This window comes from Pseudomonas sihuiensis, from assembly GCF_900106015.1.
Classification (GTDB): domain Bacteria; phylum Pseudomonadota; class Gammaproteobacteria; order Pseudomonadales; family Pseudomonadaceae; genus Aquipseudomonas; species Aquipseudomonas sihuiensis.
The window spans coordinates 845,188-1,074,189 of record NZ_LT629797.1 but is presented as its reverse complement, the minus strand read 5'-3'; the positions used below and the strand labels follow the sequence as shown (position 1 = coordinate 1,074,189).

Below are 229,002 nucleotides of genomic sequence, written 5' to 3'. Positions count from 1 at the left end.
CCGGGTCGAGGGCGCTGAGCTGCAGCATGGCCTGCCAGTCGACGCCGTCGGCAAAACCGACCTTGACCACCCCTTCGGCGCGGCCCTGGCCAGCCACCAACTGCAATTGCGGCAGGCTGACCTGGCCGAGATCGCCACTGACCGGACTGCTCAGGCTGAAGTCCCCTGCCGGCCCCTTAAGCTGCGCAGCGAAGTTACCCAGGTAATTGCCTTCGCTATAGCTGACTTCTGCCTGCAGTTGCTGCAGCGCCACGGGTGGCGGCTCGTCCAGCGGGTACAGACGCTGCCAGGGGAAATTCAGCCAATCGAGCGTGGCGTCGGCCTGAAACGCCTCACTCCAGGCGAGCGTACCGCTGAGCTGCAGATGCTGCTGATCCTCGGCTTCGATGCGCAGCAATTCGATATCCGCGCCCCTGGCATCGACCCTGCCGCGCAGGGTCAGCGGCATCGGCGCCTGCTCGGCGGGCAGAGTGGAGCTGCCGTCGATTCGATAGCCGCTGCTCAGGTCACCCTTTGCCGACAACGTCAGCGCCTGCAGGTGCAGCGTCTGCGGCAAGGCGCTGCTGGCCTGAAAATCCTGGCTGGTCAGGCGCAGTTCGGCGGGCAGGTGCTCGGCCAGCGCCTGCACCTGTCCTTCGAGACGGGCGTCGAGATAACCGCTGCTGTCAGCCTCGATCTTCAGGCTGCGCTGCAATTCGCCAGCTACCTGCAGTGCCACCTGCCAGGCCTTGCCATCGACTTCCGGTAACTGCAGGCGGCCGCTCAGGGCCAAGGGCCAATCGCCCTGCGGCGTCAGCTGGCCACTGAGGTCCAGGCTCAGGTCATCACGTTGCAAGACCAGGCGCTGCAGCTCCACACCCTGCTCGTTCCAACTGGCGCTCAGTTCGAGATCGCTCAGTTGCGTCTGGCCGTCCAGGCGCAGTTCGCCCAGTTGGATATCGCCCATTTGCAAGCGCAGTGGCAGGTTGAGGTTCGGCAGGCTCAACGGCTCATCGCTGGCCTCCCCACTGTCGGGCAGGGTCACGGCCACCTGCTGCAGATGCAGACGATCCAGGCACAGCGTCAGGCGCAGCAGGCAGGACGGTGACCAGGCCATGTCCAGCTGCTGCAGCTCAACCCGCATATCGTCTTGCTGCCAGATCAGCGCATCGACCTGCCAGGCACCGCCCAGACGCCCTGCGAAGTTGTCGACTTGCAGGCCTGGCACCTGGGCCAGCAGCCAACGACTGCCACCCTGGGTGCCCAGCAGCGCCCACAGGGCCGCGACGAGCAGCAACACCAGACCGAGCAGACCGCCGGCCAGCCACTTCAACAGGCGCCGGGTCATAGCTCAGGCCCCATGGAGAAATGCAGGCGTACGCCACCGTCGTCGTCTAGCGCATGAGCGAGGTCCAGGCGCAGCGGGCCCACCGGTGAAACCCAGCGCACGCCGAAGCCGACGCCGGTCTTCAAGGTGGGAATGTCCAGCGAATTGAAGGAATTGCCCTGGTCGATGAAAGTCGCCAGGCGCCACTTGTCGGTGAGGCTGTACTGGTACTCGGCGCTGGCGGTGAACAGGTAGCGGCCACCAATCTTGTCGCCGCGATTGTTCTCCGGCGACAGACTCTGATAGTCGTAACCGCGCACGCTCTGATCGCCACCGGCGAAGAAGCGCAGCGACGGCGGCACGGCAGAAAAACCATTGGTTTCGGTACCGCCAAACTGCACCCGCCCGAGCAGACGGTGATTATCGAATACGGTAGTCAGGCCCTTGAGCATGACGTTACCGTGCAGCACGTTGGCGTCGGACAGCACGCCATCGACAGCGCCGCGCAAGTCGAACTGCACGCGGTAGCCCTGATTCGGGTCGAGGCGGTTGTCGCTGCGCAGCAGCGAGTAGCTGACGCCCGGCATCAACAGGGTGCTCAGCCCGGAATCGTCACCCAGGCGATATTCCTCACGCTGCCATTTCACCGACAGCACGCGCTGCCAGCCACCGGAGCGCTGGCTGTGCCATTCCGGACCGAGGGTAAGTAGCCGGCTCAAGCTGTCCTTGCTGGCCAGCTCCTCATACTGATAACCGCCGGCCAGGCGCAGTTTGTCGGTCAGTGGCGGGTCACCGGGAATGTCGTACCACAGGCCAACGTTCTGTCTGGGAGCGGACAATTCGGTTTCCACCCCGTAGCTGTGCCCCTGCGGATTGCGCCAGTGGCGCGTCCAGTTGGCGCGCAGGCGCGGCCCGACGTCGGTGGAAAAGCCCAGTCCCAGGCCCATGGTGCGCGGCTCTCGCACCTGCAGCGCCACCGCCACTGGAATACGCAACTGGTCGGCCTGGGTCGGGATGGCGTCGACCCGCACCGATTCGAAATAGCCACTCGACTGCAGCGCCTGATACAGCTCGGCGATCAATTCGGAGTCGTAGGGTGTGTCCGGATCGAACGGCACCATGCGCAGCAGCAGCTCTTCATCGAACGGGAAGTCACCGCTGAAGGCGATATCGCCCAGGCTGTAACGCGGCCCGCTGACGAACACCAGCTCGATATCGGCCACCCCGGCAGCCGGATCGATTTCCAGGCGCTGCCGGGAGAATCGGCCGTCGAAGAAGCCGTAGCGCGAGGCCTGATTCTGGATCAGTCGCTTGGCATCCTCATAGCGCCCATGGTTGAGCACCGAGCCTGGCTGCAAACGACCGGCACTGGGTACACGAAAAGCAGACAGCTCGCTGGCAGGCCCTTCGATACGAATGTCCACGTTGCGCAGGCGAATGCGCTCGCCGGGCTCGACCTCGATCACAAGGCGCGGCGTTGCGCCCTCTTCGATACGGCTACGAATGCGCGCCTGGTAATAACCCAGGGCCTGAGCCGCCTTGTCGGCCTCGTTCTCGGCGATACGCCGCAAGCGCCGCAACGACTGCGCATCACGCCCATCGAGGCTGCCGACATAACCTTCGATATTGGCCTTGAGAGCCGAATTGCTCGGGGTGATTCGTACGTCGAGTTCGCTCGCTGCGAAAGCACCCGTACTGATCAGCAGCAGCGCCAGGCTACGCTGAAAATGTCCATATACGCTCATGGCGGAGGATGCTACCACGGAGCGGAGCCCACGCCAGAGCCGTTGAACGCGCGCCAGACAGCCGCAGTTCAGGCGCTGGCTCTGACCACCGGTTGTGGGTTGGGATGAAAGAACACGTGTTCGACCACCGGGCCTATGGCCAGCTCGCCGATTTCCTCGTAGCCCTGGCGCCGGTAGAAATCCAGATAGCGCGCATTGCCGGTATCCAGCACCACGCCTTGCGAGCCGCTGTCCTGTGCACACCAGTCGTGCAGCGCCTCGAGCAACTGCTCGCCGTGATGCTGCCCCTGAAACTCGGGGTGAATGCCCAGTAGCGGCAGCACGTGGTAAGGCCCGGGCGGCAGACTGGCAAGCACCGCATCGTGGTACTCGAGATAGCGCTTGGTGCAGCTGAAACCGGTGCTCAGCAGCATGCGCAGACGCCACCCCCAACTTTCGGTGATATCCAGGCGGCGCTGCGGTGGCGCGATCAGTGCTGCGCCGATCAGGCGGTCATCGATCAGCAGGCCAATGGCCGGCAGATCCTCGGCGAAGTGCTGCTGCACAAGTTCGCGAATCGTCGCGCGTACACGCTGATCAAAACCCGGTCGCTGCGCTTCGAACAGGTAGGCGAAGGTCGGCTCGTGGCGATAGGCGTGGTAGAGCAGCGAACGGACCTCGCGGGCGTAACCACCATCAAGCATGCGCACTTCTGCTGGAGCGTTGTTGGGCATGGCAGACCTCTGTTGTTATGCGTTGTGGGTCAGGCGCGTCCCATCCAACTTAGCACCACCTCATGATGCCCGCCAGGCGCTGGCCGCGAGCGCCGAGGATCGGCTAGCATCGCCGTTTAATCTGAAAGTCGCGCAGCGACACCTTCCTCATGCCCTTCCCCTTTCGGGAGAAGGTGGCGCGAACCACCGGATGAGGGAAGGCATGCCGCGAAGGCTTTCATCATCCGGGATGCCTCTCATGGCATGCCCGTTAGCCCAGGACCCGCCGCCCATGAAAATCGTCTCGTTCAATATCAACGGCCTGCGCGCCCGCCCCCATCAATTGGAGGCCCTGATCGAAAAACACCAGCCGGACGTGATCGGCCTGCAGGAAACCAAGGTGGCCGATGAGCAGTTCCCCGAAGCCGAGATCCGTCAGCTCGGCTACCACGTGCATTACCACGGCCAGAAAGGCCACTATGGCGTTGCCCTGCTCTCGCGTCAGGAGCCACTGAGCCTGCACAAGGGGTTTCCCGGCGATGGAGAAGACTCTCAACGCCGCTTCATCTACGGCACCTTCGCCGATGCGGGTGGCAACCCGGTCACCATCATGAACGGCTATTTCCCGCAAGGCGAAAGCCGTGACCACCCGGTGAAGTTCCCGGCCAAGCAGCGCTTCTACGCCCACCTGCATCAACTGCTGGTGGAGCACTTCGATCCGCAGCAGGCCCTAGTAGTGATGGGCGACATCAACATCAGCCCGGAAGATTGCGACATCGGCATCGGCGAGCCTAATCGCCTGCGCTGGCTGAAAACCGGCAAGTGCAGCTTCCTGCCGGAGGAGCGCGAATGGCTGGCGACGCTGAAGAGCTGGGGCCTGGTGGACAGCTTCCGCCACCTCAACCCCGAGGTGAATGATCGTTTCAGTTGGTTCGACTACCGCAGTCGCGGCTTTGAAGACGAGCCCAAGCGCGGCCTGCGCATCGACGTGATCCTCGCCAGCCAGCCGCTGCAGGCGCGCTTCAAGGATGCCGGCATCGATTACGACCTGCGTGGAATGGACAAGCCCTCGGACCATGCGCCGATCTGGCTGGAGCTGGAGTGAAATACCAATGCGTGAAGAGCAGGCGCCCCGTCACAAGACTGCAACCTGACTGACTTAATCTGCGCGGCACCTTATCCCACCCACTAGAAGGTGCCTGCCGCATGCCGCGCGCCCTGTCCGCCGACCGCGACCTCTGGGGTCGTACTCTGTCCCTGCTGCTGATCGGTTTCATCTGCTACGCCCTCCCTCTTTCCGTCTTCGCCGCACTACCAGCCTCCGAGGGCAACCAACCGGTACTGCGCATCCAGGGCTCCAACACCATTGGTGCCAAGCTCGGCCCGGAGCTGGTCAAAGGGCTGTTCGAAGCTCAGGGCCTGCACGATATCCACAGCGAAGAAGGTGCCCGGGAAAACGAGCAGCGCCTGCTCGCACGACGGGCCGACGGCCGCCAGGTGATAGTCGAAGTCGCCGCTCACGGCTCTGGCACCGGTTTCACCTCGCTCAAGGACGGCAGCGCCGATCTGGCCGCCTCGTCGCGGCCGATCAAGGATGGCGAAGCCGCTACCCTGGCGCCCCTTGGCGATATGCGCAGTCCGCAGAGTGAACAGGTCATCGCCATCGATGGTCTGGCGATCATCGTCCATCCATCGAACCCGATTGGAACGCTGAGTGTGGAGCAGATCGCGCAGCTGTTTTCCGGCGAGATCGGAGACTGGGCTGCGCTGGGCGGCAAACCCGGCAAGGTTCGCCCCTACGCACGCGATGACAATTCCGGCACCTACGACACCTTCAAGGAGCTGGTGCTGGCTCCAGGCGGGCGCACACTCGCCGCCGGCGCGCAACGCTTCGAATCCAGCACCCAACTGTCCGACGCAGTGAGCAGTGATGCCAATGGCATCGGTTTCATTGGCCTGCCCTACATCCGCCAGGCCAAGGCTGTCGCCGTCGCTGCGGGCAATTCTCAGCCGATGCCACCGAGCACCACGCTGATCGCCACCGAGGACTATCCCCTGGCACGCCGCCTGTTTCTCTACAACGACCCGCAACTGGCCAATCCCTGGGTACGCGCGCTGATCGACTTCGCCCACAGCCCACGCGGCCAGGCCATTGTCGACAACAGCGGTTTCATCGCCCAGACCGTCCAGGCGGTCAAGGTCGCCGCAGATGCGCAAATGCCAGCGGAGTACCAGCAACTGGCAAAGCAGGCGCAGCGCCTGTCGGTGAACTTCCGCTTCCAGGAAGGCAGCGCAACGCTGGATAACAAAGCACATCGTGATTTGCAGCGGGTGCTGGACTATCTCAAGCAACACGACAAGCTGCAGGACAAGGTGGTGCTGGTGGGTTTCGGCGATCCGAAAAGCGACCCCGAGCGCGCCGAACTGCTGTCGAAACTGCGCGCCATGGCCGTGCGCCGCGAGCTGGCCAAACAAGGCGTACTGTTTCGTGAAATCATCGGGATGGGCAGCGAGCTACCGGTGGCGGCCAATGATCAGAACAATGGCCGTATCCGTAATCGCCGTGTCGAAGTCTGGGTCTACTGACGCCTGAAAATATTTCCTTACAAAGGGCTTGGCAGAGTAAGGGCTCGGCGCTAATCTTCGCCGCGCGTGACGCCGGGCCCCTCTGGCGGTGAGTTTTCTCACCGTGATGTCGGAGTCACTGAGTCGATTTCTTTCAACTCAGGCAGACATAAGGGAGGGCTCATGGACGCTCTACTTGCCTTTTTGACATCCCCCATTTTCGGTACCCCCGGCTGGTTCTGGCTGGCCTTCCTGGTACTGATCATCACCCTTCTGGTACTCGACCTCGGCGTGCTGCATCGCGATCAGCATGAAATCGAGATGCGCGAGAGCCTGCTGCTGTATTCCGGCTACTTCAGTGTCGGCGTCGCCTTCGGCGGCTGGATCTGGTGGCAGCTCGGCGGTACCAAGGCGATGGAGTACTACACCGGTTTCCTGGTGGAGCAATCGCTGTCGATGGACAACGTCTTCGTCATGGCGATGATCCTCGGCTACTTCAACATCCCGCGTAAGTACCAGCACCGCGTGCTGTTCTGGGGCATTCTCGGGGTGATCGTGCTGCGCGCGATCATGATTGGCCTGGGCACGGCGCTGGTGCAGCAGTTCGACTGGATTCTCTACATCTTTGGCGCCTTCCTGCTATTCAGCGGCGTCAAGATGCTGCGCAGCGGTGACGAAGAGTCGCATCCAGACCTGGCGCAGAATCCGGTGATCCGTTTCGTGCGCAAGCACATTCGCGTCACCGATGAGCTGCACGAAGGCAAGTTCCTGGTGCGTCTGAAGGATCAGGTCAGTGGCAAGCCGCTGCTCTATGCCACCCCGCTGCTGCTGGCGCTGGTGCTGATCGAACTGGCCGACCTGGTGTTCGCGGTGGACAGCGTGCCGGCGGTACTGGCCATCTCGCAGGACCCGTTCATCGTCTACACCTCGAACATCTTCGCCATTCTCGGCCTGCGCGCGCTGTATTTCGCCCTGGCCGCACTGATGCACCGCTTCATCTACCTGAAGTACGCCCTGGCGCTGGTGCTGATGTATATCGGCGGCAAGATCTTCCTGCACGACCTGATCAAGGTTCCCGCCCTGCTCTCGCTTGGCGTCACCCTGGGGCTGCTGGCAGGCGGGGTGATCCTGTCGCTGCTCAATACCCGCGACCAGAAAGCCCCGCAACACTGAGAAACGGCGTAGCCGGTCGACCGAGCAGCAGCGTCGACGGTTCACGAACAAAGAGGCCCGCAGATGCGGGCCTCTTTGCTTTGGCTTGCGGGATCAGCGGCTGGCTTTCATCACGTCGCGCGGCACGTACTTGCCAATCTCGAACTTGCCGATGGCTGCGCGGTGCACCTCGTCCGGGCCATCGGCCAGGCGCAGGGTGCGCTGCATGGCGTACCAGTAGGCCAGCGGGAAGTCGTTGGAGACGCCCGCGCCGCCGTGCATCTGGATCGCCCGGTCGATCACCTTGAGCGCCACGTTGGGCGCCACCACCTTGATCTGGGCGATTTCGCTGGCGGCGATCTTGTTGCCCACGGTATCCATCATGTAGGCCGCGTTCAGGGTCAGCAGACGCGCCTGGTTGATCTCCATGCGCGAATCGGCGATGTGATCGATATTGCCACCCAGGCGCGCCAGCGGCTTGCCAAAGGCGGTCCGCGAAACAGCGCGCTTGCACATGAGTTCCAGGGCGCGCTCGGCCATGCCGATCGAACGCATGCAGTGGTGGATACGGCCCGGGCCGAGGCGCCCCTGGGCGATCTCGAAGCCACGCCCTTCACCAAGCAATACGCTCTCGTAGGGCACTCGCACGTTCTCGAACAGCACTTCGGCATGGCCATGTGGCGCGTCGTCATAACCGAACACCGGCAGCGGGCGCAGTACGGTGACGCCTGGTGCATCCATCGGCACCAGGATCATCGAGTGCTGCTGGTGGCGCGGCGCGTCCGGGTTGGTCAGGCCCATGAAGATCATCACCTTGCAGCGCGGGTCGCAGGCACCGGAGGTCCACCACTTGCGGCCGTTGATGACCCACTCATCGCCCTCGCGGCGAGCATTGGCCTGCATGTTGGTGGCGTCGCTCGAGGCCACGCCTGGCTCAGTCATGGCGAACGCGGAACGAATCTCGCCGGACAGCAGCGGCTCCAGCCATTGCTGCTTTTGCGCCTCGTTGCCGTAACGCACCAGCACTTCCATGTTGCCGGTATCCGGCGCGGCGCAGTTGAACGGCTCGGGGCCGATCAGCGAACGCCCCATGATCTCCGCCAACGGTGCATATTCGGTGTTGGTCAGGCCCGCGCCATAGTCGGACTCGGGCAGGAACAGGTTCCACAAACCTTCGGCTTTGGCCTTGTTCTTCAGCTCCTCCATGATCGCGGTCGGCTGCCAACGATCACCTTCGGCCACCTGCTGCTCGAACACCGCTTCAGCCGGGTAGATGTGCGCCTCCATGAATGCACTGACGCGCTCACGCAGCTCTTGAACCTTCGGGGAATAGGCGAAATCCATGGAATTACCTGTTTGTAATAAAGGGTGAGAGGTTGTGGAAATGATGCTAGAACAGCGCTTAGGATTTATCTAACCTATTTTCAGCGTGTATGAACATTCATAACCTATATATGATCGATTGATATCGACGCCCCCTGGAGCACTGCCGGCATGAACCTGACCAAGGTGGACCTGAACCTCTTCATCGTCTTCGACGCCATCTACACCGAGGCCAACCTGACCCGTGCCGGACAGATCGTCGGCATCACCCAGCCGGCGGTTTCCAACGCCCTCGCCCGCCTGCGTGAAACCTTCAACGACCCGCTGTTCGTGCGCACCGCCCAGGGCATGGTGCCCACGCCCATGGCGCAGAACATCATCGGCCCGGTGCGCAACGCCCTCCAGTTGCTGCGCGTTTCCGTGCAGGAAAGCCGCACCTTCAACCCGCAGCAGGCCGGCAAGACCTACCGCATCAGCATGACCGACCTGTCGGAGCAGATCCTCCTGCCACCGCTGTTCCAGCGCCTGCGTCGCCTGGCGCCGAGCGTATGCATCGAGAGCTTCCTGGCCAAGCGCCGCGAGACCACCAAGGAGCTGGCCGCCGGCCGCCTCGACTTCGCCGTCGATGCACCGCTCAACACCGACCCGCAGGTTCGTCACGTCAAGCTGCTGGATGATCGCTATGTCTGCGCCATGCGCCCTGGCCACCCAATGGCCAAGGAAAAGATCAGCCTCGACGAATACCTGTCGCTGAGCCACATCCACATCTCCAGCCGCCGCAGTGGCTTAGGCTATGTGGATCTGGCCCTTGGCAAGATGGGCATCCAGCGCAAGATTGCCCTGCGCTCGCAACACTATCTGATGGCCAGTAGCGTGATACAGCAGACCGACATGGTGATGACCGTGCCGGAGCGTTTCGCCCGCCGCCACAACCTGCATCATGTGACCTTACCGGTCGGTGATGTGCCGGCGCTGGAAACGCACCTGTACTGGCATGAGAGTACCGATCAGGACCCGGCCAACCGCTGGATGCGCGAGCAGATGATCGAACTGGCGCAGCAGGTCATTGCGCAGGAAAAGAAAGCTGATCAGGCCGCTACCGCCTGATCGTTCAGCGCTTGATGCAAGAAGGCCCGCATGTGCGGACCTTCTTGCTGGTACCTGAACGCAGGATGGTGATGCCGAAGCTGGCCTGGGTGGCGGTGATGTTCTTGATCAGGTTGTTCATTACAACCCTTCCTTCGTGTGTGGAGTTGATGGCGCACAGAATATCCAATGCACTCGATTAAAAAACAGCAAAAAACCGGCAATTAATATCGAATAAATAAATATCTACTTGGCCGTCAGACGCTGCCTTTACGGTTCGAGCAGATAGCGCTCACGGTCATAAGCAAGGTAGTACTTATTCACCGCATTCACATAACTCACCACGCCCATGCCCATCTGCTCCATGGCCACACGTTCGACCTGGAAGAACCACTGATTGGGATTGAGGCCACGCCTGCGAGCCTCGGCGCGCAGGCTCTGCACCCGCTGCGGCCCCAGGTTGTAGCCAGCCAGGACGAAGGCCATGCGCTCGCGCTCGTTGAGCTGCGGGCTGTTGAAGAAGTTGCGGCGGATCATCGCCAGGTACTTGCTGCTGGCCTGGACGTTACCGTCGAGGTTCTGAATGTTGCTCACCCCGACGCTACGCGCTGCCGCCGGGGTGATCTGCATCAGCCCGGTCGCGCCGCTGGCGCCGCGCGCCGATGGGTTCAACGTCGACTCCTTGAATGCCAGCGCAGCCAGCATCAGCCAATCGAAACCCTGCTGCTCGGCATGCTGCTGCAGCACCGGGCGCACCTTCTCCAGACGCTGTCGTTCAGTGCGCCCCAGCGGCGAATGCACCTTGTATAAGCGGCGATAGACACGCTGGAACGCCGCATCCTGGTCGGCCGGGCTCTGATAGCTGCTGAAGAAACGGTCGATACTGGCTCGTAGCATCGGCGCATCGGGGCGCATGAACCATTTCATGTCGCCATCACGTGCCAGGACCAGATGCTTGTCGACGCGCAACTTGGGCATCACCTTGGCCCAACGTTCGGCGATCGGCAGCTCCACCGCAGTACGCTCGAAGATGCCGGCCTGGACCATTTCCAGTACATCTTCGACGGCCAGGCTGGGGTCGACCCACTCGACCACGATGGGCGGCAGTTTGCGCTCAGCCAGTTGCTGGTTGATCAACCGTAGCGCGTCACCCACGGCGCTACCCGCTGGCAATGAAAGACTACGCCCGGCCAGCTGTTCGAGGCTGCGGTAATGCCGGTTACCCTGCTTCGACACCAGCACCAGCGGTACTTCGCGGCGAATCGCCGTACTGGCACTGACATCATGCCCGGTGCGCACATTGAGCAGTTCGCCGGGCGCAACCAGATCGCCCTCGCCGCGCTGCAATGCGCCAAGCAACTGATCCTTGGCTTTGGGGATGATCTTCAGTCTGAGGCTGCGACCATCTCGGGCATTGCGGTTGAGGTACTGCTCGAACGCCCGTAGGCGGTGATATTCGACGCCAATGCTCTGGCCCTTGACCGAGCCCGAGCTGTTGCGGCTCTGATTGACCAGCACCCGTAGCTCACCACTGCTGCGAATCGTCGGCAGATCGCGCGCACTGCGGGCCTGACTGCCGACCTCCGGCGGGCCGGCCACGCGCGCACTGACCGACAACGGCAGCGCAGCCAGTAGGCACAGGATCAGCAGCAATCGCGACATCGACTCTCCAGGGAAGGCGGTAGACCGCCGAAGCCTCATCCGGTTGGTGGCTGCTGTACGCCGATACGCGACAGGCGGCTACTGACCGTATACCCGCCAAACAAGCTCCAAGGGCGGCAGGGGCGCGGAGATTGGCACAGCAGAGCGCTGCCGCGCCACCCCACAACCTTGCATCAACCTTAAAAACAGCGACCAACTTATTGTTTTAAATCGACTTCCTGACGAACGGATAGCATCTGCTATTCTGCCCCCTCGCGTTCAACAGGTGGCACCATGCAACTCATCGATATTGCCGTCAATCTCACCCACCCCAGCCTCGCGGTGCAGGCCGAGGCGCTGCTCGAACGCGCCTATGCAGCCGGGGTGTGTCAGTTGGTGCTGACCGGCACCAGTCTGAATGAAAGCGAGGCCAGCCTCGCACTTTGCCGACAGTTGGATAGCAGCGGCCAGCGCCTATTTAGCACCGCCGGAGTTCACCCGCACGATGCAAGCTCGTGGAATGGCGCCAGCAGCCGCACGCTCAAGGCGTTACTGGCCGAGCCACAAGTGCGCGCCGTAGGCGAATGCGGACTGGATTTTGATCGCGACTTCTCGCCACGCCCGGCGCAGGAAAAAGCACTGGAGGAACAACTGGCCCTGGCCGTCGAGTTGCAGATACCGGTGTTTCTGCATGAACGCGAAGCCAGCCAGCGCCTGCTGGAAATCCTGCATGACTATCGTGACCGACTGCCAGCGGCCGTGGTGCACTGCTTTACTGGCGAACGCTCTGCACTCTATGCCTATCTCGATCTCGACCTGCATATCGGCATCACCGGCTGGGTCTGCGACGAACGTCGCGGTACGCACCTGCATCCGCTGCTCAAGGATATCCCCGGCGAGCGCCTGATGCTGGAGACCGATGCGCCCTTCCTGTTACCGCGCAGCCTGCGGCCAAAGCCCAAGAGCGGGCGTAACGAGCCTGCCTTTCTCGGCGAGGTGCTGCGCGAGGTGGCGTTGCACCGCGGGCAAAGCGAGGAAACCCTGGCGGCACAGACCACAGCCTGTGCGCGAGCGTTCTTCGATATGCCAGCCATAGTCGAAGACTCGACGCAAGAGTATTGATTGGCGTCAAGACCCTGGCTGTGTACCGATGCATACTGCTGGCACTTGGCCAATAGCGAACGCAGCGAGACGGATAACAACAGCATGGGCGCCTGGATCAGCGATCTTTCTCTCAAGTACAAATTCTGGGCGGTCAACGCCGTCGCCTTCGTCATCAGCCTGATGCTAGTGCTGTTCGCCCTGCATACCGAGCAACAGGCACGCAGCGCCGATGCCAAGCAGTCTGCAATCGCGCAGGCGCGCCTGCTCCAGCAGTGGCCGCAGCAGGCGGCACTGCCCAGTTCGAGCAACATCCAGGTGGGCAACGGCAGCCTGCCAGGTGCTCAAGGTGGCCCCGACGCCAGTGGCTGGCAGGCCGTGCAGCATGACGCCCGGTTAGGCGACTCGCCGGTGATCGGCGCGCAGCGCGTCACCCTCAGCGATGGACGCACCCTGGCGGTCATGGCGCGCGCGCCCAGCCTGCTCGACCTGTTCGCCCAGCACGCGCTGACCTATGCCGTCGCAGTTGCCGTGTTGATGCTGTTGCTGCTGGCTGCTTCGCAGCTGTTGATCCGCTTTCTGCTCAGCCATCTCAACACCCTCAAGGACGTGATACTGCAAGCCGAGCGCAGCGGCGACCTGTCCCTGCGCGTCCCTCTGAGCAGCCGTGACGAGGTCGGCCAGATGGCCGCCGCCTTCAACGCCATGCAAGCCGGCTATCAGCGCGTGGTCGGCACCGTCGGCCAGGTGGCTGACGAGCTGAACAGTGGCACCCGCGATATGGCCGAGCGCATGGGGGCGGTGCGTCAGGGCATGCTCAGCCAGCAAAGTGAAACCGATCAGGCTGCCACCGCGATCAACGAGATGTCGGCGACCGTGCAGCATATCGCCGATCACGCTGGTACCACCCGCGATCAGTCGCTCAATGCCGATCAGCTAGCGCGCGCAGGCCAGCAGGTGGTCGAACGGGTCGAGCAATCCATCGCAGCCCTGTCGCAGGGCGTACGCCAAAGCGCCGCCAGCATCGAGCGCCTGGCCGAAGACAGCCAGCACATCAGCCGCGTGGTCGGTGTGATTCACGGCATCGCCGAACAGACCAACCTGCTCGCCCTCAATGCCGCCATCGAGGCCGCCCGCGCCGGTGAAATGGGTCGCGGCTTCGCCGTGGTCGCCGACGAGGTGCGCAACCTGGCCAAGCGCGTGCAGGACTCCACCGACGAAATCACCCAGATGATCGGCAACCTGCAGGGCGGCACCCGCGACGCCGTGGAGTTCATGCGCGAAAGCTCGGAGAACGCCAACCATTGCGTACAACTGGCGCAAGAAGCCGGCGAGTCGCTGGCGGCGATCACCGCCGCCGTGGCGCTGATGCGCGACAGCAATACACAGATCGCCGTGGCCGCCACACAGCAGAGCCAGGTGGCCGAAGAAATGAGCCGCTCGGTGGTGGGCATTCGTGACGTCACCGAACAGACCGTTGGCCAGACCCTCGAATCGGCCGCCACCAGTCAGCAACTCGCCCAACTGGCAGGCGAGCTGAACAAGGCCATCGGCCAGTTGCGCCTGTAGAGGTGGCCCTTTAGGCATAAGCCTATCTGCGCCATAGCCAGGAGCAATTCGCTCTGCATGGGCGGCGATCCTAGACTCGTCTTATCGAGTCGAGGATCGTCCCATGAGCAAACGTCACCCCAACCTGCTGGCCTGGCAATGGCGTCATTACGCCAGCCAGCATCGGCATCCCACCAATCTGCTGCTGCACCTGATCGCCGTGCCACTGTTCCTGCTGTCGCTGATACTGCTGCTGATCGGCCTATGGCATCTGCGGTTCGTGCCGTTGGCACTGGGCAGCATCGGCCTGATCGCCTCCCTGGCGCTGCAAGCTCACGGCCACAGACTGGAGCAACAGCCTGCGGAACCCTTCGCCAGCAAGAGCGATGCGCTGAAGCGCCTGCTGTTGGAGCAGTGCGTGACGTTCCCGCGCTTTCTCTTCAGCGGCGCGTGGTGGCGCGCCTGGCGCCAACGCCGGCGCCACTGAATCAGGCAAATACGGTCACGGTCTGCCGGCTCAAGGCGATCAGCTCACCTGCAGGTGTCCACATCGCCGCCGCCACGTGCCCGTAACCATCGCGGGCATGTTCGATATCCGCACGATACAGGCACCAGTCTTCGCTGCTGAGGGTGTGTAGCGGCTGGACGAACTCGATGGTCCAGGTCAGCGAGCTGCCCGGCGCCGGGCTTTTCAGATAGGGCAGCAGCGCAGGCGGCCAGGCGTCGACCAGTGCCAGCACATGCGCCTCGCTGAGCGCCTGCGGCTCGCGCTCACCGCGCAAGCGCACCCAGCCGCCCATCTGCCGCGACGGCGTGTTGCTGAAAGGCATGCCGCCAATCCCCCAACGCATGGCCAGAAAGCGCGTGAACTCCGGCGTGACATTGCGCACGTAGGGCAATTCCTGGCATTGCTCGACCGGCGTGATCTGCGGCGCGGCCAGTGCCTCCACGGCAATCGTCGAAGGACGCGATGCGCCAAAGCTGCCCTGCACCACGGTCACTACCTGGCCATCCTGAACTGCACGCAGGGACATCTGGCTGACCGCCTTGCCCTCGCGCAGCACCTCGGCCTGAAAACTGACAGGAACATCCGGCGCCACCGGCCCGACGAAGGTGATGGCCAGCGAGCGCACCGGTCGGTCCTGCGGCACCTTGGCGCGCATCGCCTCGAACGCCAGAGCCGCCACCAGACCACCGAAACTGGCGCGCCCCTGCCCCCATTCGGCCGGAATCACCACGGCATCGGCATCGCGGCGCACCGCTTCGAGCATTTCGGAAAAGATCATACGCACCTCGGCATTCATCGATGGCGACGATCTTAGGGGATGGTGGCAACTGAACGATAGTCCGCAAGGATGCTTATTCGGTCATATTTGCGGCGAAAATGTCGCCTTATTCCACGCTGGGAAAATCGCCATACAGTGCCAGCAGGGCTCCATCAGCGCGTTGCTCGGCCGCCTGCTGAGCCTGCAGCCAGATTGCCCGGCAAGGGCCCAGCGACGCCAGCGCATCGGCCTGCGCCAGCCACTGCAGGTGGTCATGCCAGTCGCCAAGGGCGCTTTGCGCACGTTTGAGCCTGAGCTGCACCGCCTTGCTCAAACGACTTTGTGCCGGGTAGGTTTCAGCAGCGTAGCGCACGCGTTTGATCAGCAGGCGCAGGCGATGGCGGTCATGCGCCGGATCGCGTAAGGCGCGGGCCAGTTGTCGTTGCTGGCGCCGCAGGCGGCGCCGGATGCGCTTGTCCACATCGTTCAATTGGCCTTGCCTGGCAGCTTCACGCCAATTCGCCGGCCAGCCGTCGAGCAACAGCATCAGGTCGGCCAACTCGCCACTGCTGGCAATGGCAACGTAACCTGCGGCGCGCTGCGCCTCATCGGCAGGCGCCAGATGCACCAGACCCAGACGAGTCAGCTCGGCCACCAACACCTCACGATCACGCAGCGGCCCACTGAGGCGGCCCAGCACTGCGGCTCCCTGCTCCAGAGCATCCACAGCCGGCAAACCGCGCAGCGGACGCAACAGGCTGCGCAATTGCCGCAGGGCGATGCGCAGGTCGTGCAAGGCCTCGGTGTCAGTGCAGTCAGCCAACCGCGCCTGGCAGGCATACAGCCGCACCTGCAGAGCCAGGACACGCCCCAAACAATGTTCGATGAAATCGCTCATGCTCGATCCTCCCAAACGACGATGCATCAAGCTAACAACCCGGCCCCCACTCAAACAAGTGACCAATGGTCGCTAACGCGACAGGCGCCAGGGTAATGCTCTGCGCAAATCACTCAATGCCTGCCGCAGGGCATCACGCGACGCGGGCCCGCCGGCATAGCGCTGCTGCTCGAAGCATCGGGCAAATGTCTCGATCTGCTCCGCCTGCTCGGGCAACTGCCGCGCCGCGCGCAACGCGAAGGAGCGTGCGCCCTCACCCGCTTCCCGGCGCACGTCATGGCGCGCCAACAGCCGCTCGAACTTGCGAAACGCCTGGCGTTGCGGATCAGGCCGCTGTTGCCAGGGCTTGAGCAACCACAGCGCCAGCAGGCCAATCAGAAGCGCTCCGGTGCCCACCAGAACGAGCGCCAGACGCTGCCAATCGAGGCTGCCGAACCAGTTCTGCAGCAGTTTCAGCTGCTGCTCGCCCTGGTACCCCAGCACCCAGCGCTGCCAGCCGTAATTGAGATTCTCCCAGCTCATGCGCAGCTGATTGAGCCAGGCCAGCTCGCGGTAGCGCAGTGGCGAGAAGGGTTGATCGTCGAGAAAACCATCCTCCTCGGCCAAGGCCTCTTCCAGCCCTTGCTCGATACGCTCCGGTGCTACCTGAAAAGTCGGATCGACGCTGCGCCAGCCACGGCCCGGCTGCCAGTACTCGACCCAGGCATGGGCGTCGAACTGACGGACCTGGATGTAGTTGCCATTGGGATTGAGCTCGCCGCCCTGATAACCGGCCACCACCCGCGCGGGAATACCCGCGGCACGCAGCACGAAGGTCATGGCGCCGGCATAGTGCGCGCAAAAACCACGCCGGGTGTTGAACAGGAAATCGTCGATGCTGTCGCTGCCCAGAGGCTGCGGGCGCAGTGTGTAGACGTAGGGTTCACGGTTAAAATGCTGCAGCACTGCCGCCACTAATGCGTCGCTCTGCGGATACTGCTCCTTCAGTTCAGCCGCCCAGGCGCGACTGCGCGGGTCGCCCTGCTCGGGTAATTGCAGCGCCTGCCGGATACCTGGCGGTTCGGCCTGCGCCTCCCGCATGGCCTCCGGCCAGGAACGCACCTGGTACAGCAGGGGCCGATCCACCGGACGCAGTCTCTGCCAACGGAAGTCGTTCATCATCCGCCCGCTGTCCTGCGCCATCTCGCCGACATCCAGCGCGTACAGCCAGCGCTTACCGCTGGGCTGCATGATGATGCTGTAATCGAGCGGTTCGCCGGCCTTGCTCCACTGCGGCGCGACGGGTACATCAGCGTAACCGGACTGCGACCAGCGCCGGCCATCGAAACGCTCCAGTGTCAGGGCGCGCCAGTACAGTTGTTCGCGCGGCGGCACGTCACCTTCGAAGCTGGCGCGAAAGGCCAAGGCCGGGGAGCGACTGAGTTCGGCGATATCGGCCGGTTCCATGCTGTCCGACAGCCCGGTAACGCCCTTATCACTGGGCAGTGGCAGCGACCACAACGGCCCCATGCGCGGGAAGAAGACGAACAGCAGCACCATCAGCGGTATCGCCTGCAGCAGCAGCCCACCGGCCAGGCGCAGGGTCGGCCAGGGGCGTTCGGCGAAACCACTGTGCTGCAATCCAACCAGGGCAGCCAGCAAGGCAGTGACCGGCAACAGACTGTAGAGCGCTGCGAGGATGCCGTCCTCGAACAGGTAGGCGGTCACCACGCAGAAGAAACCGAGGAAGATCAGTACCAGCGCATCACGTCGCGTGCGCATCTCCAGCAACTTCAGAACGAAGGTGGCGATCAGCAGCACCACGGCGGCATCCAGCCCGACCAACGTGCCACGCGACAGCAGGATACCGGCCAGCACCAGCAGCATCAGCCCGCCCTTGACCCAACCACCGGGATAAGGGGCACGCATGCGAAAAATCTGTACGCGCCAGGCCGCTGCGCCCAGCCACAGCGCGATCATCCACAACGGCAAATGCAGCAGATGCGGCACGATCACCAGCACCTGGGCGACCAGCAACCAGATCAGAGCAATACGCGGGATACCCGGCAGGCTGCTCATGCGCGCGCTCCGAACAGCGCCAGGGCACGCAGGCAGGCATCGCGGTGGCCCTCGCCATAATCCGGGGCAATCACCTGCCCCGGCAGTTGCAGACCGAAGGCCTGCTGACGCTGTGATAACTGCAGCACCCAATGACAGAGCAGCGAAAGGCGCGTTTCACTGTCGCCTCCCAGGCTGTCGAAATCCAGCCACAGGTCACGCCCGCTGAGCATGGCGAAATCCTTGACCAGCAGGCCCTGGCCACGTGAATAGGCCTTCCAGTCCAGACGCCGTTTCGAATCGCCCGGCTGATACTCGCGCAGGCCCTGGAAGTCATCGGCGCCCTGGCCGCGGGCACGCATGCCCTCCTCCTCGTCGTCGTCGCCCAGGCCCGCCGACAGCGGCAAATCACCCTCCAGCGGCCGCGGATAGACCAGCACAGCCTGATCCAGATCGACCCAGCTCCAGGCCACCAGCAAACCCAACGGGAAGCGGCTTTCCACCCGTAGGCGCTCGGGCCGCAACCAGCCGCGCCGCACTGCGGGCAGGCTCAGATCCACTTCGGTCTGCCCCTGGCGTGGCACGTCGCGCACCACCAGATCAGACGGTGGCCAGCCCAGCGCCACGGCCTGGTGCTCGCGCTCACGACTCTCCAGACGTACGCGAAAGCGCGCCTGCTCGCCGACGAACACCGCTCCGCCGCCGCCCGCCTTGAGCACCAGCCCGGCCAGGTTGCGATAGGTATGCAGGATGGTCACGACGAACACCGATACCAGCAGAAAGGTCAGGCCGTAGGCCAGGCTGTTCTGGTAATTGATACCCACCAGCAGCATCAGCAGCAGGGCCACCGCAAAGACCGCCCCCACCCGACTGGGCAGAATGAAAATGCGCCGCTGATTCAGGCGCACGCTGGCCGCAGGCGGAATACGCCTGGCCAACCAGCGCCGCCAGAGCGGCTTCAGCGCTGCACGCATCAGAGCGCCGGCACTTCGCGCAGTAGCCATTGCACCAGAGTGCCGCCACCGTGGCCGGTGGGGTCGGCGCGCTCGCGCAGACGATGCCCCACCACTGATGGCAGTACCGCTTGCACGTCTTCGGGGATGACGTAATCACGTTCGGCCAGCAAGGCCCAGGCCCGTGCAGCGGCCAGCAACGCCAGACTGGCACGCGGCGACAAGCCCCAGGCGAACTGCGGCTGGCTGCGCGTCGCCTCGACCAGGCGCAGCACATAGTCGATCAGCGCATCGCTGGCACGAACCTTGGGCACTTGCGCCTGCAGCCGTGCCAGTTCGGCATGATCGAGAATCGGCTCCATGCGCGGCAACAGATCGCGCCGGGCATCGCCCAGTAGCAGCGCCCGTTCCGCAGCCTGCGCCGGATAGCCCAGCGACAGGCGCATGAGAAAACGATCGAGCTGGGATTCAGGCAAGGCGAAGGTGCCGCCACTGCTGACCGGGTTCTGCGTGGCGATGACGAAAAATGGCTCGGGCAGCGGCCGCGTCGCGCCCTCGATGGTCACCTGGCCCTCCTCCATGGCTTCGAGCAGCGCGCTCTGGCTCTTGGGGGTGGCACGGTTGATTTCATCGGCCAGCACCAGCTCGGCGAAGATCGGCCCCGGGTGAAAGACGAACTGCCCGCTGTCCTTGTCGAACACCGAGGTGCCAAGAATGTCGCCCGGCAGCAGGTCGGAGGTGAACTGGATGCGCTGGAAGCTCAGTCCCAGCACGCGCGCCAAGGCATGGCTGAGGGTAGTCTTGCCCATGCCCGGCAGGTCTTCGATCAACAGGTGACCACGCGCCAGCAGACAGGTCAGCGCCAGGCGCACCTGCGCCTCTTTGCCCAGCAATACCTGATTGACCGAGTCGAGACAGGCATCGAGTTTGGTTCGCATCGTTCGCTCCTTATGCAGAACGCCGATGCTACTGGGGTGCCGGGGCGTGGCATAGCTCTATGCAAAGTTTGCTCACGAAACTGTGAGGGCAGACGCTATGTCAGGCGAAAGTGCCCCGCCATGCCCTGCAGCTCCCGCCCCAGTTCAGCCAATTGGATGCTCGACGCAGCGGTCGCATCCATGGCCGTGGCCGACTGATCGGCGATATCGCGGATCGAGGTGACGCTGCGGTTGATTTCCTCGGCCACAGCGGTTTGCTGCTCGGCCGCGGCAGCGATCTGCTGATTCATCTCCGAGATCAGGCTCACCGCCTCGGCAATGGCCGCCAGGGCGCCTTCGGTCTGGTTGGCGTCGCCAACCGTGAGGTTCACCAGGCTGGCGCTCTGCTCCATGTCGGTCACCGCGCGGCGGCTACCCTCGCGCAAGGCCGCGATCAGCGACTCTATTTCCGCGGTGGATTGCTGAGTGCGCTTTGCCAACGCCCGCACCTCATCGGCGACCACCGCAAAACCACGCCCCTGTTCTCCGGCGCGCGCCGCTTCGATGGCCGCGTTGAGCGCCAGCAGGTTGGTCTGCTCGGCCACGCTCTTGATCACGTCGAGTACGGCATCGATACGCTGAGTGTCCTGGCTCAGGCGCTGAATGCTCTCGGTAGTGGCGTCCATGGCGCGAGCCAATTGCTCGATGCGCTGCAGGGTCTGGCGCACCACCTGGCTACCGGCACCGACACGCTGGTCAGCCTGTTCGGTGGAAGCCGCTGCGGCCTCGGCATTGCGTGCCACCTCGTGCACCGTGGCCGTCATCTGGCTCATGGCGGTGGCGACCTGATCGGTCTCCAGCTTCTGACCATTGACGCCCTGGCGCGTCTGTTCGGCAGTTGTCGAGAGGGTCTGGGCGGAGCTGGAAATCTGCGCCACACCACCCTGCAGGCGGCCAACCATATCGCGCAGGTTGGCGGACATCCCTTGCATGGCAGCGAGCAGTTGACCGATTTCATCGCGCCGATCCTGTTCGATACGTACGCTGAGGTCGCCACTGGCAATGGATTCGGCGAGGCCGATCACGCGCTTGAGCGGACGCACGATGGCCAGGCTGATCATGATCGCCGCGCCAAGCCCGAACAGCAGCGCCAGAGCCGCTGCCACAACGATCAGACCGCTGCTGGCCTGACGCTCGACATGCATGGCCTTGCGCTGAGTATCCAGGGCCAGCTCGACCCGCTGGAGCAGGTGCTCGACCTGAGCGACCAGTTGCCCGTAAACCTGTTTCTGTTGCTGCAATTGGGTGGCGTATTCCTTGATGCGTTCGTTGAAGGAGTCGACGTTGACCACCACCTCGCCAAGCACCGCGGCATAGCCGGGATCGTCCAAAGCATCACGCAACTCGACAGCCAGGGCTTGCGCCTCGCCGGCCTGGGCAATTTCCGCCTGCTCGCTGCTATCGCTACGCCGGCTTGCCTCCAGGCGCTGGCGAGCCTGATCCAGCGCCTGCAGCAGCAACTGGTGGATCTTGCCGACCTTGCCGGCCTGCAATACCGAATCGCCGCCCTGCTCGCCTTGGGAGCTCTTGAGCAGGTCGACGCCGTCTTCCGCCAGCCCTTCCTGCAGCAGATCCAGACTGTTGGCCGCGCTGACCACCAGCCAGTCGGCGGCTTGCAAGGACAGTTGCATGTTGTCGGTGAGTTCAACGTAGCGGGCAAAAGCGCTGCGGTAGTCGGCCAGTGCAGGCTCGACCTGAGCCAGAATCGCGGCCGTGTCGCTATCGAGCTCACCTTGCAGTGCCTGCCCGGCCTGCAAAATGCTCTCAGCCTGTTCGGCCAGGCGCTCGGCGTGCTGACTGTCGCCACTCAGCGCGAACGTCTGCTCGCTCTGGCGCATGCGCAACACCTGCTCGCCGAGTGCGCTCATGCGCTGCTGCAGCTCGGCACCGGCACTGACTTCACGCAACGCCAGCAAACCGGTAACAGCCACCAGAGCTGTCAGCATCAATACCAGAGCAAAACCCGCCATCAACTTGCTGGTCGTGCTCAGACTGGCCAGCCGCTTGCTCAATGAGCCACCCATGACATCCCCCTGCCTACTACAGCCAGCCCTAACAGGCTGTTGAAAAACTACCTGCGTTGGCAATACTGCGTCAAAAACGGCCTCAAAATGCTCATTTACAACTCGTAAAGTCGATCGCGACTCCGAGCGTTTTTCGGCCGTTTTTTCCTTGTCTTGCCTGCCTCGCCTACGTTTTTCAACGGCCTGACAATTGTGGAACATAGGAGCGCAGCACTACTGGCGACAAGCCAGCAGACAGCAAGATGGCCGGGAGAGTTAACTGGACGTCGTTTTCAGAACGGGTTCAGGGCCGCTGCATCTGGAAAAGATCCCGTGTGCGGCAATAGGCGCTACCACCGAGGCGACCCACCAGATCGAGTTTGAGCGGGTCGATGCGCCCCTGCTCGTTGAGCACTGCGTCATCGATATGCGCCAGCAACACTTCGGCGAAGATCAGATGACAATTGGGTCGCTGCGCCGGATAGGGCTGGATTTGCGTCACACGGCATTCGAAGGTCACCGGGGCGCCGACGACTCGCGGCACGTCGATGCGCTCGCACGGCTGGCTGGCAATGGCGCAGTGGGCAAATTCGCTGACCTCATGAGGCAGGATCGCGGCACTGACATTCATCGCCTCGGCCTGAGCGAAGCTGACCAGTTGAATCGCCAACTCGCCGCTGGCCTGGGCATTGCGCAGGCTGTCCTTGAGGCTGCCATCGTCGCGGGTGTTGACGTTGACCAGCAAGGTCGGCGGGTTGTCACTGATCACCTGAAAAAAGCTGAACGGCGCCAGGTTGGCCACACCCTCGGCCGAACGGGTCGAGACCCAGGCAATGGGCCGTGGGGTGACAGTGGAAGCCAGCCAGCGATACGCCTCGAGCGGGCTCAGATCGGAGAAATCGAGCTGCATCAACGCCCCGCTCGCGATTCGCGGATGTAAAAGCGCGCACGCTCGGCCTTGCTGGTGCAGCCTTCGTAGGCTTCGAACTGCTGCTGGGTCTTGGCAGCGGTAAGCAGCGAAAGCGCCTTGGAATAGCTCACGGTACCGGCGAAACCTTCGGCCTCGGCGATGCTCAACTCTTTCCAGGCGGCATCCAGTTGATTGGCACAGGTCTCACGGTAGACGGTCTTGCCGGCGCAGCCGGTGAGCACCACCGCAAGCAGCGGCAAACAGATCCAGTGTTTCATCGACCACACTCCTCGAACGGATATGACTACGTGTAGCAGGTTGTTGAAAACGTAGGCGAGGCAGCCAGTGCAATACCGATGGCGGCCCCGCAGAAACAGGCGAAAAAGCGCAATTTACGTGCTGTAAATGAGCACTTGATTCGCTTCGCTCACCCCTTCGGGGCCGCGCTAAAGCGCGTTCAGCCTGCGACTGTGAGCATGTTTTTAACGCAGCAATGGCAACGCAGGTAGTTTTCAACGGCCTGCTAGGCCCAGTCTATGACGCTACGGCAGAAGGAAAGTGCCACCTCACCCGCCGTTTCGCTTACGCAGGTATTCCACCACAGCCTGCTGCTCCCCGGCGAATTCAATCCGCACGGATTTGCTCTCGCGCTGGAACACGTACATGGGATCGTAGTACTCGACCAGCAAGGCTTCGATCCAGCCGCGATGCGTATCCACCTGGCCATCGACCTGCTGCTCCTGCAGCGCCTGTTCCATGATCGCGGCCAGACGCTGGTAGCGCTCGCCACCCAGGCGACGAGTGATATTGGCCAGGCTCTCGCGCAAGCGCGCGGCAAACGCGGTGAAGCCTGCCTCGGCCCCCTGGGCGGCAACGAACTCGGCACACAGTTCGACCACGTAGGCTTGCAGGATCCGCTCCACGCGATTGGCCACGCTGTCCTCCAGCCACACCAGAGGATGATGCTGCATCGCCTGATACAGCGGTAAGGGCAATGAACAGCGGCCGATCAGACGCGACTCGTCTTCCAGCACGAACTGCTGCTGCCCCGTGGCACGGCGCTTGAGCAGATCGATGGCCAGGGCATTCTCGAAATCGATCTGCTCGGGCTGGCCAGTGGCGCGCTTGCCGAAGCTGGAGCCGCGATGATTGGCGTGCGCCTCCAGGTCCAGGCTGTTGCTCAACTGGCTGATCACCTCGGTCTTGCCGGTGCCGGTCATCCCGCCCACCAGCACGAAATCGCACGCCTGTACCGCCTCGTCGGTGGTCTGCAGAAGGAAGGTGCGCATGGCCTTGTAGCCACCGACCACGCGCGGATAGTCGATGCCCGCCTCGCTTTTCAGCCATTGCTGGACGATCTGCGAGCGCAGGCCACCGCGGAAACAGTACAGGTAACCCTCAGGGTTGGCCTTGGCAAAGGCCGCCCAGGCCTCGATACGCTCGTTCTTGGTATGGCCGCTGACCAGTTGATGGCCCAGCTCGATGGCCGCCTGCTGGCCTTGCTGCTTGTAGCAGGTACCCACCTTCTGCCGCTCGATGTCGGTCATCAGCGGCAAGTTGATCACGCCGGGAAAGGCGCCCTTGAGAAATTCGACCGGGGCACGGGTATCCATCATCGGCCGGTCATGCAGGAACAGATCGCGGTAGTCGGTGCAGTTGTCGCGCATCAGAGCACCTCGACCGCGTAACGCTGTCGCTCGACCATCTCACCGATGGGCGCCAGGCTCAGCCCCAGTTCGGCGGACAGGGCGAGGAACTCGGCCTCGCCTTCCGGCGCCACGGCGATCAGCAGACCGCCGCTGGTCTGTGGGTCGCACAGCAGGAGCTTGGCCAGCTCGGGCAGCGGCGCGATCTTGTCGCCGTAACTGTCGAAATTGCGCAAGGTACCACCCGGTACGCAGCCCTGCTCCAGATAGTGTTCGACACTGGCCAGACGCGGCACTCGGGCGAACTCGACACGGGTACTCAGGCCGCTGCCATCGGCCATTTCCACCAGGTGGCCAAGCAAGCCGAAGCCAGTGACGTCGGTCATCGCGCGCACGCCGGCGAGCTTGCCAAAACGGCTGCCGGGCTTGTTCAGGGTGCACATCCAGTCACGCGCCAGGCCAACGTCCGCATCGCGCAGCTTGGCCTTCTTCTCCGCCGTGGTGAGGATGCCGATGCCCAGCGGCTTGGTCAGATACAGCTTGCAACCAGCCGTGGCGGTATCGTTGCGCTTCATGTTGGCCTTGCTCACCAGGCCGGTCACGGCCAGGCCGAAAATCGGTTCCGGCGCATCGATCGAGTGACCGCCCGCCAGCGGAATGCCGGCTTCATCGCACACGGCGCGGCCACCCCGGATCACTTCGCGTGCCACTTCCGGGGCCAGCACATTGACCGGCCAGCCAAGGATGGCGATGGCCATCAGCGGATCGCCGCCCATGGCGTAGATGTCGCTGATGGCATTAGTAGCGGCGATACGGCCGAAATCGTAGGGATCGTCGACGATGGGCATGAAGAAATCGGTGGTCGAGACCACCCCGCGTTCCTCGTCGATGGCATAGACCGCGGCATCGTCGCGCGAGGCGTTGCCTACCCATAGGCGCGGGTCGAGATTCTGCGCGCCGCTGCCGGCGAGAATCACCTCCAGCACCTTGGGGGAAATCTTGCAGCCGCAACCGGCGCCGTGGCTGTACTGGGTCAAACGGATTGGCTCGCTCATGTCTCTCTCTTGCATCGACGACTGGCGGCGGATTCTAGCAAAGACTGCCTTGGCTAAGCCCAATTGCGCGAGTAAGGTCGAAGCTTCACTGGGGGAATCGGTCAATGAGCAAGAAAGTGGCGCTGGTATTGGGCTCGGGAGGTGCGCGCGGCTATGCGCACATCGGTGTGATCGAGGAGTTGCAAGAGCGCGGTTACGAAATCGGCTGCATCGCGGGCTGCTCGATGGGCGCAGTAGTCGGCGGCATCTTCGCCGCAGGCAAGCTGCGCGAATACCGCGAATGGACCGAAAGCCTGGATTATCTCGACGTGTTGCGCCTGCTCGACGTCAGCTTCCGCCTCGGCGCCATCCGCGGCGAGCGAGTGTTCGGGCGCATCCACGACATCGTCGGCGAGATCAATATCGAGGACCTGTCGATCCCCTTCACCGCGGTGGCCACCGACCTGACCAACCAGCAGGAAATCTGGTTCCAGGAAGGCTGCCTGCATCAGGCCATGCGCGCCTCGGCGGCGATTCCCAGCCTGTTCACCCCGGTGGTGCAGGGCAAGCGCATGCTGGTCGACGGCGGCCTGCTCAACCCGCTGCCGATCGTGCCGGTGGTGTCCAGCCATTGCGACCTGATCATCGCGGTCAACCTCAACGCCACCAACCAGAGCCACTACCAGCTGCCGGTGATCGAGCGGCCGGCGGCGCTCAAGGGGCGCATCGACCAGTTGATGACCACGCTCGGCTCGCGCCTGCCAAGCTTCCGCCGCAAGAGCGAGGACGACGTCCTGCTGCTGGCCGAGGAGCAGCAGCGCGCCGATGCCGTCAGCCCGGCTGCCGCACCGAGCCGCGCCTGGGAGGATGAGGCGGCGCCGAAATCCGCCAGCGGCTCGCGGGTCGCCGAGTTCAGCGGCCCGGCCTCGCTGCTGGAGCTGGTCAACCAGAGCTTCGAGGTGATGCAGACCTCGCTGGCGCAATACAAGATCGCCGGCTACCCGCCGGACATCCTGATCAACGTGCCCAAGCGCGTGTGCCGTTTCTTCGAGTTCTACAAGGCGCCGGAGCTGATCATGCTCGGCCGCCAGATCGCCCGCGACACCCTTGAGCGCTACGAGCGCGAGCGTTGATCACTCGCTGTGCAGCGCCTCGACCGGCTGCAGGCGAGCCGCCCGCCGCGCCGGGGCGATGCCCGAGAGCACCCCGACCAGCGCCGCCAGCAGCAGTGCCAGCAGCAGCCCCCCCGGCTGCACGGCAAGCGGCAGCCCCGGTAGCGCCAGTTGCAGAGCGCCGAGCAGCGTGCCCATCAGCAGCAGCCCGGCCAGCCCGCCGAGCAGCGACAGCAGCAGCGCCTCGCCGAGAAACAGCGCCAGCACCTGCCGCGAGGTGGCGCCGACCGCGCGCAGCAGGCCGATTTCCGCCGCGCGCTCGGCCACCGCGGTGGTCATGATGGTGAGGATGCCCACCGCCCCCACCAGCAGCGAGATGCCGCCCAGCGCCGCCACCGCGACACTGAACATGGCGAGGATGCGGTCAAGGCTGCACAGCATGTCGTCCTGGGTGGTCAGGTTGAAATCCTCCTCGCCGTGGCGCTCGATCAGCAGCTGGCGCACCCGTTCGCTCATCTGCGCCGCGCCGCTGCCGGCGCTGAACACCAGGTTGATCTTGGCCAGGCCGTCGCGGTTGAACAGGCTTTCGGCCCAGTCCACCGGCACGTAAGCGATGTCGTCGATATCGAAGCCGAGCAACTGGCCCTGGCGCGCCATCACCCCGATCACCCGAAAGCGCGTGCCGCCGACCCGTACCGTCTGCCCCAGCGGGTTGGCCGCGCCGAACAGCTCCTGGCGCAGGGTGTGGCCGAGCACCACGTAGGGCGGCGAGCGGCCGTCGCGCGGCTCGGGGAGAAACTGGCCGAGGGCCAGCGGCAGGCGCCAGGCCGTGGCCATCTGGTGGCCGCAGCCGAGCACTCCGGTGTAACGGGTCAGGCCGGCGAACTGGATGTCGCCGTTGCCCTGAATGATCGGCACCGCCGCCTCGACGTGGGCCAGGCGGCGCAACGCATCGGCGTCGGCGATGGTCAGCGGGCGTACGTTGCTGAGCACGCCGCCGAGGCCGCCGGTGCGGGTCATGCCCGGGCGGATGGTCAGGTTGCGCGTGCCGAACTGGGCGAAGTTGTCCTGCACGTAGCCGCGCAGGCCGTCGCCGATGGCGGTGAGCAGGGCCATGGCGGCGATTCCGATGGCCACCCCGAGCAGGGTCAGCAGACTGCGCAGGGGCCGGCTGAGCAGCGCCGAGCCGCTCAGGCGCAGACCGTCGCGCAGTTGCATCAGCCGGCCCCCGCCGCGCCGTGCAGCGCCTGCACCGGCGCCATGCTCGCGGCGCGGTTGGCCGGCAGCCAGGCGAACAGTGCGGCGCAGGCCAGCGCCAGGCCCAGGCTGACCAGCCGCGCCCACCAGGGCGCATGCAGCGGCAGCGCCGTAGCCAGACGCGCGCCCCACAGCAGCAGCTCGGCCAGCAGCAGGCCAGCCAGCGCACCGACCAGAGCCAGCAGCAGCGCCTCGCCGAGAAACACCAGGCGCACCTGCCCGGCGCTGGCACCGAGGGCCTTGAGCAGGCCGATCTCGGCGGTACGCTGGCTGACCGAAATCCAGGTCACGTTCATCACCAGGATGCCGGCCACCAGCAGGCTGATCGCGGCGATGCCGCCGAGCGCCTGGGTCAGGCGCGCGAGAATCTGCTCGAAGGTGCCGCGCAGGGCGTCCTGGCCGACCAGGGTGAAATCCTCCTTGCCCTGGTGACGCCGGCTCAGGCTGGCACGAATCTCCCGCTGCGCGCTACCGAGGTAACTGGCGCCGCGCAGCTCGACAAAGATGCGCAGCAGGCCCTCGCGGTCGAACAGCGCCTGGGCGTTGGCCAGGGGTATCAATAGGCTGTCGGAAAAATCCATGCCCAGCGACTCGCCGCGTTCGGCCAGCACGCCGATCACCCGCAGCCGCCGGTCGCCGGCGCGCAGCCACTGGCCCAGCGCCGGCCCGTCGCCGAACAGCTCGCGGCGCAGCCGTGCGCCGATCACGCCGACCGCCTCGCCCTGGCCCGCGGCCAGTTCCGGCAGCGCCTGGCCCTGGGCCAGCTGCAGGCCGCGCATGGCGAAGAAGTGATGGTCGGTGCCGACGATCAGCGTCTCGCGGTGGCGATTGCCGGCGCGTACCTCGGCGCGCCCCGACTGCTGCGGCGCCACCCGGCGCACCTGCGGCAGGCGGGCGATGGCCAGGGCATCGCCGAGGGTCAGCTCGCGCGGCGCCAGGCCGGTGACCGGCGGCATGCCGCCGGTGGTCTGGTTGCGCCCCGGCACGACGATCAGCAGGTGGCGGCCGAGCTGGTCGAACTCGCCGATGACGAAGCGCCGGGCGCCCTCGCCCAGGCCGCTGAGCAGCACCACGGCGAACACGCCAATGGCGATGGCCAGCAAGAGCATGGCGCTGCGCGAACGGTGCCCGCGCAGCCCGCCGAGCCACAGGGCGCAGAGGTCGGCGGCACGCATCAGGCCACCCGCAGTTGCGGCGGCCGCGCCTGGCCGTCGTGCAGCCACAGCTGGCGCCGCGCGCGCGCCGCGTGCTGCAGGTCGTGGGTCACCACCACCAGGGTCTGGCCCTCGGCGTTGAGCGCTTCGAGCAGGGCGAACACCTCGCCGCCGGCCTGGCTGTCGAGGTTGCCGGTGGGCTCGTCGGCCAGCAGCAGCGCCGGGCGCATGACCATGGCGCGGGCGATGGCCACCCGCTGGCGCTGACCGCCGGACAGCTCGGCCGGGCGATGACCCAGGCGCTGGCCGAGGCCGAGGCGTTCGGCCAGCTCGCGGCTGCGGCGGCGGCGCTCGGCGGGGTCGATGCCGGCCAGGAGCATCGGCAGCTCGATGTTTTCCAGCACGTTCAGCCGCGGGATCAGGTGGTAGGCCTGGAACACGAAACCGATATGGCGGCTGCGTAGCTCGGCGCGACGGCGTTCGTCGAGCGCTACGGTGGCCTCATTGTTGAGCCAGTACTCACCGGCATCCGGCACGTCGAGCAGGCCGAGAATATTGAGCAAGGTCGACTTGCCCGAGCCGGACGGACCGACCACCGCCAGGTAGTCGCCGGCAGCGATCTGCAGGTCCAGCGCCGCCAGGCCGACAACCCGCTGCTCGCCACTGGCGAAGCCGCGCGTCACCCCCTGCAGACGGATCATCACTGCGCTTCCGCGCCGCGCGAGATCACCGCGATACCGTCCTTGAGTCCCTCCTGGTGGAGGCTGGCGAGAATCCGCTCGCCCTCGTGCAGGCCGTCGAGCACCTCGGTCCAGCGCCAGTTGGCCAGCCCGGTGTTGAGTTCCACCTCGCGCAACACGCCGGTGGCCGGGTCGTAGCGCAGCACCCGGCGCCCCTCCAGCAGGGTCTCGGTGGGGATACGCAGGCTGCCGGCGCTCTGTTCCAGGAGGATTTCCACGTCGGCGCTATAGCCGGCCAGCAGGGTCACGTCCACCGGCAACTGGGCGAAACGCACCTCGACGTCGACGGTGCGCGCCTGCTTCTCCAGCTCACGCACGAAGGGCGCGATGCGGCTGACCTGGCCGTGGAAGTGGCGGCCGCGGAAAGCGTCCAGGCTGATCCGTACCGGCATGCCGATGCGCACCCGACCGGCGTCCACCTCGTCGATCGGTGCATCGACGTAGAGGCAGCTGTCGTCGATCAGGTCCACCGCCGGCGGCGTCGGAATGCCCGGCGGTGAGGGCGTGACGAATTCGCCCAGCTCGCCGTTGATCTGCGCTACCACTCCGGCGAAGGGCGCACGCAGCACGGCCTGGTCGAGCAGCGAGCGCTGCAGCGTCAGGTTGGCCTCGGCCTCGCGGATCTGCACCTGCTGCGCGGTGCAGGCCAGTTGCGCCAGGCGCGCCTTGGTCTCGGCCTGGTCGAGGCGCTCGAGCGAGGTCAGCTTGCGTTCACCCAGGTGCTGCAGGCGGCGGTGATCGCGCTGGTACAACTCGGCCTTGCGGCACAGCTGCTCGCGCTCGCTGCGGCGTACCTCAAGACGCGCACTGGCCTCCTCGACCCGCGCCAGGCGGTCGTCCTGGCGCAGGCGCATGAGCACCTGGCCGAGTTCGACCTGCTGGCCCTCGTCGACCAGCAGCTCGCTGACCTGGCCGCCGACATTGAACGACAGCCGCGAACGGCGACAGGATTTAAGGGTGCCGGCGCGGGTATTGGCGACCAGGGTTTCCACCGGGCCGCGCTCCACCGCGATCAGTTGCACGGGCATCGGTTGGGGTCGCTGCCACCACCATACAACCGCCAATAAACCGGCGAAAACAATGAGGTAAATCGACAGACTGCGCATAAGTGCCTCTTTATTGACACCCTAGCTTCAGCCTAGGTCAGCCTCTCCCCGCCAACAACGCGATACGCCCGCCATTGGTCTCTTGATAGAAGTTCTTAGTTTCAACGGCTGATACGTCTCATGCCCGTTTGTCCGGCGGCAGCTGGTCGAGGGCTGCCTGGTTGTCGGGCGCCTTCTCCGCCACCCAGTCGCTGAGCAGGCTGTATGCCACTGCCAGCAGTGTCGGACCAAGGAACAGGCCCATGAAGCCGAAGGCCAGGATGCCGCCGAATACGCCGAGCAGCACCACCACCAGCGGCAGGTTGCCGCCACGGCTGATCAGGTAGGGCTTGAGGATGTTGTCCACCCCACTGATGATGAAGAAGCCCCAGATACCCAAGAAGATCGCCATGCCGATTTCCCCCTGCCATACCAGCCAGGCCACGGCCGGGCCCCAGATCAGCGGCGGGATCATGATGAAGCTGAAGGCGAAGGTCAGCAGGCCCAGCACCAGTGCCCCCGGCACTCCGGCGATGACGAAACCGATGTAGGCCAGCACGGCCTGCGCTGCGGCGGTGCCGATCACGCCGTTGACCACACGCTGTACAGTGCCGGCAACCAGTTCCAGATAATGATCGGCACGCTCGCCGATCAGCCGCTCCAGCAGGCTGTGCACGAATACCGCCAGGCGCGGGCCATCACGGTAGAAGAAGAACACCAGCACCAGGCTCAGGGCCAGCTCGACCATGCCCGCACCGATCTTCGCGCTACGCGCCACCAGCCAGTTGCCGACCTGGCCCAGATAGGGCCGCAGCGTGTCGAAGAAGGCAGCACCCTGCTGGTCGATGGTGCGCCACAGTTCCACCAGGCGATCACCGACCAGCGGAATACTGGCCAGCCAGCTCGGCGGTGGCGGCAGGCCTTCGACCTGAAGATCCTTGACCAGGGCGTTGGCGTCCTTGATGTGATCGGCCAGGTTGAAGCCCAGCCAGACCAGCGGCACCGCCACCATGATCACCCAGACCCCGGTCAGGATGCCCGCCGCCAGCGACAGGCGCCCATTGAGCAATTGCGTCAGCAGGCGCATCAGCGGCCAACTGGCAAAGGCCAACACGGCAGCCCAGAACAGCGCCGACCAGAATGGCGCCAGCACCCATAGGCTGGCAGCCAGCAGGCCGAGCAGAAGAATCTGCACCAGCAGACGATCATTAGTGGCCATCAAGCGAAACTCCCTTCGACGAAACGACAAAGCGCCCCTACGGGCGCTCTGTTACAGGCGATTGCGAGTGCTAGCTTAACGCAACAAACGCACGCTCAGTGTTTCATCCGAACGCTCACCCAACTCCAGGCGCGCTTCGCGCACGCGCTGCTCGATCAACGCCTCACGCCAGGCTTCGGCCTGGCTACCGGCGAGGCTGACGCGCAAGGTGCTGTCGAGGTTCAGGCTGCGCGCCAGCACCTCGACCCAGGCGCTGTCGGCCTTGGCTTCATCGGGCAGTTTCAGTTGCCCATCGGTGCGCAACTGACGCAGCAAGGTCGCCGGCGTCGGCAGTAATACGCCCAGAGGGGCTTCGGCATCCAGTTGCTCGGCATGCAGGTAAGCACGGCGATTACCACGAGTGATGCTGTATAGCGCCAGCAGGCTCTCGTGATTCGGCTCGGCCAGGCGCAACAAGGCATAGGCCTGCTGGTCGTCAGAGCCATATAGCGTGGCATTGCCGAATACCGAGTTGGCCCACAGGCTACTCGCACCACACTCACGGCCCTGGCACCAGTAGAGCAGCTCGGCGTCCTTTTCCAGCAGCGCTTCGCGCGCCGCGGTGAACACCTGATCGGCGCTGTGGGTGCGTGGCAGCTCGTAGGTCACCGCACTGTGCTTGCCCTGCACGAGAATCTCCCGCTCATAGCGCAACCGCCCGCTGATGCGGCGAATGGAGCCTTGCGGATAGATACGCTCGACATCGGGCGCTTCCTTGAACGCGACGATGTGACTGGCAGGAAACCGCGGCAGTACCTCGAGGTCGCGACTGCCAGGTAGATCGGCCGCCAGTACGGCACCGCTGCAGACCGTGGCAAGCACCGCAGACAAAAACTGCACAGCCCCCTTCATGAGGTGGCAGTCCACTGAAAAAACGCGACGGGTGAGCTTGCTGTACAGCGAGTGGCGACTTTTAACGGGTCGATCATGCGATCCTCCATGGCAGACCGCCACACCTTTCCCCACGGCCGCAGGCAAGTCAAGGCAAGCGCAGGAATGGATTGAAACAATCCGCTACGAGCTGCGCACCGGCTTCATCATCCAGATGCAGGTGATGCCCACCGGGCAGACGGTGTACCTCGAACGGCAGATCCTGCAGCAAGGTGCGCACGGCCGCCTGCGCCCCCATCATACCCTGCTCCGCCAGCACCAGGCTGACCGGACATTGCAGCGCGCGAACGAACGCCTGGGCATGCGCCCAGCTCAGACGCAGCGGCGACGGCAGGGTCAGGCGGCTGTCGGTACGCCAGGTGTAGCCGCCCGGCACCGGCATCAGCCCACGCTGGGCCAGCAATTCGGCCGCCTCACGGCTGACCGCGCCCACGCCTTTCATGCGTGCCTCGACCGCGCGCGCCATCTCCGCGTACACCGGCTTGCGCTTGTCAGTCAGCGCCTGCCTGGCGCGCAAGGCTTCACCCAGCTTCTGCGGCGCCTGCTCGGCTTCACCGGTGTAAGGCACCAGGCCGTCAATCAGGGCCAGGCGCGCGATCCGCTCCGGCATCGCTCCCGCCAGCAACACTGCCGTGATCGCGCCCATGGAATGACCGAGGATGGAGAAACGCGCCCAGCCAAACTGCTCGGCGACCTGCAGTACATCAAAGGCATAGTCCCATAACGCGTAACCGGCGCCTTCCGAACGATGCTCGGAATGCCCATGACCGGCAAAATCAAGGGCGACGATGCGCACCCCCTCGAGTTTCGGCGCCAGCCGCGCAAAGCTCGCCGCGTTGTCCAGCCAGCCGTGCAGCGCCAGAACCGGCACACCATCCTCTGGACCGTAGAGATGAGCCGCCAACTCGATATGCGGCAGGCTCAGGCGCACTTCCTCGAAATCCATGCTCATGCACGTTGCTCCTGGCTACCAGCCCAGCGGGTGAACAGTTGACGCAGCAGGTCGGCGGTAGCCTGCGGGCGCTCCAGCGGGAACATATGGCCGCCAGGCAGATTGTGATATTCCGCGCGCGGCATGCGCCGCAACAGATGCGCATGATGCGGCAACACCACCCGACTGTGGCGACCGCGCACCATGGCCAGCGGCACCGCCAACTGCTGTGGCCGGCCCGGCGAAGTGTGCGGCACGCTGCGGTAGATACTGATCTCGGTGGCCGGATCGAACTTCAGGCGCAGCCCCTGCTCACTCAATTGCAGGCCATGGCTGACATAGGCGTCCAGGCACTCGGGGTCGAAACGGCGAAACAGGCTCTTGCCGGCGAAGTAGTCTCGCGCCTCGACGAGATCGGCAAAGGCTTCACGGCGCCCAAGCGTGCGGCCGGCCGGGGTGATGCGGTCGATGAAGCCGAAGCGCTTGGCAGCGCGAATCACCATGCGGTCTGCCAGGGTCAGCACTGGCGAATCGAGCATCACCACGCCGCGGTACAACTCCGGGCGAAGCAAGGCGGCGTGATAATGCAGCACACCGCCGAGCGAATGGCCGACGCCCCAGACCGGCTCATCGCCGCCCTCGAGGTGATGGATCAGCTCATCGACCAGATTCGACCAGTTGTCATTGACCGGAAAACGCGGGTCGTGGCCATGCTGTTCCAGGTGCTGCACCTGAAAATCCGGCGCCAGCGCGGCGAACAGCTTGCCGTAGGTGGCCGACGGAAAGCCGTTGGCATGAGCGAAGAAGATCGACTGCGGCATGCATCAAACTCGAGAAAGCAAACATGCCCGGATTCTCCGGCAGCCGACGACGCGCGGCAATGACCGTAACGGCCATTGATGGCAGCGCAATGGTCAGGGCTATAGCAGCAGACGTCCTACGATGCTGGCCGCCACCAGCAGAAATACCAGGCCGCAAACGAAGTCGATGGTCGGCGCCACCTGCAGCAGCCGCTGACGCATCAGCGGGCGGCTCAGGGTCAGCCCCAGCAGGCTGAACCAGAACAGGCTCAGGCCGAACAGCAGCGCCGCACAGGCCATCTTGCCGGGCAGCGACATATCGGCGGGTACAAGACTGCTGAGCAGTGCCAGGAAGAACACCAGCGCCTTGGGATTGCCCAGGTTGGTGAGCACGCCGCGTAACCAGGGGCCGAACAGCGAAGGCGTCAGCTCGCCATCCAGCCGCCTCGGGCCAGCACTGCCACGCCACCAGGCACGCACAGCGCCGATACCCAGCCAGCCCAGATAGAGTGCACCGCCGACCTGCACCAGATCGAACAGCCACTCGGTACGACTGAGCAGCAAGGCCACGCCGCTGAGCACCAGGGTGCCATGCAGAAGAATGCCGCAGGCCAGGCCCAACGCACTGAGCAAGCCGGCACGCTGCCCCTGATGCAAGGCGGTGCGCACCACCAGCGCTACATCCGGGCCGGGACTGATAAGGGCCACCGCGAACACGGCAGCCAGCGACAGCAAGACGGACGTCTCCTGCATGGTGATCTCCAGGAAAATGAAAAACAGGATGTGCGGGTGGGTCAGCCCTGGCGCAGGCGCGCCGGTGGCAGGCCATAGGTGCGGCGGAACAACCGCGAGAAATGCGCCTGGTCGTAGAAGCCCAGGCGCAGGGCGATCTCGCTCAGAGGCTCACCCGCCAGCACCAGCGGCAACGCCCGCTGCAAACGCAGTTGCATCAACCACTGATGCGGCGGCAAACCGGTGTGCTGGCGGAAACGCCGCAGCGCCTGCCAGGGACTCATGGCGCAAAAAGCGGCGATTTCCTCCAGCGTGGGTGGAGCGTCGAGGCGGCTCTCCAGCCAATCGCGCAGCCGCTGCCAGGTCTGCTGATCGAAGACGCGATGTGGCTCGCTGACGCGCAAGGTCGAGCCCATCTCCAGCAGGTGGGCCAGCGCCTGCCAGAGCGCCTCCTCCTGAGCCAGTCTCGAGCCGCCCAGCATCGCCGCATGAAAGCGCTGCAGGTGCTGTGACAGCAGCGGGTGACGCAAGCTGCTGGTGGTCAAGCGTGGCGCGCCCTGACGACCGTCACTCAGGGTACGACTGGCTTCATCCAGCCAGGAGGGATCGAAGGCCATTACCCGAATGCGGTAACTCTGGCCATCCAGGCAGGCGCCGTCATGAATCCCTTCCGGCGCCATCAGCAGTACGTCCCCCGCCCCGACATGCCGGCGCTCACCGCCATAGGCGTAGCGATGCTGTCCCTGTATCAACAGGCCGACGTGATATTCCAGGTGAAAGTGCCGGGGAAAGGCGAAGCGACGGTACTCGGCATCGATCAGGCGCACGCCGGGCAAGCTGCTTTGGATATGAGTGATCTGGTCCATGGCGCGTACTGTAGCGCCATGGACCAGGCAAATCTTGGATGAAATTGCAGGCAGAAACTTAAAGTTTCGGGGGCTGATCACCCAGGGGAACGATGGCCATGGTCAGGCGCGAGATACAGCTGGCCTTGCCGTCATCGCCACTGAGGCGAATGTCCCAGACGTGGGTGGTACGGCCCAGATGCACCGGCCGCGCCACCGCATGCACACGCCCGCTGCGTAAACCGCGCAGATGGTTGGCGTTGACTTCCAGGCCGACACAGTAGAAGCGGCTGCTGTCGATGCACAGGTAGCTGGCAGTGGAGCCTAGGGTTTCCGCCAACACAACCGAGGCGCCACCGTGCAGCAGCCCATAGGGCTGGTGAGTGCGCGAGTCGATCACCATGCTGGCGCTGAGCGATTCGTCGTCGAAGGCTTCGAAACGGATGTCCAGCACCTCACCGATGCTGTTTTTCAAGGTCGCGTTGAGTGCATCGATATCGGGCGTTCGTTGCCACAGTCCCATGGATACGTTCCTTGTGCGTTGAAGACAGGGCCGGTCAACCCGGCCCATTCAGGCTCAATCGTGCCAGAGCACGGCTTCGCTGCGCTGTTGCCACTCGGCGAAACGCTCGCCATAAGTGCCCTCGATCACCGCGCGTTTGATTTTCAGGGTCGGCGTCAGGAAACCGTTCTCCACTGCCCAGACCTCCTTGACCAGTACCAGGCCTTGCAGCCGCTCATGATGATCGAGACGACCATTGACCTCGGCGAGCAAGGCCTTGAGGCTGTTCTCCAGTTCATCGCGACTGTCATTGGCCGCTTCCTGACGCCCTACATCGGATAGCACGCACAGGGCTATGGGCTGCGGCAGGCCGTCGCCGACCACGCACACCTGCTCGATACGCGAGTGCTCGCCAATGCGGTTTTCGATCGGCGCAGGCGCGACATACTTGCCCTTGCTGGTCTTGAAGATTTCCTTGATGCGTCCGGTGAGGCGCAGGTTGCCTTCGGCGTCCTGCTCGCCCTTGTCGCCGGTGCGCAGGAAGCCATCGTCAGTCAGCGTCTCGGCGGTCTTGATCGGGTCCTTGTAGTAACCCTGCATGGTCGCGCCGCTGCGCACCAGGACTTCGCCATCCTCGCCGATGCGTACCTCGACGCCCGGGTTGTTCTGGCCGATCCAGCCCTGCTTGAACTTGCCCGGCAGACACACGTGGGAATAACCACAGTTCTCGGTCATGCCATAGACCTCCTGGATCTCCATGCCCAGGCGGCGATACCAGTTGAGCAGCGCCTCAGGCACCGGCGCGGCACCGGACAGCGCATAGCGAATGGCGTCCAAACCGAGGCCGGCGAGTACCTTGCGACCGATGAAGCGGCCGATGATCGGCAGTCGCAGCAGGCGGTCGAGCTTCTGCGCCGGCATCTTGCTGTACACACCCATCTGGAACTTGGTCCAGATGCGCGGCACGCCGAACATCACGGTCGGCCGCGCGCGCTTGAGATCTTCCAGAAAGGTATCCAGGCTCTCGGCAAAGAAGATCGTCTGCCCCGCATAGATGGACGCCAGCTCGACGAACATGCGCTCGGCCACGTGGCACAGCGGCAGGTAGGAGATCAGTCGATCATCCTCGCCCACGCCAAACAGCTTGATGGCGTTGCTGGCGGCGAAACCGAAATTGGAGAAATTGTGCATCACACCCTTGGGCGTGCCGGTGGTGCCTGAGGTGTAGATGATGGTGGCCAACTGGTTGGCTGCTGGCTTGGGGTCGTCCTGGATCGGCGCGCTGCGCTGCAGATCATCCCAGCTGTAGTCGAAGCTGCCCTGCGGATGCAGCGGCAGGCTGACGGTCGGCAAGCCCTGCGGCAGGCCCGGTGCCATCGAGGCCCAGTCATCGAGCTTGCCGACCAAGGCCAGGGCTGCTTCGGAATGCTCCAGCACCTGCCCCATGGAGTCGGCGGTGAGGTTGGGATACAGCGGTACCGAAACGTGGCCCGCCATCCAGATCGCCAGATCGGCGACGATCCAGTGCGCGCAGTTCTTGGAGATGATGGCGATGCGGCTGCCCTGTGGCAGTTCGCGACTACGCAACCAGCTGGCTGCGCGGCGCGCCTGCTCGCCCACGTCGGCCCAGCTCAGTTCCAGCAGCTGGCCGCCCCCTAGAGGTTGCACCATGTAGCGTTTGTTCGGGTGCCTTGCTTCACGTTCGTAAAACAGCTCGAGCGGCAAACGGATTGCATCAGCCACAGGGCTTCCTCCTTTGTTGTTTTTGTAGGAATCGACCAAGCACTTGCTTGGTTGAATATTCCACGCAGACAAAAGAGGCGCAAGTTAAGAAATGTTTCTCACCTGGAACATTTGCCCCCAAGGGGCGATAAGTCAGGCATGAGGCACCTGCGACGCCACAAGTGGCGCCACAGGGCGAAAGGTCAGCGGGGGTGGATAAGCGCCAGCAGCTCCATCAGCCCGGCGGCCGGGATATCGCCTTCCAGCTCAGCCAGACTGGCGGTGCGCATGGGCAGCGGCTCCTGGCGATGACCGTGCACCAGCAGCCCGCCCAGCGCGCCGATCAGCGGTTGATGGCTGACCAGCAGCACCTCGGCACGCTCACGCTCATCGAGATACTTCAAGGCATCACGCGGATCACTGTCCGGCGTCAGCCAGGTCACGGTGTTTATCTTGCCGGTGAACCCCAGCTCGCTGCGTACCAGCTCGGCCGTCTGCTGGGCACGCACGTAAGGGCTGGCGACGATGGCGGTCAGGGGCCGACCGGCGAGCTGAGCGGCGGCCTGCTGCACTTCCTTGCGACCATGGGCGGTCAGCTCGCGGGCAGCATCAGGGGCTGCCTGCGGCTCGGCCTCACCATGGCGCAGCAGCCATAACCTCACAGCTTGGGCTCCTCGTCGCGCACGGGGTGCGGCGCCGGCGGGATACTGTGCGCGGTCTCGCCTTCCGGCGCCCGCGGCGTCGGCCAGTCGGCGAACGGCCAGGGTTTTTCATCGGTATTGAAGGTGCCGAAACGACCGATCTGCGCCAGATACTGGCTGAGACTGTCGCCAAAGCTCAGCAGGCTGGCGTTCGGCGCGCCGTAGAACAGGCGGTAACCCAGTTGCAGCAGCACCACGGCGCCGAGCAGCAGCTCGGCCAGTTGCCAGACGATGAGGAAAATCACCATCCACAGAATGCGCAAGAGAATCGACTCGCGCTCCAACTCCTGTTTTTCATCACTCATGATTCACACTCCTTGATTGGCTGCCGGGTTCAGAAACCAGCAGTGGGGATGAAATCGACGTCGGTCTTGGGCTCACCGAGCATCAGCAATTCGATGACCTGGGCCAGCGTACGCCCCTCGAAGAGGATGGCATGCAGGCCAGCGACCAGCGGCATGTAGACGTCCAGTTCTTCGGCACGGGCCTTGAGTACCTTGAGCGTATTGACCCCTTCGGCGACTTCGCCAAGGCGCTGCACCGCGTCTTCCAGGCTGAGGCCTTCACCCAGGGCGAAGCCGACCTGATAGTTGCGACTTTTCGGTGACGAACAAGTGACGATCAGGTCGCCGACACCAGCGAGGCCGAGGAAAGTCATCGGGTTGGCGCCGAGCTTGACCGCAAAACGGGTCATTTCCGCCAGAGCGCGGGTGATCAGCATGCTTTTGGTGTTCTCACCCATGCCCAGCGCCGCCGCCATGCCGGACATGATGGCGTAGACGTTCTTCAACGCGCCGCCAAGCTCGACACCGAAACGATCGGCGCTGGCGTAGACGCGGAAGGTTCTGCCATGCAGGGCCTGCTGCACGCGCAGGCACAGTTCTTCATCTTCACTGGCGATCACCGTGGCGGTCAGGGCGTGATCGGCCACTTCCTTGGCCAGATTCGGCCCGGACAGCACGCCGATACGCGCGGCGGGGGCGATCTCTTCGAGAATCTGGCTCATCAGCTTGAAGGTCTTGGCTTCGATGCCCTTGGTGGTGCTGATCAGCATCTTGCCCGCCAACTGCGCCGCCACCGGTTGCAGGGCATCGCGCAGGGCGCTGGAAGGCAATGCGACCAGCACCAACTCGGCCTGCTGCAGCACGCCGCTCAGGTCACTGGTCGGCTCGATACCGCCATGCAGCTTGACGCCCTTCAGATAGCGCGGGTTCTCGCCGCTCTGACGCATCTGCTCGGCCTGCTCGGGGTCACGCATCCACTGCAGGACGCGCTGGCCGTTCTCCGCCAGCAGGTTGGCCAGGGCGGTACCGAAACTACCGCCACCGAGTACGGCAATGGGTTGAAGCTGTGTCATAGGTCTTCCGAATGAGGCCATGCGTGATGGCGGTCTGCGGGCATTATACGGAGCCGAGAGTACCTGGTCAGGGCAAAAGTTCAGCAATCCCCCTGCGCGGGCAGGCGCAAACGAGAATTGGCGCAGGGTGCACACGCCTGAAACTGGCAAAGCGCGACGGCTCGCTTACCATGAGCAACCAGCGTTAATTGCCAAGGACGACTCGTGCCCACAGGCTGCCCCTCGCCCCCTTCCGGTGCCGCCGAGCAGCCAGCGGCAAATCCCCGGCCAATGCCTGGCGGTAAAGCTCATGCTCAGCGCCGCGGCTGGAACATCCACACCCGCACCCAGCTGATCAGTGTCGGCCCGGCATTATTGATTGCTGACGCTGCTGCTAACCGGCTTTCTCACCTTTACTCGGCCGCAGGATCTGCGCCAGGAGCAGGGACTCGCCGGCCAATTGATCGCCAATCAACTGGCGCCGGCCACCGAATATGGTGTGATCAACGGCAAGCTCGATACCCTGGAAATCCCCCTGCCATTTCGCCCCTGCAGCACGCAGGCGCCCGACCGTGACGGTCAACCGCTGACCGGCGGCAACGGTCAGGCCGTGCTGCTGGTCGAGGACAACCCGGTCAAGCAGACCGTGACCGAAGCCATGCTGCGCAGCCTGGGCTACCCGGTCAGCCTGGCCGGCGACGGCCAGCAGGCCGTACAGAACTGCAGCCGACACGATTACGCCGCTATCCTGATGGACTGCAGGCTGCCCCTGATGGACGGTTACGAGGCGACGCGGCAGATCCGCCAGCTCCAGCAATGCCAGCAGGTACCGATCATCGCCCTGACCGCCAATGCCCTGCAGGGCGACCGCGAAGCCTGCCTGGAAGCGGGAATGAACGATTACCTGGCAAAACCATTCAAACGTGCAGATTTGCAACGCATTCTGCTGCGCTGGCTGCCAGCCCGACCATAGGCGAGTGGCGGCCGTGACAAGATGGCGTTACAAGGGGAAACTGCGGCAACTGTGACAACATGGAAGCAGCAGAGTACAACTGTACTCACTGCGCTGTGACTTTCACCACAACGCAACAGTCTATGACTAGGCTGCCGGCAGACGCCTATCCAGACGTCGCCGGCCAGGACGATTCGCCCAGCCTTAGAAGCGTGGGGACAATTGAGGAGCTCGCATGACAAGACAAAACGCCTACACCCGGGAAGATCTGCTCGCCTGCAGCCGCGGCGAACTGTTCGGCCCGGGGAACGCGCAACTGCCCGCCCCAAACATGCTGATGATCGATCGCATCGCTCACATCAGCGAAACCGGCGGCAAGTACGGCAAGGGCGAAATCGTCGCTGAGCTCGATATCAATCCGGACCTGTGGTTCTTCGGCTGCCACTTCGAGGGCGACCCGGTCATGCCGGGCTGCCTCGGTCTCGACGCCATGTGGCAGCTGGTCGGCTTCTACCTCGGCTGGCAAGGCAACCCGGGCCGCGGCCGTGCCCTGGGTAGCGGCGAAGTGAAATTCTTCGGTCAGGTACTGCCGACCGCCAAGAAGGTCACCTACAACATTCACATCAAGCGCACCATCAGCCGCTCGCTGATCCTCGGCATCGCCGATGGCACCGTAGCCGTCGACGGTCGCGAAATTTATAGCGCCGAAGGCCTGCGCGTCGGCCTGTTCACCTCCACCGACAGTTTCTGAAGGACTTGCACATGCGTCGTGTAGTGATCACCGGTCTGGGCATCGTTTCCTGCCTGGGCAATGACAAAGAAGCCGTTGCCGGCAGCCTTCGCGCGGGCAAATCAGGCATCCGTTTCAACCCCTCCTACGCCGAAATGGGCCTGCGTAGTCATGTCTCCGGTTCGGTCAACCTGAATCTGGAAGAGCTGATCGACCGCAAACTGTTCCGCTTCATGGGCGACGCTGCGGCTTACGCCTATCTGTCGATGGAACAGGCGATCAAGGACTCCGGCCTCAGCGAAGAGCAGGTTTCCAATCCGCGCACTGGCCTGATCGCCGGTTCCGGTGGCGCTTCCACCGTCAACCAGATGGAAGCCATCGATACCCTGCGCGAAAAAGGCGTCAAGCGCATCGGCCCATACCGCGTAACCCGCACCATGGGCAGCACCGTATCAGCGTGCCTGGCGACTCCGTTCAAGATCAAGGGCGTCAACTTCTCCATCTCCTCGGCCTGCGCCACCAGCGCACACTGCATCGGCCAGGCCATGGAGCAGATCCAGCTGGGCAAGCAGGACGTGGTCTTTGCCGGCGGCGGTGAAGAAGAACATTGGAGCCAGAGCTGCCTGTTCGACGCCATGGGTGCCCTCTCCACCCAGTACAACGAGACCCCGGAAAAAGCCTCGCGCGCCTACGACGCCAAGCGTGACGGTTTCGTCATCGCCGGCGGTGGCGGCATGGTCGTGGTCGAGGAGCTGGAGCACGCTCTGGCCCGCGGCGCCAAGATCTACGCGGAAATCGTCGGTTACGGCGCCACCAGCGATGGCTACGACATGGTCGCTCCGAGCGGCGAAGGCGCGATCCGCTGCATGCAGCAGGCGCTGGCCACCGTCGACACCCCGATCGACTACCTGAACACCCACGGCACCTCCACCCCGGTCGGCGACGTCGCCGAAATCCGCGGTGTACGTGAAGTGTTCGGTGACAAGGCTCCGGCCATCAGCTCGACCAAGAGCCTGTCCGGCCACAGCCTCGGTGCAGCCGGCGTGCAGGAAGCGATCTACTGCATGCTGATGATGGAAGGCAACTTCATCGCCGCCTCGGCCAACATCGACGAACTCGATCCGGAAGTCGCCGACATGCCGATCCAGCTCAGCACCGTCGAGAACGCCAAGCTCGATACCGTGATGAGCAACAGCTTCGGCTTCGGTGGCACCAATGCCACCCTGGTGCTCAAGCGCTGGGCCGGCAAGTAACTGCTGCCGCGGTAAAGAAAACGGCGCCTTCGGGCGCCGTTTTCGTTCGTGCTGCTTTCCCCTGCCGCTGGCAGGAGGGAAAATGGCCGTGCCTCAGACCTTGAAACGCGCTACCAGGTTGTTCAGGTCGATCGCCAGGCGCGACAGCTCCTGGCTAGCCGCACTGGTCTGGTTGGCACCCGCCGAACTCTGCAGCGACAGATCGCGAATATTGACCAGATTGCGATCCACTTCCCTCGCCACCTGAGCCTGCTCTTCCGACGCACTGGCAATCACCAGGTTACGCTCGTTGATCGAGGAGATCGCCTGTGTGATCAACTCCAGCGCCGCGCCCGCAGCCTGGGCCACCTCAAGGGTGGAGCGGGCGCGATTGTTGCTGCTCTGCATCGACCCGACCGCCTGATCGGTGCCGCTTTGAATGGCACCGATCATCTGCTCGATCTCCTGCGTGGATTGCTGAGTGCGATGCGCCAGCGCACGCACCTCGTCAGCCACTACAGCGAAGCCTCGTCCCGCATCACCGGCCCGCGCCGCCTCGATGGCAGCGTTGAGCGCCAACAGGTTGGTCTGCTCGGCAATGGAGCGGATCACGTCAAGCACCTTGCTGATCTCACGGACCCGCTCGGCCAACTTCTCAACCTCACCCGCGGTGCCATTTACGTCATCAGCCAGCTGACTGATCGAGCTCACGGTCTGGCGCACCTGCTCGCGCCCCTGCTGTGCGGTCACGGTAGAGGCGCGCGACGCTTCCGAGGTACTCACCGCATTACGCGCGACCTCTTCGACCGCGGCAGTCATCTCGTTGACTGCCGTAGCAGCCTGTTCGATCTCGGCGTTCTGCTGATGCAGGGCGCGAGTCGAATCTTCGGTCACCGCATGCAATTCTTCGGATGCCGATGCCAGTTGATTGGACGAGTCGGCGATGCTCTGAATGGTGTTACGCAGGCTCTGCTGCATGCTTTTCAGGGCGTTTAGCAGCCGTGCCGGCTCGTCACGGCCCTCGACGTGGATGCTCTGGGTCAGATCACCCGACGCCACTACCTCGGCAAGACGTACCGCCTCGGTCAGCGGCGCGACGATGCTACGGGTCAGCAGCAGTGCCAGGCCCACGGTAGCCAGCGCCGCCAGTGCCATCATCACCACTACCCAAGTACGCGCCGAATCGAACACCTGCCCAGCCTTGCGAGCTGCCTCCATAGCGCCCTTGCGGTTCAGCTCGGAAAGATCAGTTAGAGCACGCGCCATATCATCGGCATGTTGATTAAGCGTGCCACGGGTCACGGCAATGGCATCGTCGAAGTTACCTTGGCGAATGAAGGCAACGATCTTGCCCTGCTCCTGCAAGTAGGCCGCTTCGGCTCGGCGAAAAGCCTCGTAAAGGCTACGCTCCTCACTACCGGAGATACGCTTTTGATACGAAGAGTCAGCCGCACTCAACTCAGTACGCAGTTCATCGGCAAGGCGCAGGTTCCTCTGAAGCTCATCAGGCTCACGACTGAGCATCAGCCGCAGCGTCACGGCACGCAGACGCAGGATGTCCTGGCTGACCTCCCCCAGCGCCATCATACTTGGCAGCCAATGCTGATCGACTGCCTCGGACTGCTTGCGCATCTCGCTCATCTGCAACAGCGAAAATGAACCGAGCAGCAACACCAGCAAAGCCACCAGGCCGAAGCCCAAGGCAGCCCGTGGTGCGATAGAAAGATTACGCAGCGACATTTTTGCCACTCCCATTGCGCGCAGAAATCGAGACATCCTTCGCCGCACTTGGCAAAAGACCTTCAGAGATTGCGCTAATCCCTTCTTTCTTATCGACGCGATTCAGTCGTTCTTGATAAGGAAATAAAGAAATTTCTAACGACGCAGAGCCTTGGCCATCGCCTGGTCGACGTGGTGTCGCCATTCGTCATCACGCCACTGCTCCTCCCGACGCGCCTGCCAGTCATCGATGCGCTGCACGTCTTCGCATTGGCGGAAGCCATCCTCCCAGCCGCGGGCATACAGCGGCTCGGCCATGTAACGTGGCACGTCCTTGTCGAACTGACCGAGCGGGCCAACAGCCGAACGCCCACTGCTGCAACCGTCCTCGAAGCCGTCGACGAAGGTCGGCGGATAGTTCTCTGCCAGCATCTGCTCGCGCAGGCTCTGACACCCCAGCAAGACCAGCAACGACAGGCCACAGATCAGCAAACGCGCGACCTTCATGACTTCATACCCCCTCGATTACGCCGAGCAGCCGATCCTTTAGCGCGCACAGTGCCCATGCACTGGTGCTACAGGCGCCTGTGGCCAATGCTGAACGCAACGCCGGAATGTCGGCGTCGCGCAGGTAACGCTCGGCGTCGCCCATACGCTCTTCGCCGCCAAAACCGCCACCGCGCATTTCTGCCAATGCCTGTTCCTTGCTCCAGTTCTGGTAGATCACCCGGTACATGGCGGCAATGAGCCCCGTACGATTCTGCCCGTGCTTGCAGTGAATCAGAACGCGGCCACGGCTTTGCGCCTGGCGAATGCTGCGTAGCACTTCGATGACGTCGGCATCATCGATACGGTCGGTACGCAGCGGCAGATGCACCTGAACAACCCTGGGATCCTTCAGCCACTGCTCATCGCCGCGCTGATAGAAGTTGATCACCGTGGCGATGCCCAGGGCCTGCAGCTGTGGCAAGTCCCCGGCACTCGGCAAGGCGCTGCGATAGAGATCAGGCGTCATGCGATAGAGGTTGATGCGGCTGTCCAGCGGTTGCGCCCAGTTGACCGGACGCGCGCTCTGCCCGGGTACCGGCGCAGTGGTGGCAGCCCAGGCCATGCTCAACGGCAGCGCCAACAACGCGCCCAAAAACACCAGCGAGGCCAGCGCCAGCCGCAGGCCCTGTAGAAATCTGTTCATCGGCAGGTTTCTCCCCATTCAAGCGAGTTGCGCGATGGCTGTTCGACAGGTTGGCGATAGAGCAGCCAGCGGTAGGTCAGCACGCAGATTGTCCAATCGATCAGCAGCGTCCACAGGTTGTGCGAGAGAAAGTGCGCCCCTTGCAGCATGCGCCCCAGAGAAAACAGCGAGCCGAGCCCAAGTGCCACCACCAGCGCAATACGTGCCATCCGCGGTCTGCGGTCACGCAGGACGAAGAACAGTGCCAGCAGCGAGAACCCCGCCGAGGCATGGCCGCCCGGCCAGCAGCGGCCGGGATTGGCGGTCGGTGCGCGCTCGGCCAGCAGCGGCGTGAATTGCTCCTGGCCACCAAACTCGCTCAGGCTCCAGGGGCAGTGCATGCCGGTGAGCGTTTTCAACGGGGTGACCAGCGAAGTCGACAGCCCCAGCGCCAGCACCAGATAGCCAAGCTGTCGGCGCCATTGGCGTAGTCGCGTGGGCAGCAGGCTGAGCGCGAAGCCTGCGATAGCCAGCACACCGAGCAGGATCAGCGCCTGCTTGGCGCGGTCATGCAGGATGTCCTCGAGCCAGAAGCTGCTACGCCCGATGAAACCTTGTCCGGGTTCGTAGAACAGCCGCGCCAGGGCGAAATCCACCGGGCTGGGGTCGAACGCCAGCAGCAGCGCCATGAGCAGTACCGGTATGCCGAGCGCCAGACGAAAGTCGAAATAACGGGATGACATTTCCACTCCTTAGCGCTCACTGAGTTGCTGGCTGGATTGGCTATCTGGATGCCAGGCCATCAGATGTTTACTGAAGGCATGGCTGGCGCCCTGGTAGTAAGCGATGTCGCGACGCAGCAGCGGATCGTCGCCATCGCTGCGCGACTCATGGCTCAGCCCCAGGGCATCGTCATGGCGGCGCATGCCCCGGCGCGGGCTGAGAATCGCCAAATCCTTGCCGTCGAACAGCCCCAGGTGCTGGTAGTTGCCCAGCAGCGCACGGCCTGCTGGATGATCCGCGCGCAGCAGGTTGCGGCCGAAGAAGGTGGAGACGTAATCCAGGTTGAGCAGGCCGAGCAGCGTCGGCGCCACGTCGATCTGGCTGGCCACGTCGCGGTACTCGCCCGGCTCGATGTAGCTGGGGGCATAGATGAATAAGGGGATGTGGTAGTTGGCCACCGGCAGGTCCTCACGCCCGGCACTGCCGGCGGTATGGTCGGCGACGAAGACGAATAGCGTCTGATCGAACCAGGGCTTGCTGCGCGCCTCGGCGAGGAACTGGCCGATGGCGTAATCGGTGTACTTCACCGCCCCTTCGCGCCCGTCGCCGGAGGCAATGTCGATGCGCCCGTCCGGGTAGGTGTAGGGACGGTGGTTGGAGGTAGTCATCAGTTGCAGGAGGAACGGCTTGCCGGCGGCGTGATCGGCATCGGCCACCTTGATCGCCTGGCGATAGAGGTCCTCGTCGGCCATGCCCCAGGCATTCTGAAAGCTCATCTCGGCCTCGTCGACGCTGCTCTGGTCGACGACGCGATAACCATTGCCGCCGAAGAAGGCGTTCATGTTGTCGAAATAGCCGCGGCCGCCGTAGACGAAGACGCTGTCGTAGCCCTGAGCGCTCAGTTGCTGGCCCAGGCTGGCGTAACCGGACTCACGGCCGATGCGCTTGACGATGGAGCGCCCCGGGGTCGGCGGTACCGACAGGGTCAGCGCCTCCAGACCGCGGTCGGTGCGCGTACCCGTGGCATAGAAATTGGTGAACACCAGGCTGTGCTTGCGCAGCTCGTCCAGGTTCGGGGTCAACCCACGGGTATCGCCAAAACTGCCCAGATACTTGGCACTCAAGCTCTCGATGGTGACCAGCACCACGTTGAGCTTGCGCGCCTGGCCGGGGTTGTCGATCACCCGGCGAATGTCCTGCGGGTCACTGCCGATGAAGCGCGCATTGGGCTCGGCCACTTCGGCGCGCAACTGCTCGGCCACCGCAGCATCGGGCAAGGTGGCGTAGAACTGCTGATAGTCCAGCTCGTTGTTACGAAACGCAGCGAAGAACTGGTACGGGCCATTGCTCGCCAGCTCACGCTGGTAGGTATTGCCACCCAGGCTACGCGGCGCGTCCTGCCCCACCAGGCCGCTGCACAGCCAGACCAACAATGCCAGCATCACCAGTGCATAGACCGCACGCAGCCGTGGCAAACGTGGCGCCTGCAACGCCGCGCGCAGCGGCCGGCGCAGCGCTACGGTCAAGCCGATGGCCAAGACTGCCAACAGCGCCAGCAGCGGATAGATCGGGTAGGACTCGAGAATGTTGTCGACGACCTCTTTGGAGTACACGAGGTAGTCCACGGCAATGAAATTGAAGCGCACGCCGAACTCGTCCCAGAACAGCCATTCGGCCACCGCGGTGAAGAACATCGCGAACAGGCTGAAGGCCGCCAGGGCGATCAACAGACGCTGGTGCCAACGGCGCTGCCACAACCAGGCAGGACACAGCAGCAGGTAAAGCGCCAGCGGCGCGGCGGCGTAGACCAGGAAGCTCAGGTCATAGATCAGACCGACGCCATACAGGCCAAGCAGGTTCGCCAGGGTGACACCGGCATCGCCCAGATGCGCAATCAGCAGCACGCTACGAGTGAGGAAGAAAACCGCCAGCCAAGCCAGCAGAATGATCGACAGATAACGAAGTTGCGCGTAATGAAGCATTGGCATCGTATGATCCTTGTAGGATGAACGAGCCGCAGTCTGCGAGGCGAGCTGTGAGCCTCTCGTCAAAGCCGTGTGAAAAAATCGTCAAACCCAGGAATAACCCGCGATGCGCATTCTGGTCATCGAAGACAACCGAGACATCCTCGCCAACGTGCTCGACTATTTGCAGCTCAAGGGCTTTTCTGTCGACTGCGCGCAGGACGGCCTGAGCGGCCTGCACCTGGCCAGCAGCGGCCACTACGACCTGATCGTGCTGGACATCATGCTGCCGGGCATCGACGGTTATCAGGTGTGCAAGCGCCTGCGCGAGGATGGTCGCAGCGAAGTCCCCATCCTCATGCTCACCGCGCGCGATGCGCTGGATGATCGCCTGCAGGGGCTCAATGCCGGCGCCGATGACTATCTGATCAAGCCTTTCGCCCTGTCCGAGCTGGTGGCGCGCATCGAAGCGATCCTGCGCCGTAGCCGCGGCAGCCGCAAACGCCAGCTGCAGGTCGCCGATCTCAGCTACGACCTCGATACCCTGCAGGTCAGTCGCGCCGGCCAACTGCTCAAGCTCAACCCGTTGGGCCTCAAGCTGCTGGCCATCCTCATGCAACGCAGCCCAGCGGTGGTACGCCGTGAAGCGCTGGAAGAAGCCCTGTGGGGCGACGATTGCCCGGACAGTGACAGCCTGCGCAGCCATGTCCATCAACTACGCCAGGTACTCGACAAGCCCTTTCCCACACCACTGCTGCACACCATCCACGGCGTCGGCTATCGCCTGGCGGAGAACCCCGATGCCGTCTAAGCAGCCCTTCCAGCGCCGGATTCTGATCGCCTTCGTGCTGATGACGGTGATGGTCAGCGGCCTGTTCTCGTTGAGCATCGTCGGTGTGGTGCATTTCATCGAGGAGCATCTGGTTTCCCAGGAGATGAGTCGCGAGCTGGGTGAAACACTGAACGAGGACATCCGCCAGGGGCGCCCACCGCGCCTGGACTCCAGCACCCGCTTCTTCTCGTCGAATAATCCCGACTATGCCATCCCGCCCGAATATGACGGCCTGCGGGAAGGGTTCAACGAGGTCGTCAGCGGCAACGAGGCGTTTTACGTCTACGTACAGAAGATCAACGGCGAGACCTACATGCTGGTGCAGGAGCAACAGGAATTCGAAGCCCGCGAGAATGCGCTGTTCAATGTGGTGCTGGCGGGCTTTCTGCTGACGGTGATCGCCGCCTGGGGCCTGGGCTTGATGATGGCGCGCAAGGTCATGGCGCCGATCAGCCGGCTGGCGCAGCAGGTGCGTCATCGCGACCAGCTGCATCCGCTGGCGCCACCATTGGCACCGGATTACCCCGACGACGAAATCGGCCAGTTGGCCGCTGCCTTCGACAGCACGCTGGGCCAGGCGCGTCAGTCCCTGGAGCGCGAGCGTCTGTTCACCAGCGATGTCAGCCACGAACTGCGTACACCGCTGATGGTCATCGCCACTTCCTGCGAGCTGCTTGCCGAGGCGCCCCTGGGCTCGCGCGAGAAGGAACAGGTGGCGCGCATCGCCCGCGCCAGTGAGGAAATGCGCGAACTGGTGCAGACATTCCTGCAGCTGGCGCGCGACAAGGGCAACGAAGCGGCCTTCGGCGGCGACCGCACGCTCGCCGGTATCGCTCATGAGCAGGCCAGCCGCTGGAGCGTCTTGATGAAGGAGAAGGGGCTGGACTTCCAATTGACCGAGGAAGGCCAGGACGACGGCCGTTACAACGCCACCTTTCTCGGCACGGTGATGGCCAACCTGTTGCGCAACGCCCTGCACTACACCGAGAACGGCAGTGTGCGCCTGATCCTCGAAGCGGGCGCGTTTCGTATCGAGGACAGCGGCGCCGGCATTCCTGCCGAGCAGCACGAGCGCATCTTCCAGCCGTTCGTGCGCGGCTCGCAGGCCCGTGGCGAGGGGCTTGGACTGGGGCTGTCGCTGGTCAAACGTATTTGCGCCAAACAGGGCTGGAGCGTCAGTTTGCAGAGCGAGCCAGGTCATACCCGCTTCCGGGTCACCCTGAACAATGGCGCTTGACGAAATTTTCACACCCCTTTGACGCGGCCTTGATGCCCTGCTCTTTAGGCTGACGAACGTATCCATCAAAGGACGTTCGTCATGCCCAAGCCTAGCCCCATCGAACTGGACTTTTCCCGCAAGTACGATTTCGAGCATTCGCAGCAATACCTGCACAAGCATCAGGATGGCCTGGCCCGACGCCTGTCGCACTGGCGCGACGTACAGGTGGCGCGCCGTGCATTGCAGATGGCCGATAAGCCGAATCTGGTACTCGACCTGCCCTGCGGCGCCGGGCGCTTTTGGCCGATGCTCTGCGAGCAGCCGAACCGGGTGATCTTCGCCGCCGACAACTCGGCCGACATGATCGCCACCGCGCGTGCCGCACAGGCCCCCGAGGTGGTGGCGCGAGTCAACAGCTTCCGCACCTCGGCCTTCGCGATCGACCTGGGTGACAACGCGGTGGACTGCATCTTCTGCATCCGCTTGCTGCATCACATCGAGTCGGCCGAGCACCGTCTGGCCATCCTTCGCGAGTTCCACCGCGTCAGCCGCGACACGGTGATCGTCTCGCTGTGGGTCGATGGCAACTACAAGGCCTGGAAACGCCGGCGCCTGGAGGCCCGGCGCGCCGCTCAGGGCCGTGCGGCGCAGAACCAGAACCGCTTCGTCGTCCCTCGCAAGACCGTTGAGGATGAGTTCCACCAGGCCGGCTTCGCCATACTCGGCCACCTGGACTTCCTGCCCGGCTATGCCATGTGGCGCACCTACGTACTGCGCAAGGAGGCCTGAAATGGGCGTTCTCAGCGAACAAGCACTGGCCGCCCTGCCCTCTACCGAGTTCGATCGCTGGTGGCACAGCCCTGGTCAATGGGTCGAGCCGGCCAACCAGCGGCGCGGCGGCGAAAGTGGCGTGCGCCTGCTGCAGCACTGGGACGGCAGCAGGCCGCTGCTCTACTGCAAACGCCAGAACGGGCACATCTACCGCTCGCTACGCCATCCTTTGGGCAGGCCTACCATTCTCCGTGAGCTACAGGCCTATCGCGCCTTCGCCCGCCTCGGTATTCGCACACCGAACATCGTTTACTGCTCAGCGCGCAAACAGGCCGGGCAATGGCAGGCACTGCTGGTCACCGAGGCTTTACCGGGTTTCGTCAGCCTGGAGCAGTGGTACAGCGAGCCCCATGTGGCGCAGCTCAATGAGGTCATGCTGCGACGCCTGGCGGTAACACTCGCACGCCTGCACCTGGGCGGCTGGCAACACGGCTGCTGCTATGCCAAGCACCTGTTCGTCAAAGCCCGTAGCGATGGTGACGTGGATATCGCCCTGCTGGATCTGGAAAAAAGCCGGCGACGTTGGCGCGTCGCCAGCGCCTCGCGGCGCGACCTGGGCCAGCTGGACCGGCATCGTGGCGCCATGCCCGACGCCGACATGAGTTACCTGCACCAGGCCTACCAGCAGGCCCTGAACGATCCCTGGGGTGGGCTGCAACCATGAACGACAGTTCCGATCTGGACGCCCTGTCCTTCAAGGGGAGCCGCGGCCTGGCGCGCATCCTCAATGCCACCGGCTATTCGCTGGCCGGGCTGCGTGCGGCCTATCAGGGTGAAGCCGCGTTCCGTCAACTGGTCTGGCTGAATCTGCTCCTGCTGCCGCTGGCCTGCCTGGTCGATGTCGGCCGCGCCGAGCGCGCGTTGCTGATGCTGGTGCCGCTATTGGCGCTGGTGGTGGAACTGCTCAATTCCGCCATCGAGGCGGTGGTCGACCGCATCTCGCTGAACCTGCACCCGCTGTCCAAACAGGCCAAGGACATGGGCAGCGCGGCGCAAATGGTCGCGCTGCTGATGATCGCCCTGACCTGGGCGATCATCCTGCTCTGATCAGCGCACCATGAAACGCTGTTCGGCCAGCTTGCGATCGCCCTGATAGACGATGAAATGCCATTCGCCGGGCACCACTTCATGATGCTCGGTGAATTCGAAGGCCATCACGTCCTGCGGTGCACCGACCACCAGCTTCTGCTGCACTTCGAACTTGTCATGACGCTGACCATCCGGCGTGACAACGCCTGGCGTGAGGTACAACAACGTCAGGGGTGGTTCGCCCTCACGCTTGCCGGCCAGGCTGTAACGCATGCCGAACTTGGTGCCTAGCTTGGCGGGAATCTGCTCGGTACGCTCGATTTCCTGGTTGCTGCGGGTCAGTACCCGCTCGCCGGGCTGGTAGTCCTGATACTGGCTGCTGAAGATGCCGTATTCCACCAGCCCTTCGACACGGACGTCAGCCTGGCTCAGACCTGCCCAGGCGAATAGACCGGCCATCACGGCCACTCGGGTGTAATGCATGGTGCGCTCCTCGTTGAGATGAGCGCGAGCCTATGACGTGTGAATGACAGGTTGATGACATATTGCCCTTACCGCCCTTGCTTGTAAGACTGCACCGCACGGTTTAAAGGACATTACCGAGGGAACCTGATGCCGTCGCTCACGCCCCCAAGCAGCCTTACCCCGCATCACGCCAAATATTTCGCCTGGGAGCTCACGCGCCGTCGCGCTGCCAGCGAAGAGGATCGGCTCTCCCAATCGTTATTCGATGCCAGTGTCGATCTCAATCCACACCAGATAGACGCAGCCCTTTTCGCCTTGCACAACCCACTCAGCAAAGGGGTGATGCTGGCGGATGAGGTAGGCCTCGGCAAAACCATCGAAGCCGCGCTCGTCCTGTGCCAGATGTGGGCAGAACGCCGCCGTCGTTTGCTCGTCATCTGCCCGGCAGCGCTGCGCAAACAGTGGGCACAGGAGCTCTCCGACAAATTCAACCTACCGACCCAGGTGCTGGACGCACGGACCTGGAAATTGCTCCGCGAGCAAGGCATCTACGACCCATTGGATCGCGACGTCATCAGCATCATGTCGCTGAACTTTGCAGCCCGGATGGAGGAGCAGCTTGGCAACATTCCCTGGGATTTGGTCGCCATCGATGAAGCCCACAAGCTGCGTAACGCCCATCGCAAAAGCAATGAAACCGGCCAGTCGCTCAAGCGTTCATTGGCTGGACGACGCAAGCTTCTGCTGACCGCCACACCGCTGCAGAACTCATTGATGGAGCTGTATGGTCTCAGCTCCTTGATAGACGAAGACATCTTCGGCGATGAGCGCAGCTTCCGTGCCCAGTACAGCAACATCGACGCGGACTTGGCTGCGCTACGTCGCCGCCTGCATGCCTTCATCAAGCGTACACTGCGTAAAGACGTCCTTGAGTACGTTCCCTATACGCAGCGTCACGCACTGACCACGCCGTTCACCCCCAGCGATGATGAACAGCGCCTCTACGATCTCATTTCCGCTTATTTGCATCGCGACTTCAGCTACGGCTTTCCACAGCGGCAAAAGCATCTCGTCGCACTCATCCTGCGCAAGCTCCTGGCCTCTTCGACAGAAGCCGTTCTGGCTACCCTGCAAGCCATCAAAGCGCGTCTACAGAAGCTACTGGATCGCCAGAGCATTGATGAGCAATGGTTCGAGCATCTGATCGAAGAGAACGAACTCGAAGAAGACCTCCTGGAAGCCGCAGAAGCTGCAGCTAGCTACGAAGCCCAAGACTCGGCAAGCAAGATCGACTTCGAGCTGCTGAGCAAGGAAATCACCGAGCTCGATACCTACATCGAGATTGCCCACAGCATTCGCGAAGACCAGAAATCATTCGCCTTGCTCAATGCGCTGGAGCAAGGCTTTGCACGCATGTCCGGCATGGGCGCCCAACGCAAGGCCGTCATTTTCACCGAGTCACGCCGGACTCAAGAGTACCTGGCCCGTTTTCTAGAAGCCCACGGCCACCTTGGCAAAGTCGTCACCTTCAGTGGTGGCAACCAGGGTGAGGCCGCTACCGGCATCTATCAACGCTGGCTGACTCGCTACCAGGGTAGTGACCGTGTAACCGGCTCGCCAGCTATCGATCGCCGCACAGCGCTTATCGATCACTTCCGTGATACGGCCGAAATTCTGATTGCGACCGAGGCTGCCGCCGAAGGTGTAAACCTGCAGTTCTGCTCTTTGGTCGTGAACTATGACCTGCCGTGGAACCCGCAACGGGTAGAACAGCGCATTGGGCGTTGCCACCGCTATGGCCAACGGTTTGACGTGGTCGTCATCAACTTCCTCAACCAGCGCAATGCCGCAGATCGACGAGTCCTGGAACTCCTCCAGGACAAGTTCCATTTGTTCGAGGGCGTTTTTGGTGCGTCCGACCAGGTGCTCGGCAGGATCGAAGCCGGCATTGACTTCGAGAAGCGCATTGCCGAGATCTACGACTGCTGCCGCACCCCACAAGAGATCGACGCAGCGTTCACCCGCTTGCGCGCCGAACTGGACGCCGACATCCAGGCAAAAATGCTGGAAACCGAAAAGCTCCTGCTGGAGAACTTCGACGCGGACATTCACAGCCTGCTCAAGACCCACAAAGAGCGCGCCGAAAGTCAGCTAGACCGTATAACCCGCCTGTTCTGGAAGCTGACTCAGTACATCCTGGCTGAGCACGCTAAATTCGACAGCCAGAACCTGGCTTTCGATCTCCAGCTGCCACCTCTCCCACAGGTGGTCACAGGGCATTATCAGCTCATCCGCAAAGGCGAACAGGCCAAGCAGATCCAGCCTGAAAACACCCGCATCTACCGGCTTACACACCCGCTTGGTGAATACGTTCTCGATCAAGGCCGCAGCGCTCAGGCGCCCAGCGCAACGCTGCACTTCAGTTATGCGCAATGGCTTGAAGCCCGTAACCCACGCATAAGCGTGATCGAGCAACTGCTGGGTAAACAGGGCTGGCTTCAGCTCAACCTGCTGGAGCTCGATAGTTTTCAGCGCGAAGAGCACTTGGTTTTCACCGCAATGACCGATAGCGGCGAGCTACTCGATCAAGAAACCTGCGAGAAGCTCTTCCAGCTTTGCGCAAATGTAGAGCCAACGCAGATCAGCCCGCCTGAAGATCTACATGGCAATGCCCGTCGCCAGATCGATGCCGCATTGAGCCAAGCACTGGAACACAATGACAAGTTCTTCCAGCAAGAACGCGACAAGCTGGATGCCTGGGCCGAAGACCGGATTCTCGCTGCCGAACAAGCCCTACAAGACACCAAGCTCAAGCTCAAAGGACTGAAACGTCAAGCGCGAGTTGCCCAGAGCATGGACGAGGCACGCCGTCTGCAGGATGACATTCGCAAGGTAGAGGGAGAACAGCGTCGTCAACGCCAGGAAATTTTCTCCGTGGAGGACGAAATCGAGGCTCGCCGCGATGCGCTCATAGAAGCCCTGGAGAAACGCCTGCATCGCGCCAGCCGTACCCAAACACTCTTCACCGTGCGCTGGGCCGTGATTTGACACGTCGCCGAAAGAGCATTTCGAGAACACGAGGGGCACACATGTCGCTACCAGCGACATGAACGCAAAACGTGTCGCCGAAATCTAAAAATAGCGACACGTCGTGCATACATGTTTACACTGCAACCACGAAAAGGGCGCTCACCAGAGCGCCCTTGCCATTAGATGGATACCAAGGATCAGGATCGCATCCATGACTGCATCCCCCCTGCCCTGGCAGGCTGACAAGCCCTATAACCAACTTCCGCCATTGCCGCCCACGGCAGAGCTGGAAACCCGTGCAGTGCTCAAGCGCTGCATCGAGGCCCGCACAGCCCTGGCGGAATTGAAGCAGGCAGCCGAGCTGATTCCCAACCAAACGGTATTGATCAACACCATCCCGTTACTGGAAGCCAAGGACAGCTCGGAAATCGAAAGCATCGTCACTACCACGGATTTGCTCTTCCAGCATGCCCAGGATGGCGACAATCACGCCGACCCGGCCACCAAGGAAGCCCTGCGTTATCGCAAAGCCCTGCACCAGGGCTATCTGTCCTTGAGCGAGCGCCCACTCTCGACCGTTACGGCAGTGGAGATCTGCCGCACGCTCAAGGGCGTGGACATGGATATTCGTCGGGTGCCGGGCACCCAGTTGGCCAACGACCGCAGCGGCGAGATCATCTACACACCACCGGAAGGTGAAGACCATCTGCGCGACCTGCTCGCCAACTGGGAGCGCTTCCTGCACAACGAAACCGACCTAGACCCGCTAGTGCGCATGGCCGTTGGACATTACCAGTTCGAGGCCATCCATCCATTCGCCGATGGCAACGGCCGCACCGGGCGCGTGCTCAATACCCTGTACCTGATTCAGGAAGGTCTGCTGAGCCTGCCGATTCTCTACCTCAGCCGTTACATCATCGCCCACCGCGCTGATTACTACCGCCTGCTGCTGGATGTCACCCGCGACCAGGCCTGGGAACCTTGGCTGCTGTACATGCTCAGCGCCGTGGAAGAAACCGCCCGCTGGACCACCGCCAAGATCGCCGCCATCCGCAGCCTCTCGGAGCACACCACCGAGTTCGTGCGCGAACGCCTGCCGAAAACCTATTCCCGTGAGCTGGTCGACGTGATTTTCGAACAGCCCTACTGCCGTATCAGCAATCTGGTCGACAAGCAGATCGCGCAGCGGCAGGCCGCCTCCCGCTACCTGAAAGAGCTAGTCGGCATCGACGTGCTGCGCGAAGTGCAGGTCGGCAAGGAAAAACTCTTCATTCATCCCAAGCTGATGCAGCTCCTGACGCGCGACAGCAACGAATTCCAGGCCTACGCCTGACCTTTATCGAGACGTACCCATGAGCAAGCAAAAAGACCAATTCATCGCCCTGCTGGGCGAACTGTTCCAGCTCAACCAACCCGAGCTCGACTTTGGTTTGTACCGCATCCTTCACGCCCGTAGCGCCCAGATAAAGGCCTTTATCGATACCGAACTGGGCAGCGAGATCGATGCCCACTTTGCCGAGCAATCGCAAAGCAACGCCCACGACTCGCTCGAAGCCGCTCGGGTCAGGGTCGCCGAAACACTCGGCGAAGATGCCTTCCTGCCCACTGGTGAACTGAAACCCGAGTATCGCGGTACCAAGGTCGGCAAGGAATTCGAACTCGCCCAACAGCAAGCCCGCGACGGCGGCGGCGTGTTGGCGGATGATGCCCAGGTCTACGAGCACCTGTACCGTTTCTTCAGCCGCTACTACGACAAGGGCGACTTCATGTCCAAGCGCTACTTCGTCGCCGAGAACGACAGTCGCGCCGCCCCCTATGCCGTGCCTTATGACGGCCGTGAAGTCATGCTGCACTGGGCCAACAAAGACCAGTACTACATCAAATCGAGCGAAGCGCTCAGCAACTTCACCTTCGACCTCAGCACGGCACAGGCCAAGGAACAAGGCCAGCAAAGCGGCTTCGACTTCCAACCCGCACAGGCCAGCCCGCTGAAGGTGCACTTCCGCCTGGCCGCTGCCGCAGAGGGTGAGCACAATAACGTCAAGGAGGGCCAGGAGCGTTTCTTTATCATCCACGACTCGCAAGCCCTGCAGCTTGAAGTCAACGACCAGGGCCAAACGGAGCTCGTCGTCCAGTTCGACTACCGCCCCGATACAGAAAAATCCGGCCAGACCGGCACCTGGCAGCAAAAGCGCCTGGCAGAGGCCGAACAGGTAGTCGCCGAGCAACTGGAAAATCTGCTGTTCGCTCATCCAGAGCTTCGCGCGTTCCAGGACCTGCTGTTCGTCCCCGCACCAACCGATAAACAGCCCAACCGTACGCTGCTGGGTAAATACCTGGGGCAGTTCACCGCCCGCAATACAATGGACTACTTCATCCACAAGAACCTCGGCGGCTTCCTGCGTCGTGAGCTGGATTTCTATATCAAGAACGAGATCATCCGCATCGACGATATCGAAGCCGCCGATGCTCCGCGCGTGGATGAATACCTGAAGAAACTGCGTGTGCTGCGCAAGATTGCCCGCCGCATTATCGACTTTCTCGCCCAGCTCGAAGACTTTCAGAAAAAGCTTTGGCTCAAGAAAAAATTCGTTGTCGAGACTCAGTACTGCATCACTTTGGATCGCATACCGGAAAGTTTTTATCCTGAAATTGCGGCCAATGCTCGGCAACGGGAAGAGTGGGTAAAGCTATTTGCCATTGATGAAATCAAGGAAGATATGACTCAATCAGGCTATACCAAACCACTCACCATTGACTTCTTAAAGGGTAATCCGTACCTGCAGATTGACACTGCCTTTTTTGATGAAAGCACGAAAAACAGAATAATTGCCTCGCAACAAGACCTAGATTCAACAAATAATGGAATTCTGGTTCACTCTGATAATTTTCAAGCTCTAAACCTACTCCAGGCAAAGTACAAGAAAAATATTGATTGCATCTATACAGACCCACCATACAACACAAGCGCATCATCTATCATTTACAAAAACAATTACAAAGACTCCTCCTGGCACACCTTAATGCAAGACAGATTAGTTCTTGCAAAGGAATTGATGAAAGATCATTCAATCATCGCAATCGCCATTGATGACGAGGAAGTTTCGCCACTCCGTTTTATTCTTGACGAAATATTTGAGAAGGAGCTAGGCGTAGCTATCGTCAGATCTAACCCTCAAAGCAGAAAAGCCACAGGAAAACTTTCCCCTGTTCATGAGTACATCCTATTTTACGGAAACTCCGAAGAAACAACGCCATATTCTATAGGCTATAGCGAAACAAAAGCGGCACGATATCCATTTAGCGACGAAAACGGTCGTTACGCCTGGCTTAACTTCATAAGAACCGGCAACAATGATCTGCGACAAGATAGACCAACACTTTACTACCCTATTGCCGTCAACTCAGAAAACAATATACGCATTCCTAAAATGACATGGAATGCTGAAAGCCAGACCTATGAGCTTCAGGAAGAGATAGCTCCTGATGAACAACTAGTGTTCCCGATCAAGGAGATCAACGGGAGTCGCATAGAGAAAAGATGGCAGCGTGGGCACGCTCGCGTCCACTCGGACTACAGTGACTACAGAGTACGTCGAACAAACACGGGAGAGATCAGTATAGATTTCAAAACCCGGATGGATGAAGACGCCTTACCTGTTACATGGTGGGACAAGCCTGAATATGCATCTGCAAACTATGGCGCTGCAGAACTGAAGGCGCTTTTTCAGGAAAACACATTTGACTACCCAAAAGCCAAAAAACTTGTAGAGGACTCTTTACGAGCCTGTGGCGCCGGCCATCACAACAATGCGATTGTACTAGACTTCTTTGGTGGCTCTGGCACTACAGCAGATGCGGTTATCGCAATCAACAAAGAAGAAGGCAAGAGCAACAGGAAGTACATACTAATAGAGCAAGGCAAGCATTTTGACGAAGTCCTAAGGCCAAGAATACAGAAAGTTTCCTATTCTACGGACTGGAAGAACGGCAAACCAACCTCTCGCAAAGGTATTAGCCACTGTTTTAAATATATGCGCTTGGAGTCTTTCGAGGACACCCTAAACAACCTGCGACTACCAGAAACATCTCATCTGAATATCAGCGCAACCGGCTCCAGCGAGATGGTCCGCGACTATTTGCTCAAATACTGGCTGGAGTTCGAAACAACTGGCAGCCCGAGCCTGCTCAATGTTCACGAATTCAGTGACCCGACTTCCTACAAGCTCAAGGTCAAACAGCCAGGCAGCGATGCTCAAATGGAGAAAACTATCGACCTGGTGGAAACCTTCAACTGGCTGATTGGCCTGCATGTCGCCCACCTCGATCAGCCGCGCCGCTATGCCATCGAGCTGGTGCGCGAAACCGATCCCGAGCTGCCGAAGGATCAAGACACGCGCTGGCGCGCCACCGCCATCAAGGAACGTGAAGACGGCGAGTTCTGGTTCCGCGCCGTGGAGGGCCATGTTCTGCGTGTACCGGGTGATGAATTGTCACGCGAGCGCGTGCTGGTCATCTGGCGCAAGCTCACCGGCAACTCCGGTCGCGACCAGGCGGCTCTGGAGGCCTGGTTGGGTAAGCGCGGCATCAACCCACGGGAGAGCGAGTTCGCCACCATTTACGTCAATGGCAACCATGCACTCCCCAGCGATGGGGAAGCGGCCATGCGCGTGCGCTTGATCGAAGAAACCTTCGCTCAGCGCATGTGGGAGGACGCCTGAGATGGCTCGTGCTCCACGTAAAGGCAAAGCTCAGCCGCCCTTGGTGGCCAGCCATTTCCAAGAAGCGTTGGTGCTCAATCAGTACCTGATCAGTCTGTTTGGCATCGACCCACTGGTCACACACAAGGACGGCACTCACAACGTTCGCCCGTTGGAGATCATCGCCAAAAGCCTGCGCAGTGCCACGGCGGGCATCGACAAGAATGGCAGGCATCATTTCCTCACCGCACTGCTCTCGCACTTGCCGCCCCATGCCGCATTGACCCCGGCCCAGTTGGAGCACTACGACGCCAATCTGGTGGCCCATACGCGCACCATCAACGCTCGTCGCAAGCACAAAGGTGAAATTGCTTGGAAGTACTTCCAGTGGCTCACGCTGCTGTTTGTCGAAATCTACCTCGACCGCTATTTCAACGACCGCCAGGGGCTTTGTGTCGCGCTCAATGCTTTTATCGAGCGTTTCAACCAACACCATCTCACGTTGGGGCGTGAAACCGGCATCGGCGCTTACGTGGTCGAAGACCTCAACAAGCTCTGCTTGCAGAACGCCACAGGCAGCGGGAAAACGCTGCTGATGCACGTCAACCTGCTGCAGTTTGCACAGCATGCAAGAGCTACCGGCCAGGCCGATGATTACAGCCGGGTGATCGTGCTCTCGCCGAATGAGCGCTTATCCGAGCAACACGAGCGCGAGCTGCGTGAGAACGGCTTCTACCCCGAGCCGCTGCGCCAGGAAAGTGACCTGATCTCGCGCGGGCAAAATGCCCTGGATGTGCCGCTGCTGACCGAAATCACCAAGTTGGCGGACGAGCAAAAAGTCAAGCAGATGGCTGTCGACAGCTTCGGCGATGCCAACCTGCTACTGGTGGATGAAGGCCATCGCGGCATGAGCGGCAGCGACTGGAAGAGCAAGCGAGACAAGCTGGCCGCAAAGGGCTTTACCTTCGAGTACTCCGCCACCTTCAAACAGGCCGTCAAGGCTGCCAATGACCGTGCACTGGCTGAAAGCTACGCCAAGGCCGTGCTGTTCGATTACAGCTACCGCTACTTTTATGCAGACGGTTACGGCAAGGACTACCGCATCTTCAACCTGCCCAAGGATGAGCTGGCGCACAAGGACACCTACCTCACCGCCGCCCTGCTGGCGTTCTACCAGCAACTACGCATGTACACGGAAGCCGGCAAGCGTTACGCCGGCTATAACCTGGAAAAGCCGCTGTGGGTCTTCGTCGGCGCCAGCGTCAGCGGGCGCAAGGTCGACGAGGAAAGCGTATCGCCCTCGGACGTCGCGCAGATTCTCGATTTCCTCGCGCGCTTCCTGGCCCATCGTGAAGCCTTCACCACGCTCATCAACACCGTGCTCAACGGCAATAGCCAGCAGACCGGCCTGCTCGACGCCCAAGGCCGCGATATCTTCATACAGTCTTTCCCCTACCTGAAAAGCTTGAAGCAAAGCGCGGCGCAGCTTTATGCCGACATCTGCCAACGCCTGTTCCACGCCCCTGGTGGTGGTCATCTGGTGGTCGAGCGGGTGAAAGGCGACAGCGGCGAACTGCTGCTCAAGGTGGGCGAGGCAGAACAACCCTTTGGCGTGATCAACGTTGGTGACGCCGCAGCGCTGGCCAAGCATGTGCAGAGCGAGCTGGAAGACAAACACTCCCTGGCCGAGGTGCGCCCGAGCGAGTTTGGCGAGCCGGTATTCGCGGACGTGCACAAGCCGACTTCGCCCATCCATATGCTGGTCGGCTCGAAGAAGTTCATCGAGGGCTGGGACTGCTGGCGCGTGTCCAGCCTTGGCTTGATGCGTATGGGCCAGAGCGAGGGCGCACAGATCATTCAGCTTTTCGGCCGTGGCGTGCGCCTGCAAGGCAAGGACATCAGCTTGATGCGTACCAGCCGCTATCAGCCGGTCAATCCGCCACAGGATATTCACTTCCTGGAAACGCTGAACGTGTTCGGCGTGCAGGCTGACTTCATGGCGACCTTCCGCGACTTTCTGGAAAGCGAAGGCCTGCCTCCGAACGACGCGCCGCATGTCGAGGAAATCAAGCTCAACGTCACCCATGACTTCGGCCAGAAGCTCAAGATCCTGCGCTCCAAGTTCCGCAAGGACACTCAGGAACAGTACGACTTCCGCAAACATGGCCCCATCGTAGATCTCAGTATCGATGCCCTCCCCCCAGGCATGACCAAAGGCGCCATGCCGCTGGTGGTCGATCGCTTCCCACGCCTGCAAATGCTCCAGGCCACCGAGGTCACCGGCCAGACACCAGAGGCTATGGCCAACCCACCTCGCTACTTCGACAATCTGCGGCTGTCGATGCTGGACTGGGATCGGCTTTGGTTCGATTTGGAGCGTTTCCGTCGCCAGCGACATCTGGATAACATCATCATCAAAGCCGGGGCATTACGCTCGTTGCTGGAGACCCCGGACTGGTATCGCATCCTGGTGCCAGCGCATTGGTGGGCACCTTCGATGGCCAATCTGCGTCACTGGCAGTCCATTGCACTGGAATTGCTCTGTGGCGCTCTCGAACGCTGCTTCAATCACCAGAAGCGCAAATATCTCGACCCGCGCATGGAGCTGGTGCTGCTCACGCGTGAGCATGAAAACCTGCCAGGCGACGACGCCAGCTATCAGTTGATCGTCGAAGCAACGGAGCAATACCTGATCGACGACATCCGCAAGCTGAAGGACGAGCTCGCTCAGGTTGGCTGGCGTGACAGCGGCTATATCCAGGGTTTGAGGCTGGATGCTCACCTCTACGAGCCACTACTTTCCAGCGAGAAGGTGAAGATCCAGCCTGTCGCGCTGAACAAATCCGAATTCCAGTTCGTTGACGACCTACGCCAATGGCTGCAAGCCAACGAGGAGAATCTTGCCGAGCGTGGCGAGCGCATCTTCTTGCTACGCAACCTGGCTCGCAAAGGCGTTGGCTTCTTCGAGGCGGGTAATTTCTATCCCGACTTCATCCTGTGGTGCCTGAAGCCTGACGGCAGCCAGCGCATCTGCTTCATCGACCCGCACGGTCTTGAGCATGAAGGCCCTGGCAGCGACAAGGTTCAGCTCGCGCAAAACATCAAGGATCTTGAAGCGCGCCTGAATGATCCAGAAGTGAGGCTAGAGTCGGCCATCCTATCGCCAAGTACGAACCGCATGCGTATCGAGCATCTGTGGAGCCAACAAGGCCTTGGCGCACCTAACCTGGGCGATCTGCACATATTCTTCATTGGCGAAGAGGGCTATATGGACGAAGTGCTGAGCCTCGTATTGCAGTGAGCCACCATAGCAGCGGGCTACTCAACCCGCTGCCATGATCACTCACATACCACAGTAGTCGCGTTCGACTTCACTTCGACAGATCAGCCTGCACCCGGCGCGGCAGCACGGAGAGGAAGTTGTCGCGCGCCACCTTGTGCGCCACGTCTTCGGGCAAGGCATCGAGGAACGGGTCGAAGCCCTTCATGTAGTCGCCCAGGCTGCCGAAACGGCCGACCACATCCGAGCCCAGCATGAAACGCTCCGGGTAACTGCTGACCAGATGCACCCATTTCGGATCAGGCTTGCCGTCCGCGTCCAGCAGATAGGGGCGCAACATGGTCCAGGACAGGTCGATATAAAGATTCGGGTACTGGCCGAGCATGCGCTCGACCGTCTCCAGGAGGAAGTCGAGCTTCTCCTGATGACGGTGAATCTCGGCGCTGGTGCCGGCATGCGCCCAGATGAAACGCACATGCGGGTGGTTGCGCAGCGGCGCCTCGATTTCCTCCAGGAACAGCGGTTCACGCTCGCGCTTGGAGGTGATGTTCGAATGCAGCATCACCGGCAGGTCATACTCGGCGGCCAGGTGGAACACCCGCGCCAACGCCTCGTTGTTGGCGCGCGGCGCACTGCCGTGGATCAGCGCGGTGAGGTCGTCGTGACGGGTGAAGACCTCGCCGATGCCCTGCCACAGGCCGGGGTGCAGCTCCAGCATACGGCGGATGTGCGCATCGGCGTTCTTGTCGTTGGGATTGAAGCCGGACAGAAAGGGATGGAAGCGCTTGCGCTGCTCGGCGGGCAGACGCTTGTAGGCGGCCGCGATGAACACGTCGGTAGCGCTGTACCAATAGGCATTGGCGTCATCACCGGCGTAATAACGCGGACGCTTGGGCTCGTCCTCGTCCCATTTCTTGGCCACCGGAATACCGGAGAACATCACATGATCGACGTTGTTTTCCGCCATTTTCTCCAGCAGTTCGTCCATGCCGGCACTTTCCTGGAAAAAGTCGACGTAGTGCAGGTGGGCGTCGCTGTAGCGGTATTCGCGGGCCTGGGCGCTGCAGACGATAGCGGCACTGAGCGCGAGTATCCATGGCATCGTTCGAGATGTGAGCAAGGCGAGTCCTCCTGACGGTACGAGCAGCATAGACCGCCGAGCGACCCGGCAAGTTCGGAGATCACCCCACGCCATTCGCATCAACGCCCTCAAAAGAAGCAGGCAACCAGAGGTCGCACCAAGCCGGAACATTAATAGCTGGCTAACGGCCTGAAACGGCCATGGGTACGTCAGCCAATGATGGCACCTCGCTTGCAGTGTCCGAGTTAGACCAGGCAGGGGAATCATCATGTTGCAGTTGCTGCGCAAGCCAACCCGCAAGGCCCAGGACGAGGCCACATTGGACGCTTTGTTCCAACAGCACGACCTCACGACTCGCCTCCCGGCGGACTACCAGTGGATGGTGCGTCTGAATGATTTCAGCGCCAGCCTCCAGCAACGTATCCGCGCCAGCCTCGGCGCCGCCGTCGGCATCGCCGCGCATGCGCCTCAACTGGCGCGCATCGCCGCTGCCAACCAACAAAGCGGACAGACGCTGGCACAGTCATCGGAGTTGATCGCCAGCGCCAGCGAGCAGGTCACCACCACACTGGACGCCGAGCTGGTGCCCGGCGCTGGCGAAGTCGCGCGCTTGTCCGCCGAGGTTTCCGCCACCCTCAACCAATGCCAGCAAAGCGGCCAGGCGGTACTACGGCAAGTCGAAGTGATCGATGCCAGCGAGGCGCAACTGGCTCAGGTGATCCAGCAACTGGCCGGACAGCTCGATGAAGTGAGCAAGGTCATTGGTGTGATCGCCAGCATCTCCCAACAGACCAATCTGCTCGCCCTGAACGCCGCCATCGAGGCCGCACGCGCGGGTGAACATGGTCGGGGCTTCGCCGTGGTCGCCGAGGAAGTGCGGCGTTTGGCTGGCCATACCACCGATGCCACCGGTCAGGTCAGTGGCATCATCGAGCGTTTCCGCGAAGGCATGCAGCAGCTCGGCAGTGCCGGCCAGCACATGAACCAGGCGGTGGCCGACGGCCGCGCCGGCATTCTCGCCGTCAGCGGAGGACTGGACAGCACGCGCCAGGCCATGGATCGCCTGGACGCTCAGGTTGGCCAGATCGCCGCCGGCACCGAGCAGATCGGCCAGGCGGTGCGCTCGATCAACGGTGATGTGCAAAACATCGCCCAGGTCGCTGGCGAGCTGCTTGGCAAGGCTGGTCAGGTGCTGCATCACAGCAAGGCCGTGCGCGAAGACGGTGATCGCCTGCTCGCCGGGCTCGGCGACTTCCGCCTGGAAATTCACGCAGCCGTGCGCGCCAGCGTCGAACAACTGGCCAAACGCCCCGAGCTGGCCAGCGATGTGACAGCGGCCGAACGGCTGCTTGCCGATACGCTGACGCGCGACAGCCGTTTCGAGCTGTTCTACCTGGTAGACAGCCGCGGTGTGCAGATTTCCGAGAACGTCTTCGCCGCCGATGTGGCGCACGGTGAGGATGCCAGCTGTCGCGGCCGCGACTGGAGCCAACGCCCCTGGTTCCGCGCCGTGGCCGAGCGCATGGAGAGTCATATCACCCAGGTCTACCGCTCCTCGGCCACAGACGACTTCTGCTTTACCGTTTCAGTCCCCATTGTCGATGAGCGCGGGCAACTGCTGCGTGTGCTGGGAGCGGACGTGAGGCTCTCGGCGCTGGTGTGATCGGTGCAGGCTGGGCTAGGCTGGCCAGTGTCGATTCGTCACACCTCAAGAGAAGCGCCATGATCCGCATTCACAACAACAAGGGCCTGCAGCAGCAGATCGAAATCGGCTCGCACCAGCTCATCGGCGACGTCTCGCCCGAGCAGGGCGGGGATGGCGCCGGACCGGAACCGCACGATCTGTTCGACGCAGCCCTCGGCACTTGCAAGGCCATGACCCTGCTGCTCTATGCGCGCCAACGCGGCCTTGCGCTGGAAGGCATCGACGTGCACGTCGAGCGTGACGACAGCGAGGAGCGCCAGGGCAACTACCGCCTGATCGTCGACCTGGCGCTCAAGGGGCCACTGGACGAGACACAGCGCCAGCAACTGCTGCGCGTGGCGGACAAATGTCCGATCCACAAGCTGATGACCACCACCGACATCCAGATCGAGACCCGCCTGGCGGGAGCTCCGGCATGAGCGAGTTACAACTGATCCGCCCGCGCGCCGAGGACATTTCCGGCCAACCGATTCTGCGTCCCCTGCCCTCGGCACGCTTTCGCAGCATCGGCCCCTTCGTGTTCTTCGATCACATGCTGGAGCATGACTACCCGGCCGGCAAAGGCATGAACATTGCCCAACATCCGCATATCGGCCTGTCCACCCTCACCTACCTGTTCGAAGGCCAGCTGCAGCACAAGGACAGCCTGGGTTCGGACCAACTGGTGGGCCCTGGCGATGTCAGCTGGATGACCGCAGGGCGCGCCGTCGCCCACGTCGAACGTACGCCGCCCGAGCAGCTCGGGCAGAACAAGCGAGCCCACGGCCTGCAGGTCTGGCTGGCTTTGCCAGAAGCAGAGGAACAGTGCGAACCGGCTTACAGCCATCACCCCGCCGCTTCGCTACCCCGCAGCGAAGCCATGGGCGTGCAGATCACCCTGATCGCCGGCAGTGGTTTCTGCCTCGAATCACCAGTACCGGTTCGCTCACCGACTCTGTATGCCGAGCTGCGCCTGGCCGCCGGTGCCAACCTGCTGATACCCACCGAGCACAGCGAACGAGCCCTGTACCTGATCGATGGCGAAGCCGAGCTGGATGGCGAGCCCCTGCCCCGGCATACCATGGCGGTGATCCCGGCAGGCGAAACGCCCGTGCTCAGCGCCTGCGGCGAATGCCACCTGGCCCTGATCGGCGGCGAACCCATTGGCCCGCGGCGAATCAACTGGAACTTCGTCGCCACCAGCCCGGAGCTGATCGACCAGGCGCGCGAGCGCTGGGCAGCGGGCGACTGGCCGCAAGTACCAGGCGAAACCACGCGCATCGAACTGCCACGCTGAAACCGCGCCATCAACGACAGGCGCGCAAAGGCGCCTGTCGCTCGCAAAGGATTGCCCTCTTGTCCTCGTATCGCCCCCTCGCTGGCCTGCTGCTGTTGCCCACATTGGCCCTGGCTGATCTACCCCGTTTCGAACCTGAGCCCGGGCGGCATGCCCAGGTACAACAGCAAGGCGAAGGCTATTTTCTGCAGCAACCCGACGGCAGCCGTCTGGAACTAAGCATCCCCGAAGGCAACGACGCAGAACCGCCGAGCTTCGCCGTCGAGGACTACGATTTCGACGGCCACCCGGATCTGGCGATTCGCGTGCCGGCCGGGATGGTCAACTCCGCCTACCACGTCTACCTCTACCGTCCGGCCCTGCGCCGTTTCGAGCAGTTGCAGATACCGCCAGCACTGATGGAACGCGTCAATTGCGCATGGCTGTCGGAGCTGCAGCCCAATAATGAGGAACGAGCGCTCTACAGCCACTGCCGCAGCGGACCACGCTGGTACTACGACGCCTATCGCTTCGCTGAATCCGGTGTCCCCTGGCTGTACAAGACGCTGCAAGTACGTCACGACTACGATCCGCAAGCACCTGTATTTTTCCCGGTGTTCGAGAAGACACTCGACCCTCAGGGCAACATCATCGCCAGCCGTGCGCTCGACGACGGTGACCAGCCAATTACCTGGACTGTGCCTGCCCCACGTCTTTATCTCCACGCACGCCCTGAAGAAACCAACCGGACCAAGGCCTACCTGATCGAAGGGGACGTCTGCGAAGTCCTGGATCAGCAGGGACGCTGGCTACAGATTCGCTACGCCTCGCGCAAAGGCCCGCTGCAGCGCTGGGTTTCACTCGACGAGGCCTACGCCCAGGCTCAGCCCTGAAGCCTCACGCATTGAATGCACTGCAACGCCTTCGCAGTTTTTTGTTACCTGTGCGTGATCCAGAAGCGCAGTTGCCGGGTATAAGCTGCATGCGGATTTCTCAGGCCAACGGATGACCCATGGCAGATCGCGAGTTCGATTACGAAAGCACCCTGGAAGCCTGCGCACGCGGCGAAGAACGTGCCTTCCAGACGCTCTACCGGCAAGAGGCCGGGCAATTGCTCGGCCTGGCCATCAGCATGCTGGGCCGCCGTGATATTGCCGAGGACTGTCTGCACGATGCTTTCGTGCGTATCTGGCAGCACGCCGCGCGCTATAGGCGCGAACTGGGCAGCGGTCGCGCCTGGGTGCACAGCATCCTGCGCTACCGCGTGCTGAATGCGTTGCGCAGTGGCAACCGGCATGCCGAGGTGGACGATGACTTCATCGAACGTGTGCTCGACGACAGCCCGCAGGCCGAAGCACAAGCGCTGGAGCAATCCGAGCAGCGCCTGCTGCGTCGCTGTTTGCAGCGCCTGGAAAGGCCGCGCCGCCATCCGATCCTGCTGGCGTTCTACCGTGGCCTGACCCACGAGCAGATCGCCAGCCGCCTGAGCACACCGCTGGGCACCATCAAAGGCCGTATCCGCGCCGGCCTGCGCGCGCTGCAGGAGTGTCTGCAAGCATGATTCCGCACGAACCCGAAGAACGCCGTGCCCTGATTGGCGAATACCTGCTCGGCTTGCTCGATGAGCATGAAGCGGCCGAGGTGCGCCAGTTGCTCGAAGAGGATGAGAGTGCCGCCCGTATGGCCCTGGAATGGGAACGACACTTTCTCGAACTGAGCGACCAGCTACCGGCACATGCGCCCTCTCCGGCACTCTGGGCACGTATTCGGCAGAGTCTGGGCCTGCACGATGAGCCACATTCGAGCCCGCTGGCCAACTGGTGGAACAGCCTGCTGACCTGGCGCCTGACTGCCGCCGCGCTGGCCATGGCGCTGCTGGTCGCCGTGCTGATGCCGCTGTTGCGCGCCCCGGATATCGCCGGCGAACGCTATACCGTGGTGCTGCAGCAGCCAGGCGAAGCGGCCAAACCCGGTTGGGTGATCCAGGTCAGCAGCGATGGCACGCTCTCGCTCGATCCGCTGGTCGCCGATCAGGTCCCCGAAGGCCGCGCCTTGCAATTCTGGACGCTGATCGATCCGGCCGAAGGCCCACGCTCGCTGGGCCTGGTCGAGGCTGGCCAGCCGCTGCGCCTGCCTGCCGAGCAGATCGGTGCGGTGCAGGCGGGGCAACTCTTCGAGCTGACCCTCGAACCTGAAGGCGGCTCGCCCTACAACCGCCCAAGCGGCCCGGTGCTGTATATCGGTCGCGCCGTGCTGGCCAGCGCCAACTGAGTGGGTTGCCGGCTGCATGGCCGGCAACCCCTCCCCCCCCCCCCGATTACCCTGCGAAAAAATATTTTCCACCACCGACATCCAAGCCCGTTCCTCGCGGGTATAGCTCACAGGTGTTTCGTCGAGGCACCTGCGAAGCCGGCCAGCCGGCTTCGTCTCGATGCTGAAACCTTTATGAGGAACAACCATGAAACGCATCACTACCCTTTGCACCGCCAGCCTGCTGACCCTGAGCGCAGGTGCCGCCAGCGCCACCGAACTGCTCGCACTGGGCGCCGATGGCAAGCTGTTCAAGGTCGATGTCGCCAGCCTCAAGGTCACCGCCAGCATGGCGGTCAGTGGCGCCAGCGACCTGCGCGGCCTGGATGTGCGTCCGGCCAGCGGTCAGCTCTACGCCCTCAGCGGTACCGATCAGCTCTACACCCTGGACGCCACAAGCGGTAAAGCAACTGCAGGTAGCAAGCTGCAAACTGCGCTGTCCGGCAGCGGCCAGGCGGTGGTCGATTTCAACCCGGTGGCCGACCGCCTGCGCCTGCTCGGCCCGGACGGCACCAGCCTGCGGGTAAACGTCGATACCGGTGAAGTGGCCGTAGACGGCAAGGTCGCCTACGCCACCGACGGCCCCTACGCGGGCAAGCAACCCAAGGTGGTCGCCGGCGCCTACACCAGTTCCTATGCCGGTACGCAGAGCACGGCGCTGTACAACATCGACCTGGCCAGCAGCAGCCTGATGCTGCAGAACCCGCCAAACGATGGCGTGCAGCAACTGGTCGGCAAGGTCGCCGATGGCCTCAAGGCAGCTGCGCTGGATATCGCCAGCGACGGCAAGGGTGGCAACACCGCCTACGTATTGACCGGCAAGACCCTACACCAGCTGGATCTGACCAGCGGCAAGCCCACCACCCTGGGCGACGTCGCCGATCTGCCGGACGGCATCATCGACATCGCCGTGCTGCCCGCGAAGTAAGATGAAAAAAGGCTGCGCCCATCGGGCGCAGCCTTTCGTTCAACGCATCGCAAACCTGGCGTCACTGCTCGGCGAATACCTCATCGAACAGATCGTTCATCGCCTTGAATGCTCGCGCGGCGACCACCGGATGGTATTCGTTGCGACCCGGCACGTTGGCCTTGGGGTTGGTGAACGAGTGCACGGCGCCGCCGTAGCTCACCAATTGCCAATCAGTCTTGGCTGCCTTCATCTCGGCGATGAAGCCGTCGACCTGCGCCTGCGGTACGGCAGGATCATCAGCCCCATGCAGTACCAGTACCGGCGCCTTGATGTTCTGGGCATCGGCCGGATTGGGCGTATCCAGATTGCCGTGGAAGGATACGAAGCCTTTCAGCGGCGCCCCAGAGCGCGCGAGTTCCAGCACCGTGCCGCCACCGAAGCAGAAGCCGATGGCTCCCAGCTTGCTCAGATCCAGTGCCACCTCGCCGTTCTGCGCCTTGAGTACCTCGACTGCAGCCTGCGCACGCTTACGCATCAGCGGGCGATCTGCACGTACGGCAGTGGCCGCGGCCCCTGCTTCTTCGGCATTGCTGGGACGAATGGATTTACCGTACATGTCGGCGACGAACACCACGTATTTGTCGCCTGCCGCGCGGGCGGCCTTGGCCACGGTGTCTTCATTCACCCCCATCCAGTTGGGAACGGCGAGCAGCCCAGGGCGCGGCGTGGTGACCGAATCGTCGTAAACCAGCACGCCTTCGAAGGCTTCGCCATCGATTTCGTACGCAACTGTCTTGGTCACGACCGCCGCATCGGCAAGACCAGCGAATGCGGCGCACAACAGGGGAACCAGTGTCTTCTTCTGCATGATGAGACCTGCCCTTGGCAATGGTAGGCCCCTAACAATAGCCTCACCTTCGACAATGACCAAGTCGAGAGGAGGCGGGTTTTAGACAGGAGATTTCAAGCGGCAGGTTATTCGGCCCAGCGTTCCTTGATCTGCAGAATCTCGGGCAAACAAGCGATGAACAGCTCGACCAGACGGGGATCGAAGTGGCGCCCACTCTGTTCACGCAGAAAACCGACTGCATCGTCCACGGACCAGGCCTGTTTGTAGGGGCGCACGCTGGTCAGCGCGTCGAACACATCGGCAATGGCGACGATGCGGCCCTCCAAGGGAATGTCCTCGCCACTCAGACCGTTGGGGTAGCCGCTGCCATCCCACTTCTCATGGTGCGACAGGGCAATGCGTTGCGCTGTGCGCAGCAGCCCCGAGCTGTGCTCGCCGATGATCCGCGCACCGATCTCCACGTGCTGGCGCATCACCTGCCACTCCTGCTCGTCGAGCTTGCCCGGCTTGCGCAGCACGGCGTCGGGAATACCGATCTTGCCGACATCGTGCATCGGTGCCGCATTGAGCAGTTCCTCGGCCGCGCTTTCGCTGAAACCGGCGGCCAGCGCCAGCACCTTGGAGAAATGGCTCATGCGAATGACGTGCAGGCCGGTCTCGTTGTCCTTGTACTCGGCGGCCATGCCCAGGCGCTGGACAATCTGCAGGCGAGTCTGTTTGAGCTCATCGACACGCACCAGCGACAGGTGAGTACGCACCCGGGCACGCACGATGGGCGGGCTGATCGGCTTGGTGATGTAGTCCACCGCACCAACTTCGAAGCCGTGTGCCTCATCCTCGACATCGCCCAGAGCGGTAACGAAGATCACCGGAATCGTCTTTAGCAGAGGGTTGGCCTTGAGCCGCTCGCAGACCTCGTAACCGGTCATGCCCGGCATCATCACATCGAGCAGAATCAGGTCAGGCCGTTCACGTTCGGCCATTTCCAGCGCGCGCGAACCCTCCTTGGCGAATAGCAGGCGATAGTCCTCTTGCAGGATATGGCGCAGCACCTGCAGGTTGGTGGGTTCGTCATCGACCAGCAGCAACAGCGGACGAGTATCGGCAGCCAGGGTCATGATGGGGTCGTTTCCTCGTCTTGCAGTTGCAGCAACAGTCGATCGAGCACCAGCAGAGCCTGATCGAAATCGAAATCTTCCAGCGCCTGACGCATATCGCTGAGCGCGGCGCCATAGGCTGTGCCCCTGGCGGCCTGCTCCATGACAGCAAGGGTTTCATCGTCCAGGCCGCCCCGCTGTAGCGCCTGCCGCAGCTGAATTGCCTGTTCACGCAGCGTGGGCAAGTCGACGGCCGCGCTTTCAGCCGAAGATACGACTTCCGGCACCTGCGGCACCACGTCCTTGACCGTCAGCAGAGCCTGCTCGAGTTCCACGATCAGTGCAGGCAACGCCTGCTCGTCTCGCCGCTGAAAGGCCTGCTCGATCGACTGTCCAAGGCTGGCAAGGCTGCTCATGGCCAGGTTGCCGGCGGCGCCGTGCAGACGATGCGCGAGCGCCTCGCCCTCGCGCCAGTCGCGCGCCGCCAGCAGATGGCTGAGACGCGCCGCCAGAGCATGCTGTTCGGCAATGAAGGTATTGATCGCCTGCGCCATACGCAGCGGCCCGCCCCACAGGCTGCTGCCACGGACCCAGTCGAACAGGCCATCTTCGGCAACCCGGGTGGCACTGACCACTGCGCTGGGTACATCGGTCAGCCCGAGCAGGCGGGCGATTTCCCAGAGCAGCGCGTTGACATCCAGTGGCTTCGAAGCAAAGCCATTCATACCCGAGTCCAGCGCGGCCTGACGATCCTGATCAAGCACGCTGGCGGTCAGGGCAATGATCGGAATCGGCTCTCGTGCCTCGGCGGCTTCCAGCTGGCGGATCCGCCGCGACGCTTCCAGACCGTCGACACCCGGCATCTGCACATCCATCAGGATCAGATCGAAACGTTGCTCGGTGAATGCCTGCAGTGCACCTTCACCATCGGCGACGCAGTGTACGCGATGGCCAAAATGCTCCAGGGTCAGTTGCAGCAGCTCGAGGTTCTGCGGCACGTCATCGGCCGCAAGAATGTTCAACTGCCCCAGCTCAGGCAGCACGGCACGTTGCTGCGAGGCCAGACGCTTGCCGGCACGCAGCGGCAACTCGACGCTGAAGCAGCTGCCCTGCCCTTCAGTACTTTCGACCCGCAAACGCCCCCCCATCAACTCGACCAACTGCCTGGAGATGGTGGTGCCGAGGCCGGTACCGCCAAAGCGTCGGCTCATCGAGGCATCAGCCTGAGCGAAAGGCTCGAAGATCTTCTCCAGGCGATCGGCTGCGATACCGATGCCGGTGTCCTTCACCGCCAGGCGCATCGCGCCCGGCTCACCCGTCACTTTCAGGCGAACCTCGCCGTGCAGGGTGAACTTGACCGCATTACCGAGCAGGTTGGTCAGGACCTGTTGCAAACGCAGTGGGTCACCACAGAAGAACTCGTTGGTCGTTGCCGGGTAATCCAGATGCAGCTGCAGGCCTTTGCTTTCGGCCGTCAGGCGCTGCGCCGCGAGTACCTGCTCGCACAGCTCACGCAGGGAGAAATCCAGTTGTTCCAGTTCGATGGCACCACGATCGAGCTTGGCCGTGTCGAGGATGTCATTGAGCAAGCCCAGCAACGAACGCGACGAATGCTGCACGGTGCTCAGATGGCGACGTTGTTCACTGGAAAGTGGCGTTTCCAGTAGCAGGTCGGTAAAGCCGATGATGGCATTCATCGGCGTACGAATTTCATGGCTCATGTTGGCCAGGAAGCTGCTGCGCGCGGCAGCGGCGGCTTCGGCGCGATCACGGGCAGCCCGCAGATCCTGTTCCATGACGCGGCGCGGGGTCAGGTCGGTCGCCAACTTGACGACCTTGAACGGCTTGCCGTCGGTATCGAGGATCGGGTTGTAGCTGGCCTGAATCCAGACTTCCCGCCCGCCCTTACCAAAGCGGTGGTATTCACCTGCTCGAAAATGACCTGCACGCAGATCCACCCAACCCTGGCGATAAGCATCGCTTGCCACCAGCTCAGGATCGCAGAACATGCCGTGGTGGCGCCCTATCACCTCCGCCTTGTCATAACCAAACAACGCCAGTGCATTGTCGTTGATGTCGAGGATATTGCCGTCGAGGTCGAACTCGATCAGTGCCATCGCCTTGCTGATCGCGGTGACCTTGCCTTCGTATTCGGCATTGCGCCGCTTGGTTTCGGTCTGGTCGAGCAATACGCCATCGATCCAGCGCGGCACACCGTTTTCGTCGCAAACTGCGCTACCACTTTCCCAGATCCAGTGTTCCGCGCCATCGCGGTCGAACAAGCGGTATTCGACAACGTAGTTGCGGCCTTGCTCGATAGCCTGCATCACCTCGGCGGCGACTCGCTGATAGTCGTCCGGGTGATACATATCGGCAATCGAACAGCGGCGACTGATGAAATCCTCCGCACTCCAACCGGTGAGGGGCTGCACCGCATCGCTGATAAATATCATGGTCCAGTCCTGATCCAGCGTGCAGCGGAACGACACACCAGGAATGTTGCTGATCAACGAACGGTACTGCTGCTCGCTGTCACGCAGGGCCTTCTCCATGGCTTGTCTTTCGCTGATATCGGCGACGAATACCACGAACAGCGGACGGCTGCCTGAATGGGTGATGCCAACGCTGATGCGCACCAATTTCTCTTCGCCGTCACGGGTCAGACACACCAGTTCCTGCTCACCGGCCGGCATCGTCAGACGACCCGTTCTGAGGTAGTTCGCCAGCAGCACCTCCACCTGCTCGACATGGCGAGCAGGCATCAGTGAGCGCATGTGCATGCCCACCAACTCCTCCGGCGTCCAGCCGAACAGACGCGAGACCGCGCGATTGGCCGAGCGCAACGTGCCGGTGTGATCGACGGTGATGATGGCATCCAGAGCCGTGTCGAAGATCGAGCGCAAATGCTGCTCGCTGGCCTTGAGTTGAAGACTCATGCGGCGGTAGCGCAGCAGCGTATTGACCGCCACCACGAAGACTGTCAGAGCGACGGTCAGCAGCGTGATGGCAATGGCGATATAACCACTGTCGACCACCGCCATCGGAGCTTCGGACTCCGGCGTACCGACGAAACGCGCCGCAGCCATGCCGGTGTAGTGCATGCCACTGATCGCCAGGCCCATCACCAGGGCGCTGAGCAGAAGCGCCCAGAGGGTCGGCAAACGCCCCTCCAGACCGAAGCGTACCCACAACGCCAGAATGGCCAGGGCGACGGCAACGACGATGGACAGGGCGAACATCCAGGGGTCATAGCGCAGCAGCGGCGCCATCTGCATCGCCGCCATACCGCTGTAGTGCATGGCTCCGATACCGGCTCCGACCAGTACGCCCCCCACACACAGCTGCAACAGGCTCAAGTCACGCCGCGCCAGCAGGCTCAGCGCGACCCACGAAGCAGCCAGGCTCGGCAGCATCGACAGTAGCGTGATGCCCAGATCGAATCGCACCGCCGCACACAGCTCGAAGGCGAGCATGCCGAGAAAATGCATGGACCAGATGCCGCCGCCAAGAGCGAGCGAACCGGTGAGAATGGTGATTTGCCTGGCGACCGGATGCGAACTGTCGCGTGCTTCGCCAGCCAGCTGCAGCGCCATGCCGGCGGCGAATACAGCAATAGCCAGCGACAGCAGCACCAGGGACGTGTCGTAACTACTGAGCACAAGGACACTCGGGTCCGCGCCCATCAAGAAGAACAGCTCGAAAATCGACATACCACCCCAGGGCACTGCAGAAAGCCAGCCAATTGCCAGCATCTGAAACGACGGGGTCGCGCTTGTCAATTAAACCCGATCAATCGCGCGCATAGAAAAGCCCGCCGAAGCGGGCTTGTTCCACTACCTGACCTATCAGGCAGAAAGCTCCACCAACAACTTGTTCAGACGCTGCACGTAAGCGGCAGGATCTTTCAGGCTGTCACCAGCGGCCAACGCGGCCTGATCGAAGAGAATGTGCGACAGATCGGTGAAACGGTCCTCGTCCGGCTCGGCATCCAGACGTTCGATCAGCGGATGCGCAGGGTTGAACTCGAAGATCGGCTTGGCATCCGGAACCTTCTGCCCGCTGGCCTCGAGAATCTGGCGCATCTGCAGACCGAGATCCTGCTCACCGATGGCGAGAATCGCCGGCGAGTCGGTCAGTCGATGAGACACGCGAACCTCGGCGACCTGCTCGCCCAGGGCACCCTTGAGGCGTTCGATCAACCCCTCCTTGGCCTTGGCGACTTCTTCCTGGGCCTTCTTGTCCTCTTCCGAGTCCAGCTCACCCAGATCCAGGTCACCACGGGCCACGTCGACGAACTGCTTGCCGTCGAACTCGGTCAGGTAGCTCATCAGCCACTCATCGATACGATCGGTGAGCAGCAGCACTTCGATGCCCTTCTTGCGGAAGACTTCAAGGTGCGGGCTGTTCTTGATCTGCGCGTAGCTTTCACCAGTGAGGAAGTAGATCTTGTCCTGACCTTCCTTGATGCGGCCCAGGTAGTCAGCCAGCGAAACCAATTGCTCGTCGCCTTCGCCAGCAGTGGAGGCGAAACGCAACAGGCCGGCGATCTTCTCCTTGTTGGCGAAGTCTTCTGCCGGGCCTTCCTTGAGCACCTGGCCAAAGGCCTTCCAGAAGGTCTTGTAGTCGTCCGGCTTGTCTTTGGCCAGCTTCTCCAGCATGTCCAGCACGCGCTTGGTCAGCGCCGATTTCATCGAGTCGATGACCGGGCCGGACTGCAGGATCTCGCGGGAAACGTTCAGCGACAGGTCGTTGGAGTCGACCACACCTTTGATGAAGCGCAGGTACAACGGCAGGAACTGATCGGCCTGATCCATGATGAATACGCGCTGCACATAGAGCTTGAGGCCCTTGGGCGCTTCGCGGTGATACAGGTCGAACGGCGCCCGGCCCGGCACGTAGAGCAGCGAGGTGTACTCCAGCTTGCCTTCGACCTTGTTGTGGCTCCAGCTCAGCGGGTTCTCGAAGTCATGGCCGACGTGCTTGTAGAACTCCTGGTACTCCTCGTCCTTGATCTCGGTACGCGGACGGGTCCACAGGGCGCTGGCGCGGTTGACGGTTTCCCACTCGACTTCGGCCGGCTTGTCTTCACCGTGATGCTCTTTCGGCAATTCGATGGGCAGCGCGATATGGTCAGAGTACTTCTTGACGATGTTGCGCAGGCGCCAGCCATCGGCGAACTCCTCTTCACCGCTCTTCAGATGCAGAACGATGCGGGTACCACGCTCGGCTTTCTCAACGGTGGCGACTTCGAACTCGCCTTCACCTTTGGATGACCAATGCACGCCTTCGCTGGCCGGGCTACCGGCACGGCGGCTGAACACTTCGACCTCGTCGGCGACGATGAAGGCAGAATAGAAACCCACACCGAACTGGCCGATCAGGTGCGAATCCTTCTTCTGGTCGCCGGAGAGATTTTTCAGGAAGTCGGCAGTGCCGGACTTGGCGATGGTGCCCAGGTGCGCGATGACTTCCTCGCGGCTCATACCGATACCGTTGTCTTCGAGGGTGACGGTCTTGGCATCCTTGTCGAACGACAGGCGGATCTTCAGTTCGGCGCCACCTTCGAGCAGCTCCGGCTTGGCCAGCGCTTCGAAACGCAGCTTGTCAGCGGCGTCTGACGCGTTGGAGATCAACTCGCGCAGGAAGATTTCCTTGTTCGAGTACAGGGAATGGATCATCAGGTGAAGCAGTTGCTTCACCTCGGTCTGGAAGCCCAGGGTTTCTTTTTGAGTTTCCACACTCATGGTCTGCTAACTCCATCTGTAGGACAGGAACCGCTATCGCGGCGATGACCTACAGATGGGGCCTGCTGGATGAATTTCAAGGGCTTGGAGCAGGCGCATCATCGTCTCGGGCAGGTAAAAACCACCTGCAAGCCGAATATGGCGGGTTGCACCCGCACTACGGCTCCAGCAGTTCCAGGCGACCGATTTCTTCCGGTTTGAAACTGAAGCTGGCCTGGCCGCCGCCACTGCCCATTTGTTGACTGAGGCGAATGCTGCCATCGTCATCGACACCGACGAAACGCCCCTCCACCATGCCGCCACTGGCGCGGCTCAGGCGCATGCTGAGGTTGCGGTACTGTTCCGGGTTGCGCTGCAAACGCGCCAGGCTGAAACGCTGACGACGGTCGACCGGACGACTCAGGCGCTCCTCGACGGCAGTCGCTTCAACTTGTTGTGTCAGTTGCTTGGCCGCAACGGAGGGCAATGCCGGGAAGCGATCGCCCTCCACCATCCAGCCTTGCTCAGAGCGCTTGTGCAAACGAATTGGCAAGCGCTCGTTACGCCCGTCGATCTGCGCGTCAACCTGCAATTCCAGGGTATCGCCCTCGAAGGTGAACACCGGCAGTTTCAACTCGCGCACGTCGCGCGTAGCGAAACGTCGTTGCAGATAGTCCTGCAGGAGATGGGCGATGGTGTCATTGGAGTCGTACCGGGTATCGACCTTGCCATCCACATAGCGCAGGCGATCACGGTACAGCTCGACCCGGCCACTCAGGCTGGTCTTGAAGCGTGGCGGCATGACCAGATGGAAATCACCGACCAGTCGATTCGGTTCCTGCGGTTGCAGGTCCAGATGCAGGGTGTAGCCACGGCTCAGGCGACGCGCCTCGGGCAGGTCCTGCTCCGGTAACAGCCAGCTCAGCTCGACCTCTGGCAGGTTACCGCTGTCCTGGGGCAGCACGTCGATACGTACAGGACCATCGACTGGCTGCGGCAGGCGGATACTCAGTTCGCGCAGGGCGAAGAAATCCAGGCCCTCGCGCAGCACCAATACGCCATCGATCAGCTCACCTTGCTGCGGGCGAAATGGCTGGCCGTTGAGCTCACCGTCCAGATCGATGGCCAGCTCTGCCGGCACTTGCACCTCGGGTTTGAGCCAGTCCAGACGGACGATCGCCGCCAGACGCTCGGCATCCTTGCTCGCCAGCAAGGTCAAACCCACCACCAGCGGGATGACGCCAAGCCCGATAAGAGTGACCGCGCTACGCGCTCGCCGCCAGTGGCGCACGATGTAGATCAAGGTGATCGGTGGGATCAGACTGCCCCAGCCCCACAACAGGCTGGTGGCGAACGCCCGCATGACCAGCCATACCAGACCGGCCAGCATCAGCACCAGGCCACCAATTATCAGCAACGCATCCATCTACAGGGTCCTTGTCATGATTTCGCTGCGCTGCCGATCCGCTCCAATTGCCGGGCAAGTCTCAACGACTCAGGGCTCATCGACCTTGAAGTGGGCACGGGCGGTGGCAATCGGTTCGGTCTGCTTGGTCTGCCAGGCGGTGATCGCCACGTTGGCCACCCGACGCCCCTGCCGCCAGACCTGGCACTGCGCATAGGTGTCACGATAATGGCCGGCGCGCAGGTAATCTATCGAGAAGTCGATGATTTTGGGCAAATGTGGAATGCCCATGAACATCAACAGATGGAGCATGGCTGCATGCTCCATGAAACCAGCGATTACGCCGCCATGCAGCGCCGGTAATACCGGGTTACCGATGCAGTCGTGGTTGGCTGGCAGACGAAAGACCATGTCGTCGCCCAGACGCAGGCATTCGATGCCCAGCAGCTTGGCGTAGGGAATCAGATTGATCAGCGGGTCATAATCGTTCTGCTGGTGCGCACGCGCTACCAGTTGCTCCAGACTCAGCTCGCTCATGCGTCACCGCCTTGCTGGATATTGCGCTTCAGCTCAGCGCCGCCCTGCACGGCCTTGCCCATGCGCATGAAGGCACCGACCACGTGAGCAATTGGCTGCTCGGGGTCGTCCTGATAGGCATAGCCGCGAGTGAAGATAATGTTGGGCGTGACCCGATAACACTCGGCGAAACCAAAGACGTCCTTGCCGGGCTCGGCCGGGTGCATGTAATCGATGCGCAAATCCAGGGTCGGGCATATTTCGAACTCCGGCAGCACGCAGACCGTGGAGATACCGCAGGTGGTGTCCATCAGCGTGGTAATGGCGCCACCGTGGATCACACCGGTGTCCGGGTTGCCGACAATATGCGGCGCGTAAGGCAAGCGCAGCGTCAGTCCTTTGCCGTCGGCCGACTCGACACTCATGCCCAGCACCTGACAATGACGTAGCACGGCCAGAAACCGCTGCGCCCGCTCCTTGATCGACTGCTCACTCATCACACTGCTGCTCTGCCGCAAAAAAGGCTGCGCATGATAGCGCCTTGCTCCCGGACTAACACCCGTCCGGGGGCCAGCCTTCAAGGCCAAGGGAACTTATTGGCAGCGCCGACATTCAAAGTGACTGTGTGCTCTGGGGTAAGCCCAGCCACTTATAACTCTCACACATGGAGTGATGACCGTGAACAAACCTCTGACTTATGCCCTGCTGCTTGCCACTGCCCTGGGTCTCGCCGCCTGCGAGAAAACCCCGGAAGACAAGATGGAGTCGGCCAAGGAGTCAGTCTCCGAAGCGATGGAGAACCTGGGCGATGCCGCCAAAGACACCGGCGATGCCATCGAACAGAAGACCAACGAAGCCTTGGGTAATGAACCTACCACTGGCGAGAAAATTGAGGATGCGGCCAGCGATGCGGCCGATGCCATCGAGGATGCCGGCGACGAAGCCAAAGACGCTGTAGACGGCCAGTAACCTCCGCTGAAAATCAGGAAGGCCTGCAATGCGGGCCTTCTTTCATTTCAGCGCCGGGCTGATCATCAGCAGCAGGCTACAGGCCAGGCCCACCACCCATACCAGACTGCGCTGCCAGTGCAGATCCCACCAATAGAACAGCAGATACAGCACGCGACTGACGACGAAGGTGACGGCGAGAATGTCGATCAGAAAGCCGTAGGTCTGCGTGGTGTGCGCCATCAGCACACCTGCCGCGAACAGTGGGAAGGCCTCGATACTATTCAAATGCGCCGCCAGAGCACGCGCGCCGAAACCCGTCAGACGCGCCTGCTGGGCACGCGGGTGATGGTTGTCATAACGACCACCGCCCTCCTCGGCCATGGCCCTGGCCACCGGGGCCTTGGCGATGAAGATCAACAAGGCGCTGATGAAGACACACCAGAACGGCAGGCTCATTCACTCTTCTCCTTGGCCACCTCGGCGGCCGGCGTTGGGGTATACACCATCACTTCCAGCACGTCCGAATGGAACTCGCGGCGATACAGCACCACGACTACGCCGGCAGTCACCAGCATGAAGAACCAGGGGTTGATGAACCACGCCAGGGTTGCCATCCCGAAATAGTAGGCGCGCAAACCGAAGTTGAACTGGTTGGCAGCCATCGAGATCACCCGTGCTGTGCGCTCTGCGAAAGCCTTGCGCTCCTGCTCGGTGACATGCCGCTCACCCACCATCGGCGCCGACCCCACCAGCACCGCTGCGAAGTTGTACTGGCGCATGCACCAGCTGAAGGTGAAGAAGGCATAGACGAAGATGATGCCCAGGCACAGCAGCTTGATCTCGGACAGGCCACGACTGGCCTGTTGCACGAAAGGAATGTCGGCCAGCAGCGACAGGGCGCGGTCGGAGGCACCCAGCACGGTGAGGATACCGGCCAGGATAATCAGCGTGCTGGAGGCGAAGAACGAGGCGTTGCGCTCGAGGTTACCGATCACGTTGGCGTCGGCAATGCGATTGTCACGCAGCAGCATGCGGCGCATCCAGTCTTCACGGTACAGGTGCAGGACGCTGGCCAGACAGGGTGTGGTTCGCGCCTTCGAGGAGGCATAGCGGGTGTAGCCGCCCCAGCACAGAACGAACCACAGTGCGGCCAGAAAATGAGGCAGGTACGGATAGCTGTTGAGCATGCCAACTCCTTGTAAGACTGCTGCGGATTATAGCCAGGCTGCCTGTTTTCTTGTTCGACAAAAAAGGCCGCCTCGTGGGCAGCCTTGTTTTGTTTCGAGGGTCTATTACGCAGTGGTAGCGCTCTGACGCAGGCCCAGAAGGCGGTCGAGCGCCACCACCAGAACCAGCGTCACCGCCACCGGCAGCAGCCAGCCCAGGCTCTGACCGGCCAGAGGCAGTTGCCCGAACCAGGCGGGGACCTTGTCGGCCCATGGGGTCGCGGCAACACCGTCGGCCACACCGAAGACCAGCGTAACGGCCATCACCGGCACGAAAACCAGCGCCTGGGAAACCCACAGGCGATCGGCCAGGCTCAATGCAACCAGCACGATAGCCAGCGGATACAGCCCCACCAGAACCGGAATCGAGAAACTGATCAGTTGGGTCAGGCCCTGATTGGCCACCACCAGGCTGAACAGACCGAAAACGATTACTACCGTTCGATAGGAAACCGGCAGCAGCTTGCTGAAGAACTCGCCGCAGGCAGTCAACAAGCCAACCGCGGTGGTCAGACAGGCCAGGGTGATGACCACCGCCAGCAGCAGGCTGCCGGGGGTGCCGAAGGTATGTTGCACGTAGGTGGTCAACACCTGCACGCCATTTTGCGCATCACCGGCGATGCCCTGGCTGGTAGCACCGAGATAGAACAGCGCCAGATACACCAGCGACAGACCGATGGCCGCGATAACGCCGGCAATTATCGAATAACGGGTTACCAGGCCTGCATCACTGACACCACGGTCGCGAATGGCGCTGGCGATCACGATGCCAAACACCAGCGCGCCCAGGGTATCCATGGTCAGGTAGCCCTGCAGGAAGCCCTGCACCAGCGGCGCTTCGCGGTAGCTCTCGGCTACCGCGCCAATCTCGCCTGCCGGCGCGAACAGCGCAGCGCCGCCCAGCACCAGCAGCGCTGCGAGCAGTACCGGCGTGATGAATTTACCGATACGGTCGACCAGCTGGCCGGGATTGAGCGAGAGGAACAGCACGGCCGCGAAATACACCAGGGTATAGATCAGCAGCGGCGCCCCTTCGTTACCGGTGAACGGCGCAATGCCCATCTCGAAGGACACCACGGCGGTACGCGGCGTGGCGAACAGCGGACCGATGGCCAGGTAAACCGCTACCGCGAGGATTGCACCCGCCACCTTACCCAGAGGAGCGGTAAGCAGATCCATACCACCGCCCACTCGGGCCAGGGCCACCACAGTCAAAAGCGGCAAGCCGACGCCGGTCAGCAGGAAACCGAGTGCTGCGGGAAGCAGATTCTCCCCGGCGGCAAGACCAGCACTGGGCGGGAAGATGATATTGCCTGCGCCGAGAAACAACGCAAATGTCATGAAGCCGAGGGCCAGGAGGTCCGAGCCTTTCAAACGAGTCATAAAGGGAAATACCACAAGCAGGAAATCGAAGAGTTGCGGGGGTTTCCTTGAGGGATCGGGGAAACGTCGCCCGAGCGTTTGGCTCGAACCACTGCAAGCATCGCCAGGCGCTTGTGGCGCCACGGACACGATAAGGCGCGCATACTAACGAAAAGCGCCCGCCAGCAGCACAGTTGGCGGACGAGCTGTCGAACTGGCGTAACTGACTGTCGCATCGGCAAAAGTTATGGGAAATCTGACCGCCACACTTTCGCCCCCTACCTGGACCGCTCCTTATGGGTCTCGGCAGCTCGCTCACAGCGTAAGAAACCGAAAAATGAAAAAGGCCGCGAAAGCGGCCTTTGTCGTTGAGCGCGAGGCTTACTCGGCCAGGCGCCAGGTGGTACCGCCCTTACCATCTTCCAGCACCACGCCCATGGCGGTGAGCTGGTCGCGGATGCGGTCGCTTTCCGCCCAGTTCTTCTCCGCACGGGCTTGCAGGCGCGCGGCGATCAGCGCATCGACCTCTGCTGCATCGACCTTGCCGGCAGCACCGGCCTGGAGGAAGGCCTCTGGCTCCAGTTGCAGCACGCCAAGCACGCTGGCCACTTGCTTTAGCTGGGCAGCCAGGCCGGCAGCGGCCTGCACATCGGACTCCCGCAGGCGGTTGACCTCACGGATCATCTCGAACAGCACGGCGCAGGCTTCCGGCGAGTTGAAATCGTCGTCCATCGCCGCGCCGAAGCGCTCGACGAATTCCTCGCCACCGGCAGGCGCGGCTTCCGGCAAGCCTTTGAGGCCGTTGTAGAAACGCTCCAGGGCGCCCTTGGCTTCCTTGAGGCTCTCCTCGGAGTAGTTAATCGGGCTGCGGTAGTGACTGGACACCAGCAGGTAGCGCACCACCTCCGGGTGGTACTTCTCCAGCACCTCGCGAATGGTGAAGAAGTTGCCCAGACTCTTGGACATCTTCTCGCCATCCACTCGCACCGCGCCGGCGTGCATCCAGGCATTGGCGTACTGCTTACCGGTGGCCGCCTCGCTCTGCGCGATCTCGTTCTCGTGGTGCGGGAACACCAGATCCGGGCCGCCGCCATGAATGTCGAAAGTCTCGCCCAGGCAGCAGGTGGACATCACCGAGCACTCGATATGCCAGCCCGGGCGCCCTGCGCCCCAAGGCGACTCCCAGCTAGGTTCGCCCGGCTTGACGCCCTTCCACAGGACGAAGTCCAGCGGGTCTTCCTTGGCCTCGTCGACCTCGATGCGCGCACCGATCTTCAGGTCTTCGATCTTCTTGCGCGACAGCTTGCCGTAGCCAACGAACTTGCCGACGCGGTAATACACGTCGCCATTGCCCGGCGCATAGGCATAGCCCTTGTCGATCAGGGTCTGGATCATCTGGTGCATGCCGGCGATATGGCCGGTGGCACGCGGTTCGATGTCCGGGCGCAACACGGACAGACGCGCCTCGTCCTCGTGCATCGCCGCGATCATGCGCTCGACCAGTGCCTCGAACGGTTCGCCGTTCTCGTTGGCACGCTTGATGATCTTGTCGTCGATGTCGGTGATGTTGCGCACGTAGGTCACGTCATAGCCGCGCTGACGCAACCAACGGGTGACCACGTCGAAGGCGACCATCACGCGGGCGTGGCCGATATGGCAGAAGTCGTAGACGGTCATGCCGCACACGTACATGCGTACGCTGTTACCGATCAGCGGCTTGAACGGTTCCTTGACCTTGCTCAGCGTGTTGTAGATCGACAGTGCCATTACTGCCCCCAGGAGTCGCGCAAGGTCACGGTGCGGTTGAACACCAGGGCGTCCGCCGTCGAGTCCTTGTCCAGGCAGAAGTAGCCCTCACGCTCGAACTGGAAGCGGTCGTCGGCAGCGGCTTTGACCAGCGACGGCTCGGCGCGGCAGCCGGTGAGCACCACCAGCGAGTCCGGGTTGATGTTGTCGAGGAAGCTGCCGCCCTCCTCGCTCTTCTCCGGGTTGGCGGACTTGAACAGACGGTCGTACAGGCGCACTTCACACGCGACGCTTTCGGCGGCCGGCACCCAGTGGATCACGCCCTTGACCTTGCGGCCCTCCGGATTCTTGCCCAGGGTGTTCTCGTCATAGGAGCAGCGCAGCTCGACGATATTGCCGGCGGCATCCTTGATCGCCTCATCGGCACGAATCACGTAGCTGCCGCGCAGGCGCACTTCGCCACCGGGGATCAGGCGCTTGAAGCCGTCCGGCGGGGTTTCCTCGAAGTCGCTGGCGTCGATGTAGATCTCACGGGAGAACGGCAGCACGCGGGTGCCGATGTCCTGCTTCGGATGGCGCGGCAGCTCGAGGTTCTCGACCTGGCCTTCCGGGTAGTTGGTGATCACCACCTTCAGCGGCTTGAGCACGCACATGGCGCGCGAGGCGTTGGCGTCCAGGTCTTCGCGGATGGCGAATTCCAGCATGCCGATGTCGACCAGGCCACCAGCGCGGTTGACGCCGATCATGTCGCAGAAGGTGCGGATCGAAGCCGGGGTGTAGCCGCGGCGACGGTAGCCGGACAGCGTCGACATGCGCGGGTCGTCCCAGCCATTGACGTGACCTTCATCGACCAGTTGCTTGAGCTTGCGCTTGCTGGTGATGGTGTAGTTCAGGTTCAGCCGGGCGAATTCGTACTGACGCGGCTGCGCCGGTACTGGGAGATTGGCCAGGAACCATTCGTACAGCGGGCGGTGATCCTCAAACTCCAGGGTGCAGATCGAGTGGGTCACGCCTTCGATGGCGTCTGACTGGCCATGGGTGAAATCGTAGCTCGGGTAGATGCACCACTTGTCACCGGTCTGGTGATGGTGGGCATGACGGATGCGGTAGAGGATCGGGTCGCGCAGATTGATGTTCGGCGAGGCCATGTCGATCTTGGCGCGCAGCGAACGGGTGCCATCGGGGAACTCGCCGGCCTTCATGCGGGCGAACAGGTCGAGGTTTTCCTCGACGGAGCGGTCACGGAACGGGCTGTTCTTGCCTGGTTCGGTCAGACTGCCGCGGTACTCGCGCATTTGCTCGGCATTCAGGTCGCAGACGAAGGCCTTGCCCGCCTTGATCAACTCGATGGCCCAGGCGTGCAGTTGCTCGAAATAGTTGGAGGCATAGCGCTCCTCGCCCGCCCACTTGAAGCCCAGCCATTCGACATCGGCCTTGATCGCGTCGATGTATTCCTGATCTTCCTTGGCCGGGTTGGTGTCGTCGAAACGCAGGTTGCACTGGCCGCCGAACTCTTCGGCCAGGCCGAAGTTCAGGCAGATGCTCTTGGCGTGGCCAATGTGCAGGTAGCCGTTGGGCTCCGGCGGGAAGCGGGTCACGATCTGGGCGTGCTTGCCGCTGTCAAGATCGGCCTGGACGATGGGGCGCAGGAAGTTGGCAGCTTTTTCGACAGTGGGCTTGCTCATGGTGTCCTTAACAATACTGGCGCGGCACAGGGTAGGCCGCATCGGGCAAAGTCCGTATCATAACCAACCTGTCAAGCCCCTGACAGGGTGCATGCCAACCTGTCAGGGCTGTTCACCCACGAGCCAGCGGCTCGAATCTGCCTCATCACGGATACGATCATGATCAAACTGCACACCAACCACGGCGTCATCACCCTGAACCTGTTCGCCGACAAGGCCCCGGAAACCGTGGCCAACTTCGAGCAATACGTGAAGGAAGGCCATTACGACGGCACCATCTTCCACCGCGTGATTGGCAACTTCATGATCCAGGGCGGCGGTTTCGAGCCGGGCATGAAGCAGAAGCCAACCCGCGCACCGATCAAGAACGAAGCCAACAACGGCGTGGCCAACAAGGTCGGCACCATCGCCATGGCCCGCACCATGGAGCCGCATTCGGCCAGCGCGCAGTTCTTCATCAACGTTGCTGACAACAGCTTCCTCAACCACAGCGCACCGACCGTACAGGGCTGGGGCTACGCCGTATTCGGTGAAGTGGTCGAAGGCATGGACGTGGTCGAAAAGATCAAGGGCGTGGCCACCACCATGAAAGCCGGTCATCAGGATGTACCGGTCGACGACGTGATCATCGAGAAGGCTGAAATCGTAGCCGAGTAAGTCGATGATCCTGCTGATCTCCGATCTGCATCTCGAAGAGAAACGCCCGGACATCACCCGGGCGTTTCTGCATTTTCTCGCTACGCGCGCACCTCAAGCCGAAGCCCTGTACATCCTCGGTGACTTCTTCGAGGTCTGGATCGGCGACGATGGCATGACGCCCTTCCAGCATGAGATCGCCGGCGCCCTGCGCGAACTGAGCGACGCCGGCACGCACATCTACCTGATGCACGGTAATCGCGACTTTCTCATCGGCAAGGCGTTCTGCCGCGAAGCGGGCTGCACCCTGTTGAGTGATCCGCACAAACTGCAGGTGAATGGCGAGCCGGTACTGCTGATGCACGGCGACAGCCTGTGCACCCTCGATGTCGGCTACATGAAGCTGCGCCGCTGGCTGCGCAATCCGCTGTCGCTGCTGATCCTGCGCAACCTGCCACTGAGCACGCGACAGAAGCTGGCGCGCAAGCTGCGCAACGAAAGCCGCGCACAGACGCGAATGAAAGCCAGCGAGATTGTCGACGTCACACCACAGGAAGTGGTCAAGGTGATGGCCGAGCACAGCGTGCGCACGCTGATCCATGGCCACACCCACAGGCCGGCGGTGCATGAGCTGGAAGTCAACGGCCAACCGGCACGGCGCATCGTGCTGGGGGACTGGGACCGTCAGGGCTGGGCGCTGCAGGTCGACGAAACGGGCTTCAACCAGGCGCCGTTCGAACTGACGCCAGCCTGACCGTAGCCCGGATGAAATCCGGGGCGATCTTTCGATAAATCCCCGGATTTCATCCGGGCTACGACTGCAGGGCTTTGCTCCCCTCTCCCGCTTGCGGGAGAGGGGCATCAGATGGCCGCTTCGCGACTACTTTATGCGGGCACGCCACTATGGAAACGGAATTGCTCATCCGGCGTGGTGATCAGCTCCTGCTCCACCGCGCGCACCACCTCGATACGCGCATCGACATCGGCCGCGTCGCCATACAGGTAAGCGAGCTTGAGATAGCCCCGATAGTGGCGCCCTTCGCTCTCCAGCAACCCGGCGTAGAACTTGGCCAGTTCGGCATCCAGACGCGGCACCAGCGCGGCGAAGCGCTCGCACGAGCGTGCCTCGATGAACGCGCCCACCACCAGCACGTCCACCAGCCTTTCCACTTCGCCACCGCGCAGCAACGCGCGCAGGCCAGCCGCGTAACGCGAGGCGGAAACATGACGAACCTCGATGCCACGCCCGCGGATGATCTTGCTCACCTGCTCGAAGTGCACCAGCTCCTCACGAGCCAAACGCGACATTCTCGCGGTCAATTCGGTCTTGGTCAGATAGCGCCCCATCAGGCTCAGGGCCGTTTGCGCCGCTTTGTATTCCAGGTTGCGGTGATCGAGCAGGAGGATCTCCTGCTGGCGCAGGGCCTCGTCCAGCCAGGCGCCAGGGGTAGCGACGCCACCGAGAAACTCGAGAATTTCCTGCAGGATCGTTACAGGTTCCTCGCCATTACTCGGAACATGCTTGGTAATTGACATCATATTTGAAGCGCTCTCGGTGCTGGCGAGGTTGGAAATGGCGGGCCATTATACGAGTGACAGGCCGGACGACCAGCATGCCGTTGATACAGGTCAACATGCCGCTGATAACGACCTGCCTATAGTTAGATAACTGCCATTCACGCTCAGGGAGATGACCATGCAAGCGATCCGCAGCATTCTGGTGGTGATGGATCCCCAACACCCAGAAGCCCTCGCACTGAAACGGGCCAAACTGATAGCCGGGGTAACCCAATCACACCTGCACCTGCTAGTCTGCGACAAGAAAGGCGACCACAGCGCCTGGCTCAATGACCTCAGCAGCGAACTGGGCAAGGAAGGCTTCAGCGTTTCGTCGCAGCAGTCCTGGCATGACAACCCGCATCAGACCGTAATCGCTGCACAGCAAGCCGAGGGCTGTGGCCTGGTCATCAAGCAGCATGTCCCCGACAACCCGCTGAAAAAAGCCATTCTCACCCCGGAAGACTGGAAGTTGCTGCGCTACTGCCCGGCGCCGGTGCTGATGGTCAAGACCGAACGCCCCTGGACCGGCGGCAACATCCTCGCCGCAGTGGACGTCGGCAACGCCGATGGCGAGCACCGCACCCTGCATGCCGGCATCGTCAGCCACGGCTACGATATCGCCGGCCTGGCCAAAGGTACGTTGCACGTGGTCACTGCGCATCCGACGCCAATGCTGTCGGCCGCCGACCCGACCTTTCAGCTCAAGGAAACCATCGAAGCGCGCTACCGCGAGCAATGCCGCAGCTTCCAGAGCGAATACGACATCAGTGACGAGCGCCTGCATGTGCTCGAAGGCCCTGCCGACGTAGTGATTCCGCAGGTCGCCAGCCAGCTCAACGCCGCTGTCACGGTGATTGGCACCGTGGCCCGCACCGGACTCTCCGGTGCGCTGATCGGCAATACAGCCGAAATCATACTCGACGCCCTGGAATGTGACGTACTGGTGCTCAAGCCGGACGAAATCATCGCCCACCTCGAAGAGCTCGTTGCCCAACGCTGACGACAAGGACGCATGTTCATCTGTAGGAGCCAGCTTGCTGGCGATCTGTGGTGCTAAAGATCGCCAGCAAGCTGGCTCCTACAAACGCTAAACCCGCAGTTCCAGCCCTTCGCGCAAAAACTTCGGCGCAATATAGCGCTCGTAATGCGCCTCCGAGAGCAGGAAGAATTCGCGGTCAATGGCGTCACGCAATTCCGGCAAGGCCCAATTGCGGAATTCAGGCAGTACAACCATGCCGTACGCCTCCAGCTGATTGATCACCCGAGCGCCCCGCGCAATCAGCTGATAGGCCCAGCAATAAGGCGACTGCTGCGGCACGAAGCGAATCTGACGCTGTTCCAGCTGGCTACGCAGACGCAGCTCATCGAACACCTCCACCTTGGCCGTCATCACCTGCACCAGCAACAATTCCAGTCGCGTCCACACCGCACGCTTCTCGTCATCGTTGTAGCTGTTCCAGTTGATCACCTCATGGTGGAAGCGCTTGCAACCGCGGCACACGACATCGCCGTAAACGGTCGAACACAGCCCCACACAAGGCGTCTTGATGCGCTGATTGGACATGGCAAAAGCAGAATAGACAGCAGAATGACCTGGCATCTTAGCCCTTTGTCTAATTCAGATCACCCCTGCCGACAGGCCACCGAAAACTACCTGCGTTGGCACTACTGCGTTAAAACGGCCTCTAAATGCTCATTTAGAACAGCTAAACTGCGCTTTTCGGCCATGTTCTGCCTTGTATTGCCTGCCTCGCCCACATTTTCAGCAGCCTGCCGATACGGGGACATCGGCTTAACTTTATCCACGCTTTCCATTAGAATCGGCCCGCCTTTTACGGCGCCAATGTCCGTTGGAAGCTGTTTTCAAAGCGTCACGAGCACAGTCGATCCTGCAGGTACGATGGCGACGCAGCCACTTGGAGTCCCCCCGAGCGTCTGCGTCAGCCCTCATCAGAAACCGTCCTGCCGGCGTAAAACTTTGAAAGCAGCTTCTACAAGAGACTCATGCAACCTCGGCTGATCGGCTCATAAAGTCGAAAAGCGCCTGGTCATGAGTATCTGGATCGCGTCCCGGACAACCCTTTGGGACCACTGATGAGGGTAATAACTGTGCTTGAAGCCTATCGCAAACACGTAGCAGAGCGTGCCGCTCAGGGTATCGTGCCCCAGCCGCTGAACGCCGAACAAACCGCAGGCCTGGTCGAGCTGCTGAAAAACCCGCCGGCTGGCGAAGAAGAATTCCTCGTAGACCTGATCACCAACCGCGTACCGCCAGGTGTGGACGAAGCGGCCTACGTCAAGGCCGGTTTCCTCTCCGCCGTCGCCAAAGGCGAAGCCACCTCTCCGCTGATCAGCAAACAGCGTGCTGTCGAACTGCTCGGCACCATGCAGGGCGGCTATAACATTGCCACTCTGGTGGAACTGCTGGACGATGCCGAGCTGGGCGCAGTTGCAGCCGAGCAGCTCAAGCACACTCTGCTGATGTTCGACGCCTTCCATGACGTAGCCGAGAAGGCTAAGTCCGGCAACGTCAACGCCAAGGCCGTACTGCAGTCCTGGGCTGACGGCGAGTGGTTCACCAACAAGCCGGCCATCGCCGAGAAATACAGCCTGGCCGTGTTCAAGGTGCCCGGCGAGACCAACACCGACGACCTCTCCCCGGCTCCTGACGCTTGGTCGCGCCCCGACATCCCGCTGCACGCATTGGCCATGCTGAAGATGCCCCGTGATGGTATCACCCCCGATCAGCCGGGCTCCATCGGCCCACTGAAGCAAATCGAAGAAATCAAGGCCAAGGGCTTCCCGGTTGCCTACGTCGGCGACGTGGTCGGTACTGGCTCCTCGCGCAAATCCGCCACCAACTCGGTGCTGTGGTTCTTTGGTGACGACATTCCGTACGTTCCGAACAAGCGCGCAGGCGGCTTCTGCTTCGGCACCAAAATCGCCCCGATCTTCTACAACACCATGGAAGACGCCGGCGCCCTGCCGATCGAGTTCGATGTGTCGAACATCAACATGGGCGACGTGATCGATGTCTACCCGTTTGCCGGCAAAGTTTGCAAGCACGGCACCGACGACGTCATCACCACCTTCGAACTGAAGACCCCGGTACTGCTCGACGAAGTCCGCGCTGGTGGCCGTATCCCGCTGATCATCGGCCGCGGCCTGACCGAGAAGGCGCGTGCCGAACTGGGCCTGGGTGCTTCCGAGCTGTTCAAGAAGCCGGATCAGCCTGCTGCCAGCACCAAGGGTTTCACCCTGGCGCAAAAGATGGTCGGCAAGGCCTGCGGCGTCGAAGGCGTCCGTCCGGGCACCTACTGCGAACCGAAGATGACCACCGTCGGCTCTCAGGACACCACCGGCCCGATGACCCGTGACGAGCTGAAAGACCTGGCGTGCCTGGGCTTCTCGGCTGACCTGGTGATGCAGTCCTTCTGCCACACCGCGGCCTATCCGAAGCCGATCGACGTCACCACCCACCACACCCTGCCGGATTTCATCCGCACCCGTGGCGGCGTGTCCCTGCGTCCGGGCGACGGCATCATCCACAGCTGGCTGAACCGCATGCTGCTGCCGGACACCGTCGGCACCGGTGGCGACTCGCACACCCGCTTCCCGATCGGCATCAGCTTCCCGGCCGGCTCCGGCCTGGTCGCCTTCGCCGCCGCCACCGGCGTGATGCCGCTGGACATGCCGGAGTCGGTGCTGGTGCGCTTCAAAGGCAAGATGCAACCGGGTATCACCCTGCGTGACCTGGTCCATGCCATCCCCTACTACGCCATCCAGAAGGGCCTGCTGACCGTCGAGAAGAAAGGCAAGAAGAACATCTTCTCCGGCCGCATCCTCGAGATCGAAGGCCTGGACAACCTGACCGTCGAGCAGGCGTTCGAGCTATCCGACGCCTCCGCCGAGCGTTCGGCTGCCGGCTGCACCATCAAGCTGCCGGAAGAAGCTATCGCCGAGTACCTGAAATCCAACATCACCCTGCTGCGCTGGATGATCAGCGAAGGCTATGGTGATGCTCGTACCCTGGAGCGTCGTGCCCAGGCGATGGAAGCCTGGCTGGCCAACCCGGTACTGCTGGAAGCCGACAAGGACGCCGAGTACGCCGAAGTCATCGAGATCGATCTGTCCGAAGTCAAGGAGCCGATCCTCTGCGCCCCGAACGACCCGGACGACGCCCGCCTGCTGTCCACCGTGGCCGGCGACAAGATCGACGAAGTGTTCATCGGTTCGTGCATGACCAACATCGGTCACTTCCGTGCTGCCGGCAAGCTGCTTGACAAGGTCAAGGGCGGTATCCCGACGCGCCTGTGGCTGTCGCCGCCGACCAAGATGGATGCTCACCAGCTGACCGAAGAGGGCTACTACGGCATCTACGGCAAGGCCGGTGCACGCATGGAGATGCCGGGCTGCTCACTGTGCATGGGTAACCAAGCGCGCGTCGCTGCCAACTCCACCGTGGTATCGACCTCCACCCGTAACTTCCCCAACCGTCTGGGCGATGGCGCCAACGTGTATCTGGCCTCTGCCGAACTGGCTGCGGTCGCCTCGATTCTCGGCAAACTGCCGACCGTCGAGGAGTACATGGTTTACGCCAAGGATATCGACAGCATGGCTGGCGACATCTACCGCTACCTGAGCTTCGACCAGATCGCCGACTTCCGCGAAGCGGCGGCGAACGCCAAGATCCCGGTCGTTCAGGCCTGATCAAAGCGTCGTAGAAAAAGCCCTGCCTAGTGCGGGGCTTTTTTATGCACGCACACACGGGCCTTTTGCCGCACCCGGCTTGCAGCCAGTGCGCCACCGTCTACCTTCTGAAATGGGAGCCCCCAGATCATCATTCAGGAGCACGTCATGAAACCATGGATCATCGCCGTCCTGTGTCTGTTCGGCCTGGCCGGTTGCAGCAGCGAGTACATCATCACCACTACCGATGGCCAGATGCTCACCAGCGACGGCAAGCCGGAACTGGACAAGGACACCGGCATGCTCGAATTCACCGATAGCGAGGGCCGCAAGCAGCAGATACCGCAAAGCAGCGTGAAGCAGATGCTGGAGCGCTGAACGCCTCATCCAACAGCGCATGCTCTGCGCACTGGCATATGCCTTGCTTTCTCTACGTACAGTGAGCCTCTCCGGCGACGGACAAGGCCCGAACGACAATGGCGTCGTATCCGAACTCGGCCCTTTACGGCGGTGATCGGTACGACGCCTTTTTTGTGGGCCACCCGCACAGCCCTGCAAACCTAAGCCGGCGGCTCGGAACCTAATGCGTGGATGAAGGAAGTGACATGAGCGAACAGCATATCCCTCGCGGCGACGCACTGGCCTGGGTCGGCGGCAGCGATGCACCGGAAAAGAGCGTGCTGAACATCGGCTTCATGGCCCTGAGCGATTCCGCCTCGGTGATAGTCGCGGCCACCCAGGGCTTTGCCGAAAAATACGGGCTGAGTCTAAAACTGCGACGCCAGGCCTCCTGGGCCGGCCTGCGCGACCGCCTGCTCAGCGGCGAGCTGGACGCCGCCCACAGCCTGTATGGTTTGATCTATGGGGTCCAGCTCGGCCTCGGTGGTGCAGCGGCAACCGACATGGCGGTGCTCATGGGGCTGAACCAGAATGGCCAGAGCATCAACCTGTCGCACACGCTGCAAAGCGCCGGCGTGACCAGCGGTGAAGCACTGCACCAGCATGCGCACCAGAACAGAGCAAGACTGACCTTCGCGCAGACCTTCCCCACCGGCACCCATGCCATGTGGCTTTACTACTGGCTGGCCAGCCAGGGCATCCATCCGCTGCGCGACGTGGACAGCGTGGTGGTGCCACCGCCGCAGATGATCGAACACCTCGAGGCCAAGCGCATCGACGGCTTCTGCGTCGGCGAACCCTGGACCGCCAAGGCTGTCGATGAACAACTCGGCTGTACCGTTACCACCATCCAGGCAATCTGGCCGGATCACCCGGAAAAGGTGCTGGGCTGCACCCGCGCCTTCGCCGAACAGAACCCCAATACCGCCCGTGCGCTGATCATGGCGGTGCTCGACGCCGCACGCTTCATCGATGACAACGAGGAAAACAAGCGCAGCACCGCCCTGCTGCTCAGCGGCAGCGAATACGTCAACGCGCCGGTCTCGGCGATCACCCCACGCTTTCTCGGCCAGTATCAGGACGGCCTCGGCCACGCCTGGCAGGACGAGCATCCGCTGCGCTTTCATGCCGGCGGCCTGGTCAACCAGCCCTACCTGTCCGATGCCATGTGGTTCATGACCCAATTCCGCCGTTGGGGCCTGCTACGCAAGGACCCCGACTACCTGGGCGTGGCCCGCCAGGTGCAGCAACTGGCCCTGTACCGCGAAGCCGCTACGGCGCTGGGAATTGCCGTGCCGGGCGAGATGCGCAGCTCCATCCTGCAGGACGGCACCTGCTGGGACGGCAGCGCCCCTGCCGCGTACGCGCGCAGCTTCCGCCTCCATGCCCTGGCCGACAGCCCGGCTGTCGCCCTGTAACCGCCGGGAGATCCATCGATGCTGCGTATCCTTCTGATCAACGACACCCCGAAGAAGGTCGGCCGCCTCAAGTGCGCGCTGATCGAGGCCGGCTTCGAGGTCATCGACGAATCCGGGCTGACCATCGACCTGCCGGAGCGGGTCGAGGCCGTGCGCCCCGACGTTATTCTGATCGACACCGAGTCCCCTGGCCGCGACGTGATGGAACAGGTGGTACTGGTCAGCCGTGACCAACCGCGTCCAATCGTCATGTTCACCGACGAACACGACCCCAGCGTGATGCGCCAGGCGATCCAGAGTGGCGTCAGCGCCTACATCGTCGAAGGCATCCATGCCCAGCGCCTGCAACCCATCCTCGACGTCGCCATGGCCCGCTTCGAGAGCGATCAGGCATTGCGTGCCCAGCTCCAGGCACGCGATGCCCAACTGGCCGAGCGCAAGCGCGTCGAACTGGCCAAGGGCCTGCTGATGAAGATGAAGAGCTGCAATGAGGAAGAGGCCTATACGCTGATGCGCCGGCAGGCCATGAGTCGCCAGCAGAAGCTGATTCAGGTGGCCGAACAGATCATTGCGATGCATGACATGTTGGGTGGTTGAGCAACTGTACCGCTAATACAGTGCACTGTATCGGTTCAGACTGTATCACTCAGTCAACTGTAGCAGCCGCCTTCGTTGGCGCCTGTGTATGCCGCGCTCTGCAGGGCTCGGCTAGGGTAGACAGCCCCTAGCCGAGGATTCCCTCATGACCGAACACGACCTGCTGGTCGAAGCCGACCGCCGCGCCCTGGCCTACCTGGACGGCATCCCCACGCGCCGGGTCTTCCCCGACGCCTCAGCCATCACCGCCCTGGCCACCTTCGACCGGTCCCTGCCAGAGCAAGGCCATGCTGCCGATCAGGTACTCTGCCAGCTCGACGAAATTGGCTCACCAGCCACCGTGGCGAGTAATGCCGCGCGTTACTTCGGCTTCGTCATCGGCGCGACGCTGCCAGTGGCAGCAGCTGCCGAACGCCTGGTACTGGCCTGGGATCAATGCGCCTCGTCTTTCGACAATTCTCCAGTCGCTGATCGGCTGGAGAAAATTGCCGGACGCTGGGTCTGCCAAGCACTGGGGCTACCGGATCAGAGCGCCGTGGGATTTGGCACCAGTGCGACCGCCTGCACCCTGGCCTGTATTTCTGCCGCACGGCGCGTGCTGCTGGCACGCCAGGGCTGGGATTTCGACGGTGACGGATTACTCGGCGCACCACAGATCCGCGTCGTACTCGCAGAAACGGCGCACATCACAGTGAAGAAAGCACTGCGCGTGCTCGGTTTCGGCATGAACCACCTGCATTATGCGCCCGTGGACGAGTACGGGCGTATCGACCCGGCCCGACTCCCTGAACTGGATGAACGCACGCTATTGATATTGCAGGCCGGCGAGGTCAACACCGGCGAGTTCGACCGTTTTGCCGAACTGATTGCCATCGCCCGCGAGGCTAACGCCTGGGTGCATGTCGACGGCGCATTCGGCCTATGGGCGCGAGCCTCATCCTCAGCGCATTTGCTTGAGGGCGTCGAGCTGGCAGATAGCTGGACGACCGATGGACACAAGTGGCTGAACACCCCTTACGACAGTGCCATGGCGATCTGCCGTGACGCCGATGCACTGGCCGCCGCGATGAACAGCGATGCTGCCTACGCCTCGGCAAGTAAGGATGCGCAGAAGAACCTGACACTGGAGTTCTCTCGTCGCGCCCGTGGCATCGCCATCTGGGCGGCCCTGGCCAACCTGGGCCGCACCGGCCTGCAAGCGATGATCGACCGCCATATCCGCCAGGCTGAAGAACTGGCCAACACATTACGTAACGCCGGCTATCAGGTACTGAACCGGGTTGTGCTGAACCAGGTATTGGTGCGTGGCGATACGGACGAACAGACCATCGCCATTCGCCAAGCAGCCCAGGCATCTGGCGAAGTCTGGTTCGGCCCGACCGTCTGGCAGGGGCGCCCCGCCTTTCGCCTGAGCCTTTGCTCCTGGCGTACCGAAGACGCCGATGTGGAGGCACTGGGCGCCTTGCTGCTGCGCTTGAAAGATGAGTTGAGCTGAATCGACTGATTCGCTGTTTTAGCCTGCAACTGCGCTGGACAGCGCAGTTCGGCAACCCTTATCTTTACCACCGGCCACCGCAGTGGCCAACGTCGCTCGGACGGTTCCGGGCGCTTACGTATCCGAGGAAATCATGGCTGACAACGCCAAGCGCCGCTTTGCGCGCATCGATCGTCTCCCCCCCTACGTCTTCAACATTACCGCCGAACTCAAGATGGCCGCACGCCGTCGCGGTGAAGACATTATCGACTTCTCCATGGGCAACCCCGACGGCGCGACTCCACCGCACATCGTTGAAAAGCTCGTGCAGGTCGCCCAGCGTGAAGACACCCACGGATACTCCACCTCCCGCGGTATTCCTCGCCTGCGCCGCGCCATCTCGCGCTGGTACAAGGACCGCTACGACGTGGAGATCGATCCGGAAAGCGAAGCCATCGTCACCATCGGCTCCAAGGAAGGCCTGGCGCACCTGATGCTGGCCACCCTGGACCACGGTGACACCGTACTGGTGCCCAACCCCAGCTACCCGATCCACATCTACGGCGCGGTGATCGCCGGCGCTCAGGTACGCTCTGTACCGCTGGTACCGGGCGTGGACTTCTTCGCCGAGCTGGAACGGGCGATTCGCGAGTCGATCCCCAAGCCGAAGATGATGATCCTCGGCTTCCCCTCCAACCCCACCGCGCAGTGCGTGGAGCTGGATTTCTTCGAGCGCGTGGTCACCCTAGCCAAGCAGTACGATGTGCTGGTGATTCACGATCTGGCCTACGCTGACATCGTCTACGACGGCTGGAAAGCGCCGTCGATCATGCAGGTGCCGGGCGCCAAGGACATCGCGGTGGAGTTCTTCACCCTGTCCAAGAGCTACAACATGGCCGGCTGGCGCATCGGCTTCATGGTCGGCAATCCCGAGCTGGTCAGCGCCCTGGCACGGATCAAGAGCTACCACGACTACGGCACCTTCACCCCGCTGCAGGTCGCGGCCATCGCCGCGCTGGAAGGTGACCAGCAGTGCGTGCGCGATATCGCCGAACAGTACCGGCAACGCCGCAACCTGCTGGTCAAGGGCCTGCACGAGATCGGCTGGATGGTGGAGAAGCCCAAGGCCTCGATGTACATCTGGGCCAAGATTCCCGACGCCTATGCTCATCTTGGCTCGCTGGAGTTCGCCAAGAAGCTGCTGGCAGAAGCCAAGGTCTGCGTTTCGCCCGGCCTGGGTTTTGGCGACTATGGCGACGACCATGTGCGCTTCGCCCTGATCGAGAACCAGGACCGCAGCCGTCAGGCGCTGCGCGGCATCAAGTCGATGTTCCGCGCAGACGGCCTACTGCCGGGTAAGCCGGCCAAAACCGAGACCGAGTAAGTATTGAAGGGCGCCGTGAGGCGCCCTTTCTACATGGGCACGGAAACCGACAAGTTCTGCGACAATTCATGACGTTACGCACGCCAAGCGGTAGTTTCGAGCAATTGCCCGCCAGAGTGAACGCCCGTACACTGCGCGCCCCTTCCCTGACGGTTCTCCCCAATGCTTTACGTCTTGCGCATGCTGCTGATGGGCGTGCATTTCATCCTGGCCGGCCTGCTTGGCCTGCTGCTCGGCCTGTGCCGCCCGTTCAACCCCGACAACAGCCGCCTCTGCGCACGTCTCTATTCGCTGCCCGCCCTATGCCTGCTGCGCCTGAAGCTGAAGACCGACGTACGCCCGCTTTTAGAACACCAGCGCTCCTGCGTGATCATCGCCAACCACCAGTCCAACTTCGATCTCTACGTGCTTGGCCGCGTGGTACCGGAGCGCACCGTGAGCATCGGCAAGAAGAGCCTCAAGTGGGTGCCATTCTTCGGTCAGCTCTACTGGCTGGCCGGTAACGTGCTGATCGATCGCAGCAATGCCGTAGCCGCCAAACGCGCAATGCTGACGACCACCGAAACCCTGCGCAATCGCGACACTTCGATCTGGGTCTTCCCGGAAGGCACGCGCAACCTTGGCCGAGGCCTGCTGCCGTTCAAGAAAGGCGCGTTTCAGATGGCGATCACGGCCGGTGTTCCGATCATCCCGGTGTGCGTGAGCAACTACAGCAAAGCCATGCGCCTGAATCGCTGGAACAGCGGCCGCATCCTGATTCGCTCGCTGCCGGCAATTCCTACTGCCGGCCTGAGCCTGGACGACATGCCCGCGCTGATGGAGCGTTGTCAGCAGGCCATGAGCGAATGCATCAGCAGCATGGACAAGGAGCTGGCATCTGCGTGAAGCGTGACGCGGGGTGCCGGAGCGAGCAGGCAACCCGCGCCTGCTATCAAATCCATCGATAGTTACTCTGCAGAACATCCATTATTCAATCGAAATGACTTCGACGATTCTGTGCCCACACCCACTCCGGACCTGGAGCACAGAACATGTCCCGCCTCTCTCAAGCTGCCCGCAACGGCGCCCTCGCTGCCATCGGTCTGTACCTGATCAGCACCTCGACGGTGCTGGTCGTGAGTTACGCCACCTTGCAGCCAAGCACTCCAACCTTTGAACAACCAGGCCCACTGCACAGCCTGATCACGCATTTGCCCACCCTGCTCGGCACGCTCTCGCAGGGATGAGGGAACGGCCATGATCAGAACCCAACGCACTCGCCTGCTGATGCTTGCCAGTCTGTCTCTGCTGACCACCCTGCTCGCACTCAGTGGTATTGGTAAAGGCTCGGCTGGCGCCGTGGCGCGCAATATCGAGTGCAGCCACAAATTGGCTCACCACCTGGACCTGGCCGAGAGTCTCAAGCGGCAACGTAGCAGCCCACCGCCAAGCAGAAGCGAACAGCTCTCGCCTTACTTCGTGCTCACCCAGCAGGCATGAAAAAGCCCGGCAAACCGGGCTTTTTCATGGACCGAATCAGGCTCAGGCCTTGCTTTCCTTGCCTTGAGCGACAAAGCGCATCATCCACTCAGCCACTGCACTGCCCTGCTGCGAATGCTTGAGGCTGTCCACGCCCTGCTGATAGACCTGCTCACCGAGATGCTGCTGGCGCAGATCGAGTAATGCCCGCGAGTAGTCGTGAACGAACTCAGGATGCCCCTGGAAGCACAGCACCTGATCCTCGATGTGGTAGGCGCCAATCGGGCAGAAGTCACTGGAAGCCAGCAGCGTGGCCTTCTCTGGCAGGCGGGTGACCTGATCCTGGTGGCTGATCAACAGTTGCAGCTCGTCCAGAGCCGGGCTCATCCACTCGGGCTTGCCTGCCAGACGATAACTGTGCACGCCAACGCCCCAGCCCTGTTCGGCACGCTCGGCCTTGCCGCCAAGCAGCAGCGCCAGCAGTTGATGGCCAAAACAGATGCCCAGCAGCTTGTCGCCGCGCTTGTAGCGCTCGAGCAGATACTCCTTGAGGGTCTGAATCCAGGGATCGCTGCCGAAAGAATCCGCCTTGCTGCCGGTCACCAGATAGGCATCGAATTTCTCGCTATCGGGCGGGTAATGCCCTTCCACCACGTTGTAGACACTGAACTCTGCCGTGACCGGCTGTTGAGCGAACAGCTGCTCGAACATGTGGCCATAACCCTGGTACTGGTCGACCAGTTCGGGGCGGAGGATGTCAGTTTCCAGGATGCAGATACGCAGCGACATGAGGTTTCCTGTGGTGAACATGCGGGCGGGTGATTTGTGCGTTTTTCTTAACACATCATGCAGCCCAATGAAATAGCGCCATAACCCTGAACACCGATAGAAGTGCCGCATGCCAGGCTCTGAGAGGAGTCTGACTCTCGTCAAGAAAATTTTACAACCTGCCGAACGAGCCCCAGCCAGGCGCCGTTAGCGCATGAGCGAGCCAAGACCTCAGGACCACCCTAACGACCTGATTGATTAGAAAATGCTCAGCAGGTCACAGCCCGAGGGCCCATGAACGACGAACGGCTGATCAAAAAATGAACTACAGCGCTTACCATTGCTCTCATAGTCGTGGGCCTTCCCCCGGCTCGAGCACAAACCCTGTCCATCGCTCCATCGCCCCCCCGAATCTGGAAGATTCCTTGACTGCAAGAGATTGCGTCGGTGGTTTGCTATTGTCCAGATAAAAGAGGTTTTCTGCAGTTAATAATTACCAGAAAGTGATTAGCGATCAGTAACCACACACAAAACAAAGTCAGTGCCAATTAAATATGCTCTGACGCATGGTTATTTTTATTTATTTTTGCAGAGTCCGAGGTATTTACATGGACCTTTACACACTTCTAATTTCCGCTCTCCAAAACAAAGAAGCAATGGAACTATTACGTTTAGGGATCATTTATATACACCTCATCGCCTGCTGCGTTGCCATTGGCTTGATACTAACCAGCGATATCGCCATGATTAAGCAGCTGCTTAAAGGTGAAGGCGCCAAACAGTGTCGCGAACACCTGGCACATCTGAAAAGCGTGGTCGGCATCTCACTTATTGCCCTATGGATCAGTGGCATCGCCATCATTGCGCTAGACGCCTCCAGCGCCGGCATGCAGTACTTCATGAACCCCAAACTGCAAGCCAAGATCAGTATTGTCGTGCTATTGACCCTCAATGGTATGGTCTTGCACAACTCGATACTGCCAGCTCTGCAAAAAACCGGGTCTTTGCTCAAGCTGTCAGCGAACATGCGTCACCTGGCCATTTTTTCTGGCGCACTGTCCGGTGTTTCCTGGTTCTACGCGGCCCTTCTCGGCGTTGGCCGACCGCTGGCCTGGAAGTATTCACTGGTCGAACTAACAGTAGCCTATCCCCTTATGATTATCGGCGGAACTCTGGCTATGGTGGCACTCACCAACTGGTCGATGAACCGCAGCGAAAGGCATCATCATAACTGGATGCAGAGCAACTACGCTTTGGCTACTCGCTAAGACAAAACATGAACAGGGATGTTCATAAGCACCGCCCCCGCAATAACTTAACCCTCATATAACCGCTCACCACGCAAACATTGGTTTTCCCGCCAAAGGCCGCCGCGTAGCGTCTTATCAGTACGCTCGATAGTCATCATAAATACCTTTCACTTCTGCGCCTCATGCATGTGCCGGATGATTTCGTCATCGGGCCCTGCCCACTTGCACAGAAGGAAATCGATCATGAGCATCTACGCCGCACTCGCCAGTTTCGCCGCCGCCTCCGCCTTCCAGACCGTCGCACCGGTTCGTCCCGAGCAGGCTGCCGCCGCAGCCCGCGACGCTCGTCCGCGCTGACACGACCCAGGAGAGCAGCCATGCATAGCCAACTCAGCCTGGACGCCTACGGCGTCACCTACGCTCACCTGCAAGATGGCAGCCTGCAATTCGAAACCGAAGCCGCTCTGCAGCTCGATGATGGCAGCATGCTGACCCTGCGCATGCCTACCCGGCACAGCGAGATGCTGGCGATCCACGAGGCCGTGTGCATTCGCCAGGGATGGTGCCAGGCGGCGTGAAGTCTCGATGGTCTAGACTCCTCCGGGTATCTTCAACGGAAAGAGGAACCAGACCATGCATACACGCAACCTGATCGCCCTGCTCGCAGGCAGTTTCCTGTTGGCTGGTAACGCCCTGGCGGATCGCCCCGGCAGTGACTGGATCAGCATCGAGGACGCCCTGAGCAAGGCCCGTGCAGCCGGTTATACCGAGCTGCACAAGATCGAAGCCGACAATGATGGCTACTGGGAGGGCGAAGGTCTGAAACAGGATGGCCGCCTCTACGAGTTTCGCATCGACGGCAAGAGCGGCCAGGTGATCCGCGACCAGTTGGAAGACTGACTCACGCCACCGAGGAAACTCGCCCTGCCGGGCTTGTCCCAACCAGATAAAACGCCCACAGCTTTCTTTCGTGGGAGCCCCGCCCCGGGGCGAAGCTTTGCGAGCACCCGCCGCCCAGGTTCGCGGCGGGGCACCGCTCCTACAGGTTCGGCGCCCCTCCTGTTAAAACATCTCGCCCTTGGCCGCCTTCTCCAGCAACAGCGCTGGCGGCAGGAAACGCTCGCCGTACTGCTCGGCCAGGTACTGCGCACGCGCGACGAAATCCTTCACCCCGTACTGGTTGATGAACTGCAGCGCACCGCCAGTCCAGGCGGCGAAGCCGATGCCGAAGATCGAGCCGATATTGGCGTCGGCCACCGACTTCAGTACGCCCTCTTCCACGCAGCGCACCGTCTCGATGGCCTGGATGAACAGGATGCGGTCGCGCACGTCCTCCTGCGAAATCTGCGCATCGGCTTTCTCGAAGCGCGCCTTGAGCTCGGGCCACAGGTACTTCTTGCCACCCGCCGGGTAATCGTAGAAACCACTCCCGGCCGCCTTGCCCGGACGCTTGTACTCATTGAGCATCAGATCGATCACGGCAAAGGCCGGGTGCTCGGGGATGGATTTGCCCTCGGCCGCCAGATCCTTGATGGTCTGCTGGCGGATGTGATTCATCAGGCTCATCGACACCTCGTCGCTGATCGCCAGCGGGCCGACCGGCATGCCGGCCTTGCGCGCCTCATTCTCGATCATCGCCGCGCTGACGCCCTCACCGAGCATGGCCAGGCCTTCGTTGGTGAAGGTGCCGAACACCCGCGAGGTGAAGAAGCCGCGGCTGTCGTTGACCACGATGGGCGTCTTCTTGATCTGCATGACATAGTCGAAGCCGCGCGCCAAAGTCTCATCGCTGGTCTTCTCGCCACGGATGATCTCCACCAGCGGCATCTTGTCCACCGGACTGAAGAAGTGCAGGCCGATGAATTTCTCCGGTTTGGCCACGGCAGTGGCCAGGCCGGTGATCGGCAGCGTCGAGGTGTTGGAGGCGATCAGCGCATCGCTCAGCGCAGCGGCTTCTGCAGCGGCAGTAACCTTGCCCTTGAGTGAGCGATCCTCGAATACGGCTTCGATGATCAGGTCGCAGCCGGCGAAATCCGCCTCGCTGTCGGTGGCCTTGATCAGCGCCAGGAACGCCTTACGCTGCTCGGCCGTCATATGGCCCTTGCCGACCTTCTTGTCGAGCAGCTTGGCCGAGTAGGCCTTACCCTTCTCCGCCGCCTCGACGGATACATCCTTGAGCACCACCTCGATACCAGCTGCCGCCGATACGTAGGCGATGCCCGCCCCCATCATGCCGGCGCCGAGCACGCCGACCTTCTTCGTCTGGGTTTTCGGGTAGCCCTGCGGGCGCGAGCCTCCGGCATTGATTTCGTTGAGCTGAAACCAGAAGGTGCCGATCATGTTCTTCGCCACCTGGCCGGTGGTCAGCTCGGTGAAGTAACGCGCCTCGATGATCTGCGCGGTGTCGAAGTCGACCTGGGCGCCCTCGACAGCAGCGCACATGATTTTCTCCGGCGCCGGGAAGCAACCCTTGGTCTTGTCGCGCAACACGCTCGGAGCGATGGCCAGCATCTGCGCCACATTCGGCGAGCTTGGCGTGCCACCGGGAATTTTGTAGCCCTGCACGTCCCACGGCTGCTTGGCTGACGGGTTGGCGGCGATCCAGGCGCGGGCTTTGGCCAGCATCTCGTCACGGTCGCTGGCCAGATCGTGGATCAGGCCGGCCTTGAGCGCTGCGTCCGGGCGCACCTTCTTGCCTTCGGCCAGATACGGCAGGGCCTTTTCCAGGCCAAGCAGGCGCACCATGCGCACTACCCCACCGCCGCCCGGCAGCAGGCCGAGGGTGACTTCCGGCAGGCCGAGCTGGACGTGGCTCTGGTTCAGCGCGATGCGGTGGTGGCAGGCCAAGGCGATTTCCCAGCCGCCGCCCAGCGCTGCGCCGTTGATGGCGGCAACCACCGGCTTGCCGAGGGTTTCCAGGCGGCGCAGCTGGCCCTTGATCTTCAGAATCATCTCGTAGAAGCCCTGGGCCTCGGCCTGGGTTACCTTGATCAGTTCATTGAGGTCGCCGCCGGCGAAGAAGGTCTTCTTCGCCGAGGTGACGATCACCCCGGTGATCGAGTCCTTTTCGGCCTCCAGGCGGTCGACGATCTGGCCCATGGCCTCGCGGTAGATCGCGTTCATGGTATTGGCGCTCTGGCCGGGCATGTCCATGGTCAGGACGACGATATTGTCCTGGCCTTTTTCGTAACGGATGGCGTCAGTCATTTTTGTATTCTCTTCCCAAAGCTGTGGGAGCTGCGTAGGGCGGGTGCAACCCGCCAGCACACGAATGGCGGGTTGCGCCCGCCCTACCGATCAGATTCGTTCGATGATGGTGGCGATGCCCATGCCGCCGCCCACGCAGAGGGTGGCAAGGCCGTAGCGCAACTGGCGCTTCTCCAGTTCATCGAGCAGTGTGCCGAGGATCGCGCAGCCGGTGGCGCCCAGCGGGTGGCCCATGGCGATGGAACCGCCGTTGACGTTGACCTTGTCCTCGCTCACGCCCATGTCCTTCATGAACTTCATGACAACGGAGGCAAAAGCCTCGTTGACCTCGAACAGGTCGATGTCGTCGATGGAGAGTCCCGCCTTGGCCAGCGCCTTGCGCGTGGCCGGCGCCGGGCCGGTGAGCATGATGGTCGGGTCGGTGCTGGTCACCGCCGTGGCGACGATCCGCGCGCGCGGCTTCAGGCCCAGTTCCTTGCCCTTGGCCGCCGAGCCGATCAGCATCAGCGCCGCACCGTCGACGATGCCGGAGCTGTTGCCCGGCGTATGCACGTGCTCGATGCACTCGACATGGCTGTAGACGCGCAGTGCAGTGGAGTCGAAGCCCATCTGCCCCATCATCTCGAAGCTCGGCTTGAGCTTGCCGAGGCCTTCCAGAGTCGAATCGCCACGGATGAATTCGTCATGGTCGAGCAGCACGATGCCGTTCTGGTCGATCACCGGCACCAGCGACCTGGCGAACGAGCCATCGGCGCTGGCGCGCGCCGCCTTCTGCTGCGAGCGCAGGGCGAAGGCATCGACATCGGCGCGGCTGAAACCCTCCAGGGTGGCGATCAGGTCGGCACCGATACCCTGCGGGACGAAATTGCTGTGGATGTTGGTTTCCGGGTCCATGACCCAGGCGCCGCCGTCCGAGCCCATTGGCACGCGCGACATGGACTCCACGCCACCGACCACCACCAGATCCTCGAAGCCGGAGCGCACCTTCATCGCGCCCATGTTCACCGCCTCCAGGCCCGAGGCGCAGAAGCGGTTGAGCTGCACGCCGGCGACGCTAACGTCCCAGTCCGCGACCATGGCGGCGGTCTTGGCGATATCGGCGCCCTGATCGCCCACGGGCGTCACGCAGCCCAGCACGATGTCGTCGACCTGGCTGGTATCCAGATCGTTGCGCGTTTGCAGGGCATTGAGCAGGCCGGCAATCAGCTGAACCGGCTTGACGCTGTACAGCGCGCCGTCCTTCTTGCCCTTGCCACGCGGTGTGCGCAGCGCATCGAAAATATATGCTTCGGTCATGGCGTCCTCGGAGACTGATACGGCGCTGGCGGAACATCACAAACCGGCCGCGCCTGTTCTTATTGAGCCTGACTACCATAGCGCTGGTACATCAGCGCTCAATGACCTAAGCGCTCAGCACCATTGACCGCTGAGCTCAGACGAATGGTCGTTTGCTCAAACTGACAGCTGCAAGGGCGAGCAAGCTGTCTGCTTCAAGGCCTGCATTGTTCTGGAGGATGTCGCACATAGCCCCAGCTTCCTAACAGCACTTCGTTAGCAACCAAACCATCTAAGGAAACTGTGACGCCAGCCCTAGAGTTACTTCTACGCCCGTATAGAAAAACGGGTGCAGGGAACCGTCGCCGGGTCATGCCGGGGCGGGCAATCAAAGCAACGCCCAGGTGTGACGCAGCAGCCTGCCGCATGGTGATGCAGGCTCCCGGTGCCACCCCCATAACAACAAAAGGCATGCAGCCATGTTCAAACAGCCGAAATATCGCCAAGCTGGCGTAATACTTTTCGCCACGGCAATCATCCTGATCCTTCCCAATCTGACCCGTCTGGTCAGCTGACTTTATACTTCCCCGCTGCTGCGCCGACGCCGTAGTGCGCTCAGTGCAGGGCGGGCGCTTGCTTGTGGACGGCGTGCTGACTTCGGGCAAAGATAGGCAAAAGCCCCCTGCCCTGGAGCCGGACATGCGTTTTCTCATTTTGTTGAGCAGCCTGCTCACCTTTCTTGGCGCCCAGGCTGAAGAAATCGATCAAGCCGCCGCTCTGGCCACCCTGCAACGGGCCGACAGCCTGCTTATCGACGTACGCAGCAGCGAAGAATTTTCCGCTGGCGCCCTGCCTGGCGCCATTCGCATCGGTCATGACGAGATCGCTGCGCAGATCGCCAGCATCGCACCGGACAAGGACCGGCCTCTGGTGCTCTATTGCCGCAGCGGTCGCCGCTCGGGACTGGCCAAGCAAAGCCTGGAGAACCTGGGTTACCGCCAGGTGATCAATGCCGGCGCTTATGACGATCTGCTACCTCTGCTGGAGGCCGAGGAGTGAGGGCTCTGCTACTTGCACTGTTGGTTCTGGGCGGCACAGCGCAGGCGGCGCAGCTTGAGATACATCTGAGCGGCGGACAACGCAGCTGGAGCAGCAGCGAGTTGCTCGGCCATCCGCAAGCACGTGATATCGAGATAGACGACGACGTGAGTTACAAGCGGCCCATGCGTTACCGAGCGGTGCCCATAAGCGCCCTGCTGGACGGCGTAACTGCTGGCGACCACCTACAGGCCGTGGCCCTCGACGGCTTTGCTGCCGAGCTACCGGCCGCCACCCTGCTGGCGCGCGAGGGTGCCAAGGCGTGGCTGGCCATCGAGGATCCACAACGCCCCTGGCCACCGCTGGCCAAGGATAAGCCCAGCGCCGGTCCCTTCTATCTGGTCTGGACCGATCCGGCCGCCAGCCAGATCGGCCCGGAGCAGTGGCCCTTCCAGGTCGCCCGGATTCGCCAGCTCGCCACTGTTGAACAACGCTTCCCTGCCTTGCTGCCGGCAGTGGATGCCAGCACCGAAATCCGTGCCGGCTTCACCGCGTATCAGAAGAACTGCATGGCCTGCCACCGACTCAATGGCGCTGGCGACTCCGAGTTCGGCCCGGACCTGAACATTCCGCACAGCCCGACCGAATATTTCACCGGCGACTTCCTGCGCCAGTACATCCGTGACCCACAAAGCCTGCGACGTTGGCCGCAGGGGCGCATGCCGGGGTTCAGCGAACAGGTACCAGCACCTGCCGAACTGGAACGACTGATCGCCTACCTGCAGCACATGAGCCAGCGCAAGAACGCCCCGAAACCTGACAACACCTAGCCTGTAGGAACGATTCAGGTAGGGTGCGCCATGCGCACAGGCGTTTTGACCAGGCGCCTGGTGCGCAAATGGCGCACCCGACACGCGCCTATCGGTACATCACTGCTGACGCACCTGCAGCAGCGGCGCCACCTGTACCTGCGCGTGCATCTGCTCGCAACCACCGCCTCGGCGCATGCCACGCACCGGGCAGGCATCGAGGTAGTCCAGGCCGACTGCCAGCTTCAGATGTCGTTCCGGGCGTGCCAGGCAGTTGGTCACGTCGAAGCTGTACCAGGCATCGCCGACCCAGGCCTCAGCCCAGGCGTGGCTGGCCAGGTGCTCGGCATCATCGGTGTAGAGATAGCCCGACACGTAACGCGCCGGCACGCCGAGGCTGCGCGCGCAGGCGAGAAAGGCGTGGGTGTGATCCTGGCAGACGCCACGACGGCCGGCGAATGCTTCGGTCGCGCTGGTATCCACAGCGGTGATACCCGGCTGATAAGCGATATGGGCGTTGAGCGCGTGCATCAGCTCGATCAGGCCGCTGCGATCGGTCCGCGCCCTGCTCTGCTGCGCGGCAAATTCACGAATGGCGTCATCGGCCTGAGTCAGGCAGGTGAAGCGCAAAAACGGCAGCGCCGACTGACGCTCGTGCTCGGCCTCGCAGGTTTCGTCGATCTCCACCTGGCCGCGTGCGCCAATGACGATGGATTCGTGCGGCTCGTCCAGGGTCAGCACGTGCAGGATGTTGCCGTAGGGATCGAGCTGGGCGTGCACCGGGCGCGGCAGGTCGAGCTGCCAGCTGAGCACCTGCTGGCGTTCGCTGTCATGCGGGGTCAGGCGCAGGTACTGGATACTGGCGCGTACCTGGTCATCGTAACGGTAGGTGGTGTCATGGCTGATCGAGAGTCTCATGCGACCTCCAGGTAGGACGTGTGGATGGTGTTGCCCAACTGGCGCACCAGCAGGATGAAGTCGGTGAGCCAGGCATGCAGGCCTTCATCGAGCACTTCATCGATACTGGTGTAGCGCAGGCGCGCATCCAGTTCGGCGGCCAGGCGTTGTGCCGGGCGACCGTTCTCACCCGGCAGACCGGAAAGCATTAGATTCAGTTCTTCCATGCAGGCACGCAGCGAGCGCGGTACCTCGGGGCGCAGCAAGAGCAGTTCGGCGACCTTGCGCGTGCGTGGCGAGCCTCGATAGATCTCGGCGAAGGCCTCGAACGAGGACAGCGCGCGCAGCAAGGCACTCCATTGGTAATAGCTACGCGCCGTACGCTCTTCCAGCTCGTCGATTTCCTCGCCGAGCATTTCATAACGAGCATCGAGTAGACGCAGGGTGTTGTCAGCGCGCTCGATGAAGGTGCCCAGGCGAATGAAGCGATAGGCCTCACCGCGCATGATGGTGCCGAAGGTGGCGCCAAGAAACAGGTGTGAACGCTCCTTGACCCACTCGCAGAAGCGGCTGATGCCGTAACGGCCCAGGCCCTGCTCGGCAATACCGCGCATCTCCAGCCAGGTGGCGTTGATGTTTTCCCACATGTCGGCGGTGATCCGCCCGCGCACCGCATGGGCATTAATCCGCGCAGCCTGCAGGCAGCAGTAGATGCTGCCGGGGTTGCTCGCATCGAGGGCGAAGAAATGCAGCATGCGCTCGGCGTGCAACGGGCCGTGACGCTCCAGGTAATCGTCCAGGGTGCCGGTGATCAGCAGCGGCATGGCCAGTTCATCGAGGCCATCGCCACGGCCGTCCTGCGGCATCAGCGACAGCGAATAGCTGACGTCGAGCATACGTGCCAGGTTCTCGGCACGCTCCAGGTAACGCGACATCCAGTACAGGTCGGAGGCAGTTCTCGACAGCATAATCAGGGCGCCCTCATGCTAAATGGCGAGCCACGTTGGCGCTGTGAGCCTGCCAGGCAAGGCGTGGGACGCAGGCGATGGCCACTCCCTCGTCAAGTCCCGCAACGCAGCATGGCGGGCTCACAGCGCCAACCCGAAGGGCCGCGCCCCGCAAGGCGCAATCCCGCGTCATTCGTCGTTCATGTGGAATAACCAAACCTCTCTCCTCATTCCTTGTCTTGCACCTTGCGGGGCGGCGGCGTGGCCGTCATTTAGCGTGAGTGCGCCCTGCTAGTCCTCCACCACCCAGGTGTCCTTGGTGCCGCCGCCTTGCGACGAGTTGACCACCAACGAGCCTTCGCGCAATGCCACGCGGGTCAGGCCACCGGGCACCAGGCGGGTTTCACGGCCGGTCAGGACGAACGGGCGCAGGTCGATGTGGCGCGGGGCGATGCCGCGCTCGACGAAGGTCGGGCAGGTCGACAGGCACAGCGTCGGCTGGGCGATGTAAGCCTCCGGTTTGGCGATCAGGCGCGCGCGGAAGCTCTCGATCTCGGCCTTGCTCGCCGCCGGGCCGACCAGCATGCCGTAGCCGCCGGAGCCCTGGGTTTCCTTGACCACCAGCTCGGACAGATTGGCCAGCACATGGGACAACTCCTCCGGCTTGCGGCACTGCCAGGTGGGTACATTCTTGAGGATCGGCTCCTCGTCCAGATAGAAGCGGATCATGTCGCCGACGTACGGGTAGACCGACTTGTCGTCGGCCACGCCAGTGCCGATGGCGTTGGCCAGCACCACGTTGCGCGAGCGGTAGGCCGACAGCAGGCCAGGCACGCCGAGCATCGAGTCGGGGTTGAAAGCCAGTGGATCGAGGAAGGCGTCATCAAGGCGGCGATAGATCACGTCCACCTGCCGCGCACCGGCGGTGGTGCGCATGTAGACCTTGTCGTCGCGCACGAACAGGTCAGCGCCTTCCACCAGCTCCACGCCCATTTCACGGGCGAGGAACGCGTGTTCGAAGTAGGCGCTGTTGAAGCGCCCGGGGGTCAGTACCACCACCGTGGGGTTGTCCAGCGGGCTGGAGCTCTTCAGTGCATCGAGCAGCAGGTTCGGGTAGTGATCCACAGGCGCCACGCGCTGCGCGGCGAACAGCTCGGGGAACAGGCGCATCATCATCTTGCGGTCTTCGAGCATGTAGCTGACGCCGCTGGGCGTGCGCAAGTTGTCTTCGAGCACGTAGTAACTGCCATCACCGTCACGCACTAGGTCGACCCCGGCGATGTGCGCGTAGATATCGCGGTGCAGGTCGAGGCCCTGCATGGCCATCTGGTAGCCCTCGTTGGCCAGCACCTGCTCGGCCGGGATGATCCCCGCCTTGATGATGCGCTGGTCATGGTAAAGATCGGCAAGGAACAGGTTGAGCGCCTGTACGCGCTGGATACAGCCGCGTTCGACGACGCGCCATTCGCTGGCAGGGATGGCGCGCGGGATGATGTCGAAGGGGATCAGGCGCTCGGTGCCCTGATCATCCCCATAGAGGGTGAAGGTGATACCGGCACGGTGGAACAGAAGGTCGGCTTCTCGTCGGCGCTGGGCCAGCAGATCATCCGGCGTGTCTGCCAACCAGCGGGCAAATTCGCAGTAGTGCGGGCGGACAGCGCCGCTCGCGTCGTACATCTCGTCATAAAAGGTGCGGGCCATGCCGTACTCCTTGTCACCCGGACTTGCGGGTATCTCTGCAAGCCCCGAGCCAGAGCAATTAATCCTTTAATATCAACTAGTTACAGAAAAACCAAAAACATTAAGCACCATCATGGTGCGCGGCAATGTTTCTGTCATGACGCTCCGCCCCAATGCGTGGCACAGCTTGCGTTGAAACACGGCAAGTACCGCGTCGCGCGACGGTCGACACGACCGCAAGCCCCTGCGAAAGGGCTCAGACACTTGCCTGCCACACTGCGTGACCGCCCGGTCAAGCGCAACCACTTTTACCGCAGCCGCGCCATGAAAAAAGGACGGATGAAGGAGCTTCACCACCCCATCAGCACGACTGCAGACGGTCGGCGATGGCTTGAACCGCGCTGTCGAGGTGCTGCTCATGGTTGAAGCCGGATGCTTTGAGGGGCTTGAGGTCGTGATCGGCGGCTGGCAACCAGTGCAGTTCGATCGCCGCTGAAAGGTCATAGCCTGCAACAGTCTCGCGATTGCCCAGAGCATCACGCTCGCCCTGAATGATCAGCGTCGGCGTGCGCAGCGCAGCCAAATGGGCGACTCGCGGTTTTTCCGGTTTACCAGCGGCATAGAAGGGATAGCCCAGACAAATCAGCACTGAAGCGCCCAGTTCATCGGCCAGCAGGCTGGCCATGCGCCCGCCCATCGACTTGCCGCCGATGGCCACAGGCCCTGCGACCCGTTGGCGCACCTGAGCATGTATGTCACGCCATTGCTGCAGCAGTTGCGCCTGCGGATTGGGCGGGCGCTTGCGCCCGTCCACCCGTCGCTGCGCCATATAGGCGAACTCGAAGCGCACCACGCGCACACCGCGCGCGGCAAGACCTTGAGCCATGTACTGCATGAATGGGCTGTCCATCGGCGCACCGGCACCGTGCGCCAGGATCAGCGTGCCAGACGCTGCCTGCGGCGGCTCGTCCCACAACCCTGGCAGTTCCCGCTCACATTGACCCGCGTCAATAAACCCAGATGGCCCTTTGCTCATGCTTGCCTCGCGTCGATATCCGTGGTGTTCGTGGCCTGCTCATGCCTGGGGGTGCCACGGATATCGGCCGCTCTGCCATAACCGTGGATGGAAGCCCAGACATGAACACAACAACCCGTTCCGCCTACAACTACAGGGTGGTTCGCCAGTTCGCCATTATGACGGTGGTTTGGGGCATCGTCGGCATGGGACTCGGCGTATTCATCGCTGCCCAGCTGGCCTGGCCCGAACTGAACTTCAACCTGCCGTGGACCAGCTTCGGCCGTCTGCGCCCGCTGCACACCAACGCGGTGATCTTCGCTTTCGGTGGCTGCGCCCTGTTCGCCACCAGTTACTACGCGGTGCAACGCACCAGTCAGACCACGCTGTTCGCTCCGAAGCTGGCGGCCTTCACCTTCTGGGGTTGGCAACTGGTGATCGTACTCGCAGCCATCAGCCTGCCACTGGGCTGGACCAGCTCCAAGGAATACGCCGAACTGGAATGGCCGATCGATATCCTGATCACCATCGTCTGGGTGTCCTATGCCATCGTCTTCTTCGGCACGGTGATGCAGCGCAAGGTCAGCCACATCTATGTGGGTAACTGGTTCTTCGGCGGGTTCATCCTCACCGTGGCCATCCTGCATGTGGTCAACAACCTGGAAATTCCGGTCACCCTGACCAAGTCCTACTCGCTGTATGCCGGCGCCACCGATGCGATGATCCAGTGGTGGTACGGCCACAACGCTGTGGGCTTCTTCCTTACCGCCGGTTTCCTGGGGATGATGTACTACTTCGTGCCCAAGCAGGCCGGTCGCCCGGTCTACTCCTATCGCCTGTCCATCGTCCACTTCTGGGCGCTGATCGCGGTGTACATCTGGGCCGGCCCGCACCACCTGCACTACACCGCGCTGCCGGATTGGGCGCAGAGCCTGGGCATGGTGATGTCGCTGATCCTCCTGGCGCCCAGCTGGGGCGGCATGATCAACGGCATGATGACCCTCTCCGGTGCCTGGCACAAACTACGCACCGACCCGATCCTGCGCTTCCTCGTGGTGTCGCTGGCGTTCTACGGCATGTCGACCTTCGAAGGCCCGATGATGGCAATCAAGACCGTCAACGCCCTGTCCCACTACACCGACTGGACCATCGGCCACGTACATGCCGGCGCCCTCGGCTGGGTCGCCATGGTGTCGATCGGCTCGCTGTATCACCTGATTCCCAAGGTGTTCGGCCGCGAGCAGATGCACAGCCTGGGCCTGATCAACAGTCACTTCTGGCTGGCCACCATCGGCACCGTGCTGTACATCGCCTCGATGTGGGTCAACGGCATCACTCAGGGCCTGATGTGGCGCGCAGTCAACGAAGACGGCACCCTCACCTACTCCTTCGTCGAATCGCTGGAAGCCAGCCATGTCGGCTTCGTGGTACGGGTGATCGGTGGCGCCATCTTCTTCGCCGGCATGCTGCTGATGGCCTGGAACGTCTGGCTGACCGTACGTAGCGCGAAATCCACCGAGATGGAAGCCGCTGCGCAGTTCTCGGTAGAAGGAGCCCACTGATGAAACACGAGATTCTCGAGAAGAACATCGGCCTGATGGCCCTGGTGATGATCCTGGCGGTCAGCATCGGCGGCCTGACGCAGATCGTCCCGCTGTTCTTCCAGGACGTCACCAACGAGCCGGTCGATGGCCTCAAGCCCTACACCGCGCTGCAACTGGAAGGCCGCGACATTTACATCCGCGAGGGCTGCGTCGGTTGCCATTCGCAGATGATCCGCCCGTTCCGCGCCGAGACCGAGCGCTACGGCCACTACTCCGTCGCCGGCGAAAGCGTCTGGGATCACCCCTTCCTGTGGGGCTCCAAGCGCACCGGCCCGGACCTGGCCCGCGTCGGCGGTCGCTACTCGGACGAGTGGCATCGCGCCCACCTGTACAACCCGCGCAACGTCGTGCCGGAGTCGATCATGCCCGCCTACCCCTGGCTGGTCGAACAGAGCCTCCATGGCCAGGACACGGCCAAGAAGATGAGCGCCTTGCGCACATTGGGCGTGCCCTACAGCGAAGAAGACATCGCCGGCGCCAGCGACGCGGTCAAGGGCAAGAGCGAGATGGATGCTCTGGTCGCTTACCTGCAGGTGCTTGGCACCGCCGTGAAGAACAAGAGGTGAGCGCCATGTTCGAGCTTATCGATATCGGCACCCTGCGCGGCCTGGGCAGCGCACTGGTTCTGATCGCCTTCACCGCCGTTACCCTCTGGGCTTATAGCGGCAAGCGCCGCGACGCCTTCGCCGAGGCCGCCAACCTGCCCTTCGCCGATGAGTCCAAGCCCGCCGTTTCGAGGACCCAAGCATGACCACCTTCTGGAGTTGGTACATCACCCTGCTGACCGTTGGTTCGCTGGTTGCGCTGTTCTGGCTGATTTTCGCCACCCGCAAGGGCGAAGTTCACAAGAACCCCACCGAGCAGACCATGGGCCACTCTTTCGATGGCATCGAGGAGTACGACAACCCGCTGCCCAAGTGGTGGTTCATGTTGTTCGTCGGCACCCTGGTGTTTTCCGTGGCTTACCTGCTGCTGTATCCGGGCCTGGGTAACTTCAAGGGCCTGCTGCCGGGCTACGAGGATGGCTGGACCCAGGTCAACCAGTGGCAGCGCGAAATGGATCGCGCCGATGAGCTGTACGGCCCGATTTTCGCCAAATATGCCGCCATGCCCATCGAGGAAGTGGCCAAGGACGAGCGCGCGCTGAAGATGGGCGGACGCCTGTTCGCCTCAAACTGCTCGGTCTGCCATGGCTCCGACGCCAAGGGCAGCTACGGCTTCCCCAACCTGACGGACAACAGCTGGCGCTGGGGTGGCGAGCCGGAGACCATAAAGACCTCCATCATGCATGGCCGCGTCGGAGTGATGCCTGCACAAGGCCCGATGATCGGCGAAGATGGTGTGCGTAACGTCGCTGCCTACGTCCTCACCGAACTGGGCGGTCGCGACCTTCCGGAAGATGCGCAGGCCGATGTCGCCGCCGGCAAGCAGATCTTCGCCACGCTCTGCTCCGCCTGCCACACCCCGGCCGGCACCGGCATGGCAGTGATGGGCGCGCCGGACCTGACTCAGCCCAGCGCCTTCATCTACGGCAGCAGCTTCGCCCAACTGCAGCAGACCATTCGCTATGGTCGCAGCGGCAACATGCCGGCTCAGGGTGATTTTCTCGGTAACGACAAGGCTCACCTGCTGGCTGCTTACGTGCTCAAGTTGAGCCAGGGCGAAGACAAGTAATCCACGGCTTTACCGGCGACCGCAGCAAGGTCGCCGGCTCCCTCCTTATATAAGTGTGCGACCCAGTGTCGCACCTGCCGACCAATAGCCCTGCAACCCCCTTGATCTGGGCTATGCTGCTTTTCAGTCGCCACCTGCCACAACTCCAAGGCGATCCATTCTTAGCGCTGCGCAAAATGATTGCGCCAAAAGCACACAGAGCCGCTCCCCGGGTCGACTCGAACGCCCCGTGAAACGCTCTGAAACCCGGTTCGCGTCGGTATGTTGCGTTGCAATGGCTACCTGCTTTCTCCATACTTGCCGCCGATTTTTGCCCCATAAAACTCCATTAACCGTGGAACCCCTAGCATGAGCACAGCAATCAGTCAGACTGCTTATAACTATAAGGTGGTCCGCCAGTTCGCCATTATGACGGTGATCTGGGGGGTCATTGGGATGGGTCTAGGCGTGTTCATCGCCGCACAACTCGTGTGGCCGGAACTCAACCTAAACCTGCCGTGGACCAGCTTCGGCCGTCTGCGCCCGCTTCACACCAACGCGGTGATCTTCGCCTTTGGCGGATGCGCACTGTTCGCCACCTCGTATTACGTGGTCCAGCGCACCTGTCAGACGCGCCTGATCTCCGACGGTCTGGCTGCCTTCACCTTCTGGGGTTGGCAAGCTGTCATCGTGCTCGCCGTGATCACCCTGCCGATGGGCTACACCAGCACCAAGGAATACGCCGAGCTGGAATGGCCGATCGACATCCTTCTGGGCCTGGTCTGGATCACCTACCTGGTGGTGTTCTTCGGCACTATCGTCAAGCGCAAGACCAAGCACATTTATGTGGGCAACTGGTTCTTCGGCGCCTTCATCCTCGTGACCGCCATGCTGCATATCGTCAACAGCGCCGCCATGCCGGTGAGCCTGTTCAAGTCGTACTCGGTCTACGCCGGGGCGACCGACGCGATGATCCAGTGGTGGTACGGCCACAACGCCGTAGGCTTCTTCCTGACCACCGGCTTCCTGGGCATGATGTACTACTTCGTACCCAAGCAGGCCGAGCGTCCGATCTACTCCTATCGCCTGTCCATCGTGCACTTCTGGGCGCTGATCACCCTGTACATCTGGGCCGGCCCGCACCACCTGCACTACACCGCCCTGCCGGACTGGGCCCAGAGCCTGGGCATGGCCATGTCGGTCATCCTCCTGGCACCAAGCTGGGGCGGCATGATCAACGGCATGATGAGCCTGTCGGGCGCCTGGCATAAGCTGCGCACCGACCCGATCCTGCGCTTCCTGGTGGTATCGCTGGCGTTCTACGGCATGTCGACCTTCGAAGGCCCGATGATGGCCATCAAGACCGTCAACGCCCTGTCCCACTACACCGACTGGACCATCGGCCACGTGCACGCAGGGGCGCTGGGCTGGGTGGCGATGATCTCCATCGGTTCGCTGTATCACCTGATTCCCAAGGTGTTCGGTCGTGAGCAGATGCACAGCATCGGCCTGATCAACGCGCACTTCTGGCTGGCGACCATCGGCACCGTGCTGTACATCGCCTCGATGTGGGTCAACGGCATCACCCAGGGCCTGATGTGGCGCGCAGTCAACGAAGACGGCACCCTCACCTACTCCTTCGTCGAATCGCTGGAAGCCAGCCATGCAGGTTATGTCGTACGCATGATCGGTGGTGCCTTCTTCGTCACCGGCATGCTGCTGATGACTTACAACACCTGGCGCACCGTGCGCGCCGCCAAGCCGGCTGAATACGAAGCAGCCGCGCAGATCCCCGCAGTTCAAGGGAGCGCCCACTGATGAAACACGAAATCATCGAGAAGAACATCGGCCTGATGGCGCTGCTGATGGTGATCGCCGTCAGCATCGGCGGCCTGACGCAGATCGTCCCGCTGTTCTTCCAGGACGTCACCAATGAGCCGGTGGAAGGCCTCAAGCCCTACACCGCGCTGCAACTGGAAGGCCGCGACATCTATATCAAGGAAGGTTGTGTCGGCTGCCACTCGCAGATGATCCGCCCGTTCCGCGCCGAAACCGAGCGTTACGGTCACTACTCCGTCGCCGGCGAAAGCGTCTGGGATCACCCCTTCCTGTGGGGCTCCAAGCGTACCGGCCCGGATCTGGCTCGCGTCGGCGGTCGCTACTCGGACGAGTGGCATCGCGCCCACCTGTACAACCCGCGCAACGTCGTGCCGGAGTCGAAGATGCCTGCCTACCCATGGCTGGTGGAAAACAGGCTCGACGGTCGCGACACCGCGAAGAAGATGGAAGTCATGCGTGGCTTCGGCATCCCCTACACCGACGAAGATATCGCCGGCGCCCGCGATGCCGTGAAAGGCAAGACCGAAATGGACGCGCTGATCGCGTACCTGCAGGTTCTCGGCACTTCCATCAAGAACAAACGGTAAGACGCTATGGACATCGGGATGATTCGCGGCATCGGCACGGCGGTGGTGTTCATCGCCTTCATCGGCGTGGTGCTCTGGGCTTACAGCAGCAAGCGCAAATCGAACTTCGACGAAGCTGCCAACCTGCCCTTCGCCGACGATCCCAAGCCCGAGTCCACGCGCGATCAGGACTCTTCCAGGAGCAATAACCAATGACCACGTTCTGGAGTTGGTACGTAACCATTCTGTCTCTGGGCACCATCTTCGCCCTGACCTGGCTGATCTTCGGCACCCGCAAGGGCCAGCGCCAGGAAACCACCGAAGAAACCGTCGGGCACAGCTTCGATGGCATCGAGGAGTATGACAACCCACTGCCGAAGTGGTGGTTCATGCTGTTCGTCGCCACCATCGTCTTCGCCCTCGGCTACCTCGCCCTGTACCCGGGCCTGGGTAACTTCAAGGGCCTGCTGCCGGGCTACGACTACGTCGACAGCGAGAAGCAGACCCCTTTCGCTGCCGGTGTACAGATCGCTGACGGTTCCATGCGTTACTCCGGCTGGACCGGCGTGCACCAGTGGGAAAAGGAAATGGCGCGTGCCGATGAGCAATACGGCCCGCTGTTCGCCAAGTACGCTGCCATGCCCATCGAGGAAGTGGCCAAGGACGAGCAAGCCCTGAAAATGGGTGGCCGCCTGTTCGCCTCCAACTGCTCGGTGTGCCACGGCTCCGATGCCAAGGGCAGCTACGGCTTCCCCAACCTGACCGACAACGAATGGCGCTGGGGCGGCGACCCGGAAACCATCAAGACCACCCTGCTCAAGGGCCGTCAGGGCATGATGCCTGCTCAGGGTCCGATCATTGGTGAAGATGGCGTGCGCAACGTTGCCGCCTACGTCCTCACCGAGCTCGGCGGTCGCGAACTGCCGGAAGGTGTCGAGGCTGACATCGAGGCTGGCAAGCAAGTGTTCGGCACCGCCTGCGCGGCCTGCCATACTCCGGCCGGTACCGGCATGCAGGCCCTTGGGGCACCGAACCTGACCAACCCGGCCGCGTTCATCTACGGCAGCAGCTACGCGCAACTGCAGCAGACCATTCGCTACGGCCGTCACGGCAACATGCCAGCCCAGGAAGAATTCCTTGGCAACGACAAGGTGCACCTGCTGGCTGCCTATGTGTACAGCCTGTCGCACAAGGCCGAAGAGCAGTAAGCGCAAAGCGGCTCTTTTGACAAGGGTCAATGAACGCCCGGGTCGCGACCGCTGGTCGCACCCGGGCGTTGTCTTTCAGGCGTACCATATAGTCATCGTGAAATGACCCTGACCGGCACGCATCGGCCCGGGCTGCCAACCAACCGCCGTGGTATGCATCGATGAGCGAACAGATTCCCGTCCAGGACGTCACCCCTCCTCCTGCCAAGAATGCCAGCGTCGATCTCTACGCCAGCCGCGAGAAGATCTATACCCGCGCATTCACGGGCCTGTTTCGCAATCTGCGACTTGCCGGCGGCGCCCTGCTGTTCCTGCTGTACTTCGGCACCGTCTGGCTGAACTGGGAAGGCCGCCAGGCCGTCTGGTGGAACCTGCCGGAACGCAAGTTCCATATCTTCGGCGCCACCTACTGGCCGCAGGACTTCATGCTGCTGTCCTGGCTGCTGATCATCTGCGCCTTCGGTCTGTTCTTCATCACCGTGTTCGCCGGCCGCGTCTGGTGCGGCTACACCTGCCCGCAAAGCGTGTTCACCTGGGTGTTCATGTGGGCCGAGAAAGTTACCGAAGGTGACCGCAACCAGCGGATGAAGCTGGACAAACAACCCATGAGCGGCAAGAAATTTACACGCAAGCTGGCCAAGCACGGCATCTGGGTGGGCGTGTCACTGCTCACCGCAATCACCTTCGTCGGCTACTTCACGCCGATTCGCGACCTGGTGATCGAGATCTTCACCGGCCAGGCCAGCGGCTGGGCCTATTTCTGGATCGGTTTTTTCACCCTCGCCACCTACGGCAACGCCGGCTACCTGCGCGAGCAGGTATGCATCTACATGTGCCCCTATGCGCGCTTCCAGAGCGTGATGTTCGACCAAGACACCCTGATCGTCTCCTACGACCCGCGCCGCGGCGAGAAGCGCGGTCCGCGCAAGAAGGACGCCGACTACAAGGCACAGGGCCTGGGTGATTGCATCGACTGCAAGATGTGCGTACAGGTCTGCCCCACCGGTATCGATATCCGCGACGGCCTGCAGATCGAATGCATCGGCTGCGCCGCCTGCATCGACGCCTGCGACGACATCATGGACAAGATGAACTACCCCAAGGGGCTGATCAGCTACACCACTGAACACAACCTGTCCGGGCGCAAGACCCGCCTGCTGCGCCCGCGCCTGATCGGGTACGCTGTCGCACTGGTCGCGATGATCGGCCTGTTCGCCTGGGCTGTGGCCACTCGTCCGCTGGTGGAACTGGACGTGCTCAAGGATCGCGTACTTTTCCGCGAGAACGAGCGCGGCTACATCGAGAACGTCTACACCCTGAAGATCATGAACAAGGCGCAGCGCGACATGACCTACGTGATCACCGTCGACGGTCTCGACGGCCTGGTCTACGAAGGCAAGCGCGAAGTACGGGCGCTGGCCGGTGAGGTGTACTCCTTCCCGGTCGAGCTGTCCATCGCACCGGAAAAACTGCCTTCCAGCGCCAATAACATCGTCTTCCACGTACAATCGGCAGACGACCCCAGTATCAAGAACGACGCCGACAGCCGATTTATCGGCCCCAGCGTCCGCTGACGACGGAAAACGCATGAGCGAACACAACACATCGCCAGTCAAACCCTGGTACAAGCAGTTCTGGCCCTGGTTCATCCTATTCCTGTTGGGCTACTCGGTGGTGCAGGGGCTGACCCTGCTCACCATCGCCACCAAGAACCCGCCGGGCCTCATCTCGGATGATTACTACGACGTCGGCAAAGGCATCAACCAGTCGCTGGAACGTGAGAAACTGGCAGAACGCCTGCAGCTGCATGGCGAACTGGTGCTGGACAACACCACCGGCACCGCACTGCTGAGCCTGCAGGGCAACAGCCGGCCACAGCAGATTGTGCTCAACCTGATCTCGCCGACCCAGCCGGAACGTGACCGCCGGGTGATCCTGCAACCCACTGCTGACGGTCACTACCGTGGTCAGATGGTCGATCAGGTCAGCGGTCGCCGCTTCGTCGAATTGCTCGGCCAGGAAGGCAGCCAGAACTGGCGCCTGTTCGAGGAGGAAACCATCGCCGATGGCCAGACCATCATGATCGGTGACAATCCCTCCTACTGACCCTGCCGATGCCCGCCCCTACTCCCTGCTACCACTGTGGCCTGCCGGTGCCTGCCGGCAGTCAGTTCAGTGCCGACGTGCTCGGCCAGGCCCGGCAAATGTGCTGCCCCGGCTGCCAGGCGGTGGCCGAAGCCATCGTCGCCGGCGGGCTTGAGCACTATTACAGCCATCGCAGCGAAAGTGCCGCCAACCCGCAGGCACTGCCCGCCGCCCTGCCTGACGAACTGGCGCTCTACGACCGCAGTGACGTGCAGCAGTCTTTCGTCCAGCACGAAGGCGAACTGAGCGAAACCCAATTGCTGATCGAAGGCATCAGTTGCGCCGCCTGCGGCTGGCTGATCGAAAAGCATCTGCGCGGCGTAGCGGGCGTGGCCGAAGCGCACCTGAACCTGTCCAACCACCGCCTGCAGGTGCGCTGGCAGGATAGCCGGATACCCTTGAGCCAACTGCTCGCCGAATTGCGCCGCATTGGCTACGCCGCCCATCCGTGGCGCGCCGACGAGGCGGCCGAACGCATGGCTGCGGAGAATCGCCGGCGCATGCGCGAGTTGGGTGTGGCCGGGTTGCTGTGGATGCAGGTGATGATGGCGACCATGGCCACCTGGCCGGAGTTCAACATCGACCTGTCGCCGGAACTGGACAAGATCCTGCGCTGGACCAGCCTGTTCCTCACCACACCTATCGTCTTCTACTGTTGCGGCCAGTTCTTCCGCGGTGCCCTGCGCGACCTGCGCACGCGCCACCTGACCATGGACGTATCGGTCTCGCTGGCCATTGGCGGCGCCTATGTCGCCGGCATCTGGTCGACCATCACCGGCCAGGGCGAGCTGTATTTCGACGCGGTGGGCATGTTCGCCCTGTTCCTCCTCGCCGGCCGCTATCTGGAGCGGCGTGCGCGAGAACGCACAGCCGCCGCTACGGCGCAGTTGGTCAAGCTGCTGCCGGCCTCCTGTCTGCGCCTGAGCGCCGACGGCCAGAGCCAGCGCATCCTGCTCAGCGAACTGCGTGAAGGCGAGCAGGTGCTGGTGCAACCCGGCTCGCTGATTCCCGCCGACGGGCGCATCCTCGCCGGCCAATCGAGTGTCGACGAATCGCTGCTCACCGGCGAGTACCTGCCGCTGCCACGCGGCATCGGCGACAGCGTTACCGCTGGCACGCTGAACGTCGAAGGCCCATTGACCGTCGAAGTGCAGGCGCTGGGCGATGCCACGCGCCTGTCGGCCATCGTGCGCTTGCTGGATAGGGCGCAAAGCGAAAAACCACGCCTGGCGGAAATCGCCGACCGCGTGTCGCAATGGTTCCTGCTGTTCATTCTGGTGGCGGCCGCCGCGGTCGGTTTCGCCTGGTGGGAGATAGACTCCAGTCGCGCCTTCTGGGTCGTGCTCGCCCTGCTCGTGGCCACCTGCCCCTGCGCCCTGGCCCTGGCCACCCCGACTGCGCTGACCACCGCCACCGGCACCCTGCACAAGCTGGGCATGCTGCTGACGCGCGGCCATGTGCTCGAAGGCCTAAACCAGATCGACACCCTGGTGCTCGACAAGACCGGCACGCTGACCGAAGGCCGCCTGACGCTCAAGGCCATCCATCCGCTGCGCGATCTCGACCAGGGCGCTTGCCTGGCGCTGGCGGCCGCGCTGGAGAACCGTTCGGAACACCCCATCGCCCGCGCGTTCAGCCAAGCGCCCCGCGCGGCGCAATCCGTGGACAGTCATCCGGGCCAGGGTCTACAGGGCAGCGTCGATGGCCGCCTGCTACGCATAGGCGAGGCCAGCTTCGTCTGCGCCCTGAGCGGCCAGGCCGTACCACCGATTGCCAGCGAGCACGGCCAATGGCTGCTGCTGGGCGACGAACAGGGCCCACTGGCCTGGTTCGTCCTCGACGACCGCCTGCGCGAGGATGCTCCCGACCTGATCTCCGCTGCGCGCGCGCGGGGCTGGAACATTCACCTGCTCTCTGGTGACAGCTCACCGATGGTGGGTGAAGTCGCCCGCCAGCTGGGCATCGACGACGCTCGGGGCGGCCTGACCCCGGATGCCAAGCTGGCAGTGCTCAAGCAGTTGCACGGTGAAGGGCGGCGCGTGCTGATGCTTGGCGACGGCGTCAACGACGTACCGGTATTGGCTGCCGCCGACATCAGCGTGGCCATGGGCTCGGCCTCCGACCTGGCGAAAACCAGCGCCGACGCCGTGTTGCTGTCGAACCGACTGAGCAGCCTGGTCGACGGCCTGAAGCTGGCCAAGCGCACGCGCCGTATCATCATCGAGAACCTGGCCTGGGCGACGCTGTACAATGGCCTGGTACTGCCCTTCGCCGCCCTGGGCTGGATCACGCCGATCTGGGCAGCCGTGGGCATGTCCCTTAGCTCGCTGCTGGTGGTGCTCAACGCCCTGCGCCTGAGCCGCACCCCGAACACGTAGGAGCGAGCTCTGCTCGCGAAGAAGCGGTTCGCGAGCAGCGCTGGCTCCTACTCAGATGCCCCCCTGGAGACCGCATGTCCGCCCTCTACATCCTGATCCCTGTCGCCATCGGCCTGGTCGGTTTCGCCATCTGGCTGTTCTTCTGGGCGGTAGACAGCGGTCAGTACGACGATCTCGACGGCCCAGCGCACAGCATTCTGTTCGACGACGAAGATCCACTGCACAAGGCTGGCGTCGAGCAGGCCGAGGACCACAACAAGCCGGGCAAACCTGATGCTTGAGCTGGCACCGCTGCTGGTGTCGGCGCTGATTCTCGGCCTGCTCGGTGGCGGCCATTGCCTCGGCATGTGCGGCGGCCTGATGGGCGCGCTGACTCTAGCGATCCCTGCCGAGCAACGCGGCAGGCGTCTACAACTGCTGCTGGCTTACAACCTCGGGCGCATTCTCAGCTACAGCCTTGCAGGCTTGCTCCTGGGCCTGGCCGGCTGGGCCATTGCCGGCAGCAAAGCCGAAGTGGCGATGCGCACAATGGCTGCCTTGCTGCTGATTGCCATGGGTCTTTATCTGGCCGGCTGGTGGAGCGGGCTGACACGCATCGAAGCGCTGGGTCGCGGCCTGTGGCGGCATATCCAGCCGCTGACCCGGCGCTTCATGCCGGTCAGCAATCTGCCGCGCGCCCTGGTCCTGGGTGGTTTATGGGGCTGGCTGCCGTGCGGGCTGGTCTACAGCACCCTGCTGTGGGCCTCCAGCCAGGGAAATGCAGTCAACAGTGCCCTGCTGATGCTAGCGTTCGGCCTGGGCACCTGGCCGGTGCTGCTGGCCACCGGGCTGGCAGCAGAACGCATCACCACCCTGCTACGCAAGCGCGGCGTGCGCATGGCTGGCGGCCTGCTGGTCATCCTGTTCGGTATCTGGACCCTGCCCGGCCCACACCAGCACTGGCTGATGGGGCACTGAGGCGTAGCCCGGATGTAATCCGGGAGCAAGGTACCCAACATCCCCGGATTGCATCCGGGCTACGCCGCGACAACACCTCCAGTGCTCAACGTGCCCTTGATTCAGGTCAAGGCCACCACCTACGCGCATCCCTAGACTGGCCGCACAGCCTGTCCAGGATTATTTCCCATGCTCGACGCCATCCAGTGGGATGCCGACCTGATCCGCCGCTACGATCTCGCCGGCCCGCGCTACACCTCCTACCCGACTGCCGTACAGTTTCACGACGATATCGGCCCGTTCGACCTGCTGCATGCCCTGCGCGACAGCCGCAAGGCCGGACGCCCGTTGTCGCTGTACGTGCACGTGCCCTTCTGCGCGCACATCTGCTACTACTGCGCCTGCAACAAGGTCATCACCAAGGACCGCGGCCGCGCCCTGCCCTATCTGGAAAAGCTCGAGCGGGAAATCGAGATCATCAGCCGCTACATCGACCGCAACCAGCCAATCGAACAGCTGCATTTCGGTGGAGGTACACCGACCTTCCTCAGCCACGACGAACTGCGCCGGCTGATGCAGCACCTGCGTCGGCACTTCAACCTGCTCGATGATGACTCCGGCGACTACAGCATCGAGATCGACCCACGCGAGGCCGACTGGTCGACCATGGGCCTGCTGCGTGAGCTGGGCTTCAACCGTGTCAGCCTCGGCGTGCAGGACCTCGACCCCGAGGTGCAACGCGCGGTCAACCGCCTGCAGACCCTGGAGGAAACCCGCGCCATCGTCGAGGCGGCGCGTACCCTGCAGTTCCGCTCGGTGAACATCGACCTGATCTACGGCCTGCCCAAACAAACGCCAGAGCGCTTCGCCCGCACCGTGGCCGAGGTCATCGCCCTGCAGCCGGATCGCCTGTCGCTGTTCAACTACGCACACCTGCCGGAACGCTTCATGCCGCAACGGCGCATCAGCGCCGACGACCTGCCGAGCCCGGCGGACAAGCTGGCCATGTTGCAGAACAGCATCGAGCAGCTGACACGCGCCGGGTATCGTTACATAGGCATGGACCACTTCGCCCTGCCCGACGACGAACTGGCCATCGCCCAGGAAGAAGGCACGCTGCAACGCAACTTCCAGGGCTACACCACCCACGGCCACTGTGACCTGATTGGCCTGGGCGTCTCTGCCATCAGCCAGATCGGTGATCTGTACAGCCAGAATGACAGCGATATCGCCAGCTATCAGCAGACCCTGGGCAATGGCCAGCTGGCAACGCGTCGCGGCTTGCACTGCAATGCCGACGACCGCCTGCGCCGCGCCGTGATCCAGCAGCTGATCTGCCACTTCGAGCTGCGTTTCGACGACATCGAACAGGCCCACGGCGTGGTATTCCGCGACTACTTCGCGGCGCTTTGGCCTGAGCTTCAGCAGCTCGACCGTGACGGTTTGATCGAGCTGGGTGCAGAAGGGATTCAGGTGCGCCCGGCCGGGCGTCTGCTGGTGCGCTCGCTATGCATGCTGTTCGACCGCTATCTCAACGATCAGGTACGCCAGCGTTTTTCTCGGGTGATCTGAACACCAGTAGCCTGCGCCAGTGACGGCTTCCGTCACTGGCTGGCGTATCACCCCATCGCCAGCGTGGCGGCGGTCTGCATCTGCTCGTTCGACAGGCCGTTCTCACGCATGAGCTTAATCAGGTTGGCATTGGCCGCAGTCAATGCGCTGTTGAGCGACGCCAGCTCGGTCTGTAATCCTTCAAGCTGCTGGCGCTTGGTTTTCGCATCAAGGCTCTGATCGCTCATGATCGCCTCTATCTGCGCCTGCTTCTCGACGATCTGCGCACGCAACTCGCGGATCATTTTGAGCAGGTCCTTGATCGCCTTGGGCAGATCGCTGTTGTCGATGTCCTCGTTCTTGTCGGACTTGGCCAACATGCTCTTGCCCAACTCGGACAGACTCACACGGAGCCCCTCGCGCACCTCCTCGGGGCTCCGCTCGACTGCGGTAAATTGTCGCTGAACGCCCTGCACCAGATTATTCAGCGGCCCACTGGATGGTATGCGCATCGCGCTGCTCCCTGCTTTGGACTATGGTTCTACAGTCTGGATCGGCACCCAGAGGCTAAACTTGAGCGCTCGGTCAGCCCTTATATGGCTGGCCGCCACCCGAGCCCTGCGGTACCCTTACGAACATTGCGTGTATATCCGGGAAGCCCAACGATGTCCGAGAGCATCAAGCTGCACAAGCAGCATCAAGCCCATTGCAAGGATTGCAGCCTGGCCAGCCTGTGCCTGCCGATCTCGCTGAACCTGGAAGACATGGACGCGCTCGACGACATCGTCAAGCGCGGCCGCCCGCTGAAGAAGGGTGAATTCCTGTTCCGCCAGGGCGACACCTTCGGCTCCGTGTTCGCCGTACGCTCCGGTGCGCTGAAGACCTTCAGCCTGAGCGATGGCGGTGAGGAGCAGATCACCGGCTTCCACCTGCCCAGCGAGCTGGTCGGCCTGTCCGGGGTCGACGGCGAGCGCTACCCGGTTTCCGCGCAGGCACTGGAAACCACCTCGGTCTGCGAGATTCCCTTCGAGCGCCTTGACGACCTGGCTCTGCAGTTGCCGCAACTGCGTCGCCAGCTGATGCGTATCATGAGCCGTGAAATCCGCGACGATCAGCAGATGATGCTGTTGCTGTCGAAGAAGACCGCGGACGAACGCATCGCCACCTTCCTGGTCAATCTCTCCGCCCGCTTCCGCGCCCGCGGCTTCTCGGCCAACCAGTTCCGCCTGGCCATGTCGCGCAACGAAATTGGTAACTATTTGGGCCTTGCGGTAGAGACGGTGTCTCGCGTATTTACCCGCTTCCAACAGAACAAGCTGCTCGAAGCCGAAGGCAAGGAAGTGCACATTCTCGACCCAATCGAGCTGTGTGCTCTGGCCGGCGGCAACCTCGACGTTTGAGTTCGCACGATTTCGCGGGCTCAACGCATTAGGACCCCACGATGATCTTTGACGAATTCAGCATCAAAACCCTGATCCGCCCGGTACCGGACTTCCCCAAACCGGGCGTCATATTTCGCGACATCACCCCGCTGTTTCAGTCACCGCGCGCCCTGCGCATGGTCGCCGACAGTTTTATCCAGCGTTACGTGGAGGCCGAATTCAGTCACATCGGCGCCATGGACGCGCGCGGCTTCCTGATCGGCTCGATCATCGCCTACGAACTGAACAAGCCGCTGGTGCTGTTTCGCAAGCAGGGCAAACTGCCGGCTGACGTGCTCAGCGAGGGCTACCAGACCGAATATGGCGAAGCCTTCCTCGAAGTGCACAGCGACAGTCTCTGCGAAGGCGATTCGGTACTGATCTTCGATGACCTGATCGCTACCGGCGGCACCCTGATCGCCGCAGCCAACCTGGTGCGACGCATGCGTGCAACGGTCTTCGAGGCCGCTGCGATCATCGACCTGCCTGAGCTGGGCGGTTCGCAGAAACTGCAGGACGCCGGCATCCCCACCTTCACACTGACGGCCTTCGCCCTCGACGATCACTGAGCCAAAGCGCCTGCCAACCCGCAAGTGGGTTGATGATTCAGCCGGGCAATGCCCGGCATCACCGATTACCTTGGCCAGACTCCCATGCACGAACTCGAACTGAATCCATCCAGCGACTGGCGTCAACGCCTGGGCGCTCTCATGAACGGCGCCATCATGCAGCGCCTGATCACCCTGCTGATCATCATCAATGCCGTCATTCTCGGCCTGCAGACCTCACCGTCGATCATGACCGACTGGGGCACGCCGCTGCTGATTCTCGATACCTTCATCCTCACCTGCTTCGTTATCGAACTGGCGCTACGTTTCACCGCCCGCGGCATCGGCCTGCTGCGCGATCCCTGGGCAGTATTCGATTGCCTGGTAGTCGGCATCGCCCTGGTACCGGCAAGCGGCCCCTTCGCCGTGCTGCGTGCCTTGCGCGTGCTGCGGGTACTGCGACTGGTGTCGATCAATCCGAGCATGCGCAAGGTGGTGCAGGCGCTGCTCGCTTCTCTGCCTGGCATGGGCAGCATCGTCATGCTGATGGGGTTGGTGTTCTATGTCGCCGCGGTGATGGCCACCCAGCTGTTCGGCCAGAGCTTCCCCGAGTGGTTCGGTAATATCGGCGCCAGTCTGTACACCCTGTTCCAGGTGATGACCCTGGAAAGCTGGTCGATGGGCATCGTGCGCCCGGTGATGGAAGAGCATCCACTGGCCTGGCTGTTCTTCGTGCCCTATATCCTCGTCGCGACATTCATGATGCTCAACCTGTTCATCGCCGTTATCGTCAACGCGATGCAGAGCACCCACGAGCCCAATGCCGAGGAGCAGGCCGCAGCAACTCGCGAACAGGCAATTCTCGACGAGTTGCGCGCGCTGCGCAGCGAAGTGGCCGAGCTGCGCCGTAACTCACCGTAAGCCCCGTCGTCAGCGCAATCCGCCACGTCTAGCGCGGCGGATTGCGTACCTCTTTCCTGATTCTGCCCATCAGACCCGCCTTAAGTTGGCGGCGCTCAGCGCCCGCACGCCCGATAGTTACATCGTTCAATGACACAGTTGGTCTGTCGAGATTAGCCATCTGCGACCCCGAGTGCTGCCAGCCAGAGCCGCACGACAATCGGGAGTACCAACGCCCAGAAGAGGACTCGAACGATGAGCGCAAGTACCACCCTACCCCAGCCGAAACCCAGCTTTCCGGTGCGTCGCATGGACTTCAGTTTCAGCGAGACACCGAAGTACTGGTTCTACGACGACCCGTTCATGAGCCATTTCATGAACAATCTGTCGTCGCTGTTCCCCTACGGCGAGAAGTTCTTCGTCGACAGCGTGCGCGCCGTACGCGATCAGGTCAGCGAGCCGCAGCTGAAAAAAGACATCAGCGCCTTCATCGGTCAGGAGGCCATGCACTCCAAGGACCATGCGGCCTACAACGACTATGCCAATGAGCACGGTATCGACCTGGAGCGCCTCGAGCTGCGCATCAAGGTACTGCTCGAATGGACGACCCGCTTCAGCACCAAGAAGCAACGCCTGGCAGCCACCTGCGCCCTGGAACACTTCACCGCGACCATGGCCGAGCAGTTGCTCAAGCGTGAAGATCTCACCACACAGATGAACGACCCGAAGCTCTATCAACTGTGGATGTGGCACGCCATCGAGGAGAACGAGCACAAGGCCGTGTGCTACGACGTCTATCAGAAGGTCTACGGCGGTTACTTCACCCGCACACTAGTGATGATGCTGACCACCCTGATGTTCCTCGGCGTGATCGGCTGGTTCCAGATTCACCTGCTGCGCAAGGACGGTCAACTGTTCAACTGGCGCAGCTGGGGCTTCGGCCTGAAGAAGCTGTTCGGCCCGCGTAATGGCTTCTTCACCAGGCTGCTCGGCCCCTATCTGGACTACTACCGCCCCGGCTTCCACCCCAAGGATCACGACACCGACAAGCTGGAAAATCGCTGGCGCGAGCGCCTCGGTTTCAGCAGCTGAGGCCTCTTGGTGTACGGATTTAGACACCAACAAGAACGACAAGCAGGAGTTCGGTCATGAATGCGCCCGTGTCACCCCCTATCGCTGGCCGCCATTGCAAGATCGCCATCCTCGGCAGCGGCTTTTCCGGCCTCGGCATGGCCATTCGCCTCAAGCAACAGGGCGAGCAGGACTTCCTGCTGTTCGAAAAGGAAGCCGGCGTCGGCGGCACCTGGCGGGTGAACAACTACCCGGGCTGCGGCTGCGACGTGCAATCGCATCTGTATTCCTTCTCCTTCGAGCCGAACCCGAACTGGACGCGGATGTTCGCCAGGCAGCCGGAAATCAAGGCCTATCTGCAAGGTTGCTGGGAGAAGTATCGGCTGCAGGACAAGACCCTGCTGGACACAGAAGTGGTGCAGATGCGCTGGGACGAGCACGCCGAGCTATGGCATCTGCAGGACCGCGCCGGCAACCAGTACAGCGCGCAGTTCGTGGTATCCGGTATGGGCGCACTGTCGACGCCGTCGATTCCCAAACTCAAGGGCCTGGAGAACTTCACCGGCGAGGTGTTCCACTCACAGCAGTGGAATCACGACTACGACCTGAGCGGCAAGCGCGTGGCGGTGATCGGTACCGGCGCCTCGGCCATCCAGTTCGTGCCGCAGATACAAAAGCAGGTTGCGCAGCTCGATCTCTACCAGCGCACGGCACCGTGGATCATGCCCAAGCCGGACCGCGCCATTCGCGATGATGAACGCGAGCGCTTCAAGCGCTTCCCTCTGGCGCAGAAACTCTGGCGCGGCGCCCTGTACAGCATCCTCGAAAGCCGGGTGATCGCCTTCGCCTTCGCCCCGCGCCTGCTGCGCATGGCCCAGGGCATCGCCAAGCTGTACATCAAGAAGCAGATCAAGGATCCGGCACTGCGCGCCAAGGTCACCCCGGACTACACCATGGGCTGCAAGAGGGTGCTGATCTCCAATGACTACTACCCGGCGCTGACCCAGGCCAACGTCGAGGTGATCACCGACGGTATCGCCGAAATCCTGCCGGGCGCCGTGCGCACTGCCGACGGCCAGGAGCGCGAAGTGGACGCCATCATCTTCGGCACCGGCTTCACCCCCAGCGACCCGCTGCCGCGCGGCACCGTGTTCGGCCGCGACGGCGTCGATCTGCTCGACACCTGGCCCGAAGGTCCGGAAGCCTACAAGGGCACCATGACCGCGGGCTTCCCCAACCTGTTCTTCCTCATGGGGCCGAACACCGGCCTGGGCCACAACTCCATGGTCTACATGATCGAGTCGCAGATCACCTATGTGCTCGGCGCCCTCAAGCAGCTAGAAGAAGGCCGGCTGCAGAGTCTGGAGCCCAAGCGCGAGGCGCAGGACGCCTTCAATCGCAAGATCCAGGGCACCCTCGGCAGCACCGTATGGAATGCCGGCGGCTGCATGAGCTGGTACCTGCATCCGATCAGTGGGCGCAACTGCACGGTATGGCCCGGTTTCACCTGGCGCTTTCGCATGCTGACGCGCAACTTCGATCCGCATGCCTATCACTTCAGTCGCCAGCACGCCGCTCACCCGGCGCAGAGCAATGCCATCAGCCTCGACGCGCAGGAGGTCAGCGCATGAAATCCTTCGAGAACAAGGTTGCCGCCATCACCGGCGCTGGCTCCGGCATCGGCCGCGCCCTCGCCTACCACCTGGCCCGCCAGGGCTGCCACCTGGCGCTGTCCGACGTCAACGTCGAGGGCCTCAAGGAAACCGTCGAGCAGGCCCGCAAGCTCGGCGTCACCGTCAGCCAGCAGCGGGTCGACGTTGCTGATCGCTTCGCCGTCGAGGCCTGGGCCGAGCAGATCGTCAGCGAGTTCGGCCGGGTCAACGCCATCTTCAACAATGCCGGCGTGGCCCAGGGCGGCACCGTGGAGGGCAACGATTACGCCGACTACGAATGGATCATGAACATCAACTTCTGGGGTGTGGTCAACGGCACCAAGGCCTTCCTGCCCTACCTCAAGGCAGCCGGCCAGGGCCATGTAGTCAATGTGTCCAGCGTGTTCGGCCTGTTCTCCCAGCCCGGAATGAGCGCCTACAACGCCAGCAAGTTCGCCGTGCGCGGCTTTACCGAGTCGCTGCGCCAGGAGCTGGATATGGCCGCCTGCGGGGTTTCCGCCAGCTGCGTGCATCCCGGCGGCATCCGCACCAACATCGCCAAGACCGCGCGGATGAACGATAGCCTGGCCAAGGTCACCGGCCAGGAAGCCGAACAGGCGCGCCAGCAGTTCAATGACCAGCTGCTGCGCACCACGCCGGAACAGGCGGCGAAGGTCATCGTAAATGGAGTGCTGGCCAACAAGCGGCGCATTCTTATCGGCGCCGATGCCCATGCTCTGGACTGGATGCAGCGCAGCATGCCGGCGCTGTATCAGCGCCTGGTCACTCTGTCGATGCGCCTGGCTGCCCGCTTCGCGCCCAAAGCACGGAGCGCAGACGGGGTGCGCGAGATTTCCTAGGGTGAGCCGACATTGCTTGCATGCCCCTGGGAGGTACGCGGCCCTGGGCGCCTGCGACCATGCGAGAGAACGTGGCACGTTTGTCGGCCAACATTCGGTTCGCCAACATTTGCGCTAAGGTGAGGAGACAGACGCATCACTCATCCACGCGGCGCCGCTACCGGCTCCCGGCTGGAACCTCGGTGTGGCGTCGACGCCGAGGGCGGCGCCTTGATCCACGAGGTGGCCTCATGAGCGCGCTTACCTGCACCCACCGCGACCACACCATCCGCGCCAGCGTCATGGAACACCCCGGCCTGCCGACACCCTGGGCCGGCGGTTGCCAGATTACCGATCCCAACGGCAACACCAGCAAACGCCAGACCTTGCCGGTGGATTACGCCTTCATGGATGACCTGAACAAGGCCCAGCACGCGTCTATCGCCCATGGCAAATGGCTGGTAGATCAGAAGCTGGATCACGGCCGCAATTGGCACTGAGGGCAACCCAGACGTAGGGTCGTAGCCCGCATGAAATCCGGGAGAGATCGGAAGTTGTCCCCGGATTGCATCCGGGCTACGAACGGTCGCGCAACGGATCGAGCAACGGTTTGAGGCCGTTGTGATCGATCTCCTGCATCAGCGCGAGCAGCTGACCCAGCTCGCCCTTGGGGAAACCCGTGCGGGCGAACCAGTTGAGGTAGTGGCCCGGTAGATCGGCGATCAGTCGATCCTTGTACTTGCCGTAAGGCATACGGCGGGTCACCAGGAGTTTCAGCGTTTCGGGGTTCATCGGTTACTCGAATGACCGGAAAATGATCCGGCCATTGTGCCAGGCATCAGCCCCTGGACGAAAAGCACCTAGCCGCGAAGCGCTTCGCGAACGAAATCCAGGCGATCCTGACCGAAGAACATCTCGCCGCCAACAAAGCAGGTCGGCGCGCCAAATACGCCGCGTTTGACCGCCTCTTCGGTAGTCGCCTTGAGCGCGTCCTTCACTGCCGGTTCAGCGATCTGCGCCTGCAGGGCGGCTGCATCGAAACCAGCGGCGACCAGCACGCCTGCTACCTTGGCCGGATCCCCCATATTCACCCCGTCGACCCAGATCGCCCGGAATAGCGCCTGCAAGGCATCGTCGAAGCGCTCCGGCTGATGCAGTTGAACGGCCACCAGCAAGCGCATCAGCGTCAGGGTATTGATCGGAAAATGCGGATTGAAGCGCATCGGTACGCCATAGCGCTCGGCAAAGCGTGCCAGGTCGCGCAGCATGTAGCGCCCCTTGGCCGGAATCATTGCCGGCGAGGCGTTGCCGGTGGCCTGGAACACTGCGCCCAGCAGCATCGGTCGATAGACCAATTCAGCGCCGGCGTCGCGACACAGATCAGGCAACTGGGTATGGGCCAGGTAGGACGCCGGGCTGCCCAGGTCGAAGAAGAATTCCACCGTCTTGCTCATCAGCTTCACTCGCTCGTTATTGTGATTATGGGTTCAGCGCAGGTTACCAGCGCTCGATCCACGGGCGCAGATCCAGCTCGAAGGTCCAGGCATCGCGCGGCTGAGCGTGCAGGAACCAGTAGCTGTCGGCGATATGCTCGGGATCGAGAATGCCATCCTGATCCTTCTTGGCGTATAGCTCGGGAAAGCTGTCGCGGATAAAGGCGGTATCGATGGCACCGTCCACCACCACATGGGCGACATGAATATTCAGCGGTCCCAGTTCACGCGCCATGCTCTGCGCCAGCGCGCGGATGCCGTGCTTGGCCCCGGCGAAAGCGGCAAATCCGGCGGCGCCACGCAGGCCGGCAGTAGCACCGGTGAACAGGATGGTGCCGCGTCCGCGGGTGACCATGCGCCTGGCCACCGCCTGGCTGGTGAGAAAGCCGGAGAAGCAGGCCATTTCCCAGATCTTGAAGTACTTGCGTGCGGTTTCATCGAGGATGCTGCAGGGCACGTTGGCGCCGATATTGAACACCATCACCTCGATCGGCCCGATGTCACGCTCGATGCTTTCGACCAGTTCAGCCACCTGCTCCTCACGTCGCGCATCGGAAGCAAAGCCATGGGCTTCGCCGCCCTCGCTACGGATTTCTTCCAGCAGCGGTTGCAGTTTATCGAGGCTGCGCCGGGTGACGCAGGCGACATACCCCTCGCGAGCAAAACGCCGAGCAATGGCGCCGCCGGTGGCATCACCCGCGCCGATGATCAAAGCGACTTTCTTGTTCTCGTTCATGGCTTCCTCCATTAACTAACGATCGTTAGCTGAACGAACGTTATGCTACTATCTCGGGCAGGTCAACCCAGCATAGAACGGAGTCATCCATGCGTTATTCCGCCGAACACAAGGCCGAAACCCGCGAGCGCCTGCTCGCCAGCAGCGGCGCGATTGCCAAGCAGCAAGGTTTTGCCGTGACCGGCGTGGACGCGCTGATGAAAACCATAGGTCTGACCGGCGCAGCCTTCTACAGCCATTTCCCGAGCAAGGACGATTTGTTCGCTGAACTGATCGAACGCGAGCTGCGTAACAGCCTGAGCCGGCTTGGCGGCGAAGCGGGTGACGCTGGGCGCGACAAGCTGCAACGCTGCCTGGCGGCCTATCTCAGCCTGGCGCATGTCGAGCAACCGGATAAAGGTTGCGTGCTGCCTGCCCTGGGCGCGGAGATCGCCCGTGCCGATGAACGCGTGCGGCTGCGTACCGAGCAGCAGATCCTGCAGTTGCAGAACACCTGGGCCGAGATCATCGGCGACGCGCAACTGGCCTGGACGATTCTCGCGCAATGCCTGGGCAGCCTGCTGCTGGCGCGCATGATGGCCAGCCAGGAATCGCGCCAGCAGGTGCTCGGCGCCAGCCTGGACATGCTCGAACACACATTGAAGCCTGTCAGCTGAGCGCGGATGCCGTTAACCTAGGCGCGTTCTTCCTGCCAGGATCGATCCATGTCGCACACCCCATCCCCGCTGGTTGGTGAAACCCCGCTGCACGCCGTCGAGGTGCGCATCCTCGGCTGCCTGATCGAAAAGCAGCTGACCACGCCGGAAACCTACCCGCTGACGCTCAATGCCGTGCAACTGGCCTGTAACCAGAAGACCAGCCGCGAACCGCTGATGAACCTGGAAACCGGTGAAGTCGGGCGCTATCTGCGCAGCCTCGAAGGTCGCAAGCTGGTACATCTGGTGATGGGCAGCCGTGCCGACCGCTGGGAACAGCGTTGCGACAAGCAGTTGGAGTTGGTCAAGCCGCAGACGGTATTGCTCGGTCTGCTGCTGTTGCGTGGCCCGCAGACGCTCAATGAGCTGCTCACGCGCAGCAATCGCATGCACGATTTCGACGATGTCGCCGAGGTCCAGCATCAGTTGGAACGTCTGATCGGTCGCGGTCTGGCGCTTCTGCTACCACGCCAGAGTGGTCAGCGCGAGGATCGCTACATGCATCTGCTGGGCGAATCTGCAGATATGGAAAGCTTGCTGGCCAGCCGCCCTGCTGCTCGTGGGGAGGCTGCGGCACCTAACGAAGATCGACTGGTCGAACTGGAAACGCGCATCGCCGCCCTCGAAGAACGTCTGGCGCGCCTGGAAGGCGCGCAATAACCCAAGGAGCTCATGCATTGAATTTCAAAACTCGTCTCTGCCTCATCCTGGGCGCCACCCTGCTTGCAGCCGGCTGCAGCAGCACCGCCGAGAAACCGACCTCCGCTGCCGCACCGAGTGGCCCGACGCCGGACAGCTGCACCTCGTCCGCCGTCGAGCACTTCAAAGGCAAGACCGCAACGCCCGAACTGCTCGAGCAGGCACGCCAGCAAGCCGGGGCCAGCACGGCTCGCATACTCACACCCGACAGCGTGGTGACCTTGGAATACAATGGTCAACGCCTTAACCTCAACGTTGATGATCAGCGAGTGATCACCCGCGTATCCTGCGGCTGATGCCATCTGGGTGCGGATTACCTCCGCACCGCTTGCCGACAACACCAACCACATTTGCACAGGCCAATGCCATGACCTCCCAAGTGGAACCCTGCGCCGAGCTGATGCTGGATAACCAGCTGTGCTTCGCCCTCTATTCCACCTCGCTGATGATGACCAAGACCTACAAGCCCCTGCTGCAGGCGCTCGGTCTCACCTATCCGCAATATCTGGCCATGCTGGTGCTGTGGGAAAACGAGGGCATCACCGTCAGTGAGATCAGCGCACGCATGCTGACCGATCCGGGCTCGTTGACGCCTCTGCTCAAGCGCCTGGAGAGCGAAGGCCTGCTGCAGCGCCAGCGCAGCAGCCAGGATGAACGTGTGGTACAGCTGTACCTGACCGACAAGGGTCGCGCCCTGCACGAACAGGCCAAAGCATTGCCTGCCTGCATCCTCAAGGCTTCTGCGTTGAACATGGCGCAACTGGGCAAGCTGCGTGATGACCTGATAGAACTGCGCGGCCATCTGCAAGACGCCCTCTGATCCCAGGCGGTGCCGGCCATCGCCTGCTTCCGCTGCCCCGTAGAACCCCCTAGCCGGGCAAAGTCTCGTGCGCGCCGTATTCAGCGGCCTCATCGTCCATCTCCACGCATCACGGGCTTCTCCTGAGCCTCTATTCGGTCTGATTCTGCCAAATCACCTACGGCATCTACTGCAAAGCATGGCTACCCCCCCCTGTCGTGCCTGCTTATTCCTGAAAATCAAAAATCTATAACCAAATCTTCCATACAATTGTCTTGTGCACTAATATTTTGCGCAATATAGTTCGCTCCATGGAAACGGTTAGCGCACAAAAGATTAGCAAGCCAATCCATCACTACCCCACCGACAAGGATCAATGCCATGACTATCGAAAACGTTCTCTACCGTGCAACCGCTGAAGCCTTTGGTGGCCGTGAAGGCCGCGCTGTCTCCTCCGACGGCATCCTCGACATCGCCCTGTCCACCCCGAAAGAACTGGGTGGCGCCGGCGGTAACGGCACCAACCCGGAGCAGCTGTTCGCCGCCGGTTATTCCGCCTGCTTCCTCGGTGCCCTGAAATTCGTCGCCGCCCGCGACAAGCTGAGCATCCCGGCTGACACCTTCATCGAAGGCACCGTCGGCATCGGCGCCATCCCCACCGGCTTCGGTATCGAGGTGGAACTGCGCATCAGCCTGCCCGGCCTGACCCCGGAAGCCGCACAAACCCTGGTGGATCGCGCGCACATCGTTTGCCCGTACTCCAACGCCACCCGCGGCAACATCGACGTCACCTTGACCATCGTCTGACAGTTAGCAGCCAGCGCTCGCGGCCACAGCCCGAGCGCGGCTCCAAGAGGAGAACCGCCATGAAAACCCGCACCCTGCTCGCCACCGCCCTGACTGCCCTCGCGTTCAGCGCGTCGCTCACCACCCTCGCCCACAGCGCCGAGGCCACGCCCTACCGCTACGGCCAGAACCTGGATATCGCCAAGGTGATTTCCATCGACGTGCCTAACAGCTCGCAGTGCGAAGTGGTCACGGCAACGATGACCTACCGCAACAGCGCGGGTGACGTGGAAGTTCTCGACTACGAACAACTCTCCAGCGTTTGCACCAACCAGAACTGACAACCAGCCACCCAACTGATCGACAGGAGTTTGACCATGAAATTTTCTCGCACTCTGACTGCCGGGCTGCTTGCCCTGGCCATCAACAGCAGCTTCGCCGCAGGCAGCCCCGGCGTGGAGCGCAACACCCAGGGCTTTCTCGATGCCCTGGCAGCCGGTGGTGGTCAGCCGCTGGAAACCCTCTCGCCGAAAGACGCCCGCGCCGTACTGGTAGGTGCTCAGGCCAGCGTCAAGGTGGACCTGTCCGGCATTATCGTGGACACCAAGGTGATCCAGGTTAATGGCCAGTCGCTCACCCTCAAGGTGGTACGTCCTGAAGGCGCTCGCGGCATTCTGCCGGGCTTCATGTTCTTCCACGGCGGTGGCTGGGTACTGGGTGATTATCCGACCCACGAACGCCTGATCCGCGACCTGGTAGTAGGTTCCGGCGCCGCCGCGATCTATGTCGACTACACGCCATCACCCGAAGCCAAATACCCGACCGCGATCAACCAGGCCTATGCCGCCACGAAGTGGGTGGCTGACAACGGCAGCCAGATCGGTGTCGACGGCTCGCGCCTGGCAGTGGCCGGTAACAGCGTCGGCGGCAACATGGCCGCCGTGGTGGCCATCAAGGCCAAGGAAGCCGGGACGCCGAAACTGCGCGCCCAGGTGCTGCTGTGGCCGGTGACCGACGCCAACTTCAACAATGGCTCCTACAACCAGTTCGCCGAAGGCCACTTCCTGACCCGCGGCATGATGGAATGGTTCTGGGACAACTACACCACCGACCCGAAGCAGCGTAACGAGATCCATGCATCACCCCTGCGCGCCAGCCTGGAACAGCTCAAAGGCCTGCCGCCAGCACTGGTGCAGACCGCCGAGATGGACGTGCTGCGCGACGAAGGCGAAGCCTACGCTCGCCGCCTGAACGCCGCCGGCGTACCGGTGACCGCCGTGCGCTACAACGGCATGATCCACGACTACGGCCTGCTCAATGTGGTGTCCGAAGTCCCGGCGGTACGCTCCGCCATGGATCAGGCAGCACAGACGTTGAAAAACAGCCTCAAGTAAGCGGCTGAAAAACGAAACCCCGCCACCGTCACCGGTCGCGGGGTTTTCATTTGCCTGGCCGGTGCGCGCTACGCGCACCTTCTTGAATTACGCCAGACCGCGAACCTGCTCCCAGGTCAGATCCAGACACTTGCGCGCTTTCTCCACCAGCTCATCCACTTCCGCCTGGTTGATTACCAGAGGCGGCGCGATGATCATGGTGTCGCCCACCGCGCGCATGATCAGGCCGTTGTTGAAGCAGTGGCCACGGCACACCATACCCACGCCCACATCACCGGAGAAGCGCTTGCGCGTGGCCTTGTCCTGTACCAGCTCGATGGCACCGAGCATACCGACGCCACGCACTTCGCCCACCAGCGGATGATCCGCCAGTTCACGCAGGCGCTTTTGCAGGTAAGGCGCGGTGTCTGCCTTCACCCGCTGGACGATGCCTTCTTCCCGGAGCAGGCGCAGGTTCTCCAGCCCCACCGCTGCCGCCACCGGATGCCCGGAATAGGTGAAGCCGTGGTTGAAGTCGCCATGCGCCTCGATCACCTCGAATACCTTGTCGCTGACGATCAGCCCGCCCATCGGCACGTAGCCGCTGGTAAGGCCCTTGGCGATGGTCATCAGGTCCGGCTTGAGGTCGTAGTACTGGCTGCCGAACCACTCGCCGGTACGGCCGAAACCGCAGATCACCTCGTCGGCCACGAACAGAATGTCGTACTTGGCCAGGATCTCCTTGATCCGCGGCCAGTAGGTCTCGGGCGGGATGATCACGCCGCCGGCGCCCTGGATCGGCTCGGCGATAAAGGCGGCAACGTTTTCTTCGCCCAGCTCGAGAATCTTCTTCTCCAGCTGATCGGCTGCCCAGATGCCGAATTCCTCCGGCGACTGGTCGCCGCCCTCGCCGAACCAGTAGGGCTGCGGGATATGGGCGATGCCCGGAATCGGCAGATCGCCCTGCTCGTGCATGAACTTCATGCCGCCGAGGCTGGCGCCGGCCACGGTGGAACCGTGATAACCGTTGTCGCGGCCGATGATGATCTTCTTCGCAGGCTGCCCCTTGCACGCCCAGTAGTGGCGTACCAGGCGCAGCATGGTGTCGTTGCCCTCCGAGCCCGACCCGGTGAAGAACACATGGTTCATGCCGGCCGGCGCCAGCTGGGAGATGGCATGGGCCAGCTCCAGCACCGGTGGATGGGCGGTCTGGAAGAAGGTGTTGTAGAACGGCAACTGGCGCATCTGCGTAGCGGCAGCTTCGACCAGCTCCTCGCGACCATAGCCGACCGCCACGCACCAAAGACCGGCCATGCCATCGAGGATCTTGTTGCCCTCGCTGTCCCACAGGTGCACGCCTTTTGCCTCGGTGATGATGCGCGGGCCCTTCTCGGCCAGCTGCTTGTAATCACTGAATGGTGCCAGGTGGTGAGCCTGGCTCAGGGCCTGCCAGTGTGTGGTCTTGGGGTTGTTTACGGCGTTGTTCATGGCGCCTCCTTCTATCCGTGACATCACAGGTACCAGCGGTATTCGCGCGGGCTGATGTCGTGCATGAAGGCCAGGTGATCCTGGCGTTTGTTCTCGCAATAGACCATGACGAACTCGCTGCCCAGCCCCGCGGCAACGCGCTCACTGGCCTGCATGCGGCGCACGGCGTCGAGCATGTCCTTGGGAAAGTCGACGCCGCTGGTGCGGTCGTCATTGAGCGGTGCAATGGGCTCGACCTTGGCGTCGAGGCCATGCTCGATACTGGTCAGCAATGCCGCCAGCACCAGATAGGGGTTGGCATCGGCGCCCGGCAGGCGGAATTCCAGGCGCAGGTCGCGCGCGTCCGACTCGGGAATACGCACGCAGGCGTCGCGGTCTTCGAAGCCCCAACTGGCCTTGCTCGCCGAGTTCACCTGAGCGCCGAAGCGACGATAGCTGTTGTGGTTCGGCGCGTAGATCGGCATCAGCTCCGGCAGCAGTTCCAGGCAACCGGCCACGGCATGCCGCAGCGGACGCTGCTCATCACGCGCCAGCAGGTTGTCACCGGCTTCGTCGTACAGGCTGACGTGGATGTGCATGCCGCTGCCGGGATACTGCAGATAAGGCTTGGCCATGAAGCTGGCGCGATGGCCGTATTTGAGCGCCACACCACGGGTCACCCGGCAGAACAGCGCCGACCAGTCGGCCGCCTGCATCGGATCCATGTTGTGGCTGAAGTTGATCTCGAACTGCCCCGGGCCGATCTCGGCGGTGATCACCGTGGTGTCGATGCCCTGCAGACGCGCGGTCTCGGTGATGTCGTCGAGCACCTCGGAAAAACGCGACAGCCGTTCGATGTGCATGTTCGGCTGGTCGTCGGCATCGCCACTCAGGTCATCGCGCGGGTACTGCGGCAAGCCGTCCTTGAGCGCCTTGTCGAACAGGTAGAACTCCAGCTCGAAGGCCACCACCGGACGAATGCCACGCGCGGCCAGGCGCTGCACCACGCGCGTCAGCACCTCGCGCGGCTCGAATTCGATGGGCGCTTCGGTACCATCGGAGCTGATCAGCATCTGCCCCAGCGGCTGGCGCTCCCAGTTCACCAGCTTGAGCGTGCCGGGGATCAGCCGCCGTGGCGCGTCCGGGTCGCCGTCATGGAAGCAGTAGTCGCCGATCTCGTACAGCCCGCCCTGAGCGCCGAGCAGCACGCAGTTCTGCGGCAGTTTCAGGGCGCTGCCGGCGGCGACCTTCTCCAGCATTTCGATGGGGTAGCGCTTGCCATAGAAATGCCCGGGAATGTCCAGGCAGATCAGGTCGACGAAGCGCACCTCGGGGTGGACCTGGCGAAATTGACGGACTTCGTCGAGCAGCTCGACTCGGGTGGCGTTCATTGTGGTTATTTCCGGGTTCACGGGAAGGTTCAGGTGTAGATCCACAACACCCGCGCGGGGGTGTCGCCCTGGTTGGCATAACGCAGGCGCGCATAGCTCGGCACCTGGAAAACATCGCCGGGATAGAGGGTGGCACTCTCTTCGTCCTCGCCCAGCCACAGCGTCAACTGACCTTCGAGCACATAGCCGGCCTGCTCGGAACGATCGCTCATCTGCCGCTCGCCACTGCTGGCCCCCGGTTCGAGCAGGCTATCGACGACCATGAAGGCGCCCTGCAAGGTCGGCGACGCCATGATGTCGGTGATGCCACCGGCCAGGTACAGGGTGCGGCGCTCGTCCGGACGGGTCACCCAGTCCAGCGCCTTGGGCTTGGGCAGGCTGTAGAAATAGGTGGTGGGTACGTCGAGTGCCTCGCTGATGGCAGTCAGATCTGCCACGGTCGGGCGCGACAGGCCACGCTCGACCTGCGAGAGAAAGCCCACGGAACGACCGATGCGCTCGGCCAGCTCGTTGAGGGTGACCTTCTTGTGCTTGCGCAGGTCGTGAATGAGCACGGCCAGCGCGGCCATCTCCAGATTCTTGTCCATGTCAGAAATAGTCCCTTAATCGATACCAGGCCTTGCCGATGGCCTCGAGCGGTGCCGCCAGGCGCTCGCCGAATGGGAATTCGGGATTGCGCAGTTGCTGATACAGCGCCAGTTCGTCGTCATTGCCGAGAATGGCATCACTGACTGCCCGCGCCGCCGCCAGGGTCGGCAGCACACCATGCCCGGAAAAGCCCTGCAGCCAGTAACGGCCGTTCTCGCCGCCAACGTCGGGCGTGCGAGCACGAGTCACGTCGATATGGCCGCCCCAGGCAAAGTCGATTGCCACGCCTGAAAGCTGCGGGAATACGCGCTCGAGGAACGGTCGCGTGGCCGCCGCCATGTCTCTCGGCAGGCCGCCCAGATAGGTACAGCCGCCGCCAAACAGCAGGCGGTGATCCGGGGTGCGGCGGAAGTAGTCGAGGACGAACTGGTTGTCGGTCACACACGCATTGCGCGGCAAAAGTGCCTCGGCGCAGTCGGCGCCCAGCGGTTCGGTGGCGATCTGGTAGGTGCCGACAGGCAGGATGCGCCGCGCCAGACGCGGCTCGAGGTGATCGATATAGGTGTTGCAGGCCAGCACCAGGGTGTCGGCCTGCGCGCTGCCGTGCTCGGTACGCACCCGGTAGCCCGCGCCCTGCTTGTCCTGACTCAGCACACGGCTTTGCTCGAAGATCTGCCCACCGGCGCGAACGAAGGCTTCGGCCAGCCCGAGCGCCAACTTGAGCGGATTGAGATGCCCGGCCTCAGGGTCGTAGAGGCCAGCGCGGTAACGCTCGCTGGCGACCCACTCCGGCATCTGCTCACGGGAAACGAACTGCAGCGCGCGATGCCCCCATTTATAAGCGGCCTCCTCCTGCCACTCATGCAGCAGCGCCACACGACGTGGCAGCACTGCCGTCCACAGATGGCCGCGGCGGTAATCGCAGTCGAAGCCGTGGCGCTCGGGCAGTTCACGCAGCTCACGAGCTGCCCAGCTCATGCCATCCCACAGACGGCGGGCGCGTTCGATGCCCAGCGCCTTTTCCAGCGGCGGCATATCGCAGGACCAGCCCAGAATCGCCTGCCCGCCATTGCGTCCAGAGGCCGCCCATGCCACACGACTGGCCTCCAGCAGAATGACCTTGCGCCCTGCTTCGGCCAGGCGCAAAGCAGTGTGCAGACCACTGAAACCAGCACCGATCACCAGCACCTCGCACTGCAGATCATCTTGCAGCACGGGATGATGCGTCAGTCGATCCTTGCAGCTATGGGCGTAATAGCTGTCGACGTGCTCACTGGCATGGCGAAACATAGACGACTCATGAAATTTAAAATAATTAATTCCATGAAAATCTATATAGATAATTTCACAAAGGCAAGCCTGAGCGGCTCAGGCGACCTGCTGCTGCAACTCCATACCGCATTCGAGATGAGTGAGCAGCCCTTCATCTATCGCCTGGGCCAAAACCCGACGCAGGCCGTCGCTGCCGAGAAAAGCGTCGCGTGCCGCTGTCGAACGCCACTGCCCTTCGACCTGCCAGATCAACGGATCATTGCGCAGTGAGAACACACGCAGGCGCTCACAACCTGGAATATCTCGCCCGACCTCATGCAACCGCGCCAGGCACTGCCCCAACCGATTTGAACGGCCGTGACGGGCGCGAACGGTCATACGGTGAATGATGCTCATGGCAACCTCCTGGAACTGAATCAATACATACCAGCAGCGTTTCGCTGCAGAACATGGGGCGCTGCGTCCGGCTCGGCAAAAGCCGCTTCGCCAACGGCTCTTGAGTCAAGCCAGGCCGTGGCGAGCAATAACAGAGTCAGCGGTGCGATCAGCCATTTGCTGGGCATGGTTCGCTCCTTTCGTGAGGTATGTGGGCACCACTTAGCGGGTGATCGGGCTACTGCACGTGTTCGAGCCGATGCAGAGACACCGCTCGATGGCTACAAAGATCAGGCAGAAAGTCATCAGAGCGTTAGTCGATTTCTGGCAAATCCTTGCCTAAAACTCCATAACAAGGAAATTGCTGCAACCGAGTGCAGCGCACCCTGACTACCCTTGAAATACTCTGTATCACCGGTTATTTGCCCATTACTGGCAAATATTTGCCTAATCCTGCCGCCCCTCATGACTTGCCTGAAAAACCTGGCTAGGCTTCGCTGACTTTCCGGAGGCGCGCCATGCAGTCACCCATTCACACCGCCACAACTCTCGACACCCCCCTTGCCGAACTTAGCCACGAAATGGCGCGTCTGGTCGATCGCTTCGTCCCCGATGACGGTCTACACCTCACAGCGATTCCTGGCCTGAAGCTGGCACGCGCCACGACACCCAGCCTGCCGATGCAGACAGTCTACGACCCCTGCCTGTGCATCATCGCCCAGGGCCGTAAAGAGATACGTCTGGGTGACGAGCTCTACGTCTATGATCCGTTGAATTACCTGGTGGCGTCGGTGGTGCTGCCGGTAACCGGTCGGGTGATCGAGGCCAGCCCGGATCACCCCTATCTGAGCATCGCTCTGGAGATCGATCCCGCGCTGATCAGCAGCCTGCTCACCGAAATGCCAGCGATTCCAGCCCCGGACGCGGCTTCCCAGCGGGCGCTGTTTCTCGATCGTCTCGACCCGCGCCTGCTGGATGCGGTGATCCGCCTGCTGCGCCTGCTGGAAACCCCATCCGACATCGCCATGCTGGCGCCATTGGCATTGCGTGAGATTTTCTACCGCATGCTGCTCAGCCCGCAGGGCCATCGCCTGCATGAAGTGGTGATCGCCGACAGCCAGAGCCAGCGCATCTCCCGCGCCATCGAGTGGCTGCGCAAGAATTTCGATCAGCCGCTGCGGATCGAGGAACTGGCCCGCGAGGTGAACCTGAGCCCCTCGACCCTGCACCATAGATTCAAGGCAGTCACGGCATTCAGCCCGCTGCAGTATCAGAAGCAGCTGCGCCTGCAGGAGGCTCGCCGGCTAATGCTGTGCGACAACCTCGAAGCGGCAGCGGCCAGCTACCGCGTCGGCTACGAAAGTCCATCGCAGTTCAGTCGCGAGTACAGCCGTCTGTTCGGCGATCCGCCGCAACGCGACATCGCCCGCCTGCGCCAGGCCGCGCAGAATCAGGTCGCTTCCTGATAACCGCGCAGGACCATGCCCCCGTGGGAGGCGCTTCAGCGGCGAGCTTTTCCGCCCTTTTTGAGGATGATCGCGGCTAAAGCCCCTCCCACTGCGCCCCGACTACAGCCCCATCTGCTTCGCGATGATCTCGTTCATGATCTCCCGCGTACCACCGCCGATGGAGAGGATGCGGTTGTCGCGGTACAGGCGCTCGACCAGGCTTTCGCGCATGTAACCCATGCCACCCATGATCTGCACCGCATCGTAGGTCAGGCGATCGGCGATATCGGTGGCGAAGTTCTTGGCCATGGAGATCTCCTTGATCACGCTCCTGCCGGCCGCCATCTGCGCGGCCTGACGGTAGGTGAACTCACGGGAGACTTCGAGCTGCGTGGCCATCTCGGCCAGGCGGTGCTTGAGCACCTGGAACTTGCCCACCGGCTTGCCGAACGCCTGGCGCTCGCGCGCCCACTTCAGGGACTCTTCCAGGGCCAGTTGTGCGGTCATGTTGGCCATGATCGCCAGGCTAAGGCGCTCGTTCTGGAAGTTGGCCATGATGCAGGCGAAACCGGCGTTCTCCACGCCGATCAGGTTCTCCACCGGCACCTTGCAGTCGTCAAAGAACAGTTCGGCGGTATCCGACGCCCACCAACCCATCTTCTTCAGCTTGCGACCGACACTGAAACCCGGCGTGCCCTTCTCCACCAGCAACAGGCTGACGCCGCCAAAGCCCTCACCGCCGGTGCGCACCGCCACCGTGTAGTAATCGGCACGCACGCCGCTGGTGATGAAGGTCTTGCTGCCATTGACGCGGTAATGATCGCCGTCGCGCACAGCGCGGGTCTTGAGATTGGCCACGTCGGAGCCACCGGAGGGCTCGGTCACCGCCAGCGCCATGATCTTCTCGCCAGCCAGTACCTGCGGCACCACACGTTCGCGCACGGCGGGCTGGGCCCATTTGACGATGGGCGGCAAACCGATATCCAGCGAACCGAGCCCAGCCACCAGGCCGCCGGAGCCACTACGCATCAGTTCCTCGCTGGCCGCCACCTTGGCGAACACGTCACCCTCATGACTGCCGCCGAGCTGCTCCGGGTAACCGATACCGAGAATGCCCGCAGCGCCAGCCTTGAGGTACAGCTCACGAGGAAAATCCCCGGCCTCCTCCCACTCGTCGATATGCGGCAGGATCTCGCGCTCGACGAAACGCCGAACGGAATCGCGAACCAATTGGTGGGACTCATCGAAATACGACAGAGAGGCGGCCATGCGGGTACTCCCGTTATTATTTTGGCCACCCTAACCTAGCGCTTGCTTGGTTTTCAAGCGAGCGTTTCATTTCTGCCCGCGCAACGCTTTTCTCACCCGCTCGCCCATCTCGTAGGCTGGCCCTTCCACCGACTGGAAATTGCGCGTGTAACGCTGGGCGAAGCCATCGGTGCCCCACTCGCGGTATTGCTGCACATGCCACAATTCATGCGCCCACAGCGCTGCATCCTCTGCAGCAGCATCGGCGTTGCGAAATACCACCACGTCGACCAGCGTCACGGCCTGCACATCGGGGTTCTGCAGCATGACGGTGGCGGCGTCCATCTCGTCGGTGATGCCCACGCGAAAGCGCACTTCATCAAGCAATGCATCGTCGTAGAAAGGCGCGAGCTGGGCACGAATCATCAGAGGGATAGGTTCGGTGCCGGCTAGCAGTGCTGCCTGGCGAGATTGCAGCAACCAGGCTTCGAGACGCGCCGCCGCCATATTCAGGCCATCTTCGCGTACCCGTACCGGATCGGGCACGCACAAGCAGGAAGCGCCCAGGCACACCTGTACCTGCCCGGTCGGACATTGAGCCTGTACGGCCAGAGGCGCCCCGAGCAGGAGCAGCAGAGCAATACGGCGCAGAGTGTCGGTGGTCACTGGCACTCCGAATCGAGAGGGTTTGACTGCTTACAGGCTGATCGGGCGCCGACCTGCCAAGGCATGGGCCAGGGTGCCGCCGTCGACCAGTTCCAGTTCGCCACCGAGCGGCATGCCATGGGCGATGCGCGAGGCGACCAGACCTTTACCGGCGAGGATCTGAGCGATGTAGTGCGCCGTGGCCTCGCCTTCCACCGTCGGGTTGGTGGCCAGGATCACTTCGCTGAAAGCACCGGCATCGATACGCTCCAGCAGCGCCGGAATACCGATGGCCTCTGGCCCCAGACCATCGAGCGGTGAGAGATGCCCCTTGAGCACGAAATAACGGCCGCGAAAGCCGGTCTGCTCCACGGCATGCACGTCCATCGGACCTTCGACCACACACAGCAGGCTGTCGTCGCGGCGCTCGTCCAGACACAGCTGGCAGATTTCGTCCTCGCTCAGGCTGCGGCAGCGCTTGCAGTGCCCCACGCCTTCCATCGCCGCATTCAGTGCCTGCGCCAGACGCAGACCACCACTGCGATCGCGCTCGAGCAGCTGCAGCGCCATGCGCTGCGCGGTCTTCTGGCCGACGCCGGGCAGGATGCGCAGAGAATCGATCAACTGGCGAATCAGAGGGCTGAAGCTCATGGAAGTCCTGCAAAAGTTGGCGGGCAATGATCTGGTGGGCTAAAGCCCACCCTACGAACGGGTGCGTTTTTGCACAGCATTATCACGGGGCGACCGGACGGTATGCAGTACAAGGCGCGAAAGGCCCCGAGCACCGGAGTTTAAGTCTGTAAATGAGGATGCTCGGGGCCTTTCGCAACGCAGTAATGCGTGCCGGCTGGGCGTCACATGCTCAGAAGGGCATTTTGAAGCCGGGGGGTAGCTGCATCCCTGCGGTCATGCCGGACATCTTCTCCTGGCTGTTCTGCTCGACCTTACGCACCGCGTCGTTGACGGCAGCGGCGATCAGGTCTTCCAGCACTTCCTTGTCTTCCTGCATCAGGCTGTCATCCAGGGTGATGCGCTTGACGTCGTGACGACCGGTCATCACCACGCTGACCAGGCCGGCGCCGGACTGGCCGGTGACTTCAGCGTTGGCCAGTTCTTCCTGCATCTTCTGCATTTTTTCCTGCATTTGCTGAGCCTGCTTCATCAGGCCTGCCATGCCACCTTTCATCATGTCGGTATCCTCGGTGTTCGGGGTTAAACAAGTCGTTGAAACGACCGGTTAGCTGGGAATATCGATAGGTTCGATGCTGTCGTCGCGAACCTTGGCCGCGAACTGCTGAATCATCTGCTGCACCAGCGGGTCGCCGTGGATCGACGCCTCGGCGCTGCGCTGGCGGTCGGCACGGCGCCGTGCTGCGGCCTGCGCCGGGGTTTCCTGCTCAGGCTTGCACAGCTCGATACGCAGTTTGATGCTGCGCCCCTGTTGCTGGTTCAGCGCGTCATTGAGACGACGCTGCTGAGTCGGATTGAACAGTGCACTGTGCGCCGGATCCAGGTGCAGCAGCCAGTCATCGCCATTGGCTTCGATCAGGGTGCAGTTGGCGGCGATGCTGCCAGTCATGCCACCCAGGCCAAGCTGCGGGAACAGTGACAGCCACTCTGCCGCCAGACCGGTTGCGGGTTTAGCCGCAGGCAACGGCTCTTCAACCACGGGCGCCGCGGTTTCGGCTTGGCCGAAATCGTAGTCCAGGGTTTCGGCGTCCATTTCCACATAGTCGTAGTCGCCGAGCGGTGGCTCATCTTCGCCACCATCTGCATCGGCTACCGGTGGCGCGACCTCACTCGGTGCGGGCACTTCGACCGATGCAACTTGCGAAACTACTGGCTCTGCGGTTTTCACCTCTGGCTCTGCTGGCGCAACAGGCTGAACGGGCTCAGCCACAGGCTCGGCAGCCTTGGCAGTTGCCCAAGGCACATCAACCACAGGAGCAGCGGGCTCGGGCTCGGGCTCGGGCTCGGGCTCGGGCTCGGGCTCGGCGGGCAGATTAACGGCCGGCGCTACAGGCACCTCAACAGGCTGAACCGGCTCAGTCACGTCTGGCATGACGCTCGCTGCCGGCACAACAGGGTCAGGCTCGACCGCCGCCGCAACAACGGGAGCCTGTGCGACGGGAGCGATAACAGGAGCAGAAACCACGGGAGCCGGCATAGCGGTGCCGGCCACTGGGCTTTGTTGGGAATCAGCAGTGGCCTGGCTGATCCCCAAGGGCTTTAGCGTGACCTTGGGCGCATCGTCGCCTCCCGCTGGGCGGAAAGCCAGCATGCGCAGCAGCACCATCTCGAAGCCACCGCGCGGCTCAGGCGCCAGCGGTAAATCACGACGGCCAATCAAGCCCATCTGATAGTAGAACTGCACGTCTTCGGCCGGCAGCGCCTGGGCCAGTTGCAGCACGCGTTCGCGGTCGCCCTGGCCATTGTCCACGGCCTCCGGCAGCGCCTGGGCTATCGCCACACGATGCAGGACGTTGAGCATTTCCGACAGCACGCCATTCCAGTCCGGCCCCTGCTCGGCAAGATGACGCACCGCTTCGATCAGTGCCCGCGCATCACCTTCGATCAGCGCATGCAGCACGCCATAGACCTGACCGTGATCGAGCGTGCCGAGCATGGCACGCACGTCAGCCGCCAGTACCTTGCCTTCGCCGAAAGCGATGGCCTGGTCGGTCAAGCTCATGGCGTCGCGCATCGAGCCATCGGCAGCGCGGCCAAGCAGCCACAGGGCATCGTCCTCGAACGGCACGTTCTCGGCGGTCAATACGTGGGTCAGGTGCTCGACCACTCGCTCCGGCGGCATGTTCTTCAGCGAGAACTGCAGGCAGCGCGACAGCACGGTAACCGGCAGCTTCTGTGGGTCGGTGGTGGCGAGGAGGAATTTGACGTGGGGCGGCGGCTCCTCCAGGGTCTTCAACAGGGCGTTGAAGGAGCTGGTGGAAAGCATGTGCACTTCGTCGATCAGGTAGACCTTGAAGCGACCCCGACTTGGCGAGTACTGCACGTTGTCGAGCAGCTCACGGGTGTCTTCGACCTTGGTGCGGCTGGCGGCGTCCACTTCGATCAGGTCGACGAAACGCCCCTCATCGATTTCCCGACAGACCGAACAGGTGCCGCAAGGGGTGGAACTGATGCCGGTTTCGCAGTTCAGGCACTTGGCGATGATCCGCGCAATAGTGGTCTTGCCCACACCACGGGTGCCGGTGAACAGGTAGGCATGGTGCAGGCGCTGACTGTCCAGGGCGTTGATCAGAGCCTTGAGCACATGCGTCTGGCCGACCATTTCGCGGAACGAGCGCGGACGCCATTTACGTGCAAGAACCTGATAACTCATGGAAAACCGTCATATGAGGAAAGCAAAAGTGGGCTAATCCTAGCGGAGCAACCGGCAAATTGCATCCGCCACCCGCTTGTGTGGAGCAGCATCGCCCTGACTTGAGAAATAACACTGGTCATTTCTTGCACAAAGCATTAGTATTCGCGCCGTTCGTACCACGCTGCAAGTCATTAAGGCCTTTGCGCCCCCTCGCTGGTTTCCCGGTTCAACGTCTAGCGCATCTCTGCGCTGCCGCCCTCCAAGATCCCATCTGCTGACTGATCAGGCCGACTCGCCGTTTATCGGCGCAGTTCCTCTGCCTGCCTCCGACGTACCGACCACGCCGAAGAACCGTAACAATGGAACTTTATCGTGCTAATCAAGCTCCGATCGGTTGACATGCTATGGCCGTTTTTCGGCCAACCACATGGAGCTACACCACGCGCAACGAAGCGCACATGCTTTAAGGAATACTTAGAAAAATGAATGCTCAACATCAAATTCAGAAAGCCATCAGCACCCTGACTCACGCCTTTGCACCGTTCGATTGCCGCATTCAGGCAACGCGCAAGGGCAGCTTCAGTTTTACCCTGGTCGACAAGACCGGTATCGCCCAGTACAGCCAGCGTCTCTACCCAGGCCAGTACAGCGACGAATCGCTGCAACAGGTGATCGAGCGTACCCGCCAGTCGCTCACTGCCTGAACTAAGTCGTCATCCTGAGGTCGAAGGTGACCAACCTCAGGATGGAGTAGGACATGGAACTCACCAACCAACAGCTCGTCGATCACCTGTTCAATCCGTTGCGTGCCAGCTTCAGCTCACCGCGCCCGGACGGCAGCATCATCCTCGCCCTGCTCGACGAGAGCGACATCACTGTCTACAGCCGCGTCCTGGCCAAGCCACAGATCAACGACCAGAATGCCTTCGCCCAAAGCCTGGAAGAAATCCGCCTGGAACTGGCCGTACGCGCCGGCAATATCCCAGCCGATCTGCGCAAGACGCTCAAGGAACAGGACAGCGTGTTGAATTACCGCATCGCCTGAGCCTGCAAACAGCCGAAAGCCCGCGCCCAAAGCGCGGGCTTTTTATTGCGCACAGCAAAAAACCGCCAGATAGACGCTGAAGATATTGAGATAGAAGGATGCAAGGGCTTGGAAACTGGAGGTGGACCCTACCAGCCACACCCCGGCACACAATGTTCCCGCTGTGGCTGCTCCCTTCCGGGCCTGACCAGGTTGACGGGTAATCGTTGCGAGGGGACCGGCAGGGCCACCATAACGCTGCTCGCCATTGCGGCGAGCCGCGCCATTGTAACGGCTAAACGTAAACTTACAACTGCTTCAAACACTTAGATACGCGAGACACTGACGTCACACCCGGAAACGTCCCACCAACTGGGCCAGCCCGTGGGACAGCTCGGACAGGTGTTGGCTGGCCCGCGTGCTCTGTTCGGACGTCTGCGCCGCTTCGTTGGAGAGGTCGCGAATGTCACTGATATTGCGCGCGATTTCCTCGGTAACGCTGCTCTGTTCCTCGCAGGCGGTGGCGATCTGCGCAGCCATGTCGTTGATGCGCTGCACCGAATCACCGGTCACGCTCAAAGCCTGGTCCACACCGGCAGCCTGCTCCACGCTCTGCCGCGCCCGTGCGCTGCCTGAGTGCGTGGCCTTGACCGCATTCTGCACACCAGCCTGTAGACGCTCGATCATCTGCTGGATGTCCTTGGTCGACTCCTGGGTACGTGCTGCCAGCGCTCGCACCTCATCGGCGACCACGGCAAAACCGCGGCCCTGCTCCCCTGCCCGCGCTGCCTCGATGGCCGCGTTGAGCGCCAGCAGGTTGGTCTGTTCAGCGATGCCCTTGATCACCGCCAGTACCGCACCGATGTTGGCGGTTTCCTGCTCCAGGGTCTGGATGGTGTCGGATGCGCTCTCCACTTCCTGGGCCAGTTGGCGAATCGAATGAATGGTCGCACCGACCACCTGGGCGCCTTCTCGCGACTGGACCTCGGCATGGCGCGCAGCATCGGCAGCATTCTGCGCATTGCGCGCCACCTCATGCACGGCCACGCTCATTTCGGTGGCCGCAGTGCTGACCTGATCGACCGCCGCGTGCTCGCTGCTGATCAATCGATCATTGGCGGCCGCCATGCCTGCGAGACTCTGTGCCGAGTCGGCCACCTCACCAGTGACCCTGCCGACTTCCTTGATCAACGGCTGCAGTTTGTCGAGAAAGCGGTTGAAGGCGTGGCTGAGCTTGCCCAGTTCGTCCCTGGAGAGCACGTCCAGGCGCACCCGCAGGTCGCCGTCACCGTCAGCGATCTGTTCGATGCGATAAAGCAGGTTATGCAGCGGACGGGTCACCAACAGCGGGAAGCCCACCACCAGGACCAGGCACACCAGCAGGCCGATGGCGATGATCAGTCCCTGCTGCCAGACCAGCGCTTCGCCGCGGGCAATGGCATCGGTGCCAACGGCATTGGCGGCGTTGTCTTCCAATTCACCGAGCTTGTCGATGGCAGTGCGCGCCTCTTCGAACTGCGCCTCGCTGTCGCCAAAGCTAAGCCGACTGGCGCCTTCCGGATCACTGGAGGCCAGCTCCAGCACTCGCTGCGAGGTGGCCTTCCAGCGCTCGAAGCCACGATCGAACTCGGCCACCAGCGCCAGCGCCTCGCTGCCGGGCTGCATGTCGGCGAACTTGTGCACACGGTCGTAGGCCTGCTGCAGGTTCTCGGCGTGAGTTTTCTTGAGCGCGGCGACGTGATCCTCGGCACCCTCATCAAGCAGGCTACGCTCAGCGACGAAGGCCTGATAAAGATCGCGGTCGGCGTTGAGCAGCAGGCTGATGGCCGGCAGATGGCGATTGGTCAGCGTGGTACTGGATTCGGCGACCTGAGTGATACCGCGCACACCCAAGGTTCCCATCGCTACCAGCAAGGCGGCCAGCAACAGAATGGGCAGGGCAATCTTCCAGCGGAACCCCAGATCGGCAAATGCGCGCAACATGATGGCACTCCAGCATTAGGCAAGTATCAGTAGCTTAGTCGAGCCTTGCCAAGTCGCCGTCTGGCGGTGCAAAAATCCGGAAAACCTCTGGCGCTGAACTAACCTTCTCCACTATTACCCGCGCCACTCGTCGCATCCCGCAGTTCGGCCATGATGAGCATTCCCGAGGCACGCGCACGCCACCTCAGGAGCAACCATGGCCAATTCGCATAGCCCCTTCCATCCGATCATCTACGTGCGTGGCTACGCCATGACCCCGGGGGAGATCGACCAGACCAGCGCCGACCCGTTCTGCGGTTTCAACCTCGGTTCTACCGTCTACCGCGCGGTAGCGGAAAAGACCCGCCAGCCACGCAAATTCGTCTTCGAGTCGCCAGTGATCCGCCTGGCCACGGAATTCGACTATCAGGACGTATACGAAGACGGCTACGACATTCTCGACCCGGAATGGGCCGCCAATACCGACAATCGCCTGGGCAGCCGTTCGATCATCATCTATCGCTACTACGACGAGGCCTCACGGCTGCTGGGCATCGGCAGCACACCGAGCCTGGAGGTATTCGCCAGCAAGCTTGGCGAGCTGATACTCAAGGTGCGCGAGCTGATCTGCGCCAACCCCAAGAACGGCATTAGCAAGACCGACTTTCGCTGCTATCTGGTGGCCCATTCGATGGGTGGCCTGGTCTGCCGTGGCCTGCTGCAAAATCCCAAGCTGGATCCGGACGGCGCGGCTCAGCTGGTGGACAAGGTGTTCACCTACGCTACCCCGCACAACGGCATCGACCTGCTCGGCATCAACCCGCCGAGCTGGCTGAACCTGAGCGATATCAGCAATTTCAACCGCCAGCGCCTGGCGACCTTTCTGGATCTGGAAGCTGCCTACAAGCTCACCGAGCGCGTCGACTGGCTACCCGAGGCACGCTTTGCATCCAAACGATTCTTCTGCATGGTTGGCACCAACCGCATGGACTACGAAGCTGGCCTGGGCCTGTCGCGTACCTTCGCCGGCCATGGCAGCGACGGCCTGGTGCGCATCGACAACGCGACCCTCTGCGGCCTGGACGCTAGCGGCAAACCGACAGCGCCCTGCGCCAAGGCCTTTACCTATCGAGCGCATTCCGGCTACTTCGGCATCGTCAACAGCGAGGAGGCTTACCAGAATCTCACGCGCTTTCTGTTCGGCGATGTACGTGTGGACATCTGGGCTGAAGTCGACGCCATCACCCTGCCCAAGGAGCTGCGCAAGTCTGAGAGCCAGGGGCAAACGGTCAATGCCCTGTACCAGTTCGAAGTGCTCGCCGCCCCCCGTGGCAAGCTCTGGTACCTGAGCCGGCGTACTGCCGAAGAGGATTCGGTGGCCTGTCTCGCCCACCAGCACTGGCTCAAGGCACCGCAGGAGAACGGCAAGCTATTCCTTGGCAGCCTGTTTCTGGCTGATCGGGCGCGCGTGAACAGTAGGCGCAAGGGGCTGGCCTATACCTTGACCTTTAACGTGCGAGTGCCGGACTACGAGGTGGAGCGCAAGCTATGGGTCAACCAGCATTTCGAGGGCAGCTACCTGTTCCGCAACAGCCTGGTGCTGGAAATAACCCCGCCTGGCGCCGACAGCGGCTGGCAGGTGAGCCACGCCTGGCAGAACCAGGGGGTGCACAGCGCCGACCATAAACTCGATGGCAACCTCCAGAACGATGGAAGCCTGGAGATCGAGGTGCCGTTCGACAGCGCCAGCGAACCCGGCATCAGCGGCAGGCTGCGTTTTTTGCTAGCACGCTGGAACCACCAGGACTGATGCGACACTAAGCCCTATCGGCAGTGCCCGTTGCGGCACTGCCGAATCATGTCTTTTATGTTAGCGTTCCCACGTTTTCGACTGCGCAGATCCATATCGGCAGCATCGAACCTCTCACCTGCAAACGGAGTTACATCATGGCAATCACCAAAGACCAACTGATCAGCGACCTGGCCGAGGCCGTATCCCTGCCCAAAGCCACTGTCCGTACCCTGATCGATCAGCTGGGCGAAATTGTCGGCGACGCACTGGAAAACGACGGTGAGATCACCCTGCCAGGCATCGGCAAGCTGAAAGTGAGCGAGCGCCCGGCACGCACCGGCCGTAACCCGCAGACCGGCAAAGCCATCGAAATCGCTGCCAAGAAAGTGGTCAAGCTGGTACCTGCCAAGGCCCTGACCGACGGCCTGAACTGAGTGTTCGCCAGCCCAGGCGCAATGCCTGGGCCGGCTCTCCTGGCTACTCCACTACCTGCAGTTCGGTAACGATGTAACGGTTACCCTGCTGCTGCACTTGAAACTTCACCTTCTCTCCAGCTGAAACCCCTTCCAGTAGTTCAGGCTTCTCGACTTCGAAGACCATGGTCATCGGCGGCATGCCGATACTGGCGATGGGGCCGTGACGCAGGGTGATCTTCTGCGCGGCGGCGTCCACCTTGCGCACCTCGCCCTGGCTCAGCGGCGCGGGGGCGGCGGCCTGCAACGGCAGGCTGAACAGGGCGGTCAGTGCCGCGATTAACAATGGTTTCTTCATGCGTGTTTCCTCTCGTAGGTCAGTCGGCCTGCACCTGGATGGTGCCGACCATGCCGGCCTGGTAGTGGCCGGCGATCAGGCAGGCGAAATCGAATTCGCCGGCGCGGTTGAAGGTCCAGATCATCTCGCCGCTCTGCCCCGGCGCCACGTGGGCCATATAGGGCTCGTCGTGCTCCATACCGGGAAAACGCAGCATTGCCTCGGCATGTTCATCCAGGGTTTCGCGGGTACCGATGACGAACTCGTGGAGGATCTTGCCGTCGTTGTGGTGGACAAAACGGATGGTTTCGCCCTGCCTGACCTGTAGCCGATCCGGAGTGAAGCGCATCTGATCGGTCATGCGGATCTCGATGGTGCGGTCGACTTCGCTGGCATGGCCGGCGATGCCCCAGGGCTTCTGCTCCCTGATCGTTGCGGCGGCCTGATGGCCCTCGTGCACCTCGCTGTGGGCCAGCGCTGCCGGGCTGCCGAGCAGCCCGATCAGGGTCAGAACCAGTAACTGTGCTGTTTTCATCTGTGAATCCTCGCTTGCTATGGGGACCGGGCCGCGTGGCGGCCCGCCCCGTCAATGCCCGGCATGACCGCCCGGCTTGCGTACCTGCACTTCCACCGGCGTCTCGAGCGGCTGCTTGAGCGGCATCGACTGGCCGCCGCCGTCGTGCGAGCGGCTCGGGTTGGCCAGTGCGCCCTTCCACTCATGGGCCACCGTGCCGGCTGGGTGCTCGAACCAGCCCGGGTCGCGGTAGTCGCCAGCGGCCAGCTCCTTGCGCACCTTGAGCATGGTGAACATGCCGCCCATCTCCACCGAGCCGAACGGGCCGTCGCCGGTCATCATCGGCACGGTGTTGTCGGGTAGCGGCATCTGCATCTCCGCCATGTCGGCCATGCCGCGCTCGCCCATCACCATGTAGTCGGGCACCAGTTTGGCGATCTTGCGCGTCATGTCGCGATGATCGACGCCGACCAGGGTCGGCACGTCGTGGCCCATGGCGTTCATGCTGTGGTGGCTCTTGTGGCAGTGCAGCGCCCAATCGCCCTCCTCGTCGGCGATGAACTCGAGCTGGCGCATCTGCCCCACCGCCACATCGGCGGTCACCTCCGGCCAGCGCGAGCCGACCGGGGTCGGCCCGCCGTCGGTGCCGGTGACCTCGAACTCGTGACCGTGCAGGTGGATCGGGTGGTTGGTCATGGTCAGGTTGCCGACACGCAGGCGCACGCGCTCGCCCTGGCGCGCCACCAGCGGGTCGATGCCGGGGAACACGCGGCTGTTGAAGGTCCACAGGTTGAAATCGAGCATCTGCATGATCTTCGGCGTGTAGGCGCCCGGCTCGATGTCGTAGGCGCTGAGCAGGAAGCAGTAGTCGCGATCCACCTCGCTGATCAGCGGATGATGCTCCTTGGGGTGAGTGACCCAGAACCCCATCATGCCCATGGCCATCTGCACCATCTCGTCGGCGTGCGGGTGGTACATGAAGGTGCCGGGGCGGCGGGCGACGAACTCGTAGACGAAGGTCTTGCCCACCGGAATCGCCGGCTGGGTCAGGCCCGCGACGCCGTCCATGCCGTTGGGCAGACGCTGGCCGTGCCAGTGGATGCTGGTGTGCTCGGGCAGCTTGTTGGTGACGAAGATGCGCACCCGGTCGCCCTCCACCACCTCGATGGTCGGTCCCGGCGACTGGCCGTTGTAGCCCCACAGGTGGGCCTTATAGCCGGGCGCCAGCTCGCGTACCACCGGCTCGGCGACCAGGTGGAACTCCTTGACGCCGTTGTTCATGCGCCACGGCAGGGTCCAGCCGTTGAGGGTGACCACCGGGTTGTAGGGCCGCCCGCTGTTCGGCTGCAGCGGCGGTTGGGTGTCGGCGCTGGCCTGCAGCACCGGTTCGGGCAGGGCCGCCATGGCCACCCGGCTGACCGCCGAAGTGGCCACCGCAGCGCCGATGGCGCCGGCCCCGAGAAAGAAATCGCGTCGTGAAACCATCTGGGAAATTCCTTGTTCAGTGGCCGGCGGCGGCCGGCTCGGCAGCAGCGGCAGGCGCCACGCCGAGCGAGGGATTGGGGGCGCCCAACAGGGCCATGTCGAGGTCGGCGCGCGCCAGCCAGAAGGCGCGCTGCGCCTGCAGGTAGCCATCCACCGCCTGCACCTGGCGGCGCGCATCGGCGAGCAGGTCGAAGGTGCTGATGAACATGCCGTTGTAGCGCAGCAGGTTTTCCTCGGCGATGCGCTGACGTAGCGGCAGCACCTCGGTACGGTAGTGCTGCGCCAGCTCGAAGGCGTTGCGGTAGGCGTGATAGGCCTCGCGTACCTGCGAGCGTGCGTTGATCGCCGTCTCGGCGGCACGGTTGAGCGCCTGGCGATACTGTGCCTCGGCCCGCGCCACCTTGGCACCGCTCCAGTCGAACAGCGGCAGCTCGACGCTGATCTCGTAGCCGCGCTGGGTCGGTTCCTCGTTTGAGCGGTTGTTGACCACGCCCAGCTCCAGCACGTTGATGAAACGCGTGGTGCGGGTCAGGCCGAGGTTCTGCGCCAGGCGCTCGGCATCCAGGCGCACGGCCTGGATGTCCTGGCGCTGGTTCATGGCCAGGCGCTCCACGTCCGGCAACTCGTCCGCGGTTTTCGGCAACGCCGGCAGGCGTTCGGGCAGGCGGTAGTCGAGCTGCTCGCCCCACAGGCCGAGCAGACGGGTCAGCTGCTCGCGGCTACGTACTCGCGCCTGTTCGGCCTGCAACAGGCCGATGCCGGCTTCGGCGTAGAAGTTCTGCTGCTCGGCCTGCTGCAGCTTGCTGAAGTTGCCCACTGCGGCCATGCGCCGGGCCAGATCGGCGCCGGCTTCGGCGGCGTCCAGCACCTGCCGTGCGTAGACCAGGCTCTCCTCGGCGGCGACCGCCTGGTACCAGGCCTTGCGCGTCTCGCTGGCCAGGTCGAACACCGCCAGGCTGGTCTGCCGCTGCAGCTGCTCGAAGCGCCGACCTTCCAGGCGCGAGGTCAGCGGCAGGGCGATCAGCCGCGCCAGATTCAGGTGCAGGCCGCGCTCGTATTCGACCTCGCTGCCCTTTTCCAGACGACCGTAGGAGAAGCCGGGGTTGGGCAGGCGCCCGGCCTGCACGCGCTCGGCCTCGCCGATGCCCAGCTCGTCGAAGGACGCCTGCAGGCCGCGGTTGTTGAGCAGCGCCAGCTGCACCGCGGCATCCAGGCTCAGGGGTTCGGCCAGCAACTCGGCGACGCGTGCCTCGATCTGCCCGCGCCCGGCCTCGTCGCGCGCCCACAGCAGTTGCTTGTCCAGCTGGCGCTCGGCGCTTTGCTGCACCGGGTCGAAGCCACCGTCCTGGCTGAAGCCGGCGCAGCCGGTCAGCAGCAGCGCGGCGCAGAGCAGTACGGCGGGTTTAATGGTGGTCATGGCCACCTCCCTCGACGGGCTCGGCGCCCTGCTCGGCCGGCTGCTCCCAGCCTTCCATGCTGTAGGTGCGCCAGCCGCCGATACGGCCGACCAGGTCATTGGCCGCGCGCCAGTCCTGCAACGGCTCGTCGGCCTGGGCACGGTAGTCTTGCAGAGGGGAACGGTAATCCTGCGCCGGCACGGCGGCGTTGGCGTCCAGCGGGTCGGGCTGGGCCGCCATCAAGATGCCGGGCAGCGTCAGGGCAGCGATGCCCAGCAGCCTTCCGGCAAGGGAATGCAAAGTCATGATGTGTTCTCGCGTACGGCGGCCAGGCGGCCGCGTGAGCTACAGGCGCCGCAGGACGGCGCTACCTAAGGGGCTCAGGCGAGAGAAAGACGCGGGGGGCGTTCGGGCGTGTCGGCCACGCCGACGATAAGGCGGTCGGGCCAGGCTGTAGCCGGCTCGACGGTTTGCAGGGCAGAGTCGTTCAGAAACGGCTGGCTGGGCGCGGCGACACCGACGCAGAAGGCGCACAGGGTGCAGAGGCTGCCATCGCTGGGAGCATTGCTGCTGGCCACCGGGGCGGCGTCCTGATGCGCGCCATGTGCGCTGTCGGCCGCCATGTCGTGGTGCATGCCGTGCTCGACCTGCTGAGTCGAGCTCATCTGCAGAGCGCCGCTGCGATGCACCTGCTCGCACAACTGCATGCCGAGCGCCGCCATGGCCTGTGCCGGCAGGGCCAGCATCAGTATCCAGATCAGGGCGGTACGCAGGGATTTGCGCATAGGGGTCGCGAGGCCAGAGTCAGAGGGCGATGAGGCGGATTATCCGCGCGCTGACCGCTTTGTCCAGCGCTACAAGCTCAGATGCCCGGCATACAGGCCATAGCCGGCCAGCACGGCGGCCAGCAATACGGCGGCGAAGATCGGCCATTCGTAGCGGGTGAACAGCACCTGCCCCTGCTCGCGCTTGGCCTGGCGAAACAGCAGCGCCCCCGGCGCGTAGAGCAGCGCCGACAGCAGCAGGTACTTGACCCCGCCGGCATACAGCAGCCAGATCGCGTAGCCCACCGCCAGCAGGCCGATGGCCAGATCCTTGCGGCGCAGCCCGGCCTGGTCTTCATAGGTTTCGCCGCGCAGCGCCAGCAGCAGCGCATAGACCGCCGACCACAGGTAGGGCACCAGAATCATCGACGACGCGAGGTAGATGAGCGACAGGTAGGTGCCTTGGGAAAACAGGGTGATCAGCAGGAACAGCTGGATCATGCCGTTGGTCAGCCACAGCGCGTTGACCGGCACCTGATTGGCGTTCTCCCGGCGCAGGAAGGCCGGCATGGTGCCGTCCTTGGCGGAGACGAAGAGGATTTCGGCGCACAGCAGCGCCCACGACAGCAGCGCACCAAGCAGCGACACCGCCAGGCCGATGCTGATCAGCACCGCCCCCCAACGCCCCACCACATGCTCCAGCACTCCGGCCATGGACGGGTTCTGCAGCGCCGCCAGCTCGGGCTGGCTCATCACCCCCAGCGACAGCAGGTTGACCAGCATCAGCAGCACCAGCACGCCGAGAAAGCCGATCACCGTGGCCTTGCCCACATCGCGGCGGCGCTCGGCACGCGACGAGTACACGCTCGCCCCTTCGATACCGATGAACACGAACACGGTGACCAGCATCATGTTGCGCACCTGCTCCAGCACACCGCCGAACTGCGGGTTGCTGCGGCCCCAGATGTCACGGGTGAAGATGTCGCGGTCGAAGGCCAGGCCGACGATGGCGATGAACAGCAGGATCGGCACCAGCTTGGCCACGGTGGTGATCAGGTTGATCAGCGCCGCCTCCTTGATGCCGCGCAGCACCAGGGCGTGCACGCACCAGAGCAACCCCGAGGCGCAGGCGATGGCCAGCGGCGTATTGCCCTGGCCGAAGACCGGGAAGAAATAACCCAGGGTCGAGAACAGCAGGACGAAGTAGCCGACATTGCCCAGCCAGGCGCTGATCCAGTAACCCCAGGCCGAGGAAAAACCCATGTAGTCGCCGAGGCCCGCCTTGGCGTAGACGTACACCCCGCCATCGAGCTGCGGCTTGCGGTTGGCCAGGCCCTGGAACACGAAGGCCAGCGCCAGCATGCCCACCGCGGTAATGCCCCAGCCGATCAGTACCGCGCCGACATCGGCCCGCGCGGCGATGTTCTGCGGTAGCGAGAAGATCCCGCCACCGACCATCGAGCCCACCACCAGCGCGGTCAGCGACCCCAGGCCCAGCTTGCGACTTTCCCCTGTCATGCCCACCTCGTGCGGACGCCAGCGACTCCGCTCTCACTCTAGCAGCCCGGCAGCAGCCTGATGCCAAAACGGCAGGCCGGTACAAGCCGGATCGACCGCAAGGGCAGAAGATGCCCGACGCAGTAGCGCTACAGTTCCTTCAGCCATCATGAGGTGAATCGCCATGCAGCCTTCCCCCAACCTGGACGCCGGCAGTCCCGGCGTCGAACGCAACACGCAATCCTTTCTCGAAGCCTTGGCCGCCGGTGGCGGCACGCCCCTGGAACGGCTATCGCCTGCGGAAGCCCGCGCTGTGCTGGTGGGCGCGCAAGCCTCGGTCGAGGTCGATCTATCGGCCGTGGAAACCCGCGAACACAGCATCGAGGCCGCCGGCCAGATGCTGAAGCTGGTGGTGGTGCGTCCGGCAGGCAGCCAGGGCAACCTGCCGGGCTTCATGTTCTTCCACGGTGGCGGCTGGGTGCTGGGCGACTATCCGACCCACGCACGGCTGATCCGCGACCTGGTGGTGCATTCCGGCGCCGCGGCGGTCTACGTCGACTACACCCCCTCGCCCGAAGCGAAATACCCGACTGCGATTAACCAGGCCTATGCCGCCACGAAGTGGGTGGCTGACAACGGTAGCCAGATCGGTGTCGACGGCTCGCGCCTAGCCGTGGCCGGCAACAGTGTCGGCGGCAATATGGCCGCCGTGGTCGCCATCAAGGCGAAAGAGGCTGGTACGCCGAAGCTGCGTTTTCAGTTGCTGCTGTGGCCGGTGACCGACGCCAGCTTCAACAACGCCTCCTACAACCAGTTCGCCGAGGGACATTTTCTCACCCGCGGCATGATGGAGTGGTTCTGGGACAACTACACCACCGACCCCAAGCAGCGTAACGAGATCCACGCCTCGCCGCTGCGCGCCAGCCTGGAACAGCTGCAAGGCCTGCCACCGGCCATGGTGCAGAGCGCCGAGATGGACGTGCTGCGCGACGAAGGCGAAGCCTACGCCCGCCGCCTGGGCGCCGCCGGCGTCGTGGTCAGCGCGGTGCGCTACAACGGCATGATCCACGACTACGGCCTGCTCAACGTGATCGCCGAGGTGCCTGCGGTACGCACTGCCATGCAGCAGGCTGGCGCGGCGTTGCGCGAACACCTGGCCTGAGCGCCACAGCCCGATACCAGAATCGCAGTTACATCCAATCCAGGTGGCGGCCGCTCTGCAATAGTCCTTTCGCCTACCCGACGGCAACGACCGACGGGATGCGTGCATCGTCCACCGCCCCACCAACAGGTAACCGCTATGAGCAATCCAAAAACCGAAGTCCTGACCCCGCACAACAGCCAGTTGATCTTCATCGACCAACAGCCGCAAATGGCCTTCGGCGTGCAGAGCATCGATCGGCAAACCCTGAAGAACAACACCGTGGGCCTGGCCAAGGCGGCCAAGATCTTCAACGTGCCGACCATCATCACCACGGTCGAGACCGAGAGCTTCTCCGGCCACACCTACCCCGAACTGCTCGCCGTATTCCCCGACGCGCCGCTGCTCGAGCGCACCTCGATGAACTCCTGGGACGACCAGAAAGTCCGTGACGCGCTGAAGAAGAACGGCCGCAACAAGGTCATCGTTTCCGGCCTGTGGACCGAGGTGTGCAATACCACCTTCGCCCTTTCCGCCATGCACGACGCCGGCTACGAGATCTACATGGTCGCCGACGCCTCCGGCGGCACCTCGCAGGCCGCCCACGACTACTCCATGCAGCGCATGATCCAGGCCGGTGTGGTGCCGGTGACCTGGCAACAGGTGCTGCTGGAGTGGCAACGCGACTGGAAGAATCGCGACACCTACGACGCCGTCATGGCCTTGGTCAAGGAGCACTCCGGCGCCTACGGCATGGGCGTGGACTACGCCTACACCATGGTCCACAAGGCGCCTGAGCGTGTCGAGCACGGCCCGACCCTGGCCCCTGTAGCGGCGCCCATCTGATCTCATGACGGCGGAAACGCCCTCGACTCGACCAGCAGCGCGCATCGGTGCGCGCCGCTGGATCGACAAGACCAAGGCCTCGAGCAGAGTCTCCAGCATGAGCGAGACGCAAGCGGAAACCGTCACCCTGGTGGTGCGCCATCAGGTTCGCCCCAGCCACGTGCCACATTACGAGGCCTGGTTACGGCGCATCATCGCCACCGCCAGCCAATGCCCCGGCCACCTCGGCGTGGACGTGGTACGCAGCCGCCAGCCCTGCGTGGCGCAATTCACCTGCGTGCTGCGTTTCGCCAGCCTGCAGCAGCTGCAGGGCTGGATCGAGTCGGAGCAAAGGCGCCAGCTGATCGCTGAGGTCGAACCGCTGCTGCGCGCAGGTGACCAGTTGGAGATCGCCCAGGGCAAGGAATTCTGGTTCATGCCGGAAAGCGCGCAGGCGCCGCCGCCCCGCTGGAAACAGGCCTGCGTCACCTTTCTGGTGATCCTGCCGCTGAGCCTGCTGGTGCCGCTGCTCTGGCAACCGCTGTTCCACCATATTCCCTGGCTCGGCGCTTACCTGCCGAGCAACGTCGTGATCACCCTGAGCATCGTCCTGCTCGTGGTGTACCTGTTCATGCCCATGGCCACGCGGCTGTTCGACGCCTGGCTGAACCCAACCGTAGATGAGGATCGATCATGAGCCAGGACCCCTCCGACCCGAAACGCCGCCACTTTCTCGCCACCAGCAGCGTCCTTGGCGCGGCCGGGGCATTGTGGTCAGCCCTGCCCTTTGCGGCCATGGCCAGCGACTCATCCACCAGTTCATCGGGAGGCAACATGAGTGCCGATCTCATTCTCTACAACGGCCGCCTGCACACGGTCGACCGCGAAAAACCCCAGGCCAGCGCCGTGGCCATCAAGGACGGGCGCTTCGTCGCCGTCGGCAGTGACGCTGAGGCCATGGCCCTGCGCGGCGATGCCACGCGCGTGATCGACCTGCAAAAGCGCACGGTGATTCCCGGCCTCAACGACTCGCACCTGCACCTGATTCGTGGCGGCCTCAACTACAACCTGGAGCTGCGCTGGGAAGGCGTGCCGTCGCTGGCCGATGCCCTGCGCATGCTCAAGGACCAGGCTGACCGCACGCCGACGCCGCAATGGGTGCGCGTGGTCGGCGGCTGGACCGAATTCCAGTTCGCCGAGAAACGCCTGCCGACCCTGGATGAACTGAACAAGGCGGCGCCGGACACCCCGGTGTTCGTCCTGCACCTCTATGACCGCGCCCTGCTCAACCGCGCGGCATTGCGCGCCGTGGGCTACGACAAGAACACACCGAACCCGCCCGGCGGCGAGATCCAGCGCGATGCCAGCGGCGAGCCCACCGGCATGCTGATCGCACGGCCCAATGCGCTGATTCTCTACGCCACCCTGGCCAAGGGTCCGAAGCTGCCGCTGGAGTATCAGGTCAACTCCACCCGCCAGTTCATGCGTGAGCTCAATCGCCTAGGCGTGACCAGCGCCATCGACGCCGGCGGCGGTTACCAGAACTACCCCGACGACTACCAGGTGATCCAGGAGCTGGCCGACAAGGATCAGCTCACCGTGCGCATCGCCTACAACCTGTTCACCCAGAAGCCCAAGGAAGAGCTGACCGATTTCAAGAACTGGACCAGCAGCGTGAAGCTGCACCAGGGCGATGATTTCCTCCGCCACAACGGCGCCGGTGAAATGCTGGTGTTCTCCGCTGCCGACTTCGAGGATTTTGTCGAGCCGCGCCCGGATCTGGCGCCGAGCATGGAAGCCGATCTGGAGCCGGTGGTGCGTCATCTGGTCGAGCAACGCTGGCCGTTCCGCCTGCACGCCACCTACGACGAATCCATCTCGCGCATGCTCGACGTGTTCGAGAAGGTCGACCGCGACATGCCGTTCAACGGCCTGCCCTGGCTGTTCGACCATGCCGAGACCATCAGCCCGCGCAATATCGAGCGGGTACGCGCACTCGGTGGCGGCATCGCCATCCAGCACCGCATGGCCTTCCAGGGCGAATACTTCATCGACCGCTACGGCGCCAAAGCCGCAGAAGCTACTCCACCGATTCAGCGCATGCTGGCCGAAGGCGTGCCAGTCGGCGGCGGCACCGACGCCACTCGCGTGGCCAGCTACAACCCCTGGACCGCGCTGTACTGGCTGGTCAGCGGCAAGACGGTCGGTGGCACCACACTCAACCCACAGGGCTTGTCACGCGCCACCGCGCTGCAACTGTTCACCCACGGCAGCGCCTGGTTCTCCAGCGAACAGGGCAAGAAGGGCCAGATCAAGGTGGGGCAGCTGGCCGATCTGGTGGCCTTGAGCGCGGACTTCTTCAGCATCGAGGAAGAGCAGATCAAGTGGCTGGAGTCGGTGCTGACCATCGTCGGCGGCAAGGTGGTGCATGGCACCGGCGAGTTCGACAAGCTCGCCCCGCCGACGCTGCCGGTACTGCCGGACTGGTCGCCGGTGGCCATGGTACCCGGGCACTGGAAGCCGACAGCCGTCCCCATGGCAGCCAGCATCCACCAGTGTATCGGCGCCTGCGCAGTGCATGCCCACCAGCATGACCGTGCACGCCGCAGCAGCATACCGGTGAGCGACCACCAGGGCTTCTGGGGCGCCTTCGGCTGCTCGTGCTTTGCCTTCTGACATGGCCAGCGATAAACCTTCGCCCTGGGGCGCACTCAAGCACAGCACCTTCCGCTGGCTGTGGCTGGCCAGCATCGCCTCGAACATCGGCACCTGGATGCACGAGGTGGGTGCCGGCTGGCTGATGACCAGCCTGTCGACCAATCCCATGCACGTGGCGCTGGTACAGGTCGCCGGCTCCGCGCCGATGTTCCTTTTGGCGCTGCCGGCCGGGGCCATGGCCGACATCATCGACAAGCGTCGCTACCTGCTTGGCGTGCAGTTGTGGATGGCGGCAGTGGCGACGCTGCTGGCCACCCTGACACTGCTCGGGCTGACCACGGTCTGGCTGCTGCTGGGCATGACCCTGGCCATGGGCGTCGGTACCGCCTTGATGATGCCGGCCTGGTCGGCGCTGACGCCAGAGCTGGTAAGCAAGCGCGACCTGCCCTCGGCCATAGCCCTGTCCAGCCTCGGCATCAATGTCGCCCGCGCACTCGGCCCGGCAATCGCCGGGGTACTGGTCAGCTTGAGCGGTCCCTGGGCGACCTTCGCCCTCAATGCCCTGTCGTTCTTCGCGGTGATGGCGGTGCTGCTGACCTGGAAGCGCGAGCGCCAGGTCGCCAGCTTCCCGGCCGAGCGCCTGCTGGGCGCCATGCGCGCCGGCTGGCGCTATAGCCGCGCATCGAAACCACTGCAGGCGGTACTGGTACGCGCCGCGGCGTTCTTCGTCGGCGCCAGCGCCGGCATGTCGCTGCTGCCGTTGATCGTGCGCGGCGAGCTACAGGGCAGCGCTAGCGACTTTGGCCTGCTGCTGGGTAGCGTTGGTATCGGCGCAGTACTTGGCGCCATGCTGCTGCCCAAACTGCGTGAGCGCACAAGCGCCAACAAACTGGTGGCCATTGCCAGCGTGCTCTACGCACTGGTGCTGCTGGCCCTGGCCTGGGTGCGTGACTTCGCCGTGCTGCTACCGGTGATGCTGCTCAGCGGCGCGGCTTGGATCGCCGTACTGTCGAGCCTGCAGGTCAGCGCGCAGACCTCGGTGCCGGATTGGGTGAGAGCCCGCGCGCTGTCGGTGTATATCCTGGTGTTCTTCGGCAGCATGGCCGCTGGCGGTGCGCTCTGGGGTTATGTCGCCAGCCAGGCATCGATTTCGGTCGCACTGTTGGCCGCGGCTGGTTGCCTGGCGCTGGGCTTGCTGCTGACGCTGCATTTCCCACTGCCGGTAACCGAAAGCGAAGATCTCGCCCCGTCGCTGCACTGGCCTGCGCCGATCCTGGCTGACGAAGCCGATCTGGAACGCGGCCCGGTGATGGTCACGCTGCAGTACGACATCGCGCCGGAGCATGCACCTGACTTCCGCCAGGCGATGGCCGAGGTCGCCCGCATGCGCAGACGCAACGGCGCGTTCTCCTGGGGGCTGGTACAGAACAGCGAGAATCCACGGCACTGGCAGGAGTTCTTCTTTGATGAGTCCTGGCTCGAACACCTGCGTCACCACGGTCGGGTAACGCGCGCCGAGCAACGCATCGAGGCTGCTGCCAGGCATTTCCAGAACCCGGACGTGCCCGTGCATATCGAACATTTTCTAATGCCAGCCAAGGATGTGCTCCATGCCACCCCCTGAGGACGGCAACTGCCCGAACCAGGGCGTGACAGGTTGAGTGCAACATGCCTCGTCACGCCCTGTTCATTCACGGCACCTGGCTCACACCAGCGATCTGGGAGCCATTTCAGAGACGCTTCAGCGCCTGCGGTTATCGCTGCACGGCGCCACCTTGGCCGGTTGCCAAAGGTGGTCGACAACCCGGCATCAGCGCCCTCCTCACCCACTACGAAACACTGGTACGCAACCTGGAGCAGCCGCCGTTACTGATTGGCCATGACCTCGGTGGTCTGCTGGTGCAATTGCTGCTCGACCGCGGCCTGGGCCAGGCCGGCATCGCCATCGACCCACTGCCACCGCGCGCCGGTTTGCTGGGCTTGTATAGCACCTGGCCATGGCTGTTGCCCTGGGTGGGTTGGCGTAACCTTCTTTACATGACACCGCAGTATTTCGCGCGCAATATGGCGCAAACGCTGACACCTGCAGAGCAAAGCGCCGCCTATGCGCGCCACATCGTTCCGGCGCCTGGCCGGGTGTTCGTCGAGGCTGCGCTGGGCATCGGTAGCACCGTCGATTTCACCAACGGCGAACGTGCACCTCTGCTGCTGCTGGCTGCAGGCAATTCCCACACCGTTCGCGCCAACGTAGTGACCGCCCTCTATCGTCGCCACCGAGGCTCTTCAGCCATCACCAGCTTCAAGCAGTTCCCCGGCTACAGCCACTGGCTGATCGCCGAACCCGGTTGGGAAAGAATTGCCGACTACAGCATCGAATGGGTTCAGAACCAAGTTGGACGTTTTTAAATCACACACCCCACAAGCTCGCCTCGGCGTCATGGCAAGCCTGTTTTGCCTGGTGCTTTTCAGCGCTGCCGCGCTGGCCGACAGAAGCGCCCTGGAGCAGCAACTGGAACATCGGCGCTGGACGCTCAACGACGACAGCCCTAGCCAGATCGGCGCTTTGGCCGAAACCCGGGACGGCTACCTGTGGCTGGGCACTCACGACTCTCTGTATCGCTTCGATGGTTTCGACTTCACCCGATATCGCACACCCGCTGGTCATGAACTTGGCATCGTCTCCAGCCTGCTGGCCAGCGACGCCGGGCTTTGGGTCGGCCTGCGCAACGGCGGTGTTCACCTGATCGCATCGGTGGAAGAACAACCCAGCAGCTTCGATCTGGCCCGCGGCGTAATCTACGCCCTGGCACAGACAGCAGACGGCAGCGTCTGGGCTGCAGCCAACGACGGCCTGATGCGTTTCGACGGCAAGCGCTGGCAGCAACTGGGCATCGCGGACGGTTTTGTCGGCGAGAATGCCTACAGTGTCTTCGTCGACAGCAGTGACCGTCTCTGGGTGGCCGATGAACAACGCCTTTATGTGCTGCCGCCTGGCGCCCAGACGCTGCACGACACCGGCATTCGCAGCCAACGTACTCGCCAGATCGCGCAAGCCGCTGACGGTGCACTGTGGTTGATCGAGCGCGACCGCGAGAGCCTGCTGCGGGTAAAGATCGATCAGCCGCAACTGCAGGCGACCCACATAGCCCTTGGCGAAAGAGCCAACGCCATGCTGTTCGACCAACATGGCTGCCTCTGGCTGAGCACCGCTGGCGGCGGTTTGCTGCATGTGGCCAATCCCAACGAGCATGGCAGCGGCAGCTTCGATGATATCGAGCGACTTTCTTCACGTGATGGTCTGAGCTCCAACTTCGCCTGGCCGCTGCTGGAAGACAGCGAGGACAGCCTGTGGATCGGCACGCAGAACGGGCTTGATCGGCTGCGCGAACGCCCTCTACGTCCTTCAGGCCTTCCGCCCGAGGCGCACAACCTGGCGATTGCAGCCGATGACACCGGCAATCTCTGGGCCGCCAGCAGCAACCTGCCGCTCATGCGCCTGGATGCACAGGGTTTGCACGAGCTGCCGTTGCGTACACCGATCAGCGCGATCAGCAAAGATCCTGGAGGCTCTGTCTGGCTGGCCGGCTCCGAGGGTATCTGGCGCATCACTGGCGAGCAGTTGGAAAAAGTCTCCGCCCTGCCGGTCGAGCGTGATCTGGATTCCTCGGTGCGCACCCTGCTGATCGATGATCAGGGCGCGCTCTGGCTCTCGCTCAACCGTCAGGGCCTCTACGTGCTGCGCGATGGCAACTGGCAACTGCTTCCTGCCCCCAGCGCGGACCCGGCACAACTGATGCCGGTGAGCTCTGCCCTCACCCCTGATGGCAGACGCTGGTTCGGCTATCGCAACAACCTGATCGTCAGCCATGACGATCAGGGTGAGCGCCACTGGGGCAGCGCCGATGGGCTGGATATTGGCCATGTTACGGCGATGGCCCATTCGCAGGACCACAGCTGGTTCGGTGGCCAACGCGGCCTGGCGCGCTTCGATGGCAAGCGTTTCCAGCATCTGCCGCTGAGCGAGAGTGGGCTGTTCGACAATCTCTACGCGATCATCCCGGTTACCGGCCCTCGGGGCGAAGATCTCTGGCTGCAAGGCAAAGGTGGCGTCTTTCAGTTACCGGCCGAAGAGATCGCAAAGGCGCTGAACAATCCCAAGCACCATATCCATTACCGTACCTACGACCTGCAAGGCGGGCTCGCCAACGACCCGCACCAGGTGCTCGCTCTGCCAACAGCCGTGCGCAGCAGCGATGGTCGCCTGTGGTTCGTCACCCGCAACGGCGTGGCCGGCTTGAGTCCGGATCGGGAGATTCATAGCTACAAGCCGCCCAAGGTGCGTATCGACTCGTTACTGGCTGACGGTGCGACCATCTCCTTGCGAACGCCACCAACCCTGCCCGCAGACAGCAAACGCCTGGTCATCCAATACGGTGCCCTGAGCCTGTCCGCACCAGAGGGCCTGCATTTTCTCTACCGTCTCGATGGATTCGACAGCGAATGGCATTCCGCCGGACGTCAGCGCGAGGCGACCTATACCGGCCTGCACGCCGGCGACTATCGCTTTCGCGTACGCGCACTCAATCAGAATGGCGTGGCCAGCGAGGAGGATGCCGAACTCAGCTTCAGCATCGACCAGGTGTTCTACCGCCATCCGCTGTTCATCCTGAGCATGGCACTGGTCGTGCTGCTGACCCTGCACCTGCTCTATCGCAATAACATGCAGCGCGCAGCCGAACGCCTGCGCACACGTCTGGAAGAACGCCACAACGAGCGTGAGCGCATCGCCCGCGAGTTACACGACACCTTGCTGCAGGGCGTGCAGGGGCTGATGCTCCACGTGCAGGCCGCGGCAGACAGTCTGCCAGCCGACCAGCCGGCGCGAGGCAAGCTGGAGAATGCCCTGGATCGTGCCGATCAGGTGATCGCCGAAGGTCGTGAGCGGGTACGCAACCTGCGCCACGCACAGGAGGCGTTGAACGACTTGCCAAAGACGCTGCACGAACTCGATCAATTGCACGAACATACCGATACCGAGTATCGGGTCGAGATTGCAGGCACACCCTGCGCCCTCCATCCGGTGGTACATGACGAGATCAGCCAACTCGCCCGCGAGGCGGTCAGCAATGCCTTCCGTCATGCCAGGGCTCGTCATGTTCGCGTGCAGCTGGATTACCATCCCCGGCAGTTTTCACTGCACGTTAGCGACGATGGCCGCGGCCTGCTGGCCGAATACCTGCTGGGCGCAGAGCCGGTCGATCACTGGGGCCTGAAAGGCATGTACGAACGCGCCGCCAAGATTGGCGGCACGCTTAATATCGACAGCGCCCCCGGCCACGGCTGCCATGTCAGGCTGACCCTGGCCGGACCATTGGCCTATCGCCAGTCGCCCCCTCGTGCGCGGCGCTGGCTAAACTGGAAACGATTGATCAGGAGCTCGCAGTCATGACCGCTGCCAACCCCATCCGTGTGCTGGTCGCCGACGACCACCCTCTGCTGCGCGAGGGCATCGCTGCAGTGCTCGCCGGGCAGGCGGATATCGATCTGGTCGGCGAAGCCAGCGATGGTCGTGAAGCACTGGAATGTTTTCGTCAGCTACGCCCCGACGTCACCCTGATGGACCTGCAGATGCCCCATATGAACGGCATCGACAGCATCCTGGCGATTCGCGGCGAATGCCCGGATGCACGCATCGCCATCCTTACTACCTATCGCGGTGACGTGCGTGCGCTGCATGCGATCCAGGCTGGCGCGCAGGCCTATCTGCTGAAAAGCACGCTGCGCAAGGAGCTGGTGGAGACCATTCGCAGTCTGGCCGCCGGCAAACGCCATATTCCGCCCGAGATCGCCGCCGACCTGGCCCAGCACATCGGCCAGCAGTGCCTCAGTCCACGCGAAGTGGAGGTTCTGCAGGCAGCAGCTCTGGGTTATTCAAATCGCGATATTGCGCTGCAACTGCGTATCACCGAAGACACGGTCAAAGGCCATATGCGCCTGATCATGGACAAGCTCGGCGCCAACAATCGCACCCACGCCGTGGCCATCGCCGTGCAACGCGGCGTGCTGGAGATCGGCACCCCACTTTAGTGTTGTCACCCTTCCCCTCCTTGTGAGCTGTGCGCCGCCGACTGCGCCGCGCATGCTTTACAACCAATAAGACAAGGAGGCTGGCAATGGGCTCGTTCGGCGAACTTCAGGCAATTACGCCCTGCTTGCACCAGGCCAGGCCAGACCCGCAGCTACTGGACCGTATCGCTGCCTTGCTCGCGGAGGCGGAAACGCAGTTGCTGGTGGACACGCAAAACGCCTACCTGCAGGTCGAGCAGGCCATGACGCTGCTACGCCAGGTCAACGCCAACAAGCAGTGCGGCATTGGTCATTGCGCGAACGGTCTGACACGCTGGCAGACGCGACGCCTGGATCAGTACATCAGCGACAACCTGGCCGCTGCCATTCGTACCTGCGATCTGGCCGCCCAACTCAAACTGAGCAGCAGCCATTTTTCCCATGTGTTCAAACAGACCTTCGGCATCACACCACTGGCCTACGTGGCACGCAAACGCATCGAAGCAGCCAGGGAGATGATGCTGGCCACCGACCAGCCATTGACGCAGATCGCCCACGCCCACGGCTTCTGCGATCAGTCGCATTTCACCCGCACCTTTCGCCGCGAGACCGGATTGAGCCCCTTGGTATGGCGGCAGCGCTGCGCCTCACGGACGCAGGCCATCTCCGAACCGTGATCAGCCGAGCATAGTCACGTGGCGTGGGTGACTGGCGACGCGATCGAGCCAGGCGCGAACCGCCGGGAAGGCTTCGAGGCTGAAGCCGCCCTCGTGAGCCACGTGCGTGTAGGCATACAGGGCAATATCGGCGATGGAGTAATGCTCGCCGACCAGATAGGGCGTACGTTCGAGCTGCTTCTCCATGACCTTCAGGGCCTTGTAGCCGAGCTTCAGGCAGCGCGCGTGCTCCTCGCGGCGTTCCTCGGGCATGCCCTGATAGAGCTGGATGAAACGCGCCACCGCAACGTAGGGCTCGTGGCTGTACTGCTCGAAGAACTGCCACTGCAGCACCTGGGTACGCAAGCGCGGCTCGGTCGGCAGGAACTCGCTGCCATCGGCGAGGAAATTGAGGATGGCGTTGGACTCCCACAGACAGGTGCCGTCTTCCAGCTCCAGCACCGGGATCTTGCCGTTGGGGTTCTTGGCCAGGAAGGCTTCGCTCTGTGTCTCGCCCTTGAGGATATCGATGGGAATCCACTGGTACTCCTTGCCCAGCAGATGCAGCATCAGCTTGACCTTGTAGCAGTTGCCCGAGCGGTAGTCGCCGTAGACCTTAAACATCGCGTTGCCCTCCCCGTGTTTCCTTCTTTTACCTGTAGGAGCCGGCTTGCCGGCGATCCGTCTTAGCAAGTGCATCGCCAGCAAGCTGGCTCCTACACTACAAGTCTCTACTTCGCCTGTGCCTCTTGAATTACCGTCGCCAACCGGCGCAGCCCCTCGCTCAGGCGCTCTGGCGCCACGTGGCTGAAGTTCAGTCGCAGGCGGCCTGGGTTGGCGTCCGGATCGATGAAGAACGGCTCGCCCGGCATGAAGGCGACGTTCTGCGCCAGCGCCGCGTCGAGCAGCGTGCGGGTGTCGAGCGGCTGCTTCAGGGTCAGCCAGAAGAACAGGCCACCCTGAGGGATCTGCCAGTCAGCCAGATCGCCGAAGTGCTCCAGCAGCGCAGTCTGCATGGCGTCGCGACGAATGCGGTAGAAGTCGCGCAGCTCGGCCAGGTGGCCGCGGTACTGCTCGCTGCCCAACCACTGCAGCGCCTGCCACTGACCGATGCGGTTGGTGTGCAGGTCAGCCGACTGCTTCAGGCGCAGCAGGTGCGGATACAGGTCCTTGGTGGCGATCAGGTAGCCCACACGCAGGCCCGGCAGTAGCGTCTTGGACACGGTGCCGGTGTAGATCCAGCTGGCCTTCTTGAGGCGGCTGACGATGGGGGTGGCGCTACCGGCATCGAACACCAGCTCGCGGTAAGGCTCGTCCTCGATCAGGGTCACGCCGAACTCGTCGAGCAGGGCCGCCACGGCTTCACGTTTGGCTTCGCTGTAACGGGTGCCAGACGGATTCTGGAAGGTCGGGATCAGGTAGGCGAAAGCCGGCTTGTGGTTTTCCAGACGCTGACGCAGAGCCGCCAGCTCGGGGCCGTCGGCCTCCTGCGGTACGCTGATGCAGTCGGCGCCGAACAGTTGAAAGGCCTGCAGGGCAGCCAGGTAAGTCGGCGCTTCGAGCAGCACTTCGGTGCCCGGATCGATGAACAGCTTGGACGCCAGGTCCAAGGTCTGCTGCGAGCCGCTAACGATCAGCACCTGGCTGGCATCGCAGGGTACGCCCAGGGCACGCGCCTCGGCAGCGATGGCCTCGCGCAGCGCCGGCTCACCTTCGCTCATGCCGTACTGGCCCATGCTCGCCGGCATCTCGGCCCAGTCCACCTTCGGCAGCATCGGCTCGGCCGGCAGGCCACCGGCAAAGGACATCACTTCTGGACGCTGCGCCGCGGCAAGAATTTCACGGATCAGGGAGCTTTTCAGGCGGGCGATGCGTTCGGAGAAGGCCATGGGATGTCCTGGGGTGCAAAAGTCGTTGGAATTAAGTCAAACTGCTTGACCGAAACTACGCCGCCGACCAGAGATACGTCAATATGACTGACCTAAAAAATTTCTCCGAGAAGTTTTTGACGTCACCCGCCGAGGGCACGCAGGCCGGCCGTCATGGGGCGCAGGTCATCAAGAATTCCGCCGCTCAGCAGGCCGCCATGGAAGCCTTCTTCTTCGGCTACCAGGCCTTCACTGCCAAGCCCGACGAGATGCTCGCCAAGCGCGGCCTGTCACGCGTGCATCACCGCATTCTGTTTTTCATCGCCAAGTACCCGGGCCTGAACATGACTGAGCTGCTGGGTTACCTGGGCGTGAGCAAGCAGGCGCTGAACATGCCGTTGCGCCAGCTGATCGAGATGAATCTGGTGCAGAGCGAGGCTGCCGCGGACGACAAACGCAAGCGTGTGCTCGGCTTCACCGCCGAAGGCGCCAAACTGGAACAGGCCCTGCGCCGCGAACAAGCACGCCTGCTACAGCGCGTGTTCGGCGAGATGAGCGAAGAGACCGTGCAGGGTTGGCTGGAAGTCAATCACGCCCTGGCCCGCAGCCGCCAGGAACGCACCTAAGCATCATCGTCACACTCCCCCGTAGGAGCGAGCTCTGCTCGCGAACCCGCGCCCTTTACGAGCCGCACTCGCTCCTGCATCCGCAATTTTCTTGCCGTCCTGCCCCTGCCCTTCGCGCCACCGGTCATGCCACGCCAACGCGTGATTGCACCCTGACACGACCTCTGCAATCATATGCGAATCATTATCACCTTAACTTAGATCTCGCGAGGTGCGCGTGTCGGTTCAGGATTCCAGCAATCAGCAGCTGGTCGGTCTGCTTTATCGCGATCACCGTGACTGGCTGTTCGGCTGGCTGCGCAAAAGCCTGAACTGCGCGCAGCGCGCCGAAGACCTGAGCCAGGACACCTTCGTCCGCCTGCTCGGTCGCGCCGACCTGCACAGCCCGCGCGAGCCCAGAGCCCTGCTTACCACCATCGCCAAGGGGCTGCTGGTCGACCAGTTTCGCCGCCATGCGCTGGAACGTACCTATCTGGAAGAACTCGCGCTGGCTCCGCAAGCCGTGCAACCCAGCCCGGAAGAACAGACCCTGGCCCTGGAGCAACTGGCCGAGATCGATCACCTGCTCGGTCAGCTGTCGAGCAAGGCACGCGCAGCGTTCCTCTATAACCGTCTGGATGGCCTCGGTCATGCCGAGATCGCCGAGCGCCTTGGCGTGTCCCCGTCGCGCGTGCGTCAATACCTCGCCCAGGGCCTGCGCCAGTGCTACATCGCGCTGTACGGAGCGCCGCAATGAGCCAGGTCTCGGCTCGCGTGCTCGACGAGGCCATCGCCTGGCAGCTGTGCCTGGACTCGGGCGAAGCCAGCGAGCAGCAACGCCACGACTTCACCGACTGGCTGGCCGCGCACCCGGAGCATGGCCTGGTCTGGCGACGCCTCGGCGGCATCGACCAGCAGCTTTCTGCCGCCAGCACGCCGATGGCACGACGCGCCCTGTTGCAGAGCAGCGTCAGCCGTCGCCGCAGCCTGCGCCGCCTTGGCGGTAGCGCCCTGGGTCTGCTGCTGGCCGCGGGCATAACGCTGGTGCTGCTGGCTCAGCAGCGCCCGCTTGGCGATTACCTAGCCGACTACCATACCGCCAGCGGAGAACAACGCGACCTGTTACTCGCCGACCGCAGCCAGGTGCGCCTCAACAGCCGCAGTGCGCTGGATATCGCATTCGACGACAACGAACGACGCCTGCACCTGCGCAGTGGCGAAATCCTGGTTCAGACCGCCAAGGGCGATACCCGCCCCTTCATCGTCGAAACGGAGCAGGGACGACTGCGTGCGTTGGGGACGCGATTCCTGGTCCGACGCGAAGGTACTGCGACCGAACTGATCGTGCTGCAGTCAGCGGTCGCTGCCAGGCCGCTGGCCGGCTCGCAGGAACGCATCATCCACAGCGGCGAACAGGTGCGCATGGACAGCCAGCACCTCAGCGACAGCCACCCAGCGCCCATCGGCGCCGACGCCTGGAGTCGCGGCATGCTGGTGGCGGACAACCTGCCCCTGCAACGCCTGATCGATCAGCTCGGCGAATACCGCAGTGGCTATCTGAGCCTCGACCCGAGCCTGGCCGGGCTGCGTATCAGCGGCAGCTTCCCACTGCACGACAGCGACAAGGCGCTGGCCGCTTTGGCGCTGAGCCTGCCCGTGCGCACCGAGCAATTGGGCCCCTGGTGGACTCGTGTGGTGCCGGCAGAAAAATAATTTTCTCCGCCCCTGTCATTTTTCTTTCCTGCTTCGGCAAAAGGACATTGAGATACATTAACTCTTAGGAGACGTTCGCAATGTCCTTCCGCCCTGCCCCTTTCCGCCACACGCTGTTGGCCCTGACCATCGCCTTTGCCGGCCATGCCGGGCTGGCCCATGCCGAGGTCTACCAACTGCCTTCCGGTCCTCTGGCAGCCACGCTCAACCAGATCGCCAGCCAGGCCGGCGTGACCCTGAGCATCGATCCAGCCCTGACCGAGGGCAAGAACTCGGCACCGGTCAGCGGCGACTACGAAGCCATCGAAGCCCTCAATCAGGCGCTGCGTGGCACCGGCCTGCAGCTGCAAGGCGGCAACGGCGGCGCCTACAGCCTGGCCCCTGCGGCAGAAGCAGCAATGGCACTGCCGGACGTGACCGTGACAGCCAGCGAACAGACCGCCGAGACCGCCTGGGGCCCAACCCGTGGTTATCTGGCCAACCGCACCGCGACCGGCACCAAGACCGACACGCCGCTGCTGGAAACCCCACGCTCGATCTCCGTCGCCACCCGCGAGCAGATGCAGGACCGCAAGGTGCAGAACCTCGATGACGCCGTGCGCTATATGCCGGGTGTCATCGCCAGCAGCTACGGCAGCGACAGCCGCGCCGACTGGATGAAAATCCGCGGTTTCGAACCGATCCAGATGCTCGACGGCCTGCCACTGCCCAAGGGCAGCTACGCCATGCCCAAACTGGAAACCTGGAACCTGGAACGCGTCGCCGTGCTGCGCGGCCCGGCCTCGGCAGTGTATGGCCAGACCCCGCCCGGCGGCCTGGTGGATGCCGTCAGCCGCCGCCCGCAGGCCGAAAGCAGCCATGAAGTGCAGGTGCAGGTTGGTAACTACAACCACAAGCAGATCAGCTTCGACAGCACCGGCAAGATCGACGATGAAGGTCGCTTTCTCTACCGTTTCAGCGGTACCGGCCGTGACAGTGGCACCGTTATCGAGCATATGGACGACCAGCGTTTCAACCTGGCGCCCAGCCTGACCTGGAACATTGCCGACGACAGCAAACTGACCTTCCTCAGCCAGTTCAACCGTGACGATACCGGCGGCACCAGCCAGTTCCTGCCGCTGCAAGGCACCAAGTTGAGCACCCCGGCCGGCAAGGTCGACTACCACAAGAACCTTGGCGACCCTGACTGGGAGTTCTACGACAAGACCTTCTATGCACTGGGCTATGCCTTCGAGCACCGCATCAACGATATCTGGCAGTTCAATCAGAACCTGCGCTACAGCAAGCTTGAGCTGGATAACCAGATCATCACGGCCGGTGGCTGGGCCACCGCCGTCGCTGACGACGGTACGGTTGCGCGTGGTGCCAACGTGTATGACGAAAACATCAGCCACTTCGCCGTGGACAACAACTTCCAGGCCGATTTCAACACCGGTGCAATCGGGCACACCCTGCTGCTGGGCCTCGACTACCTGCGCGTCGAGACCGATTACCGCTGGCTGTACGGTACTGCGCCGAGTAGCAACATCATCCGCCCGATTTATGGCCAGGACTTCAGTGGTATCAGCTACACGGCCTTCCAGGACTACAACCAGAAACGCAGAAACACGGGCCTCTATCTGCAGGACCAGATGGCACTCGACGCCTGGCGCCTGACCCTAGGCGGCCGCTGGGATCGCTTGGACACCGACTCGGTGTTCCACAACGCCAACGATGCCAGGGACAGCCGCCGCGACAGCCAATTCAGCGGCAATGCGGCGCTGAGCTACGTGTTCGATTCCGGTTTCACGCCTTATGTGTCCTATGCCGAATCCTTCCAGGCCGAAGCAGGCGGCAACGGCGGCGCGGCGTTCAAACCCAGCACCGGCAAGCAGTACGAGCTGGGCATCAAGTATCAACCGCCGGGCAGCGACATGCTGTTCACCGCTGCCGTCTATGACCTGACGCGGCAAAACATCGTGACCACCAACATCGCCGGGGCCACCGAGCCGGTGAGCGAGGTAGAGGTACGTGGCCTGGAGCTGGAGGCTACCGGTAACATCACCGAGAACCTCAGCCTGACCGCCTCCTACAGCTACACCAACAGCAAGATGACCGAGGTCGGTGACCCGCGCGACAAGAACCGCGCCCTGCCGCTGATCCCCGAGCATCAGGCATCGATCTGGGCCGACTATGACTGGAACCAGGGTGTGCTGGCGGGTTTCGGCATCGGTTTTGGCGCCCGCTTCGTCGGCTCCACCGACAACATAGCCGTCGGCAGCATGGGCTTCGTCCGTGATCCTTCCGACGGCCACAGCAGCGCCTATACCGTCTACGACGCCGCGGTGCGTTACGACCTCGGCCAGCTCGACGCCAACCTGCGTGGCGCCAGCGTATCGCTCAACGCCAACAACCTGTTCGACAAGGAATACCTGGCCACCTGCGATGGTTTCTACTGCTATGCCGGCGACCCACGCCGGGTCACAGCCAGTCTCGACTACAAATGGTGACCACCCGAAGGGCTAATGCCTGTCAGTCAAACGTAGAAAAATGACTGTGTAGGAGCCAGCTTGCTGGCGATCAAGCGTCTCGGCGAGCACCAGGCTCATAGAGGCAAAGCATCGCCGGCAAGCCGGCTCCTACAGGTCTGTAGCGCTGCCCCCGCGGTGATTTGGCCTTGTGCCCATCAGGCGGCTCTTGCCGTTTGGACGCAGTCAGTCCGCAACCCCCTGCAACTCGGCAGCGCCCTTGAAGAACACCAGCATCAGCGCCACGCCGGCCCCAAGCAACGGCAGCAACGCCACCAGCATCAACAGCACGCTGGCCAGCATCAGCCCACCAACGATATCGAGCCAGGCCATCACTTTCAGCGCCGGATAGGGACTTTGCAGCTTGAGCAACCGTATCCCCAGCCAGGTGGTGCATATGCCCATAAGACCCAACAGCGCCATATAGCCGATGGTCTGCCAGTCCAATCCGGCGAACAATTGGTCACCGAAAAGCATGTCCACTGCCTCCAACAGCAGCGTCACCGCAAGCAGCAACCAGATCGGTACACTGAGGTTGCGCGCGAAAAAGCGGGCTTCGGCAAAGGCTTTGAAGCGCAGCAGCAGGTAGCAGCCGAGTAACGCCAGCGCCAGGCTAAGCCAGCCGGTGTAGGTAAACAGCAGTTCAGCTTCATCCGCCTCCAGCAGGGCTCCGGCAAATGTAAGCCCGACCACCAGCGCGTTGGCTACCACCGAGACCAGCGCCAGCCAGCCCAGCACCTGCAGTTGCCTGGCGCTCCAACCTGGCAACGACTGTACGCCCGCGCTGTCGAGCAACTCCACCTGCGGCGCACTGTAGGGATTGTCTGGTTGCATCGCCTTTATCCTTGCTCGGCAAAAAGCCGAGGCTAACCATCCAGGCAGCGCTTGACCAGACTGTACGGTTCAACCCACCGGTGGCTGTACCGCGACGGCGTGGCGGCCGCGCAATAGGCTTTGCCAGTCACCGGAGAACGACCATGTCCACCGAACTGCTGCTCGCCTTCATCGCCTTCGCCTTCGTCACCTCGGTGACGCCCGGCCCCAACAACATGATGCTACTCGCCTCCGGGGTGAACTTCGGCGTGCGCCGCAGCATTCCACACATGCTCGGCATCAGCCTGGGCTTCATGCTGCTGGTGGCTGCCGTGGGCCTGGGCCTCGGCCAGGTGTTCCAACGCCTGCCGGTGCTGCACGATGTACTGCGCTATGTCGGCGCCGCGTACCTGCTTTATCTGGCCTGGAAGATCGCCCAGTCCGGCGCACCGCAGAGCCGCGAGAATCCAGAGGCCAAGCCGTTCACCTTCATCCAGGCGGCGGCCTTTCAGTGGGTCAACCCCAAGGCATGGATCATGGCCATCGGCGCCATCACCACCTACACGCCGCAGGATGGCTTCTTCAGCAACGTACTGTTGATCGCCGCCCTGTTTGCCCTGGTCAACTGCCCCAGCGTGGGGTTGTGGACCGTCGCCGGCAGTATGCTGCGCAAGTGGCTGGACAACCCGCGCGCGCTACGCGCCTTCAACATCGGCATGGCGCTGCTGCTGGTCGCCTCGCTCTACCCCATCATCGTCGACACTGGAATGTTCTGATGCAAGACGCCGCCCCTACTCGTCTGCGCCCACTGGCGGACACCTCCACCTCGGCCGTGGTCGCTGGCTTCATCGCCATGCTCACCGGCTACACCAGTTCCCTGGTGCTGATGTTCCAGGCTGGCCAGGCTGCCGGCCTCACTGCAGGGCAGATTTCCTCGTGGATCTGGGCGCTGTCGATCGGCATGGCGCTGTGCTGCATTGTGCTCTCGCTGCGTTATCGCGCGCCGGTGATGATCGCCTGGTCCACCCCTGGCGCTGCGCTGCTGATCACCAGCCTGCCGCAGGTCTCCTACGGTGAGGCCATTGGTGCCTACATCCTGGCCTCGGGGCTGATCGTACTGATCGGTCTGACCGGCACCTTCGACCGCCTGATGCGCCGTATACCAGGCTCCATCGCCGCCGCGCTGCTGGCCGGTGTGTTGTTCAAGATCGGCCTGGAAATCTGCGTGGCCGCCGAGCAACAGCCCTTTCTGGTGATCGCCATGCTGCTTGCCTACCTGCTCGGCAAGCGCCTGTGGCCGCGTTACTCGGTGCTCTCTGCGCTGATCGTCGGCAGCGTGCTGGCCGCGGTCTTCGGCCTCCTGGACTTCAGCGATTTCCAGTTGCAACTGGCCACGCCTGAATGGACCACGCCGAGCTTCTCGCTGGCCGCCGCCATCAGCATCGGTATTCCGCTGTTCATCGTCGCCATGGCCTCGCAGAACCTGCCGGGCATGGCCGTTCTACGCGCCAATGGCTATGACGTGCCGGCCTCACCGCTGCTGACCAGCACTGGCCTGGTATCGATCCTGATGGCGCCGTTCGGCAGCCATGGCATTCATATGGCCGCCATCAGCGCCGCCATCTGTGCCGGCCCTGAAGCTCATGAAGACCCGCGCAAGCGCTACACCGCAGCGGTCTGGTGCGGGGTGTTCTACGCCATCGCCGGCATCTTCGGCGCCACCCTGGCTTCGCTGTTCGCGGCGCTGCCGGCGGCGTTGATCCTGTCAATCGCCGCGCTGGCACTGTTCGCCTCGATCATCGGCGGCCTGACCCAAGCCATGAGCGAGCCCAACGAGCGCGAAGCGGCGCTGATCACCTTCCTGGTCACCGCCTCCGGCATGACCCTGGCGGGCGTCGGCTCGGCATTCTGGGGCATAGTCGCTGGCCTACTGACCCTGGCCGTGCTGAACTGGGGCAAGCGCTAACTCCGATGCAATCTGGGCTACGAGCGGTAGGGTGCGCCGTGCGCACCACTGGATAACAGCGTGTTCAAGCGGTGCGCACGGCGCACCCTACTGTTCAGCCACCGTTTCGTGAGCAAGCTCTGCGCCATGCACACGGTTGACCCACAGGCCGAACAACGCCGCCGTGATGAACATGATCAGGCTGTAGATGGCCGCGGGAATGGCCATGGTCGGGTTGTTCAGCAGCGCCGGGCTCAGCGCCAGGGCGATGGCCAGGGTGCCGTTGTGGATGCCGATCTCCATGGCGATGGCGATGGCCTGACGCAGATTGAGCTTGAGCAGCCTGGGCACGCAGTAGCCCACCGCCATGCTCAGCAGGTTGAAGGCCAGCGCCGCGCCGCCCACCGCAGGCGCGTAATCGACGAAGGTGCGCCAGTCCTTGGCCACCGCCAACAGGATGATCAGCAGCAGGAACAACGCCGAGATGATCTTCACCGGCTTCTGCATGCGCTCGGCAAAGCCCGGAAAACGACTGCGCAGCCACATGCCGATGGCCACCGGCCCGAGGACGATTGCGAATACCTGCACCACCTTGGCGAACTGCAGAGGGATGGCCTGATCGGCCGACATGAAGTAGGCCAGCGACAGATTGACGATCAGCGGCATGGTCAGAATCGCGATCACCGAGTTGACCGCGGTGAGGGTGATATTCAACGCCACGTCGCCGTGAGCCAGATGACTGTAGAGATTGGCGGTGGTGCCACCCGGCGAGGCAGCCAACAGCATCAGGCCGACGGCCAGGGCCGGCGCCAGACCGAACAATTTGGCCAGGAAGAAGCACGCCAGCGGCAACAGCAGCAGCTGGCAAGCCAGGCCGATCAACACCGGTTTGGGGAATTTGGCTACGCGGGCGAAATCGGCCAGGCTCAGTGACAGACCAAGCCCGAGCATGATGATGCCCAGCGCAGCGGGAAGGAAAAACGTCAGCAAGGGATCGGCGGTCATTATTGTTATCGCTCCAGTTGAACCTGGCAGGATTGTGCTGAGTCAGGACCACTGCTGACAGTGGCCCTGCGAGCCAACCTTAGCCTGCTTGCAGACTACCGGGCTAGAGCCTTTATATTGCTGTGGCCCCGCCATCCACGGCCAATGCCTGACCAGTGGTGAATGCTGCGTGGTCGCTGCACAGATAGAGCACGGCAGCCGCGATCTCCTCGACCTTGCCGATGCGCCCGACCGGGTGCATGGCGGCGGCGAACTCCGCCTTCTTCGGATCCGCCTCATAGGCGCGGCGGAACATGTCGGTGTCGATCACCGCCGGGCAGACCGCGTTTACCCGCACCTTCTTCTTGGCGTACTCGATCGCCGCCGATTTGGTCAGGCCGATCACCGCATGCTTGGAGGCGGCGTAGATGCTCATCTTCGGCGCGGCACCCAGGCCGGCCACCGAAGCGGTGTTGACGATGGCACCACCGCCCTGGGCCAGCAGCAAGGGGATCTGGTGCTTCATGCACAGCCACACACCCTTGACGTTGACGCCCATGATGGCGTCGAACTCGGCTTCGTTACCGTCGGCCAGCTTGCCCTTCTCGATTTCGATACCGGCGTTGTTGAAGGCATAGTCCAGGCGGCCGTACTGCGCCACGGTCGCATCCATCAGCGCCTTGACTTCGGCATCGCGGGTCACGTCGCAACGCACGAAGCAGGCCTCGCCGCCGGCCGCGCGAATCAGCTCGACGGTGCCCTCGCCACCGGCCACGTCGACATCGGAAACCACCACCTTGAGCCCTTCGGCAGCGAAGGCCTGGGCGGTGGCACGGCCAATACCGGCTGCTGCACCGGTGACCAGGGCGACCTGGCCGGAAAACGTCATGCTCATGTCTGCTTCCTCGCAGCGATTCTTGTTGAATTGGCGAGGAGTCTAGCCAGCAAGCCAGACGGTGAGCAGCACTATCAGGCTCTGGAGTGAAGGGTCATGCAGGGCGCTGATGGCGACTCCACCAGCGCGGCGTCGCGATCAGCGGGTAGCCCGGATGAAATCCGGGACAGATCGGACGGCATACCAGCCCCCCCCCGGATTTCATCCGGGCTACAGGGCTCAGGCGCGCAGTTCGGCAACCACCACTGCCAGCGCCTGCGCCGGATCGGCAGCCTGGCTGATCGGGCGGCCGATAACCAGATAATCGGAGCCGGCCTCCAGCGCCTGGCGAGGGGTGAGGATGCGCTTCTGGTCGTCGGCGTTGCTGCCGGCGGGACGAATGCCCGGCGTGACCAGTTGCAGACGCGGCTGCGCGACCTTCAGAGCCTGCGCCTCCTGCGCCGAGCAGACCAGGCCGTCAAGCCCGGCATCGGCAGCCAGGCCGGCCAGGCGCAGTACCTGCTCCTGCGGCGGCACGTCCAGGCCGATGCCGGCCAGGTCCTGCTGTTCCATGCTGGTCAGCACTGTCACGCCGATCAGCAGTGGCTTGGCGCCAGCCAGCTTGTCCAGCTCGTTACGACAGGCCGCCATCATGCGCAGGCCGCCGGAGCAGTGCACGTTGACCATCCACACGCCCAGCTCCGCCGCGGCCTTGACCGCCATCGCCGTGGTGTTGGGGATGTCGTGGAATTTCAGATCGAGAAACAGCTCGAAGCCCTTGGCCTGCAACGCCTCGACCACTTGTGGGCCGCTACGGGTGAACAGCTCCTTGCCGACCTTGACCCGACACAGCGCCGGATCGAGCTGATCGGCCAGCGCCAGAGCAGCATCACGGCTGGGAAAGTCGAGGGCGACGATGATCGGGGTTTGGCAGACAGGCATGGGGTGGGTCTCGAACAGGATGAAAAACGCCGCGCATTGTAGCGCAAAGCATCCGATCACTGGTCGCGGCCGAAGTCCCTGTCCAGGGCAATCGCGCTATGCGTTCGAGGACCCGAGGATGCTGCATCGGTAGGGCGGGTGAAACCCGCCAATAGCCTCTGGCGGGTTTCACCCGCCCTACGAATCTGGCATTGCCCCGTAGGAGCGGCTTCAGCCGCGAAAGCTCAGGGTGGCCAAACGATCAGGCTATCAGCCGCTCACGCAGGCGCCCGAGCATGCCCATCAGGCTGCCCACTTTCTCCTGCTCACGCTCGTCACGCGGCACCTCGGCCAGGCGAGTGACCACCTGCTGTGGTTGAGCACGCCAGATCAGCGCCTGCTCGGCAGCGGCCTTCAAGCCCTTCTCGAACAGACCACGACGAATCGGCTTGGGCAGGTAGCGGAAGATCTGCGCCTCATTGACCAGACGCAGCAGCGCCTGGGTGTCCTGAAAGGGTGTGACCACCAGGCTGAGCAGACGCGGGTGGGCTTGCGCCAGGGTCTTGAGCAACGGCGCGGTGTCTTCGCCGGCCAGCTTGAGGTCACTGACCAGAATGTCCACGTTCTCGTTGTTGAGCATCAACATCGCCTCGGCCAGGTTGCGGGCACGTAGCAGGTTGTGGCCGCCCGCAACGCAGAACTCGCCGACGACACTGAGCGTGTCCGGCTCATCGTCGAGCGACAGCAGCGTCAGCGGCGCGCTCAGCTTCTCACTGGCAACAGCCTGCAAAGGCTGCGCCTGGCGCACCGCAAGCTCTGCCGCCTGACGCAGGGTGAAGGCCATTTCCTGCTGGTCCCAGGGTTTGGTCAAGTAGCGGAAGATGCCGCCGTTGTTCAACGCCTCCACCGCGGCATCCAGATCGGAATAGCCAGTCAGCAGGATGCGCAGGGTATTCGGCGCGATCTCGCGAGCTTCGGCCAGCAGCTGCGCGCCGCTCATCTGCGGCATGCGCTGGTCACTGACCAGCACGTGAATGTGCTCCTCACGCAGGCGCCGCAGGGCGCGCAACGGGTCGCTCTCGGTCAGCACCTCGTAGTGGCGGCGAAACTGCAGGGCGAGACTGCGCAGAATGCGCTCCTCGTCATCGACGAAGAGAATGCGAACGGGTGCGGACATCAGGCGCTCCTTTTAATGGCGACAGTAGCGGGCAGCGGCAGGCTGATCAGAAAACGCGTGCCACGCCCTGGCTCGGAGGCGACGCGAATGCGGCCGCCGTGGTCCTGGACGATCTTGTAGCTGATGGACAACCCGAGGCCGGTGCCTTGGCCGACCGGCTTGGTGGTGAAGAAAGGATCGAAGATCTTCGCCATGACTTCCGGCGGCATGCCACGGCCATTGTCCTGCAGCGAGACATGGATGCCCTCGGCATCGGCCCAGCTGCGAATCTGGATACGCCCGCTGCCATCGATGGCCTGGGCAGCGTTGGTCAACAGGTTGAGCAGCACCTGGTTGATCTGCGAGGGCGCGCAGGCGATACGCGGCAGCTCGCCGAGCTGCTGCACCACTTCGGCCTTGTCCTTGATGTGGTTGCGCGCGATCAGCAGCGCGCTGCGGATGCAGTCATTGAGGTCGACCTCCTCGCTCATGGCACGGTCGAGACGGGCGAAATCCTTCAGGCCCACCACCAACTCGCCAATCTGCTCCAGGCCATACAGGGTGTCGCCATACAGCTGCTGCAGATCCTCGGCCAGCAGCTCCGGCGCTGCCTGCTGGCGAGCCTGTTCGGCGGCCTGCAGGGCCTGGCTCAGGCTCGCCTCGTCACAGTCGGGGTCGTTCAGGCACTGGCCCAGGCGTGCCTGTGCGGCGGCGAGTTCGAACAGTGGCTCACTCAATTCACGCAGCAGTTGCACGTTGTTCTTCACGTAGCCCAGCGGCGTGTTCAACTCGTGGGCGACGCCGGCGACCATCTGCCCGAGCGACGCCATCTTCTCCGACTGCAGCAACTGCGCCTGAGACTCCTTGAGATCCACCAGCGCCTGACGCAGTACGCGGTTGCGCTGGGCGACGCGCGCTTCCATAGCCTTGAGCAGATCCAGCACCGTACCCAGACCGCAGTATTCGCCCTTGGCATCGATCAGGACGAAGTCCTCGGTGATCGGGTATTGCAGCTGGGCGGTGACCTGCTTGGAAGCCTCTTCCAGACTGGCTTCCAGGCTGACGATCAGCGGCGCGTCGTTCATCACCTCGCCAACCGGATGACGACCGCGCAGGTCGCGCCCGAAGCGCTGCATGAAGATGTCCTGCAGGGTGGCGCGACTGACCAGGCCGAGTGGCCGGTTGTTCTCGTCCACCACCGGCAGGGAGAGAAAGGCGCGGTGTTCAGCCGCCAGAAACAGATCGGCGACCTCGTTGATGCTCATCGACGCAGCGAGCGGCTTCACGGCTCGCATCAGCGATTGCAGCGCTCTGGCTTGGGTCACGAACGGCCTCCCCTGCTATCGGAAAGCCGTCATTCAAACAGCGCCAAGTTGCCATCATGTGACAGACATCACGCTGCCGGCGCGCCACCCTGGTGCGCCAGACCCGCCTCCGCACCATTTTCCAGCTCCTGAGATAGCCAGCCTGCTTCTACGGAGCGCCAATCTCGGGCGGCCGGCCCTCTGGCATGAGCACTGCACGGCAAGCACATCCTTTTGCAGCAGGTTGCAGCCATGCCCTATCAAACCACCATCGGCAGCCTGGTCTACCGCTTCGCCGACCTCAAGACGCTGTTGGCCAAGGCCAGCCCGGCGCGCTCCGGCGATTATCTGGCAGGGCTGGCCGCTGCTACCTACGAAGAGCGCATGGCGGCCAAGCTGGCCCTGGCCGAGGTGCCGCTCAAGCGCTTTCTCGACGAGGCACTGATTGCCTACGAGCAGGACGAAGTCACGCGCCTGATCATCGACCGACATGACACCGCCGCCTTCGCCCCGATCAGCCACCTCACGGTCGGCGACCTGCGCGACTGGCTGCTGCTGGAGAAGACCGACAGCGCGCGCCTGGCTGCCGTGGCCGCCGGGCTGACGCCGGAGATGGTTGCAGCCGTGAGCAAGCTAATGCGCAATCAGGACCTGATTCTGGTGGCGCGCAAATGCCAGGTGATCAGCCGCTTTCGCAACACCCTGGGCCTGCCCGGCCACCTTGCTGTGCGCCTGCAGCCCAATCACCCCACCGACGACGTGCGCGGCATCGCCGCCAGCATGCTCGACGGCCTGCTGTATGGCTCCGGCGACGCCACGGTCGGTATCAACCCGGCCAGCGATTCGCTGCCGACGCTGATGCGCCTCTGGCAGATGATGGACGAGGTGCGCCAGCACTTCGAAATCCCCATGCAGAGCTGCGTGCTCACCCACGTCACCACGCAAATCCAGGCCATCGAGGCCGGCGCGCCGATCGACCTGGTGTTCCAGTCCATCGCCGGCACCGAAGCCACCAACGCCGGCTTCGGCGTATCCCTGGCAATCCTGCGTGAAGCCCATGAAGCCGCGCTTTCACTCGGTCGCGGCACCTTAGGGGATAACGTGATGTACTTCGAGACCGGCCAGGGCAGCGCGCTGTCGGCCGGCGGTCATCATGGTGTCGACCAGCAGACCTGCGAGGCTCGCGCCTATGCCGTGGCCCGCGAGTTCCGCCCGCTGCTGGTCAATACCGTGGTCGGTTTCATCGGCCCGGAATACCTCTACGACGGCAAGCAGATCATCCGCGCCGGCCTGGAAGACCACTTCTGCGCCAAGCTGCTCGGTCTGCCGATGGGCTGTGACGTCTGCTACACCAACCACGCCGAAGCCGATCAGGACGACATGGACAGCCTGCTCACCCTGCTCGGCGCAGCCGGCATCAACTTCATCATGGGTATCCCGGGTGCCGACGACATCATGCTCAACTACCAGAGCACTTCGTTCCACGATGCACTGTACCTGCGCAACGTCCTGGGCCTGAAACGCGCACCGGAATTCGATGCCTGGCTGGCGCGCATGGCCATTACCGAGCCTAGCGGCCGCCTGCGCGAAATCGGCCGTGGCCACCACCTGCTCAAGCAACTGCCGCACATATCGGGAGCCGCGTGATGACCAATGATCTGATTCAGCAAAATCCCTGGGACGAACTGCGCGCGCATACCTCGGCACGCATAGCGCTCGGCCGCGTCGGCTGCAGCCTGCCCACCCGCGAGGTGCTCAAATTCGGCCTGGCCCATGCCCAGGCGCGCGATGCGGTGCATCGTCCGCTGGACTTCGGCGAACTCAAGCATCAGTTGCATACGGCAGGCTTTCGTACCCTGAAAGTACGCAGCAACGCCGAGGACCGGCAAACCTACCTGCTGCGTCCAGATCACGGCCGCCACCTGCACGGCGACTGCCGCGTGCAGTTGCAACACGAACTGCCCGCACCGGAAATCGCTATCGTGCTGGCCGATGGCTTGTCGGCCGTCGCCGTGCAGCGCCATGCCCTGCCGCTGTTGCAAGCTTTTCGCGAACGCTTTGACACCGACTGGGCCAACACCCCGGTGGTGCTTGCCGAACAGGGCCGCGTGGCGATTGGCGACGGCATCGGCGAAGCGCTACGTGCACGCCTGGTGATCGTGATGATCGGCGAGCGCCCTGGTCTGACCTCGCCGGACAGCCTCGGCCTGTATCTGACCTACGCGCCGCGGGTGGGCTGCCTGGACAGCGCGCGCAACTGCATCTCCAACGTACGTCCCGAGGGCCTGCCTTACCAGCTGGCGGCACACAAACTCGACTACCTGGCGCGCCAGGCGCTGCGCCTGCAACTGAGTGGCGTGCAGCTCAAGGACGACAGCAACCTGCAGCCGGTGGCGCTACAGGCCGACTGACAAGACCCGGCACGCGGGTTATGGTGATAACTTCATTGCCCCCATGAGGAGTCATCATGCCCTGGTACGTCTGGCTGCTGCTGGTTCTGGTGTTTGGCTCAGTGATCGGTAGCCTGCTGGTGCTGCGCAGCAGTGCCAAGAAAATGCCCCTGAGCGAAGACCAGCTCGAACGCATGCGTAAACGCGCCATCGAGCAGGAAGCCAAGGACGCGCGCGAGCGTCAGCGCTAAACGCCCTCGTCCCGCCAGGTAACGCCAAGACTGCCCGCAACGCAGCCTGCTAGACTGCGCGCCTTCTCAAGGAGGAGGTGCCATGCCCCTGCACTTGCGCTTGCTGCTCCCCGCTCTGACCCTGGCCCTGGGCACCGGCCTGGGTTTCATCCAACCCGTCGGCCTGCTGCTGGGCAGCGCATTCGTCATTGTCCTGCTGGCCGGACAATCGCATCTGCCAAACTGGCTATGGCTACCTCTGATTCTGCTTGGCGGAATCGCCCTGGCGGCGCACCTCATACCCGGTTTCAGCCCTTGGCAGTTGTGGCAGCCACGTCTCATCAGTGCTGATGCGGCGCCCTATGGCCTGCGCCTGTCCTGGGACAAACTGCTGCTGGGTAGCGCCCTGCTCGCCTGGTGGCTGGGGCAGCCACGCAGACCCGTGCTTTCGCTGAAAAATGCCTGGCTGACGTGCATCACCACCCTGCTGCTGGTGCCGCTGCTGGCCATGGCGCTGGGCCTGGTCACCTGGCAACCCAAATGGCCGCAGGGTCTGCTGTTGTGGCTGGCGGTCAATCTCTGCGTGGCGGTGCTGGCGGAGGAATTGCTCTTTCGCGGTCTGCTACAGACCGCTCTGATCAAGCGCCTGGGCATCTGGCCCGGCTTGCTGTTGACGGCCGGCTTGTTCGGCGCGGCCCATCTGCCTTTCAGCGCGCTATTTGCCGTGGTGGCGACCTGCGCTGGCCTCGGTTATGGCCTGGCCTTTCACTACAGCGGCCGCCTGAGCCTGGCCATCGCGCTGCACACAGCGGTCAATCTGCTGCATATTCTGTTGCTGAGCTATCCGTTACGTCTTGCGTGACGGCAATGCGGTAAGGCGAGAAGATGCGTTGCAGCTCGCCCTTCTCCCGCAACTGCTCGAGCAAGGCAGCGAAGCGTTCGGGAGTTATCGGCGCACCGGCGCGAATCATCGCATGATGTCGATAGACCTGATCGATACGCTCGGAGATCAGTAACTGGCGTGCATAATCGCGATTGCGCTCAAGGAAGTCATAGAGATTGGAGCGAGTGACCAATGCGACATCGGCGCGCCCGCGTATCACCATCAGCAGGTTGCTGTCGTGAGAGTGACCGAGGTTGGCGTTGAAGGTGGTGGTCAGGAACTCCGGATCGCTGTTGAACTGGGCAAATCCGTAGTGATAACCGCGATAGAGCGCCAGGCGCTTGCCTTCGAGCTGTTCGAAGTAACTCTGGTCGCGCAGCGCCTCGTTCCTGGCAACGAACAACTCAGCATCTTCCAGCCTCATATCGACAGCTTCAGCGTCGATGTCCTGCCATCCCCATTGCGGATTCTCGAAAATCGCCATGTCGATACGCCCGCGCTGCAGGTCACTGAAACGACGCACGATGGCGGTGGGCAACATGGTGAAGTGGTATTCGCTCTGCTCTCGGTTGAGCGCTTCGAGCAGTTGCGGTAGCAAGCCACTCGAGTCGTGCACGTTGGACTTGATCACATAGGGGGGAAAGTGCGCGCCACCGACCTTGACCACGTCGGCCGCATAGAGAGAATCCGCTAGCAAGAGACACAAGGCACCCAAACATCCATGAATCCAGCACCGCGCATGCCGCATCTCGAGTCCCCAAAAAATTCCTTCTCTTAGTGTGGTGCACACTACTCCAGTCTCTCCTGACCGACCAGATGGATTTTCACTGCACTGACACTTTGTAGCCCAATGTCAGACGATAGCGCCCAAGTAGCTTCGATAATTCTCCACTGGCCTGCAGCCGGTTCAACAACTCGGCAACTTCAGCCGGGCTCAGCGGCCCCTTGGGCCGCAGCAGCACCTGATGGTGATAGAACTGATCCAGCCGATCGGAAACCAGCAACTCGGGCAGCATTTCCGGATGCCGATCCAGAAACAGCTCTAGGTACGAGCGCGTCACCACGGCGATATCGACGCGCCGCGCCAGCAGCATGCGCAGGTTGCTATCGTGGGAATAGGTCAACAGCGCATTGAATGTGCGCGCGAGATAATCAGGGTCGGCATCGAAACTGGCAAAACCATAGTGATAGCCGTTGTAGAGCGCCATGCGCTTGTCGTTGAAATCCTCGAAATAGTCTTGTCCACGCCCCGGCTCCGCCGCGGCGACATAGACTTCCGCATCATCGATATCCAGTCCCAAGGCCAGGTATGAAGTGCCCTGCCACCCCCAGCGACTGGACTCGAAGAACATCAGATCGAAGCGGCCGCTCTCGAGGTCGCGGTAACGGCGGGTCGCCGAGGTCGGCACCAGGACGAAACGGTATTGCTGCTGCGCCGCATTGAGCGCGCGTAACAACTCGGGCACCAAGCCTTGCGGATAAGGTGATTCGGGTTTGTCCAGATATGGCGGGAAGTGATAACCACCGACACGCACCTCCTGCAGGGCAAGGGCAGCAGGCACATGCAACAGCGAAAGACTGCACAACAGGCAAAAGGCTAGTGCGCGCAAACTCGACCTCTCGTCACGGATCACAACGCGGGAACACCCCAGCGCCCGTGTTCGAGCCGAAAACCGGCAGTTGCTCCTATCCTAGCCGAATTCGCTCAGGCTTCCTTACACACCAATGACAACGCCTCTTCAGCCAGCTGATCCAGCGTCATTGGTCCCTGCGAACGGAACCAGGTATTGGTCCAGCTCAGCGCACCGGTGAGAAAACGCCGCTGAATGAACGGGTCGCCCTTGAAGTAACCGGCCTCGCGCGCCTCGCCCAGTACCGCCAGCCAGATCTGCTCGTAGGTATCACGCAAGGCCAGTACCTGCGCCTGGCCCTCCTCCGAAAGGGAACGCCACTCGTACACCAATACCGCCATGGCCTCGCCGGTACCGCCCATGATCGACTGCAACTCGCAGCGGATCAGCGCCAGCAGCCGCTCGCGGGTGTCCTGCGCCTCGGCCAGTGCAGCACGCATCAGGGCGGTGTTGTAGACGATGGTTTCCTCCATCACCGAACGCAGGATCTCTTCCTTGCTCTTGAAGTGGTGAAAGATGCTGCCGGACTGAATACCGATGGCGGCAGCCAGATCGCGCACCGTCGTGCGCTCGTAACCCTTGCTGCGAAACAGGTGCGCAGCCATCTGCAACAGCTTGCCACGGGCACTGTCCGGATCGGTTACCTGGCCGCTGGCGACCAGCTCCTGCATCACGGCCTGGGCTCTGTGTTCGTCCACGCTGACTTCTCCCCTGATTGCCTTGCACGGCGATTGTTCTGATGAATTCTCTATGCTGCCGGCAAGTGCTTGTCTTGCTTGATGAAATGTATGCGGCAGGCGCTGACCAAGCAAGCGCTTGGGCGCATTTTTGGCCGAATTGCCGTCTCTCGCCACTTTTCAACCAAGCGCTTGCTTGGTAATGTCAACTCACCTTCTCAATGTGTGACGGGCCAATTCCAATGAACAAAACCGTACGCATCGGCTGCGCCTCGGCCTTCTGGGGCGACACCTCCACCGCTGCCGCTCAACTGGTTCAGGGTGCCGAACTGGATTACCTGGTGTTCGACTACCTGGCCGAGATCACCATGTCGATCATGGCCGGCGCCCGTATGAAGAAGCCTGACGACGGCTATGCCCGCGATTTCGTCGAGGTGCTCGCGCCGCTGCTGGGCAACATCGCGACGAAGAAGATCCGCGTCATCAGCAACGCCGGCGGGGTCAACCCGATGGCCTGCGCCGCCGCCCTGAGCGCCGCCTGCGAACAGGCCGGCGTACAGCTGAAGATTGCCGTGCTGCATGGCGACAACCTGCAGCCCAAGCTCGGTGAGCTGGTCAAGGCCGGCACCCGCGAGATGTTCACGGGCGCGCCGCTGCCGCCCTTCTGCGTTTCGGTCAACGCCTACCTGGGCGCACCGGGCATCGTCGCCGCGCTGGAACAGGGCGCCGACATCGTCATCACCGGCCGCGTGGTCGACAGCGCCGTGGTCAGCGCCGCCCTGGTGCACGAGTTCGGCTGGTCCTGGAGCGACTACGACAAGCTGGCCCAGGCTGCGCTGGCCGGGCACATCATCGAGTGCGGCGCGCAGTGCACCGGTGGCAACTTCACCGACTGGCGCGACGTGCCGGACTACGAGCACATCGGTTTTCCCATCGTCGAAGTCGAGGACGATGGCCGCTTCGTCGTGACCAAGCCGGAGGGTTCCGGCGGCCTGGTCACGCCTTTTACCGTTGGCGAGCAGATGCTCTACGAGATCGGCGACCCGCGCGCCTATCTGCTGCCGGATGTAGTCTGCGATTTCACCCAGGTCGCGCTGAGCCAGGTCGGCGACCACCGCGTGCAGCTGCAGGGCGCGCGCGGCCTGCCGCCCACCGGGCAATACAAGGTCAGCGCCACCCACCCGGACGGTTTTCGCTGCACCGCCAGCTGCGTGCTCGCCGGTATCGATGCGGTGGCCAAGGCCGAGCGGGTCAGCCAGGCGATCATCAACAAGACCGAAGAGATGTTTGCTGAACGTGGCTGGGGCCGTTACCAGGAGGTCAGCGTCGAGCTGCTGGGTAGCGAGGCCACCTATGGTGCCCACGCTCGTCGCCAGGATAGTCGCGAGCTGGTGGTGAAGATCGCCGTGCGTCATGCCAAGAAGGAGGCGCTGATCCTCTTCTCCCGCGAGATCGCCCAGGCCGCCACTGGCATGGCACCGGGCCTGACCGGCATCGTCGGTGGTCGTCCCACCGTCTACCCGGTGATCCGCCTGCTCAGCTTCCTGGTGGACAAGAGCGCCTGCGCGCTGGAGGTGGAAATCGGCGGCGAGCGCCAGCCGGTCACCCTGCCCCAGGTCGATGCCTTCAACCCCGAGCGACTGCACGCGCCGGCCGCCCTGCCCGTACCGATGGGCGAAGCCGACGCCTCCGTGCCACTGATCCGCCTGGCCGTGGCCCGCTCCGGCGACAAGGGCAATCACAGCAACATCGGCGTGATGGCGAGACAGCCCGAATACCTGGCGTGGATAGCCGCTGCGTTGACACCCGAAGCCGTGGCCAAGTGGATGGCGCATACCCTGGACGCCGAGCAGGGTCGCGTCAGCCGCTGGTACCTGCCGGGCAGCCACAGCCTCAACTTCCTGCTGGAAAACGCGCTTGGCGGTGGTGGCGTCGCCAGCCTGCGCATCGACCCGCAGGGCAAGGCGTTCGCCCAGCAACTGCTGGAATTCCCGGTGCCGGTGCCCAGGGCACTGGCCGAGACCTTGACTGGTGCGCACGGCGCACCCTACACCCGCCCGTAGGGTGCGCTGCGCGCACCGGTATCACTCAGGACAACAAGAACAATGAGCTACGACTCCGTATTCAAACCCGGCCTGTTCGAAGGCCAGACCATCCTGGTCACCGGCGGTGGCAGTGGCATCGGCCGCTGCGTGGCCCACGAGCTGGCCCACCTGGGCGCTCATGTGGTGCTGGTCGGGCGCAAGCAGGAAAAGCTGGAGAAGACCTGCACCGAGATCACCGAGGACGGCGGCAGCGCCAGCTTCCAGGTCTGCGACATCCGTGACGAAGAAGCCGTGAAGGCCATGGTCGGTGCTGTGATTGCGCAGCGCGGACGCATCCATCACCTGGTCAACAACGCTGGCGGCCAGTTCCCCGCGCCGCTGATCGGCATCAACCAGAAAGGCTTCGAGACCGTGGTGCGTACCAACCTGGTCGGCGGCTTTCTGGTGGCCAAGGAAGTCTTCCTGCAGAGCATGAGCAAGCACGGCGGCAGCATCGTCAACATGCTCGCCGACATGTGGGGAGGCATGCCCGGCATGGGCCACTCCGGGGCCGCGCGCGCTGGTATGGAGAACTTCACCAAGACCGCCGCCTACGAGTGGGGCCACGCCGGCGTGCGGGTCAACGCCGTGGCGCCGGGCTGGATCGCCTCCAGCGGCATGGACACCTACCCCGAGTCGATGAAGAACATGATCCGCAATCTCAAGGATCACGTGCCGCTGCAACGCATCGGCAGCGAGTCCGAGGTGGCCGCGGCCATCGTCTTCCTGCTCAGCCCCGGCGCCAACTTCATCAGCGGCAACACCATCCGCATCGATGGCGCCGCCAGCCAGGGCACCCATGCCTGGACGCTGGGCAAGGCGAAAAACAGCGAGCCCTACAACGGTTTCCACCGGGCCTACCTGCCCGATGTACTGAAAGATCAGGAGTAAGGCGATGCCCGTGATCCAATCGGAAATCGATGTGCATGGCGAAGCCTTCGCGCAGAACCGCGAAGCCATGCTGGCAGCCATCGCAACCTTCCGCGACGTCGAGCAGAAGGTGCTCGACAAGGCGCAGGAAGCCAAGGCCAAGTTCGAGAAGCGTGGCCAATTGCTGCCGCGTGAACGCATCAACCTGCTGCTCGACGCCGGCGCACCGTTCCTCGAACTGTCCTCGCTGGCCGGCTACAAGCTGCACGACGACAAGGACGGCAGCCAGGCCGGCGGCGGCATCATCGCCGGCATCGGTTACATCGCTGGCGTGCGTTGCCTGGTGATCGCCAACAACAGCGCGATCAAGGGCGGCACCATCTCCCCCACTGGCCTGAAGAAGTCGCTGCGCCTGCAGCAGATCGCCTTCGAGAACAAGCTGCCGGTGGTGACCCTGGCCGAGAGCGGCGGCGCCAACCTCAACTATGCCGCCGACATCTTCGTCGAAGGTGCACGCGGCTTCGCCAACCAGGCGCGCATGTCCGCCATGGGCCTGCCGCAGATCACCGTGGTGCATGGTTCCAGCACCGCTGGCGGGGCTTACCAGCCCGGCCTGTCGGACTACGTGGTGGTGGTACGCGGCAAGGCCAAGATGTTCCTCGCCGGCCCGCCTCTGCTTAAGGCCGCCACCGGCGAGATCGCCACCGACGAGCAACTCGGCGGCGCCGAGATGCACGCCCAGGTCGCCGGCACCGCCGAGTACCTGGCCGAGAATGACGCCGACGGTGTACGCCTGGCGCGCGAGATCCTTGGCATGCTGCCGTGGAACCAGCAGTTGCCGGCACGCCCGGCGAAAAGCTGGCGCGAACCGCTGTACCCGGCAGAGGAACTGCTCGGCCTGGTGCCGGCCGACGCCAAGAAGCCCTACGACGTACGCGAGATCATCGCGCGCATTGCCGATGGCTCGGAGTTCCTCGACTTCAAGAACGAGTTCGACAGCCAGACCGTATGCGGCCACCTGCAGATCGAAGGCCAGGCCTGCGGTTTCATCGGCAACAACGGCCCGATCACCCCGCAGGGCGCGGCCAAGGCGGCGCAGTTCATCCAGCTGTGCGAGCAGAGCAACACGCCGATCCTGTTCTTCCACAACACCACCGGCTTCATGGTCGGCACGGAGTCCGAGCAGAACGGCGTGATCAAGCACGGCTCGAAGATGATCCAGGCCGTGGCCAACGCCACTGTGCCCAAGCTCACCATCGTCGTCGGCGGCTCCTACGGCGCTGGCAACTACGCCATGTGCGGCCGCGGCCTCGACCCACGCTTTATCTTCGCCTGGCCCAACAGCAAGACCGCCGTGATGGGCGGCGCTCAGGCCGGCAAGGTGCTGCGCATCGTCACCGAGGACAAGCACGCCAAGGAGGGCAAGGAAGCAGATCCAAAGATGCTCGACATGCTGGAAACCGTGACCGCACAGAAGCTCGACAGCCAGTCCACCGCGCTGTATGGCACCGCCAGCCTGTGGGATGACGGCCTGATCGACCCGCGCGACACGCGCAAGCTGCTGGGCTTTTTGCTGGATATCTGCGCCGAAGCCAACCTGCGGCCGTTGAAGAAAAGCAGCTTCGGCGTCGCGAGATTTTAAACGTAGGGCGGGTGAAACCCGCCAAGCATGTGGCGGTTTTCACCCGCCCTACAGACCCATTCGATACGGAGCACAACAACAATGATCTTCACTCAAGAGCACGAAGAACTCCGCCGTACCGTCCGCAACTTCGTCGACAAGGAAATCAATCCGCACGTCGACGCCTGGGAGAAGGAAGGCCGCTTCCCCATCCACGAGATCTTCAAGAAGGCCGGCGAGCTGGGCCTACTGGGCATCTCCAAACCGGAGAAGTTCGGCGGCATGGGCCTGGACTACAGCTACTCGATAGTCGCCGCCGAGGAGTTCGGCACCATCCACTGCGGCGGCATCCCCATGTCCATCGGCGTGCAGACCGACATGTGCACCCCGGCCCTGGCACGCTTCGGCTCCGATGAGCTGCGCGAAGAGTTCCTGCGCCCGGCCATCAGCGGCGAGATGGTCGGCTGCATCGGCGTCTCCGAGGTCGGTGCCGGCTCCGACGTGGCGGGCCTGAAGACCACCGCGCGCAAGGACGGCGACGACTATGTGATCAACGGCAGCAAGATGTGGATCACGAATTCTCCGAGTGCCGACTTTATCTGTCTGTTGGCCAATACCAGCGACGACAAGCCGCACGTCAACAAATCACTGATCGTGGTGCCGATGAAGACCCCGGGCATCAGCGTCAGCCCGCACCTGGACAAGCTCGGCATGCGCAGCTCCGAGACCGCCCAGGTGTTCTTCGACAACGTGCGTGTACCGCAGCGCTATCGCATCGGCCACGAAGGCGCCGGTTTCATGATGCAGATGCTGCAGTTCCAGGAAGAGCGCCTGTTCGGCGCGGCCAACATGATCAAGGGACTGGAGCACTGCGTCGACACCACCATCGAGTACTGCAAGCAGCGCCACACCTTCGGCCAACCGCTGATCGACAACCAGGTCATCCACTTCCGCATGGCCGAGTTGCAGACCGAGATCGAGTGCCTGCGCGCGCTGGTCTACCAGGCCACCGAGCAATACGTAAAGGGCCGCGACGTGACCAAGCTGGCGTCGATGGCCAAGCTCAAGGCCGGCCGCCTGGGCCGCGAAGTGTCCGACGCCTGCCTGCAGTACTGGGGCGGCATGGGCTTCATGTGGGACAACCCGGTGTCGCGCGCCTACCGCGACGTGCGCCTGGTCAGCATCGGCGGCGGCGCCGACGAGATCATGCTCGGCATCATCTGCAAGCTGATGGGCATCCTGCCAGGGAAGAAGAAAGGCTGACCCATAGGGCGGGTGAAACCCGCCACTCACAGCGCAGCGGCGGGTTTCACCCGCCCTACACCGAGGTATGCAATGAACGATCTGCCCTCCTGCGAAACCCTGCTGCTGAACTACGTCGGTGGCGTGCTGCACATCACCCTCAACCGCCCGGACAGCCGCAACGCCATGAGCCTGGCCATGGTCGGCGAACTGCGCGCCACCCTGGAAGCCGTGCGCCATGAGCCGAACGTGCGCGCCCTCGTCCTGCGCGGCGCGGGCGGCCACTTTTGCGCCGGCGGCGATATCAAGGACATGGCCGGCGCCAGAGCCCGCGGCGGCGACGCCTACCGCGAGCTGAACCGCGCCTTCGGTGCGCTGCTGGAAGAGGCCCAGGCCGCACCACAGGTACTGGTAGCGGTGCTGGAAGGCGCCGTGCTCGGCGGTGGTTTCGGCCTGGCCTGCGTGTCCGACGTAGCCATCGCGGCCAGCGGCGCCAAGTTCGGCCTGCCGGAAACCACCCTGGGCATCCTCCCGGCGCAGATCGCCCCCTTCGTGGTGCGCCGCATCGGCCTGACCCAGGCGCGCCGCCTGGCCCTGACCGCCGCCCGCTTCGACGGTGCCGAGGCGCTGCGCCTGGGCCTGGTGCACTACTGCGAGCACGATGACGCCGCCCTGCAACAGCGTCTGGACGAGACCCTGGAACAGATTCGCCAATGCGCGCCACAGGCCAACGCCCAGACCAAGGCCCTGCTGCTGGCCAGCGAGCGCGAAGCACTCGGCCCACTGCTCGACCGAGCGGCCGAACAGTTCGCCGCCGCCGTAACCGGCGCCGAAGGCGTCGAGGGCACCATGGCTTTCGTGCAGAAGCGCAAGCCGAAGTGGGCCCAGTAGTAGCTCCCCTCTCCCCAAGGGGAGAGGGAACGAATCGACCGTAGCCCGGATGCAATCCGGGGATCGCCCCACAGGAGCACAAAGATGCCCGCATTCAACAAGATCCTGATCGCCAACCGTGGCGAGATCGCCTGCCGGGTGATGCGCACCGCCATCGAGCTCGGCTACCGCACCGTGGCGGTGTACTCCGAGGCCGATAGCGATGCCCGCCATGTACAGATCGCCGACGAAGCCGCGTGCATCGGCCCGGCCCAGGTCAACCAGTCCTACCTGCGTATCGAGGCCATCATCGAGGCCGCGCGCAAGACCGGCGCCGACGCCATCCACCCCGGCTATGGCTTCCTCTCCGAGAACGCAGATTTCGCCCGCGCTTGTGAGGCGGCCGGCATCGTCTTTATCGGCCCAACCGCTTCCGCCATCCACCTGATGGGCAGCAAGCGCCTGTCCAAGATCGCCATGCTGGAGGCCGGCGTACCCTGCATTCCCGGCTATGAAGGCGCCGCCCAGGATGACGACACCCTGGCCAGCGAAGCCGAACGCATCGGCTACCCGCTGATGATCAAGGCCAGCGCCGGCGGCGGCGGTCGTGGCATGCGCCTGGTACAGGAAGCCGCCGAGCTGCTGGGGCAGATCCGTACCGCCCGCTCGGAGGCGCAGAATGCCTTCGGCTCCGGCGAGCTGATCCTCGAGCGCGCCGTGATCCGCCCACGCCATGTGGAGATCCAGGTCTTCGGCGACCAGCACGGCAATATCGTCTACCTCGGCGAGCGCGACTGCTCGGTGCAGCGTCGCCACCAGAAGGTGGTCGAGGAAGCGCCCTGCCCGGTGATGACGCCCGAGCTGCGCCGCGCCATGGGCGAGGCGGCGGTGAAGGCGGCGGCTTCGGTGAACTATGTCGGCGCCGGCACCGTGGAGTTTTTGCTCGACGCCAGCGGCGAGTTCTTCTTCCTGGAAATGAACACGCGCCTGCAGGTCGAGCACCCGGTCACCGAGCTGATCACCGATCAGGATCTGGTGGCCTGGCAGATTCGCGTTGCCGAGGGCCAGCCCCTGCCGCTGCAGCAGGACGACATTCGCCTCACCGGCCACGCCATGGAAGTGCGCCTGTATGCCGAGGACTCGGCCGCCGGCTTCCTGCCGCAAACCGGTCAGGTGCTGCGCTGGGAACCCGAGCTGCTGGCCGGCGTGCGCATCGACCACGGCCTGGTCGAGGGCCAGGCCGTCACCCCCTTCTACGACCCGATGCTGGCCAAGGTCATTGCCTACGGCGAAACCCGCGACGAAGCCCGGCGCAAGCTGGTGCGCGCGGTGGAGCAGTGCGTGCTGCTGGGTGTGAACGGCAACCAGCGCTTCCTCGCCAATTTGCTCAAAAACTCGGAGTTCGCTGCCGGCAATGCCACCACGGCATTCATCGCCGAACACTTCGCTGATGACCCAAGCCTGCATCCGCACAGCGCCAGCCTGGCCGAGCTGGCCATGGCCGCCGCCCTGCTCTACAAGGCCTCGGCCGACGCCCGTGCACACCAACCCGGCCTGTCCGGCTGGCGCAGCGCCGGCAGTGCGCCCTGGCGCTTTGTCCTCAAGCAGGGGGAGCACAAACATACCGTGGAGCTGGATGTGCTCGTCAGTGGTACGCAAGCGCAACTGCGCATAAGCCGAGGTGAGGAGCAGCTGTCCCTGCGCCTGCTGGCCAGCGATGGCCGCTGGTTGACCCTGGAACTGGACGGCGTGCGCCGCCGCCAGGCCTACCACATCGAAGGCGAGCGCCTGTGGCTGTACGGCGAGCATGGCAACCTGGAACTGGTTGATGTCACCCACGAGCCGGCTGGTGGGCAGAACGCCGCCAGCAGCGGCGCGGTGAAGGCACCGATGGATGGCGCCATCGTCGACGTACTGATCGCCGAGGGCGCCAGCGTGAGCAAGGGGCAATTGCTGGTGGTGCTGGAAGCGATGAAGATGGAGCACCCGCTCAAGGCTGGCGTCGACGGCATCGTTCGCCGCGTCGGCGTGAGCCAGGGCGACCAGGTGAAGAATCGCCAGTTGCTGGTGGAAATCGAAGCTGTAGGGGCTTGATATAACGCTGTGGGAAGGGCTTTAGCCGCGACGGAAACTCAGGGTTAAATTCCCTCCTCCCTCATAACAACAATACCGGAGCACGCCCATGTCACTTTCCGCCAAGACCCTGTTCATCACCGGTGCCAGCCGTGGCATCGGCCGCGAGATCGCCCTCAAGGCCGCCGCCGACGGCGCCAATATCGTCATCGCGGCCAAGAGCGCCGAGCCACACCCGAAACTGGAAGGCACCATCTTCAGCGTCGCCGCCGAGGTCGAAGCCGCAGGCGGCAAGGCTTTGGCGCTGCAACTGGACGTGCGTGACGAACAGGCCGTGGCGGCGGCCATGGCCCAGGCCGCCGAGCATTTCGGCGGCATCGACGCCCTGGTCAACAATGCAGGCGCGATCAAGCTGGTGGGCGTGGAAAAACTCGAACCCAAGCGCTTCGACCTGATGTACCAGATCAACACCCGCGCGGTGATGGTCTGCAGCCAGGCGGCGCTTCCCTACCTGAAGAAGAGCACGGGCGGGCATATCCTCAACCTCTCTCCACCACTCAACCTCGACGCCAAGTGGTTCGCCCAGCACGGCCCCTACACCGTCACCAAGTACGGCATGAGCATGCTCACCCTGGGCATGAGCGAGGAGTTCAAGAAATACGGCATCAGCGTCAACTCGCTGTGGCCGAAAACCATGATCGCCACCGCCGCCATCGAGTTCGAACTGGGCAGCCGCGACGCCTTCAAGCGGGCACGCACTCCGGCGATCATGGCCGACGCGGCGCATGCGATCCTGAGTAGCGAAGGACGCAGCCTCACCGGACGCCTGCTGATCGACGAGGACATCCTGCGCGAACGGGGCGTCACCGATTTCGAGCAATACCGTTTCGATCCTGCTGGCGGCAGCCTGATACCGGATCTGTTCGTCGATTGAGTCAATCTTCGGCTGCTCATCGGGCCTGCAGCAAATACCGAATGTGCGCCCAAAAGAAGTCAGGCACAATGCCATCACATGCCTGGCATGTCAGGAAGCCGTATGCAGGGAAGTGCAATCTGAACCCTCCCGCCGTACCGCTGATAAAAACGCGTCGCATCGCTCGCCTGGCAGTTGCCAGGCAGCGCAGGGAGCAGTCATGAACAAAGCTTTTAGTATCGTCTGGAGCTTTACCCGCAATACGTTCGTCGTTGCCGATGAACATGCCAACCTGCACGGCAAGCGCAGTGGCGGCGCACTCAAGCTCGCAGGTGTAGTCCTTGCCCTGACGACCGCTGGAACAGTACAGGCTGTCCCGGCTATTTGCGGGGCTGGCAATAACACCATCAGCGGCAACGAATCCTACAGTTGTTATCTGTACGGCAATGACAGTCTGACCGTGAGCGAATCCGGCAGCATCACCACAGCCAATGAGTCAGCCGTTTTTAGCGATTCCGGTTTCGGCAGCATCAGCAATGCCGGGATCATCCGCAATACCGGCGGTACCTACTACCTGGACGGTTCCGGCATTTATCTACAAGCCAGCGGCAGCAGCATCAGCAACCTGGCAGGCGCCACCATCGAGGGTTCCTTTGTCGGTATTACCCTGGATGGTCTGATGCAAACGGTGACGCTCGATAGCCTCAACAACGCCGGTACCATCACCGGAGGTACCGGTATCCTGGCGACCGGAGATGTGGGTATCAGCACCATCGTCAACAGCGGCACCATCAGCGGCATCGGTACTGATGGTGTCGGCATCGGTATTGATACCGGCACGACCATCGACTCAGTCAGCAACAGTGGCACCATCAGTGGCACCCTGGCGGGCATTCAGGTCTATGACAGCGCCATCGGTGCCATCGATAACAGTGGCACCATCTCCGGAATTCAATACGCAATCAGCGACCTGAGTTTCAGTGGTATTTCCGCAATCAACATCACGGGCAATACTGCACGCCTGGTGGGCGACGTTGATGCTGGGAACAGCCTGTTCACCCTCAAGTCAGGCGCAGTTTTCAGCAGTGAAAATGCCATCGCCGTCGACCGCTTTGTAATCGAGAACGGTGCCACTCTGAAGATGGGCGCAGGCCTCAGCACTTCCAGCACGATGGACGACGGCATCTTTGCCTTCAGCGGCTTCAGCAACGCGGGAACCCTTAGCCTGGCTGCGGGCGTCACCGGCACCATTTATGGCGACTACAATCAGGCCAGCAGCGGCGCCTTGAAAATTGGCGTGGCGGATGACAACTCCTACGGCAAGCTGGTGGTAGACGGCACAGCTACCTTGCTCAGCAATGCCAAGATCATGGTGGACGTCAGCAATCCCGGCTACTCCTTCACGGCCAGCACACTCAACGATGTACTCAGCGCCAACAACCTGATCAGTGACGGTACCTTTGCCGTCAGCGACAACTCCCTGCTCTTCAACTTCGGCGCAGTCAAGGACGGCAATACCGTCGATCTGACACTGGCCAAGGCCGAAACTGCCGGCGTGCTGGACAGCGTCATCAATACCGGCAACAACCCGGCACAAGAAGCGGCCCAGGTGCTCGATAACGTACTAGCCGAAGATCCGACTGGTGAGCTGGCGTCCAACTTCATCGGCCTGACCAGCGAGCAGGAGGTCTCCAACGCAGTCACCTCTACCATGCCCACTGTCGCTGGCAGCGCCACCAGTGCTGCTAGCAGCACATTGGCCGGTATCAACCGGGTGATTCAGGCCCACCAGGACAGCAATCGTGGCCTGTCTTCGGGTGACGCTCTAAGCAACGGCAATCTTTGGATCAAGACCTTTGGTTCCTGGGCCGAGCAAAATGAACGTAGCGGTATCTCTGGCTACGACGCCAACACCAAGGGCCTGGCTATCGGTGCCGATACGGCCGTTTCCGAGACCACCCGGCTTGGCCTGGCATTCGCTTACGCACAGACCGACCTGGACAGCGACTCGCGGGTTGCCCCGCAAAGCGCCCAGATCGATACGTTCCAACTGATTGGCTACGGCAGTTACGCCCTGAGTGCCGATACCGAGCTGAACTTCCAGCTGGACGCCGGGCAGAACCGCAACGAAAGCAAGCGCCACATGCCTTTCGCAGATGCCACTGCCCACGCCGACTACAACGGCTACAACGTCCATGCTGGCATTGGCATCGGTCACAACATGCACCTGTCCGAACAGTTGACCTTCGTGCCTTCGGCCCGCGCGGACTATACGTGGATAGGTACTGATTCGTATCATGAGAAAGGTGCTGGCGCTCTTGATCTGGACGTAGACAGCAACGACACCGAAGAGCTGCTGTTCAGCATCGACGGAAAACTCAACTACGCCTTGAGCGAAGCCACCCTGCTCAGTGCCAACCTCGGTGCCGGCTACGACGTGATCGACGAAAACGGCACAATCACGTCCACCTACGCTGGCGCACCCGGCGCCGCCTTCAGAACCCAAGGGCTGGACCTGGAGCCCTGGCTAGCCCGCGCCGGACTGGGTCTGACCCACACCCTGAGCGGAGGCACCGAAGTCAGCCTGCGTTACGATGCAGAGGCGCGTAGCGACTTCACCAACCAGGGTGCCTCAGTGAAAGCACGCTGGGCCTTCTGAGCACTGCGTCGCGACACAAAGGCCACGCCCAATGCCGTGGCCTTTGCGTGTTGGCGCTCAGCACCGATGAGCAAGATGAAACGACGGCGCGCACTACCTTAGGAAACCCCGCTCCATCTGCAAACAGCTCGGTCAGTTGAGGTAGATATTCATCCATGCGCCTGAGCCCCCTATTCCTTCTGGCAGGAACACTACTGCTGGCAGCCTGCACCTCCTTTCCCAGCCCGGGCGAGCGGCACCAGCAAGCATCCATGTTCGCGCACCAACAGAACTGGCAGGCTCTGCAACTGCAGGGCGGTGCATTTCGCCTGCAGGCCTTTGCGCCTCAGACCAGAGGTGATGAGCTGACGATCTATCTGGAGGGTGATGGCTTTGCCTGGATCAGCGCTCGCCAACCTTCCAGTGACCCGACCCCTCTCGACCCGATTGCCCTGCGCCTGGCATTGGCGCAACCCCGAGGCAACGCTGCCTATCTGGGCCGCCCCTGCCAGTATCTGGATGCCTCTCGCCCACCCTGCCAAAGACGCTACTGGACTGACGCCCGCTTCGCAGAAGAAGTGGTACACAGTCTTGATCAGGCTGTTGACCAATTGAAAGACCGAGCTGGCGCTCGACGTCTGGTGCTCATCGGCTACTCAGGCGGTGGAGCCCTGACATTGCTCCTAGCGGCGCGGCGTCACGATGTGAAGCGCATCGTCACAATTGCCGGCAACCTCGATCATGCCGCCTGGACCCATCACCATCGAATCTCCGCCCTGAACGGTTCATTAAACACTGCGGTCCTGCGTGCGCGTTTGGCGAATGTTGAACAGTTTCACCTAGTAGGAGATGAAGATCGCATTATTCCCCCTCAATTAACCGAAGCGTTCCTGGCGAGCTACCCTCCCGGCCACCGCGCGCAGCGCAAGGTAGTACGTGGCTATGATCATCGCTGCTGCTGGGCGCAAGACTGGCCTGCCCTTTGGGAGCATATCGAGGCCTGGCAACCGGGCTCACACGATTTCTAAACGACGATAGCTACGCAATTCGCCGATCTGCCCACCGAAGCGCGCGCCAGGGCCATGGCTGGTAAGCGCCACGCTGACTAGAGTCAGAACTCGCCCCCAATCCATAACAGCCAAGTGCGAGCCCCATGAGCCAAGCCGATCTGATTTCTCCCTTTCGCTTCCTGGCCCACCTGCCGCAGCACCTGCCGCGCGTGCCGCGCATGCTGCGTGGCCTGTACTACGCCGGCATCCGCAACCGCGAGAAAAACCTGTCGCTGGCCTGGGCGCTACAACGCGCCGCCGAACGCCACCCCGAGCGCCCGGCGCTGATGGATGAAAATCGCCTGCTCAGCTATCGCACTTTCAATGCCTGGGCCAACCGCCTGGCCTGGGCGTTCAAGGCCGAAGGCGTCGGTCATGGCGATGTGGTCGCGGTGATGCTGGATAACCGCCTGGAGCTGCTGGCAATCCTCGCAGCCCTAAGCAAGCTCGGCGCGGTCGGCGCGCTGATCAACACCACCCAGCGCGGCAAGGTGCTGGCGCACAGCTTCAACCTGGTCAACCCCGGCTTTCTGGTGATCGGCGACGAACTGCTAGGCGCTTTCGAGGAAATCGCCGCGCAACTGAAGAACCAGCAGGCCAAACTCTACTGGATCGCCGACCAGGATTGTCTACGTGATCCCGGCCAGGCGCCGGACGGCTGGCTCAACCTCATGCAACTGGCCGCCGGCCAGGCCGAGGACAACCCGCCGGACAGCCAGCGCGTACGCATGAAGGACGCCTGCTTCCTGATCTACACCTCCGGCACCACCGGCCTGCCCAAGGCCTCGATCATGAGCCACGGCAAGTGGATCAAGGCCTACGGTGGCTTCGGTCACTCCGGCCTAACCCTGAACGAACGCGACGTGCTCTACCTCACCCTGCCCTGCTACCACAACAATGCCGTCACCGTTTGCTGGAGCGCGGTGCTGGCCGGCGGTGCGGCCATCGCCCTGCGCCGCAGGTTCTCCGCCAGCGCCTTCTGGAGCGACGTGGCGCGCTACCAGGCCACCTGCTTCGGCTACATCGGCGAACTGTGCCGCTATCTGCTCAACCAGCCCGTACACCCGGCCGAACAGGGCAACAGCCTGCGCTGCATGATCGGCAATGGCCTGCGGCCGTCGATCTGGGCCGAGTTCAAGCAGCGTTTCGGCGTCGAGCAGATCACCGAGTTCTATGCCTCCAGCGAAGGCAATATCGGCTTCACCAACGTCTTCAATTTCGACAATACCGTCGGCTACACACCGGCTACCTACGCCATCGTCCGCTACGACCTGGAGAACGATCGGCCGCTGCGCGGCAAGAAGGGCTTTCTGCAGAGGACTGACAAGGGCGAAGCAGGCCTGCTGATCAGCGAGATCAGCGCCAAATGGCCGTTCGACGGCTACACCGATCCGGCCAAGAGCGAGGCAGCGATCCTGCGCGACGTGTTCAAGAAGGGCGACGCCTGGTTCAACACCGGCGACCTGATGCGAGACATCGGTTGCAAGCACGCCCAGTTCGTCGACCGCCTCGGCGATACCTTCCGCTGGAAAGGCGAGAACGTCTCCACTACCGAAGTGGAAAACGTGCTCGGGGCCTTCCCCGGAGTGGAGGATGCGGTGGTCTACGGCGTGGAGATTCCCGGCACCAACGGTCGCTGCGGCATGGCCGCGCTGCGCCTGGCGCCTGGCTTTGTGCTGGACGGCGCCGCGCTGGCCACGCACCTGGATCGTGAACTGCCGGCCTACGCCGCGCCGCTGTTCGTGCGCCTGCTCGGCGAGGTGGAGACCACCGGCACCTTCAAGTACAAGAAGACCGACCTCAAGCAGGCCAGCTACGACCCGAGCCGGGTCGATGGGCCGCTCTACGTGCGCCTGCCCGGCACGGCGAGCTTCCAGCCGCTGGATGACGAGCTGCATGCGGCCATCGCACGGCAGGCCTATCGTTTCTGAGCAAAACGCTACGCCCGAGATGTCTCGATCCCAGGCGCGCGCCAGCTCTGCAAGTGTGCGCTGTCCAGGCGCTGCCAGTGCACCGCATCGCTAAGCTGTTCGGCAGGCAGCCAGACATCGCCACTGCGGATCAGCATCTGTCGGGGCAGTGCCAGCAACGTCTCCATCGTGATCAACTGCACCTCGTGCTCGACACCACTGACGTGCAGGCCGGCGGCATCGAATGCCTCGAAGCACGGCATCGTAGGCAGAGGCTGAGCACTGTGGCGCAGCGTGTGCTCCCGGGTATCCAGCAGCAACAGGTGCCACTTTATGGTCTCCTCGCTGATCACCCGGCGACTCAGCGCCAGATAACGGCCGTCCGCCGACCAGACCATCGAGGGTGCCAGATCCGCAACGCCACAACCGGAGGCGGTCAGGACACAGGCACCACCCGGTACAGGCCCGCTCCCTTCGCGCATTTCTCTGTCCAGTCCGAACAGCCAGGCGGCATCGCCTGCACCGGGCGCAGCGAGCAGGTAATCGCCCAGAGAGCTGGCAGGCACAGGGCGCCATTCCAGACGCCAATTTGGCAGCAGACGCAACGACCAGGCATCGACCGCCACCTGCACGGTCCGATGATGCAAGCGGCCAACCGCAACGAAGGCGTCGGCCTGTTGCGCTGCCGGCGCCAGCGCCTCGAGGCGCGGCAAGGGACCCGCACCAACGGCACTGGCCTGCCTGCCGACTATCTGCTGCAGGCTGATGACGCCGTCCTCGAACGCCTGCAGCCCGGCGATCAGCAGCGGCTCGTCGAGCCTCAGCAGGCGCCGCGCCAGCACATCAGCCACAACCAGTTGATGCGGAACGGCGGGCGCCTCGGCAAAGGCGATCAAGGCCAGATAACGCCCGCAGTCCGAAACGCGGTGATCGAGACACCATTGCCCCGGCAACCGCCAGGCGCCGACATGGCAGGCAAAGGCATGGCGACGGCCATCGCGGCTCTTGCGCAGCAGGTTCAGGCAGGGTTGCGCGCCACCTTGCATCGACGGCAGCTGCAGCGACAAGGCGCCCGCATGCTCCCCTTCCAGCTCGATGCACAGTGTCAGAGCCATAGGCTTTTCCGTTTCCGCCCCATGCATCAGCGCTTCGTAGAAGAGACGCTCATCCTCCAGACGACAGGGCGTGCTCCACTCCAGCACGGGTTCGTCGACGAGCGATTGCCAGGGCTCCTCCAGCGGTCGCCAACCGGAGGCTGCTCGCCACAGCCAGGTAGCGGTTTCCTCCACCGGCTGGCTCTCGACACGCGCGCGACAGACAAGCGCCTGATCGTCTTCGCTCCACAGCACCGAGGCGTCCTGCTCGAGCACCAGCCCCGTGGGTTTTTCATCCAGCCAGAAGCTATAGCCGGCCCCACCTTGGCCATCCACCTCGGTGCATGGCTCACCACGGAGGATATGGCCGCCCTGCGGTGAGCGGAATATCAGATGGCCGTTGCAATCAACTTCGCCCTGACGTTGCAGCTCCTGAGCCGTGGATCGGGAAGCGGTAGGAAGCTCAATGGACGAAGAAGAGTCCTCGGCCGTGCGGACAACGATACGGGGCGACCACTGATCGACACCCACTTGGAGCTGTTGGGTCACTCGACCGTCTATTACCCAGGCGAAACCATCCGTGGATGTGTCCTGCCAGGCGGTGCCATCTTTTGGAAGGTAGCGTGAACGGGGAGCGACCACCAAAGCCGGGGCCTGGCCCTGAAAACGCAGACTGACGCCGTGCTTGGCGCCGTAGCTGTCGAGCCTGAGAAACTGCGCCCATAACATCGTATGTATGCTGCCGAACAGGAATACGAAAAGTCCGACGAGAAAGCCCAGCCAACCGGAAACCTCACCCCATAGCTGAAATCCGAAGCCGATGAGCAGCGTGAACAAAGGAGCGGGCAACTGCTTGGCCACTTTCGGGTATCCCGAAAGCGCGATGATCGCGATGGCAAAGAACATCGACACGATCAGCCACACGACGCTCCACCAGGGCAGGAAGATTCCTGAAAGCAGTGGAACAATGAGCGCCAGCAAGGCGAAGACCACTCTATCCTGAGCGGGGCAATCGTATTCATCAGTCTTGGAAGACATTCGGCACTCCTTTGCCAGCAATTCAGGTGAGAGGCCGCGATAATAGCAACACACCGCCCGAGCGGCTTCGTGTCAGCCCGCAATTTGCCTCGAGCATGTCTATTGGCCGGAGCAGTCGGCTCGCAGAAGACTTACTGCTTGAACTCGAACTGCAGCTCAGCGCCTTCGATGGAGTCCCAGTAGTCGTCGACCCGTTCGTTGCTGATCAGCCGACCACTGATCTGGAACGGGCTCTGGACTTCGGGTTTCTCGCCAAACAGCGGCGGCAGCAAGGGAGAGAGATCCTCGCGGGTTTCGCTTTCCAGCGCCTGCTCGAACAGCTCCTGCGGCACGCTCAGATCCAATGCCAGTTTCGATTCAGGCTCCACCGGCTTGGGCTGTGGCGCTACAACAGGCTTGGGCTTGGCGACGACGGGCGGTTTGGCGGCGGGCACGGGCTTGCTTTCGACCACCTTGGCAGGCGGTGCTGGTTCGACAGGCTCTGGCTTGGCGACCTCGGCAACGGGCGCAGTTGCTGTGACCACTGCCGGCGCTGGCGCGGGCTGCTGTGCAACGGGTTCCGGCTCACGCTCACAGGCGCTCAGCCAACCCAGGCACAGCAATAGAAGAATGGACTTACGCATCATGGGACAAGGGTAGCTCGATCAGTACGCGCCCATGCTCCTCCGCCTGGGCGCGCCTGACAAGCCGACTTACATGACCTTTACCTCGGTGCCTTATTCACGCGACGGCTCGGTGGCCAGATGAGCGAGCTCAGCCTCGATATCCAGTTGTGGATAGTCGGCCTTTAGCTGCTCCAGCAACCGCTGCGCCTCCTCCTGCTCACCCGCCTTGCGCAGCTGCAGCAGACGCAGCAGCGCCTCGCGTGGTTCGCTCCGGATCACCAGTTCGGCCATGGGCGCCAGCGCAGCGCTACTAGCCAGCGGTGCCTCAGCCATATCGGCAGACGGCGCCTGGCGTACTATGGCCTGACTTCTCATGCGTTCCTGCGGGGCAGCCATAGGCGCAATCGCCTCCTGCTCTGGCGCACGCTTGGCCGCTATCGGAGCCGGTGCGGCGGGGCTCATGGCCACGCTGGGCGGCACGGCATCGAAGGCATCCGGCGTCTGCTCCAGCGTGCGCCAGGTCAGGCTGACCCCGATCCCGACGCAAGCCAGCCCTGCCACTGCCACCGACCAGCGCTGGCGGCCACTGCCGAACAGCCATTGGTGCAGGCGCTGCGCCCATCCGGCGTTGTCGCTGTCGATCTGGGCCTGCTGCGTTTCACGGGCAGCCGCACTTGCCGCCGCCAGGATGCGCGCATCCAGCTCGGCCGAGGGTTCACCGCTGCCATGGGCACGGAAATGCGCCAGCAGTGCCTGCTCGTGATCCAGAGGTTCTCGTTGATCTTTCATGCGGACAACTCCTCGGTGGCCAGCAGCCGGCGCAGCTTCTGCAGGGCATAGCGCAGACGGCTCTTGACCGTCTCGGCCGGCGTGCGGGTCAACTCAGCAATCTCGTTCAATTCCAGGTCGCCATGGGCGCGCAGCAGGAACACTTCGCGCTGATCTTCCGGCAGGTCGGCCAACGCCGCCTGCAGTCGCTCACTGTCGCGACTCAGGCTCCACTGCTGTTCCGGGCCGGGTTGCGGATCGGCCTGGGCATGCTGGCCTTCATCGTATTCGTCATGCCCGGCCTGATGGCGGCCCGTCTTGCGCCAGTGGTCGATCAGGCGATTACGCGCGATCTGGTAGAGCCAGGTCTTGAACAGCACCGCCTCGCGCTGTTCGCTCTGGCTTCGCACCAGGCTCATCCAGGTTTCCTGGAACACTTCTTCGGCCAGGGCGTGATCGCCGCACAGGCCGAGCAGAAAGCGAAACAGGCCCAGCCGATGGCGCTGGTAGAGCGCATTAAAGGCCGCGGCATCGCCTCGGCGGTAACGCCGCAACAAAGCGGCGTCGTCATCCGTGAGAGGTGCGTTCACTGCTGAACTCTTACTGGTGTGGAGCCGGAAGTGTGCAGGCTCTGGGCGATTTCGGCCAGCTGGATGAACTCGCCACGCAGACCGAAGCGATCCTCGCCCTTGGCCGAGCGCGCCAGCGCGATGCTCTGCGCCAGATCGAAGTCGCCGGTGTAGCGACCGTCCTTGAGCTGTTGGGCGAAGGCCGCGACCGCAGCGGCGAACCTCAGATCCTCGCTGGCAGCCGCGACCGGCGTCGCCTCGGCACGCGCAATGGGCCGCTCCAGCATCCGGCTGGACGCCTCCCCCGGCGTCTTGTAGCGAATCCGCAACCAGGCCAGTTCGCCGCTCTTGCTCGCGGGCTGGGCACTGGTCTGATAACGCAGCGGCTCCAGCCAGCCCTTGGCACCGGCCGGGACGATCTCGTACAGCGCGGTAACGGTATGCCCTGCGCCGATATCGCCGGCATCGACCTTGTCATTGCTGAAATCCTCACGCTTGAGTGCGCGGTTCTCGTAGCCCAGCAAGCGGTACTCGCTAACCTCGCTCGGGTTGAATTCCAGTTGCAGCTTCACGTCGCTGGCCACCGTGGCCAGGGTCGAGCCGAGCTGATCCACCAACACCTTGCGCGCCTCGCGCAGGTTGTCGATATAGGCGTAATTGCCATTGCCGGCGTCGGCCAGTTGCTCCATCAGGCGCTCGTTGTAGTTGTCCACGCCAAAACCCAGGGTGGTCAGCGAGACGCCGCTCTTGCGCTTGTCGGCAGCCAGCTGCTTGAGGCTGTCGAAGTCGCTGATGCCGACGTTGAAGTCGCCATCGGTGGCCAGCAGGATGCGATTGATGCCGCCATCGATCAGGTGCTTGCCCGCCTGCTGGTAGGCCAGCTGGATGCCCGACTCCCCTGCCGTCGAACCACCCGCACTGAGCTGATCGATGGCCGCACGGATCTTCGCCTTGTCGCTGCCGGGCGTGGAATCGAGCACCACCTGGCTGTCACCGGCATAGGTGACCAGCGAGACGCGATCCTGCGGACGCAACTGCTCGACCAGCAGTTTAAGGGTGCCCTGCACCATCGGCAGGCCTTCGCGGCGATGCATCGAACCAGACACGTCGACCAGAAACACCAGGTTGGCCGGCGGCAGTTCATCCACGCTGCGATCCGACGCCTTGATGGCGATGCGCAGCAGGCGTGTCTGCGGATTCCACGGCGTCACCGCCAACTCGGTGCTGACGCCAAAAGGTGCGGCGCCCTGCGGCAGCGGATAGGCATAGGGGAAGTAGTTGACCAGCTCTTCCAGGCGCACGGCGTCCTTCGGCGGCAGTTGCCCACCGTTGAGGAAACGCCGCACGTTGGCGTAGCTACCGGTATCGACATCGATGCTGAAGGTGGACACCGGTGTCTCGGCAACGGCGAACACCGGATTGTCGGCATAGGCCTGGTACTGCTCGCGAGACTCTTCGCGATAGCCCGGCGGCAGGGCATCAGCGATGGGGGCCGGCGCATAAGCCAGAGTCGCCATGCGCTTCTGGCTGGCCTCGGCCTGCATCTCAGCAACTGCGGGCGCAGCCAGGCGCTCGCGTACGAGCGGTGCCGCCGGGGCCGTGCTGGCCTGTACTTCCGGCTCCGGGCTGGAGGCGCTGCAAGCGGCGAGCAGCAGCAAGGCGCTGGCCGAAAAACCGACGGCGAACGGACGAACGAGCAACGAGGAACAAGCAGACATGGTGCACCTCCTGAGTAATGGCATGAGACCTTCGCTCAGGTAGACGCAGCCCCTCGATGAAACGGGTTAACCCAGGGCATGCTTTCTCAACCTTCCCAGGAACCGCCCGCCTCCTGGCACAACTGCGTGGCCAACATGCCCAGAGTCATCAGCGCCCTTTCGGCTTCGCGGTTCCAGGGAATGCCGCAGTTGAGCCGCACGCAATGATTGAACTGCTCGGTGTTGCTGAAGATCAGCCCCGGTGCGATGGAAATGCCCTGCTGCAGCGCGCGCACGTGCAGATCCTTGGTGTTGACCCGCGCCGGCAGGCTGACCCAGAGGATAAAGCCGCCCTTGGGCCGGGTCATCTGCGTGCCGACCGGAAAATACTGCTGCACCGCCAGCTGGAAGGCATTGAGGTTCTTGCGGTACTCCTGGCGAATATGCCGCAGATGGCGGTCATAGCCACCGTTCTCCAGATAAGCCGCCACCGCCATCTGGGTGACGCTGCACGCCGAATGGGTGGAAAAGGTCTGCAGCCGCTGGATCTCGTCCTGATACTTGCCGGCGACGATCCAGCCGATACGCACACCCGGTGACAGGGTCTTGGAGAAACTCGAGCAATAGATCACCCGGCTGTCGCGATCATGCGACTTCAGTGCCTTGGGCGGCCCCTGCTCGAACATCAGCTCGCCGTAGATATCGTCTTCGACGATCTGGAAATCGTAATCACCGGCCAGGCGCAACAACTGACGCTGACGCTCCTCGGGGATGGTGCCGCCCAGCGGGTTGGACAGCCGCGCAGTCAGCACCAACGCCTTGATGGGCCACTGGTTGGCCGCCAGTTGCAGCGCTTCAAGGCTGATGCCGGTAGTCGGGTCGCAGGGAATCTCGATGACCTTGAGCCCCAGCAGATCGGCCAGTTGCAGCAGCCCGTAATAGGTTGGCGACTCTACCGCGATGAGATCGCCCGGCTTGGTCAGCACACGCAGGCTCATCTGCAGCGCATCGACGCAGCCATGGGTGATCACCACCTCGGACGGATCGACCACCACGCCGGCATCGCGCATGCGGATCGCCACCTGGCGGCGCAACGGCTCGAAGCCGGGGCTGAACATGTAGCTGAAGGCGCGCGGGCTGTGAAAACGGGTGACCTTGGCCAGTTGCTGGTGCAATGCGCGCACCGGCAGGTAATCGACATGCGGCACCGCGGCGCCCAGCGGAAATACGCCCTCGCGGCGCGACTCGGTAAGCACCTGGTTGATAATGCTGGCGCGGGTGACCAGACCTGGTCGCTCGACCTTGGCGATATCCGGCGTCGGCGCGGTCAGCGCTGGCGTCTGGTGCACGTAGAAGCCCGATTGCGGGCGTGCACGAATCAATCCCTGATCTTCGAGGTTGGCGTAGGCCTGCAACACCGTGGCGTGGCTGACATTGAGCTGAGCACTCATCTTGCGCACCGAAGGCACGCGCTCGCCAGGCTGGTAAACACCGCGACGAATATCCTCGGCCAACTGCTGGGCGATACGTTGATAGAGCAGCAGATTGGTCATGGCGATATCCTCCGTGGTCACTGGAGCATAACAGTAACCTATTGCTACACAATTGTACCGGCACAGATACGATCTGTTTTCCCTTACGCCATTGCTTGCCAATCGGGCACGGCATCGTCGCCATTTTCAGTGCATAAAAAACCCCGGACTCTGCCGGGGTTTTGTCAGGCATTTCGCTCAGCGCTCGGCACCAAGCTGGCCTCGCTCGTCGGAGAAGACGATTTCCACCCGCCGATTCTGCGCGCGGCCACGTGCCGACGCATTTTCCGCAACCGGGAAGTCGACACCGTAACCGGCGATCTGAATACGCTTGGCTTCCACGCCCAGATCCACCAGCAGATCGGCCACAGCCTGCGCGCGCGCGCGCGACAGTTCGAGATTCTCGGCGGCATCGCCCGTGTTGTCGGTATAGCCCTCGATCCGCACGCGGCGCTGCGGATTGATCTGCAGGAACTGCACGAGTTTGAGCACCGTACGGTTGGCTGCTGGTTGCAGATCGGCGCGACCGGCGTCGAACAACATATCGCCCAGGGTCATCACCAGGCCGCGCTCGGTCTCGTTGGTGGCGAGGCTGACCATCTGCTCTTCCAACCAGCCGTTGTGCTGCTGCACGCTCATCAGCTTGGCTTCGCGCAGGGTCAACTGCAGACGCTGGCGTTCCAGCTCGAGCTTGGCTGCGCGTTCCTGGTTGAGACTGATATCGCTGTGTTGCCGGGCGATCTCGGCATAGCGCTGGCTGAGGTAGGCGTAATGACGCACATCGTCGCCACTACCCCAGTAACTGGACAGGCGCTCGGCACGACCCAGCGATTCGCCTGCGCGAATCACGTCCTTGGGTGCGGCGCGCAGCACGCTGGGATCTTCCTTGACCGACTGAAAACTCAGACGCGCTTCTTCCAGAGCCTGCTCACTCGCCAGCTGACTGGACGCACAACCACTCAACAGCGTACCGACCAGCATCAGACCGCCCAGATGACCAAAAGCCTTCATCACATGGCTCCCAGTTGCTGGCGCAGACGGCCGATGCGTTGATTGAGTTCGGTCAGTTGCTCCCGACCTTTGGCATTGAGGTGCTCAGCTTCAGCCAGGCGCGCATCCAGCTCGGCCTGTTCGGCCAGTAGGCGCGCCTGCTTGTGTTCACCGTCCTGCATGGCCACCTGGGCCTGCGCGAACTTCTCTTCAGCCTGGTGAAGTGACGCGGACTGTTCGCTGACCACCCCCAGGGATTTGGTCTGCGCCAACGCCTGTTCGGTCAGCCGCATCTGCTCGATGGGAGCAGGATCGCTGGCACAGGCCGTCAGGCCCAGCGCCAGCAGCAAGGGAAGGGTTCGATTGATCACGAAAATTTCCTACTGAGTGACGTCGCCAACCGGATCAGGCTGCATCTGCTGTGCCTTCCATAGTTCCAGATTGCGTTGCAGGAACTGCTCAGGCAGCCCGGCGGCGACCATTTCTGCCATATTTCGCGCCAGCTGGCCGCGTAGCCAGGGCTCGTTGCACGCCGAATTATGCGACAGGGTAAGGTAGAGGCCTTCGCTGGAAATCGGCGGGTCCAGCACCTCCAGATCATCTTCCATGCCCAGCGTCTCGGCGAGCGCCAAGCCTGGGTAGCGCTCGTAGAGCACATAGTCGGTGCGGCCAAGCAGCAACTTCTGGAACGCCTGAGTCAAGCTGGAGACGCCCTCGAGCTTCAGGTTCTGCTTGGCGAAGGTATCGAACTGCTGACCAAAACTGTTGCCCACCAGGGTGTCGCCAGTATGCCCCTGCAAGTCGATCCAGCTGCCGTAGGGAAATGCTTCGCCCTTGCGCACCCAAACCACGCTGGGCGTATAGAAGAACGCAGGGTGCACGTAGTCCATGTGCTCCAACCGCGGCAGAGTGATGAAGGCCCCAGCGATCAGGTCGACACGCCCGGTACGCACCTCATCCTGCGCTCGCGACCAGGGCCCGGTGTAGATCACGTCAACCACCACACCGAGTTCTTTTGCCAGGTGTTTGAGCAGATCGGCATTGGCGCCGATCAGCTGCTGCGGATTCTGCGGATCACGCCAGAGATAGGGGGGATATTCCGGATTACCGGTCGCCACCAGGCGCTCGCATTTACCAACGGCCAGGGCTGCAGTCGGCATAACGACCAGGGCGCACCACAGCAACAGCGACTTAAACAGACAACGCTCAGGCATTGGCTACTCTCGGTTTATGCGTTGATTGGCAGGATAGATTTGGGCTCTGTACAAAAAATGCCTGCGCTCGGTGATGCTTCGTTAAAAACAGGTTCGGAATGCTCATTTACAGCTCGTAAACTCGAATGCGAGCCCAGTCCGTTCCTCACCTATTTTTGCCTCACCTGACCTTCGCTCGGCGACTTTTCGTACAGACCCTAGCACCCCGGCATCCTCTGTGTTCATGCTAGCTTAGTGGCGCCGCCGGAATAATTCGCGATAAGGACGCGCCATGAAAAAACTGCTGCTCGCTTTGCTGCTACTGCTTCTCGCTGCCTCAGCAACGCTGTATTTCTTCCCGGCCACTCAGTTGACCAGCCTGCGCCTGATAGAGCAACAGCGCGCCGGGCTCAGTCACGAGCGGCTATCTGTCCGCGATCTTAACATCCATTACTACCAGGGAGGACCGGCGAGTGGCGAAACCCTGGTGTTGCTCCACGGTTTCGCTGCAGACAAGGATAACTGGTTGCGTTTTTCTCGCCACCTGACCAAGGACTATCGCGTCATCGCATTGGACCTGCCCGGCTTCGGTGACAGCGACCTGCCACCTGGCAGCTACGATGTCGGCACCCAGGCCGAACGGCTGGCGGATATTCTCGATGCCATGGGCGTCCAGCAGGCTCATCTGCTGGGCAATTCGATGGGGGGACACATCGCCGCACTCTTCGCGGCACGCTACCCGGATCGTGTTCGTTCGCTGGCGCTATTGGCCAACGCCGGAATCGACAGCCCGCACAAGAGCGAACTGTATCGATTGCTGACCGGTGGTGCGCCCAATCCACTGGTGGTCAAGCAACCGCAGGATTTCGACAATCTGCTGCAATTCATCTTCGTCGAACCTCCCTATCTGCCCGAGTCGCTCAAGCGATATCTGGGCGAGCGCTCCATGGCCAAGGCTGCGCACTATGAACGGGTATTCAAGCAACTGGTGGAGCGCGCCATCCCATTGGAGCCCGAACTGGCGAAAATCCAGGCCCCCACCTTGCTGCTTTGGGGCAAACAGGACCGGGTGCTGGACGTATCCAGCATCGAGGTCATGCAGCCGCTGCTAGGCAAACCCAGCGTGGTGATCATGGACAACGTCGGCCACGCCCCCATGCTCGAGCGCCCCGAAGAAAGCGCCCTGCTCTACCGGCAGTTTCTAGAAGGCCTGAAGTGACACTGCGCACACGCAGGCAATAAAAAACCCGCTCTGGTGAGCGGGTTTTTTCGTTGCGGGAAAAGCGGCTTAGACCGACTTTTCCAGCTCCGGTACGGCTTCGAATAGATCAGCAACCAGACCGTAGTCGGCCACCTGGAAGATCGGCGCCTCTTCGTCCTTGTTGATCGCGACGATCACCTTGGAGTCCTTCATGCCGGCCAGGTGCTGGATCGCGCCGGAGATACCGACGGCGATGTACAGCTGCGGCGCAACGATCTTGCCGGTCTGACCGACCTGCATGTCGTTCGGCACGAAGCCGGCGTCGACGGCAGCGCGGGAAGCACCGACGGCAGCGCCCAGCTTGTCGGCCAGGGCGTACAGGTGCTTGAAGTTGTCGCCATTGCCCATGCCACGGCCGCCGGAAACGACGATCTTGGCAGCGGTCAGTTCCGGACGGTCGGACTTGGCCAGTTCCTCGCCAACGAAGGCGGACTTGCCGGCGTCAGCCGGGCCGGAAACGGCTTCAACGGCAGCGCTGCCGCCTTCGGCAGCAGCGGCGTCGAAACCGGTGCTACGCACGGTGATCACCTTGATGGCAGCCGAGGACTGCACAGTGGCGATGGCGTTACCGGCATAGATCGGACGCTTGAAGGTGTCGGCGCTTTCAACGGCGATGATCTCGGAGATCTGATCGACGTCCAGGGCAGCAGCGACGCGCGGCAGGATGTTCTTGCCGTTGCTGGTGGCGGCAGCCAGGATGTGGCTGTAGCCCTTGCCGAGTTCGGCTACCAGCGGAGCGACGTTCTCCGGCAGCTGGTTGGCATAGGCAGCGTTGTCGGCAACCAGAACCTTGGCCACGCCAGCGATCTTGGCCGCGGCTTCGGCAGCAGCGCCAGCGTTGGCACCGGCTACCAGAACGTGAATGTCGCCACCGATTTTCTGCGCAGCAGCAACGGTGTTCAGGGTAGCGGCAGCCAGAGCGGCATTGGTGTGTTCAGCGATAACCAGGATAGTCATTTAGATTACCTTCGCCTCGTTCTTCAGTTTCTCGACCAGTTCAGCCACGGACTTGACCTTGATGCCAGCGCTGCGAGCAGCCGGTGCTTCGACTTTCAGGGTCTTGACGGTGGAGGCGGTGGAAACGCCCAGAGCGTCCGGAGTGACGGTTTCCAGCGGCTTCTTCTTGGCCTTCATGATGTTCGGCAGCGACGCGTAGCGCGGCTCGTTCAGACGCAGGTCGGTGGTGACGATCGCCGGCAGGTTCAGCGCAACGGTCTGCAGACCGCCATCGATCTCACGGGTGACGTTGACCTTGTCGCCAGCCACTTCAACCTTGGAGGCGAAGGTGCCTTGGCCGAAGCCAGTCAGGGCGCCCAGCATCTGGCCGGTCTGGTTGTTGTCGCTGTCGATGGCCTGCTTGCCCATGATCACCAGCTGCGGCTGCTCCTTGTCGACCACTGCCTTGAGCAGCTTGGCCACGGCCAGGGAGTTCAGCTCGTCATTGGATTCGACCAGGATGGCGCGGTCGGCACCCAGAGCCAGCGCGGTGCGCAGTTGCTCCTGGGCGGTAGCCGGGCCGATGGAGACGACGACGATTTCGCTCGCCACGCCTTTCTCCTTCAGGCGTACGGCTTCTTCCACGGCGATTTCGCAGAAGGGGTTCATGGACATCTTGACGTTGGCGAGGTCGACGCCGCTGTTGTCCGCCTTGACGCGAACCTTGACGTTGTAGTCAACCACTCGTTTGACAGCTACAAGAACCTTCATGGATTCCTCGTTACTCTCCGGTGAATAAGAATGTCGCCAAGGCGAGCCTGGCCGGTGATGCAAAATCGGCCGCAACCAACCTTTCAGCTCAGACGGCGAGCGCAAAACCGCCCGTATCTTGACCCCGCGGCCTGGCCCGGTCAATACAGCGAACTGGCCGGTCATCCGCGATGTAGTAGGATTCTAACAGGCCTACAGAAAATTCAAACAAACGTTTGTATTGGCCCGCTGAGAGGGTGTAGATATAATGCCCACGCCGTGCTTAGGGAGCGAGCCGCGCCCTCCAACATAAAATATCGAAGAGCCTTGAGTAGGAGATAGCCTGTGGAACGCGAATTTATGGAGTTCGACGTCGTCATCGTCGGCGCCGGCCCGTCCGGACTGTCCGCCGCCTGCCGACTGAAGCAGAAAGCCGCTGAAGCGGGTCAGGAGATCAGCGTCTGCGTGGTCGAGAAAGGCTCCGAAGTTGGTGCTCACATCCTCTCTGGTGCGGTGTTCGAACCGCGCGCCCTGAACGAACTCTTCCCCGACTGGAAAGAACTCGGCGCCCCGCTGAACACCCCGGTCAAGCGCGATGACATCTATCTGCTGCGCGACGCTGACAAGGCTACCCGAATTCCTGACTTCTTTGTGCCGAAAACCATGCACAACGAAGGCAATTACATCATTTCCCTGGGCAACCTGTGCCGCTGGCTGGCCCAGCAGGCCGAGAACCTGGGCGTCGAGATCTACCCGGGCTTCGCCGCTCAGGAAGCGCTGATCGACGAGAATGGCGTGGTACGCGGCATCGTCACCGGTGACTTGGGTGTCGACCGTGAAGGCAACCCCAAGGAAGGCTACTACACCCCCGGCATGGAACTACGTGCCAAGTACACCCTGTTCGCCGAAGGCTGCCGTGGTCACATCGGCAAGCAACTGATCAAGAAATACAAGCTCGACAGCGAAGCCGACGCCCAGCACTACGGCATCGGCATCAAGGAAATCTGGGACATCGACCCGGCCAAGCATGAACAAGGCCTGGTGGTGCACACCGCCGGTTGGCCGATGGACATCATGGGCACCGACAATACCGGTGGCTCCTTCCTCTACCACCTGGAGAACAACCAGGTCGTGGTCGGCCTGATCATCGATCTGTCCTACGCCAACCCGCACCTGTCGCCGTTCGACGAATTCCAGCGTTACAAGCACCACCCGGTAATTGCCCAGTACCTGGAAGGTGGCAAGCGCGTTGCCTACGGCGCACGCGCCATCAGCAAGGGCGGTCTGAATTCGCTGCCGAAGATGGTCTTCCCGGGCGGCGCCCTGATCGGCTGCGACCTCGGCACCCTGAACTTCGCCAAGATCAAGGGCAGTCACACCGCGATGAAGTCCGGCATGCTCGCTGCCGACGCCATCACCGAAGCCCTGGCAGCCGGCCGCGAAGGCGGCGACGAGTTGAGCAACTACGTCGATGGCTTCAAGGCCAGCTGGCTGTACGACGAACTGTTCCGCAGCCGCAACTTCGGTGCGGCCATCCACAAGTACGGCGCCATCGTCGGCGGCGGCATCAACTGGCTGGACCAGAACATCTTCGGCGGCAAGGCGCCCTTCACCCTGCACGACAACAAGCCGGATTACGCCTGCCTGAAGCCTGCAGCCGAGTGCGCGAAGATCGCCTACCCGAAACCGGACGGCAAACTGAGCTTCGACAAACTGAGCTCGGTATTCCTCTCCAACACCAACCACGAAGAAGAGCAGCCCTGCCACCTGAAGCTCACCGACCCGAGCATTCCGCTGGCGAAGAACCTGCCGCTGTACGACGAACCGGCGCAGCGCTACTGCCCGGCCGGCGTGTACGAGGTGGTGACTCAGGAAGACGGCGAGAAACGCTTCCAGATCAACGCGCAGAACTGTGTGCACTGCAAGACCTGCGACATCAAGGATCCGGCCCAGAACATCACCTGGGTGGCGCCGGAAGGCACCGGCGGCCCGAATTACCCCAACATGTAATTCGGCCACACATGAAAAAGGCTCCCTCGGGAGCCTTTTTCGTTTCTGTCGAATCCGTAGGAGCGAGCTCTGCTCGCGAAGGTTTCAAGACCACGTTCCGCGAGCAGAGCTCGCTTCCACAGGCATTCAATCCTGATAGATCATCTTGCGACTCATGCCGCCGTCAATGATGAACTCCTGTCCGGTGATGAAACCGGCCGCATCGGAGAGCAGCCAGGCGACCTGCGCTGCTACATCCTCCACGGTACCCACACGGCCGACCGGATGTTGCGCATGATCGAACACCGACAGCGGCTCCAGGCGCTGCTGCGACGGGTCGCGAGAGTCGATCCAGCCTGGGCTGACGCAGTTGACGCGCACCTCCGGCCCCAGGCTGATCGACAGCGCGTGAGTGAGCGCAACCAACCCGCCCTTGCTCGCAGCGTACGCCTCGCAATCGGCCTCGGACTGGCTGGCGCGGGTGGAGGCGATATTGACGATGGCGCCGCGATGCCCACGCAAATATGGCGCACAGTGCTTGGCCAGCAGCATGGCGCCGGTCAGGTTGACCGCCAGCAGACGATTCCAGCGCTTGAGGTCGAGCGACTCCAGCGGCGGCGTGTGCGGATCGGAGATAGCCGCATTGCACACCAGCGCATCGAGACGCCCGAACTGACCCAGCACCTCAGCGACGCCGACGCTTACCTGATCTTCCTTGGCCACATCCATGGCCACGAACCAGGCGTTATCACCCAAAGCACGTGCCACTCTGGAGCCACGCTCGCGGTCGACGTCGGCCAACACCACCTGCCAACCCTCGGTGATCAGCCAGGCACTGATACCCAGGCCGATGCCACGCGCGGCTCCGGTGACCAACGCGACACGCCCGTTGTTGGGCGTGTCATTCGTCCCCCACTCCAGCATGCTCAGAGCGCAGCCAGGCCGCGCGCCAGATCCGCCTTGAGGTCTTCCAGCTCTTCCAGGCCCACAGCGACGCGGATCAAGTTGTCGCGAATACCGGCGTTGGCACGCTCCTGCGGAGTCAGGCGGCCATGGGAGGTGGTAGCCGGATGGGCGACAGTGGTCTTGGTGTCGCCGAGGTTGGTGGTGATGGAGATGACGCGTGTGGCATCGATCACCTTCCAGGCGGCATCACGGCCACCCTTGACCTCGAAACTGACCACCGCACCGAAGGCGCTCTGCTGCTTTTTCGCCAGCTCGTGCTGCGGATGACTGGGCAGCCCCGCGTAATGCACGCGCTCGACCTGCGGCTGTTGCTCCAGCCACAGCGCCAGCTGCAGGGCACTCTCACTCTGCGCACGCATACGGATGCGCAGGGTTTCCAGGCCCTTGACGAACATCCAGGCATTGAACGGGCTCAGGGTCGGCCCGGCGGTACGCAGGAAACCCACCACTTCCTTCATCTGCTCACTGCGACCGGCAACCACACCGCCCAGACCACGGCCCTGGCCGTCGATGTACTTGGTCGCCGAATGCATGACGATGTCTGCGCCAAGTTTCAGCGGCTGCTGCAGGGCCGGCGTGCAGAAACAGTTGTCCACCGCCAGCAGCGCGCCGCGAGCATGGGCGATCTCGGCCAGTGCGGCGATATCCACCAGTTCGGCCAGCGGGTTGGAAGGCGATTCGACGAACAGCAGCTTGGTATTGGGCTTGAACGCGGTCTGCCAGGCATCCAGATCCGCCAGCGGCACGTAATCCACCTCGATGCCAAAGCGCTTGAGGTACTTCTCGAACAGGCTGATGGTCGAACCGAATACGCTGCGCGATACCAACACATGGTCACCGCCACTGCACAGGCTCATGACGATGGCGAGGATCGCAGACATACCGGAGGCAGTGGCTACCGCCTGCTCGGCGCCTTCCAGTGCGGCAATACGCTCCTCGAAGGTACGCACGGTAGGGTTGGTATAGCGCGAATAGACGTTGCCCGGCACTTCGCCAGCAAAACGCGCGGCGGCATCGGCTGCGGTGCGGAATACATAGCTGGAGGTCAGGTACAAGGCCTCGCCATGCTCGCCCTCAGGCGAACGGTGCTGGCCGGCACGCACCGCCAGGGTGTCGAAGCCTACGCCATCCAGGTCACTATCAAGCCTGCCGGCTTCCCATTCCACAGCCATATTGCTACCTCACAAAAAGTAGCCCGGATGCAATCCGGGAAATTCAGGGTGACATTCCCCCGGATTGCATCCGGGCTACGGACCGGTGGTGCGCCGTGCGCATCACCGAAACGGGCAGGACCACTGCCCTGCCCGCTCGAATCAGTTGTTATACAGATCGATGATCGCGCTGACTGCCTGCGACTTGACCTTGCTGGCATCGTTGCGCGCCTGCTCGATCTTGTCCAGGTATGCCTCGTCGACGTCGCCGGTGACGTACTTGCCGTCGAACACCGCGCAGTCGAAGTTGTCGATCTTGATCTTCTTGCTGCCGCTGACCGCTTCGATCAGGTCCGGCAGGT

General features: G+C 62.7%; 215 protein-coding genes, 1 other RNA gene and 4 pseudogenes (2 of these 220 cut by a window edge). 111 read left to right on the top strand and 109 right to left on the bottom strand.

Features of this window, described 5'->3' with window-relative positions; translation table 11 throughout:
* From BLT86_RS05155 to BLT86_RS05145, 3 genes are all read right to left on the bottom strand, one after another.
* A protein-coding gene (locus tag BLT86_RS05155) for a translocation/assembly module TamB domain-containing protein (protein ID WP_017677105.1) crosses the window boundary here: on the bottom strand, positions 1-1,327 show its start. 2,357 nt of this gene lie to the left of the window's left edge; 1,327 of the gene's 3,684 nt are visible here — the first part of the coding sequence; the start codon lies at positions 1,325-1,327; its stop codon lies off the left edge, out of view.
* Positions 1,324-3,051 carry an autotransporter assembly complex protein TamA gene (locus BLT86_RS05150; protein ID WP_017677106.1) on the bottom strand — a complete coding sequence of 576 codons (1,728 nt, stop codon included), beginning with the start codon at positions 3,049-3,051 and terminating at the stop codon, positions 1,324-1,326. The genes BLT86_RS05155 and BLT86_RS05150 overlap by 4 nt, the downstream gene beginning before the upstream one ends.
* A 68-nt stretch (positions 3,052-3,119) precedes the next feature.
* Entirely contained in the window at positions 3,120-3,764 is a 645-nt protein-coding gene (locus BLT86_RS05145; RefSeq protein WP_075747381.1) for a GNAT family N-acetyltransferase, read from the bottom strand.
* Between the two features lie 271 nt (positions 3,765-4,035).
* On the opposite strand from BLT86_RS05145, the gene xthA reads away from it, so the two are divergent.
* From xthA to BLT86_RS05130, 3 genes are all read left to right on the top strand, one after another.
* Positions 4,036-4,848 carry an exodeoxyribonuclease III gene (xthA, locus tag BLT86_RS05140; protein WP_092375190.1) on the top strand — a complete coding sequence of 271 codons (813 nt, stop codon included), beginning with the start codon at positions 4,036-4,038 and terminating at the stop codon, positions 4,846-4,848.
* A 101-nt stretch (positions 4,849-4,949) separates the two neighbouring features.
* Entirely contained in the window at positions 4,950-6,329 is a 1,380-nt protein-coding gene (locus BLT86_RS05135; protein ID WP_092375187.1) for a substrate-binding domain-containing protein, read from the top strand.
* Between the two features lie 162 nt (positions 6,330-6,491).
* Positions 6,492-7,481, top strand: coding sequence for a TerC family protein (locus BLT86_RS05130; RefSeq protein ID WP_075747375.1), 990 nt, complete (start codon positions 6,492-6,494; stop codon positions 7,479-7,481).
* 93 nt (positions 7,482-7,574) lie between these two features.
* On the opposite strand, the gene BLT86_RS05125 is transcribed toward BLT86_RS05130, so the two are convergent.
* Positions 7,575-8,804 carry an acyl-CoA dehydrogenase gene (locus tag BLT86_RS05125; protein ID WP_003460500.1) on the bottom strand — a complete coding sequence of 410 codons (1,230 nt, stop codon included), beginning with the start codon at positions 8,802-8,804 and terminating at the stop codon, positions 7,575-7,577.
* A gap of 150 nt (positions 8,805-8,954) precedes the next feature.
* On the opposite strand from BLT86_RS05125, the gene BLT86_RS05120 reads away from it, so the two are divergent.
* Positions 8,955-9,890, top strand: coding sequence for a LysR family transcriptional regulator (locus BLT86_RS05120; RefSeq protein ID WP_003460507.1), 936 nt, complete (start codon positions 8,955-8,957; stop codon positions 9,888-9,890).
* Positions 9,891-10,139: 249 nt separating this feature from the next.
* On the opposite strand, the gene BLT86_RS05115 is transcribed toward BLT86_RS05120, so the two are convergent.
* A complete protein-coding gene (locus BLT86_RS05115; RefSeq protein ID WP_092375184.1) occupies positions 10,140-11,531 on the bottom strand; it encodes an MltF family protein in 1,392 nt (463 codons plus the stop codon).
* Positions 11,532-11,804: 273 nt separating this feature from the next.
* Here BLT86_RS05115 and BLT86_RS05110 point away from each other — a divergent pair, with 273 nt between their 5' ends.
* From BLT86_RS05110 to BLT86_RS05100, 3 genes are all read left to right on the top strand, one after another.
* Positions 11,805-12,632 carry a TatD family hydrolase gene (locus tag BLT86_RS05110; RefSeq protein ID WP_075747371.1) on the top strand — a complete coding sequence of 276 codons (828 nt, stop codon included), beginning with the start codon at positions 11,805-11,807 and terminating at the stop codon, positions 12,630-12,632.
* 84 nt (positions 12,633-12,716) lie between these two features.
* Complete coding sequence (locus tag BLT86_RS05105) at positions 12,717-14,180, top strand: methyl-accepting chemotaxis protein (protein ID WP_092375181.1); 1,464 nt, start codon at positions 12,717-12,719, stop codon at positions 14,178-14,180.
* 103 nt (positions 14,181-14,283) lie between these two features.
* Positions 14,284-14,646 carry an Mpo1-like protein gene (locus BLT86_RS05100; protein ID WP_003460511.1) on the top strand — a complete coding sequence of 121 codons (363 nt, stop codon included), beginning with the start codon at positions 14,284-14,286 and terminating at the stop codon, positions 14,644-14,646.
* A 1-nt stretch (position 14,647) separates the two neighbouring features.
* Here the strand turns inward: BLT86_RS05100 and BLT86_RS05095 are convergent, their stop codons facing one another.
* The 11 genes and pseudogenes from BLT86_RS05095 to selD all read right to left on the bottom strand — a co-directional run bounded on the left by BLT86_RS05095 (position 14,648) and on the right by selD (position 25,903).
* Entirely contained in the window at positions 14,648-15,445 is a 798-nt protein-coding gene (locus BLT86_RS05095) for an acyl-CoA thioesterase (RefSeq protein WP_075751130.1), read from the bottom strand.
* Between the two features lie 106 nt (positions 15,446-15,551).
* Positions 15,552-16,322 carry a CHAD domain-containing protein gene (locus BLT86_RS05090; protein WP_074857198.1) on the bottom strand — a complete coding sequence of 257 codons (771 nt, stop codon included), beginning with the start codon at positions 16,320-16,322 and terminating at the stop codon, positions 15,552-15,554.
* A gap of 72 nt (positions 16,323-16,394) precedes the next feature.
* On the bottom strand, positions 16,395-18,380 hold the full coding sequence (locus BLT86_RS05085) for a transglutaminase TgpA family protein (RefSeq protein WP_092375178.1): 1,986 nt from the start codon (positions 18,378-18,380) through the stop codon (positions 16,395-16,397).
* Complete coding sequence (locus tag BLT86_RS05080) at positions 18,377-19,333, bottom strand: DUF58 domain-containing protein (RefSeq protein ID WP_092375175.1); 957 nt, start codon at positions 19,331-19,333, stop codon at positions 18,377-18,379. Before BLT86_RS05080 ends, BLT86_RS05085 begins: the two co-directional genes overlap by 4 nt.
* Entirely contained in the window at positions 19,333-20,250 is a 918-nt protein-coding gene (locus BLT86_RS05075; protein WP_092375172.1) for an AAA family ATPase, read from the bottom strand. Before BLT86_RS05075 ends, BLT86_RS05080 begins: the two co-directional genes overlap by 1 nt.
* A gap of 95 nt (positions 20,251-20,345) precedes the next feature.
* On the bottom strand, positions 20,346-21,062 hold the full coding sequence (locus BLT86_RS26390; protein ID WP_408003030.1) for a methyl-accepting chemotaxis protein: 717 nt from the start codon (positions 21,060-21,062) through the stop codon (positions 20,346-20,348).
* Positions 21,063-21,203: 141 nt separating this feature from the next.
* Positions 21,204-21,350, bottom strand: a pseudogene (locus BLT86_RS26385) (HAMP domain-containing protein); the annotation flags it as partial.
* Positions 21,351-22,596: 1,246 nt separating this feature from the next.
* Entirely contained in the window at positions 22,597-23,202 is a 606-nt protein-coding gene (locus BLT86_RS05065) for a flavin reductase family protein (protein ID WP_092375166.1), read from the bottom strand.
* Positions 23,202-23,480 (bottom strand): hypothetical protein, encoded by a 279-nt coding sequence (locus tag BLT86_RS05060; RefSeq protein ID WP_017677124.1) that lies wholly within the window; start codon positions 23,478-23,480, stop codon positions 23,202-23,204. Before BLT86_RS05060 ends, BLT86_RS05065 begins: the two co-directional genes overlap by 1 nt.
* 288 nt (positions 23,481-23,768) lie before the next feature.
* Positions 23,769-24,869, bottom strand: coding sequence for a tRNA 2-selenouridine(34) synthase MnmH (gene mnmH, locus BLT86_RS05055; RefSeq protein WP_092375163.1), 1,101 nt, complete (start codon positions 24,867-24,869; stop codon positions 23,769-23,771).
* Entirely contained in the window at positions 24,869-25,903 is a 1,035-nt protein-coding gene (selD, locus tag BLT86_RS05050) for a selenide, water dikinase SelD (protein ID WP_092375160.1), read from the bottom strand. Before selD ends, mnmH begins: the two co-directional genes overlap by 1 nt.
* 104 nt (positions 25,904-26,007) lie before the next feature.
* On the opposite strand from selD, the gene BLT86_RS05045 reads away from it, so the two are divergent.
* Positions 26,008-27,015 carry a patatin-like phospholipase family protein gene (locus BLT86_RS05045; RefSeq protein WP_017677127.1) on the top strand — a complete coding sequence of 336 codons (1,008 nt, stop codon included), beginning with the start codon at positions 26,008-26,010 and terminating at the stop codon, positions 27,013-27,015.
* Here the strand turns inward: BLT86_RS05045 and BLT86_RS05040 are convergent, their stop codons facing one another.
* From BLT86_RS05040 to BLT86_RS04970, 15 genes are all read right to left on the bottom strand, one after another.
* A complete protein-coding gene (locus BLT86_RS05040) occupies positions 27,016-28,212 on the bottom strand; it encodes an ABC transporter permease (RefSeq protein ID WP_092375157.1) in 1,197 nt (398 codons plus the stop codon).
* Complete coding sequence (locus BLT86_RS05035) at positions 28,212-29,426, bottom strand: ABC transporter permease (RefSeq protein WP_092375154.1); 1,215 nt, start codon at positions 29,424-29,426, stop codon at positions 28,212-28,214. Before BLT86_RS05035 ends, BLT86_RS05040 begins: the two co-directional genes overlap by 1 nt.
* Complete coding sequence (locus BLT86_RS05030) at positions 29,426-30,106, bottom strand: ABC transporter ATP-binding protein (protein WP_079783854.1); 681 nt, start codon at positions 30,104-30,106, stop codon at positions 29,426-29,428. The genes BLT86_RS05035 and BLT86_RS05030 overlap by 1 nt, the downstream gene beginning before the upstream one ends.
* Positions 30,106-31,251, bottom strand: coding sequence for an efflux RND transporter periplasmic adaptor subunit (locus BLT86_RS05025; RefSeq protein WP_079783855.1), 1,146 nt, complete (start codon positions 31,249-31,251; stop codon positions 30,106-30,108). The genes BLT86_RS05030 and BLT86_RS05025 overlap by 1 nt, the downstream gene beginning before the upstream one ends.
* Before the next feature lie 118 nt (positions 31,252-31,369).
* Positions 31,370-32,449: an AI-2E family transporter gene (locus BLT86_RS05020; RefSeq protein WP_021489238.1), complete on the bottom strand. Its 1,080-nt coding sequence runs from the start codon at positions 32,447-32,449 to the stop codon at positions 31,370-31,372.
* Between the two features lie 75 nt (positions 32,450-32,524).
* Positions 32,525-33,340, bottom strand: a complete 816-nt coding sequence (locus tag BLT86_RS05015; protein ID WP_051314561.1) for a DUF4892 domain-containing protein — start codon at positions 33,338-33,340, stop codon at positions 32,525-32,527.
* Positions 33,341-33,467: 127 nt separating this feature from the next.
* Positions 33,468-34,331, bottom strand: coding sequence for an alpha/beta hydrolase (locus BLT86_RS05010; protein ID WP_092375151.1), 864 nt, complete (start codon positions 34,329-34,331; stop codon positions 33,468-33,470).
* Complete coding sequence (locus BLT86_RS05005) at positions 34,328-35,131, bottom strand: alpha/beta fold hydrolase (protein ID WP_017677135.1); 804 nt, start codon at positions 35,129-35,131, stop codon at positions 34,328-34,330. The genes BLT86_RS05010 and BLT86_RS05005 overlap by 4 nt, the downstream gene beginning before the upstream one ends.
* Before the next feature lie 99 nt (positions 35,132-35,230).
* Positions 35,231-35,863 carry a LysE family translocator gene (locus BLT86_RS05000; RefSeq protein WP_017677136.1) on the bottom strand — a complete coding sequence of 211 codons (633 nt, stop codon included), beginning with the start codon at positions 35,861-35,863 and terminating at the stop codon, positions 35,231-35,233.
* 41 nt (positions 35,864-35,904) lie between these two features.
* Positions 35,905-36,708 (bottom strand): AraC family transcriptional regulator, encoded by an 804-nt coding sequence (locus tag BLT86_RS04995; RefSeq protein ID WP_017677137.1) that lies wholly within the window; start codon positions 36,706-36,708, stop codon positions 35,905-35,907.
* Between the two features lie 58 nt (positions 36,709-36,766).
* The gene (locus BLT86_RS04990; protein WP_017677138.1) at positions 36,767-37,210 is read right to left on the bottom strand and encodes a hotdog fold thioesterase; all 444 of its coding nucleotides are present in this window, start codon (positions 37,208-37,210) and stop codon (positions 36,767-36,769) included.
* A 54-nt stretch (positions 37,211-37,264) separates the two neighbouring features.
* Entirely contained in the window at positions 37,265-38,932 is a 1,668-nt protein-coding gene (locus BLT86_RS04985; protein WP_017677139.1) for an AMP-binding protein, read from the bottom strand.
* 182 nt (positions 38,933-39,114) lie between these two features.
* On the bottom strand, positions 39,115-39,573 hold the full coding sequence (gene sixA, locus BLT86_RS04980) for a phosphohistidine phosphatase SixA (RefSeq protein WP_092375147.1): 459 nt from the start codon (positions 39,571-39,573) through the stop codon (positions 39,115-39,117).
* Positions 39,570-39,917, bottom strand: coding sequence for a DUF4389 domain-containing protein (locus BLT86_RS04975; RefSeq protein WP_017677141.1), 348 nt, complete (start codon positions 39,915-39,917; stop codon positions 39,570-39,572). Before BLT86_RS04975 ends, sixA begins: the two co-directional genes overlap by 4 nt.
* Positions 39,918-39,946: 29 nt before the next feature.
* Entirely contained in the window at positions 39,947-40,969 is a 1,023-nt protein-coding gene (locus BLT86_RS04970; protein ID WP_017677142.1) for an NAD(P)H-dependent glycerol-3-phosphate dehydrogenase, read from the bottom strand.
* Between the two features lie 454 nt (positions 40,970-41,423).
* Between BLT86_RS04970 and BLT86_RS04965 the strand changes: the two are divergent.
* The 3 genes and pseudogenes from BLT86_RS04965 to fabB all read left to right on the top strand — a co-directional run.
* Positions 41,424-41,921, top strand: a pseudogene (locus tag BLT86_RS04965) (response regulator); the annotation flags it as partial.
* Positions 41,922-42,135: 214 nt separating this feature from the next.
* Positions 42,136-42,651 carry a 3-hydroxyacyl-[acyl-carrier-protein] dehydratase FabA gene (gene fabA / locus BLT86_RS04960; protein ID WP_003240795.1) on the top strand — a complete coding sequence of 172 codons (516 nt, stop codon included), beginning with the start codon at positions 42,136-42,138 and terminating at the stop codon, positions 42,649-42,651.
* An 11-nt stretch (positions 42,652-42,662) separates the two neighbouring features.
* Complete coding sequence (gene fabB, locus BLT86_RS04955) at positions 42,663-43,883, top strand: beta-ketoacyl-ACP synthase I (RefSeq protein WP_092375142.1); 1,221 nt, start codon at positions 42,663-42,665, stop codon at positions 43,881-43,883.
* Between the two features lie 93 nt (positions 43,884-43,976).
* Here the strand turns inward: fabB and BLT86_RS26545 are convergent, their stop codons facing one another.
* From BLT86_RS26545 to BLT86_RS04930, 5 genes are all read right to left on the bottom strand, one after another.
* The gene (locus tag BLT86_RS26545) at positions 43,977-45,602 is read right to left on the bottom strand and encodes a methyl-accepting chemotaxis protein (RefSeq protein ID WP_092375139.1); all 1,626 of its coding nucleotides are present in this window, start codon (positions 45,600-45,602) and stop codon (positions 43,977-43,979) included.
* 135 nt (positions 45,603-45,737) lie between these two features.
* Positions 45,738-46,088, bottom strand: a complete 351-nt coding sequence (locus BLT86_RS04945) for a hypothetical protein (protein WP_003240801.1) — start codon at positions 46,086-46,088, stop codon at positions 45,738-45,740.
* A 4-nt stretch (positions 46,089-46,092) separates the two neighbouring features.
* Positions 46,093-46,773 carry a dual specificity protein phosphatase family protein gene (locus BLT86_RS04940; RefSeq protein WP_092375135.1) on the bottom strand — a complete coding sequence of 227 codons (681 nt, stop codon included), beginning with the start codon at positions 46,771-46,773 and terminating at the stop codon, positions 46,093-46,095.
* Positions 46,770-47,495 (bottom strand): phosphatase PAP2 family protein, encoded by a 726-nt coding sequence (locus tag BLT86_RS04935; protein WP_012018772.1) that lies wholly within the window; start codon positions 47,493-47,495, stop codon positions 46,770-46,772. The genes BLT86_RS04940 and BLT86_RS04935 overlap by 4 nt, the downstream gene beginning before the upstream one ends.
* Before the next feature lie 9 nt (positions 47,496-47,504).
* Complete coding sequence (locus BLT86_RS04930) at positions 47,505-49,463, bottom strand: LTA synthase family protein (protein WP_092375132.1); 1,959 nt, start codon at positions 49,461-49,463, stop codon at positions 47,505-47,507.
* Between the two features lie 103 nt (positions 49,464-49,566).
* On the opposite strand from BLT86_RS04930, the gene BLT86_RS04925 reads away from it, so the two are divergent.
* From BLT86_RS04925 to BLT86_RS04905, 5 genes are all read left to right on the top strand, one after another.
* Entirely contained in the window at positions 49,567-50,250 is a 684-nt protein-coding gene (locus tag BLT86_RS04925) for a response regulator transcription factor (RefSeq protein ID WP_092375129.1), read from the top strand.
* Positions 50,240-51,508, top strand: a complete 1,269-nt coding sequence (locus BLT86_RS04920) for a sensor histidine kinase (protein WP_092375126.1) — start codon at positions 50,240-50,242, stop codon at positions 51,506-51,508. The genes BLT86_RS04925 and BLT86_RS04920 overlap by 11 nt, the downstream gene beginning before the upstream one ends.
* An 81-nt stretch (positions 51,509-51,589) precedes the next feature.
* Positions 51,590-52,279, top strand: a complete 690-nt coding sequence (locus BLT86_RS04915; protein ID WP_003460551.1) for a class I SAM-dependent methyltransferase — start codon at positions 51,590-51,592, stop codon at positions 52,277-52,279.
* 1 nt (position 52,280) lies between these two features.
* A complete protein-coding gene (locus BLT86_RS04910) occupies positions 52,281-52,985 on the top strand; it encodes a lipopolysaccharide kinase InaA family protein (RefSeq protein WP_003460553.1) in 705 nt (234 codons plus the stop codon).
* Complete coding sequence (locus tag BLT86_RS04905; RefSeq protein ID WP_003460555.1) at positions 52,982-53,368, top strand: diacylglycerol kinase; 387 nt, start codon at positions 52,982-52,984, stop codon at positions 53,366-53,368. Before BLT86_RS04910 ends, BLT86_RS04905 begins: the two co-directional genes overlap by 4 nt.
* Here BLT86_RS04905 and BLT86_RS04900 read toward each other — a convergent pair whose 3' ends face one another.
* Positions 53,369-53,833 carry a DUF3859 domain-containing protein gene (locus tag BLT86_RS04900; RefSeq protein WP_003460556.1) on the bottom strand — a complete coding sequence of 155 codons (465 nt, stop codon included), beginning with the start codon at positions 53,831-53,833 and terminating at the stop codon, positions 53,369-53,371.
* Positions 53,834-53,962: 129 nt separating this feature from the next.
* Between BLT86_RS04900 and BLT86_RS04895 the strand changes: the two genes are divergently transcribed.
* The 4 genes from BLT86_RS04895 (at position 53,963) to BLT86_RS04880 (ending at position 64,846) form a co-directional block, all read left to right on the top strand.
* A complete protein-coding gene (locus BLT86_RS04895) occupies positions 53,963-56,863 on the top strand; it encodes an SNF2-related protein (protein ID WP_092375123.1) in 2,901 nt (966 codons plus the stop codon).
* Positions 56,864-57,056: 193 nt separating this feature from the next.
* Positions 57,057-58,178, top strand: a complete 1,122-nt coding sequence (gene fic, locus BLT86_RS04890) for a protein adenylyltransferase Fic (protein WP_092375120.1) — start codon at positions 57,057-57,059, stop codon at positions 58,176-58,178.
* A 19-nt stretch (positions 58,179-58,197) separates the two neighbouring features.
* Positions 58,198-61,566, top strand: coding sequence for a site-specific DNA-methyltransferase (locus BLT86_RS04885; protein WP_092375117.1), 3,369 nt, complete (start codon positions 58,198-58,200; stop codon positions 61,564-61,566).
* Between the two features lies 1 nt (position 61,567).
* Positions 61,568-64,846, top strand: a complete 3,279-nt coding sequence (locus BLT86_RS04880) for a DEAD/DEAH box helicase family protein (RefSeq protein ID WP_092375114.1) — start codon at positions 61,568-61,570, stop codon at positions 64,844-64,846.
* Positions 64,847-64,916: 70 nt separating this feature from the next.
* On the opposite strand, the gene BLT86_RS04875 is transcribed toward BLT86_RS04880, so the two are convergent.
* Positions 64,917-65,927 carry an amidohydrolase family protein gene (locus BLT86_RS04875; RefSeq protein ID WP_092375110.1) on the bottom strand — a complete coding sequence of 337 codons (1,011 nt, stop codon included), beginning with the start codon at positions 65,925-65,927 and terminating at the stop codon, positions 64,917-64,919.
* Positions 65,928-66,174: 247 nt separating this feature from the next.
* Between BLT86_RS04875 and BLT86_RS26370 the strand changes: the two are divergent.
* The 8 genes and pseudogenes from BLT86_RS26370 to BLT86_RS04840 form a co-directional block, all read left to right on the top strand.
* Positions 66,175-67,005, top strand: a pseudogene (locus BLT86_RS26370) (methyl-accepting chemotaxis protein); the annotation flags it as partial.
* An 18-nt stretch (positions 67,006-67,023) separates the two neighbouring features.
* Positions 67,024-67,569, top strand: a complete 546-nt coding sequence (locus BLT86_RS26365; RefSeq protein ID WP_371254543.1) for a PDC sensor domain-containing protein — start codon at positions 67,024-67,026, stop codon at positions 67,567-67,569.
* 59 nt (positions 67,570-67,628) lie between these two features.
* On the top strand, positions 67,629-68,030 hold the full coding sequence (locus BLT86_RS04865) for an OsmC family protein (protein ID WP_092375105.1): 402 nt from the start codon (positions 67,629-67,631) through the stop codon (positions 68,028-68,030).
* A complete protein-coding gene (locus BLT86_RS04860) occupies positions 68,027-68,887 on the top strand; it encodes a pirin family protein (protein WP_092375102.1) in 861 nt (286 codons plus the stop codon). Before BLT86_RS04865 ends, BLT86_RS04860 begins: the two co-directional genes overlap by 4 nt.
* 59 nt (positions 68,888-68,946) lie before the next feature.
* Positions 68,947-69,759 (top strand): FG-GAP repeat protein, encoded by an 813-nt coding sequence (locus tag BLT86_RS04855; protein ID WP_092375100.1) that lies wholly within the window; start codon positions 68,947-68,949, stop codon positions 69,757-69,759.
* A gap of 119 nt (positions 69,760-69,878) precedes the next feature.
* On the top strand, positions 69,879-70,427 hold the full coding sequence (locus BLT86_RS04850) for a sigma-70 family RNA polymerase sigma factor (RefSeq protein ID WP_092375098.1): 549 nt from the start codon (positions 69,879-69,881) through the stop codon (positions 70,425-70,427).
* A complete protein-coding gene (locus BLT86_RS04845; protein WP_092375095.1) occupies positions 70,424-71,137 on the top strand; it encodes an anti-sigma factor in 714 nt (237 codons plus the stop codon). Before BLT86_RS04850 ends, BLT86_RS04845 begins: the two co-directional genes overlap by 4 nt.
* A gap of 187 nt (positions 71,138-71,324) precedes the next feature.
* Positions 71,325-72,104: a DUF4394 domain-containing protein gene (locus BLT86_RS04840; protein WP_075747292.1), complete on the top strand. Its 780-nt coding sequence runs from the start codon at positions 71,325-71,327 to the stop codon at positions 72,102-72,104.
* Between the two features lie 61 nt (positions 72,105-72,165).
* Here the strand turns inward: BLT86_RS04840 and BLT86_RS04835 are convergent, their stop codons facing one another.
* The 7 genes from BLT86_RS04835 to BLT86_RS04805 all read right to left on the bottom strand — a co-directional run bounded on the left by BLT86_RS04835 (position 72,166) and on the right by BLT86_RS04805 (position 82,174).
* Entirely contained in the window at positions 72,166-72,954 is a 789-nt protein-coding gene (locus BLT86_RS04835; protein WP_017677161.1) for a dienelactone hydrolase family protein, read from the bottom strand.
* Positions 72,955-73,061: 107 nt separating this feature from the next.
* Positions 73,062-74,054 (bottom strand): response regulator, encoded by a 993-nt coding sequence (locus tag BLT86_RS04830; RefSeq protein ID WP_017677162.1) that lies wholly within the window; start codon positions 74,052-74,054, stop codon positions 73,062-73,064.
* Positions 74,051-77,692 carry a PAS domain S-box protein gene (locus BLT86_RS04825; protein ID WP_231976579.1) on the bottom strand — a complete coding sequence of 1,214 codons (3,642 nt, stop codon included), beginning with the start codon at positions 77,690-77,692 and terminating at the stop codon, positions 74,051-74,053. The genes BLT86_RS04830 and BLT86_RS04825 overlap by 4 nt, the downstream gene beginning before the upstream one ends.
* A 186-nt stretch (positions 77,693-77,878) precedes the next feature.
* Complete coding sequence (gene htpG / locus BLT86_RS04820) at positions 77,879-79,777, bottom strand: molecular chaperone HtpG (RefSeq protein WP_092375088.1); 1,899 nt, start codon at positions 79,775-79,777, stop codon at positions 77,879-77,881.
* A 157-nt stretch (positions 79,778-79,934) separates the two neighbouring features.
* Positions 79,935-81,182: an MFS transporter gene (locus BLT86_RS04815; RefSeq protein ID WP_092375084.1), complete on the bottom strand. Its 1,248-nt coding sequence runs from the start codon at positions 81,180-81,182 to the stop codon at positions 79,935-79,937.
* A 69-nt stretch (positions 81,183-81,251) separates the two neighbouring features.
* Complete coding sequence (locus BLT86_RS04810; RefSeq protein WP_045733186.1) at positions 81,252-81,698, bottom strand: PaaI family thioesterase; 447 nt, start codon at positions 81,696-81,698, stop codon at positions 81,252-81,254.
* Positions 81,695-82,174, bottom strand: a complete 480-nt coding sequence (locus tag BLT86_RS04805; protein ID WP_059392196.1) for a PaaI family thioesterase — start codon at positions 82,172-82,174, stop codon at positions 81,695-81,697. The genes BLT86_RS04810 and BLT86_RS04805 overlap by 4 nt, the downstream gene beginning before the upstream one ends.
* 175 nt (positions 82,175-82,349) lie before the next feature.
* Between BLT86_RS04805 and BLT86_RS04800 the strand changes: the two genes are divergently transcribed.
* The gene (locus BLT86_RS04800) at positions 82,350-82,646 is read left to right on the top strand and encodes a hypothetical protein (RefSeq protein ID WP_003460576.1); all 297 of its coding nucleotides are present in this window, start codon (positions 82,350-82,352) and stop codon (positions 82,644-82,646) included.
* A gap of 42 nt (positions 82,647-82,688) precedes the next feature.
* On the opposite strand, the gene BLT86_RS04795 is transcribed toward BLT86_RS04800, so the two are convergent.
* From BLT86_RS04795 to BLT86_RS04775, 5 genes are all read right to left on the bottom strand, one after another.
* Complete coding sequence (locus BLT86_RS04795; RefSeq protein WP_017677168.1) at positions 82,689-83,084, bottom strand: MAPEG family protein; 396 nt, start codon at positions 83,082-83,084, stop codon at positions 82,689-82,691.
* On the bottom strand, positions 83,081-83,815 hold the full coding sequence (locus tag BLT86_RS04790) for a DUF599 domain-containing protein (protein ID WP_017677169.1): 735 nt from the start codon (positions 83,813-83,815) through the stop codon (positions 83,081-83,083). The genes BLT86_RS04795 and BLT86_RS04790 overlap by 4 nt, the downstream gene beginning before the upstream one ends.
* A 105-nt stretch (positions 83,816-83,920) precedes the next feature.
* Positions 83,921-85,237 carry a branched-chain amino acid transport system II carrier protein gene (gene brnQ, locus BLT86_RS04785; RefSeq protein WP_017677170.1) on the bottom strand — a complete coding sequence of 439 codons (1,317 nt, stop codon included), beginning with the start codon at positions 85,235-85,237 and terminating at the stop codon, positions 83,921-83,923.
* A 360-nt stretch (positions 85,238-85,597) separates the two neighbouring features.
* Entirely contained in the window at positions 85,598-86,983 is a 1,386-nt protein-coding gene (gene cysS, locus BLT86_RS04780) for a cysteine--tRNA ligase (RefSeq protein WP_092375081.1), read from the bottom strand.
* Entirely contained in the window at positions 86,983-88,647 is a 1,665-nt protein-coding gene (locus BLT86_RS04775) for a glutamine--tRNA ligase/YqeY domain fusion protein (protein ID WP_092375079.1), read from the bottom strand. Before BLT86_RS04775 ends, cysS begins: the two co-directional genes overlap by 1 nt.
* 159 nt (positions 88,648-88,806) lie before the next feature.
* Between BLT86_RS04775 and BLT86_RS04770 the strand changes: the two genes are divergently transcribed.
* Positions 88,807-89,304 (top strand): peptidylprolyl isomerase, encoded by a 498-nt coding sequence (locus BLT86_RS04770; RefSeq protein WP_092375076.1) that lies wholly within the window; start codon positions 88,807-88,809, stop codon positions 89,302-89,304.
* A 4-nt stretch (positions 89,305-89,308) separates the two neighbouring features.
* Positions 89,309-90,037, top strand: coding sequence for a UDP-2,3-diacylglucosamine diphosphatase (lpxH, locus tag BLT86_RS04765; protein WP_092375074.1), 729 nt, complete (start codon positions 89,309-89,311; stop codon positions 90,035-90,037).
* Between the two features lie 131 nt (positions 90,038-90,168).
* On the opposite strand, the gene miaE is transcribed toward lpxH, so the two are convergent.
* Entirely contained in the window at positions 90,169-90,822 is a 654-nt protein-coding gene (gene miaE, locus BLT86_RS04760) for a tRNA-(ms[2]io[6]A)-hydroxylase (protein WP_092375071.1), read from the bottom strand.
* A gap of 157 nt (positions 90,823-90,979) precedes the next feature.
* On the opposite strand from miaE, the gene BLT86_RS04755 reads away from it, so the two are divergent.
* Entirely contained in the window at positions 90,980-91,843 is an 864-nt protein-coding gene (locus tag BLT86_RS04755; protein WP_074857305.1) for a universal stress protein, read from the top strand.
* A gap of 87 nt (positions 91,844-91,930) precedes the next feature.
* Here the strand turns inward: BLT86_RS04755 and BLT86_RS04750 are convergent, their stop codons facing one another.
* The gene (locus tag BLT86_RS04750) at positions 91,931-92,407 is read right to left on the bottom strand and encodes a DUF1289 domain-containing protein (RefSeq protein ID WP_039964638.1); all 477 of its coding nucleotides are present in this window, start codon (positions 92,405-92,407) and stop codon (positions 91,931-91,933) included.
* A 545-nt stretch (positions 92,408-92,952) separates the two neighbouring features.
* Here BLT86_RS04750 and acnB point away from each other — a divergent pair.
* The 9 genes from acnB (at position 92,953) to BLT86_RS04705 (ending at position 102,283) form a co-directional block, all read left to right on the top strand.
* Entirely contained in the window at positions 92,953-95,553 is a 2,601-nt protein-coding gene (gene acnB, locus BLT86_RS04745) for a bifunctional aconitate hydratase 2/2-methylisocitrate dehydratase (protein ID WP_092375068.1), read from the top strand.
* Positions 95,554-95,700: 147 nt separating this feature from the next.
* Complete coding sequence (locus BLT86_RS04740; protein ID WP_017677179.1) at positions 95,701-95,910, top strand: YgdI/YgdR family lipoprotein; 210 nt, start codon at positions 95,701-95,703, stop codon at positions 95,908-95,910.
* 227 nt (positions 95,911-96,137) lie between these two features.
* Positions 96,138-97,349 (top strand): CmpA/NrtA family ABC transporter substrate-binding protein, encoded by a 1,212-nt coding sequence (locus tag BLT86_RS04735; RefSeq protein WP_092375065.1) that lies wholly within the window; start codon positions 96,138-96,140, stop codon positions 97,347-97,349.
* Positions 97,350-97,367: 18 nt separating this feature from the next.
* Entirely contained in the window at positions 97,368-97,946 is a 579-nt protein-coding gene (locus BLT86_RS04730) for an ANTAR domain-containing response regulator (RefSeq protein WP_017677181.1), read from the top strand.
* A gap of 145 nt (positions 97,947-98,091) precedes the next feature.
* Positions 98,092-99,441 carry a pyridoxal phosphate-dependent decarboxylase family protein gene (locus BLT86_RS04725; RefSeq protein WP_092375062.1) on the top strand — a complete coding sequence of 450 codons (1,350 nt, stop codon included), beginning with the start codon at positions 98,092-98,094 and terminating at the stop codon, positions 99,439-99,441.
* Between the two features lie 133 nt (positions 99,442-99,574).
* Complete coding sequence (gene alaC, locus BLT86_RS04720; RefSeq protein WP_092375060.1) at positions 99,575-100,804, top strand: alanine transaminase; 1,230 nt, start codon at positions 99,575-99,577, stop codon at positions 100,802-100,804.
* Between the two features lie 162 nt (positions 100,805-100,966).
* Positions 100,967-101,689: a 1-acylglycerol-3-phosphate O-acyltransferase gene (locus tag BLT86_RS04715; protein ID WP_017677184.1), complete on the top strand. Its 723-nt coding sequence runs from the start codon at positions 100,967-100,969 to the stop codon at positions 101,687-101,689.
* Positions 101,690-101,835: 146 nt separating this feature from the next.
* Complete coding sequence (locus tag BLT86_RS04710) at positions 101,836-102,030, top strand: hypothetical protein (protein ID WP_045733176.1); 195 nt, start codon at positions 101,836-101,838, stop codon at positions 102,028-102,030.
* A 10-nt stretch (positions 102,031-102,040) separates the two neighbouring features.
* On the top strand, positions 102,041-102,283 hold the full coding sequence (locus tag BLT86_RS04705) for a hypothetical protein (protein ID WP_017677186.1): 243 nt from the start codon (positions 102,041-102,043) through the stop codon (positions 102,281-102,283).
* A 42-nt stretch (positions 102,284-102,325) separates the two neighbouring features.
* On the opposite strand, the gene BLT86_RS04700 is transcribed toward BLT86_RS04705, so the two are convergent.
* Positions 102,326-103,051 carry an amidotransferase gene (locus BLT86_RS04700; protein ID WP_021489269.1) on the bottom strand — a complete coding sequence of 242 codons (726 nt, stop codon included), beginning with the start codon at positions 103,049-103,051 and terminating at the stop codon, positions 102,326-102,328.
* A gap of 587 nt (positions 103,052-103,638) precedes the next feature.
* Between BLT86_RS04700 and BLT86_RS04695 the strand changes: the two genes are divergently transcribed.
* The 4 genes from BLT86_RS04695 to BLT86_RS04685 all read left to right on the top strand — a co-directional run bounded on the left by BLT86_RS04695 (position 103,639) and on the right by BLT86_RS04685 (position 105,180).
* Complete coding sequence (locus tag BLT86_RS04695; protein ID WP_017677188.1) at positions 103,639-104,298, top strand: hypothetical protein; 660 nt, start codon at positions 103,639-103,641, stop codon at positions 104,296-104,298.
* Positions 104,299-104,523: 225 nt separating this feature from the next.
* Positions 104,524-104,637 (top strand): PA2485 family small membrane protein, encoded by a 114-nt coding sequence (locus BLT86_RS26285; protein WP_021489271.1) that lies wholly within the window; start codon positions 104,524-104,526, stop codon positions 104,635-104,637.
* A 20-nt stretch (positions 104,638-104,657) separates the two neighbouring features.
* Positions 104,658-104,858 carry a type III secretion system co-regulatory protein PtrC gene (gene ptrC / locus BLT86_RS04690; RefSeq protein WP_003461392.1) on the top strand — a complete coding sequence of 67 codons (201 nt, stop codon included), beginning with the start codon at positions 104,658-104,660 and terminating at the stop codon, positions 104,856-104,858.
* Positions 104,859-104,913: 55 nt separating this feature from the next.
* The gene (locus BLT86_RS04685) at positions 104,914-105,180 is read left to right on the top strand and encodes a PepSY domain-containing protein (RefSeq protein ID WP_017677190.1); all 267 of its coding nucleotides are present in this window, start codon (positions 104,914-104,916) and stop codon (positions 105,178-105,180) included.
* A 162-nt stretch (positions 105,181-105,342) separates the two neighbouring features.
* On the opposite strand, the gene BLT86_RS04680 is transcribed toward BLT86_RS04685, so the two are convergent.
* Positions 105,343-107,487, bottom strand: a complete 2,145-nt coding sequence (locus BLT86_RS04680) for a 3-hydroxyacyl-CoA dehydrogenase NAD-binding domain-containing protein (protein ID WP_092375057.1) — start codon at positions 107,485-107,487, stop codon at positions 105,343-105,345.
* A gap of 90 nt (positions 107,488-107,577) precedes the next feature.
* Positions 107,578-108,783, bottom strand: a complete 1,206-nt coding sequence (locus BLT86_RS04675) for an acetyl-CoA C-acetyltransferase (protein ID WP_092375054.1) — start codon at positions 108,781-108,783, stop codon at positions 107,578-107,580.
* Between the two features lie 678 nt (positions 108,784-109,461).
* Between BLT86_RS04675 and BLT86_RS04670 the strand changes: the two genes are divergently transcribed.
* Together BLT86_RS04670 and BLT86_RS04665 are read left to right on the top strand one after the other, a co-directional pair.
* Positions 109,462-109,821 (top strand): rhodanese-like domain-containing protein, encoded by a 360-nt coding sequence (locus tag BLT86_RS04670; protein WP_017677193.1) that lies wholly within the window; start codon positions 109,462-109,464, stop codon positions 109,819-109,821.
* A complete protein-coding gene (locus BLT86_RS04665) occupies positions 109,818-110,630 on the top strand; it encodes a cytochrome c (protein ID WP_092375051.1) in 813 nt (270 codons plus the stop codon). The genes BLT86_RS04670 and BLT86_RS04665 overlap by 4 nt, the downstream gene beginning before the upstream one ends.
* 99 nt (positions 110,631-110,729) lie before the next feature.
* Here the strand turns inward: BLT86_RS04665 and BLT86_RS04660 are convergent, their stop codons facing one another.
* From BLT86_RS04660 to BLT86_RS04645, 4 genes are all read right to left on the bottom strand, one after another.
* Positions 110,730-111,527, bottom strand: coding sequence for a transglutaminase family protein (locus BLT86_RS04660; protein WP_092375048.1), 798 nt, complete (start codon positions 111,525-111,527; stop codon positions 110,730-110,732).
* Positions 111,524-112,474, bottom strand: a complete 951-nt coding sequence (locus BLT86_RS04655) for an alpha-E domain-containing protein (protein WP_092375046.1) — start codon at positions 112,472-112,474, stop codon at positions 111,524-111,526. Before BLT86_RS04655 ends, BLT86_RS04660 begins: the two co-directional genes overlap by 4 nt.
* 270 nt (positions 112,475-112,744) lie before the next feature.
* Positions 112,745-114,154: a circularly permuted type 2 ATP-grasp protein gene (locus BLT86_RS04650; RefSeq protein WP_092375043.1), complete on the bottom strand. Its 1,410-nt coding sequence runs from the start codon at positions 114,152-114,154 to the stop codon at positions 112,745-112,747.
* A 340-nt stretch (positions 114,155-114,494) separates the two neighbouring features.
* Positions 114,495-115,169 (bottom strand): alpha/beta fold hydrolase, encoded by a 675-nt coding sequence (locus BLT86_RS04645; protein ID WP_197676094.1) that lies wholly within the window; start codon positions 115,167-115,169, stop codon positions 114,495-114,497.
* Between the two features lie 101 nt (positions 115,170-115,270).
* On the opposite strand from BLT86_RS04645, the gene ccoN (BLT86_RS04640) reads away from it, so the two are divergent.
* The 14 genes from ccoN (BLT86_RS04640) (at position 115,271) to hemN (ending at position 129,049) form a co-directional block, all read left to right on the top strand.
* A complete protein-coding gene (gene ccoN, locus BLT86_RS04640) occupies positions 115,271-116,710 on the top strand; it encodes a cytochrome-c oxidase, cbb3-type subunit I (RefSeq protein ID WP_092375038.1) in 1,440 nt (479 codons plus the stop codon).
* Positions 116,710-117,318, top strand: coding sequence for a cytochrome-c oxidase, cbb3-type subunit II (gene ccoO / locus BLT86_RS04635; RefSeq protein WP_092375035.1), 609 nt, complete (start codon positions 116,710-116,712; stop codon positions 117,316-117,318). The genes ccoN (BLT86_RS04640) and ccoO (BLT86_RS04635) overlap by 1 nt, the downstream gene beginning before the upstream one ends.
* Positions 117,319-117,323: 5 nt before the next feature.
* Positions 117,324-117,503, top strand: coding sequence for a cbb3-type cytochrome oxidase subunit 3 (locus tag BLT86_RS04630; protein WP_092375032.1), 180 nt, complete (start codon positions 117,324-117,326; stop codon positions 117,501-117,503).
* On the top strand, positions 117,500-118,426 hold the full coding sequence (gene ccoP, locus BLT86_RS04625) for a cytochrome-c oxidase, cbb3-type subunit III (protein WP_092375030.1): 927 nt from the start codon (positions 117,500-117,502) through the stop codon (positions 118,424-118,426). Before BLT86_RS04630 ends, ccoP (BLT86_RS04625) begins: the two co-directional genes overlap by 4 nt.
* Before the next feature lie 348 nt (positions 118,427-118,774).
* On the top strand, positions 118,775-120,223 hold the full coding sequence (ccoN, locus tag BLT86_RS04620; protein WP_092375027.1) for a cytochrome-c oxidase, cbb3-type subunit I: 1,449 nt from the start codon (positions 118,775-118,777) through the stop codon (positions 120,221-120,223).
* Entirely contained in the window at positions 120,223-120,831 is a 609-nt protein-coding gene (gene ccoO / locus BLT86_RS04615; protein ID WP_092375024.1) for a cytochrome-c oxidase, cbb3-type subunit II, read from the top strand. The genes ccoN (BLT86_RS04620) and ccoO (BLT86_RS04615) overlap by 1 nt, the downstream gene beginning before the upstream one ends.
* 6 nt (positions 120,832-120,837) lie before the next feature.
* The gene (locus tag BLT86_RS04610) at positions 120,838-121,026 is read left to right on the top strand and encodes a cbb3-type cytochrome oxidase subunit 3 (protein WP_092375021.1); all 189 of its coding nucleotides are present in this window, start codon (positions 120,838-120,840) and stop codon (positions 121,024-121,026) included.
* Positions 121,023-122,018, top strand: a complete 996-nt coding sequence (gene ccoP / locus BLT86_RS04605) for a cytochrome-c oxidase, cbb3-type subunit III (RefSeq protein WP_092375018.1) — start codon at positions 121,023-121,025, stop codon at positions 122,016-122,018. Before BLT86_RS04610 ends, ccoP (BLT86_RS04605) begins: the two co-directional genes overlap by 4 nt.
* Before the next feature lie 161 nt (positions 122,019-122,179).
* Positions 122,180-123,592, top strand: a complete 1,413-nt coding sequence (gene ccoG / locus BLT86_RS04600) for a cytochrome c oxidase accessory protein CcoG (protein WP_092375015.1) — start codon at positions 122,180-122,182, stop codon at positions 123,590-123,592.
* Positions 123,593-123,605: 13 nt separating this feature from the next.
* On the top strand, positions 123,606-124,124 hold the full coding sequence (locus BLT86_RS04595; RefSeq protein WP_092375012.1) for a FixH family protein: 519 nt from the start codon (positions 123,606-123,608) through the stop codon (positions 124,122-124,124).
* Between the two features lie 8 nt (positions 124,125-124,132).
* The gene (locus BLT86_RS04590; RefSeq protein WP_092375010.1) at positions 124,133-126,541 is read left to right on the top strand and encodes a heavy metal translocating P-type ATPase; all 2,409 of its coding nucleotides are present in this window, start codon (positions 124,133-124,135) and stop codon (positions 126,539-126,541) included.
* 74 nt (positions 126,542-126,615) lie between these two features.
* Entirely contained in the window at positions 126,616-126,822 is a 207-nt protein-coding gene (gene ccoS, locus BLT86_RS04585; RefSeq protein ID WP_017677210.1) for a cbb3-type cytochrome oxidase assembly protein CcoS, read from the top strand.
* A complete protein-coding gene (locus BLT86_RS04580; RefSeq protein WP_017677211.1) occupies positions 126,815-127,498 on the top strand; it encodes a sulfite exporter TauE/SafE family protein in 684 nt (227 codons plus the stop codon). The genes ccoS and BLT86_RS04580 overlap by 8 nt, the downstream gene beginning before the upstream one ends.
* Positions 127,499-127,666: 168 nt before the next feature.
* Positions 127,667-129,049 carry an oxygen-independent coproporphyrinogen III oxidase gene (gene hemN, locus BLT86_RS04575; protein ID WP_092375007.1) on the top strand — a complete coding sequence of 461 codons (1,383 nt, stop codon included), beginning with the start codon at positions 127,667-127,669 and terminating at the stop codon, positions 129,047-129,049.
* 47 nt (positions 129,050-129,096) lie between these two features.
* Here hemN and BLT86_RS04570 read toward each other — a convergent pair whose 3' ends face one another.
* A complete protein-coding gene (locus tag BLT86_RS04570) occupies positions 129,097-129,540 on the bottom strand; it encodes a hypothetical protein (protein WP_092375004.1) in 444 nt (147 codons plus the stop codon).
* 153 nt (positions 129,541-129,693) lie between these two features.
* On the opposite strand from BLT86_RS04570, the gene fnr reads away from it, so the two are divergent.
* The 7 genes from fnr (at position 129,694) to BLT86_RS04535 (ending at position 135,959) form a co-directional block, all read left to right on the top strand.
* Entirely contained in the window at positions 129,694-130,428 is a 735-nt protein-coding gene (gene fnr, locus BLT86_RS04565; RefSeq protein WP_021489286.1) for a fumarate/nitrate reduction transcriptional regulator Fnr, read from the top strand.
* A 41-nt stretch (positions 130,429-130,469) separates the two neighbouring features.
* On the top strand, positions 130,470-131,018 hold the full coding sequence (locus BLT86_RS04560; RefSeq protein WP_017677215.1) for an adenine phosphoribosyltransferase: 549 nt from the start codon (positions 130,470-130,472) through the stop codon (positions 131,016-131,018).
* Positions 131,019-131,102: 84 nt separating this feature from the next.
* Entirely contained in the window at positions 131,103-131,918 is an 816-nt protein-coding gene (locus tag BLT86_RS04555) for an ion transporter (protein ID WP_092380318.1), read from the top strand.
* Between the two features lie 234 nt (positions 131,919-132,152).
* Complete coding sequence (locus BLT86_RS04550; protein WP_092375001.1) at positions 132,153-132,989, top strand: metal-dependent hydrolase; 837 nt, start codon at positions 132,153-132,155, stop codon at positions 132,987-132,989.
* 56 nt (positions 132,990-133,045) lie between these two features.
* A complete protein-coding gene (locus tag BLT86_RS04545) occupies positions 133,046-134,599 on the top strand; it encodes a flavin-containing monooxygenase (protein WP_092374999.1) in 1,554 nt (517 codons plus the stop codon).
* A complete protein-coding gene (locus BLT86_RS04540) occupies positions 134,596-135,480 on the top strand; it encodes an SDR family NAD(P)-dependent oxidoreductase (RefSeq protein WP_092374996.1) in 885 nt (294 codons plus the stop codon). The genes BLT86_RS04545 and BLT86_RS04540 overlap by 4 nt, the downstream gene beginning before the upstream one ends.
* A gap of 230 nt (positions 135,481-135,710) precedes the next feature.
* Complete coding sequence (locus BLT86_RS04535; RefSeq protein WP_021489290.1) at positions 135,711-135,959, top strand: hypothetical protein; 249 nt, start codon at positions 135,711-135,713, stop codon at positions 135,957-135,959.
* A 76-nt stretch (positions 135,960-136,035) separates the two neighbouring features.
* Here BLT86_RS04535 and BLT86_RS04530 read toward each other — a convergent pair whose 3' ends face one another.
* The 3 genes from BLT86_RS04530 to BLT86_RS04520 all read right to left on the bottom strand — a co-directional run bounded on the left by BLT86_RS04530 (position 136,036) and on the right by BLT86_RS04520 (position 137,688).
* Positions 136,036-136,251, bottom strand: a complete 216-nt coding sequence (locus BLT86_RS04530) for a DUF3820 family protein (RefSeq protein WP_092374993.1) — start codon at positions 136,249-136,251, stop codon at positions 136,036-136,038.
* A gap of 68 nt (positions 136,252-136,319) precedes the next feature.
* Positions 136,320-136,913, bottom strand: coding sequence for a 2-hydroxychromene-2-carboxylate isomerase (locus tag BLT86_RS04525; RefSeq protein ID WP_092374987.1), 594 nt, complete (start codon positions 136,911-136,913; stop codon positions 136,320-136,322).
* 43 nt (positions 136,914-136,956) lie between these two features.
* A complete protein-coding gene (locus tag BLT86_RS04520) occupies positions 136,957-137,688 on the bottom strand; it encodes an SDR family oxidoreductase (RefSeq protein ID WP_055985490.1) in 732 nt (243 codons plus the stop codon).
* 89 nt (positions 137,689-137,777) lie between these two features.
* Here BLT86_RS04520 and BLT86_RS04515 point away from each other — a divergent pair, with 89 nt between their 5' ends.
* The 7 genes from BLT86_RS04515 to BLT86_RS04485 all read left to right on the top strand — a co-directional run bounded on the left by BLT86_RS04515 (position 137,778) and on the right by BLT86_RS04485 (position 142,061).
* Entirely contained in the window at positions 137,778-138,344 is a 567-nt protein-coding gene (locus BLT86_RS04515) for a TetR/AcrR family transcriptional regulator (protein ID WP_055985487.1), read from the top strand.
* 48 nt (positions 138,345-138,392) lie between these two features.
* Positions 138,393-139,043, top strand: a complete 651-nt coding sequence (locus tag BLT86_RS04510; RefSeq protein ID WP_055985485.1) for a YceH family protein — start codon at positions 138,393-138,395, stop codon at positions 139,041-139,043.
* Positions 139,044-139,060: 17 nt separating this feature from the next.
* Positions 139,061-139,378: an I78 family peptidase inhibitor gene (locus BLT86_RS04505; protein ID WP_045733160.1), complete on the top strand. Its 318-nt coding sequence runs from the start codon at positions 139,061-139,063 to the stop codon at positions 139,376-139,378.
* Between the two features lie 71 nt (positions 139,379-139,449).
* Complete coding sequence (locus BLT86_RS04500) at positions 139,450-139,902, top strand: MarR family winged helix-turn-helix transcriptional regulator (RefSeq protein WP_055985482.1); 453 nt, start codon at positions 139,450-139,452, stop codon at positions 139,900-139,902.
* A 360-nt stretch (positions 139,903-140,262) separates the two neighbouring features.
* On the top strand, positions 140,263-140,688 hold the full coding sequence (locus BLT86_RS04495; protein WP_017675130.1) for an organic hydroperoxide resistance protein: 426 nt from the start codon (positions 140,263-140,265) through the stop codon (positions 140,686-140,688).
* Between the two features lie 59 nt (positions 140,689-140,747).
* Positions 140,748-141,008 carry a DUF2790 domain-containing protein gene (locus tag BLT86_RS04490; RefSeq protein ID WP_090336319.1) on the top strand — a complete coding sequence of 87 codons (261 nt, stop codon included), beginning with the start codon at positions 140,748-140,750 and terminating at the stop codon, positions 141,006-141,008.
* Positions 141,009-141,044: 36 nt separating this feature from the next.
* Positions 141,045-142,061, top strand: a complete 1,017-nt coding sequence (locus tag BLT86_RS04485; RefSeq protein ID WP_055985068.1) for an alpha/beta hydrolase — start codon at positions 141,045-141,047, stop codon at positions 142,059-142,061.
* 87 nt (positions 142,062-142,148) lie between these two features.
* On the opposite strand, the gene BLT86_RS04480 is transcribed toward BLT86_RS04485, so the two are convergent.
* The 6 genes from BLT86_RS04480 to BLT86_RS25895 all read right to left on the bottom strand — a co-directional run bounded on the left by BLT86_RS04480 (position 142,149) and on the right by BLT86_RS25895 (position 147,321).
* Positions 142,149-143,528, bottom strand: a complete 1,380-nt coding sequence (locus BLT86_RS04480) for an aspartate aminotransferase family protein (protein WP_090336318.1) — start codon at positions 143,526-143,528, stop codon at positions 142,149-142,151.
* 23 nt (positions 143,529-143,551) lie between these two features.
* On the bottom strand, positions 143,552-144,898 hold the full coding sequence (locus tag BLT86_RS04475) for a glutamine synthetase family protein (RefSeq protein WP_092374984.1): 1,347 nt from the start codon (positions 144,896-144,898) through the stop codon (positions 143,552-143,554).
* Positions 144,899-144,927: 29 nt separating this feature from the next.
* Positions 144,928-145,485 carry a helix-turn-helix domain-containing protein gene (locus tag BLT86_RS04470; RefSeq protein ID WP_055985074.1) on the bottom strand — a complete coding sequence of 186 codons (558 nt, stop codon included), beginning with the start codon at positions 145,483-145,485 and terminating at the stop codon, positions 144,928-144,930.
* A 1-nt stretch (position 145,486) separates the two neighbouring features.
* Entirely contained in the window at positions 145,487-146,776 is a 1,290-nt protein-coding gene (locus BLT86_RS04465) for an NAD(P)/FAD-dependent oxidoreductase (protein WP_055985077.1), read from the bottom strand.
* A gap of 78 nt (positions 146,777-146,854) precedes the next feature.
* Positions 146,855-147,154: an antibiotic biosynthesis monooxygenase gene (locus BLT86_RS04460; protein ID WP_092374981.1), complete on the bottom strand. Its 300-nt coding sequence runs from the start codon at positions 147,152-147,154 to the stop codon at positions 146,855-146,857.
* A 20-nt stretch (positions 147,155-147,174) separates the two neighbouring features.
* Positions 147,175-147,321: a hypothetical protein gene (locus BLT86_RS25895; protein ID WP_021489869.1), complete on the bottom strand. Its 147-nt coding sequence runs from the start codon at positions 147,319-147,321 to the stop codon at positions 147,175-147,177.
* Between the two features lie 330 nt (positions 147,322-147,651).
* Here BLT86_RS25895 and BLT86_RS04455 point away from each other — a divergent pair, with 330 nt between their 5' ends.
* Complete coding sequence (locus tag BLT86_RS04455) at positions 147,652-148,599, top strand: AraC family transcriptional regulator (RefSeq protein WP_092374978.1); 948 nt, start codon at positions 147,652-147,654, stop codon at positions 148,597-148,599.
* Between the two features lie 102 nt (positions 148,600-148,701).
* On the opposite strand, the gene BLT86_RS04450 is transcribed toward BLT86_RS04455, so the two are convergent.
* From BLT86_RS04450 to dnaX, 5 genes are all read right to left on the bottom strand, one after another.
* Positions 148,702-149,850, bottom strand: coding sequence for an acyl-CoA dehydrogenase family protein (locus tag BLT86_RS04450; RefSeq protein WP_092374975.1), 1,149 nt, complete (start codon positions 149,848-149,850; stop codon positions 148,702-148,704).
* Between the two features lie 66 nt (positions 149,851-149,916).
* Positions 149,917-150,495, bottom strand: coding sequence for an eCIS core domain-containing protein (locus tag BLT86_RS04445; RefSeq protein WP_092374972.1), 579 nt, complete (start codon positions 150,493-150,495; stop codon positions 149,917-149,919).
* Positions 150,496-150,525: 30 nt separating this feature from the next.
* A complete protein-coding gene (gene recR / locus BLT86_RS04440; RefSeq protein ID WP_072424790.1) occupies positions 150,526-151,125 on the bottom strand; it encodes a recombination mediator RecR in 600 nt (199 codons plus the stop codon).
* Positions 151,126-151,336: 211 nt separating this feature from the next.
* Positions 151,337-151,663, bottom strand: coding sequence for a YbaB/EbfC family nucleoid-associated protein (locus BLT86_RS04435; RefSeq protein ID WP_003460931.1), 327 nt, complete (start codon positions 151,661-151,663; stop codon positions 151,337-151,339).
* A gap of 48 nt (positions 151,664-151,711) precedes the next feature.
* On the bottom strand, positions 151,712-153,817 hold the full coding sequence (gene dnaX / locus BLT86_RS04430) for a DNA polymerase III subunit gamma/tau (RefSeq protein ID WP_092374969.1): 2,106 nt from the start codon (positions 153,815-153,817) through the stop codon (positions 151,712-151,714).
* 464 nt (positions 153,818-154,281) lie between these two features.
* Here dnaX and BLT86_RS04425 point away from each other — a divergent pair, with 464 nt between their 5' ends.
* Both BLT86_RS04425 and BLT86_RS04420 read left to right on the top strand, forming a co-directional pair.
* The gene (locus tag BLT86_RS04425) at positions 154,282-154,503 is read left to right on the top strand and encodes a hypothetical protein (RefSeq protein WP_003460929.1); all 222 of its coding nucleotides are present in this window, start codon (positions 154,282-154,284) and stop codon (positions 154,501-154,503) included.
* A gap of 53 nt (positions 154,504-154,556) precedes the next feature.
* Complete coding sequence (locus BLT86_RS04420; protein ID WP_021489876.1) at positions 154,557-154,844, top strand: DUF3509 domain-containing protein; 288 nt, start codon at positions 154,557-154,559, stop codon at positions 154,842-154,844.
* Between the two features lie 126 nt (positions 154,845-154,970).
* On the opposite strand, the gene ffs is transcribed toward BLT86_RS04420, so the two are convergent.
* The 3 genes and pseudogenes from ffs to BLT86_RS26355 all read right to left on the bottom strand — a co-directional run.
* Positions 154,971-155,067: signal recognition particle sRNA small type (ffs, locus tag BLT86_RS04415), an RNA gene on the bottom strand.
* A 104-nt stretch (positions 155,068-155,171) separates the two neighbouring features.
* Entirely contained in the window at positions 155,172-155,951 is a 780-nt protein-coding gene (locus BLT86_RS26360) for a methyl-accepting chemotaxis protein (protein WP_370604793.1), read from the bottom strand.
* A 78-nt stretch (positions 155,952-156,029) separates the two neighbouring features.
* Positions 156,030-156,806 (bottom strand): annotated as a pseudogene (locus tag BLT86_RS26355) (MCP four helix bundle domain-containing protein); the annotation flags it as partial.
* A 196-nt stretch (positions 156,807-157,002) separates the two neighbouring features.
* On the opposite strand from BLT86_RS26355, the gene BLT86_RS04405 reads away from it, so the two are divergent.
* Both BLT86_RS04405 and BLT86_RS04400 read left to right on the top strand, forming a co-directional pair.
* Entirely contained in the window at positions 157,003-158,595 is a 1,593-nt protein-coding gene (locus BLT86_RS04405; protein ID WP_055985122.1) for an esterase/lipase family protein, read from the top strand.
* 137 nt (positions 158,596-158,732) lie between these two features.
* A complete protein-coding gene (locus BLT86_RS04400) occupies positions 158,733-159,011 on the top strand; it encodes an HU family DNA-binding protein (protein ID WP_017677253.1) in 279 nt (92 codons plus the stop codon).
* A 43-nt stretch (positions 159,012-159,054) separates the two neighbouring features.
* Here BLT86_RS04400 and BLT86_RS04395 read toward each other — a convergent pair whose 3' ends face one another.
* From BLT86_RS04395 to arcD, 7 genes are all read right to left on the bottom strand, one after another.
* Complete coding sequence (locus BLT86_RS04395; protein ID WP_003461061.1) at positions 159,055-159,348, bottom strand: copper-binding protein; 294 nt, start codon at positions 159,346-159,348, stop codon at positions 159,055-159,057.
* 19 nt (positions 159,349-159,367) lie between these two features.
* Positions 159,368-159,862: a cupredoxin domain-containing protein gene (locus BLT86_RS04390; protein WP_092374966.1), complete on the bottom strand. Its 495-nt coding sequence runs from the start codon at positions 159,860-159,862 to the stop codon at positions 159,368-159,370.
* Between the two features lie 51 nt (positions 159,863-159,913).
* On the bottom strand, positions 159,914-161,326 hold the full coding sequence (locus tag BLT86_RS04385) for a multicopper oxidase family protein (RefSeq protein ID WP_092374963.1): 1,413 nt from the start codon (positions 161,324-161,326) through the stop codon (positions 159,914-159,916).
* Positions 161,327-161,342: 16 nt separating this feature from the next.
* Positions 161,343-162,743: a TolC family protein gene (locus BLT86_RS04380; RefSeq protein WP_055985134.1), complete on the bottom strand. Its 1,401-nt coding sequence runs from the start codon at positions 162,741-162,743 to the stop codon at positions 161,343-161,345.
* Positions 162,730-163,029, bottom strand: a complete 300-nt coding sequence (locus BLT86_RS04375; RefSeq protein ID WP_017677258.1) for a hypothetical protein — start codon at positions 163,027-163,029, stop codon at positions 162,730-162,732. The genes BLT86_RS04380 and BLT86_RS04375 overlap by 14 nt, the downstream gene beginning before the upstream one ends.
* A gap of 74 nt (positions 163,030-163,103) precedes the next feature.
* Positions 163,104-163,508, bottom strand: coding sequence for a hypothetical protein (locus BLT86_RS04370; RefSeq protein WP_017677259.1), 405 nt, complete (start codon positions 163,506-163,508; stop codon positions 163,104-163,106).
* 69 nt (positions 163,509-163,577) lie between these two features.
* A complete protein-coding gene (gene arcD, locus BLT86_RS04365; protein ID WP_092374961.1) occupies positions 163,578-165,005 on the bottom strand; it encodes an arginine-ornithine antiporter in 1,428 nt (475 codons plus the stop codon).
* A 163-nt stretch (positions 165,006-165,168) separates the two neighbouring features.
* On the opposite strand from arcD, the gene BLT86_RS04360 reads away from it, so the two are divergent.
* The 9 genes from BLT86_RS04360 (at position 165,169) to BLT86_RS04320 (ending at position 176,351) form a co-directional block, all read left to right on the top strand.
* Complete coding sequence (locus BLT86_RS04360) at positions 165,169-166,146, top strand: alpha/beta hydrolase (protein ID WP_055985137.1); 978 nt, start codon at positions 165,169-165,171, stop codon at positions 166,144-166,146.
* Positions 166,147-166,284: 138 nt separating this feature from the next.
* Positions 166,285-166,971 (top strand): hydrolase, encoded by a 687-nt coding sequence (locus BLT86_RS04355; protein WP_021489897.1) that lies wholly within the window; start codon positions 166,285-166,287, stop codon positions 166,969-166,971.
* Between the two features lie 97 nt (positions 166,972-167,068).
* Positions 167,069-167,647, top strand: coding sequence for an antibiotic biosynthesis monooxygenase (locus BLT86_RS04350; RefSeq protein ID WP_021489898.1), 579 nt, complete (start codon positions 167,069-167,071; stop codon positions 167,645-167,647).
* A gap of 137 nt (positions 167,648-167,784) precedes the next feature.
* On the top strand, positions 167,785-169,626 hold the full coding sequence (locus BLT86_RS04345) for an amidohydrolase (RefSeq protein ID WP_162237614.1): 1,842 nt from the start codon (positions 167,785-167,787) through the stop codon (positions 169,624-169,626).
* A 1-nt stretch (position 169,627) separates the two neighbouring features.
* Positions 169,628-171,232: an MFS transporter gene (locus tag BLT86_RS04340; protein ID WP_055985143.1), complete on the top strand. Its 1,605-nt coding sequence runs from the start codon at positions 169,628-169,630 to the stop codon at positions 171,230-171,232.
* 44 nt (positions 171,233-171,276) lie between these two features.
* Positions 171,277-172,014 carry an alpha/beta fold hydrolase gene (locus BLT86_RS04335; RefSeq protein WP_055985145.1) on the top strand — a complete coding sequence of 246 codons (738 nt, stop codon included), beginning with the start codon at positions 171,277-171,279 and terminating at the stop codon, positions 172,012-172,014.
* 31 nt (positions 172,015-172,045) lie between these two features.
* Positions 172,046-175,057: a sensor histidine kinase gene (locus tag BLT86_RS04330; protein ID WP_055985147.1), complete on the top strand. Its 3,012-nt coding sequence runs from the start codon at positions 172,046-172,048 to the stop codon at positions 175,055-175,057.
* Positions 175,054-175,695: a response regulator gene (locus tag BLT86_RS04325; RefSeq protein ID WP_017677268.1), complete on the top strand. Its 642-nt coding sequence runs from the start codon at positions 175,054-175,056 to the stop codon at positions 175,693-175,695. The genes BLT86_RS04330 and BLT86_RS04325 overlap by 4 nt, the downstream gene beginning before the upstream one ends.
* An 86-nt stretch (positions 175,696-175,781) precedes the next feature.
* Positions 175,782-176,351 carry an AraC family transcriptional regulator gene (locus tag BLT86_RS04320; RefSeq protein WP_017677269.1) on the top strand — a complete coding sequence of 190 codons (570 nt, stop codon included), beginning with the start codon at positions 175,782-175,784 and terminating at the stop codon, positions 176,349-176,351.
* Here BLT86_RS04320 and BLT86_RS04315 read toward each other — a convergent pair whose 3' ends face one another.
* The gene (locus tag BLT86_RS04315) at positions 176,352-176,954 is read right to left on the bottom strand and encodes a glutathione S-transferase family protein (protein ID WP_017677270.1); all 603 of its coding nucleotides are present in this window, start codon (positions 176,952-176,954) and stop codon (positions 176,352-176,354) included.
* Positions 176,955-177,061: 107 nt separating this feature from the next.
* Positions 177,062-178,219: an aminotransferase-like domain-containing protein gene (locus BLT86_RS04310; RefSeq protein WP_017677271.1), complete on the bottom strand. Its 1,158-nt coding sequence runs from the start codon at positions 178,217-178,219 to the stop codon at positions 177,062-177,064.
* An 83-nt stretch (positions 178,220-178,302) separates the two neighbouring features.
* On the opposite strand from BLT86_RS04310, the gene BLT86_RS04305 reads away from it, so the two are divergent.
* The 4 genes from BLT86_RS04305 to BLT86_RS04290 all read left to right on the top strand — a co-directional run bounded on the left by BLT86_RS04305 (position 178,303) and on the right by BLT86_RS04290 (position 183,005).
* Positions 178,303-178,824: a MarR family winged helix-turn-helix transcriptional regulator gene (locus BLT86_RS04305; RefSeq protein ID WP_017677272.1), complete on the top strand. Its 522-nt coding sequence runs from the start codon at positions 178,303-178,305 to the stop codon at positions 178,822-178,824.
* Positions 178,825-179,035: 211 nt separating this feature from the next.
* Complete coding sequence (locus BLT86_RS04300; RefSeq protein WP_017677273.1) at positions 179,036-179,560, top strand: RNA polymerase sigma factor; 525 nt, start codon at positions 179,036-179,038, stop codon at positions 179,558-179,560.
* Complete coding sequence (locus BLT86_RS04295) at positions 179,557-180,516, top strand: FecR domain-containing protein (RefSeq protein WP_017677274.1); 960 nt, start codon at positions 179,557-179,559, stop codon at positions 180,514-180,516. Before BLT86_RS04300 ends, BLT86_RS04295 begins: the two co-directional genes overlap by 4 nt.
* A gap of 80 nt (positions 180,517-180,596) precedes the next feature.
* Positions 180,597-183,005 carry a TonB-dependent siderophore receptor gene (locus BLT86_RS04290; protein ID WP_017677275.1) on the top strand — a complete coding sequence of 803 codons (2,409 nt, stop codon included), beginning with the start codon at positions 180,597-180,599 and terminating at the stop codon, positions 183,003-183,005.
* Positions 183,006-183,209: 204 nt separating this feature from the next.
* Here BLT86_RS04290 and BLT86_RS04285 read toward each other — a convergent pair whose 3' ends face one another.
* Positions 183,210-183,857 carry a hypothetical protein gene (locus BLT86_RS04285; protein ID WP_017677276.1) on the bottom strand — a complete coding sequence of 216 codons (648 nt, stop codon included), beginning with the start codon at positions 183,855-183,857 and terminating at the stop codon, positions 183,210-183,212.
* 143 nt (positions 183,858-184,000) lie between these two features.
* On the opposite strand from BLT86_RS04285, the gene BLT86_RS04280 reads away from it, so the two are divergent.
* Positions 184,001-184,612, top strand: a complete 612-nt coding sequence (locus BLT86_RS04280; RefSeq protein WP_017677277.1) for a LysE family translocator — start codon at positions 184,001-184,003, stop codon at positions 184,610-184,612.
* On the top strand, positions 184,612-185,802 hold the full coding sequence (locus BLT86_RS04275) for a benzoate/H(+) symporter BenE family transporter (protein WP_017677278.1): 1,191 nt from the start codon (positions 184,612-184,614) through the stop codon (positions 185,800-185,802). The genes BLT86_RS04280 and BLT86_RS04275 overlap by 1 nt, the downstream gene beginning before the upstream one ends.
* An 87-nt stretch (positions 185,803-185,889) precedes the next feature.
* Here the strand turns inward: BLT86_RS04275 and BLT86_RS04270 are convergent, their stop codons facing one another.
* The 5 genes from BLT86_RS04270 to BLT86_RS04250 all read right to left on the bottom strand — a co-directional run bounded on the left by BLT86_RS04270 (position 185,890) and on the right by BLT86_RS04250 (position 191,011).
* On the bottom strand, positions 185,890-186,786 hold the full coding sequence (locus tag BLT86_RS04270; protein WP_017677279.1) for a bile acid:sodium symporter family protein: 897 nt from the start codon (positions 186,784-186,786) through the stop codon (positions 185,890-185,892).
* A gap of 112 nt (positions 186,787-186,898) precedes the next feature.
* Positions 186,899-187,660, bottom strand: a complete 762-nt coding sequence (locus BLT86_RS04265; protein WP_017677280.1) for an SDR family oxidoreductase — start codon at positions 187,658-187,660, stop codon at positions 186,899-186,901.
* A gap of 219 nt (positions 187,661-187,879) precedes the next feature.
* Positions 187,880-188,581 carry an orotidine-5'-phosphate decarboxylase gene (pyrF, locus tag BLT86_RS04260; RefSeq protein WP_017677281.1) on the bottom strand — a complete coding sequence of 234 codons (702 nt, stop codon included), beginning with the start codon at positions 188,579-188,581 and terminating at the stop codon, positions 187,880-187,882.
* Between the two features lie 241 nt (positions 188,582-188,822).
* Positions 188,823-189,740 (bottom strand): response regulator, encoded by a 918-nt coding sequence (locus BLT86_RS04255; RefSeq protein WP_086005923.1) that lies wholly within the window; start codon positions 189,738-189,740, stop codon positions 188,823-188,825.
* A complete protein-coding gene (locus tag BLT86_RS04250; protein ID WP_169886830.1) occupies positions 189,737-191,011 on the bottom strand; it encodes a sensor histidine kinase in 1,275 nt (424 codons plus the stop codon). Before BLT86_RS04250 ends, BLT86_RS04255 begins: the two co-directional genes overlap by 4 nt.
* Positions 191,012-191,272: 261 nt before the next feature.
* On the opposite strand from BLT86_RS04250, the gene BLT86_RS04245 reads away from it, so the two are divergent.
* From BLT86_RS04245 to BLT86_RS04230, 4 genes are all read left to right on the top strand, one after another.
* Positions 191,273-192,667 carry an ethanolamine ammonia-lyase subunit EutB gene (locus BLT86_RS04245; RefSeq protein ID WP_017677284.1) on the top strand — a complete coding sequence of 465 codons (1,395 nt, stop codon included), beginning with the start codon at positions 191,273-191,275 and terminating at the stop codon, positions 192,665-192,667.
* Positions 192,667-193,431 (top strand): ethanolamine ammonia-lyase subunit EutC, encoded by a 765-nt coding sequence (gene eutC, locus BLT86_RS04240; RefSeq protein WP_017677285.1) that lies wholly within the window; start codon positions 192,667-192,669, stop codon positions 193,429-193,431. The genes BLT86_RS04245 and eutC overlap by 1 nt, the downstream gene beginning before the upstream one ends.
* A gap of 56 nt (positions 193,432-193,487) precedes the next feature.
* Positions 193,488-193,661 (top strand): DUF2897 family protein, encoded by a 174-nt coding sequence (locus BLT86_RS04235; protein WP_003461005.1) that lies wholly within the window; start codon positions 193,488-193,490, stop codon positions 193,659-193,661.
* Positions 193,662-193,743: 82 nt separating this feature from the next.
* Entirely contained in the window at positions 193,744-194,502 is a 759-nt protein-coding gene (locus BLT86_RS04230) for a CPBP family intramembrane glutamic endopeptidase (RefSeq protein ID WP_017677286.1), read from the top strand.
* Here the strand turns inward: BLT86_RS04230 and BLT86_RS04225 are convergent.
* From BLT86_RS04225 to BLT86_RS04215, 3 genes are all read right to left on the bottom strand, one after another.
* Positions 194,453-195,271 (bottom strand): substrate-binding periplasmic protein, encoded by an 819-nt coding sequence (locus BLT86_RS04225; RefSeq protein ID WP_169886829.1) that lies wholly within the window; start codon positions 195,269-195,271, stop codon positions 194,453-194,455. The two genes, BLT86_RS04230 and BLT86_RS04225, sit on opposite strands and share 50 nt — an antisense overlap.
* A gap of 76 nt (positions 195,272-195,347) precedes the next feature.
* The gene (locus BLT86_RS04220; RefSeq protein ID WP_231976578.1) at positions 195,348-196,157 is read right to left on the bottom strand and encodes a substrate-binding periplasmic protein; all 810 of its coding nucleotides are present in this window, start codon (positions 196,155-196,157) and stop codon (positions 195,348-195,350) included.
* A 71-nt stretch (positions 196,158-196,228) separates the two neighbouring features.
* Positions 196,229-196,825 carry a TetR/AcrR family transcriptional regulator gene (locus tag BLT86_RS04215; protein ID WP_017677289.1) on the bottom strand — a complete coding sequence of 199 codons (597 nt, stop codon included), beginning with the start codon at positions 196,823-196,825 and terminating at the stop codon, positions 196,229-196,231.
* A 248-nt stretch (positions 196,826-197,073) separates the two neighbouring features.
* Here BLT86_RS04215 and BLT86_RS04210 point away from each other — a divergent pair, with 248 nt between their 5' ends.
* The 10 genes from BLT86_RS04210 (at position 197,074) to BLT86_RS04165 (ending at position 212,122) form a co-directional block, all read left to right on the top strand.
* Entirely contained in the window at positions 197,074-198,894 is a 1,821-nt protein-coding gene (locus tag BLT86_RS04210) for an acyclic terpene utilization AtuA family protein (RefSeq protein ID WP_017677290.1), read from the top strand.
* Between the two features lie 42 nt (positions 198,895-198,936).
* The gene (locus tag BLT86_RS04205) at positions 198,937-199,806 is read left to right on the top strand and encodes an SDR family oxidoreductase (RefSeq protein ID WP_017677291.1); all 870 of its coding nucleotides are present in this window, start codon (positions 198,937-198,939) and stop codon (positions 199,804-199,806) included.
* Positions 199,807-199,810: 4 nt separating this feature from the next.
* Positions 199,811-201,427, top strand: a complete 1,617-nt coding sequence (gene atuC, locus BLT86_RS04200) for a geranyl-CoA carboxylase subunit beta (protein ID WP_017677292.1) — start codon at positions 199,811-199,813, stop codon at positions 201,425-201,427.
* An 81-nt stretch (positions 201,428-201,508) separates the two neighbouring features.
* Positions 201,509-202,669, top strand: a complete 1,161-nt coding sequence (gene atuD, locus BLT86_RS04195) for a citronellyl-CoA dehydrogenase (RefSeq protein ID WP_017677293.1) — start codon at positions 201,509-201,511, stop codon at positions 202,667-202,669.
* Positions 202,670-202,741: 72 nt separating this feature from the next.
* Entirely contained in the window at positions 202,742-203,539 is a 798-nt protein-coding gene (atuE, locus tag BLT86_RS04190) for an isohexenylglutaconyl-CoA hydratase (RefSeq protein ID WP_017677294.1), read from the top strand.
* Positions 203,540-203,623: 84 nt separating this feature from the next.
* Complete coding sequence (locus BLT86_RS04185) at positions 203,624-205,612, top strand: acetyl/propionyl/methylcrotonyl-CoA carboxylase subunit alpha (RefSeq protein ID WP_092374958.1); 1,989 nt, start codon at positions 203,624-203,626, stop codon at positions 205,610-205,612.
* Between the two features lie 88 nt (positions 205,613-205,700).
* On the top strand, positions 205,701-206,525 hold the full coding sequence (locus tag BLT86_RS04180) for an SDR family oxidoreductase (RefSeq protein WP_017677296.1): 825 nt from the start codon (positions 205,701-205,703) through the stop codon (positions 206,523-206,525).
* 199 nt (positions 206,526-206,724) lie between these two features.
* A complete protein-coding gene (locus BLT86_RS04175) occupies positions 206,725-209,163 on the top strand; it encodes an autotransporter domain-containing protein (RefSeq protein ID WP_017677297.1) in 2,439 nt (812 codons plus the stop codon).
* Between the two features lie 155 nt (positions 209,164-209,318).
* Positions 209,319-210,170, top strand: a complete 852-nt coding sequence (locus BLT86_RS04170) for an alpha/beta hydrolase (protein WP_122958652.1) — start codon at positions 209,319-209,321, stop codon at positions 210,168-210,170.
* 125 nt (positions 210,171-210,295) lie between these two features.
* Entirely contained in the window at positions 210,296-212,122 is a 1,827-nt protein-coding gene (locus BLT86_RS04165) for a long-chain-acyl-CoA synthetase (protein ID WP_017677299.1), read from the top strand.
* A gap of 8 nt (positions 212,123-212,130) precedes the next feature.
* On the opposite strand, the gene BLT86_RS04160 is transcribed toward BLT86_RS04165, so the two are convergent.
* The 9 genes from BLT86_RS04160 to BLT86_RS04120 form a co-directional block, all read right to left on the bottom strand.
* Positions 212,131-214,233 (bottom strand): hypothetical protein, encoded by a 2,103-nt coding sequence (locus tag BLT86_RS04160; protein WP_017677300.1) that lies wholly within the window; start codon positions 214,231-214,233, stop codon positions 212,131-212,133.
* A gap of 131 nt (positions 214,234-214,364) precedes the next feature.
* Positions 214,365-214,859 (bottom strand): hypothetical protein, encoded by a 495-nt coding sequence (locus tag BLT86_RS04155; protein ID WP_017677301.1) that lies wholly within the window; start codon positions 214,857-214,859, stop codon positions 214,365-214,367.
* A gap of 90 nt (positions 214,860-214,949) precedes the next feature.
* A complete protein-coding gene (locus tag BLT86_RS04150) occupies positions 214,950-215,627 on the bottom strand; it encodes a hypothetical protein (RefSeq protein ID WP_017677302.1) in 678 nt (225 codons plus the stop codon).
* Positions 215,624-216,196 carry an RNA polymerase sigma factor gene (locus BLT86_RS04145; RefSeq protein WP_017677303.1) on the bottom strand — a complete coding sequence of 191 codons (573 nt, stop codon included), beginning with the start codon at positions 216,194-216,196 and terminating at the stop codon, positions 215,624-215,626. The genes BLT86_RS04150 and BLT86_RS04145 overlap by 4 nt, the downstream gene beginning before the upstream one ends.
* A complete protein-coding gene (locus BLT86_RS04140; protein WP_017677304.1) occupies positions 216,193-217,893 on the bottom strand; it encodes a vWA domain-containing protein in 1,701 nt (566 codons plus the stop codon). Before BLT86_RS04140 ends, BLT86_RS04145 begins: the two co-directional genes overlap by 4 nt.
* A gap of 86 nt (positions 217,894-217,979) precedes the next feature.
* Positions 217,980-219,425, bottom strand: coding sequence for an aminotransferase-like domain-containing protein (locus tag BLT86_RS04135; protein WP_017677305.1), 1,446 nt, complete (start codon positions 219,423-219,425; stop codon positions 217,980-217,982).
* 177 nt (positions 219,426-219,602) lie between these two features.
* Positions 219,603-220,415, bottom strand: coding sequence for an OmpA family protein (locus BLT86_RS04130; protein ID WP_017677306.1), 813 nt, complete (start codon positions 220,413-220,415; stop codon positions 219,603-219,605).
* Complete coding sequence (locus tag BLT86_RS04125; RefSeq protein WP_017677307.1) at positions 220,415-220,765, bottom strand: DUF4398 domain-containing protein; 351 nt, start codon at positions 220,763-220,765, stop codon at positions 220,415-220,417. The genes BLT86_RS04130 and BLT86_RS04125 overlap by 1 nt, the downstream gene beginning before the upstream one ends.
* A gap of 9 nt (positions 220,766-220,774) precedes the next feature.
* Positions 220,775-221,608, bottom strand: coding sequence for a substrate-binding periplasmic protein (locus BLT86_RS04120; protein WP_017677308.1), 834 nt, complete (start codon positions 221,606-221,608; stop codon positions 220,775-220,777).
* A gap of 271 nt (positions 221,609-221,879) precedes the next feature.
* Between BLT86_RS04120 and BLT86_RS04115 the strand changes: the two genes are divergently transcribed.
* The gene (locus BLT86_RS04115) at positions 221,880-222,806 is read left to right on the top strand and encodes an alpha/beta fold hydrolase (RefSeq protein ID WP_017677309.1); all 927 of its coding nucleotides are present in this window, start codon (positions 221,880-221,882) and stop codon (positions 222,804-222,806) included.
* Positions 222,807-222,875: 69 nt separating this feature from the next.
* Here the strand turns inward: BLT86_RS04115 and BLT86_RS04110 are convergent, their stop codons facing one another.
* Both BLT86_RS04110 and BLT86_RS04105 read right to left on the bottom strand, forming a co-directional pair.
* A complete protein-coding gene (locus tag BLT86_RS04110; RefSeq protein ID WP_017677310.1) occupies positions 222,876-223,805 on the bottom strand; it encodes an electron transfer flavoprotein subunit alpha/FixB family protein in 930 nt (309 codons plus the stop codon).
* Positions 223,806-224,555 (bottom strand): electron transfer flavoprotein subunit beta/FixA family protein, encoded by a 750-nt coding sequence (locus BLT86_RS04105; RefSeq protein ID WP_012018936.1) that lies wholly within the window; start codon positions 224,553-224,555, stop codon positions 223,806-223,808. It lies immediately after the preceding gene.
* Between the two features lie 324 nt (positions 224,556-224,879).
* On the opposite strand from BLT86_RS04105, the gene BLT86_RS04100 reads away from it, so the two are divergent.
* Positions 224,880-226,544, top strand: coding sequence for an electron transfer flavoprotein-ubiquinone oxidoreductase (locus BLT86_RS04100; RefSeq protein WP_017677311.1), 1,665 nt, complete (start codon positions 224,880-224,882; stop codon positions 226,542-226,544).
* A gap of 126 nt (positions 226,545-226,670) precedes the next feature.
* Here BLT86_RS04100 and BLT86_RS04095 read toward each other — a convergent pair whose 3' ends face one another.
* The 3 genes from BLT86_RS04095 to purF all read right to left on the bottom strand — a co-directional run.
* Positions 226,671-227,447, bottom strand: a complete 777-nt coding sequence (locus tag BLT86_RS04095) for an SDR family oxidoreductase (protein WP_003461128.1) — start codon at positions 227,445-227,447, stop codon at positions 226,671-226,673.
* Between the two features lie 2 nt (positions 227,448-227,449).
* The gene (locus BLT86_RS04090) at positions 227,450-228,661 is read right to left on the bottom strand and encodes an O-succinylhomoserine sulfhydrylase (RefSeq protein WP_092374955.1); all 1,212 of its coding nucleotides are present in this window, start codon (positions 228,659-228,661) and stop codon (positions 227,450-227,452) included.
* 141 nt (positions 228,662-228,802) lie between these two features.
* On the bottom strand, positions 228,803-229,002 hold the 3' end of the coding sequence (purF, locus tag BLT86_RS04085) for an amidophosphoribosyltransferase (RefSeq protein WP_003461126.1). 1,309 nt of this gene lie beyond the right edge of the window; the window shows 200 of its 1,509 coding nt (coding positions 1,310-1,509); the start codon falls outside the window, past its right edge — the gene reads right to left on this strand; the stop codon is at positions 228,803-228,805.

Coding starts and splice junctions, on each gene's coding strand:
- BLT86_RS05150 (WP_017677106.1), bottom strand. CDS start 3,051: ATGAGCGTATATGGACATTTTCAGCGTAGCCTGGCGCTGCTGCTGATC.
- BLT86_RS05145 (WP_075747381.1), bottom strand. CDS start 3,764: ATGCCCAACAACGCTCCAGCAGAAGTGCGCATGCTTGATGGTGGTTAC.
- xthA (WP_092375190.1), top strand. CDS start 4,036: ATGAAAATCGTCTCGTTCAATATCAACGGCCTGCGCGCCCGCCCCCAT.
- BLT86_RS05135 (WP_092375187.1), top strand. CDS start 4,950: ATGCCGCGCGCCCTGTCCGCCGACCGCGACCTCTGGGGTCGTACTCTG.
- BLT86_RS05130 (WP_075747375.1), top strand. CDS start 6,492: ATGGACGCTCTACTTGCCTTTTTGACATCCCCCATTTTCGGTACCCCC.
- BLT86_RS05125 (WP_003460500.1), bottom strand. CDS start 8,804: ATGGATTTCGCCTATTCCCCGAAGGTTCAAGAGCTGCGTGAGCGCGTC.
- BLT86_RS05120 (WP_003460507.1), top strand. CDS start 8,955: ATGAACCTGACCAAGGTGGACCTGAACCTCTTCATCGTCTTCGACGCC.
- BLT86_RS05115 (WP_092375184.1), bottom strand. CDS start 11,531: ATGTCGCGATTGCTGCTGATCCTGTGCCTACTGGCTGCGCTGCCGTTG.
- BLT86_RS05110 (WP_075747371.1), top strand. CDS start 11,805: ATGCAACTCATCGATATTGCCGTCAATCTCACCCACCCCAGCCTCGCG.
- BLT86_RS05105 (WP_092375181.1), top strand. CDS start 12,717: ATGGGCGCCTGGATCAGCGATCTTTCTCTCAAGTACAAATTCTGGGCG.
- BLT86_RS05100 (WP_003460511.1), top strand. CDS start 14,284: ATGAGCAAACGTCACCCCAACCTGCTGGCCTGGCAATGGCGTCATTAC.
- BLT86_RS05095 (WP_075751130.1), bottom strand. CDS start 15,445: ATGATCTTTTCCGAAATGCTCGAAGCGGTGCGCCGCGATGCCGATGCC.
- BLT86_RS05090 (WP_074857198.1), bottom strand. CDS start 16,322: ATGAGCGATTTCATCGAACATTGTTTGGGGCGTGTCCTGGCTCTGCAG.
- BLT86_RS05085 (WP_092375178.1), bottom strand. CDS start 18,380: ATGAGCAGCCTGCCGGGTATCCCGCGTATTGCTCTGATCTGGTTGCTG.
- BLT86_RS05080 (WP_092375175.1), bottom strand. CDS start 19,333: ATGCGTGCAGCGCTGAAGCCGCTCTGGCGGCGCTGGTTGGCCAGGCGT.
- BLT86_RS05075 (WP_092375172.1), bottom strand. CDS start 20,250: ATGCGAACCAAACTCGATGCCTGTCTCGACTCGGTCAATCAGGTATTG.
- BLT86_RS26390 (WP_408003030.1), bottom strand. CDS start 21,062: ATGAGCCAGATGACGGCCACGGTGCACGAGGTGGCACGCAATGCCGAG.
- BLT86_RS05065 (WP_092375166.1), bottom strand. CDS start 23,202: ATGCAGCTCGATTTCTCCGATCTGAGCCCGCTCGAGGCGTATCGCTGG.
- BLT86_RS05060 (WP_017677124.1), bottom strand. CDS start 23,480: ATGAAACACTGGATCTGTTTGCCGCTGCTTGCGGTGGTGCTCACCGGC.
- mnmH (WP_092375163.1), bottom strand. CDS start 24,869: ATGCGCGACAACTGCACCGACTACCGCGATCTGTTCCTGCATGACCGG.
- selD (WP_092375160.1), bottom strand. CDS start 25,903: ATGAGCGAGCCAATCCGTTTGACCCAGTACAGCCACGGCGCCGGTTGC.
- BLT86_RS05045 (WP_017677127.1), top strand. CDS start 26,008: ATGAGCAAGAAAGTGGCGCTGGTATTGGGCTCGGGAGGTGCGCGCGGC.
- BLT86_RS05040 (WP_092375157.1), bottom strand. CDS start 28,212: ATGCAACTGCGCGACGGTCTGCGCCTGAGCGGCTCGGCGCTGCTCAGC.
- BLT86_RS05035 (WP_092375154.1), bottom strand. CDS start 29,426: ATGCGTGCCGCCGACCTCTGCGCCCTGTGGCTCGGCGGGCTGCGCGGG.
- BLT86_RS05030 (WP_079783854.1), bottom strand. CDS start 30,106: ATGATCCGTCTGCAGGGGGTGACGCGCGGCTTCGCCAGTGGCGAGCAG.
- BLT86_RS05025 (WP_079783855.1), bottom strand. CDS start 31,251: ATGCGCAGTCTGTCGATTTACCTCATTGTTTTCGCCGGTTTATTGGCG.
- BLT86_RS05020 (WP_021489238.1), bottom strand. CDS start 32,449: ATGGCCACTAATGATCGTCTGCTGGTGCAGATTCTTCTGCTCGGCCTG.
- BLT86_RS05015 (WP_051314561.1), bottom strand. CDS start 33,340: ATGAAGGGGGCTGTGCAGTTTTTGTCTGCGGTGCTTGCCACGGTCTGC.
- BLT86_RS05010 (WP_092375151.1), bottom strand. CDS start 34,331: ATGAGCATGGATTTCGAGGAAGTGCGCCTGAGCCTGCCGCATATCGAG.
- BLT86_RS05005 (WP_017677135.1), bottom strand. CDS start 35,131: ATGCCGCAGTCGATCTTCTTCGCTCATGCCAACGGCTTTCCGTCGGCC.
- BLT86_RS05000 (WP_017677136.1), bottom strand. CDS start 35,863: ATGCAGGAGACGTCCGTCTTGCTGTCGCTGGCTGCCGTGTTCGCGGTG.
- BLT86_RS04995 (WP_017677137.1), bottom strand. CDS start 36,708: ATGGACCAGATCACTCATATCCAAAGCAGCTTGCCCGGCGTGCGCCTG.
- BLT86_RS04990 (WP_017677138.1), bottom strand. CDS start 37,210: ATGGGACTGTGGCAACGAACGCCCGATATCGATGCACTCAACGCGACC.
- BLT86_RS04975 (WP_017677141.1), bottom strand. CDS start 39,917: ATGAGTGATGAAAAACAGGAGTTGGAGCGCGAGTCGATTCTCTTGCGC.
- BLT86_RS04970 (WP_017677142.1), bottom strand. CDS start 40,969: ATGACACAGCTTCAACCCATTGCCGTACTCGGTGGCGGTAGTTTCGGT.
- fabA (WP_003240795.1), top strand. CDS start 42,136: ATGACAAGACAAAACGCCTACACCCGGGAAGATCTGCTCGCCTGCAGC.
- fabB (WP_092375142.1), top strand. CDS start 42,663: ATGCGTCGTGTAGTGATCACCGGTCTGGGCATCGTTTCCTGCCTGGGC.
- BLT86_RS26545 (WP_092375139.1), bottom strand. CDS start 45,602: ATGTCGCTGCGTAATCTTTCTATCGCACCACGGGCTGCCTTGGGCTTC.
- BLT86_RS04945 (WP_003240801.1), bottom strand. CDS start 46,088: ATGAAGGTCGCGCGTTTGCTGATCTGTGGCCTGTCGTTGCTGGTCTTG.
- BLT86_RS04940 (WP_092375135.1), bottom strand. CDS start 46,773: ATGAACAGATTTCTACAGGGCCTGCGGCTGGCGCTGGCCTCGCTGGTG.
- BLT86_RS04935 (WP_012018772.1), bottom strand. CDS start 47,495: ATGTCATCCCGTTATTTCGACTTTCGTCTGGCGCTCGGCATACCGGTA.
- BLT86_RS04930 (WP_092375132.1), bottom strand. CDS start 49,463: ATGCCAATGCTTCATTACGCGCAACTTCGTTATCTGTCGATCATTCTG.
- BLT86_RS04925 (WP_092375129.1), top strand. CDS start 49,567: ATGCGCATTCTGGTCATCGAAGACAACCGAGACATCCTCGCCAACGTG.
- BLT86_RS04920 (WP_092375126.1), top strand. CDS start 50,240: ATGCCGTCTAAGCAGCCCTTCCAGCGCCGGATTCTGATCGCCTTCGTG.
- BLT86_RS04915 (WP_003460551.1), top strand. CDS start 51,590: ATGCCCAAGCCTAGCCCCATCGAACTGGACTTTTCCCGCAAGTACGAT.
- BLT86_RS04910 (WP_003460553.1), top strand. CDS start 52,281: ATGGGCGTTCTCAGCGAACAAGCACTGGCCGCCCTGCCCTCTACCGAG.
- BLT86_RS04905 (WP_003460555.1), top strand. CDS start 52,982: ATGAACGACAGTTCCGATCTGGACGCCCTGTCCTTCAAGGGGAGCCGC.
- BLT86_RS04900 (WP_003460556.1), bottom strand. CDS start 53,833: ATGCATTACACCCGAGTGGCCGTGATGGCCGGTCTATTCGCCTGGGCA.
- BLT86_RS04895 (WP_092375123.1), top strand. CDS start 53,963: ATGCCGTCGCTCACGCCCCCAAGCAGCCTTACCCCGCATCACGCCAAA.
- fic (WP_092375120.1), top strand. CDS start 57,057: ATGACTGCATCCCCCCTGCCCTGGCAGGCTGACAAGCCCTATAACCAA.
- BLT86_RS04885 (WP_092375117.1), top strand. CDS start 58,198: ATGAGCAAGCAAAAAGACCAATTCATCGCCCTGCTGGGCGAACTGTTC.
- BLT86_RS04880 (WP_092375114.1), top strand. CDS start 61,568: ATGGCTCGTGCTCCACGTAAAGGCAAAGCTCAGCCGCCCTTGGTGGCC.
- BLT86_RS04875 (WP_092375110.1), bottom strand. CDS start 65,927: ATGCCATGGATACTCGCGCTCAGTGCCGCTATCGTCTGCAGCGCCCAG.
- BLT86_RS04865 (WP_092375105.1), top strand. CDS start 67,629: ATGATCCGCATTCACAACAACAAGGGCCTGCAGCAGCAGATCGAAATC.
- BLT86_RS04860 (WP_092375102.1), top strand. CDS start 68,027: ATGAGCGAGTTACAACTGATCCGCCCGCGCGCCGAGGACATTTCCGGC.
- BLT86_RS04850 (WP_092375098.1), top strand. CDS start 69,879: ATGGCAGATCGCGAGTTCGATTACGAAAGCACCCTGGAAGCCTGCGCA.
- BLT86_RS04845 (WP_092375095.1), top strand. CDS start 70,424: ATGATTCCGCACGAACCCGAAGAACGCCGTGCCCTGATTGGCGAATAC.
- BLT86_RS04840 (WP_075747292.1), top strand. CDS start 71,325: ATGAAACGCATCACTACCCTTTGCACCGCCAGCCTGCTGACCCTGAGC.
- BLT86_RS04835 (WP_017677161.1), bottom strand. CDS start 72,954: ATGCAGAAGAAGACACTGGTTCCCCTGTTGTGCGCCGCATTCGCTGGT.
- BLT86_RS04830 (WP_017677162.1), bottom strand. CDS start 74,054: ATGACCCTGGCTGCCGATACTCGTCCGCTGTTGCTGCTGGTCGATGAC.
- htpG (WP_092375088.1), bottom strand. CDS start 79,777: ATGAGTGTGGAAACTCAAAAAGAAACCCTGGGCTTCCAGACCGAGGTG.
- BLT86_RS04815 (WP_092375084.1), bottom strand. CDS start 81,182: ATGGATGCGTTGCTGATAATTGGTGGCCTGGTGCTGATGCTGGCCGGT.
- BLT86_RS04810 (WP_045733186.1), bottom strand. CDS start 81,698: ATGAGCGAGCTGAGTCTGGAGCAACTGGTAGCGCGTGCGCACCAGCAG.
- BLT86_RS04805 (WP_059392196.1), bottom strand. CDS start 82,174: ATGAGTGAGCAGTCGATCAAGGAGCGGGCGCAGCGGTTTCTGGCCGTG.
- BLT86_RS04800 (WP_003460576.1), top strand. CDS start 82,350: ATGACCGTGAACAAACCTCTGACTTATGCCCTGCTGCTTGCCACTGCC.
- BLT86_RS04795 (WP_017677168.1), bottom strand. CDS start 83,084: ATGAGCCTGCCGTTCTGGTGTGTCTTCATCAGCGCCTTGTTGATCTTC.
- BLT86_RS04790 (WP_017677169.1), bottom strand. CDS start 83,815: ATGCTCAACAGCTATCCGTACCTGCCTCATTTTCTGGCCGCACTGTGG.
- brnQ (WP_017677170.1), bottom strand. CDS start 85,237: ATGACTCGTTTGAAAGGCTCGGACCTCCTGGCCCTCGGCTTCATGACA.
- cysS (WP_092375081.1), bottom strand. CDS start 86,983: ATGGCACTGTCGATCTACAACACGCTGAGCAAGGTCAAGGAACCGTTC.
- BLT86_RS04775 (WP_092375079.1), bottom strand. CDS start 88,647: ATGAGCAAGCCCACTGTCGAAAAAGCTGCCAACTTCCTGCGCCCCATC.
- BLT86_RS04770 (WP_092375076.1), top strand. CDS start 88,807: ATGATCAAACTGCACACCAACCACGGCGTCATCACCCTGAACCTGTTC.
- lpxH (WP_092375074.1), top strand. CDS start 89,309: ATGATCCTGCTGATCTCCGATCTGCATCTCGAAGAGAAACGCCCGGAC.
- miaE (WP_092375071.1), bottom strand. CDS start 90,822: ATGATGTCAATTACCAAGCATGTTCCGAGTAATGGCGAGGAACCTGTA.
- BLT86_RS04755 (WP_074857305.1), top strand. CDS start 90,980: ATGCAAGCGATCCGCAGCATTCTGGTGGTGATGGATCCCCAACACCCA.
- BLT86_RS04750 (WP_039964638.1), bottom strand. CDS start 92,407: ATGTCCAATCAGCGCATCAAGACGCCTTGTGTGGGGCTGTGTTCGACC.
- BLT86_RS04740 (WP_017677179.1), top strand. CDS start 95,701: ATGAAACCATGGATCATCGCCGTCCTGTGTCTGTTCGGCCTGGCCGGT.
- BLT86_RS04735 (WP_092375065.1), top strand. CDS start 96,138: ATGAGCGAACAGCATATCCCTCGCGGCGACGCACTGGCCTGGGTCGGC.
- BLT86_RS04730 (WP_017677181.1), top strand. CDS start 97,368: ATGCTGCGTATCCTTCTGATCAACGACACCCCGAAGAAGGTCGGCCGC.
- BLT86_RS04725 (WP_092375062.1), top strand. CDS start 98,092: ATGACCGAACACGACCTGCTGGTCGAAGCCGACCGCCGCGCCCTGGCC.
- alaC (WP_092375060.1), top strand. CDS start 99,575: ATGGCTGACAACGCCAAGCGCCGCTTTGCGCGCATCGATCGTCTCCCC.
- BLT86_RS04715 (WP_017677184.1), top strand. CDS start 100,967: ATGCTTTACGTCTTGCGCATGCTGCTGATGGGCGTGCATTTCATCCTG.
- BLT86_RS04710 (WP_045733176.1), top strand. CDS start 101,836: ATGTCCCGCCTCTCTCAAGCTGCCCGCAACGGCGCCCTCGCTGCCATC.
- BLT86_RS04705 (WP_017677186.1), top strand. CDS start 102,041: ATGATCAGAACCCAACGCACTCGCCTGCTGATGCTTGCCAGTCTGTCT.
- BLT86_RS04700 (WP_021489269.1), bottom strand. CDS start 103,051: ATGTCGCTGCGTATCTGCATCCTGGAAACTGACATCCTCCGCCCCGAA.
- BLT86_RS04695 (WP_017677188.1), top strand. CDS start 103,639: ATGGACCTTTACACACTTCTAATTTCCGCTCTCCAAAACAAAGAAGCA.
- BLT86_RS26285 (WP_021489271.1), top strand. CDS start 104,524: ATGAGCATCTACGCCGCACTCGCCAGTTTCGCCGCCGCCTCCGCCTTC.
- ptrC (WP_003461392.1), top strand. CDS start 104,658: ATGCATAGCCAACTCAGCCTGGACGCCTACGGCGTCACCTACGCTCAC.
- BLT86_RS04685 (WP_017677190.1), top strand. CDS start 104,914: ATGCATACACGCAACCTGATCGCCCTGCTCGCAGGCAGTTTCCTGTTG.
- BLT86_RS04680 (WP_092375057.1), bottom strand. CDS start 107,487: ATGACTGACGCCATCCGTTACGAAAAAGGCCAGGACAATATCGTCGTC.
- BLT86_RS04675 (WP_092375054.1), bottom strand. CDS start 108,783: ATGACCGAAGCATATATTTTCGATGCGCTGCGCACACCGCGTGGCAAG.
- BLT86_RS04670 (WP_017677193.1), top strand. CDS start 109,462: ATGCGTTTTCTCATTTTGTTGAGCAGCCTGCTCACCTTTCTTGGCGCC.
- BLT86_RS04660 (WP_092375048.1), bottom strand. CDS start 111,527: ATGAGACTCTCGATCAGCCATGACACCACCTACCGTTACGATGACCAG.
- BLT86_RS04655 (WP_092375046.1), bottom strand. CDS start 112,474: ATGCTGTCGAGAACTGCCTCCGACCTGTACTGGATGTCGCGTTACCTG.
- BLT86_RS04650 (WP_092375043.1), bottom strand. CDS start 114,154: ATGGCCCGCACCTTTTATGACGAGATGTACGACGCGAGCGGCGCTGTC.
- BLT86_RS04645 (WP_197676094.1), bottom strand. CDS start 115,169: ATGAGCAAAGGGCCATCTGGGTTTATTGACGCGGGTCAATGTGAGCGG.
- ccoN (WP_092375038.1), top strand. CDS start 115,271: ATGAACACAACAACCCGTTCCGCCTACAACTACAGGGTGGTTCGCCAG.
- ccoO (WP_092375035.1), top strand. CDS start 116,710: ATGAAACACGAGATTCTCGAGAAGAACATCGGCCTGATGGCCCTGGTG.
- BLT86_RS04630 (WP_092375032.1), top strand. CDS start 117,324: ATGTTCGAGCTTATCGATATCGGCACCCTGCGCGGCCTGGGCAGCGCA.
- ccoP (WP_092375030.1), top strand. CDS start 117,500: ATGACCACCTTCTGGAGTTGGTACATCACCCTGCTGACCGTTGGTTCG.
- ccoN (WP_092375027.1), top strand. CDS start 118,775: ATGAGCACAGCAATCAGTCAGACTGCTTATAACTATAAGGTGGTCCGC.
- ccoO (WP_092375024.1), top strand. CDS start 120,223: ATGAAACACGAAATCATCGAGAAGAACATCGGCCTGATGGCGCTGCTG.
- BLT86_RS04610 (WP_092375021.1), top strand. CDS start 120,838: ATGGACATCGGGATGATTCGCGGCATCGGCACGGCGGTGGTGTTCATC.
- ccoP (WP_092375018.1), top strand. CDS start 121,023: ATGACCACGTTCTGGAGTTGGTACGTAACCATTCTGTCTCTGGGCACC.
- ccoG (WP_092375015.1), top strand. CDS start 122,180: ATGAGCGAACAGATTCCCGTCCAGGACGTCACCCCTCCTCCTGCCAAG.
- BLT86_RS04595 (WP_092375012.1), top strand. CDS start 123,606: ATGAGCGAACACAACACATCGCCAGTCAAACCCTGGTACAAGCAGTTC.
- BLT86_RS04590 (WP_092375010.1), top strand. CDS start 124,133: ATGCCCGCCCCTACTCCCTGCTACCACTGTGGCCTGCCGGTGCCTGCC.
- ccoS (WP_017677210.1), top strand. CDS start 126,616: ATGTCCGCCCTCTACATCCTGATCCCTGTCGCCATCGGCCTGGTCGGT.
- BLT86_RS04580 (WP_017677211.1), top strand. CDS start 126,815: ATGCTTGAGCTGGCACCGCTGCTGGTGTCGGCGCTGATTCTCGGCCTG.
- hemN (WP_092375007.1), top strand. CDS start 127,667: ATGCTCGACGCCATCCAGTGGGATGCCGACCTGATCCGCCGCTACGAT.
- BLT86_RS04570 (WP_092375004.1), bottom strand. CDS start 129,540: ATGCGCATACCATCCAGTGGGCCGCTGAATAATCTGGTGCAGGGCGTT.
- fnr (WP_021489286.1), top strand. CDS start 129,694: ATGTCCGAGAGCATCAAGCTGCACAAGCAGCATCAAGCCCATTGCAAG.
- BLT86_RS04560 (WP_017677215.1), top strand. CDS start 130,470: ATGATCTTTGACGAATTCAGCATCAAAACCCTGATCCGCCCGGTACCG.
- BLT86_RS04555 (WP_092380318.1), top strand. CDS start 131,103: ATGCACGAACTCGAACTGAATCCATCCAGCGACTGGCGTCAACGCCTG.
- BLT86_RS04550 (WP_092375001.1), top strand. CDS start 132,153: ATGAGCGCAAGTACCACCCTACCCCAGCCGAAACCCAGCTTTCCGGTG.
- BLT86_RS04545 (WP_092374999.1), top strand. CDS start 133,046: ATGAATGCGCCCGTGTCACCCCCTATCGCTGGCCGCCATTGCAAGATC.
- BLT86_RS04540 (WP_092374996.1), top strand. CDS start 134,596: ATGAAATCCTTCGAGAACAAGGTTGCCGCCATCACCGGCGCTGGCTCC.
- BLT86_RS04535 (WP_021489290.1), top strand. CDS start 135,711: ATGAGCGCGCTTACCTGCACCCACCGCGACCACACCATCCGCGCCAGC.
- BLT86_RS04530 (WP_092374993.1), bottom strand. CDS start 136,251: ATGAACCCCGAAACGCTGAAACTCCTGGTGACCCGCCGTATGCCTTAC.
- BLT86_RS04525 (WP_092374987.1), bottom strand. CDS start 136,913: ATGAGCAAGACGGTGGAATTCTTCTTCGACCTGGGCAGCCCGGCGTCC.
- BLT86_RS04520 (WP_055985490.1), bottom strand. CDS start 137,688: ATGAACGAGAACAAGAAAGTCGCTTTGATCATCGGCGCGGGTGATGCC.
- BLT86_RS04515 (WP_055985487.1), top strand. CDS start 137,778: ATGCGTTATTCCGCCGAACACAAGGCCGAAACCCGCGAGCGCCTGCTC.
- BLT86_RS04510 (WP_055985485.1), top strand. CDS start 138,393: ATGTCGCACACCCCATCCCCGCTGGTTGGTGAAACCCCGCTGCACGCC.
- BLT86_RS04500 (WP_055985482.1), top strand. CDS start 139,450: ATGACCTCCCAAGTGGAACCCTGCGCCGAGCTGATGCTGGATAACCAG.
- BLT86_RS04495 (WP_017675130.1), top strand. CDS start 140,263: ATGACTATCGAAAACGTTCTCTACCGTGCAACCGCTGAAGCCTTTGGT.
- BLT86_RS04490 (WP_090336319.1), top strand. CDS start 140,748: ATGAAAACCCGCACCCTGCTCGCCACCGCCCTGACTGCCCTCGCGTTC.
- BLT86_RS04485 (WP_055985068.1), top strand. CDS start 141,045: ATGAAATTTTCTCGCACTCTGACTGCCGGGCTGCTTGCCCTGGCCATC.
- BLT86_RS04480 (WP_090336318.1), bottom strand. CDS start 143,528: ATGAACAACGCCGTAAACAACCCCAAGACCACACACTGGCAGGCCCTG.
- BLT86_RS04475 (WP_092374984.1), bottom strand. CDS start 144,898: ATGAACGCCACCCGAGTCGAGCTGCTCGACGAAGTCCGTCAATTTCGC.
- BLT86_RS04470 (WP_055985074.1), bottom strand. CDS start 145,485: ATGGACAAGAATCTGGAGATGGCCGCGCTGGCCGTGCTCATTCACGAC.
- BLT86_RS04465 (WP_055985077.1), bottom strand. CDS start 146,776: ATGTTTCGCCATGCCAGTGAGCACGTCGACAGCTATTACGCCCATAGC.
- BLT86_RS04460 (WP_092374981.1), bottom strand. CDS start 147,154: ATGAGCATCATTCACCGTATGACCGTTCGCGCCCGTCACGGCCGTTCA.
- BLT86_RS25895 (WP_021489869.1), bottom strand. CDS start 147,321: ATGCCCAGCAAATGGCTGATCGCACCGCTGACTCTGTTATTGCTCGCC.
- BLT86_RS04455 (WP_092374978.1), top strand. CDS start 147,652: ATGCAGTCACCCATTCACACCGCCACAACTCTCGACACCCCCCTTGCC.
- BLT86_RS04450 (WP_092374975.1), bottom strand. CDS start 149,850: ATGGCCGCCTCTCTGTCGTATTTCGATGAGTCCCACCAATTGGTTCGC.
- recR (WP_072424790.1), bottom strand. CDS start 151,125: ATGAGCTTCAGCCCTCTGATTCGCCAGTTGATCGATTCTCTGCGCATC.
- BLT86_RS04435 (WP_003460931.1), bottom strand. CDS start 151,663: ATGATGAAAGGTGGCATGGCAGGCCTGATGAAGCAGGCTCAGCAAATG.
- dnaX (WP_092374969.1), bottom strand. CDS start 153,817: ATGAGTTATCAGGTTCTTGCACGTAAATGGCGTCCGCGCTCGTTCCGC.
- BLT86_RS04425 (WP_003460929.1), top strand. CDS start 154,282: ATGAATGCTCAACATCAAATTCAGAAAGCCATCAGCACCCTGACTCAC.
- BLT86_RS04420 (WP_021489876.1), top strand. CDS start 154,557: ATGGAACTCACCAACCAACAGCTCGTCGATCACCTGTTCAATCCGTTG.
- BLT86_RS26360 (WP_370604793.1), bottom strand. CDS start 155,951: ATGGCGGCCGCCAATGATCGATTGATCAGCAGCGAGCACGCGGCGGTC.
- BLT86_RS04405 (WP_055985122.1), top strand. CDS start 157,003: ATGGCCAATTCGCATAGCCCCTTCCATCCGATCATCTACGTGCGTGGC.
- BLT86_RS04400 (WP_017677253.1), top strand. CDS start 158,733: ATGGCAATCACCAAAGACCAACTGATCAGCGACCTGGCCGAGGCCGTA.
- BLT86_RS04395 (WP_003461061.1), bottom strand. CDS start 159,348: ATGAAGAAACCATTGTTAATCGCGGCACTGACCGCCCTGTTCAGCCTG.
- BLT86_RS04390 (WP_092374966.1), bottom strand. CDS start 159,862: ATGAAAACAGCACAGTTACTGGTTCTGACCCTGATCGGGCTGCTCGGC.
- BLT86_RS04385 (WP_092374963.1), bottom strand. CDS start 161,326: ATGGTTTCACGACGCGATTTCTTTCTCGGGGCCGGCGCCATCGGCGCT.
- BLT86_RS04380 (WP_055985134.1), bottom strand. CDS start 162,743: ATGACCACCATTAAACCCGCCGTACTGCTCTGCGCCGCGCTGCTGCTG.
- BLT86_RS04375 (WP_017677258.1), bottom strand. CDS start 163,029: ATGACTTTGCATTCCCTTGCCGGAAGGCTGCTGGGCATCGCTGCCCTG.
- BLT86_RS04370 (WP_017677259.1), bottom strand. CDS start 163,508: ATGCGCAAATCCCTGCGTACCGCCCTGATCTGGATACTGATGCTGGCC.
- arcD (WP_092374961.1), bottom strand. CDS start 165,005: ATGACAGGGGAAAGTCGCAAGCTGGGCCTGGGGTCGCTGACCGCGCTG.
- BLT86_RS04360 (WP_055985137.1), top strand. CDS start 165,169: ATGCAGCCTTCCCCCAACCTGGACGCCGGCAGTCCCGGCGTCGAACGC.
- BLT86_RS04355 (WP_021489897.1), top strand. CDS start 166,285: ATGAGCAATCCAAAAACCGAAGTCCTGACCCCGCACAACAGCCAGTTG.
- BLT86_RS04350 (WP_021489898.1), top strand. CDS start 167,069: ATGAGCGAGACGCAAGCGGAAACCGTCACCCTGGTGGTGCGCCATCAG.
- BLT86_RS04345 (WP_162237614.1), top strand. CDS start 167,785: ATGAGTGCCGATCTCATTCTCTACAACGGCCGCCTGCACACGGTCGAC.
- BLT86_RS04340 (WP_055985143.1), top strand. CDS start 169,628: ATGGCCAGCGATAAACCTTCGCCCTGGGGCGCACTCAAGCACAGCACC.
- BLT86_RS04335 (WP_055985145.1), top strand. CDS start 171,277: ATGCCTCGTCACGCCCTGTTCATTCACGGCACCTGGCTCACACCAGCG.
- BLT86_RS04330 (WP_055985147.1), top strand. CDS start 172,046: ATGGCAAGCCTGTTTTGCCTGGTGCTTTTCAGCGCTGCCGCGCTGGCC.
- BLT86_RS04325 (WP_017677268.1), top strand. CDS start 175,054: ATGACCGCTGCCAACCCCATCCGTGTGCTGGTCGCCGACGACCACCCT.
- BLT86_RS04320 (WP_017677269.1), top strand. CDS start 175,782: ATGGGCTCGTTCGGCGAACTTCAGGCAATTACGCCCTGCTTGCACCAG.
- BLT86_RS04315 (WP_017677270.1), bottom strand. CDS start 176,954: ATGTTTAAGGTCTACGGCGACTACCGCTCGGGCAACTGCTACAAGGTC.
- BLT86_RS04310 (WP_017677271.1), bottom strand. CDS start 178,219: ATGGCCTTCTCCGAACGCATCGCCCGCCTGAAAAGCTCCCTGATCCGT.
- BLT86_RS04305 (WP_017677272.1), top strand. CDS start 178,303: ATGACTGACCTAAAAAATTTCTCCGAGAAGTTTTTGACGTCACCCGCC.
- BLT86_RS04295 (WP_017677274.1), top strand. CDS start 179,557: ATGAGCCAGGTCTCGGCTCGCGTGCTCGACGAGGCCATCGCCTGGCAG.
- BLT86_RS04290 (WP_017677275.1), top strand. CDS start 180,597: ATGTCCTTCCGCCCTGCCCCTTTCCGCCACACGCTGTTGGCCCTGACC.
- BLT86_RS04285 (WP_017677276.1), bottom strand. CDS start 183,857: ATGCAACCAGACAATCCCTACAGTGCGCCGCAGGTGGAGTTGCTCGAC.
- BLT86_RS04280 (WP_017677277.1), top strand. CDS start 184,001: ATGTCCACCGAACTGCTGCTCGCCTTCATCGCCTTCGCCTTCGTCACC.
- BLT86_RS04275 (WP_017677278.1), top strand. CDS start 184,612: ATGCAAGACGCCGCCCCTACTCGTCTGCGCCCACTGGCGGACACCTCC.
- BLT86_RS04270 (WP_017677279.1), bottom strand. CDS start 186,786: ATGACCGCCGATCCCTTGCTGACGTTTTTCCTTCCCGCTGCGCTGGGC.
- BLT86_RS04265 (WP_017677280.1), bottom strand. CDS start 187,660: ATGAGCATGACGTTTTCCGGCCAGGTCGCCCTGGTCACCGGTGCAGCA.
- pyrF (WP_017677281.1), bottom strand. CDS start 188,581: ATGCCTGTCTGCCAAACCCCGATCATCGTCGCCCTCGACTTTCCCAGC.
- BLT86_RS04250 (WP_169886830.1), bottom strand. CDS start 191,011: ATGCGAGCCGTGAAGCCGCTCGCTGCGTCGATGAGCATCAACGAGGTC.
- BLT86_RS04245 (WP_017677284.1), top strand. CDS start 191,273: ATGCCCTATCAAACCACCATCGGCAGCCTGGTCTACCGCTTCGCCGAC.
- eutC (WP_017677285.1), top strand. CDS start 192,667: ATGACCAATGATCTGATTCAGCAAAATCCCTGGGACGAACTGCGCGCG.
- BLT86_RS04235 (WP_003461005.1), top strand. CDS start 193,488: ATGCCCTGGTACGTCTGGCTGCTGCTGGTTCTGGTGTTTGGCTCAGTG.
- BLT86_RS04230 (WP_017677286.1), top strand. CDS start 193,744: ATGCCCCTGCACTTGCGCTTGCTGCTCCCCGCTCTGACCCTGGCCCTG.
- BLT86_RS04225 (WP_169886829.1), bottom strand. CDS start 195,271: ATGCGGCATGCGCGGTGCTGGATTCATGGATGTTTGGGTGCCTTGTGT.
- BLT86_RS04215 (WP_017677289.1), bottom strand. CDS start 196,825: ATGCAGGAGCTGGTCGCCAGCGGCCAGGTAACCGATCCGGACAGTGCC.
- BLT86_RS04210 (WP_017677290.1), top strand. CDS start 197,074: ATGAACAAAACCGTACGCATCGGCTGCGCCTCGGCCTTCTGGGGCGAC.
- BLT86_RS04205 (WP_017677291.1), top strand. CDS start 198,937: ATGAGCTACGACTCCGTATTCAAACCCGGCCTGTTCGAAGGCCAGACC.
- atuC (WP_017677292.1), top strand. CDS start 199,811: ATGCCCGTGATCCAATCGGAAATCGATGTGCATGGCGAAGCCTTCGCG.
- atuD (WP_017677293.1), top strand. CDS start 201,509: ATGATCTTCACTCAAGAGCACGAAGAACTCCGCCGTACCGTCCGCAAC.
- atuE (WP_017677294.1), top strand. CDS start 202,742: ATGAACGATCTGCCCTCCTGCGAAACCCTGCTGCTGAACTACGTCGGT.
- BLT86_RS04185 (WP_092374958.1), top strand. CDS start 203,624: ATGCCCGCATTCAACAAGATCCTGATCGCCAACCGTGGCGAGATCGCC.
- BLT86_RS04180 (WP_017677296.1), top strand. CDS start 205,701: ATGTCACTTTCCGCCAAGACCCTGTTCATCACCGGTGCCAGCCGTGGC.
- BLT86_RS04175 (WP_017677297.1), top strand. CDS start 206,725: ATGAACAAAGCTTTTAGTATCGTCTGGAGCTTTACCCGCAATACGTTC.
- BLT86_RS04170 (WP_122958652.1), top strand. CDS start 209,319: ATGCGCCTGAGCCCCCTATTCCTTCTGGCAGGAACACTACTGCTGGCA.
- BLT86_RS04165 (WP_017677299.1), top strand. CDS start 210,296: ATGAGCCAAGCCGATCTGATTTCTCCCTTTCGCTTCCTGGCCCACCTG.
- BLT86_RS04160 (WP_017677300.1), bottom strand. CDS start 214,233: ATGTCTTCCAAGACTGATGAATACGATTGCCCCGCTCAGGATAGAGTG.
- BLT86_RS04155 (WP_017677301.1), bottom strand. CDS start 214,859: ATGATGCGTAAGTCCATTCTTCTATTGCTGTGCCTGGGTTGGCTGAGC.
- BLT86_RS04150 (WP_017677302.1), bottom strand. CDS start 215,627: ATGAAAGATCAACGAGAACCTCTGGATCACGAGCAGGCACTGCTGGCG.
- BLT86_RS04140 (WP_017677304.1), bottom strand. CDS start 217,893: ATGTCTGCTTGTTCCTCGTTGCTCGTTCGTCCGTTCGCCGTCGGTTTT.
- BLT86_RS04135 (WP_017677305.1), bottom strand. CDS start 219,425: ATGACCAATCTGCTGCTCTATCAACGTATCGCCCAGCAGTTGGCCGAG.
- BLT86_RS04130 (WP_017677306.1), bottom strand. CDS start 220,415: ATGAAGGCTTTTGGTCATCTGGGCGGTCTGATGCTGGTCGGTACGCTG.
- BLT86_RS04120 (WP_017677308.1), bottom strand. CDS start 221,608: ATGCCTGAGCGTTGTCTGTTTAAGTCGCTGTTGCTGTGGTGCGCCCTG.
- BLT86_RS04115 (WP_017677309.1), top strand. CDS start 221,880: ATGAAAAAACTGCTGCTCGCTTTGCTGCTACTGCTTCTCGCTGCCTCA.
- BLT86_RS04110 (WP_017677310.1), bottom strand. CDS start 223,805: ATGACTATCCTGGTTATCGCTGAACACACCAATGCCGCTCTGGCTGCC.
- BLT86_RS04105 (WP_012018936.1), bottom strand. CDS start 224,555: ATGAAGGTTCTTGTAGCTGTCAAACGAGTGGTTGACTACAACGTCAAG.
- BLT86_RS04095 (WP_003461128.1), bottom strand. CDS start 227,447: ATGCTGGAGTGGGGGACGAATGACACGCCCAACAACGGGCGTGTCGCG.
- BLT86_RS04090 (WP_092374955.1), bottom strand. CDS start 228,661: ATGGCTGTGGAATGGGAAGCCGGCAGGCTTGATAGTGACCTGGATGGC.